At 44.0% G+C, this 230,686-nt stretch carries 170 protein-coding genes, 2 tRNA genes and 2 pseudogenes (1 of these 174 cut by a window edge); 110 read left to right on the top strand and 64 right to left on the bottom strand.

The features are described 5' to 3' along the window. Both FTD44_RS05620 and FTD44_RS05615 read right to left on the bottom strand, forming a co-directional pair. On the bottom strand, nucleotides 1-548 hold the 5' portion of the coding sequence (locus tag FTD44_RS05620; protein WP_222165556.1) for a hypothetical protein. It extends 94 nt beyond the left edge of the window; the window shows 548 of its 642 coding nt (coding positions 1-548); it begins with the start codon at nucleotides 546-548; its stop codon lies off the left edge, out of view. A 6-nt stretch (nucleotides 549-554) separates the two neighbouring features. Beyond that, nucleotides 555-977 carry a hypothetical protein gene (locus FTD44_RS05615; RefSeq protein WP_222165555.1) on the bottom strand — a complete coding sequence of 141 codons (423 nt, stop codon included), beginning with the start codon at nucleotides 975-977 and terminating at the stop codon, nucleotides 555-557. A 436-nt stretch (nucleotides 978-1,413) separates the two neighbouring features. Here FTD44_RS05615 and FTD44_RS05610 point away from each other — a divergent pair, with 436 nt between their 5' ends. Continuing rightward, nucleotides 1,414-1,920, top strand: a complete 507-nt coding sequence (locus FTD44_RS05610) for a hypothetical protein (protein WP_222165554.1) — start codon at nucleotides 1,414-1,416, stop codon at nucleotides 1,918-1,920. A gap of 19 nt (nucleotides 1,921-1,939) precedes the next feature. Beyond that, the gene (locus FTD44_RS05605) at nucleotides 1,940-3,013 is read left to right on the top strand and encodes a DUF2891 domain-containing protein (RefSeq protein WP_222165553.1); all 1,074 of its coding nucleotides are present in this window, start codon (nucleotides 1,940-1,942) and stop codon (nucleotides 3,011-3,013) included. Between the two features lie 17 nt (nucleotides 3,014-3,030). Here FTD44_RS05605 and FTD44_RS05600 read toward each other — a convergent pair whose 3' ends face one another. Then, a complete protein-coding gene (locus tag FTD44_RS05600) occupies nucleotides 3,031-3,876 on the bottom strand; it encodes a hypothetical protein (protein WP_222165552.1) in 846 nt (281 codons plus the stop codon). A 39-nt stretch (nucleotides 3,877-3,915) separates the two neighbouring features. Here FTD44_RS05600 and FTD44_RS05595 point away from each other — a divergent pair, with 39 nt between their 5' ends. Continuing rightward, nucleotides 3,916-4,638, top strand: a complete 723-nt coding sequence (locus FTD44_RS05595) for a hypothetical protein (RefSeq protein ID WP_222165551.1) — start codon at nucleotides 3,916-3,918, stop codon at nucleotides 4,636-4,638. A 555-nt stretch (nucleotides 4,639-5,193) separates the two neighbouring features. On the opposite strand, the gene FTD44_RS05590 is transcribed toward FTD44_RS05595, so the two are convergent. Further along, on the bottom strand, nucleotides 5,194-6,732 hold the full coding sequence (locus FTD44_RS05590) for an acyl-CoA carboxylase subunit beta (RefSeq protein WP_222165550.1): 1,539 nt from the start codon (nucleotides 6,730-6,732) through the stop codon (nucleotides 5,194-5,196). Nucleotides 6,733-6,898: 166 nt separating this feature from the next. Here FTD44_RS05590 and FTD44_RS05585 point away from each other — a divergent pair, with 166 nt between their 5' ends. From FTD44_RS05585 to FTD44_RS05570, 4 genes are all read left to right on the top strand, one after another. Next, a complete protein-coding gene (locus tag FTD44_RS05585) occupies nucleotides 6,899-7,747 on the top strand; it encodes a cell division protein FtsX (protein WP_129020069.1) in 849 nt (282 codons plus the stop codon). 39 nt (nucleotides 7,748-7,786) lie between these two features. After that, nucleotides 7,787-8,050, top strand: coding sequence for a DUF3098 domain-containing protein (locus FTD44_RS05580; RefSeq protein ID WP_129020068.1), 264 nt, complete (start codon nucleotides 7,787-7,789; stop codon nucleotides 8,048-8,050). A gap of 103 nt (nucleotides 8,051-8,153) precedes the next feature. Then, nucleotides 8,154-9,683, top strand: coding sequence for a SulP family inorganic anion transporter (locus FTD44_RS05575; RefSeq protein WP_222165549.1), 1,530 nt, complete (start codon nucleotides 8,154-8,156; stop codon nucleotides 9,681-9,683). Between the two features lie 39 nt (nucleotides 9,684-9,722). Continuing rightward, a complete protein-coding gene (locus tag FTD44_RS05570) occupies nucleotides 9,723-9,917 on the top strand; it encodes a GldL-related protein (protein ID WP_222165548.1) in 195 nt (64 codons plus the stop codon). Between the two features lie 32 nt (nucleotides 9,918-9,949). Here the strand turns inward: FTD44_RS05570 and nadB are convergent, their stop codons facing one another. Continuing rightward, nucleotides 9,950-11,545 (bottom strand): L-aspartate oxidase, encoded by a 1,596-nt coding sequence (nadB, locus tag FTD44_RS05565; protein WP_222165547.1) that lies wholly within the window; start codon nucleotides 11,543-11,545, stop codon nucleotides 9,950-9,952. A gap of 307 nt (nucleotides 11,546-11,852) precedes the next feature. Here nadB and FTD44_RS05560 point away from each other — a divergent pair, with 307 nt between their 5' ends. The 4 genes from FTD44_RS05560 (at nucleotide 11,853) to FTD44_RS05545 (ending at nucleotide 15,830) form a co-directional block, all read left to right on the top strand. Further along, a complete protein-coding gene (locus tag FTD44_RS05560) occupies nucleotides 11,853-12,350 on the top strand; it encodes a hypothetical protein (RefSeq protein WP_222165546.1) in 498 nt (165 codons plus the stop codon). A gap of 53 nt (nucleotides 12,351-12,403) precedes the next feature. Further along, entirely contained in the window at nucleotides 12,404-12,901 is a 498-nt protein-coding gene (locus FTD44_RS05555) for a hypothetical protein (protein ID WP_222165545.1), read from the top strand. Between the two features lie 54 nt (nucleotides 12,902-12,955). After that, on the top strand, nucleotides 12,956-13,447 hold the full coding sequence (locus tag FTD44_RS05550; protein WP_222165544.1) for a hypothetical protein: 492 nt from the start codon (nucleotides 12,956-12,958) through the stop codon (nucleotides 13,445-13,447). A 145-nt stretch (nucleotides 13,448-13,592) separates the two neighbouring features. Further along, complete coding sequence (locus FTD44_RS05545; RefSeq protein ID WP_222165543.1) at nucleotides 13,593-15,830, top strand: T9SS type A sorting domain-containing protein; 2,238 nt, start codon at nucleotides 13,593-13,595, stop codon at nucleotides 15,828-15,830. A 65-nt stretch (nucleotides 15,831-15,895) separates the two neighbouring features. Here FTD44_RS05545 and FTD44_RS05540 read toward each other — a convergent pair whose 3' ends face one another. Then, nucleotides 15,896-18,025: a prolyl oligopeptidase family serine peptidase gene (locus FTD44_RS05540; RefSeq protein WP_246625354.1), complete on the bottom strand. Its 2,130-nt coding sequence runs from the start codon at nucleotides 18,023-18,025 to the stop codon at nucleotides 15,896-15,898. Between the two features lie 122 nt (nucleotides 18,026-18,147). Between FTD44_RS05540 and FTD44_RS05535 the strand changes: the two genes are divergently transcribed. Beyond that, entirely contained in the window at nucleotides 18,148-19,548 is a 1,401-nt protein-coding gene (locus FTD44_RS05535) for an MBL fold metallo-hydrolase RNA specificity domain-containing protein (protein ID WP_222165542.1), read from the top strand. 50 nt (nucleotides 19,549-19,598) lie between these two features. Here FTD44_RS05535 and FTD44_RS05530 read toward each other — a convergent pair whose 3' ends face one another. From FTD44_RS05530 to hemH, 5 genes are all read right to left on the bottom strand, one after another. Beyond that, the gene (locus FTD44_RS05530) at nucleotides 19,599-20,363 is read right to left on the bottom strand and encodes a TIGR02757 family protein (protein ID WP_222165541.1); all 765 of its coding nucleotides are present in this window, start codon (nucleotides 20,361-20,363) and stop codon (nucleotides 19,599-19,601) included. A gap of 15 nt (nucleotides 20,364-20,378) precedes the next feature. Further along, nucleotides 20,379-21,044, bottom strand: coding sequence for a peptidylprolyl isomerase (locus tag FTD44_RS05525; protein WP_129020058.1), 666 nt, complete (start codon nucleotides 21,042-21,044; stop codon nucleotides 20,379-20,381). Nucleotides 21,045-21,111: 67 nt separating this feature from the next. Then, a complete protein-coding gene (gene recG / locus FTD44_RS05520) occupies nucleotides 21,112-23,205 on the bottom strand; it encodes an ATP-dependent DNA helicase RecG (protein WP_222165540.1) in 2,094 nt (697 codons plus the stop codon). Nucleotides 23,206-23,350: 145 nt separating this feature from the next. Then, nucleotides 23,351-26,125 (bottom strand): TonB-dependent receptor, encoded by a 2,775-nt coding sequence (locus tag FTD44_RS05515; protein ID WP_222165539.1) that lies wholly within the window; start codon nucleotides 26,123-26,125, stop codon nucleotides 23,351-23,353. Between the two features lie 156 nt (nucleotides 26,126-26,281). Next, nucleotides 26,282-27,307 carry a ferrochelatase gene (hemH, locus tag FTD44_RS05510; RefSeq protein ID WP_222165538.1) on the bottom strand — a complete coding sequence of 342 codons (1,026 nt, stop codon included), beginning with the start codon at nucleotides 27,305-27,307 and terminating at the stop codon, nucleotides 26,282-26,284. Between the two features lie 167 nt (nucleotides 27,308-27,474). Between hemH and hemA the strand changes: the two genes are divergently transcribed. Continuing rightward, nucleotides 27,475-28,704 (top strand): glutamyl-tRNA reductase, encoded by a 1,230-nt coding sequence (gene hemA, locus FTD44_RS05505; protein ID WP_262901660.1) that lies wholly within the window; start codon nucleotides 27,475-27,477, stop codon nucleotides 28,702-28,704. 565 nt (nucleotides 28,705-29,269) lie between these two features. Here hemA and FTD44_RS05500 read toward each other — a convergent pair. From FTD44_RS05500 to FTD44_RS05490, 3 genes are all read right to left on the bottom strand, one after another. After that, complete coding sequence (locus FTD44_RS05500; RefSeq protein WP_222165536.1) at nucleotides 29,270-32,845, bottom strand: gliding motility-associated C-terminal domain-containing protein; 3,576 nt, start codon at nucleotides 32,843-32,845, stop codon at nucleotides 29,270-29,272. 213 nt (nucleotides 32,846-33,058) lie between these two features. Then, nucleotides 33,059-33,898, bottom strand: coding sequence for an MBL fold metallo-hydrolase (locus tag FTD44_RS05495; RefSeq protein ID WP_222165535.1), 840 nt, complete (start codon nucleotides 33,896-33,898; stop codon nucleotides 33,059-33,061). A 28-nt stretch (nucleotides 33,899-33,926) separates the two neighbouring features. Next, nucleotides 33,927-35,930 carry a S9 family peptidase gene (locus FTD44_RS05490; RefSeq protein WP_222165534.1) on the bottom strand — a complete coding sequence of 668 codons (2,004 nt, stop codon included), beginning with the start codon at nucleotides 35,928-35,930 and terminating at the stop codon, nucleotides 33,927-33,929. A 214-nt stretch (nucleotides 35,931-36,144) separates the two neighbouring features. Between FTD44_RS05490 and nadA the strand changes: the two genes are divergently transcribed. The 5 genes from nadA to prmA all read left to right on the top strand — a co-directional run bounded on the left by nadA (nucleotide 36,145) and on the right by prmA (nucleotide 44,253). Further along, complete coding sequence (gene nadA, locus FTD44_RS05485) at nucleotides 36,145-37,170, top strand: quinolinate synthase NadA (protein ID WP_222165533.1); 1,026 nt, start codon at nucleotides 36,145-36,147, stop codon at nucleotides 37,168-37,170. 158 nt (nucleotides 37,171-37,328) lie between these two features. Then, nucleotides 37,329-39,815 (top strand): choice-of-anchor L domain-containing protein, encoded by a 2,487-nt coding sequence (locus FTD44_RS05480; protein ID WP_222165532.1) that lies wholly within the window; start codon nucleotides 37,329-37,331, stop codon nucleotides 39,813-39,815. Nucleotides 39,816-40,008: 193 nt separating this feature from the next. Further along, complete coding sequence (locus FTD44_RS05475) at nucleotides 40,009-41,064, top strand: PorP/SprF family type IX secretion system membrane protein (protein ID WP_222165531.1); 1,056 nt, start codon at nucleotides 40,009-40,011, stop codon at nucleotides 41,062-41,064. Between the two features lie 74 nt (nucleotides 41,065-41,138). Beyond that, nucleotides 41,139-43,349, top strand: coding sequence for an OmpA family protein (locus FTD44_RS05470; protein WP_222165530.1), 2,211 nt, complete (start codon nucleotides 41,139-41,141; stop codon nucleotides 43,347-43,349). Nucleotides 43,350-43,425: 76 nt separating this feature from the next. Further along, nucleotides 43,426-44,253, top strand: a complete 828-nt coding sequence (gene prmA, locus FTD44_RS05465; RefSeq protein ID WP_222165529.1) for a 50S ribosomal protein L11 methyltransferase — start codon at nucleotides 43,426-43,428, stop codon at nucleotides 44,251-44,253. A gap of 87 nt (nucleotides 44,254-44,340) precedes the next feature. On the opposite strand, the gene FTD44_RS05460 is transcribed toward prmA, so the two are convergent. From FTD44_RS05460 to ppk1, 3 genes are read right to left on the bottom strand one after another with little or no spacing between them, the layout of a single operon-like run. Beyond that, complete coding sequence (locus FTD44_RS05460; protein WP_222165528.1) at nucleotides 44,341-45,039, bottom strand: cell division ATP-binding protein FtsE; 699 nt, start codon at nucleotides 45,037-45,039, stop codon at nucleotides 44,341-44,343. 60 nt (nucleotides 45,040-45,099) lie between these two features. Next, nucleotides 45,100-45,990: a Ppx/GppA phosphatase family protein gene (locus FTD44_RS05455; RefSeq protein ID WP_222165527.1), complete on the bottom strand. Its 891-nt coding sequence runs from the start codon at nucleotides 45,988-45,990 to the stop codon at nucleotides 45,100-45,102. A 38-nt stretch (nucleotides 45,991-46,028) separates the two neighbouring features. Beyond that, the gene (gene ppk1 / locus FTD44_RS05450; protein WP_222165526.1) at nucleotides 46,029-48,116 is read right to left on the bottom strand and encodes a polyphosphate kinase 1; all 2,088 of its coding nucleotides are present in this window, start codon (nucleotides 48,114-48,116) and stop codon (nucleotides 46,029-46,031) included. Between the two features lie 185 nt (nucleotides 48,117-48,301). Here ppk1 and FTD44_RS05445 point away from each other — a divergent pair, with 185 nt between their 5' ends. Beyond that, nucleotides 48,302-50,104 carry an OmpA family protein gene (locus tag FTD44_RS05445; protein WP_222165525.1) on the top strand — a complete coding sequence of 601 codons (1,803 nt, stop codon included), beginning with the start codon at nucleotides 48,302-48,304 and terminating at the stop codon, nucleotides 50,102-50,104. 89 nt (nucleotides 50,105-50,193) lie between these two features. Then, on the top strand, nucleotides 50,194-51,039 hold the full coding sequence (locus FTD44_RS05440; RefSeq protein WP_222165524.1) for an outer membrane beta-barrel protein: 846 nt from the start codon (nucleotides 50,194-50,196) through the stop codon (nucleotides 51,037-51,039). A gap of 75 nt (nucleotides 51,040-51,114) precedes the next feature. Here FTD44_RS05440 and gltX read toward each other — a convergent pair whose 3' ends face one another. After that, complete coding sequence (gene gltX, locus FTD44_RS05435) at nucleotides 51,115-52,638, bottom strand: glutamate--tRNA ligase (protein ID WP_222165523.1); 1,524 nt, start codon at nucleotides 52,636-52,638, stop codon at nucleotides 51,115-51,117. Nucleotides 52,639-52,705: 67 nt separating this feature from the next. Between gltX and FTD44_RS05430 the strand changes: the two genes are divergently transcribed. Beyond that, nucleotides 52,706-53,266: a 3'-5' exoribonuclease gene (locus tag FTD44_RS05430; protein ID WP_317196830.1), complete on the top strand. Its 561-nt coding sequence runs from the start codon at nucleotides 52,706-52,708 to the stop codon at nucleotides 53,264-53,266. A 131-nt stretch (nucleotides 53,267-53,397) separates the two neighbouring features. Here the strand turns inward: FTD44_RS05430 and FTD44_RS05425 are convergent, their stop codons facing one another. Further along, nucleotides 53,398-54,636 carry a PQQ-dependent sugar dehydrogenase gene (locus FTD44_RS05425; protein WP_222165522.1) on the bottom strand — a complete coding sequence of 413 codons (1,239 nt, stop codon included), beginning with the start codon at nucleotides 54,634-54,636 and terminating at the stop codon, nucleotides 53,398-53,400. 178 nt (nucleotides 54,637-54,814) lie between these two features. Between FTD44_RS05425 and FTD44_RS05420 the strand changes: the two genes are divergently transcribed. The 4 genes from FTD44_RS05420 to FTD44_RS05405 all read left to right on the top strand — a co-directional run bounded on the left by FTD44_RS05420 (nucleotide 54,815) and on the right by FTD44_RS05405 (nucleotide 61,795). After that, nucleotides 54,815-56,482: a DNA polymerase/3'-5' exonuclease PolX gene (locus FTD44_RS05420; protein WP_222165521.1), complete on the top strand. Its 1,668-nt coding sequence runs from the start codon at nucleotides 54,815-54,817 to the stop codon at nucleotides 56,480-56,482. Between the two features lie 330 nt (nucleotides 56,483-56,812). Further along, nucleotides 56,813-59,014: an alkaline phosphatase PhoX gene (locus FTD44_RS05415; RefSeq protein ID WP_222165520.1), complete on the top strand. Its 2,202-nt coding sequence runs from the start codon at nucleotides 56,813-56,815 to the stop codon at nucleotides 59,012-59,014. 20 nt (nucleotides 59,015-59,034) lie between these two features. Continuing rightward, nucleotides 59,035-59,955, top strand: coding sequence for a leucine-rich repeat domain-containing protein (locus FTD44_RS05410; RefSeq protein ID WP_222165519.1), 921 nt, complete (start codon nucleotides 59,035-59,037; stop codon nucleotides 59,953-59,955). A 13-nt stretch (nucleotides 59,956-59,968) separates the two neighbouring features. Continuing rightward, on the top strand, nucleotides 59,969-61,795 hold the full coding sequence (locus FTD44_RS05405; protein WP_222165518.1) for a cytochrome-c peroxidase: 1,827 nt from the start codon (nucleotides 59,969-59,971) through the stop codon (nucleotides 61,793-61,795). Nucleotides 61,796-61,851: 56 nt separating this feature from the next. Here the strand turns inward: FTD44_RS05405 and FTD44_RS05400 are convergent, their stop codons facing one another. The 6 genes from FTD44_RS05400 to FTD44_RS05375 all read right to left on the bottom strand — a co-directional run bounded on the left by FTD44_RS05400 (nucleotide 61,852) and on the right by FTD44_RS05375 (nucleotide 69,389). Further along, entirely contained in the window at nucleotides 61,852-62,820 is a 969-nt protein-coding gene (locus FTD44_RS05400; RefSeq protein ID WP_222165517.1) for an AAA family ATPase, read from the bottom strand. 55 nt (nucleotides 62,821-62,875) lie between these two features. Continuing rightward, the gene (locus FTD44_RS05395; protein ID WP_222165516.1) at nucleotides 62,876-64,222 is read right to left on the bottom strand and encodes an MFS transporter; all 1,347 of its coding nucleotides are present in this window, start codon (nucleotides 64,220-64,222) and stop codon (nucleotides 62,876-62,878) included. 66 nt (nucleotides 64,223-64,288) lie between these two features. Then, nucleotides 64,289-66,928, bottom strand: coding sequence for a TonB-dependent receptor plug domain-containing protein (locus FTD44_RS05390; RefSeq protein ID WP_222165515.1), 2,640 nt, complete (start codon nucleotides 66,926-66,928; stop codon nucleotides 64,289-64,291). 87 nt (nucleotides 66,929-67,015) lie between these two features. After that, on the bottom strand, nucleotides 67,016-67,222 hold the full coding sequence (locus FTD44_RS05385) for a hypothetical protein (protein WP_129020032.1): 207 nt from the start codon (nucleotides 67,220-67,222) through the stop codon (nucleotides 67,016-67,018). 111 nt (nucleotides 67,223-67,333) lie between these two features. Next, entirely contained in the window at nucleotides 67,334-68,593 is a 1,260-nt protein-coding gene (chrA, locus tag FTD44_RS05380; protein ID WP_246625352.1) for a chromate efflux transporter, read from the bottom strand. A gap of 79 nt (nucleotides 68,594-68,672) precedes the next feature. Further along, nucleotides 68,673-69,389, bottom strand: coding sequence for an outer membrane beta-barrel protein (locus tag FTD44_RS05375; RefSeq protein WP_222165514.1), 717 nt, complete (start codon nucleotides 69,387-69,389; stop codon nucleotides 68,673-68,675). A 97-nt stretch (nucleotides 69,390-69,486) separates the two neighbouring features. Between FTD44_RS05375 and FTD44_RS05370 the strand changes: the two genes are divergently transcribed. After that, the gene (locus tag FTD44_RS05370) at nucleotides 69,487-70,506 is read left to right on the top strand and encodes a dipeptide epimerase (RefSeq protein ID WP_222165513.1); all 1,020 of its coding nucleotides are present in this window, start codon (nucleotides 69,487-69,489) and stop codon (nucleotides 70,504-70,506) included. Nucleotides 70,507-70,517: 11 nt separating this feature from the next. After that, nucleotides 70,518-71,228, top strand: coding sequence for a class I SAM-dependent methyltransferase (locus FTD44_RS05365; protein ID WP_222165512.1), 711 nt, complete (start codon nucleotides 70,518-70,520; stop codon nucleotides 71,226-71,228). Nucleotides 71,229-71,232: 4 nt separating this feature from the next. Here the strand turns inward: FTD44_RS05365 and FTD44_RS05360 are convergent, their stop codons facing one another. Both FTD44_RS05360 and FTD44_RS05355 read right to left on the bottom strand, forming a co-directional pair. Beyond that, nucleotides 71,233-72,855, bottom strand: coding sequence for an ABC transporter substrate-binding protein (locus tag FTD44_RS05360; protein ID WP_317196829.1), 1,623 nt, complete (start codon nucleotides 72,853-72,855; stop codon nucleotides 71,233-71,235). Nucleotides 72,856-72,885: 30 nt separating this feature from the next. Next, on the bottom strand, nucleotides 72,886-73,815 hold the full coding sequence (locus FTD44_RS05355) for a hypothetical protein (protein WP_222165511.1): 930 nt from the start codon (nucleotides 73,813-73,815) through the stop codon (nucleotides 72,886-72,888). Nucleotides 73,816-73,986: 171 nt separating this feature from the next. Between FTD44_RS05355 and FTD44_RS05350 the strand changes: the two genes are divergently transcribed. The 6 genes from FTD44_RS05350 to FTD44_RS05325 all read left to right on the top strand — a co-directional run bounded on the left by FTD44_RS05350 (nucleotide 73,987) and on the right by FTD44_RS05325 (nucleotide 82,538). Next, nucleotides 73,987-74,679, top strand: a complete 693-nt coding sequence (locus FTD44_RS05350) for a zinc metallopeptidase (protein ID WP_222165510.1) — start codon at nucleotides 73,987-73,989, stop codon at nucleotides 74,677-74,679. A gap of 167 nt (nucleotides 74,680-74,846) precedes the next feature. Beyond that, nucleotides 74,847-77,936 (top strand): tetratricopeptide repeat protein, encoded by a 3,090-nt coding sequence (locus FTD44_RS05345; RefSeq protein WP_222165509.1) that lies wholly within the window; start codon nucleotides 74,847-74,849, stop codon nucleotides 77,934-77,936. A gap of 29 nt (nucleotides 77,937-77,965) precedes the next feature. Next, the gene (locus FTD44_RS05340; protein WP_222165508.1) at nucleotides 77,966-79,618 is read left to right on the top strand and encodes a TonB-dependent receptor; all 1,653 of its coding nucleotides are present in this window, start codon (nucleotides 77,966-77,968) and stop codon (nucleotides 79,616-79,618) included. A gap of 61 nt (nucleotides 79,619-79,679) precedes the next feature. Further along, nucleotides 79,680-80,621, top strand: coding sequence for an HU family DNA-binding protein (locus FTD44_RS05335; RefSeq protein WP_222165507.1), 942 nt, complete (start codon nucleotides 79,680-79,682; stop codon nucleotides 80,619-80,621). 117 nt (nucleotides 80,622-80,738) lie between these two features. After that, nucleotides 80,739-81,749 carry a PorP/SprF family type IX secretion system membrane protein gene (locus FTD44_RS05330; RefSeq protein WP_129020023.1) on the top strand — a complete coding sequence of 337 codons (1,011 nt, stop codon included), beginning with the start codon at nucleotides 80,739-80,741 and terminating at the stop codon, nucleotides 81,747-81,749. An 87-nt stretch (nucleotides 81,750-81,836) separates the two neighbouring features. After that, entirely contained in the window at nucleotides 81,837-82,538 is a 702-nt protein-coding gene (locus FTD44_RS05325) for a response regulator transcription factor (RefSeq protein WP_129020022.1), read from the top strand. A 66-nt stretch (nucleotides 82,539-82,604) separates the two neighbouring features. Here FTD44_RS05325 and FTD44_RS05320 read toward each other — a convergent pair whose 3' ends face one another. The 4 genes from FTD44_RS05320 to FTD44_RS05305 form a co-directional block, all read right to left on the bottom strand. Next, on the bottom strand, nucleotides 82,605-83,858 hold the full coding sequence (locus tag FTD44_RS05320; protein ID WP_222165506.1) for a pyridoxal phosphate-dependent aminotransferase: 1,254 nt from the start codon (nucleotides 83,856-83,858) through the stop codon (nucleotides 82,605-82,607). A 282-nt stretch (nucleotides 83,859-84,140) separates the two neighbouring features. Then, on the bottom strand, nucleotides 84,141-84,917 hold the full coding sequence (locus tag FTD44_RS05315) for an alpha/beta fold hydrolase (protein WP_222165505.1): 777 nt from the start codon (nucleotides 84,915-84,917) through the stop codon (nucleotides 84,141-84,143). Between the two features lie 3 nt (nucleotides 84,918-84,920). Further along, the gene (locus tag FTD44_RS05310) at nucleotides 84,921-85,445 is read right to left on the bottom strand and encodes a DinB family protein (protein WP_222165504.1); all 525 of its coding nucleotides are present in this window, start codon (nucleotides 85,443-85,445) and stop codon (nucleotides 84,921-84,923) included. An 81-nt stretch (nucleotides 85,446-85,526) separates the two neighbouring features. Continuing rightward, entirely contained in the window at nucleotides 85,527-86,666 is a 1,140-nt protein-coding gene (locus FTD44_RS05305) for an NAD(P)/FAD-dependent oxidoreductase (RefSeq protein WP_222165503.1), read from the bottom strand. Nucleotides 86,667-87,023: 357 nt separating this feature from the next. Here FTD44_RS05305 and FTD44_RS05300 point away from each other — a divergent pair, with 357 nt between their 5' ends. The 24 genes and pseudogenes from FTD44_RS05300 (at nucleotide 87,024) to FTD44_RS05190 (ending at nucleotide 122,583) form a co-directional block, all read left to right on the top strand. After that, nucleotides 87,024-89,963 carry an ATP synthase subunit B family protein gene (locus FTD44_RS05300; RefSeq protein WP_222165502.1) on the top strand — a complete coding sequence of 980 codons (2,940 nt, stop codon included), beginning with the start codon at nucleotides 87,024-87,026 and terminating at the stop codon, nucleotides 89,961-89,963. Nucleotides 89,964-89,982: 19 nt separating this feature from the next. Then, complete coding sequence (locus FTD44_RS05295; RefSeq protein WP_222165501.1) at nucleotides 89,983-91,116, top strand: hypothetical protein; 1,134 nt, start codon at nucleotides 89,983-89,985, stop codon at nucleotides 91,114-91,116. A 15-nt stretch (nucleotides 91,117-91,131) separates the two neighbouring features. Beyond that, nucleotides 91,132-91,644 carry an OmpH family outer membrane protein gene (locus tag FTD44_RS05290; RefSeq protein WP_222165500.1) on the top strand — a complete coding sequence of 171 codons (513 nt, stop codon included), beginning with the start codon at nucleotides 91,132-91,134 and terminating at the stop codon, nucleotides 91,642-91,644. Then, nucleotides 91,628-92,227: a hypothetical protein gene (locus tag FTD44_RS05285; RefSeq protein ID WP_222165499.1), complete on the top strand. Its 600-nt coding sequence runs from the start codon at nucleotides 91,628-91,630 to the stop codon at nucleotides 92,225-92,227. Before FTD44_RS05290 ends, FTD44_RS05285 begins: the two co-directional genes overlap by 17 nt. Nucleotides 92,228-92,241: 14 nt before the next feature. Then, entirely contained in the window at nucleotides 92,242-98,295 is a 6,054-nt protein-coding gene (locus FTD44_RS05280) for a hypothetical protein (protein WP_222165498.1), read from the top strand. Between the two features lie 20 nt (nucleotides 98,296-98,315). Further along, complete coding sequence (locus FTD44_RS05275; protein WP_222165497.1) at nucleotides 98,316-99,044, top strand: hypothetical protein; 729 nt, start codon at nucleotides 98,316-98,318, stop codon at nucleotides 99,042-99,044. A 32-nt stretch (nucleotides 99,045-99,076) separates the two neighbouring features. After that, on the top strand, nucleotides 99,077-109,417 hold the full coding sequence (locus tag FTD44_RS05270; RefSeq protein ID WP_222165496.1) for an RHS repeat domain-containing protein: 10,341 nt from the start codon (nucleotides 99,077-99,079) through the stop codon (nucleotides 109,415-109,417). Continuing rightward, nucleotides 109,398-109,712 (top strand): hypothetical protein, encoded by a 315-nt coding sequence (locus FTD44_RS05265; RefSeq protein ID WP_222165495.1) that lies wholly within the window; start codon nucleotides 109,398-109,400, stop codon nucleotides 109,710-109,712. Before FTD44_RS05270 ends, FTD44_RS05265 begins: the two co-directional genes overlap by 20 nt. 150 nt (nucleotides 109,713-109,862) lie before the next feature. After that, complete coding sequence (locus tag FTD44_RS16225; RefSeq protein ID WP_222165494.1) at nucleotides 109,863-110,573, top strand: IS1 family transposase; 711 nt, start codon at nucleotides 109,863-109,865, stop codon at nucleotides 110,571-110,573. An 11-nt stretch (nucleotides 110,574-110,584) separates the two neighbouring features. Continuing rightward, the gene (locus tag FTD44_RS05255) at nucleotides 110,585-110,773 is read left to right on the top strand and encodes a hypothetical protein (protein WP_222165493.1); all 189 of its coding nucleotides are present in this window, start codon (nucleotides 110,585-110,587) and stop codon (nucleotides 110,771-110,773) included. A gap of 44 nt (nucleotides 110,774-110,817) precedes the next feature. Then, nucleotides 110,818-111,756: an RHS repeat-associated core domain-containing protein gene (locus FTD44_RS05250; RefSeq protein ID WP_222165492.1), complete on the top strand. Its 939-nt coding sequence runs from the start codon at nucleotides 110,818-110,820 to the stop codon at nucleotides 111,754-111,756. Between the two features lie 16 nt (nucleotides 111,757-111,772). After that, nucleotides 111,773-112,327, top strand: a complete 555-nt coding sequence (locus FTD44_RS05245; protein ID WP_222165491.1) for a hypothetical protein — start codon at nucleotides 111,773-111,775, stop codon at nucleotides 112,325-112,327. Nucleotides 112,328-112,551: 224 nt separating this feature from the next. After that, complete coding sequence (locus tag FTD44_RS05240) at nucleotides 112,552-112,791, top strand: hypothetical protein (RefSeq protein WP_222165490.1); 240 nt, start codon at nucleotides 112,552-112,554, stop codon at nucleotides 112,789-112,791. Further along, on the top strand, nucleotides 112,749-113,792 hold the full coding sequence (locus FTD44_RS05235) for an RHS repeat-associated core domain-containing protein (RefSeq protein ID WP_222166061.1): 1,044 nt from the start codon (nucleotides 112,749-112,751) through the stop codon (nucleotides 113,790-113,792). The genes FTD44_RS05240 and FTD44_RS05235 overlap by 43 nt, the downstream gene beginning before the upstream one ends. 6 nt (nucleotides 113,793-113,798) lie before the next feature. Continuing rightward, nucleotides 113,799-114,206 (top strand): hypothetical protein, encoded by a 408-nt coding sequence (locus tag FTD44_RS05230; RefSeq protein ID WP_222165489.1) that lies wholly within the window; start codon nucleotides 113,799-113,801, stop codon nucleotides 114,204-114,206. Between the two features lie 164 nt (nucleotides 114,207-114,370). After that, nucleotides 114,371-114,661, top strand: a complete 291-nt coding sequence (locus tag FTD44_RS16265) for an IS1/IS1595 family N-terminal zinc-binding domain-containing protein (protein ID WP_449505911.1) — start codon at nucleotides 114,371-114,373, stop codon at nucleotides 114,659-114,661. A 235-nt stretch (nucleotides 114,662-114,896) separates the two neighbouring features. After that, a pseudogene (locus tag FTD44_RS05225) lies at nucleotides 114,897-115,049 on the top strand (IS1 family transposase); the annotation flags it as partial. A gap of 86 nt (nucleotides 115,050-115,135) precedes the next feature. After that, nucleotides 115,136-115,708 carry a hypothetical protein gene (locus FTD44_RS05220; protein ID WP_222165488.1) on the top strand — a complete coding sequence of 191 codons (573 nt, stop codon included), beginning with the start codon at nucleotides 115,136-115,138 and terminating at the stop codon, nucleotides 115,706-115,708. A 1,085-nt stretch (nucleotides 115,709-116,793) separates the two neighbouring features. After that, a complete protein-coding gene (locus FTD44_RS05215; protein ID WP_222165487.1) occupies nucleotides 116,794-117,414 on the top strand; it encodes a hypothetical protein in 621 nt (206 codons plus the stop codon). A gap of 137 nt (nucleotides 117,415-117,551) precedes the next feature. After that, complete coding sequence (locus tag FTD44_RS05210) at nucleotides 117,552-118,073, top strand: GldM family protein (RefSeq protein WP_222165486.1); 522 nt, start codon at nucleotides 117,552-117,554, stop codon at nucleotides 118,071-118,073. A 161-nt stretch (nucleotides 118,074-118,234) separates the two neighbouring features. Then, entirely contained in the window at nucleotides 118,235-119,500 is a 1,266-nt protein-coding gene (locus FTD44_RS05205; protein ID WP_222165485.1) for a hypothetical protein, read from the top strand. Nucleotides 119,501-119,512: 12 nt separating this feature from the next. Continuing rightward, complete coding sequence (locus tag FTD44_RS05200) at nucleotides 119,513-119,965, top strand: Rieske (2Fe-2S) protein (RefSeq protein WP_222166059.1); 453 nt, start codon at nucleotides 119,513-119,515, stop codon at nucleotides 119,963-119,965. Between the two features lie 45 nt (nucleotides 119,966-120,010). After that, nucleotides 120,011-121,123, top strand: a complete 1,113-nt coding sequence (locus tag FTD44_RS05195; RefSeq protein ID WP_222165484.1) for an imelysin family protein — start codon at nucleotides 120,011-120,013, stop codon at nucleotides 121,121-121,123. An 83-nt stretch (nucleotides 121,124-121,206) separates the two neighbouring features. Continuing rightward, entirely contained in the window at nucleotides 121,207-122,583 is a 1,377-nt protein-coding gene (locus tag FTD44_RS05190; RefSeq protein WP_222165483.1) for a di-heme oxidoreductase family protein, read from the top strand. A gap of 70 nt (nucleotides 122,584-122,653) precedes the next feature. On the opposite strand, the gene ligD is transcribed toward FTD44_RS05190, so the two are convergent. From ligD to FTD44_RS05165, 5 genes are all read right to left on the bottom strand, one after another. Then, nucleotides 122,654-124,495, bottom strand: coding sequence for a DNA ligase D (ligD, locus tag FTD44_RS05185; RefSeq protein WP_222165482.1), 1,842 nt, complete (start codon nucleotides 124,493-124,495; stop codon nucleotides 122,654-122,656). A 65-nt stretch (nucleotides 124,496-124,560) separates the two neighbouring features. Then, entirely contained in the window at nucleotides 124,561-125,163 is a 603-nt protein-coding gene (locus FTD44_RS05180; RefSeq protein WP_222165481.1) for a DNA polymerase ligase N-terminal domain-containing protein, read from the bottom strand. Next, entirely contained in the window at nucleotides 125,160-125,948 is a 789-nt protein-coding gene (gene ku / locus FTD44_RS05175) for a non-homologous end joining protein Ku (protein ID WP_222165480.1), read from the bottom strand. The genes FTD44_RS05180 and ku overlap by 4 nt, the downstream gene beginning before the upstream one ends. A gap of 78 nt (nucleotides 125,949-126,026) precedes the next feature. Beyond that, nucleotides 126,027-126,290: a SemiSWEET transporter gene (locus tag FTD44_RS05170; RefSeq protein ID WP_222165479.1), complete on the bottom strand. Its 264-nt coding sequence runs from the start codon at nucleotides 126,288-126,290 to the stop codon at nucleotides 126,027-126,029. An 87-nt stretch (nucleotides 126,291-126,377) separates the two neighbouring features. Then, on the bottom strand, nucleotides 126,378-127,511 hold the full coding sequence (locus FTD44_RS05165; RefSeq protein WP_222165478.1) for a lipase family protein: 1,134 nt from the start codon (nucleotides 127,509-127,511) through the stop codon (nucleotides 126,378-126,380). Nucleotides 127,512-128,107: 596 nt separating this feature from the next. On the opposite strand from FTD44_RS05165, the gene FTD44_RS05160 reads away from it, so the two are divergent. From FTD44_RS05160 to FTD44_RS05095, 14 genes are all read left to right on the top strand, one after another. Further along, a complete protein-coding gene (locus FTD44_RS05160) occupies nucleotides 128,108-129,988 on the top strand; it encodes a tetratricopeptide repeat-containing sensor histidine kinase (RefSeq protein ID WP_222165477.1) in 1,881 nt (626 codons plus the stop codon). Nucleotides 129,989-129,995: 7 nt separating this feature from the next. Continuing rightward, on the top strand, nucleotides 129,996-130,742 hold the full coding sequence (locus FTD44_RS05155) for a LytR/AlgR family response regulator transcription factor (protein ID WP_222165476.1): 747 nt from the start codon (nucleotides 129,996-129,998) through the stop codon (nucleotides 130,740-130,742). Nucleotides 130,743-130,871: 129 nt separating this feature from the next. Next, the gene (locus FTD44_RS05150) at nucleotides 130,872-131,267 is read left to right on the top strand and encodes a hypothetical protein (protein WP_222165475.1); all 396 of its coding nucleotides are present in this window, start codon (nucleotides 130,872-130,874) and stop codon (nucleotides 131,265-131,267) included. Nucleotides 131,268-131,382: 115 nt separating this feature from the next. Beyond that, nucleotides 131,383-131,880: a hypothetical protein gene (locus FTD44_RS05145; RefSeq protein ID WP_222165474.1), complete on the top strand. Its 498-nt coding sequence runs from the start codon at nucleotides 131,383-131,385 to the stop codon at nucleotides 131,878-131,880. Nucleotides 131,881-131,986: 106 nt separating this feature from the next. Then, complete coding sequence (locus FTD44_RS05140; RefSeq protein ID WP_222165473.1) at nucleotides 131,987-133,123, top strand: hypothetical protein; 1,137 nt, start codon at nucleotides 131,987-131,989, stop codon at nucleotides 133,121-133,123. A 36-nt stretch (nucleotides 133,124-133,159) separates the two neighbouring features. Then, the gene (locus tag FTD44_RS05135; RefSeq protein WP_222165472.1) at nucleotides 133,160-134,296 is read left to right on the top strand and encodes a hypothetical protein; all 1,137 of its coding nucleotides are present in this window, start codon (nucleotides 133,160-133,162) and stop codon (nucleotides 134,294-134,296) included. Nucleotides 134,297-134,298: 2 nt separating this feature from the next. Next, complete coding sequence (locus FTD44_RS05130) at nucleotides 134,299-134,706, top strand: 5-fold beta-flower protein (RefSeq protein ID WP_222165471.1); 408 nt, start codon at nucleotides 134,299-134,301, stop codon at nucleotides 134,704-134,706. Nucleotides 134,707-134,762: 56 nt separating this feature from the next. Next, a complete protein-coding gene (locus FTD44_RS05125; RefSeq protein ID WP_222165470.1) occupies nucleotides 134,763-135,161 on the top strand; it encodes a hypothetical protein in 399 nt (132 codons plus the stop codon). A gap of 97 nt (nucleotides 135,162-135,258) precedes the next feature. Beyond that, a complete protein-coding gene (locus FTD44_RS05120) occupies nucleotides 135,259-135,807 on the top strand; it encodes a hypothetical protein (RefSeq protein ID WP_222165469.1) in 549 nt (182 codons plus the stop codon). Nucleotides 135,808-136,375: 568 nt separating this feature from the next. Next, on the top strand, nucleotides 136,376-137,881 hold the full coding sequence (locus FTD44_RS05115; RefSeq protein ID WP_222165468.1) for a hypothetical protein: 1,506 nt from the start codon (nucleotides 136,376-136,378) through the stop codon (nucleotides 137,879-137,881). 37 nt (nucleotides 137,882-137,918) lie between these two features. Next, a complete protein-coding gene (locus FTD44_RS05110; RefSeq protein WP_222165467.1) occupies nucleotides 137,919-141,353 on the top strand; it encodes a hypothetical protein in 3,435 nt (1,144 codons plus the stop codon). A 33-nt stretch (nucleotides 141,354-141,386) separates the two neighbouring features. Next, complete coding sequence (locus tag FTD44_RS05105; RefSeq protein ID WP_222165466.1) at nucleotides 141,387-145,907, top strand: RHS repeat protein; 4,521 nt, start codon at nucleotides 141,387-141,389, stop codon at nucleotides 145,905-145,907. Next, nucleotides 145,879-146,571, top strand: coding sequence for a hypothetical protein (locus tag FTD44_RS05100; RefSeq protein WP_222165465.1), 693 nt, complete (start codon nucleotides 145,879-145,881; stop codon nucleotides 146,569-146,571). The genes FTD44_RS05105 and FTD44_RS05100 overlap by 29 nt, the downstream gene beginning before the upstream one ends. A gap of 104 nt (nucleotides 146,572-146,675) precedes the next feature. After that, complete coding sequence (locus FTD44_RS05095; RefSeq protein WP_222165464.1) at nucleotides 146,676-147,368, top strand: hypothetical protein; 693 nt, start codon at nucleotides 146,676-146,678, stop codon at nucleotides 147,366-147,368. A gap of 527 nt (nucleotides 147,369-147,895) precedes the next feature. Here the strand turns inward: FTD44_RS05095 and FTD44_RS05090 are convergent. Next, nucleotides 147,896-147,982 (bottom strand) — tRNA-Ser (locus tag FTD44_RS05090). 100 nt (nucleotides 147,983-148,082) lie between these two features. Here FTD44_RS05090 and FTD44_RS05085 point away from each other — a divergent pair. The 5 genes from FTD44_RS05085 (at nucleotide 148,083) to FTD44_RS05065 (ending at nucleotide 153,060) form a co-directional block, all read left to right on the top strand. Then, the gene (locus tag FTD44_RS05085; RefSeq protein ID WP_222165463.1) at nucleotides 148,083-148,844 is read left to right on the top strand and encodes a UDP-2,3-diacylglucosamine diphosphatase; all 762 of its coding nucleotides are present in this window, start codon (nucleotides 148,083-148,085) and stop codon (nucleotides 148,842-148,844) included. Beyond that, complete coding sequence (locus tag FTD44_RS05080; RefSeq protein ID WP_222165462.1) at nucleotides 148,837-149,343, top strand: SixA phosphatase family protein; 507 nt, start codon at nucleotides 148,837-148,839, stop codon at nucleotides 149,341-149,343. Before FTD44_RS05085 ends, FTD44_RS05080 begins: the two co-directional genes overlap by 8 nt. Beyond that, nucleotides 149,336-150,796 carry a RapZ C-terminal domain-containing protein gene (locus tag FTD44_RS05075; RefSeq protein WP_222165461.1) on the top strand — a complete coding sequence of 487 codons (1,461 nt, stop codon included), beginning with the start codon at nucleotides 149,336-149,338 and terminating at the stop codon, nucleotides 150,794-150,796. Before FTD44_RS05080 ends, FTD44_RS05075 begins: the two co-directional genes overlap by 8 nt. A 58-nt stretch (nucleotides 150,797-150,854) precedes the next feature. Next, the gene (locus FTD44_RS05070; protein ID WP_222165460.1) at nucleotides 150,855-152,414 is read left to right on the top strand and encodes an HAL/PAL/TAL family ammonia-lyase; all 1,560 of its coding nucleotides are present in this window, start codon (nucleotides 150,855-150,857) and stop codon (nucleotides 152,412-152,414) included. A gap of 373 nt (nucleotides 152,415-152,787) precedes the next feature. Further along, entirely contained in the window at nucleotides 152,788-153,060 is a 273-nt protein-coding gene (locus FTD44_RS05065; RefSeq protein WP_222165459.1) for a hypothetical protein, read from the top strand. A 60-nt stretch (nucleotides 153,061-153,120) separates the two neighbouring features. Here the strand turns inward: FTD44_RS05065 and FTD44_RS05060 are convergent, their stop codons facing one another. The 4 genes from FTD44_RS05060 to FTD44_RS05045 form a co-directional block, all read right to left on the bottom strand. After that, nucleotides 153,121-153,522 (bottom strand): energy transducer TonB, encoded by a 402-nt coding sequence (locus FTD44_RS05060; protein WP_222165458.1) that lies wholly within the window; start codon nucleotides 153,520-153,522, stop codon nucleotides 153,121-153,123. Nucleotides 153,523-153,527: 5 nt separating this feature from the next. Next, complete coding sequence (locus FTD44_RS05055; RefSeq protein ID WP_222165457.1) at nucleotides 153,528-154,295, bottom strand: hypothetical protein; 768 nt, start codon at nucleotides 154,293-154,295, stop codon at nucleotides 153,528-153,530. Nucleotides 154,296-154,381: 86 nt separating this feature from the next. Beyond that, the gene (locus FTD44_RS05050) at nucleotides 154,382-154,867 is read right to left on the bottom strand and encodes a hypothetical protein (protein ID WP_129019984.1); all 486 of its coding nucleotides are present in this window, start codon (nucleotides 154,865-154,867) and stop codon (nucleotides 154,382-154,384) included. A gap of 67 nt (nucleotides 154,868-154,934) precedes the next feature. Further along, nucleotides 154,935-157,100, bottom strand: a complete 2,166-nt coding sequence (locus FTD44_RS05045) for a S46 family peptidase (RefSeq protein WP_222165456.1) — start codon at nucleotides 157,098-157,100, stop codon at nucleotides 154,935-154,937. 137 nt (nucleotides 157,101-157,237) lie between these two features. Here FTD44_RS05045 and FTD44_RS05040 point away from each other — a divergent pair, with 137 nt between their 5' ends. The 5 genes from FTD44_RS05040 (at nucleotide 157,238) to FTD44_RS05020 (ending at nucleotide 163,885) form a co-directional block, all read left to right on the top strand. After that, the gene (locus FTD44_RS05040) at nucleotides 157,238-159,256 is read left to right on the top strand and encodes a T9SS type B sorting domain-containing protein (RefSeq protein WP_222165455.1); all 2,019 of its coding nucleotides are present in this window, start codon (nucleotides 157,238-157,240) and stop codon (nucleotides 159,254-159,256) included. A 144-nt stretch (nucleotides 159,257-159,400) separates the two neighbouring features. Further along, nucleotides 159,401-161,419, top strand: a complete 2,019-nt coding sequence (mrdA, locus tag FTD44_RS05035; protein ID WP_222165454.1) for a penicillin-binding protein 2 — start codon at nucleotides 159,401-159,403, stop codon at nucleotides 161,417-161,419. Nucleotides 161,420-161,462: 43 nt separating this feature from the next. Next, a complete protein-coding gene (gene rodA / locus FTD44_RS05030) occupies nucleotides 161,463-162,773 on the top strand; it encodes a rod shape-determining protein RodA (RefSeq protein WP_222165453.1) in 1,311 nt (436 codons plus the stop codon). Between the two features lie 8 nt (nucleotides 162,774-162,781). Continuing rightward, complete coding sequence (locus FTD44_RS05025) at nucleotides 162,782-163,519, top strand: MBL fold metallo-hydrolase (protein WP_222165452.1); 738 nt, start codon at nucleotides 162,782-162,784, stop codon at nucleotides 163,517-163,519. 30 nt (nucleotides 163,520-163,549) lie between these two features. Then, on the top strand, nucleotides 163,550-163,885 hold the full coding sequence (locus FTD44_RS05020) for a 2Fe-2S iron-sulfur cluster-binding protein (protein ID WP_202615979.1): 336 nt from the start codon (nucleotides 163,550-163,552) through the stop codon (nucleotides 163,883-163,885). A gap of 37 nt (nucleotides 163,886-163,922) precedes the next feature. Here FTD44_RS05020 and FTD44_RS05015 read toward each other — a convergent pair whose 3' ends face one another. The 5 genes from FTD44_RS05015 to FTD44_RS04995 all read right to left on the bottom strand — a co-directional run bounded on the left by FTD44_RS05015 (nucleotide 163,923) and on the right by FTD44_RS04995 (nucleotide 168,653). Further along, on the bottom strand, nucleotides 163,923-164,288 hold the full coding sequence (locus FTD44_RS05015; RefSeq protein WP_222165451.1) for a ribosomal maturation YjgA family protein: 366 nt from the start codon (nucleotides 164,286-164,288) through the stop codon (nucleotides 163,923-163,925). Between the two features lie 67 nt (nucleotides 164,289-164,355). After that, nucleotides 164,356-165,720, bottom strand: coding sequence for a Fe-S cluster assembly protein SufD (sufD, locus tag FTD44_RS05010; RefSeq protein WP_222165450.1), 1,365 nt, complete (start codon nucleotides 165,718-165,720; stop codon nucleotides 164,356-164,358). A gap of 14 nt (nucleotides 165,721-165,734) precedes the next feature. Further along, a complete protein-coding gene (gene sufC / locus FTD44_RS05005; RefSeq protein WP_129019976.1) occupies nucleotides 165,735-166,472 on the bottom strand; it encodes a Fe-S cluster assembly ATPase SufC in 738 nt (245 codons plus the stop codon). 45 nt (nucleotides 166,473-166,517) lie between these two features. Further along, complete coding sequence (sufB, locus tag FTD44_RS05000; RefSeq protein ID WP_222165449.1) at nucleotides 166,518-168,032, bottom strand: Fe-S cluster assembly protein SufB; 1,515 nt, start codon at nucleotides 168,030-168,032, stop codon at nucleotides 166,518-166,520. A gap of 183 nt (nucleotides 168,033-168,215) precedes the next feature. Then, on the bottom strand, nucleotides 168,216-168,653 hold the full coding sequence (locus FTD44_RS04995) for a septal ring lytic transglycosylase RlpA family protein (protein ID WP_246625350.1): 438 nt from the start codon (nucleotides 168,651-168,653) through the stop codon (nucleotides 168,216-168,218). 375 nt (nucleotides 168,654-169,028) lie between these two features. Between FTD44_RS04995 and porG the strand changes: the two genes are divergently transcribed. The 8 genes and pseudogenes from porG to FTD44_RS04955 all read left to right on the top strand — a co-directional run bounded on the left by porG (nucleotide 169,029) and on the right by FTD44_RS04955 (nucleotide 184,451). Further along, nucleotides 169,029-169,901 carry a type IX secretion system protein PorG gene (gene porG / locus FTD44_RS04990; protein ID WP_222165447.1) on the top strand — a complete coding sequence of 291 codons (873 nt, stop codon included), beginning with the start codon at nucleotides 169,029-169,031 and terminating at the stop codon, nucleotides 169,899-169,901. Between the two features lie 75 nt (nucleotides 169,902-169,976). Then, a complete protein-coding gene (locus FTD44_RS04985) occupies nucleotides 169,977-172,100 on the top strand; it encodes a DUF6311 domain-containing protein (protein ID WP_222165446.1) in 2,124 nt (707 codons plus the stop codon). Nucleotides 172,101-172,166: 66 nt separating this feature from the next. Further along, nucleotides 172,167-173,114, top strand: coding sequence for a 1,2-phenylacetyl-CoA epoxidase subunit PaaA (paaA, locus tag FTD44_RS04980; protein ID WP_222165445.1), 948 nt, complete (start codon nucleotides 172,167-172,169; stop codon nucleotides 173,112-173,114). 146 nt (nucleotides 173,115-173,260) lie between these two features. After that, nucleotides 173,261-174,766, top strand: a pseudogene (locus tag FTD44_RS04975) (malate:quinone oxidoreductase); the annotation flags it as partial. Nucleotides 174,767-175,050: 284 nt separating this feature from the next. Next, complete coding sequence (locus FTD44_RS04970) at nucleotides 175,051-175,902, top strand: hypothetical protein (RefSeq protein WP_222165443.1); 852 nt, start codon at nucleotides 175,051-175,053, stop codon at nucleotides 175,900-175,902. A gap of 104 nt (nucleotides 175,903-176,006) precedes the next feature. Further along, a complete protein-coding gene (gene ruvA / locus FTD44_RS04965) occupies nucleotides 176,007-176,594 on the top strand; it encodes a Holliday junction branch migration protein RuvA (protein WP_129019969.1) in 588 nt (195 codons plus the stop codon). A gap of 36 nt (nucleotides 176,595-176,630) precedes the next feature. Beyond that, the gene (sov, locus tag FTD44_RS04960) at nucleotides 176,631-184,109 is read left to right on the top strand and encodes a T9SS outer membrane translocon Sov/SprA (RefSeq protein ID WP_222165442.1); all 7,479 of its coding nucleotides are present in this window, start codon (nucleotides 176,631-176,633) and stop codon (nucleotides 184,107-184,109) included. 9 nt (nucleotides 184,110-184,118) lie between these two features. Beyond that, on the top strand, nucleotides 184,119-184,451 hold the full coding sequence (locus FTD44_RS04955) for a hypothetical protein (RefSeq protein WP_222165441.1): 333 nt from the start codon (nucleotides 184,119-184,121) through the stop codon (nucleotides 184,449-184,451). Nucleotides 184,452-184,454: 3 nt separating this feature from the next. Here FTD44_RS04955 and FTD44_RS04950 read toward each other — a convergent pair whose 3' ends face one another. Together FTD44_RS04950 and FTD44_RS04945 are read right to left on the bottom strand one after the other, a co-directional pair. Continuing rightward, nucleotides 184,455-185,552: a S1C family serine protease gene (locus tag FTD44_RS04950; protein WP_129019966.1), complete on the bottom strand. Its 1,098-nt coding sequence runs from the start codon at nucleotides 185,550-185,552 to the stop codon at nucleotides 184,455-184,457. Nucleotides 185,553-185,563: 11 nt separating this feature from the next. Next, the gene (locus tag FTD44_RS04945) at nucleotides 185,564-186,148 is read right to left on the bottom strand and encodes an RNA polymerase sigma factor (RefSeq protein ID WP_222165440.1); all 585 of its coding nucleotides are present in this window, start codon (nucleotides 186,146-186,148) and stop codon (nucleotides 185,564-185,566) included. Between the two features lie 139 nt (nucleotides 186,149-186,287). On the opposite strand from FTD44_RS04945, the gene FTD44_RS04940 reads away from it, so the two are divergent. Together FTD44_RS04940 and FTD44_RS04935 are read left to right on the top strand one after the other, a co-directional pair. Further along, complete coding sequence (locus FTD44_RS04940; RefSeq protein WP_222165439.1) at nucleotides 186,288-186,767, top strand: hypothetical protein; 480 nt, start codon at nucleotides 186,288-186,290, stop codon at nucleotides 186,765-186,767. Nucleotides 186,768-186,866: 99 nt separating this feature from the next. Beyond that, nucleotides 186,867-187,895: a GHMP family kinase ATP-binding protein gene (locus tag FTD44_RS04935; RefSeq protein WP_222165438.1), complete on the top strand. Its 1,029-nt coding sequence runs from the start codon at nucleotides 186,867-186,869 to the stop codon at nucleotides 187,893-187,895. Here FTD44_RS04935 and FTD44_RS04930 read toward each other — a convergent pair. Further along, nucleotides 187,882-188,574: an ABC transporter ATP-binding protein gene (locus tag FTD44_RS04930; protein ID WP_222165437.1), complete on the bottom strand. Its 693-nt coding sequence runs from the start codon at nucleotides 188,572-188,574 to the stop codon at nucleotides 187,882-187,884. The two genes, FTD44_RS04935 and FTD44_RS04930, sit on opposite strands and share 14 nt — an antisense overlap. Before the next feature lie 147 nt (nucleotides 188,575-188,721). On the opposite strand from FTD44_RS04930, the gene FTD44_RS04925 reads away from it, so the two are divergent. Then, nucleotides 188,722-188,979 (top strand): DUF2795 domain-containing protein, encoded by a 258-nt coding sequence (locus tag FTD44_RS04925; protein ID WP_394369725.1) that lies wholly within the window; start codon nucleotides 188,722-188,724, stop codon nucleotides 188,977-188,979. A gap of 109 nt (nucleotides 188,980-189,088) precedes the next feature. Here the strand turns inward: FTD44_RS04925 and FTD44_RS04920 are convergent, their stop codons facing one another. From FTD44_RS04920 to FTD44_RS04890, 7 genes are all read right to left on the bottom strand, one after another. Continuing rightward, a complete protein-coding gene (locus FTD44_RS04920; RefSeq protein ID WP_222165436.1) occupies nucleotides 189,089-190,243 on the bottom strand; it encodes a 3-hydroxyacyl-CoA dehydrogenase NAD-binding domain-containing protein in 1,155 nt (384 codons plus the stop codon). 18 nt (nucleotides 190,244-190,261) lie between these two features. Then, nucleotides 190,262-190,798: a dCTP deaminase gene (gene dcd, locus FTD44_RS04915; protein WP_129019963.1), complete on the bottom strand. Its 537-nt coding sequence runs from the start codon at nucleotides 190,796-190,798 to the stop codon at nucleotides 190,262-190,264. 2 nt (nucleotides 190,799-190,800) lie between these two features. Beyond that, nucleotides 190,801-191,325 (bottom strand): hypothetical protein, encoded by a 525-nt coding sequence (locus FTD44_RS04910; protein ID WP_222165435.1) that lies wholly within the window; start codon nucleotides 191,323-191,325, stop codon nucleotides 190,801-190,803. Nucleotides 191,326-191,352: 27 nt separating this feature from the next. After that, nucleotides 191,353-191,913: an aminoacyl-tRNA hydrolase gene (pth, locus tag FTD44_RS04905; protein ID WP_222165434.1), complete on the bottom strand. Its 561-nt coding sequence runs from the start codon at nucleotides 191,911-191,913 to the stop codon at nucleotides 191,353-191,355. A 146-nt stretch (nucleotides 191,914-192,059) separates the two neighbouring features. Further along, nucleotides 192,060-192,821 carry a DUF4197 domain-containing protein gene (locus tag FTD44_RS04900; protein WP_246625349.1) on the bottom strand — a complete coding sequence of 254 codons (762 nt, stop codon included), beginning with the start codon at nucleotides 192,819-192,821 and terminating at the stop codon, nucleotides 192,060-192,062. 72 nt (nucleotides 192,822-192,893) lie between these two features. Beyond that, a complete protein-coding gene (gene bcp, locus FTD44_RS04895; protein ID WP_246625348.1) occupies nucleotides 192,894-193,355 on the bottom strand; it encodes a thioredoxin-dependent thiol peroxidase in 462 nt (153 codons plus the stop codon). Between the two features lie 94 nt (nucleotides 193,356-193,449). Next, nucleotides 193,450-193,848, bottom strand: a complete 399-nt coding sequence (locus FTD44_RS04890) for a single-stranded DNA-binding protein (protein WP_222165432.1) — start codon at nucleotides 193,846-193,848, stop codon at nucleotides 193,450-193,452. A 163-nt stretch (nucleotides 193,849-194,011) separates the two neighbouring features. Between FTD44_RS04890 and FTD44_RS04885 the strand changes: the two genes are divergently transcribed. The 5 genes from FTD44_RS04885 to clpB all read left to right on the top strand — a co-directional run bounded on the left by FTD44_RS04885 (nucleotide 194,012) and on the right by clpB (nucleotide 200,606). Beyond that, nucleotides 194,012-194,380 carry a hypothetical protein gene (locus tag FTD44_RS04885; RefSeq protein ID WP_222165431.1) on the top strand — a complete coding sequence of 123 codons (369 nt, stop codon included), beginning with the start codon at nucleotides 194,012-194,014 and terminating at the stop codon, nucleotides 194,378-194,380. Between the two features lie 20 nt (nucleotides 194,381-194,400). Then, on the top strand, nucleotides 194,401-195,480 hold the full coding sequence (locus tag FTD44_RS04880) for a chorismate mutase (RefSeq protein WP_222165430.1): 1,080 nt from the start codon (nucleotides 194,401-194,403) through the stop codon (nucleotides 195,478-195,480). Between the two features lie 2 nt (nucleotides 195,481-195,482). After that, complete coding sequence (gene aroB / locus FTD44_RS04875) at nucleotides 195,483-196,493, top strand: 3-dehydroquinate synthase (RefSeq protein WP_222165429.1); 1,011 nt, start codon at nucleotides 195,483-195,485, stop codon at nucleotides 196,491-196,493. A gap of 29 nt (nucleotides 196,494-196,522) precedes the next feature. Continuing rightward, the gene (gene aroA, locus FTD44_RS04870; protein ID WP_222165428.1) at nucleotides 196,523-197,812 is read left to right on the top strand and encodes a 3-phosphoshikimate 1-carboxyvinyltransferase; all 1,290 of its coding nucleotides are present in this window, start codon (nucleotides 196,523-196,525) and stop codon (nucleotides 197,810-197,812) included. Nucleotides 197,813-197,990: 178 nt separating this feature from the next. Next, nucleotides 197,991-200,606: an ATP-dependent chaperone ClpB gene (clpB, locus tag FTD44_RS04865; protein ID WP_222165427.1), complete on the top strand. Its 2,616-nt coding sequence runs from the start codon at nucleotides 197,991-197,993 to the stop codon at nucleotides 200,604-200,606. 78 nt (nucleotides 200,607-200,684) lie between these two features. Here clpB and FTD44_RS04860 read toward each other — a convergent pair whose 3' ends face one another. After that, nucleotides 200,685-204,017, bottom strand: a complete 3,333-nt coding sequence (locus FTD44_RS04860) for a zinc-dependent metalloprotease (RefSeq protein ID WP_222165426.1) — start codon at nucleotides 204,015-204,017, stop codon at nucleotides 200,685-200,687. Nucleotides 204,018-204,143: 126 nt separating this feature from the next. Between FTD44_RS04860 and FTD44_RS04855 the strand changes: the two genes are divergently transcribed. The 6 genes from FTD44_RS04855 to FTD44_RS04830 all read left to right on the top strand — a co-directional run bounded on the left by FTD44_RS04855 (nucleotide 204,144) and on the right by FTD44_RS04830 (nucleotide 211,722). Then, complete coding sequence (locus tag FTD44_RS04855; protein ID WP_222165425.1) at nucleotides 204,144-205,841, top strand: RluA family pseudouridine synthase; 1,698 nt, start codon at nucleotides 204,144-204,146, stop codon at nucleotides 205,839-205,841. Between the two features lie 6 nt (nucleotides 205,842-205,847). After that, nucleotides 205,848-206,771 carry an alpha/beta hydrolase gene (locus FTD44_RS04850; protein ID WP_222165424.1) on the top strand — a complete coding sequence of 308 codons (924 nt, stop codon included), beginning with the start codon at nucleotides 205,848-205,850 and terminating at the stop codon, nucleotides 206,769-206,771. Between the two features lie 27 nt (nucleotides 206,772-206,798). Further along, nucleotides 206,799-207,917 (top strand): glycosyltransferase family 4 protein, encoded by a 1,119-nt coding sequence (locus FTD44_RS04845; protein ID WP_222165423.1) that lies wholly within the window; start codon nucleotides 206,799-206,801, stop codon nucleotides 207,915-207,917. A 92-nt stretch (nucleotides 207,918-208,009) separates the two neighbouring features. Beyond that, on the top strand, nucleotides 208,010-209,776 hold the full coding sequence (locus FTD44_RS04840; protein ID WP_246625347.1) for a DEAD/DEAH box helicase: 1,767 nt from the start codon (nucleotides 208,010-208,012) through the stop codon (nucleotides 209,774-209,776). Between the two features lie 120 nt (nucleotides 209,777-209,896). Continuing rightward, nucleotides 209,897-210,928, top strand: a complete 1,032-nt coding sequence (locus FTD44_RS04835) for a polysaccharide deacetylase family protein (RefSeq protein WP_222165422.1) — start codon at nucleotides 209,897-209,899, stop codon at nucleotides 210,926-210,928. Further along, nucleotides 210,916-211,722, top strand: coding sequence for a formyl transferase (locus FTD44_RS04830; protein WP_222165421.1), 807 nt, complete (start codon nucleotides 210,916-210,918; stop codon nucleotides 211,720-211,722). The genes FTD44_RS04835 and FTD44_RS04830 overlap by 13 nt, the downstream gene beginning before the upstream one ends. 49 nt (nucleotides 211,723-211,771) lie before the next feature. Here FTD44_RS04830 and FTD44_RS04825 read toward each other — a convergent pair whose 3' ends face one another. Both FTD44_RS04825 and guaB read right to left on the bottom strand, forming a co-directional pair. Next, on the bottom strand, nucleotides 211,772-213,028 hold the full coding sequence (locus FTD44_RS04825) for an energy transducer TonB (protein ID WP_222165420.1): 1,257 nt from the start codon (nucleotides 213,026-213,028) through the stop codon (nucleotides 211,772-211,774). Between the two features lie 95 nt (nucleotides 213,029-213,123). Beyond that, nucleotides 213,124-214,596, bottom strand: a complete 1,473-nt coding sequence (gene guaB / locus FTD44_RS04820) for an IMP dehydrogenase (RefSeq protein ID WP_129019945.1) — start codon at nucleotides 214,594-214,596, stop codon at nucleotides 213,124-213,126. Between the two features lie 240 nt (nucleotides 214,597-214,836). On the opposite strand from guaB, the gene FTD44_RS04815 reads away from it, so the two are divergent. Then, on the top strand, nucleotides 214,837-215,322 hold the full coding sequence (locus FTD44_RS04815) for a hypothetical protein (RefSeq protein WP_222165419.1): 486 nt from the start codon (nucleotides 214,837-214,839) through the stop codon (nucleotides 215,320-215,322). 104 nt (nucleotides 215,323-215,426) lie between these two features. Here FTD44_RS04815 and FTD44_RS04810 read toward each other — a convergent pair whose 3' ends face one another. The 3 genes from FTD44_RS04810 to FTD44_RS04800 all read right to left on the bottom strand — a co-directional run bounded on the left by FTD44_RS04810 (nucleotide 215,427) and on the right by FTD44_RS04800 (nucleotide 216,670). Continuing rightward, on the bottom strand, nucleotides 215,427-215,897 hold the full coding sequence (locus tag FTD44_RS04810) for a hypothetical protein (protein WP_129019944.1): 471 nt from the start codon (nucleotides 215,895-215,897) through the stop codon (nucleotides 215,427-215,429). A 154-nt stretch (nucleotides 215,898-216,051) separates the two neighbouring features. Beyond that, nucleotides 216,052-216,510, bottom strand: a complete 459-nt coding sequence (gene smpB / locus FTD44_RS04805; protein ID WP_222165418.1) for an SsrA-binding protein SmpB — start codon at nucleotides 216,508-216,510, stop codon at nucleotides 216,052-216,054. Between the two features lie 89 nt (nucleotides 216,511-216,599). After that, nucleotides 216,600-216,670: transfer RNA gene (locus FTD44_RS04800), tRNA-Cys, on the bottom strand. Nucleotides 216,671-216,752: 82 nt separating this feature from the next. On the opposite strand from FTD44_RS04800, the gene FTD44_RS04795 reads away from it, so the two are divergent. From FTD44_RS04795 to FTD44_RS04775, 5 genes are all read left to right on the top strand, one after another. Beyond that, complete coding sequence (locus tag FTD44_RS04795) at nucleotides 216,753-217,637, top strand: nucleoside phosphorylase (RefSeq protein WP_222165417.1); 885 nt, start codon at nucleotides 216,753-216,755, stop codon at nucleotides 217,635-217,637. Nucleotides 217,638-218,070: 433 nt separating this feature from the next. Then, entirely contained in the window at nucleotides 218,071-220,299 is a 2,229-nt protein-coding gene (locus tag FTD44_RS04790; protein WP_222165416.1) for a choice-of-anchor L domain-containing protein, read from the top strand. Nucleotides 220,300-220,555: 256 nt separating this feature from the next. Further along, entirely contained in the window at nucleotides 220,556-224,149 is a 3,594-nt protein-coding gene (locus FTD44_RS04785; protein ID WP_222165415.1) for a DUF7948 domain-containing protein, read from the top strand. A gap of 258 nt (nucleotides 224,150-224,407) precedes the next feature. Beyond that, entirely contained in the window at nucleotides 224,408-227,254 is a 2,847-nt protein-coding gene (gene carB / locus FTD44_RS04780) for a carbamoyl-phosphate synthase large subunit (RefSeq protein WP_222165414.1), read from the top strand. Between the two features lie 663 nt (nucleotides 227,255-227,917). After that, a complete protein-coding gene (locus tag FTD44_RS04775) occupies nucleotides 227,918-228,844 on the top strand; it encodes an STM4504/CBY_0614 family protein (protein ID WP_222165413.1) in 927 nt (308 codons plus the stop codon). A gap of 83 nt (nucleotides 228,845-228,927) precedes the next feature. Here the strand turns inward: FTD44_RS04775 and FTD44_RS04770 are convergent, their stop codons facing one another. Then, complete coding sequence (locus FTD44_RS04770) at nucleotides 228,928-229,323, bottom strand: helix-turn-helix domain-containing protein (protein ID WP_222165412.1); 396 nt, start codon at nucleotides 229,321-229,323, stop codon at nucleotides 228,928-228,930. 144 nt (nucleotides 229,324-229,467) lie between these two features. On the opposite strand from FTD44_RS04770, the gene FTD44_RS04765 reads away from it, so the two are divergent. Beyond that, on the top strand, nucleotides 229,468-229,917 hold the full coding sequence (locus FTD44_RS04765) for a SymE family type I addiction module toxin (RefSeq protein ID WP_222165411.1): 450 nt from the start codon (nucleotides 229,468-229,470) through the stop codon (nucleotides 229,915-229,917). A 145-nt stretch (nucleotides 229,918-230,062) separates the two neighbouring features. On the opposite strand, the gene FTD44_RS04760 is transcribed toward FTD44_RS04765, so the two are convergent. After that, nucleotides 230,063-230,581 (bottom strand): hypothetical protein, encoded by a 519-nt coding sequence (locus FTD44_RS04760; RefSeq protein ID WP_222165410.1) that lies wholly within the window; start codon nucleotides 230,579-230,581, stop codon nucleotides 230,063-230,065. Between the last annotated feature and the right edge of the window lie 105 nt (nucleotides 230,582-230,686).

The raw sequence follows: 230,686 nt of genomic DNA, 5'->3' as shown, positions 1-230,686 counted from the left end.
ACAGGAATCTTTAGTTCTTTATTAATAGCAACAAGGTACTCATAAAACAGGAAGGAAGCAGTACTGCCGAATGCATGTATCAGCAGGCCGGCTACCAGCCAGAAAGGAGCATGACTTTTCAGTTGTACAAAATCATCCTGCGTCATCAGGCTGTAAAAATAGTACAGACTTTGTATAGTAATGAGAATATTGGAAAGAATCATGCTGGTCAGCGTAAATTGTTCCGGACCATTATACATTAATTCCCCTCCGTAAAATAAAAGAAACAGTACGGAAAAGATCCATGCAGGTATCTTTCCCGTACTGTTTAGGTTACAGATCTTATATAATATCGCCTGAACAAAATAGAAATTGATAAGGACATAAATGTTATAAACCATTTTACTGCTGATGTGGTTTTCTGCGGCGTATAGGCCATAGCTTTCAATGCCCACCACAAATAACAGGTACAGTATAAATAATGTCCATGGTGCTTTTACTTTTGGAAGGGTAAAAACAGCAAAACAAAGACAGATCAGTTCGAAGATGATATTAAGATAGAGGATCATAGTGTTTTATGGCCACAGATTGCCGATGTCAAATACGTTGTTTTGAATTTCTCCTAATTGAGCAGGTGTTACCCCACCGTTTACTGCCTGTAAGTAGTCCGTTAATTTCGAAGTGCTGATTCTTGTGCCCGGAGGGTTAGTCAGTCCTTTTTCTCCGATAGTAGGAACAAAATAGAAAGAGAGTCTTTGGATACCGTCTTTATCTGTTTTAATGCAAGGATAAACACCTACATACCAGTCCTGGTCGGGATTTAATGCAGGCAGCTTACAGAAATCATCAAATAAAGTCTGAAAAGATTCAATAGAATGCAGTTCTCCCTGTGGGCGTTCGATAGGTCTGCCACCCAGGTCGGTGAAAATTACGTTATCTCTGTACGCTTCAATGTTGATCTGTACTTCAGGAACTTCCGAAATCGGCATTTTTGTCATAACTCTATGTGTTTATATGGGTGAATAATTGCAGCGCTAAGGTACACCCTATAGTTAATAGTATCAGCAGCTGCAAAGAACGTAAAAAAAGGATTATATGACGTGCGCAGGCGTTAAGCCTTTACATATAATTGTTTGAGCGGAGATATGATAATATTAAAAATGATTGCTTAAAAAAATACCGTGAAAAATACCCACGAGGCCAGGGTGTTTCTCCCCTTTGCTTTAGGTGTTATTTCCCCCTTTTTTAAGCGATGACTTTTTTATATGAAACCGGACAGACACTTATCCCCGCCTGTTTTTGCGTATATTTGAATTCATGTGATTCAATATGCATTACTTCTTAAAATCCATTTTATTTCTTCTGTTGGTTTTGCTGTTTTGCAGTGCAGTATCCTGTAGGTCAGATACAAAGCAATCATCCGGAAAGACAATTATGATTCAACCTCTGGGCGATTTTTCTCCTGAGCTTTCCCGTGCAATGCTGCAACAGATAAGGCAGATCAATACCGCAACTTATTTATGTAAGCCTTTACCAATGCCTGCCGGAGCATATTATCAACCGCGCAATCGCTATCGGGCCGATTCCATTATTCATATGCTCAGACATAAAAGCGGTGCCGATACCGTTTGGATTGCCCTTACACATAAAGACATCAGTGCAACGAAAGGAGATGTCGCAGACTGGGGTGTAATGGGGCTGGGCTTCCGGCCGGGCAATGCTTGCGTCGCATCTACATTCCGGGTAAATAAGGATAAAGTGAAAGACCAGTTCTTCAAAATTGCGATACATGAATTAGGGCATACACAAGGCTTGCCACATTGCCCTGTTCCCACATGTTATATGCGCGATGCAGAAGGCGGTAATCCGACAGATGAAGAAACCGGTTTCTGTTCTTCCTGTAAAGACTTCCTGATCCGGAAAGGATGGCAATTGAAGTAGAATAACTATATTAGTGTTTATGAAAAAAGTTATCGTATTGCTTGGCCTGCTTTGTGCTGCATGCAACCTGTCTGCACAGACAAAGCTGAACCAGGAGATCGCACTGAAGCTCAGCAGACTGCCCCTGCACTGTATCCCATCCGAATTTCCCAATAAGACAAGCCACCTGTCCGATAGCGTTGCAGATGCGCGACTGCTGCCGAGCGAACTGCATCCCGTATTTTACGGTTGCCTGGACTGGCACAGTAGTGTACATGGGCACTGGATGCTGGTACGATTATTACAGGAATATCCTCAACTGCCCAATCGTGACAGCATCATTTCCGTACTTGATAACAGTTTTCAAAGGGATAAAATGGAGCGGGAAGCCAGTTATTTCGGTAAGTATACCGCCTCCAATACCTATGAGCGTACTTATGGCTGGGCCTGGTTGCTGAAGCTGGATGAAGCATTGGCGAGAGGTAAGGATCCGGTGTTTCAGAAATGGCATCAGTCTATGCAGCCCCTTACCCAAAAGATTATCAGTCTCTGGAAAGCATACCTGCCTAAGCAGACTTATCCGAACAGGACCGGTGTGCATCCCAATACAGCCTTTGGTTTAGCCTTTGCCTATGACTGGGCTAAACAGCAGGGGGATACAGCATTCCTGCGCCAGATCAGCACTAAAGCGAAAGAATTTTATTTTGGTAACAGTGATATGCCTGCATACCTGGAGCCTGATGGCAGCGACTTTTTTTCACCCAGCCTGATGGCCGCTGATCTGATGAAGAGAGTGCTGGATAAAAAAGCATTCAATACCTGGTTTGAACAATACTATAAGACACGCAGTATAGATCGTTTATGTGCCATGCCGGTAGTGAGCGATCGCAGTGATTACCAGACCGTACATCTTGATGGACTCTCGTTCAGCAGGGCATGGTGTATGCGCTCGATCAGCAGTCAGTTGAGTGATCGTAATCCTTACAAAGCTCGTTTTAAAACCGCATCAGATGCCTTTCTAAATGCCACGCTGCCGCAGATATTCAATGGCGGTTACGGAGGAGAACATTGGCTGGCTTCCTTTGCCATATATGCCTTACTGGAAACATCTTAAATAATAAATGGGTTTGCTTAAAGCAAACCCATTCTGATTAAGTTCTGTGCCAGTGCCGCCGCATATCCCTGCTGGCCACCAGGGCTGCTGATCGGGTTATTGTTCACCAGGTCAAGTCCCTGCCAGCTTTCGCGGGTACGCATTCCGTTTTTAAATGCGTAAGTATGCGAGCCTGACAGCCTGATCCAGGATACACATACGATACCACCATTCAGGTTACGGATAATAAATTTGTAGTTTTTGCTGTGGTTGAAATCATCATTCACACTCTCTACCAGCTCCCAGAAACCGATAACTACATTATCCTGTCCTATCTTACCATATTCATTAGCGATAGGCGGTTTACGCATATCCCGTTCTGCAGGGGTAGACGGTATATTCACCAGCTTCATCAGAGAATCATTAATGAATGCATGACGGGAAGGGTAGTCTATATTCTTTGAACTGTTTTCTTCAAAATAAGCCTTTACCTTTTCACTGTTCAAGGTACCGTCGGCCTGCAACAGATTTTCAGCCACGACCAGTTCACCCACTTCCTTGAACGTATTCAGACTGCTGAAGTTCGGTCGGTAAGCCTTATAACCCGGTTCAGGAGCCTCGATGCTGTAATAGTAAACGGTGGCACTGCCGAAGGTGTCTTCAAAGCTGTGCAGCTCATAAGAAAGCAGCGTCTTTGTACCGGCTGCATCTTTTACATAATAGCTTTTGCCGATGCTTTTTACTTTCTCAGAAGAGAGGTTGGCAATCACTTTCCCATCAGCCTGGAAGTTGCCGGATTTTTTATCAAAAGTGATTTGCTGGGCTTTGGATAAGCCAGGCAGCAATAACAGGATAAAAACAAGGATAGGGTACTTATTGAACATTTTTTATATATTTTTGCCGCTAAAGATAAACAAATAATCATGAAAAAAATTTTACTGGGCGCAATGCTCTTTTCTTGCATTCTGGGTTCTGCACGCACTGTACAGGCACAGGGAAAATTTATGGATAAGCTGAACAAATTTGCCGGAAAGGAAGATGATCTGGGCAGATATGAAGGGGCTAATTACATCATCGATGGTAATGGCAGCGTAACGTTTGAGGATGGTGCCACACAGGAAGGTACCGTGAAGTTTATTGTGAGTACAAACATGACAGATCTGAAATTTGTATGGTTTACGCCTGCAAATGAAATGGAACCGAAACAACTGGGCAGCAAGGATGTAAAATTCTTTACGGTAAAGAATAAAACCTTCTATCCTATACGCATGAAAGAAGATGATATCTCTATCGGTAATACCCGCATCTTCATGGAGCGTCTGAACAACAGTGATGATGATAAATTCAAAATGTTCTTCCTGCGCAAACTGGAAGTAACTCCTAAAGATTTTGCGGCGAGCAAACCTTATACCTTAAGCACAGGCTATTATGTAATGTTGCCGGAGTTTAAAAATGCACATGAGATCATTGACATTACTTTCACTCCGTTTGCAAAGAAAATGAGCGAATACCTGAAAGACTGTCCGGAAGTATCTGAGAAAATCAAAGACAAAAAAGACGGTTATAAATACAATGTATTCAAAGGAGCGGAAAACAATGAAGTATTCCTGCGCATTATGGATGAATACAATAAATGTGGTAAATAAGATAAACTGGGTATCCGCTTAAAGGAAACAAAGTCTGGCATTATGATTTAAGTAGCTTATATCTCTATTGCCACCTTTTGCCTTGATGCAAAAGGTACCGCCAAAAAATCAAGGCTATATAAATCCCTGGCTAAAAATCAATGTGTCAGTCGGCCGCAAACCAGACTCGCTGCGCTCAGACAGTGGTTTACGACTTGATCGACCGAGCTAATGATTTTATTAACGCCGGATTTATAAGGCCTTTCGAGCGATCTGTTCTGTACGGATCGCTTATTGTTTTCATCACAGCGATAGCCATTTTGGAGTGGAGCTGCGATCGTTGAGCAGCGAACGCGTTACACGTTAAGCTCAAACGATCAATGCACGCAACGGTACAAAATGGCGGTGCTATGCAATCGCCTTGATGAAAACAAAGGCATTTTTGGTCCTTTTGTTGCCGGACAAAAGGACGAATAAAATAGTTTACTATATGCGGATAGTCAGTTAAGATAATTATAAATTAGAATTATAAAAAGGGTTCGCAATGCGAACCCTTTTTATATTGATGTATACCTTTTACAGCGGAATATTATCGTGTTTTTTCTTCGGCATTTTAACCACTTTATTTTCCAGCATTTTAAATGCACGGATCAGTTTCTCACGCGTGTTTTCCGGTAAGATAACTTCGTCGATAAAGCCACGTGCCGCAGCACCGTAAGGATTTGCAAATTTCTCCATGTACTCCATCTCTTTCTCTTTCCATTTTGCATCTTTATCTTCAGCAGCAGCGATGTCTTTTTTGAAGATGATCTCTGCGGCACCCTTAGCACCCATTACCGCGATCTCTGCAGTAGGCCATGCATAGTTCATATCCGCACCGATGTGTTTAGAGTTCATTACATCATAAGCACCACCGTAAGCTTTACGGGTAATCACGGTTAGTTTAGGTACAGTAGCCTCACTCAGCGCAAATAATAATTTAGCACCGTTAGAGATGATACCGTTCCACTCCTGGTCTGTACCTGGCAGGAAGCCCGGAACATCTACCAGTACTAATAAAGGGATATTGAAGGCATCACAGAAACGTACGAAACGTGCTCCTTTTTTAGAAGCATTAATGTCCAGTACACCCGCCATGCTTGCTGGCTGATTGGCTACGATACCAATGCTGCGACCGGCAATGCGTGCAAAGCCTACCACAATATTCTCCGCATAATGTTTATGTACTTCCACAAAAGAATCTGCATCGGCCAGCTCCTCAATCACCTCTTTCATATCATAAGGCTGGTTTGCATTTTCCGGGATAATGTTTTTCAGTTTCTCCCTGATTTCATTACCCGCTTCGTAAGGATAGATTGGTGCATCCTCTTCGCAGTTCTGCGGCATATAGCTCAGCAGTTTTTTCAGGTAATCGATACACTCGATCTCATTGGCACAGGCAAAGTGTGTCACACCCGATTTCTCAGCATGCGTCATCGCGCCACCCAGCTCTTCACTGGTTACGTTTTCATGTGTCACTGTTTTTACCACATTCGGTCCGGTTACGAACATATAAGAAGTATGCTCTACCATCAGGATGAAATCGGTAATTGCAGGAGAGTATACCGCACCACCGGCACAAGGTCCCATAATGGCTGACAGTTGCGGGATTACACCAGAAGCCTGTACATTGCGATAGAAGATATCGGCATAACCACCCAGGGACACTACTCCTTCCTGGATACGCGCACCACCACTGTCATTCAGACCGATCACCGGAGCACCGTTCTGCATGGCAAGGTCCATGATCTTACAGATCTTTTCTGCCTGCGTTTCGGAAAGGCTGCCCCCGAATACAGTAAAGTCCTGAGAGAATACATATACCAGTCTTCCGTTTACTGTACCGTAACCCGTTACCACACCATCACCCAGGTATTGTTCATTTTCCATGCCGAAGTCTGTGCAACGGTGCTTCACAAACATACCGATCTCCTCAAACGAACCTTCATCCATTAATAACTGCACTCTTTCTCTCGCCGTAAGTTTTCCTTTTTTGTGCTGACTTTCGATTCTTGCCTGTCCGCCACCCGATAATGCTTTTTCGGTATGCTGCTGCAGGGTTGCTAATTTATCCATCGGGAATAATTGAAAATGTTGAATTTTTTGAAATTTCGTGAAGCAAATTTAGAGAAATGTGGGTATTTATCCAATGTTAATGGCTTATGTTTAGCCAGTTTTTTACTATTTTTGGGCAAATCGCCGGTATATCTGCTATTATACCGGATAAGCTTAAACAGATCAGATGAAGAAAATAACACCTTCTTATATATACTCCATCATCGGCGTAGCGCTGGTATTATTCCTGCTGGGCTCACTGGGCTGGCTGATGCTGAATGGCCGCGGCATGAACAAATTCCTGAAAGGAAATGTACAGATGCAGGTCATCATGCACGATAATACCCGCCAGGAAAAAGCGGATGAGTTGCAGAAAATACTGGAAAAACAGGGTTTTGTATCCCAGGTCAAAATGATCACAAAGGAAGAAGCCGCTGCACAGTTTTCTAAAGAGTACGATGAAGACTTTACCGAACTGCTGGACTTCAACCCGCTGTATACCTCTCTTAATGTAAATCTGTATCCGGGCTATGTGAATACAGACAGCATGGAGAAGATCAAGAAATTCATGTTGCAGAGTAATATTGTGCGTGAAGTAGTATATCCCAAACCGATCGTCAACACGCTGGACAGCACACTTAACCGTGTCAGCATTATCCTGGCGGTAGTTTCTCTGATCTTACTGTTCAGTGTTATCTTCCTCATCGACAATACTGTTCGTTTATCCATGTTCAGCAGCCGTCATACCATTAAGACCATGCAGATGGTGGGCGCAACCCATCGCTTTATTGCCCGTCCTTTTGACCGCTCTGCGATCTTCAGCGGACTGATCAGTGCAGCGGTGGCTATTGTAGCAATCCTGGGTTTAAAATCCTTTGTACTGAGCCGCTTTCCGGAACTGAACGCATTCAGTGACAATACCCTGTTTATCGCTTTACTGGTACTGGTACTGATACTGGGTGTGTTGATATCCCTGATCAGTACACACCGTTCTGTATTAAAGTATCTTAAACTTAAAGTTGAGGATTTGTATTAAAAAATAATTTACTATTTTTGGCATTCTAATATTCAATCAATGGCATTACCCAATAATAAAAGCAATTCACCAAAGACATTTCAGTTTAGCAAAGAGAACTATTACCTGATGTTTGCCGGACTGGCATTGATCGTTATCGGCTTCATGCTGATGGCAGGTGGTAAAAGTGACGATCCTAATGTGTATTCAAAAGATATCTTCAGTTTCAGAAGAATCACGCTGGCACCGATTGTGGTGATCCTGGGATTCATTGTTGAGATCGTAGCTATCATGCGTAAGCCTAAAACGAACGTAAAAGGATAATCCGTTTCTCCTCACCGACCTTATATATTGCGCTTCAGGCTTCTGCCCGGAGCGCTTCTTTTTGTAATCCCCCGCACCGCTGCTGTTTTCAGTTTTATTCATTATGCCTTTTTTTACCAGTCCATTTGATTTTAGCCGGAAGGTTAATTATAAAAATGAAATACTAGCCGGGCTTACCGTAGCGATGACCATGATCCCGGAGTCGCTGTCTTTTGCGATCCTGGCTGGCCTTAGTCCGCTTACCGGTCTGTATGCCGCCTTCCTGATGGGATTGGTCACAGCCATCTTCGGAGGCCGTCCGGGAATGGTTTCCGGCGGTGCCGGAGCCACGGTGGTCGTACTAATTGCCCTGGCCAAAGATCATGGCGTGGAGTACCTGTTTGCAGCTGTGTTGCTGGCCGGAGTATTGCAGTTCCTGGTCGGTGCACTGAAGCTGGCAAAGTTTGTACGCCTCATTCCACAGCCGGTAATGTATGGTTTCCTGAATGGCCTGGCTATCATCATCTTTATGGCGCAGGTAGTACAGTTCAAAACTGCCGGTGGCACCCAGTGGTTGCAGGGTAATGCCCTGTACGTGATGCTGGGATTAACTTTACTGACCATTGCCATTGTATATTTTTTTCCGAAAATGACCAAAGCCGTCCCGGCATCGCTTGTGGCTATATTGGTCGTATTTGCCATCGTTGCGGGTTTCGGTATACAGACCAGAACGGTAGCGGATATTGCCCATATCAGCGGTAACCTGCCGGCATTTCATATTCCCTTGGTATCCTTTTCACTGGATACCCTAAAGATCATTTTTCCTTTCTCTCTTGTTATGGCAGGTGTGGGCCTGATCGAGTCATTGCTTACCTTGTCTATGGTTGATGAGATTACCGGTACAAAGGGAAATGCCAACAGGGAAGCTATGGCACAGGGTGCGGCCAATGTGACCAATGGCCTTTTCGGAGGCATGGGAGGTTGTGCCATGGTAGCGCAAACGCTGGTCAATATTAATGCCGGTTCCCGTGCCAGACTGGCCGGTATTATCGCTTCCGTTACTATACTCATCATCATCCTGGTGGGCGCACCTTTTATAGAAAAGATACCTATGGCTGCATTGGTAGGTGTGATGATGATGGTGGCAATTGGGACTTTCCAGTGGGTGTCGTTTCGCATCATCAACAAAATGCCTAAATCAGATATATTTGTAGGCATTACCGTTGCAGTGATTACTGTGCTATTGCATAACCTCGCGCTGGCTGTATTGGCCGGTGTAGTCATTGCCGCGCTGGTATTTGCCTGGGATAATGCCAAACGCATTCGTGCCCGTAAGTATGTCGATGAAAACGGAGTGAAACATTATGAGATTTACGGACCCATATTCTTCGGTTCTGTTTCCGCTTTTGCAGAAAAATTTGATCCGGTAAATGATCCTGCCGAAGTGATCATCGACTTTAAAGAAAGCCGTGTGGCAGATATGAGCGCTATCGAAATGCTGCATAAACTGACAGAGCGCTACCAGCAGCAGGCTAAGATATTGCGCCTGCGCCACCTGAGTGAAGACTGCCGGAAAATATTGCAAAACGCCGCTACTGTGATAGAGGTAAATATTATGAAAGACCCGACTTATAAAGTAATGAGCCAGGAGTAAGCATTATAATTTGTACACCCGAAAAACAGATATAAAAACATGAAATCATTAGTCATTACCGCAATCATTCTGACCGCTGCAGGAATTATCATCACACTCGTCGGTTCTTTATTCAAGCTGGAACACCTGCCTGGTGCAGCGATGATGCTCGCCCTGGGCATGCTGGGCGAGGTAGTTGGTGTAATATTACTGGCTATATACTTTATCCGCAGGGCTAAAAAGTATCATCAGTAAAAAAGGAAGCACACATGTGCTTCCTTTTTCTATTACAAAACAATATTCTGTAGTATCTCATTCTTTCCGGGATAATCTGTAGTGTAATGCAGGCCCCGGCTCTCTTTACGGAACTGAGCCCCTTTTACAATCAGGTAGCCGATCGTGATCAGGTTGCGCAGCTCGACCAGTTGCGGAGAGAGCGTACTGGTTTCATACAGGGCTTCCGTTTCATCATGCAGGAGATCCAGGCGGCGCATAGCCCTTTGCAGCCGCACATCATTACGTACGATACCCACATAATCACTCATAATTGATTCCAGCTCTTTACGGGTCTGCGTGATCAGGATCATCTCTTTCGGTTCTCCTGTACCATCCGCATTCCAGTCCGGAATATCGTCGCGGAAGGTGCTGTTCAGGTATAGTTCTGCAGCCCGGTCTGCACAGCGGTTGCCATATACCAGTGCCTCTAACAGGGAGTTGCTCGCCAGGCGATTCGCACCATGTAAGCCCGTACTGCTGCATTCGCCGCAGGCTAGTAAATGCATGATTGAGGTCTGTCCGCGTGTATCCGTTTTAATACCTCCGCAGCAGTAATGTGCTGCCGGAGCTACCGGTATCATTTGTGTAAATACATCTATACCGATGCTTTTACACTTCTCATAGATGTTGGGGAAGTGATGCAGGAATTTTTCCTGATCCATATGACGGCAATCAAGGTATACGTGCGATGCACCCGTTACCTTCATTTCATTATCTATAGCGCGGGCTACAATATCGCGTGGAGCCAGGTCTTTACGTTCATCATAGCGAGGCATAAAAGCCTCTCCATGCACATTGCGTAAGATACCTCCATCGCCACGCACTGCTTCCGTAATCAGGAAAGAAGGACTGACGCCCACTTCGTACAGGGCAGTAGGGTGGAACTGTATAAACTCCATATTTTCGATACGTCCTTTGGCACGGTATACCATAGCAATACCATCTCCCGTCGCAATCTTTGGATTGGTCGTACTGCGGTACACCTGTCCGGCACCGCCGGTCGCCATAAGCGTTACCTTACCCAGTATCTTCTCTATATGATTGGTCTCTTTATTGAGCACATATACACCATAGCAGGTAATATCCGGTGTCGATTTGGTCACCAGGTGTCCCAGGTGGTGTTGTGTAATAATATCCACCACAAAATAGTTTTTGAAGATATGGATATTGTCAAAACGCTTGACTTCTTCCAGCAATGCACGTTCGATTTCCCAGCCGGTAATATCTTTGTAATGCAGGATGCGGAAGTCGGAATGTCCGCCTTCTTTACCCCTCAGGTATTCCCCCTGCGCATCTTTATCAAAGCGGGTACCCCAGTCGATCATCTCCTGTACCATCTGCGGGCCTTCAGTAACCACAATTTTCACCACCTCCTCATTACACAATCCGTCACCGGCAATGAGGGTATCCTTTATATGTTTGTCAAAGCTATCACCATCGGTATCTACTACCGCGATCCCGCCCTGTGCATATTTGGTATTGGTTTCATTATCCTCCTGAGCCTTGGTCAGCAAAGTGATCTTGGCTTCAGGGAATCGTTGTGCCGTTTTGATGGCAAAGGTGAGTCCGGCAATCCCGGAACCGATAATTAGAAAGTCTGTCTGCAAAACATTATAAGTTTTATAGTATAAGTTTTATAGAGATCACATCAAATATGGCGATCTTGTTTACTGATGCACACTGTTCAAAATACATCAATATATGCAATGTACTATACAAATGTAGGAAACAAATTGATATAGAAAAGTTAGTATTGATTGTTCAGAATGTAAAGAATACTGGTGCTCAGAAGTTTACGTAAAATCCTTTACAGAACATTGTTTTAAGCTAAATTATTAACAATTTAACAGTAAAATAATAGAAATGTATATATGATTTTGCTTGTAGTTTTAGGTAAACTTTAATTCCTGCACCATGAAAATCTATCGGTATAAAATGGCCTTATTGGCCTTGATCGCCTTGGGTTTCATTGCCTGTAGTAAATCCCGAAATAGGAAATCTACTTTTTATATTAATGGCATAGAATATGAAACCCGGAAGTTTGAGTATAGTGAAACAGATAGAGTGGGAACGGGGCATGAATTAGCTGACATGGTTTATTCCGGGAAACAGCATGAAAGCGATATTTATGTTGGCTTTGGATTTTACTTGCCATATTTTCCCAAAGCCGGACAATTTCCGCTTAGAAGGTACAAGCAATCTGGTAATGCAGTCCTTGGTATTATTCTTGATAAAGAAATGTATTTAGTTCCTTCTCATAATACATCTATTGTTTGGGCAACCGAAGAAGATGGTTTAGGTAAATACGTTATTGAGCCGACCTGGTTGCGGATACAGTTACCAGATCCCAATGATAGTAGTAAAGCTATAGAAGGTAATGATAGTATCCATTTCTCTGCTATTATTTACTAGGCTAAATACTAAATGGGTTATTTTATTAATTTCATATTACCAAACGCACCATTATGAACTACACTAAATTGCTATTATCCGTTTTATTCCTTTGGGGATTTGCTGCCTGCAATAAGAACCGGAACGAAAAATCTACTTTCTATATTGATGGTAAACAATATGAAACCCGAAAGTTTGAAGCTTACATAAAGAGCGGAGTTGCTGAGCTAGTTTACAACGATAAGCTTGATGGCGTTGATATGCAGGTGGCCTTTGGGTTTTATTTGTCTTATTTTCCAAATACAGGGCAGTTCCTGATTAAAAGGGACAAGCTGACTGGGTTTGCAGCGACAGGACTTATTCTTGATCATAAAATTTATCTAGCTTCCTCCCATAGTACATCTACTGTTTTGGCAACAGAGGAAGATGGATTGGGTAAATACGTTATTGAGCCAACTTGGTTACGTATACAGGTACCTGATCCGGCTGATAGCAGCAAATTAATTGAAGGTAATGACAGTATCCGTTTTTGGGGTACAATATACGAAGCCAAAGATAAAAGCATGCGCTAATCTTATCAAGGTAATCTAAACTTATTAAAATTGCATACCACCAAAAACACTTTTATGAAATATACAATACTATTATTATCTGCTTTGATCTTCTTTATTGCTTGTAACAAAGATCGAAATGAAAGATCTGAACTATATATTGATGGAAAGAGCATAAGCACCCGAAATGTTGAAGGCTACTATATTATGGGAGAGCCTGAACTTTATTTCAAAGATAAAGTTGATGAGAAAACTATTCATTTTGGACTTAGTTTTAATATTCATAAATTTCCAACATCTGGCTCTTACATTTTGAGCTACGGAGGAACAGGGGACTCTTTAGTACCTATTGGTTTTGTTTTGGATCAAATTCAGTATTATACAGACAAGCAGAATCAAACTAAGTTAGACGTTTATGAATATAATGGTAGAGGTAAATATATTATCAATCCTACCTGGTTCTACTCTTATTTTCCTGATCCTACAAATAGCTACTATATCAAAGGGAATGACAGCATATTAGTCAGGGGTACCATATATGAACCCAAGAATATTACAGTACGCTAGTTTCTTCCCTAATCTCCTCTGATTTTACGGCTAACCTTTTTGCAAACGGTACAATAAACTTGTACTGTCGGGCTTTGCTATGCCCATCAATCTTGACTGGATTATAATATTTTATTTCTTAACTATTAAAAGCATAAACCGTTTTATGAAAAAACACCTAACTGCCCTGCTCCTCACATCTGGCTTGTGTGGTCTTTCCCATGCGCAGGATTCATGGCTGCCCGATCGTACCTTCACTTCCGGTGCTAATCCGCAGATCTGCGATAACAGCCCCTGGAAGCTGGTACTATTTGATGATTTTAATGGCAATAGCCTGGATAGCGCCAAATGGATCACCTATGGCTCCTGGCTGGGTATGCAGCAGCCGCTGCCCAATGGAGGCTGGTATTATAATGATTACTGCCAGAATGCCAATTCCCGTAAATCCGGCTGGTGGAAGGTGAATAATGTTGATGTATGGAATGCCGGGGACCTGGATGAAAATGTGGTGGTAAGTAATGGTACTGTAAAGCTGAAGGTAAAGAATCAGGTTTTTACCGCTGCAGATGGTCAGACCGAATATTATACCACAGGAAAAATATCGACCCGTTATTACTACCAGAATCAGAAAAGAGCTTTTAATGCCGGTAAGTTTGAGGTGCGCATGAAAATGCCCGTCTTTCCCAAAGCCCATACTACGATATGGACCTGGAAGGGAAGCTACGTAGGTGTAAATGAAATCGATATGGCCGAAAGTTACGGGCCGGACTGGAGTGGGCAGTATGGAGGTAATCCTTTTACCTTTAACCGTTACAGAACTAAAATGTCTTATCCCACCCATGCATGGGGTCGAGAACAAAAAGATACTGCTCCGCCACCATTACCCTACCATTTAGATAGAAATGCCTCACAAAATGCAAAAGATATCCAGTATCCCCGGCAAAAGTATATCAACTGGATGGCAGGCAATTACCTGTATCTGAATGACTGGCATACGTATACCTGTGAGTGGGATACTACCGTCATCCGCTTCTACCTGGACAATGAGCTGGTGCAAACCATGTGGAAATATTACAAAGAGGCTTCTTTTAGCGCAGGCAGCGGCTTTACCTATACCGTTAAAGTAGGTTCGGGTTGTAACCCAAATGGAACCTATAAAGTTACCTACGGTTTCCCTTACAGAAGGGATAACTCTAATTGTAATTTTAATATTACCACTGGTGTGGATGCTGTTCACGGCCCGGCTACATCAGGTATTACGGAGATGGGTGAGGCGGAAGTTGATTATGTAAAAATATATCAGCGCCACCCTGAGCTTGATGGGTATAGCGAAATATGTAACAGTTCGTCGCAGATCACTGGACCTGCTTATGTATGTGGTACAGCAGCATTTTCGGTAAGTCCACCGGTAACAGGAGGAACCTGGTCTGTCGATAATAACTCTTTAAACATTACCGGTTATGCAAACCAGGGCAGTACAGTATATGTACAAAACAATACAGCCAGTCCCACACCGGCCAATACAGCGCTGCTACAGTATCAGTATACACCCGATGGATGTCCTTCAAATAAAATAAATAAACTGGTGCAGAATGGTACAGTAAGTAACCAACTGGTATCTTGTTTTCAGAACATATTCCCTTTTAAAATGGGCCTGAGCCTGCAAGTGCTCAACCCGCAGTCAGGTACCACTTATGAGTGGGTTGTTAACTATTCCCATCCATTAGCGGGCAGCCATACGTATCATGCTTATGGTTCTTCCATACAGACGCCACGATTTATGCATTGGGGTATTTTTTATTACAGTGTAAACTGGTCACTTAAAGTAACCAATGCCTGTGGTCAGCGGATGTTTTATGGCGCTAAAAATGCACTGAATATGGTCGCACCTACATATGGTAAGCCGGAGACCTATAAGGAGAAAGATGGCTCTGCTATTTATCTGCAGACGAGACTCAGTGAAGAAGATAGTATAACATTAGAACGAAATGTATATGAGGCAGTGGCCAATAAAATGGTAGAAGATATTAGTGATACTATTGCTATACACAGTATGATTGATGATGTGTATATGACAAATCTGGAGCCATACATTTACTTCGATGATTTTGATCAAACAGAAATTCAGTATAATGCTGCATTGCCATTTCCGGTAATTAAAGCAAATCAAACAATTGTATTTCCTAATCCGGCTAATAATCGTATAACGATTATACTGGGCAAATCATTTAAGGAGAATGAAGTGGTTGATTACCAGATCATCAATATGAAAGGAGTAGTTGTAGCGCAGAATAAGCTGGCACAAGACAGAATGTTGAACATAACGCAACTCCCGGAAGGAGCTTATGTTATGGAAGTTCGGCAAGAAGGTAAAAAAGAGCAGTTGAAATTTCAGAAATATTAATTGACAACAAAGAAGGCTATCCCGTCGGGATAGCCTTCTTATTAAATTGAAATCTTGAATTGTATTTATTTAGGAAACTTCAGGTTTTTAATGCCCATATTCCATAAAGTGAATGCCCAGATGTCAGCGGCTTCATCAATTACTTTTGTTGTTGGCTTACCGGCGCCGTGCCCGGCTTTGGAGTCGATACGGATCAGATTCGGTTTTTCGCAGCCTTGATTTTCCTGCAGGGTCGCTGCAAATTTGAAAGAGTGCGCCGGTACTACACGGTCATCATGATCGGCAGTGGTGATCATCGTTGCAGGGTAGCAGGTGCCTTTCTTGACATTGTGCAAAGGGGAGTATTTGATCAGGTAGCTGAACTGATCCTGGTTATCGCTGCTGCCGTACTCTACAGCCCAACCCCAGCCTACAGTGAATTTATGATAGCGCAGCATATCCAGTACGCCTACCTGCGGGATAGCTACTGCATACAGATCGGGGCGCTGTGTGAGGCAGGCGCCTACCAGCAGACCTCCGTTAGAACCACCGCGGATAGCGAGCTTGCTACTGGAAGTATATTTTTCTTTGATCAGGAATTCAGCACCAGAGATAAAGTCGTCAAATACATTTTGCTTATTAGACAGCATACCTCCTTTGTGCCATTCTTCGCCAAACTCGCCACCACCACGCAGATTGGCCAGGCAGTATACACCACCACTTTCCAGGAACGGAATCAGTGCCATAGAGAATGATGGGGTCAGACTGATGTTGAACCCGCCATATGCATACAGCATGGTAGGATTATTACCATCCAGCTTCATACCTTTTTTGTAGGTAATGAACATAGGTACTTTAGTACCGTCTTTAGAAGGATAGAAGACCTGTTTTGTCTCATACTCTTCCGGGTTGAATTTGGCACTGGACTTGCGGAACAGGGTAGACTTTCCTGTGGCAATATCATAATGATAAATCGTAGGAGGGTTAATGAATGAAGTATAGGTATAATAGAAATCCTTATCGTCTTTATGTGCACCAAAGCCGCTTGCAGTACCTAATCCGGGTAGGTCAACAATACGTTCTTTCTTGCCTTTATAGTCATATTGTTCTACAACGCTTACCGCATTTTTCAGGTAATTGGCAAACAGTTTGCCACCTGCAGTACCCACGCCTTCCAGTTTTTCTTTCTGTTCCGGAATGATGGTTTGCCAGTTGGCTGCCGCTGGATTTTTTGGATCCAGTAAAACTACTTTATAATTCGGAGCACCGTTATTGGTGTTCAGTACGATTTTATCGCCAATGTTATCTACTACAGAAGCATTGGTTTCGAAGCCTGGTACGATAGTGGTAAAACCTGTAGCAGTTGCATCTTTCAGGTCTTTGATCTTGATCTCGCTACCATCTGTACCTTCTGAAATACCCAGCACAAGGAAGCGCTCATCTTCGGTAAGGTCTGCGCCTACATAGCGTAATGGATGTTCCTTGTCTTCATACACCAGTATATCTTCACTTTGTGCAGTGCCTATTTTATGGAAGAATACTTTCTGGTATTCTGTTTTTGCAGAATATTTGGTGGCCTCATCTTTAGGCTTGGAATAACCGCTGTAGTAAAAGCCTTCTTCACCTTTCCAGGAGATACCGGTGAATTTTACATACTCAATTTTTTCAGAGAGCAGCTTCTTTGTTTTTACATCCAGCACATATATTTCCTGCCAGTCACTACCGGAGGCTGATACTGCATATGCAAAGTATTTTTCTTTTTTGGAGAAAGCTGTCGCCTGTAAGGCTACCGTTCCATCGCTGGATAATTTGTTCGGGTCCAGTAATACTTCTGGCTTGCCATTAATGCCAGTCTGGATATAAAGCACAGACTGGTTCTGTAAACCGTCATTTTTGTAGAAAGTATAGTATTGCCCGTTTTTGAAAGGAGCAGAATATTTTTCATAATTCCATAACTGCGTCAGTCTTTCTCTGATGGCATCGCGGTAAGGAATCTGTTGCAGGTATGCATTGGTAAACTGGTTTTGGGACTGTACCCAGGCTTCCGTTTCTTTGGCCGTATCTTGTTCCAGCCAGCGGTAAGGATCGGTCACCTTCTGACCGAAATAATTGTCGGCCTGGTCTTCTTTACGGGTCTGAGGATAATTCATATGTTGTGCGTTTGACATCTGGGCCATGAGTAACAGCGAGGCCAGAGGCAGAAGAGATTTTTTCATATAAATGATTTATGCTGACCAAAAATAAACAATTTAGAAGATTGTAACACTTTAATCTGTAACTTGGAATCTATTCTCAACAGGCCGTCAGGCTATATTACTGATCATTTTTAATTATAATTATGAAAATAGGATTTCACGGGGCGGCCCGTACGGTAACCGGCTCCAAACACCTCATTACACTGGATAGTGGCAAACAGGTACTGCTGGATTGTGGTATGTTCCAGGGTATGGGTAGTGAAACCATGGAGCTGAATGCTCATTTTGGTTTTAATCCTGCTACGATAGATTATGTGGTGCTGTCGCATGCACATATCGACCATGTAGGTTTACTGCCCAAGCTGGTACTGGAAGGGTTTAAGGGTAAAATATTCTGTACCGAAGCCACAGCGGCATTGGCGGGGCTATTGCTGGCCGATTCTGCCCGGATTCAGGAAAGTGAGGCCACTTATATCAATAAAAGAAGAAAGCGTCAGGGCAGGCCTTTAATCGAGCCCCTGTATACAGAAGAAGATGTAGACAAGGCAACTGCCTTAATGCAGGCTGCACCCCTGGGCGAATGGTACCAGATCGATCCGCAGATCAGCGTGCTGCATACTGAAGCAGGACATATTATCGGCAGCACCTGCGTGCACCTGAAAATAGAAGAAGAGGGTGCGACCAAACATATAACATTCAGCGGAGATGTGGGGCGTTATGACGACGCCATCCTGGATGCTCCGGCTCCTTTCCCGCAGGCAGATATTGTGCTGATGGAAAGTACTTACGGAGACCGGGAGCATAATCGCTTACAACCTTCACTGGAGCGATTCCTGGAGATTATTGTAGAAACCTGCCTGGTTAAAAAAGGTAAACTGATCATACCTTCTTTCAGTGTGGGCCGTACACAGGAACTGCTGTATGCCCTCAATGCACTGTCCTTACAAAAGCGCTTACCACCGGTACCTTATTATGTAGACAGTCCTCTGTCTGTAGAAGCTACGGAACTGACTAAACGCTTTCCGGAATTGTTTAATGATGAGGTGCAGGAAGTGATGAAACGTGATGATGATCCTTTTGCATTTCCTGGATTGACCATGATCAAAAACGTAGATGCTTCCAAAGCATTGAATCTGCGCAACGATCCTTGTGTCATCATCTCTTCTTCCGGTATGGCAGAAGCAGGAAGGGTGAAACATCATATTGCCAATAATATTGAGAATACTCGCAATACAATATTGATCGTAGGATATTGTGAACCTAATTCATTGGGCGGAAAACTGAAGTCCGGTCAGAAAGATGTCACCATTTTCGGTAAGGGTTATGAGGTGAATGCGAGGGTAAAAGTGATTGAGAGCATGAGTGCTCATGGAGACTATAACGACCTCCTGCATTGGATTTCCTGCCAGGATGCGTCAAAAGTGCAGCAGGTATTCCTGGTGCATGGAGAATATGAACCGCAGCGTGCTTTCCGCGAACGGTTGCTGGCTAAGGGTTTCGGCGTAGTACACATCCCAAGGCTGCATCAGCAGGTAACGATATAAAATACGTTTTTAAAATACTGAGGCGCGGGCAAAGCCCGCGCCTCAGTATTTTAAAAACGTTCTTCCACGCCCAATGCAAATAAAGCATAATCATATTTCACCGGGTCTTCCGGATCGAATGCACGCAGGTGTTCGGTAAGTTGTATAGCCGTTTTCCAGTCATTTTGCTTGCGCTCGATTAGTCCCAGTCTGCGGGATACATCTGCCACATGCGTATCTAATGGACAAATAAGTTGTGCCGGAGTCAGGTAATTCCATATACCCAGGTCTACCGGGCTGTCTTTCCGGATCATCCAGCGCAGGAACATATTTAACCGCTTACAGGCGGAGCCCCGTTCCGGGCTGGCAATATGCTTACGGGTGCGCTCTGCAGCATCCGGTATACTGAAGAAATAGTGATGGAAATGATTCAGTGATCGTTCTACATTTACCGCCTCACTTCCCGGGGGGATAAAGGCACTTTCCAGCAGTTCGTATTTGCTGTAATGCGCTTTGAAGAAAGCAATAAAATGTAACAGATCTGTACCGTTAAATGTACGGTGTACAAAATGGAACAGGGGTTTGAGGTCCTGCTCTTCATGTTGTAATACAAACTGGTAAGGAGCATTGTCCATCATCTCCAGCAACCTGCGGCAGTTATTCAGGATCATGGTACGATTGCCCCATGCTAAAATTGCTGCAAAAAATGCAGCAATTTCAATATCCTGTACTTGGGAAAATAAATGTGGTATAGAAACCGGATCTTTCTTTATGAAGGCTTCATTATGATAGGTCTCATATTTCAGATCCAGTAGTTTTTTTACGTTAGTATACATGTACGCTTTGTTAGTTTACCACCAGATGCCCAGCCATTTTTTCTTGATTTTTACAGACTGAATGTGCTGATCCTTATTCGGACGATCGGCCTGATTGCGGGGCTGGTTCACTATTTTCTCCACAACATCCATACCTTTAGTTACCTCACCGAAAACAGTGTAATTGCCATCCAGGAACGGAGTACCACCTATAGTTTTATAGATTTTTCTCTGTGCATCCGGTATTTTTTTATTGTTGCGCTTTTCAATCTGATCCAGCTCCGCATCGGTATATTTTTTACCATCTACGATATAGAACTGGCATCCGGAAGAAGCTTTTTCAGGATTGTTGTCCCGTGCTGCAGCTAAAGCACCTCTTTTGTGAAAATACTCATAGCGGAACTCAGCAGGTACTTTATATCCCACATCGCCATCACCCAGCATTTCGCCGGCTTTCGTCTTTTTGGAATTAGGATCGCCGGACTGGATCATGAAATCAGGAATAACACGGTGGAACAGTACGCCTTCGTAAAAGTGCGATTTAGCCAGCTTTACAAAGTTCTTGGTATGTTGCGGAGTATTGTTATACAGGAAAGCCTCGATTGTGCCGGCATCGGTTTTAATAATGGCTTTATATTTCTGTGCAATAGCTGCAAATGTAGCCGAACTCATTAAAGCCGCTAATAATAAAATCCGTTTCATAATGGGTAATACTTTTTTTAGATTCAGACAAAAATAAGGATAATTGCTGAGCCATGTATCCCTGTTTTTAACTGATCTTATTCCATTGCAAAGTATTGCTCTGGTTATTATGGTGCAATGCCAGGTACAGCATTCTGTGGTTGGGATGGGTAAGGCCGGGGTCTTCAGATAAGATCAGCTCAGCTGCCTTTTTTGTTTCTTCGACCAGCGCTACATCCTGTATGATGTCGGCAATTTTGAAATCGAGTGCCCCACTTTGGCGGGTACCGTATATATCTCCCGGGCCACGCATCTTCAGGTCTTCTTCTGCAATCAGGAAGCCATCGTTGGTCTGCGTCATGATACTCATGCGCTGACGACTCTCTTTAGAGATCTCCTGCCCGGTAAGCAATATGCAGTAAGATTTTTCGCTGCCACGCCCCACACGCCCACGCAGCTGGTGTAGCTGGGACAGCCCGAAGCGTTCAGCACTTTCGATCAGCATTACTGATGCATTGGGTACATTTACCCCCACTTCGATTACGGTTGTGGATACCAGTATATGGGCCTCGCCGGAAACGAAGCGCTGCATGTTCCGGTCCTTTTCATCGGCAGGCTGACGGCCATGAACCATAGCCACGTTATATTTCGGATCGGGGAAGTATGTTTTGACCTGCTCGTAATTGGCGATCAGGCTCTCATAGTCCAGCTTATCACTCTCATCAATCAAAGGGTATACGATATAGATCTGTCGCCCCTTTTCAATTTCATATTTGATGAATTCCATGATTTTGAACCGGTACACATCGAATCGGTGGGTGGTGTGAATAGGCTTGCGTCCCGGAGGTAACTCGTCAATAACAGATACGTCCAGGTCTCCGTACAGGGTCATGGCCAGTGTGCGGGGAATAGGGGTTGCCGTCATGACCAATACATGCGGTGGTAATGTATTTTTCTGCCATAGCTTAGCTCTTTGCGATACCCCGAAACGGTGCTGCTCATCGATCACCGCCAGGCCCAGGTTCCGGAATGCAACCTTATCTTCTACCAGGGCATGGGTACCCACAACAATATGTATAGTGCCCTCTTTCAGACCCTCCAGTATACGGCGGCGCTCCCTGGTCTTTACTGACCCGGTGAGGATGGCTATTGAGACCGGCATATCTTTCAATAAATCTCTGATGCCCTGAAAGTGTTGCTGGGCTAATATCTCAGTAGGTGCCATCATACAGCTCTGGTAGCCGTTATCTGCGGCTATAAGCATGCTCAGCAAGGCCACCATTGTCTTGCCACTGCCCACATCTCCCTGTACCAGCCGGTTCATCTGTCTTCCCTGCAGGGTATCGGTTCGGATTTCTTTAATAACCCTTTTCTGAGCCCCGGTAAGGTCGAAAGGCAGGTAATCGTTGTAGAAGGTATTGAACAGATCGCCCACAGAACCGAACACATAGCCCGGTTGCTGGTGATTGCGAATATTGGCACGTGTGATTTTCAATTGTGCGATCAATAGCTCCTCCCATTTAAGGCGGTGGCTGGCGCGTTGCTGTGCCATAGCATTCTGAGGGAAGTGTATCTGGCTTAAGGCTTCGTACCGGCCGCAAAGATTGTACTGCTGCAGGATGTTTGGAGGAAGCGTTTCATAAATATCTCCCGGTCTGATCTTTTCGAGCAGTGCCTGGGTCACCTTTGCAAATGAACGGTTGTTTAGTCCCTTGGATCTCAGTTTTTCTGTTACACTGTATGCGGGTTGCATCGTGGGCACTGCATTATGCTGCCCCGGTTTGATGGCTTCAATCTCTGGATGGGTAATGGTAGGGAAACCATTAAAAAAGGTCAGCTTACCAAATATGCTGTACGCCGTATTGGGTTGTATATTTTTCTGTACATAGCTGATGCCCTGAAACCATACCAGTTCCAGCTGACCCGTCTGGTCATATAGTGTGGCCGTCAGCCTTTTCTTAAAACCACTGCCATGCTCATTAAAGTTCATAATGATCCCCTTCAGCTGTACCCATTCCTGGTCTGGCTGTAACGATTGTATATTCTGCACCTGGGTGCCGTCGATATAGCGGTAGGGAAAGTAATGGAGCAGATCTCCATAGGTACTGATATGCAGTTCCTTGCGGAGCAGTTCCGCCTTAAAGGAGCCGATTCCTTTCAGGAATTCGACTGAGGTTTGCAATATGGGTTCTCCGCTGTAGCTGATGGTTTTGGGCTTGTTGAAATTACGGGTACAAAACTAAAGAATATTTTGCCGATTACATGCGAAAGGGCTGCCGTATGGCAGCCCTTTCGCATGTGTGTATTATGAGGGACAATTTTTGATCTTAGAACTTATAAGAATAAGTCAGTGATAAAGTGGTACCTGGTCTGTATTGTTGCAGGATCCAGTCTTTATTTGCCTGCATGCTGCCGTCTTTGAATGCAGAACCGGTAAATTTACTGTCGCTGTCCTGGTCGAAGTAGAAACGGTAAGGACTGCTCAGGATGTCTTTAACATTCAGTTTTAGTTCGCTTCTTTCAGACAGGTTGTATGCTACCTGGAAGTCTAACAGGTTACGTGGCATTTCATATACATCTCCGAAACGTCCGTCACCCACCAGGTAAATGCGCTGACCGATTACGTTGTACATCGCTGTCAGGTTCAGTTTGCTGTTAGGAGAGCGGTAGCTCAGGCTGGTATTGATCATGTACGGAGACTGTCCGGCCAGTGGGCGGGAGTCAGAAGCGATACCGTTGATATAACGTGTCTTGTCCAGTGTAACTTTAGAATTGATCAGGGCTACGTTTGCATAGAACGTAAAGTTGTTCAGGAAATCGCTACCCAGGAAACCTAATTTCTTACGAATTTCCAATTCCACACCGATGTTACGGGCATTAGGGAAGTTCATAGGAGTGATGTCATATGCACTGTTAGAACCGTACAGGTAATTCTCAATAGGGTTAGAGAAGTCCTTGTAGAATACTGATGCAGAAAGGATCTCACCACCGGTAGGGAAGTATTCATACTTCAGATCGAAGTTGTTGATCGTCGTTCTTTTCAGATTTGGGTTACCGTTGATGTTCGCATTCAGCTCATAGTCATAATAGCTCAGTAAAGCCATCTCTCTCAGCTCCGGACGGGCCAGGCTCTTGAAGTAAGAAGCACGCAGGTTGGTTTTCTCTGTCAGGGCATAGGTCAGGTTAGCAGATGGTAATACATCCCACCAGAACTGATCTACATACTTTTTCTCTACAGTGCTCAGGTCAATTTTATATGCTTCGAGACGTGCACCCCAAACCAGTCTTAATTTATCAGTGAATTTGTTGTCCAGCATAGCGTAAGCTCCGGAAGTGCTGGATTGTGCAGTGTATGCATCTCCAGGACCGGTCTGGTCTCTGAAATCATAGATCTGATTGTTAATATTAGTCGGGCTGAACAGGTCTTGAATACCATTTTTCAGTACACTCTGATCAGATGTAGTCGCACCCACATATCTGTTGCTGAAATCGCGGGTACGGTATTGTCCGAACAGACCGGTTTTTAAAGTTGATTTTTCAAACAGGTTAACCGGCTTGCTGTAGTTGATGTTCGCATTGATGATAGATTCACCCAGTTTGCTGAACATACGGTTATTGGCTTTACCCAGGGTACCCAGATCCGCTACATAAGCTTGCTCAGCGTTGTTATAACCGTAGGATAATTTCTTCTGATCCGGTTGGTTATTGCTGATATAGTTGTACGATAATAACCAGTTGATTTTGCTCTGACCAGCTAATTGGTGCTCACCATTCAAAGTAGTTTTGAACAGGGCTTTCTGTACCAGGTCAAAGGCATAGTAACGGATGTCTGTACCTCTTCCGATGTTCAATCCTTCACGATACATGAAGTTGTCATCGAAGTTGCGGTTATATAATGTTTTCAGACCGATCTTGCTTTTACCGTAGTAGTAGCCCATATTCACCACACCACCTAAAGTAGTAGAGTAGTTATATACATTATCAGTATAGTTATAGTCATCGTACTGGCGCAGTACATTTGGTCTGATGTTCTCGCTGTGGTTGTAGTTAAGGGCACCGAAGAAACCGAATTTACGGCCGTTGCCCAGTCTGTATATACGACCCAGGCCCGCTTGCAGGTTCATCATCGGTAAGGCGCTGCGTGTCTGTACACTGAAGTCATTGTTCAGCATATTCAGGTATGATGCGCTTTGAGCCGGAGACAGGAATCCACCTGCTTCTTTAACATTAGGGAAGTTTTTAGGCAATTTTCTGCCATTGTCAAATCCCAGGAAATCGGTGCTGCTTTTATAACCCGTTTTGAAATCTTTAAAGGTAGATACGGTATTGTAACCTGTACCGATGCTGATATTGTTGAAGTTCTCTTCAGGTACTTCTTTAGTCAGTACGTTGATCACTCCACCTGCGAAATCGGCAGGCAGATCCGGTGTACCGGCTTTAGTGATGATGATATTGTCAATTACCGCAGAAGGGATAATGTCGAAAGAGAATGCCTTACGGTTAGGTTCAGTACTAGGCAGTACCGCATCATCTACCAGGGCAGTATTATAACGGTCGCTCAGACCGCGGATGATTACAAATTTGTTATCCTGGATAGTTGTACCGCTTACCCTTTTCAGAACATCGGCAGTGTTTCTGTCCGGAGAACGTTTGATCGCTTCTGCAGAGATACCGTCAGAAACGGATGCTGCATTTTTCTGCATGGTGAACAGCGCATTTACCGTTTCCTTCTTCATGGAGCTGCTTACAACAACCTCATTCAGCTCGGTAGATTTGGATTCATTCATTACTACATTTACAGCAGGCATACTCGCACCTTCCGCAATTGTGATATCCGTAACCTCTTTGCTTTGATAGCCCATGCTCTCGATCACAATTTTATAATTACCTGGCTTCAGGGTAAACTCAAAATTACCGTCAATGTCGGTAAGGGAATTCAGTGTACTGGTTGTTTTACCGGTTTCAAATACACTTACGGCCACCCCTGGTAATCCTTCGCTGTTGCTGCCGTCTTTAATATTACCTTTAAGATTAGGCGCATTTTGTGCGAATGCAGTTGTAGCGATAGACGCAATGGCAACTGTAGTAATAATTTTGTGCATACTTATTTCGTGTTGTGGAATTTCGCGCAAAGGTTTAAACTTAATGTTACTACAGTTTGAAATTATTGTTACTTAATTATTAACTATTAACCGGAAAGGGGTACTGAGCTGTCTCAGTACCCCTTTCCGGTTATGTTTACTATACTATATATATAGTTATACTGCTGTATTGCAGAGTTCAATTACGGCATCTACCCAGTCATCGGCCGTATTCATACAAGGAATGTACTCATATGCCGTACCGCCATTAGAGATAAAATCTTCTTTGCCGCGCATTTCGATTTCTTCCAATGTTTCCAGGCAGTCGCTGACAAATGATGGGCATACTACTTTCAGGCGCTTAACCCCGTTTGCCGGCATTTCCGGTATTACGGTCTGTGTACTTGGCAGTAACCAAGGGTCACGGCCCAGGCGGCTCTGGTAGCTTTGCTGCCATTTGGTTTTAGGCAGGCCCAGTTTTTTAGTCACCAGCTCGCTGGTCATCGTTACCTGGTGACGGTAGCAGGTTTTATGGCTCGGGTTAGACTTGTAACAGCAGTTCTCCACCTTCATACAATGTTGTCCGGTAGGGTCTGTTTTGGTTACATGGCGCTCCGGGATACCATGATAGCTGAATAAAAGCTGATCAAAGCTGTCGGTATCAGCCACATGTGGTTTAATGCTGTTAGACAGGGCCGCAATATAAGCCGGGTGGTTGTAGAACGGAGGCACAACACTCAGTTTAAAACTGTATTGATGCTTTTGTTTGGCCTGAACCATATGCTCCACAGCTGTTTCATAGCTGCTCATAGCATAGTGTGGGTATAAAGGGAATAAGATTACCTCTTCCAGGTCCGGATTTTCTTTTAATAAAGCCTCATAAGCTGCTTCAGGAGTCGGATTGCCATAACGCATAGATATGGTTACCGGCATATTGGTCTTCTCAGCTACCTTATCCTTCAATTGTTGGGTCAGGACTACCAGCGGAGAACCCTCAGGCCACCATATCTGCTCATATGCTTCTGCAGATTTAGGGGCACGGAAAGGAACAATAATACCTTTAACCAACAGATAACGAAGCAGGAATGGTTTGTCAATTACCCGTTCATCCATCAGGAACTCATTCAGGTATTTGCGCAGATCTTTTACAGAAGTGCTGTCCGGAGAACCCAAATTCATTAAAATCAAGCCCTTTTTAGCCATTTGTACTGAAAATTTTCGCAAAAGTACTTCTTAATAATGACTTTTCCCCAATAGTGCTATAAGTATAAATAATCGCTTTTATGACAATTGAATGACAGATGCAGTACCGGGTGTGAAAAGGATAATGTACCTTTGTCCCCGGAATTTAATTCTTGTGTAGATCACATATGATTTTAGACGAGCGGAACAATTTACAGGAATTTTGGTGTGTAGGTATTAACCACTTGAACACGAGTACGGAGATCCGTAGTCGTTTTGCTGTTGGTGCAGATGCCTATGACCGTTTACTGGCCGATGCCCCTGATTTTGGGGTTGGGGCCCTTTTCGTGATATCTACCTGTAACCGTACAGAAGTATATGGCGTTGCCAAAGATGTAGAGTTGCTGATGGCCCTGATGTGTAAATACACAGATGGTGATCTGCACTTGCTCAGAGAGCATGCTTATACCATGGAGAGTACTAAAGCGGTACAGCATTTATTTAATGTTGCAGCTGGCATTGACTCGCAGATACTGGGCGATTACGAGATTGTAGGACAATTAAAAACGGCTTTTAACTACGCCAAAGAGAAAGGCAAGACCAATGCATTTCTTGACCGGTTGTTTAATACAGTACTGCAGTCTTCCCGTGCGATTCGCAGCCAGACCAATCTGAGCAGCGGCACCGTATCGGTAGCTTATGCGGCCGTACAGTTTCTGAAATGGCATGTGCCGACCTTAAGCGCCAGCAAAATACTGGTTATAGGGGTGGGGGATATAGGTAAGAATACCTGTAAAAACCTGATTCAGGAATTGGGTCTGAAAGACAACCTGGCTGTGGTAAACCGTACCGAAGATAAAGCAGCAACTTTTGCCGCAGAATTGGGCATTCAGCATATTCCATTTGCAGAAATGAGTGAGGCGATTCATAACTATGATGTAGTTATAGTAGCTACGAATGCAACTGCACCGATTATTACCGAAGCACATTTTACCCAGGAGGATCACAAGATCATTATTGACCTTTCTATTCCTAATAATGTAAGCCCATCTCTGGGCAGCTATAAGCATATTATCCTGGCCAATGTCGACAATCTGTCCAAGATCAATGATGCTACCCTGCAGCGCCGCCAGGAAGAAGTGCCGAAGGCTAAAGCATTAATATCATTCTATATTCACGAATTTGCAGAATGGTATATCATGCGCCAGAGTGTACCGGTACTGAAGGTGGCCAAAGAAAAGATTAAAGAACTGAACGGAGAGCTGGCAGATGCTATAGAGGATAAAGACTTTGACCATACGGTACAGAAAGTGCTGAACAATATGGCCGTGAAACTGAAGAGCGATCAGAACAGACCAGGATGTAACTATATAGAAGCCATGAATGATTATATTATGTCCTCTATCCTTAACAAATAAGCAATACATCATTTACTATATAAAAGGAGCCGCAAGATCATCTTGCGGCTCCTTTTATATATATTAACTGACTATCCGCATTTAGGTAACTATTTTATTCGTCCTTTTGTCCGGCAACAAAAGGACCAAAAATGCCTTTGTTTTCATCAAGGCGATTGCAGGGCACCGCCATTTTGTACCGTTGCGTGCACTGATCGTTTGAGCTTAACGTGTAACACGTTCGCTGCTCAACGATCGCAGCTCCAACCAAAATGGCCTTATAAATCCGGCGTTCATAAAATCATTGGCTCGGTCGATAGAGTTGCAAACCACTGTCTGAACGAAGTGAGTCTGGTTTGCGACCGGCCGACACATTGATTTTTAGCCAGGGATGTATATAGCCTTGATTTTTTGGCGGTACCTTTTGCATCAAGACAAAAGGTAGCAATAGATATATAAGCTACTTAAATCATAATACTAGACTTTGTTTCCTTTAAGCGGACACCCAATATATATTAATACCTGCTGATAAAAAAAGACCGGGAACGTATATCGTTCCCGGTCTTTTTATCAGAACCAATCTATCTTATCGGAATAAGGTGACTGTTCCTTTATATGTTTTGAGTTCCTTGTTAGGCAGTTCCACTGTAATGATATAACTATATACAGCTTGTGCACATGGATTTCCTTCAAAGTTACCATCCCATCCTTTCATCGGATCGATAGTGTTGAAGACTTGCTGACCCCATCTGTTATAGATTTCGAATCGCAGCAGTTTCTGGAATTTGGCATTGGTCAGACCGAATACATCGTTTTTGCCGTCACCGTTTGGTGTAAATGCATTTGGCATAATCGGATCCAGCGGATATTTAACTTCCAGGTCAATTGATGCAGTGTCTTTACAACCATACTCATCTACACCGATTACCTTGAAGGTGCCTGGCTCAGTGATCGGGAAGGTTCTTGCATATTGATTATCCGGATCGTAGAACATACTTACTGGTAACCAGGAATATAAGATACCACCCATTGCAGACATATTTACTTCTTCACCATAGTTTACGGTAGTACCGCTGACTGGAAGAACATTTGTTAACTGGAACGGAGGTCTTACATTGATGATCATTTGATGATCTGTAGCACAGTTCGCTAATGGAGTCGTTACATGCAGGTTATATGTATAAGTTCCGGTTGGTCTTAACAGGTAGTTTGTACCGATATTAGCCGCTCTCAGACCAGTGCTTGGAGTCCAGGTATACAGGTAATTAACCGTGTCAGGATAGACTGATACCGCGATTACCGCAGAGTCCTGACCGCAGACGATCGTATCGGAAGGCATGGAGATTATAGGATACTGTTCTACCAGAGCATGGAATGTTTTGCTGTGCGGAGGACAGGTAGCCGGAGCGCCAGGTTGTCTTACTGTAATAGTATAGTCGCGGGTTGTTAACAGGATCGGGTTGATCGTCAGGCTGCCCAGGTTATATTGTACAGGTGTCCAGTCAAAGTCCAGGGTAGGGTCTGTATCGGCAGTAATAGATATCTGCGTACCAGGGCAATAAGCCGGTAAGGGGTTAGAGATATTCACATACAGAGAGTCTAAGATGTAAACGGTATCTTTCTTAATTACATTTTGTACACCATTATCACATCCACAAGGGTTCAGTGCCTCAATGATTACCATTTTAGGACCGGTAGGCATGTTAGGTACCAGTAATGGTTTGATTTCTATAGTTCTGCTGGTTTGTAGAGCACTGAAGTAAACTGTATCTGGCAGGTATTGGTAGTCGGTTCCGTTTACAGCATCACCTAATTTGTTGATGTGCAGGATCATTGGTACTGTAGTGTCACCACCTCTTGTAAAGGTGATTTTAGCAGAATTACAACCTCTTACGGTGTGTTTTCTGTCCAGTTCATTACCACCCTGGCCTGATTCTGTTTCCATTTCAATACTTACGATATCATAAGCGAATTTGAATGTAATGTTATCATTGGTACCACCGTTTAATTTAACCGGTGCGTAAGACCATGGAGTAGTAGGGAAGCCTGTGCTTGTACCACATACAGACTGGTATACGATACCATTAGGGTCCATACGACAGATACCGGTGTGGAAGTGGTCACCACTGGCACTTCCGAAGAAGCTACCAAAGATCAGTTCCGTAAAGTTTGCTTTAAAGGCTGCGAAGTAAGAAGGTTTAGGAGACGCATCGAATGCATCCGGAGTCAGTGGCATACCAGTCTGGTTACTTGAGCTGGTTACTGTAGAGATCATAATGTTACCACAGATATCCACCATCATCGCCGTAGGCGTAATGCTGCTATTGTTTGCACCTGTTCTGGTAGAAGCAATAGTAGAAGAAAGACTTGGATTCAGTTTGTCGATAAATACATATCCGTTTGATACCAGACCTTGTGCAGGAGTATTGGTAACAGGGTATGAACCATCTGTTCTACCAGCGATAAAGATATTATTACCACAGTCAAATGCTACACGGTAAGCGATATCTGTACCGGAAGTACCTAACAAAGTACTTGCCTGAACGATAGGGTTATTGTTGCGGAATTTAACAGCAAAACCGTCGATACCACCACCTGAAGTGGTATGGTAAGCACCTGCAGTAGTAGGGAAGTTGGAAGAGCCGGCATAACCTGCAACAACCATCTCGTCTGTATTCTTATTGTATTCAATACCGATAGCACCATCCCAGGCATTACCACCCATATAAGTAGCGTACATTAAGGAACTTAAGTTGCCATTCAGTTTAGCGATTACCGCATCGTGGCTACCACCATTGGCAGACTGGTATGCTGTAGCAGTAGTAGGGAAGTCGGTAGAAGCAGTGTTGGATACTACCCAGATATTACCGGAAGCATCGAATGCAACGTCGGCAGGGTTACCGTTAGAACCACCCAGACCTGTATAGGCAAAGGTAGAACCGTTTTGTAAGGCTTCCATACCGGTACCACCCAGGTAAGTACTGGCCAGGATGCCAGAACCGTCAGCAGTAAATTTAACTACATAGATATCTGATCCACCATTCAGTGTACTTTGATAAGCGCCTGTTGTAACCGGCATAGTAGCTGTAGACACGTTACCGGCCATTACCAGCTGGTTACTGTCGTTTACTCTTAAAGTATTAGGCTGAACGTTGTTGTTGGTACCACCGAAGTAAGTAGAGTATACCAGTGTAGAGCCGTTAGAAGTATATTTATTAATACCTGCACAACCTGTACCACCAGGGAAAGTAGTCTGGTAAGCACCCGTTGTTGTAGGCCAGCCTATACCGTAAGCCAATGACGCAGTATAGGTATTACCTGCTTTGTCATAAGTGGTAGAGTGAGCATAGTATGGCGTAGTACCTACACCACCGCTATATGTTGCAAAAACCAGGGCCGGGTCAATCACCAGGTCGTAGTTTTTGTTATATCCTTTAGGGAAATCAAAGGTAAGTTCTCCTTTCTCGTATTTATAACGGGAAGGAACCGTCACTTTCTGGCCGTCGATCAGCTGGTAAGTAACCGGGGCATGTTCAATTACCTTATTTACGCTTGTAGTAATCAGCAGGGAACCGTCAGCCTGAATTTTAGGGCTCACACCATCGAAAGACAGGTGAATTTGCTGAGGGTTAGCACCTTGCTTCACGACAAAGTCATACTTTACATTGTTGTTTTCTGAATAAACCTTCAGATCAACACCGTTATATATATCATGTTGGGTTACACCTTCGTATAATCCTACATGTCCAGCCCATTTGCTGGCATCGTTACCGATAAAGTAGTTATGATACGTACTTTTCTTACCGGAATTGCTGTAAGATACATTAGTATTAGCACCTACAAAGTTTACTTTATAAGCGTGGCCGTGTATCGGCAGGTCGGCAGAATTGTTGCCCTTGTCTGCTGCTTCGTGGAATGCTTCCAGATCATCTGAACTGACAAAGTTGTACACGAAGCCCTTGTCGGTAAGGAACATAACACCACCGGCAACATGTGCCTGATACTTGGCTTCCGAAACCCATTGTCCTTTATTCTCAATAAAAGAAAGTGCAGCCTGCTCTCCGGCCTCGTGCTGATGCTTTGCATCCGGTATTTTAGGACCACCCCAGCTGGTAGATGCAGCCAGGCCTAAAATGCCGGTTAGTAATAAAAATTTACCCATAGTACACTAGTTATTTTACAATGATGGTTATTAATTGTCACACCCTAATAAAGACTACCATTCCGGTAGATTGGTTGGTGAAAAATGCCAATAAATAGCCCGAAAGTCGACAATATACAAAAAAGGTTTAAAAAAAGAAAGCTGCTTTTTACAAGAAAAAAGCAGCTTTCCAGAGTTGAAATATAAAATACTGATAAAAAACAGAATTGTATATTACATATTTTCTAATGTCATTACAGTGCCGGAACGTATCCCGCGATCGGTCTGTTGTAAAGAGCACAGCTCATTGGCTGCATCATGCTCAAAGTACAGCAACCAGTCGTTAGCAGCAGCTTCTTCGAGCAGTATTTTTTTCTCTTTCAGCGTTTCCAGGGGGCGGGTATCATAAGCCATAACCCATGGCAACGGCATGTGGTGCATGCTCGGTAACAGATCGGCACAATAAAGGATTGTTTTTCCTTTGTATTCAATCTGTGGCAGCATCATCGATTCCGTATGGCCGTTTACCAGTCTTACTTTAAAACCGGGAACGAACTCATCGCCATCGGCACCTTCAAAAAAGCGAAGTTGCCCGCTTTCCTGCAGTGGCAGGATATTATCTTTCAGGAAAGAAGCCTTTTCACGGTCATTAGGGTTTACCGCCCAGTCCCAGTGATTGGCATTGCTCCAGTACGTAGCATTTTTAAACGTAGGCACCAGTTGATCACCTGCTCTTTTTACAGCACCTCCTACATGATCGAAGTGCATGTGTGTCAGGAATACATCTGTAATATCTTCCGGGCTATATCCTTTGGCTTTGATAGAGCCCAGGAGGTTTGCATTTCCATGCAGGTAATAGTGTCCGAAAAATTTCTCGTCCTGTTTGTCTCCTATACCGGTATCGATCAGGATCAGTCTGCCGTCTGTCTCAACCAGCATACAACGCATCGCCCAGCTACACAGATTATGCTCATCTGCCGGGTTCAGTTTGTTCCACAAACTTTTAGGGACTACACCGTGCATAGCACCGCCGTCCAGTTTGAATAAGCCAGTATCGATAGTATGTAATTGCATAATTCTTTATTTAATGGTTCTTGTATTATTATTTCAGGGTTTCCTTCAACCAGGAGAAGAATTCACGTTGCCAAACCAGGCCATTATGCGGGTGCAATACCCAGTGGTTCTCATCCGGTAAATACAGCAGCTTGCTTTTAATACCTTTCAACTGTGCCGCCTGGAATGCCTGCAGCCCTTGTTCGATCGGCACACGGAAGTCAATACCACCCTGGATGACCATGATCGGAGTATTCCATTTGTCTATATAGTTGCTTGGATTATATTGAGTGTATGCTTTCGGCATATCTTTCTGCCAGTAATTACCACCCAGGTCCCAGTTCGCAAACCATAACTCCTCAGTAGTGCCATACCAGCTCTTCATATCGAACAGACCATCATGTGCGATAAATGTTTTAAAGCGGTTTTCATGAATACCAGCCAGCATAAATACACTGTAACCACCATAGCTTGCGCCTACGCAACCCAGTCGGTTCTTATCTACATAAGATTCTTTGGCCACAGCATCAATTGCCGCAAGGTAATCACGCATTGGTTGTCCGCCCCAGTCTTTGCTGATCGCTTCGTTCCATTCAGTGCCCCAGCCCGGCATACCTCTGCGGTTTGGTGCGACAACGATATAACCATTAGCGGCCATCAGCGCGAAGTTCCAGCGTACACTGTAGAACTGCGTTAACGCAGATTGTGGTCCGCCCTGGCAGTACAGCAGGGTAGGATATTTCTTGGTACGGTCAAAGTTAGGTGGATATACAACCCATACACCCATTTGTTTACCATCAGTTGTAGTTACCATTTTCAACTCAGAAGTACACATTGCAGTACCGGCATATACCTCATCATTGGCATGAGATACCTGGCTCATTTTACCATTAGCCGTATTCACCATATACAGTTCTGCACTATGGTTCATATCCGTTCTGCTCACCAGTATATCTTTTTTATGTTGTGCGACAACACCCGCTACATCAAACGCACCATCCGTGATCATCTTTACTTTACCAGGAGTGGTAATATTAACAGAGAACAGTTGCTGGGTACCACGGTAAGCCGCATTGAAATAAAGGGTACGGCTATCATTGCCCCAGATATAATCACCATCTACTGTTTCGTTCCAGCTAGCAGTCAGGTTTGTTTTCTTTTTAGTCGCCAGATCCATCAGGTACAGGTCCACTTTATCGGCCTCGAAACCATCGCGCGCCATACTGGTCCAGGCAACATACTTGCCATCCGGGCTGAACAAAGGTTTCATATCATAACCCATCATACCTTTGGTCCAGTTATCGGTACGGCCATCCTGCATGTTATAGGCATACAGATCCGTGTTGGTGCTTTGCGCATAAGCCTTACCTTTTGCCTTTTTGCATACATAGATCAGCGTCTTGCTGTCTGTGCTGAACACAAAATCTTCAGCTCCGCCGAAAGGTACCTGTGGTGCATAGTAGGGCTCATCCTGCATAATATCTTTCGACTCACTGCTGTTGATGCCGGTGATGAAGATATGGGAGTAATTGCCATCATTCCAGTAATCCCAGTGTCTGATGTCCAGGTCTGTAAATACATATGCAGAACTGTTTGGCACATCATTATAACGAGCATTGCCTTTGACTTTATCAATAGCAACCATTTTACTGTAGGCAATTGTTTTACCATCGGGAGAGATGCGCACATTGGTCGCATCCTTCAGGCCGGAGTGAATCCTGGTCCAGGTTACACCATTATCCTTACTCAGGAATAAAGAGCCGTCATTTAAAGCATACAGACCAATTTTGTCCCATTGTACAAACTGTTTGCCCTGTAGTACTGTAGTTGGCTTGCTCTCGCCTGTGGCCATATTCAGCAGGTACTGCGTCTTGTTACTTTTTTCAGTAGTCAGGTCAGTATGTGCTACCGTGTACAGGACCGTACTGCCATCGGGAGTGGTAGATTGTGTACTGACGCGGCCCAGTTTCCACAGGGTTTCGGGAGTCAGTAATTGTTGTGCTTGTGCCATTGTTGAAGCAAGAGAGAAAAGAAGTATAGACAATTTTTTCATGTCGGAAAATGTATTGTAAAAAATCGGATACAGAACTATATATTCGGGCAAATCTACAAAAAACAATAAAGAAACAAGGCATCTGAATATCGTACCTTTGTATTCTGCAAAGAACAGGTTTAAATTAACAAAGCCATAAAGAAAAATTGGCCGTTCTTTGTCATTAAATTGTCTAAATTAGATATCTGAATAATAAAGGATATATATAATTAAAATGGAAACTGCAGATAAATACAACGAATTGGTGGCTCAGGTACCTGCAAAAGGCTACCTGGATATGCCTATTGATCCCCGCCTGGACCTGTTTGAAGAAATCAAGAGACTAAAGAAAGAGAAGAATGCGGTGCTGCTGGCACACTATTACCAGGAGTCGGAAATACAGGATATTGCAGACTTTATCGGCGACAGCCTGGCACTTGCAGAGGCTGCTGCGAAAACGGATGCGGATATGATCGTATTTGCCGGAGTACACTTTATGGCAGAAACGGCCAAAATCCTGAACCCGGGTAAGAAAGTGGTGCTGCCGGATCTTAATGCAGGCTGTTCGCTCAGCGATAGCTGCCCTCCGGAATTGTTTGCCGAGTTCAAAGCAAAGCACCCGGATCATATTGTGATTACCTATATTAACTGTAGTGCCGGTATGAAAGCACTCAGCGATATCATCTGTACCTCTTCCAATGCCAAAATGATTGTAGACAGTCTGCCTGCAGATCAGAAAATCATTTTTGCTCCGGACAAGAATCTGGGAGGATATATTAATAAAGTTACCGGCCGCAATATGCTGCTGTGGGACGGGGCCTGTATGGTACATGAAATCTTCTCCCTGGAGAAAATAACCCGCCTGAAAGAACAGCATCCTGAGGCTAAGCTGATCGCCCACCCGGAATGTGAGGAGCCGCTGCTGAAAATTGCAGATTTTATCGGTTCCACATCACAGTTGTTGTCTTACGTGGAAAAAGACGAGGCAGATACCTTTATCGTCGCCACCGAATCAGGAATCCTGCACCAGATGCAGAAGAATGCCCCGCATAAAACCCTGATTGCGGCACCGCCGGAAAATAATTGTGCCTGCAACGATTGCCCTTATATGAAGCTCAATACGCTTGAAAAACTCTACCTCTGCCTGAAGTACGAGATGCCGGAAATATTGATGGAAGAGTCTTTACGCCTGGCGGCCAAAAAGCCTATGGATAAGATGATGGAGCTGAGTGCTCAGTTCGGATTAATACAGGGAAAATAAATATTATTAAAAAAATAAATATCAAAACGGTCATGGTTTTCATGACCGTTTTTTTGTCCGGGTACTTGAATTTTAGCCCGTTTTAACTATCTTTAAACAATTTTTCATATTTTAGTACTCGAAAAACCCCTTATTCATCATATAAAAAAAGTCAATTTATGAAATTGAGTTATACTAAAATCCGACATGTTCTTTTGCTGGGCTTGTGTATTCTTTTTGCGATGCCCCGCTCCCATGCGCAATTGACTATTGTAGACAATGTAACCGCTGCTCAACTGGTCGATAAACTGGTTGGGGTAGGGGTAATCACCCTGAATCCTACCATGACCTGCCGTACCGGTGGTGCCGGTACCTTTGCCGGTACCAGTAACCTGGGTATCGATAGCGGTATCGTACTGACCACGGGTGCTGCCAAAACCAATGCCGCAACATTTACTACCGGTGTTGACGCTATTGCGACCAATGGTATGCTGTCTTCTTCCCCTAACAATGGTGGTGATGCGGACCTTTCTGCACTTATGAATGGTGCTACAACCAACAACGCCTGCGTACTGCAGTTTGACTTTATCCCGGCTGGTGATACGGTTAAGTTTCAGTATGTATTTGGTTCGGAAGAGTATCCGGAATATGCCTGTTCTCAGTTCAACGATGCCTTTGCATTCCTGATCTCCGGACCTGGTATTGTTTCTAACATCCCTGCTATTCCTACCAAACGTAACATCGCACTGGTACCAGGTACAACCAATGTACCTATAGCGATCAATACTGTAAACGGCGGTGCGGGTGCTTTCGGTAATATTACCACCTGTAATGCCATTGCCACCGGTTCTCCATTTACCGCATATTATGTAGATAACCTTACTCCTACAGCTAATCCTAATATCGTTTTTGACGGTATGACTACGGTGTTAACTGCAATTCAGGCAGTAGTTCCTTGTGATACCTACAGACTGAAACTGGCGGTAGCCGATGTATCTGATGGTTCGTTGAACTCTGGTGTATTCCTGAAAGCAGGAAGCCTTAACTCTATTGCCTTATCTGCAGGTGCTTCCGGTATGAATATCACTACCAGCGATACCGCATTTATCGTAAGAGGTTGTCCTCAGGCAGATGTAACCATCTCCAGACCAAATGCTGCTCCTCTGCCACTGACAATACCGTACCAATTATCCGGTACAGCTGTTAACGGTGTGGACTATCAGTTATTGACAGGAACAGTAACTATTCCTGCAAATGCAACTACCGGACACGTATATGTAAAAGCATTACCATTGCCAGTTGCCGGAGCCGATAAAACAGTATGGATCAAATTCCTGTCTCCATATAGTTGTAGCTCTAACCCTGTAGTACTGGATTCTGCAATCGTAGTGATCCAGGATTCTATCCACGTGACTATCGATGTAGGTGATACTGCAATGTGTTTTGGACAAATATTAGATGTAAATGTAGAAACAGATACCATCTTCGGACCATTAAGCTATGTATGGAATCCTACATTAGGTGTAACTGCTCCGACTATTAATTTTGCCAGCATCAGCTTCCCTGCTCCTGGTATATATAATTACAACTTGTATGTAAACATCCCTTCACTGGATACGAACTGTCGTGTTTCTAATGCCAGCTTTACCGTAGATGTACAGACCATAGGTGTGAATATCGGTAGCGATACCTCAATGTGTACTTATGACAGCCTGTTTATGTTTGTAGAGACCAATCCTCAGGATACAGGTGCCTTTACATACAAATGGATGCCGGAATCAAACTTTAATGATCCGTACCGTATTGCGCCGATCTTCAAGGCTAATGCCACCACAGATATTATTGTTATGGCCACCACCCCGGCCGGTTGTGTGGGTAGTGATACGATGACGGTCACCGTGTATCCGGGAGAATTCCTGAATGTGCTGCCGGGAGATACCAGTATCTGTCCTAACCAGTCCGTTCCGGTAAGTGCGTACAGTACGATTGATAATCAGCCACTGGACCCGGATAATACATACAGCTGGACGCCGACCAACTGGGTCAGCGATCCGAATAGCCTGACACCGACCTTTAGCCCGATAACCACAACACAGTTCCGCCTGCTGGCGACTAGTGAGCATGGCTGTATCGATACACAATTTGTAAACATTACGGTGCATCCTGCTGCAGCGGTAAGCCTGCCTGATTCTGTAGTGATCTGGGCCGGAGAAAGCTATCAGCTGGAGCCATCAACAAATGCCGTTCATTTCAACTGGTTCCCGGTATCTGGTATCAATAATTCAAGCCTGTCCAATCCATTGTTCAGTCCATTGGTGAATACCCGTTACTTCTATACTGCAACTACTGATGAGGGTTGTTCTGTATCGGATTCCATTGACTTTATTGTGAAACAAGAAGGTGTAGCAGATATGCCTAATGCCTTTAACCCGAACAATACCACCTTCAAGCCAAGCTTCAGAGGCAATTTCGCAATGGAGATCTTTGAAATTTATGACAGATGGGGTCAGAAGATCTTCTCCTCTTCTAACATCAATTCAGGATGGGATGGTAAGGTGAATGGTATGCCACAGCCTAATGGAGTATATGTTTACATTATACGCCTCAGAGATGCACAAACCGGCAAAATGGTCAATAAAACAGGCAATGTTACATTACTGCGATAAGCAGTGATAATCATGCCTTAATAATTGCCCGGCGCTGATTTAAGTGTTTTTTTTGAAAAAAATAAATAATTAAAAAAAAATTAAGAAAAAGTAAGGAAAATCAAATTTTTTTTTGGACTTTTAATGCCTTAAGCCTTTTTTGGTTTCTCCTCAAACTAAAATATTTGTTAACCCGACTAACAATTTATAAAATATGAAGTGTAGAAATACTATCACCGGTGCGTTACTGTTTGCTGCTTCTATAATGTCTATAGGAAATGCAACGGCGCAGGATGTGCACTTTACGCAATTCAACGCATCTCCGCTTACAATTAACCCGGCGTTTACAGGTGCTTTCCAGGGAGAGTATAGAGTGTCTGCGGTTTATCGCGACCAGTGGCGTAGTGCATTAGGTAATGCTGCATTCAAAACATATGCCGTTTCTGTTGATATGCCTTTAATCAGAGATATCTCTATTGACGATTACCTGGCTGGCGGTATACAATTATATAATGACAGAGCCGGCGACGGTAACCTGAATAACTTTTCCGGTTTAGCATCCCTGGCCTATCACAAGTTCCTGGGTAGAGACGGTAAAATGGCTTTAACAGTAGGCTTGCAAGGTGGTTACTCCAGCAAAAACCTGGACATCAGTAAGCTGTATTTTGCAGGAGACTTTAATGAAGGTAACTGGAACCCAGGCGTAAGTGCAGAATGGGCTAACCTGAATAACCGTGTAGGCAGCTGGATCGTTAATGCCGGTTTAGCCTGGTCACACGCCGCTTCAGACAAGTTCTCTTATGTACTCGGTGTTGGTGCCAATAACCTGACACAACCACTGGAATCTTTCCAGAAACAACAATCAACTAAAGATGTCGGTTTAGGCATCCGTTATACTGCTCAGGCAGGTGCTATCATCGGCGTAAGCGATCGTTTCAGCATCAGACCAGCTGTATTATTCCAGTCTCAGAATTCTGCCAGCGAGATCGTAGCAGGTTCTGAATTCCATTACAAATTAGGCGATGATTATACTTACCCTACCGCTCCGGCAATCTATGCTGGTGGCTGGTACCGTCATCAGGATGCTGCGATGGTTACTGTAGGTGTTGAATTCAAAGGTTTCCGTATCGGTGCCGGTTATGACTTCAATACTTCTGACCTGAAAAATGCAACCAACGGCAATGGCGGTTTTGAAGTAATGGTACGCTATATCGCGCCAAGCCCGATCGAATTTGCCCACAAACTGTTATACCCTTGTGGTCGATTCTAAGAACCAGGAATAGAAAAATTTATTACGTCATTTTTGAATTTTCAAAAATTTTCACATTCAACGTTGCATAAAATATGAAACGCAAACCAATACTATTATTAGCGACTGCGGCAATAGCATTCGCTAGTGTACAACCAACTGATGTTTTAGCACAACAAAGAGATAGAGATAAATACGGCAAAAGAGCGGATGATCCTGTTGCAAAGCTAGGCTACGAAAAGAAACTACGTTGGGCGGATGGCTTATTCAAAGACGGTAGCTTTTACAATGCAGAAGAGTATTACAAACAACTGCAGATGGAACAGCCCCGTAATCCGTACCTGGCCTACCAGATTGCCGAGAGTCAGTGGAGAATGAGAGATTATGCCAATGCAGCAGCAAGTTATGGTTATGCATACAGTTTAGCAAAAGCAATCTATCCTGAAGCGATCTTCAAGCAAGCGTTGATGTTAAAAATGAACGGTAGCTATAACGAAGCTATCGGAGCGTTTCAACAATTCAAGAAAGACAACCCAAAACCAAACAAAGATATTAAGATCCTGTTGAAACAAACAGAGACTGAAATCAAAGGTTGTTACCTGGGTATTAAATCGATTGCCAATCCAGAGGCCGCAACTGTTGCGCAACTCGGACCAAATATCAACTCTGCAAACACAGAACTGTCTCCGTTCCCTCTGGGCGATACAGCACTGTTGTTCGGTACGATGAATACCAACATCGTTGTAGACAAGATCAAAGAGAAACGTTCGGATTATGTATCCCGTTTCATGGTGTCGCAAAAAAATAAGTATACTGATGTAAAAGATACATTCACCTGGGCTGTTCCGTTTATGGATGGTCAGTTCAATGATCCGAAATACCATGTAGGTAATGGTGTTCTGGCTGAAGGTGGTGATCGTTTTTACTTCACTAAGTGTCTGGATCAGAAAGGTGATACCGGTATGATGTGCCGCATCTTCGTAGCTGAGTTCAAAAACGACCGTTGGGGCGCTCCGCAGGAGTTAGGCAATGGTATCAATGAATCAGGTTCTTCCAGTACACATCCTTGTATCGTAAAAATCGGTAAGAAAGAGATCCTGTTCTTTACTTCTGACCGTAAACTGCAAAGCCGCGGTGGTTATGATATCTGGTATTCAGTATATGATTCCCGTCTGAAAACATACCGTCGTCCGCAAAACGTAGGTAAGCAAATCAATACCAAAGGAGATGAAATGACTCCTTACTTCGATAACCGTACAAACAAACTGTACTTCTCTTCTAACGGATGGGAAACTATGGGTGGTCTGGATGTATTCGAAGCGACTATGGCCGGCAACAGCCCGTCACGTTACTCTGGTATGAAAAACATGGGTTACCCGATCAATACTCCTGCAGATGATATGTACTTCATCCTGGATGGATACGGTAAACCGGACGGATATGTGGTATCTAACCGCGTAGGTTCTATTGCCCTGAAAAATCCAACTTGTTGTGATGATATCTTCAGAGTACAGTTCGAGCCGAAATTAAAAGCTTTAGGTAAAGTAATCGATGCCAAAACACAGAAGCCTGTTGGTGAAGTAGTGGTGAAAATGGTAGATGAGAATGGTAACTTAAATACATTCAACTCTGTTGACGGTAATTTTGAGTTCAATACGCCAAGAGGACACTCTTATACCTTCACTGCAGATAAGCCTAAGTACACTTCTTCTCATGCTAACGTGAATACAGAAGCAGTACAACGCACTGATAAAGATAACACTGTAGAAGTTGAGATCTATGTAAACCAGATCGATCTGAGCTGGTTCCGTATGGACAACGTATTCTATGATGATAACAAATATGATCTGCGCCCTGAATCTGTAAGCGATCTGGAAAAACTGATCAGCCTGATGAACGACAATCCGTCTCTGAGCGTGAAAGTTGCTTCTCATACAGATAGCAGAGGTTCTGATGAATACAACAAAACATTATCTCAAAAACGTGCCGAATCTGTTGTAAACTACCTGGTAAATAAAGGTGGCATCGACAGAAGCCGTTTAGAAGCAGAAGGTTTTGGTGAGACTATGCCGGTAGCGCCTAACGAAACTAACGGTAAGCCTAACCTGGCCGGTCAGCAACTGAATCGCCGTACTGAGTTTAAAATCATGGACGAAGATCCTACTAAACGCATCATTTTTGATAGCTCTAAACCAGGTACGATCGGAAGCCAGGAGAAAAACCTGAATGTTGACAATACCAATGTACCGGAAGAAGTTGATGAAAAATCTTCTTTAGGTCAGCCTGGTAGCCGCGTAAACAAATAATATTAACCAGACTATTTATAAAAATAGGTTTGTCTGCAAGGACAAACCTATTTTTTAGTTATTATTGATTCCAGATATGAATTATATTAAGATAAGATACAGTACTGCTACTGAAGAACAGAGAGCTATATTGATTGCTCAGATGAGTACAAAGGATGCCTTTACCGGCTTTGAGGAAGCGGAAGATGAGCAATTGATTGCTTATGCTGCGGAAAATAGCGTGGATGAAACAGTGTTACAGGAGATTGCTTCGCTGGCTAATGTACAGTATGTGGTGGAAGAAGAGCCAGAACAAAACTGGAATGCCACCTGGGAGTCCAATTTTGAGCCTGTTTTACTGCCTGGCTTCTGTAGTGTAAGGGCCGCATTCCATCCTAAGGTAGAGGGTATTCCTTATGAGATACTGATCACGCCTAAAATGTCATTCGGTACGGGGCATCATGCCACGACTAAGCTGATGATGTTGCATATGCAGGCGCTGGATCTGAAAGGCAAGCAAATACTGGACTATGGCACCGGCACCGGTATCCTGGCTATCCTGGCCGAAATGCTGGGAGCAGCCTCAGGGTATGCGATCGATATCGACGAATGGTCTTTCGAAAATGCAGTAGAGAATGTGAAGAATAATGATTGTACCAAAGTAGCCGTAGATCTGGGCGATATCGGCCTGATCACGGGTAAGCAATATGATATTATCCTGGCCAATATAAACCGCCATATACTGCTGGATTCTATGCAGATATTAAGTGAATCGCTGAATGCAGACGGTACACTGGTCCTGAGCGGGATACTGAAAGAGCAGGATACTGATATTATCCTGGAATCAGCAAGTGTCAATGGACTGAAAGCAGTTAGCTTTATGGATGAAAGAGGCTGGGCTGCCATCTCATTTGTAAAAGCATAAATACACAATAAATACATAAAAGAAGGGCCGGTAAATATTTACTGGCCCTTCTTTTATGTATTTATTTGATCGGAATTGGAATCCCGCTTATGATCTGAGTTCAGGAATATCCGCATTATCACTTACCGAATTGTCCTCTACACGTACAATACGCGATGGATATTTCTGCAGTAGACGATAGTCATGTGTCGCCATGAGGATAGCCGTATTCATATCTTGAGCAATGCTCACCAGCAGTTGCATGATCTTATCTGTAGTATCCGGGTCCAGGTTACCTGTAGGTTCATCGGCCAGGATCAGTTGAGGGTTATTCAGCAGGGCACGGGCTATATCCACCCTTTGCTGCTCGCCACCACTCATTTCATATGTCTTTTTGTAGCTTTTTGCCGGCAGGTGCACCAGGTCCAGTACCTCTTCGATACGGGCCTTCATCTGCTTAGGATCTGTCCAGCCGGTAGCCTTCAGCACAAACTCCAGGTTCTCGTATACATTACGATCTGTAAGCAGTTTGAAATCCTGGAATACTATACCCATTTTACGGCGCAGGAACGGAATTTTTTTCCAGTCCATATTGCGCAGATCAGAACCCACAACAACACCATCACCCTCTACCAGCGGCAATTCACCATATAAGGTCTTCAGCAGGCTGGATTTACCCGAGCCGGTCTTTCCGATAAGGTATACAAATTCGCCCCTGTTGATATGAAGATTAACATCATGCAGAATCTGGGTTTTACCCTGGTAAATATTGGCATTAGTGAGCTGTAATATAGTATTGTCCTGCATGGAAAAGCAATTCTTGGTTGTTACAAAAATAAGGGATTAAATGTAATAATTCAGGCTTAATTAACCCTGGTCCGTTTTGTACTTATTGTACAGCATACGGATCAGGCCATCTGCCAGACCGATTTTCGGTACATAAATCTCCTGTGCCCCGGCCCACCTCATTACCGAAGTATAGATCTGCAAGGCTGGTACAATCACATCCGCACGGTCGCGGCGTATATTGTACAGGTGCATCCGTTCCTCTATGGTTGCAGCAGATAATTCCTTGTAATAATCCCTCAGCAATTCCAGTTTAAGCGGCCGCTCTTCCTTAGTTTTGGATAAGGAAAATACTTTGTTGATGTTACCACCACTACCAATAGCTTTTATATTGCTGATCTCTTTGGTATGTGTTTTGACGAACCATTTGAAATGATCCAGCTGCGCATCTGTTACCAGACCGTTCAGCAGGCGTATGGTTCCGATATTAAACGATTCTTTAAATATTATATTACCGCGGTGAAACATGGTTAGCTCAGTGCTGCCGCCGCCTACATCAATGTAGAGAAACGCATCCTGGCTATCTATGTTTTCTGCAATATGGGTTTCATAGATCACATTCGCCTCTTCAGAGCCGGAGATGATCTCGATTCCTATACCCGTTTCTGCCTTTACCTGCTGTATAATGTCAGTCCCGTTACGGGCATCGCGCATAGCAGAAGTAGCACAGGCACGATAATGCTCAACCTTATACAGGTCCATCAGTTGCTGGTAGATCTTCATGGTATCGATCACCATTTTGGCCTTCTCTTCCGGTATTACACCGGTTTCAAAAACATCAAAACCAAGGCGTAGCGGTATACGGAGTAAGTTTAGTTTAGTATAGTCTACAGTGCCGTCTTTGTAAGGCAGTACGTCGCTGATCAGTAGTCGTGCAGCATTAGATCCAATATCGATAGCAGCTAAAATCAATAGAATGGTGTTTTAGAAATACCTGACGAAAGTACATATTATTTTTCTTTTTGCTGACCTGCCGCTATGGCTTTCTGCTTCCAGTAATTATAAATTTCGTACTGAGATCGGATTACTTTTTCACTCTCTTTACGGGGTACGTATTCGTTTCGCTGGTGATTGTCCAGTATCCGCGCTTTATCATTCTCCGCAAGCTGTAAATGCAATACATTGATCAGGTCCTGTTTGATCTGCTTATCCAGGATAGGGCAGGCCACCTCTACACGGTGGTCCAGGTTGCGAACCATCCAGTCTGCTGAAGAGATGTATACCTTAGGATCACCTGCATTCTCAAAAACGAATACACGCGCATGTTCCAGGTACTCATCTACAATACTGATCGCATTAATAGGCGCTTTATACGATTTATCTTCAGTATGCAGACAGCAGATGCCGCGAATGATCAGATCGATTTTTACACCCGCCTGTGCTGCTTCCTCAATTTTCTCAATCAGCGGTTTATCCACCAGGCTGTTGAGCTTAATCATAATGCCCGATTTCTTTTTCGCTTTATGATTTTTGATCTCTTTATCGATCATATCTATAAAAGTGCTACGCATGGTCAGCGGCGATACCGGTAAGGTTTTGCAGGCTTTTAAGGTACTGAGTTTTTGCGGCTGCTCCAGGTAGGTAAATACACGATTTACATCCGCGAGAATTGTACGGTTAGAGGTCATGAGACAGTGGTCACCGTAAAAGTTTGCAGTGATCTCGTTGAAGTTACCGGTACTGATAAAGCCATATTGTTTCGTTTTGCTGAATTCCTTTTTACGGATCAAACATAATTTGGCGTGGACCTTCATATTAGGGATACCCAATATTACATTCACCCCTTCTTCCTCCAGTTTCTCTCTCCATTTCAGGTTAGCCTCTTCATCAAAGCGGGCACGTAATTCCAGTACTGCAGTTACCTTTTTGCCATTACGGGCGGCATTCAGCAGTGCATTGGCGATCTGCGATTTTTTAGCCAGCCGGTAGCAGGTTATTTTGATACTCTCCACATTAGGATCAATCGCCGCTTCACGCAGCAGGTCGATCAGCGGATCAAAGGAATGGTAGGGGAAATGCAGCATCACATCCTTCTTATTCAGGACCTCCATGATGCGTATCGGTTGCACCATTTCGGGATGCAGCAAAGGTTCTCTTTTCGGAGCCAGGTTGCTGAATACAGAAGAGGGGAAGTTCATAAAGTCTTTGAAGTTATGAATACGTCCGCCCGGTACCAGGTTTTCCTTTTTAAGGTTCAGTCGTTTAACCAGGTATTCCAGTAATATTTTATCAATAGACTTGTCATAAACAAATCGGGTCGCCTTACCTTTCTTGCGGCCTTTAAGTCCCTTTTCCAGGTTAGTGATCAGGTCCGTATTTTCATCTATATCAAAGTCAAATTCAGCATCGCGTGTTACCTTAATGATATACCCTACAAACTGGTCAAAACCAAATGCAGAGAATAGCTGATGCAGATTAGCACGCACGATATCTTCAAGCAGGATAATATCCTTCTCTTCTTTTTTTGAAGGCAATACCACAAAGCGCGGCAGTTCCGATGGCATCTCGATCAGGGAGTAGCGGTGCATCATCGGATTTTGAGTACTACCCAGCATACAGGCCAGGTATATACTTTTATCTTTCAGCAGGGGCATCTGCGGAATACTCTCAATCATCAGCGGGATGATCTGCGTACGCACATGATCGTTATAATAATCCCTTACAAACTGTTGCTGCTCTTTGTTGAGCTGCTTTTCCGTTTTCAGGTGAATGTTGTTTTTTTCCAGTTCAGAAATGATTACAGCAAAAGCTTTATCAAAGTCCTTGTTCTGCTCCAGCACCACTGCCATGATCTTATCCATGATCTTGTCCGGATTCTCTTCCAAAGCGGCTTTCGCAGCTTTCCCCAACAAAGACATTCTTCTCAGCGATGCGACCCTGACACGAAAAAATTCATCGAGATTATTTGAAAATATTCCAAGGAATTTGAGGCGGTCAAAAAGAGGTACACTAGGATCTTTAGCTTCCTGCATTACGCGGGCATTAAAGGACATCCAGCTGATATCCCTGATAATGGTACCGGGTTTCTTACGAGTCATATACTGTTTTTGTTTCGGTGTTGTCTAGCAAATTTAACGCCAAATGGTTTAGAGCAATATTATATTTTGATGAATTATTGTTTTGCCCGTTAACAACATAAGATGTTAAAACGCAATATTCCTGATTGATCGTAAACAGCGTTTTACTAAATTGTGAACTATTTTTTAAATACTAAAAGGGATTTATGAAACAAGCGATACTCACTACTATGATTGCCCTTGCCGTAACGGGCTCGGTGGCAGCTCAGGAGACCGTTCCGGTTCCTGCAACAGGAATGGAACAAAAGCCATTTCAGGTTACCTTATTCGGAGGCTTAAGTATGCCGACCGGCACCTATAGTGGTGCACCGGGAAAGGCTAAGAACGGAATCAACGGCGGTCTGGCACTGGATTACTTCTTTAATAATAGTAACTGGGGTATCGGTATCGATGCACGCTATCAGCAGCATAAACTGAAAGCATTTAACACCGATTCAAATGCTGCAGGCAGTTATGTCTACACCTTCCAGGATGGATATACCACCTTCACACAAAAGGGCAATGCCTTCCAGCATATAGCGCTGAGTCTCGGCCCCGTGTACAGAACACGTTTCGGAGCATTTGACCTGAATGTCTTTGCAAGGGTAGGTGCGCTGATTCAGCAATACCCTCAATACCAGCAGGACCTGTATGCAATGAACCCCTTCACCACACAGTATGAGCACCTGATCACACCGGTGTATACCGACAACAGTTCCAATAAACCGGTAGCCCTGATGGGACTGGCCGGAGCGAGACTGGTCTATAATGTAAACAGCAACCTGGGTATTGTATTACAGGCCGATTACCTGAGCAGCTTTGGCAAGGCAGGTAAGTTCACCGTCACCCAACATGAGCAGACTGCACAGGTATTGGATGGCAGCATTAAATTCTGGGAAGAACCGGAAGGCTCGCGTAATTATGTAAATAATATAGATCAGTATTTCCGTAAAGAAACCACCAGTAGTACTACACCGATCACCAATATGAATATAAGCCTGGGGCTGCAATTGCGCTTTGGCAACAGTAGTAAGCGCAGTCATGATAACAGCGGCGGCAGCCAGAGCAAAGGTGCTGTAGAAACCATTGTGATGGTAAAAGATAAGAAAACAGGCCTGGCATTAGGTGGCGTAAAAGTACAGATCAAAGACGCCGGAGGTACTGTGTATACAGGTATTACCGATGCCAATGGTATGATCAATACCAAACTGGCTGCTAAAGATTATACCGTTGGAGGTGATAAGAACGGAGTGGCTACAACCAGCGCCCAGATTGCCCAGACAGAGTTTAAAGGCAATAATGTATACAAAGAATTATTCCATGATGATGAACGTTTCACCCTGGTGGGCGAAACCATTGACTGTAAAACCGGCCATAAAATTTCCGGTATAGAAGTCAACCTGACGCAGGGCGATAATGGTGCTATGCTCACGCAGATATCTGATAAAGAAGGTCGCTTTAATTTCCAGCTGGACCCTAAGAAAGATTATAATATTGTAGCCAGCGAGCGCGGTAAATTCTCTCAGACAGAACTGGTGACCACTAAAGGATTGGATCGTAGTAAGACATTGTATGTAACCCTTAAACTGGGTGTATGTGATCTGAAAGAAGGCGAAGCATTTGTGGTGAAAAATATTTTCTACGATTTTGATGCTTCTGCCATCCGTCCGGATGCCGCTATAGTATTGGATAATATTGTACGTGTTATGAAAACCAATCCACGCATGACGATAGAGTTATCCTCTCATACTGACAGCCGTGGTGACCGTCAGTATAACCAAACCCTGTCTCAACAGCGTGCGGAGGCTGCAGTAAACTACCTGGTGTCTAAAGGCATAGCCCGTAAACGCCTGGTGGCAAAAGGTTACGGAGAAAACCGTCTGGTGAATAACTGTGCCGATGGTGTGAACTGTACCGAAGAAGAGCATGAACAAAACAGGAGAACAGAAATTAAAGTATTGAAGTACTAAAATATACGATCACAGCAAAGCGGTCCGTTTAATCAGCGGACCGCTTTTTGTTTTACGAAAGCTGTAACTTTGGCCCACAAAATAAAAATATGAGCAGATTATTGTTGTTCGCATTGACCGGATTACTAACCGGAACTATGGCTTCGGCACAGCAAGTGGAAGCGCAGGAGAGCCGTAAGCGTGCTCCGGGTTCTTTTGAATTGAACCTTGGTGCTGGTGCGAGTTTGCCTATGGGAGATTACGCTGGTATTACCGGTAAAGCGAATACCGGTTTCAATATCGGGCTGGACGGTAATTATTATTTCATGGCCAATAATCGCCTGGGATTGAGTTTGGGCCTGGGCTACCAGCAGCATAGTAAAGATACCATCGTAGATAACGGAGCCTATTCTTTCAATATTAAAAACGGATACACTGAATTATATCAGAAACCGAATCCTGTATTTCGTCAGTTTGGCTTATTCATCGGACCGGTATATAAAGTGTTGGAAAATGAACACTGGAGTGCGGATGTACGACTGAGGTTGGGTTTTGTGAATGTTAGCAACCCGGATTACTACCAGGCAGTATGGGCCAAGAATCCTTTTAATGCTGATAAATACGAAGGGGTAATTGTATCTGCGACTGCTTATAATTACGAAGGGTCTACCCGTTTTGCACTGATGCCGGGCATCGGTGCAGGAATCACTTATCGCTTTACCCCTAAGCTGGGTATTAATCTGAGAGCAGATTATTACCAGGCATTGGGCAGAAATGGTAAAGTAGGTGCAGTAGAAAGAGAGATGAAATGGCAGAATCTGATCAACAACGGAATCACATTTTTCGACAAGACACGTAATAACTCCTCAGATTTTGCATCTGATTATTTTGTCGAAAAAGCTACAACAGCCATACAAGTGCTGAATGTAAACATCGGTTTGCAATACCGCTTCTAACATTTATGGAGTATATAAAAAAGGATCGCCGGGAATACTATTCCCGGCGATCCTTTTTTATATTTCTTGATTGCTTTATGCAAGTGCTGCCAGCACATGCTGTACACGGGTCTTGGTCTCTTCCAGGCCAATGAAGTGTATGATATCAAATACACCCGGTCCGAATTTACCACCCACCAGCATAATGCGTAATGGCATCATCAGTTCACCTTTTTTCAGCCCTTCCTCAGCAGCCAGCGCGCCGAATGCAGCCTCCATAGCAGCTGGCTCATCCAGTTGCGCCAGGCCATCCATCCATTTGGTGAAGAAAGCAGATTTTTCAGCAGTCCATTTAGGTTTAACCGCATCCAGGTCATGAGTAACCGGTGCCGCGAATAAGAAAGAAGCCTGCTCTGCAAAATCGCTCAGCAGATGACAACGTTCTTTAACCATAGCCACAGCCTGCTCCAGTTTCTGATCGTCTGCAACAGTAACGCCTTTTGCCTCAAAGTAAGGCTTGCTCAGTTGTGCCAGACGTGCATTGTCTGCACGCTGAATATGTTGCTGGTTGTACCATTTGGCTTTTTCATAGTCAAATTTAGCACCACCTTTATGTACCCTTTCCAGAGAGAATAAATCGCATAATTCTTCCAGGCTGAAGATTTCCTGTTCTGTACCGGCATTCCAGCCCAGCATCGCCAGGATGTTGATAAATGCTTCCGGTAAGAAACCTTTTTCTTTAAAGCCCTCAACGATATCACCTGTCTTAGGGTCTTTCCATTCCATGGCAAATACCGGGAAGCCCAGGCGCTCGCCGTCACGCTTGCTCAGTTTACCATTGCCATCCGGTTTCAGGATCAGTGGTAAGTGAGCCCAGTGCGGCATCTCATTTTCCCAGCCCAGGTATTTCCACAGCAGGATATGAATAGGAGCACTTGGCAGCCATTCTTCTCCGCGGAAGGCATGTGTAATTTTCATCAGGTAATCATCCACTACCACAGCCAGGTGATAAGTAGGCATACCATCGCTTTTCAGCAATACCTTATCATCTACCAGTTGCGTTTCATTGCTGATGCTGCCACGGATCAGATCGGTAAATTGTACCGTTTCGTTTTCCGGCATTTTAATGCGGATTACATATGGTGTACCTGCATCAATCAGCTCCTGTACTTCCGCAGGAGACAGGTTCAGCGAATTGCGCATCTGTCCGCGGGTACGGTGATCATATTGAGGAGAAGGGTTCTCAGGAGTTTTATATTGTTCGCGCATCTGCTCCAGTTCTTCCGGAGTATCAAATGCATAGTATGCATTACACTGTGCAATCAGTTGCTCGGCATACTGACGGTACATTGGTTTGCGCTCGCTCTGGCGGTAAGGCGCATAAGCACCCGGATTCAGCGGGCTCTCATCAGGATTCAAACCAGCCCAGTTCAGGCAATCGAAGATGTATTGTTCCGCACCCTCAACAAAACGGGTCTGGTCGGTATCTTCGACACGCAGCACAAAAGTGCCTTTATGTTTTTTAGCAAAAAGATAGTTGAATAAAACAGTGCGTACGCCACCTAAATGCAAGCCACCGGTCGGACTTGGGGCGAAACGAACCCTAACATGATTTTCCATGCCGCGAAGTTATTACAAATTGTTTGAGTTTAGAGAAGACAAATTTTAAATATGGAATAATCCAAATGTGTTTGATCGTATATTTGGTGCTCCGCAAAATGATGAGATTATGCCCTATGTAATGGTCGATATAGAAAGTGATGGCCCTATTCCCGGAGATTACTCCATGATCTGTTTTGGAGCCGTATTGGTAGAAGAACCTTTAGACAAGACCTTTTACGGGCAGTTAAAGCCCATATCAGCACAGTTTATTCCAGAAGCGCTGGCAGTGTCCGGGTTCAGCAGAGCCGAGACGGAAACCTTTGCCGATCCGGCGGAGGTGATGAATGCATTTGCACAGTGGCTCAGCAAAAATGTAAAGGGGCAACCGATTTTTATCAGTGACAATAACGGTTTTGACTGGATGTTTATCTGCTGGTATTTCCACCATTTTACCGGTAAAAATCCCTTTGGCTTCAGTTCTCAAAACCTGGGCAGCCTTTATAAAGGGATGCAGAAAGATATGTTTCAGAATTTTAAACACCTTCGGCGCACCAGGCATACCCATAATCCGGTAGATGATGCCCGGGGCAATGCAGAAGCCCTGCTCACGATGAAACAGGAAATGGATTTAAAGATTCGTTTATAAAAATATACAGGCCGGTGTCATCACCGGCCTGTATATTCAGTTGTTTTTTATGTCTTTGTTATCTGTACTGATACTTTCGTCATGCCAACCACAGGGAGGTATCTCCTATTGTTTGGTACTGAATATAGCTTTTATAATTTAGAGATCTTATACAGCCTGCCCTGATCAGTTACCGCATATACATTACCCATATTATCCTGGGCCAGGTCGCGGAAACGCTGACCTTCACTTTGCAGCAGGCGCTCTTCACCTGCAATCTTATTATTCAGGATTCTCAGGCGCACAATATGTGTACCGCTTAGAGCCCCGATCAGCAGGTTATTCTGCCATTCCGGGATCTGGCTAGATGTGTAGAAGATCATACCACTGGGCGATACCACAGGATCCCAGTAATAGCGTGGTTGCTCCATGCCATTCTGCTGTGTGATGCCGCTACCGATAGTGGCACCGCTATACTCTTTTCCATAAGTGATAACCGGCCATCCGTAGTTTTTACCGGCCTCCACAATATTCACTTCATCACCACCCAAAGGGCCAAATTCTGCGGCCCATAAAACATTATTAACCCTGTCCATGGCCAGTCCCTGCACATTGCGGTGACCGTAGGAATAAATTGCTTTCATAGCACCACTGGTATTCAGGAAAGGATTACCTGTAGCCGGAGTACCGTCTGTTTTGATCCGGAGGATCTTACCCAGGTGGCTATTCAGCTCCTGAGCTTGCGGACGGGTTACCAGGTCAGAACGCTCACCGGTACCCAGCAACAGATTGCCCTGGTTGTCGAAAAGCATACGGCCTCCAAAGTGTAAGCTACCATTATAAGATGGAGTAGCCTGGAAGATGACAGATGCATTCTCAATACTGTTCCAGTCCGTAGCCAGCTTACCTTTAGCAATGGCCGTCAGGTTACCACCACTTACCGGTTGGGAAAATGACCAGTATATCATCCTGTTCTGGCTGAAGTTCGGATCTAATGCCACATCCAGCAGACCGCCCTGTCCGGCATTGGCTACAGCAGGACTCACCGGTATCGTGTTTTCAATAGTACCGGTAGCACTGACAATAGCTAGTGTGCCCGCTTTCTGCGTAATGAGGAAACGACCGTCCGGCAATACTTCTATGCCCCAGGGATTGCTGAGTGAGGATGTGAGCACCTCAACCTTAAGTGGTGTGAATGTTTTGATCCCGTAAATGCGGGTCTGGCCCTCAAATGCCGAAGGGTAATTCGTATTCGGAGGAGCGGTTTCAACAGGCGCAAAACGGCTTACCGTGTCATTACCCGGTTGCTCAGTACCGCCTCCATTTCCTTTTTTGCATTGTGTACTCCCTATAGCAATGGCAGAAAGGAGTACAATAGATCTTAAGTTCATAGCATATTTTTTAGAGGTAAATGGGTAAGTTGTTTCAAATATAGTATATAATGATAATTTGTAAATGATTGGTTAAGCTAATGTTTTCCTAAACCAGGCAAAGCTTAACAGGTATTGCCGGAGCCAGACAGATATTAATGCTTATGTCTGATTGGCATTTTCACAATATATTTGTGCTATGACAAATCATGAAATTGCCGACCATTTTGAGCTGCTGGCCAAGCTCATGGATATCCATAACGAAGATAGCTTCAAAGCAAAATCATATGCCTCAGCGGCATTTCGCGTAGAGAAATTACCGGAGCAGCTTTCCGGTTTGTCTACCGATGCCCTTAAGGCCTTACCGGCTATAGGAGCATCACTGGCGGCCAAGATTCATGAACTGGATACTACAGGTAAGCTGGGTATCCTGGAAGATTATGTACAGAAGACTCCTCCCGGAGTAATAGATATGTTATCTATAAAAGGAATCGGACCTAAAAAGATCAGCCTTTTATGGAAAGAGCTGGGCCTTGAAAGCATTGGCGAGCTGGAGTATGCCTGCCAGGAAAACAGGCTCACGACTATTAAAGGGTTTGGTGCCAAAACGCAGCAGGCCATACTGGACAGCATTGCGTTTATGCGTTCCAATTCCGGTTTCTGTCTGTATGCCGCAGCGGATGCTGTACTGGCTCAGATCACAGACCGTTTACAGCAATCATATCCCGATGCACTGATCAGTCCGGCAGGCGCATTTCGCCGCCAGATGCCGACACTGTCGCAACTGGATATGGTGACTACGCTCAACCGTGAACAGATCCTGACGGCATTTGTAGGAATGGAGTACGAGCTTGCTGAAGCACAGGATACAGAAAGCCTGGTAATCGTACTTGCCGGATTGCCACCTATTACTTTTGTACTGGTACCGGATGCAACTGCATTTTATAAACAATTGTTTGCCGGAAGTGGGGAGCCGGAATTCCTGGAGGCTTTTGCCGCACAGTATCAGCTGCGGGAAAACATCAATAGCGAGCAGGATATTTTTACCGCTAATAAACTGGCCTATGTACATCCTGCCATGAGAAATAACGCAGCTGTTCTAACACAGGCTGCAGCAAATAATCTGCCGGAGTTGATCATGCCTTCCGATATTACAGGGATCATACACAGTCACTCTACCTATAGCGATGGGCAGCATTCTCTGAAGCAGATGGCCGAGGCCGCAAAAGCAAAAGGTTATGAATACCTGGTGATCAGTGATCACTCTCAGGCTGCATTTTATGCGAATGGGCTGACACCTGAGCGCATCCGCTTACAGCATGAAGAGATCGATAAACTGAACGTACAGCTGGCACCATTTAAAATTTTCAAAAGTATAGAAGCCGACATCCTCAATGACGGACAACTGGATTATACAGATGAGGTACTGAGCACCTTTGACCTGGTCATCGGATCGGTACACAGCAATCTGAAGATGACGGAAGAGAAGGCCATGCATCGTCTGCTGACAGCTATTCAAAACCCTGCAACGCGTATTCTGGGTCACCCGACAGGCCGCCTGTTGCTGTCTCGCAACGGATATCCTGTCGATCATAAAACCCTGATCGATGCCTGTGCGGAGCATAAGGTAGTGCTGGAGATCAACGCACATCCGCGTCGCCTGGATCTTGACTGGACCTGGATCGAATATGCACTTTCAAAAGGAGTACTATTATCCATCAACCCTGATGCACATAGCATTGACGGTATGGACCTGGTAAAGTATGGGGTAATGGCCGCGCAGAAAGGAGGCCTGACTGCAGCGCAGAACCTCAGCTCTTTTTCTCTGGCAGAAATGGAACAGTTTATTGCAACGTACAAACAATAAGCGCTCCGCACCATAAAGATCGCTCAAGATGGCCTTATATAATCCGGCGGTAATAAAATCACCGACACATTGATTTTTAGCGCTACCTTTTGCATCAAAACAAAAGGTATAAAGTAGGCTACATCAATCATAATGCTAGTCTTTGTTTCCTTTAAGCGGACATTCAGTTACATTTATATAAAAAAATATCCGGCTGGGCACAGTCGGATATTTTTTTATGTCAACCGTGTTTACATAATCTTTACCCTGGCATAATCTTTCGGTAACCTTTCAGTAATCTTTCTGTAACACTGTCAGTGGAACTTTGTCAGCAAAATTTGACAATTGATTATGAAACGGAAATTTACACTTTTAGGTTGCGCGGCGCTGTTAGGATTGGGGATGATGGAGGCTAATGCACAACAGTTAACAACGGTATTATTCCCTGCACAGAGCAGCTGGAAATACCTGGACAATGGTACCGATCAGGGTACAGCATGGACGGCAGCGAGCTTTGCCGATGCTGCCTGGGCTTCTGGTAACGCAGAACTGGGTTATGGTGATGGTGATGAAGCTACAATAGTAAGCTTTGGTCCGAATTCCGCAACCAAATACACAACTACCTATTTCAGAGCACAATTCAACCTGGCTGCTTTACCTACAGCTAACCAGGATGTAGTGATCAAATTAAGAAGAGATGATGGTGCCGTAGTATTCCTGAATGGTCAGGAGATCATCCGTGATAATATGCCGGCTACTTCTACTTATACAACATTTGCAAGCAGCAACACCGCTACAGAAAACGATTTCCGTATTCACGTAATTCCGGCCTCAGCATTACAGGTGGGTACCAATACATTCGCTGTAGAAGTACACCAGTGTGATCTGAGCAGTTCTGATCTTTCTTTCGCCCTGCAACTGGAACTGGTAGAACCAGTACCACCGGTTGTTTGCGATCAGAATCTGGACTCTTTGCACATCTCTCGTTTCGTGTCTGTAATGCCAAGCACACAGCCTGATTCTCTGAGAATTCCTGCTACACATACCTTCCAGATGTTATTACAGGAAGGCGATGCATACACCAATGCTGCTGATGGTGTAACCAAAGGTCTGTTTGACTTTACCGGTTATGTGCCGATCAATAACAGCAGCAGAAAAGGTTACCTGTCTATCAACCACGAGTTGGGTTCATGGCCTACTGCAGGTGTATCTATGCTGAACATTAACTTCAACGATACTACAGATACCTGGGTTATTACCAATAATGCTCCGGTAGACTTCGGTGGTATCGGCGGTACAGGCCGTAACTGTTCCGGTACGGTAACACCTTGGAACACCATCATTACTTCAGAAGAAACATTACCGACTGCTGATGTGAATAACGATGGTTACCAGGATATCGGCTGGATGGTTGAGATCGACCCGGCTACACACACAATCAAAGATTATGATAACGACGGTACACCGGATAAGATCTGGGGTATGGGTCGCATGAGCCACGAAAACTGTGTGGTAGCACCTGATAAGAAAACAGTGTACGAAGGTGCTGATGAAAGCTCTTACGGTTATATCTGGAAATATGTAGCACACACTGCAGGCGATATGAGCTCAGGTGATCTGTTCGTATTAAAACTGGACGGACCTATCGGTTCTGCTACAACTGGTGACTGGATTGGTATCCCTAACTACACTCCGGAAGATTGTAATAATGTAAGAACCTATGCATCTGCTGTAGGCGCTACAAACTTCAACAGTGTTGAGGATGTAGAGATCAGTCCGCTGGATCATAAAATCTATTTCACTTCAAAAGCAACCAGCCGTGTATACCGCTTTGCAGATAACGGCAGCACCGTAAGTCATACGGAAGTATTTGTAGGTAACAGTGCAACGATCTATAACATCGAAACTGCTGATGGCATTGTACAAGAGCAATGGGATGGTGGTGTAGATAACCTGACATTCGATAACGAAGGTAACCTGTATGTAATCCAGGATGGTGGCCGTAACCACATCTGGATGGTACCACCATGTCACACACAAACTAATCCTGCGGTAAAACTGTTTGCGGTAACACCAGCAGGTTGTGAGCCTACCGGTATGACTTTATCTCCGGATAACCGTTATATGTTCGTATCAATGCAGCACCCTGATGCTACCAATGCAACAGAGATGCGTGATGCAACCGGTGCCCTGGTTAAATTCAATAAAGAATCTGCAATCGTTATTGCCCGTAAAGAATTCCTGGGACCAGATGCGATCCAGGAAGAAGATACGACTACATCTGTAAAAGTTATAGATCATGCAAGCCTGACCTCACTGTATCCTAATCCGACTACACAGAAAGTAACGGTGGTAATGAACAGCAAGATCACTGCAGCAGCAACCATCGAACTGTACAATGTAACCGGTGCGGTAGTACTGAAGCAGGATCGTAAGATCACTTCCGGTAAAAATGAATTTGAAATTGATATGCAGCAATTACCTGCAGGTGTATACACCACAGCAATCCATATCAATGGTCAGACCTTACATACCAAAATTATCAAGCAATAATAACCTCAACGAATACCATAATGAAGCTCAAATATTATTTGAGTGCAACAATAGCCTTTCTTCTGGGAGGCTATTGTTTGCATGCACAGCAACCTGCATTTGACTGCACAAAATCTACTTTCCGTTCGGTAAACGAAGCACTGAAATATAAAGATTGTGCGACCATACTCTCTCTGCGTATTGTGAAGGATGAAGTCCTGAACCCGGAGATCGGGCAACTGGTACACCTGGAAACGGTGGACCTGCAAAAGAACAGCTATCGCTTTCTGCCGGAGTCTGTTGGCGCACTGCTGCGGTTGAAAAGTATGATCATCAGTAATAATCATCTGAAGAAATTACCGGAAGCCGTAGGCAACTGGAAGCAGATCGAATTTCTGCAACTCGATAATAACGGCCTTTCAGATCTGCCTTTAAGTATTACAGCCTGGAAGCAATTAAAAACACTGGACCTGTCCTGGAATAATTTCAGCAGCCTGCAGAAAGAGATCACTAGCCTGAAAAGTATACGCCTGCTGGAAGTCAGCCATAACGGATTACTGAACCTTCCGGAGCAGATCGGTAAGCTCAGTACATTAGAAGAGCTGGACCTGACCTTTAATAAACTGAAGGCCCTGCCTAAATCGTTTACCCGGCTCGATAAATTAAAGAGCCTGGATCTGGGCGATAACCAGCTGGAAGTATTGCCGGAAAACATTCATCAGATGAAGGCATTAAAGTCTATCAATGTCAACAACAATCAACTGCGTACACTGCCTGCTTCCGTGGCCAAACTGAAATCACTGGAGTCGCTGTACCTGAGTAACAATCAGCTGCAATCCTTACCGGAAAGCCTTTTTGGGATGCAACACCTGCGCAATATTATCCTGGTCGGTAACCCGATCAGTAAAGAAACCATCGATCGATTAAAGAAAGCACTGCCCCATACGAATATCGTTTTTTAAGTACAGAATGAACATGAATAAACACTGGATAAAACTAAAAACCCTTTTTGCCATTGCTGCGGTGATCATCACAGCGGCACTACTGAGTGCAGAAAAACAAAATGATCCGGTTGCACAGGTGAGTGCCTATTTCCGTACACAGGTAGACAGCCTGCAAGGGCAGGTAAGGCTGCTGAGAGAAATGCTTATGACCAGGGCACCGCAGGCGCAGGTACAGGAAGCCTTTCTGCAGTCTCGCCTGACCTATAAAAGAATAGAATCACTGGTGGAATACCACTTCCCCGAAACCGCTTTAAAGATCAATGGGCCGAACCTGTTAGAGGCAGAAGTCTCCGAACCGGAACAACCTATTTATCCAACCGGATTCCAGGTGCTGGAAGAGGTTGTATTCGCCTCAGATAATTGGGAGCCCAAAGCTGCAATTAAAGAAGTCGATGGCCTGATCTTCGCCGTTAACCGTTTGAAGGCTCAGCAGGCCAATATGTCGCTTACACGCTCATCGGTACTGGATGCCATCAAGCTGAACCTGTACCGGCTCATCACCCGGGGTATCAGTGGTTTTGATGTGCCGGTCGCATTGAATAGTATTCCTGAAGCCAGGTCTACCATGCGTGCTACGGTGCAATTGCTGAATATGTTCCCCGAGGCTGATCAGATGCATCAGTCCGCACAGAAAACACTGCAATACCTGGAGCAGTATACAGGAGATTTTAATGAATTTGACCGCGCTGTTTTTGTATCCAAGTATGTAAATCCGCTTTGTGCCAGCATGTACCAGTACCAGGTCGATCATGCGATCCCCTTTGTGCAGACACATAACAGGGCTATTGCCGCCAATGCACCGCATTTGTTCAGCGAAGCAGCTTATGATCTGAGTTTTTATACCCCGACAGGTGCACCGAGACCGACCGCTGCAATCATTGATCTGGGCAGACAATTGTTTAATGACAACAGGCTTTCTGCAACCGGCAAGCGCAGCTGTGCCACCTGTCATATGGCAGACAAGGCCTTCACTGATGGCCTGGCATTGAATGAAACCATTGCCGGAGACCGTAAGTTATTGCGCAATACACCTACCTTGCTGAATGCGGCTTATCAGCCCGTACAATTCCTGGACAGCCGTGTTACTTTTCTCGAAGACCAGGTGCATGATGTGATTGCCAATCCTGCAGAGATGGGAGGAGCCTTTGAGCATATTGTTGCGGCGTATACAAAAGATAAGGTCTTCCGTAAATCCTATCAGCAGGCATATGGAAGCAATACCGTAACCGCTGCCAATATCAAATATGCACTGGCCGCTTATGTGCGCTCGCTGACGGCGATGAATAGTCCTTTCGATCGTTACATGAGAGGCGATGACCAGGCGATGACGGCGCAGGAGATCAGTGGTTTCAATATATTTATGGGCAAGGCCAAATGTGGTACCTGCCATTTTATGCCGGCCTTCAACGGATCGGTACCTCCTTATTTTGAAAAGATGGAGAGTGAAATATTAGGCGTGCCGCAAACATCCGATACCCTGAATGCTAAGCTGGACCTGGATTCGGGCAAATATCATTTATATAAAATCCCGCATCAGTTGCATTCGTTCAAAACCACCAGTGTACGCAATGCCGCAGTTACGGCACCATACATGCATAATGGAGTGTTTGCCACTTTAAGAGAAGTGATCGATTTTTATAATCGTGGGGGAGGTGCCGGTTTAGGATTTGAGCTGGATAATCAGACCCTGCCTCCTGACCCGCTGGGATTAAGTGAGCGAGAGAAGAAAGACCTGGAAGCCTTTATCGGTGCATTGACCGACACGACTTCTTACAAGCAGAAAACTATCCGTTTATAAAAGATGTTGCGCCGCCCGTAGGGCGGCGCAACATCTTTTATAAACCAGCACTAATGCTAAGCGCTGATCTGTTCTATGAATTTTTCAATAGTAATATTATCCGTAGCTGCTTTATAATTCAGTACGATACGATGTCTCAGTACCGCAGCAGCAACTACTTTCACATCTTCGATATCAGGAGAGAATTTGCCATGTAATACTGCATGGCATTTAGCCGCCAGCACCAGGTTCTGCGAAGCGCGCGGACCGGCACCCCAGGCCAGGTATTTGGTAGCTGCCTCATTGCCATTCATGCCCGGGCGTGTACTCTGTGCCAGCTTTACGGCATAAGATAATACATTGTCGGGTACGGGTACCTTGCGGATCAGGCTCTGGAAGTAGATAATCTCTTCGCCCGACAGCACCTTCTCTATGGCGGCAACGGCATTTCCGGTAGTCTGCTTCACGATCTGCAACTCCTCTTCAAAGCTCGGATAGTCCACTTTGATCAGGAACATAAAACGGTCGAGCTGTGCCTCCGGAAGCGGATAAGTACCTTCCTGCTCGATGGGGTTTTGGGTAGCCAGTACAAAGAATGGCTGGGGTAATGGATACTCCACACCCGCAACAGTAACCGTGCGCTCCTGCATGGCTTCCAGTAAGGCAGCCTGCGTCTTGGGTGGTGTACGGTTGATCTCATCTGCCAGGATGATATTGGCAAAAACAGGTCCTTTGATAAATTTAAAATGGCGGTTTTCATCCAGGATCTCGGAACCGGTAATATCGCCGGGCATCAGATCAGGAGTGAATTGTATGCGTTTAAAGCTCAGGTCCATGGCATCTGCAAGTGTCTTTACCAGCAAGGTCTTTGCCAGTCCCGGAACACCCACTAACAGACTATGTCCGTTACACAGTATAGCCATAACCAATTGCTCTACTACATCCGATTGTCCCACGACAATTTTGCCGATAGCCGATTTCAGGGTTGCATATTTTTCCTGCAAATACTGAACCGCTGCTACATCTGAAGAAAATGCCTGTGTCATATATCCAAAATAAAAGGAATAAAAGCGAAAAACAAAAATTATTTATTACCGTAAATCAGGATTTGCGGCGCTGCAAAGGAGCCTTATTGGTAAACAGCAGCAGTACAAATCCGATAACAAAGAAGCTGATCAGGGCCAGGATGGCATTGCGCATATTGCCGGTGATCTGTTCTATAAACGCAAAACTAAACATGCCTAGTACAATCGACAGTTTCTCCATCACATCATAGAAACTGAAATAAGAAGTATTATCCATCGTGTCTTTCGGGATCAGTTTGGCGTAGGTTGAACGGCTGAGCGATTGTATGCCGCCCATTACGATACCCACCAGAGTAGCAATGCCGTAAAACTCGTAATTAGTGCGGGTATAGTAGGCCAGACAGCAGATCACTACCCAGATAAATACATTCAGCATCAGCACCTTAAAGTTGCCGATCTTAGCCGATAATCTGGCCATCAGCATAGCACCGAGAATCGCTACCAGTTGTATCAGCAGAATCGCCGGAATCAGGTCCTGTGCCCCCATATTCACCCATTCACCATCCACCAGTTTTTTAACTTCTTTACTGCCAAATACCGCAGCTGCCAGCATTACCGTCTGTACGCCCATGCTGTAAAAAAAGAAGGCCGCAAGATATACTTTTAGTTTAGGCATGGTCTGCACCTGTTTCGAAACTTTTCTCAAAGCGCTGAAACTGCCGCGTACCACGCTTTTAGCTTTGGTACTATTGATTACCGGAACGGCAGGTTTGGGCAATACGGTGAATGGTATGATAGACCAGCCGATCCACCAAAGACCTACCAGGAAGAAAGAGATACGTGGACCCCAATCCTCGGTCTGGCCAAACCAGTCTTTGTATTTGAAAACAAATACCAGGCAGATCAGTTGCAGTAATACACAGCCAATATAACCATAGGCAAAGCCCTTGGCACTCAGCTGATCCTGCTCCTCTTTGATCGCAATTTCGGGGAGATAGGCATTGTAAAATACCAGGCTGCCGCAATAGCCGATCGCGGCTACCACAGAGAGGAGTATACCTAGCTCTATCCTTTGTCCGGTAAAAAAATATAGTGCCATGCAGGCAATTGATCCGGTGAGGGTGAAGAACTGCATGTAGCGCTTCTTATTGCCCCTGGAGTCGGCCATGGAAGAAAGAATAGGAGAGAGTATGGCAATCACCAGGTAGGCAAATGCCAGTGCATAGTTCAGCAGCGAACTGTTCACCACTTCCAGTCCGAAGAAGGAAACCTTATCTGCTGTAGCCTCATTGCGGGTAATGCTGATATAATAAATAGGAAAAATAGTGGAGGTGATCACCAGGTTGTATGCCGAGTTGGCCCAGTCATACATGGCCCAGGCACGATGCACTTTTTTCTTATTGGGTAAAGACTGTTCAATCATCGGACTAAAATACAAAGTCCCTATGGACAAACCATAGGGACTGATTAAAAATATTTGAAATTTAAATTACAGGTCGATGTTTACACCAAGGCGTACCGTACGGATGGGCAGGTAACTATACATTGGTGTACCTATAGCTTCATTAGGGTTAAAGCCTTTACGGGCGCTGATGAAGAATAGGTTCTCCCCGCTGGCATATACACTCATATTGTCAAAGCCCGATTTCTTATACAGTTTGAATGGCAGCCGATAGTTCAGGGTTACATATTTCAGGCTTGCCCAGGAAGCATTGGTAGTAAAGCGGGAGCTATACTTGTCATAGTTATAGTTTATGTCTATGGCAGGTATGGTGGATGTCCTGTTGTCAGGATTCCATGCATTTAAGGCATCCTTATGATAGTTGCCATATCCTCCCATTAATGAAGAATAGTATGCATCATATGCTTTACCGCCAAGTGAGTAAGAAATGGCAAACTGCAGACTGAGATGTCTGTATGTAATGTAATTGTACACCGATCCGAATACAACAGGTAATGCACTTCCCTGTGATTGAAAATCTTTTCTCTCAAGGCTATAAAAATCGTTAGTGGCTACTTTCCCTCCATTCATATATTTATAATACAATGCTGCTCCTGTTTGAGGATTAATACCTGCATATTCCGGTGCATACCATTCATTAACATTCGCTCGCTTAGTGATTAAACCCCTGTAGGTATATATTGTATCATTTCCGGGAACAGCAGTTACTTTAGTGTTCCAGTGCGTAGCATGGAGACCTAAGTTCCAGCTTATAGCAGATCCGGGATTCGTAAGTCTTGTATTGATATTAACTTCTAATCCCCTGGTTCTGGTATCTAATCCCTGAATAAGATAGCTACCTCCTACTGTTGGAGGAAAATACTGCATCAGATATATGTTGCGGCCACTTTTCTGAAACCAGTTAAGATTTGCCTCAACACGATTTCCGGATATTTTAACTCCAAGGTCGATTTGTTTTTGTATAGGATTCATACCGTTTGATTGAACACTGTAGTAGGGCTCCGTTGTTATGGGGTTGAATAGATTGTATTGAATTACAGAACTACTGTAACCCGCAGAGAATTCCGTGTTCAACGTAGACACTTTTTGTTTCCAGTTGGCTAAAGTTGCCCAGCTCCAGGCATTGTCTTGAATATACGGATTGGCAGTTACTTTCAGTTGCTTTTGAAGCTTTGCCTGCACTTTCAATTTATTATTGAAGTCATAAGCAACGTCTCCCAGGACCGATTGATAGCTATCCTGCAATAGTTCCGATATTATATAACGGCCTACAATTTCATTTCGCCTGTCCAGTGATGCCTTCATACTGAAATATTGAGCCTTTACAGATAGCTGATGTTTATGCCATTGAGTATGGTAGCTGATTTTGGGTTGAAAAATGAAATTATCAGTTAATACACAGGTATCATCGGGAATACTGGTATATTGTTTAGCACGCTTCATATAACTTGCCTGTACCGAGGCGGTCAAGCCTGGTACTACTTCATACTTAATGTTAGGTATAACGTATAGGTTTTTATACCTCTGGTAAGTAGTTCTGTTTTTTAATGCAGGTATGACATATATATTTTGAGGATAGGCAGAATATTGGTTCTGACCTGTTGTTGGATCTGTTAAGATATTACCATCTGCATCCCTTTCATATACAGGGTGGACCGGAGCCGTATTGAATAGTGCAAGTAATGGATTATAGTATGATGTCGTACCTGCAAGATATAATGTCTGATCTTTACTATAGCTGTACAATCCTGACAGGCAGATTTCTAAACCTTTTACTGGTCTGTAATGTGCCTGCAGATTGGCTCCCATACGTTCGAATGAAGATTTGATCATGTATCCATCATCTTTGGCATAATTGCCGGAAATAAATACATCTGCTTTTTTCCATGTCTTTCTTGCGCCGACATTGTATTGTCGTAATAAACCTGGTCTGGTGAGTGCATCTTTCCAACTGTCCTTATACTTTAATTGTGCATTAGGGTTCAGTTTTCCAGTTGTGGGATCAATCAATTCGGCATCCGGGACATTATACAAGTTGTGTCCATAAAGTGCTGGGATCAGATTTTCAGAAGCTGCTTGTTCTGGAGTTGGACCTCCAACGATAGTTCTTCTTAACATTTGCCAATAAGTTTCATAATACTGGCCCGGATCGGTAATGATATCATATTGAGGTATAGCACGACTGCTGAACCCCATATTGGCATTCAGGTTCACATACCATTTTGAGGGTCGAGTAGCAGACTTTGCAGTGCGGATATGAATGATGCCATTTGTAGCCAGGCTTAATGGTGCACTAAAATTAGCCGGTATTTTTTCAACACTGATGCTTTCAATATTATAGGTATTGATCGCGGAATAGTCGCCGTAGAAAGGCATTCCGTCTATCATAATCAGGGGTTTGCTGTTGCCATAAGGATTGGCGCTTCCCCGTATAATCATTTCAATATCACTTCCGGGAGCGCCGGAACTGAATGTCTGCACTCCTGTCTGTGCTATACTCAATGCATTGGAGAAGTTGGTAGATTGTGCCCAAATGTTTGGCTGTTTGTATACAACAATTTTCTTTGTGGCTTCTACAGTGGTGTTCGATTGATGCAGCGTTACACTGTCCTGCTGGGCTGTAGCAGTTGCGGGTAATAAGAATAATCCGAGTAAAAATTTATTCATGTAGGATAAACTATATTTTCGGACGCAAGATAATAAAAAAGCGCAGGGTGATATACCCTGCGCTTTTTTATATCAATGAAGTATTGATTAGAAATCTTGTTTCGCAACTTTATCTTTGATCGCTTGTAATGCTTTCGCCTCACCCAGGATCGCGCTCATTTTATTGCCTTTTCCATCATCACCTTTAGCGATATAACCGCCTCTAGCTGTTTTAGAAACTACGGCATTGTGCATTGGTACGTTTTTCTCTTTTGTTTTCAAGCAATAAGCTGTAATGAATTTTGAAGTATCCATGTCGGTTTATTTTTTGGTATAATTAATTGTTATTCGAAGCAAATGTAACCTATTTTCATATAAAACAATACAAATCGGTATAAATCCGGTAGCCTTAACAAAAGTTTTCTGTTATCCCCAGAAATACCCCAGAATTAATGCGGTGCCAACCAGCAGCGGAGGGGGTACTTTGGTATACCGTAGGGTAAGATAAGTGCCGATCAGCACCAGTATACTCAGGAGGTCTACATTCTGTACCCAGTCAAAAGATAATAAATTATGCTTTGTGATATGTAATATGTCCATCGAGAACAGGATGCCCGATGCCCATACAATACCGACAATCATCGCATTAATCCCTTCCAGCGCACGATAGATGATCACATGCTGTTTCAGGTTATGATAAATAGGGTAGAAAAACAGGAGTAATAAAGTACTGGGCAGAAATACGGCTGTGATGGCTACCAGGCCACCTAGTATCTGCCAGCCGCTGCCAAACTGGTTCATGGACATGCCGCCTACATAGGCGCAAACGGCAAATACTGGTCCGGGTATAGCCTGTACCATACCGAAGCCGGTAATCAGTTCAGAGGAGCTCAGGAAAGGTTCTCTGCCAATAGCCAGGGGTCTGGTTACAAATTGGAAAAACATCATGGGCAATAATGCCTGTCCGCCGCCATACACCAGAGTTCCGAAGCGGTAAAAATTTTCAGAGAGGTTAAAGATGCGCTTATAAGGCCAGTCTCCCCAGCGTGCCAGCTCACTGAGCAGACCTACCAGGATAAATACGGCTATATACAGGCGTATATTGATCCATTTCAGTTTCTTTCTTGGTTCTTTCTTTTCCGGAATACGCTTATTGCTGAGGTTGGTAATAAAACCCGATAGGACGAACATAACCGGGATGATCCAGGGATTATGAAACATCAGGGTTAGGGCTCCGCATGTAATCATGATGATCCAGGTGGCCGGGTTGCTGACCGATTTTTCCATCATTTTCAGTGCAGCATACACTACAAAGCCGATCGTCATGGGATGTATATAATGAAATATCGTGGTTTTGATCGCCTGGATATTCATATAGGTAATCAGGAAAGAAAAGGCACCCATCAGGATGGCTGCCGGCAATACCCATATCAGTAAGGTCAGAATGGCCAGTGTAGGGCCACCGCGCTTATACCCGATCAGCATAATGGTTTGCGTAGATGAAGGGCCGGGCAGCATCTGACTAAAGGCATTCAGCTCCAGTAACTCCTCTTCAGTAATATCTTTACGGCGTTCTACAAAGATGCGAAGCATCATGCCCAGGTGACCCTGAGGGCCGCCAAATGCTGTAAGCGTATACAGCAGTACAGCTTTCAGAAACTCGATATGTCGATACAACCGGGTCAATAGAGGAGATTGGAAAGCAAAATATAAAAAAAGCGAAACTTTGGGTAAAGTTTCGCGGAGTATTTTGGATTAATTGCGGTTAAAGACCACTGATACAGATTCCGAAGGACATCGGACGGATATCTTCCGGTCCTGCACCGGTATTAAACAGCGGTGTTACCGTGTATTGTGCAAATACGCTGAAGTTACCATAACCAATACGTACAGTAGGGGTCAGTCTCCAGGTTTGCATATAACGTTTGGTATTTGTTTTATAGGTTACAAATTTACCTTCAATAGATTCTTTTTCTTTAAAATGGGCACCGCCGATACCGTTAAAGCCAACTTTTGCACCAATGGCAAATTTAAAACCAGTATTACGGTTGTTTTTATTGGCAAAATAGCGCAGTTCCAGAGGAGCTTCCAGATAAGTGGTATTCAGCTTCTGGCCTTTGAAGATAGTTTTATCAGTCTCTGTAAATACGGGACTGCCGGTACGTCCGTTCAGTACCATACGCTGGTTTTTGAAATAAATATTGTTAGAGGTAATGCCGACACCCGCACCGAAGCTGAAATTAGATTTCTTGATCGGGAAATCATAACACAGGTACACACTCACGCCTCTGCCCAGTCCGCCTGTTTTTACAGAATCCGGAGCACCGGCCCAGCGATCGTGAGATAACTGGATCATGATATGGTCCTGAGATGGTTTACGTATATTTTTCTTTTCTGTTGGAGTTTCAGTTGTATTGTCCTGGGCGAAAACAGACATGCTGCCCATTAAACCCAATAAGATAGTGCCGAAGATTTTCTTCATCGCTTTTTTTATATGTTTATTTTTATAAAAGGGTACAAAGATAGGAGATTTAAATCGCTATTTTTGTCGTTCTGTGGTTTAATTTTTATCCTGCTTTATGTTACAATTACAATATCAACGTCATAATTTCCCTTTTCAGTATCCCTTCCGCATTTCAAAAGGAATAAAAACCCAGCAGGAGAGCCTCAGCATCAGCCTGGGTATCGCAGCTCTTCGGGGTTATGGAGAGGCTACCGCTATCAGCTATCATAATGTAACAGTAGAGGACATGATTGCCCTGCTGGAGGCAAAGCGGAGAATGATTGAGCAATACAACCTGAATAGCCCCGACCGTTTCTGGCATTTCCTGCATCACCTCATTCCCGGTGAGCACTTCCTGACCTCAGCCCTGGATATCGCCGGCTGGGACCTGTTCGGGCATATGAAGCGCCAGCCTGTATACCAGCTGATGGGCCTGGAGTGGAAAGACATTCCCCTGACCGATTATACCATTGCAATAGCCAGTCCCGAAGAAGCGATAAGTCGTGTGCAGGCGCATCCCTGGCCTATATATAAAGTAAAGCTGGGTAGCCGTGAGGATATGGACGTAATCAAAGCAATCCGTAGCGTGACGGATGCAAAGATCAGGGTAGATGCCAATGAGGGCTGGACCCTGGAAGAAGCCAGAATCCTGTTGCCGGAGCTGGAGCAGGCCGGTATAGAACTGATTGAGCAGCCTCTGGAGAAAGGCAATGTAGAAGATATGCGTATCCTGAAAACGCTGACAAGCATTCCAATTATTGCAGACGAAGCCTGTCAGGGCATTAAAGACCTGGAGCAGATTGCCGGATTGTATGATGGGATCAATGTAAAACTATCGAAGTGCTCAGGCCTTACACCAGGTGCAGACATCATTCGCGCTGCAAAAGCCAAAGGACTGAAAGTAATGTTGGGCAGTATGAATGAAGGAGTGATCGGTGCTACCGCCTTAAGCCATTTATTGCCCCTTGCTGATTATGCCGATATCGACGGGCCACTATTATCTGAGGATACAACGGGTATGCAGGGCATCCGCTACGAGAATGGCCACATCCTGCAGCCTCAGGGCACAGGACTGGGACTGAAGAAGGTCAATTAAGCAATACAGCTATGGAAAATATATATGATCCGGCTTATGTAAAGACCTTATTCAATAAGATGTCAGGTTCTTATGAGCGGATGAATTACATTACCTCGTTCGGGTTTTCCATACGATGGAGAAGGCAGCATTTGCGACAATTAGGCACCTCTTCGAAAGAACTGAAAGTGCTGGATCTTTTGTCCGGATTAGGAGAAAACTGGTCTATATTGAAACAGCAATTTCCGAATGCACAGTTTTATTCCCTTGATTTCTCTGATGAAATGGTACGGAATGCTATGCCGAAAGCCCAAAGGATATTTAAGGACAAATTGAACATTGTCTGTGAAGATGTGCTGGAGAATAGCTATGCTGAAAATACATTTGATATTATTTCCTGTGCATATGGCCTGAAAACATTTACAGATGAGCAGTTAGATCAGTTGGCAAAGCAATTGAAACGTATATTGAAGGTAAATGGAAAATTTAGCTTTATAGAAGTATCAAAGCCTGCCCATAAGCCCCTGCTGTTTTTCTACAGGCTATATCTGGCCCGGATTATACCAGTATTAGGAAAATTATTTCTTGGAAATCCCAGCGATTATAAAATGCTATGGGTCTATACTGCAAAGTTTGAAAACAGCGAAAAAGTAAAACAGATTTTTGAACGAAATGGGTTGTCTGTGCAGTTTCAGCAATACTTTTTCGGTTGTGCTACTGGGGTCAATGGTACAAAATTGTAAGGTACTACTTATTAACTTTCACCCTTTTCAGGTCTATTATATTCAGCGGGTTCTCTTCGAATCCGCTGATGTTATTTTGGGTAAAATGCAACATCTCGTCGTAGAACAGCGGTACCACAGGTGCTTTACTGCTGATCAGGCTATCCATCTGTGCATACATATGAAAGCGGGTAGCATCATCCTCGGCCTGCAGGCTGCGTTCATATAAGTGATCAAATACAGGATCATTAAAACGCGTATAGTTCGGCGGTGCGGGGAATTTACTATAGAAAAATGCCAGGTATGTTTCCGCATCGGGATAATCGGCAATCCACTGTGCTTTGAAGAATGGTGCCTGTGAGCGGCTCATCTCCTGACGCAGCAATCCGGGTTGCATCACCTGCACCCTTGCCGGTATACCAATATCGTTTAATTGTGTAGCCACAAAGTTGCAGACATCCACATTCGCTTCGGGACATTGTAATATAATAGGGGCAAGACCTTTACCATTCGGGTAGCCCGCCTCTGCCAGTAATTGCAGGGCTTTGGCCGGATTATATTCATAAGGGGTAGCCAGGCGCTTTTCCGTACCCGGCATGCCTTTAGGGATAAAACCGGTAGTGGCCGGTATGCCTACACCGTTACGGAAGTAGGTCACGATTTTATTACGGTCTATGGCATAATTAATCGCCAGGCGCACCTTAGGATGCAGCAGGGGAGTACCTTTCAGTTTTGCATTTTCCTTATCGACCAGTATACCCAGGTATTCGGTATTCAGATATACCAGTTTCTTCAATCGTATCTTATCCTGGAAGTCCGGTTTCAGGGTACCTTTCTTCGTCAGTACAAGGTCTTTGAAAGAACCGTCTAATCCATTTACAAAATCCAGTTTCTTCTGCAGAAATAACAGGAACTCTGTTGCCTTGGTATCATTAAAACTTACCTGTACCGCATCCAGGTAGGGAAGTTTTTGGCCGCTGCTGTCCTGTTCCCAGTAGCCGGGATGCTTATGCAGTACTAGTGTATTACCCTCATCCCAGTATTGAAAACGGAAGGGTCCTGTGCCACAGGGATGATTACGGAAATCCTTGCCCCATTTACGCACTACTTCATGCGGTACCACAGAGCAGTAAGGCATACTGAGTATCTCCGGAAGCGGGCGGAAGGGTTGGTTAAGGTGAATGAGGAAAGTACTGTCATTGATCGCCTCGAATGGCTGCTTGCTGCGTACGCGGTCATTAAAGATCCAGGCACCGGAAGAGGCCGTCAGCGGATCGATGAGCCGGTCGAAGCTATATTGTATGTCATAAGCCGTCATGCGGCGGCCTTTGCCACCGGGAAAGGCTTCGTTGTCATGGAAATACACATCTCTGCGGATATGAAAAGTATACTGCAGCCCATCTTCGGATAGCTCCCAGGATTGCGCCAGGGAAGGAGTAACCTTAAGCTCCTTGTCCACTTCGGTGAGGGTATTGAATATAAAGTGCACGCCCCACATAATGCTTAGGTTTTTAGCAAATGCAGGGTCCAGCGTTTCCAGTCCGCCGGCCTGGTTATACCGGAAGACCATCTTACGCTCCTTAGCCTTCTGTGTGCAGGAGCTCAGAAAGACAAGGCATAATAGACAAACGATTGAGTTGCGCAGCACGGATGATTTATTTGAAGGGCAAAATACGGTTTATTTTTCCAGATTTACGGTTTGCGGTCTGCCGCCGGTTGGTCTGAAGTTGCCCTGCACCATGCCATTGCTGATCACCACACTGAATTTACCCCAGCTGCCTTCTGCATCGAAATGGTTACTGCGGAAGCTGCCCTGTACCGGTATGGCTTTACCGGTATGTACATTATATAACACTCCACTCAGGGTTTTATCCATCACCGGGTCTAACTGTAATAGAACGGCATCACTTCCGATCTTGCCGGAATACAGGTTCGGCAGGCTATTGGTCACCATCTTTTTCATTTTTACATCAGGGTTTAGCCCGAATACGCCGAAGCCATAATTGCTCAGCAGATTTTGTACCGGTTGCACCGGTATGTCCAGGACCGCACGGTATGGCGTATTTGCCGGGAAGCATGATGCGGACTGGATAGAAATAATACCTTGTTTTAATGTAAATATACCCAGGTTATTTTTCAGGCATTTATTCACCTCCTCCTTACTTTCTGCAGGGACATATTGTGCAACAGCATCGGCATGCTGGCGTAAAATCATTCTTTTCAGTTCTCCTAATCCGGTGGAAGAGAAGAGATCGGTGATGCCGATGACCTGCCCGGTAGCCGCATTAAAAGCAATACTTTTGGTTGTCACAGGCAGCGTACTGTCGATCGGCGTGCAGCGCACAGACAGACAGCGATTATTATTCTGCAGAATAACATAATCATAAGCACAGGTTATACTGTCCTTGTGTGGTTCTGCCAGGCTGCCCACTGTGGCCAGTTGCAGGTATTCATTAATGCGTTTGCTTACCTTCTTCGCTTTCTTATTAGAAAATACCGGTACGCTGCCATCTTTCAGATTAAGGGTACTTACTTTGAAATAATTATCTTGTGCTGTAAGCAGGAAGGTCGATAAGCAGGCTAGTATACTCAGGAATAATGTTCTCATGCTTGTTGAATATATGTTAAAAAACAAATGATAAATGGGCTTGATTTATGCCAGAAATTGCACCAAATGCGGATTTCGGCCCTTAAAAGTATAAAAATGTCATAACATCTGTCAAAATTAATTTGGTCCCAAATTTGTACCTTTAAGTAATAATCAAACCAGTATTAAATTATGATGGGTTATTATCTGATTGCCGGTATTATGTTCCTGGTCGGGATGTATGTCAGTAATCGACTGAAAAGTAAATTTGAAACGTACAGCCATGATCCGCTGATGAGCGGCATGTCCGGTAAAGAAGTGGCAGAGCAAATGCTGCGTGATAATGGTATTATGGATGTAAAGGTTATTTCCACACCGGGAAGACTGACCGACCACTATAACCCGGCAGATAAAACCGTAAACCTGAGTGAATCGGTATATGCCAGCAATAGTATTGCAGCGGCAGCAGTAGCCGCCCACGAATGCGGTCATGCGGTACAGCATGCCACCGGTTACAGTATGCTGCAATTGCGCAGTAAGCTGGTGCCCGTGGTGAATATCAGTACCCGTTTATCTCAATGGGTGATTATGATAGGCCTGGCGCTGTTGGTGGCCAAGGCCAGCCCTATAGTGATGCTGGTAGGTATAGTATTATTTGCCATGTCTACAATATTCAGCCTGGTTACCCTGCCGGTTGAGTATGATGCCAGTAACAGGGCGCTGAAGTGGCTGGAATCTGCCGGGGTTACGGTAGGTGCCGATCATGATAAAGCACAGGATGCATTGAAATGGGCGGCCAGAACCTATGTGGTGGCGGCAATCAGTTCTATTGCAACCCTGATCTATTATATCATGCTGTTTACCAACAGCAGATCACGGGATTAAAACAAATGACGAAACGTATAAAAAAAGCGGCTCATGTGAGCCGCTTTTTTTATACAACATTTTAACTATTATTTATTGGGTACCAGTCCCGAATACTTATCTTTGTTGGTTTGGTATCATAGCCAATGGCTATCCCAAATAATACACCGGGATTACAAATACATAAAATGTATCATTTGAAAATGGGGCGAAACTTTAAATCAATCATACATAGATCACTGGTACTGGGTACAGCATTATCTATAGGAACGGCTGCCATGGCGCAAACGACTATCAGTAATCTGAAACCCAAAGCCTTATTACAGCACGGTATCGAGCAGTACCAGCAGGGTCACTATAACCTTGCGGCGCATACACTTTCCGAATTCCTGGCTTATCCGCAACAACCGGGCCAGTCCAGTGTGGCTGTAGTCACTTCCCTGGACAGAGAGCAGGCAGAATACTATCGTATGCTGTCGGGGGTTAAACTCCGTAACCTGGAGTCTATAGGTGAAGCTAAGGCGTATGTAAGTAAACAAACGAATGTAGCATACCGCCAGAGGGTAGCCTTTGAACTGGGTAAATACTACTTTGAAAATAACCGCGACCTGGCCGCAGCCATTACTTATTACGAAATGGCCGGTGTGGATAACCTGAGTAATGCAGAAATTGCAGATACCAAGTTTGAGCTGGGCTATGCCTATTTCATCAATCAGCAATTCAGCCAGGCACGCAACCTCTTTGTGGGTATTAAAGAGATCCCGGAGAATAAATACTACTTGCCGGCAAACTACTATTATGGCTTGCTGACCTATAATGAGGGTAATTTTGATGATGCCCTGAAGAGCTTTGAAAGAGTGCATAACTCTGAAGAGTATAAGGATATCGTTCCCTATTACGAGACAGAGATCCATTACTTTAAAGGAGATTATGATAAAGTATTATCTAACTCCCGCCGCTACCTCGGCAAAAAAGATAAGCTCTATTATGATAAGGAACTGAGGTTACTGACTGCGCAGACATTGTTTGAGATGAAGCGCTATGATGAGGCCCTGCCTTACTTCGAGGATTATTATGCCAACAGTGAACGTGTGAAGAAAGAGGAGCTGTATGAGATGGCATATACCTATTACCAGCTAAATAAATACAGAGAAGCGATTGATAAATTCCAGCAGCTGAGCAGTACCCAGGATTCTCTGGGGCAAACCTCCATGTACCTGCTGGGAGATTGCTACCTCAAAGTAAATGATAAGAAAGGCGCGCGTAATGCCTTTGGCCTGTGCAGTGAAATGGATTATAACATTGCGCAGAAAGAAGCATCGCTCTTCTTATACAATAAGCTGTCTTATGAGCTGGGCTTCGATCCTATGGCTACTACCGGCTTTAAACGTTTCCTGACCGAGTTTCCGAACAGCAGTAATGCTGCAGAAGCCAGGACATTATTGTCTTCTATGCTGCTGAAGAATAATAACTATGCTGAAGCATACGATTTATTAGCCGATAGCAAAGAAAACAGCAATGAAGCCTTATCCCTGTTTCAGAAAGCAGCGGTAGGTCGTGGTCTGCAACTATTACAGGACAAGCGTTACGGAGAAGCAGAGCAATATCTTGATGAGTCGCTGCGCAGACCGGTAAATCCGGCACTGGAAGCCGTAGCTTACTTCTGGAAAGGAGAGATCGATTACAAGCAAAACCAGTTCAACGAGTCTGTAACTGCAACCAAAAGTTTCCTGAGTAAAGTAAAAGGAAATGAGTCTGCTGCAGCTAAGGTAAGCAGTAAGGCTACGGTGCAGAATGCCAATATCAACCTGGGTTATGCCAGTATGAAGGCCAGTAATTATGCCGATGCACAAACCGCTTTTGCTGATGCACAAAGGGGCGGATCTGAAGGATCTGCTGATGCAATTGTACGCCAGGCCGATGCTGCATTTATGCAGAAAGATTTCGATAATGCAGCCCGTCTGTATGATAAAGCGATTGCCGCAAACTCAGGCGATCCGGATTATGCACGTTATCAGAAAGCATTAATCCTTGGACTGCAGAACAAGCAGGCCGAGAAAGTGGAACTGCTGAAATATGTAGTGCAGAAAGGTAAGACTTCCATTAGGGAAGATGCCACACTGGAGCTCGCTTCGGAGTATATCGCTATGGATAAAAATGCAGAAGCGATTGCATTGCTTGAAAAACTGAATACAACCAATGTGAACCTGCAGGCCAAAGCTGCCTACCAGCTGGCATTTGCCTACCAGGACAATAACCAGGGTGCTAAAGCGATAGATGCCTATACAACATACATCACTAAATATCCTGCAGCAGAAGACCGCACAGCGGCACTGAGTGCGTTGAAGACTTTATATGTTGCACAGGGCAAACCGGAGCAGTATGCAGACTTCCTGCAAAAACAAGGTATCACCGTAGATGATAAAGACGATGTTGAAAATGCATACTTTGATGCGGCAGATAATGACTTCTCTAACGGGAATTATGATAAAGCCATTGCACAGTATGATAAATACCTGACGCAATACCCGAAAGGAATGTACCAGGTAAAAGCACTTTACTACAGAGGAGAGAGCTATTATCAGCAAAAGAAATATGATAAAGCACTGGCAGACTATAGCAGCCTGCTGTCCGGCTCCTGGAGCGAGTTTTCGGAAGATGCTGCATTGAGAGCCGCGACCATCAATGCCAATCAGAAAAATACGGCAGCAGCCAAGCAATACTACAATATGCTGGTGGAGCACCAGGCTACAGAATCATTACCTGCAGCACAGGAAGGCCTCATGAAGATTGCTTTTGATGAAAAAGATTATACCGGTACTGAAAGCTATGCCAGCAGCATTCTTGCGACAAGTGGTGTAGAAGAGCGCACCCGCATGACAGCTCAGCTGTATAAAGCTAAGGTGCAGCAAATGAGCAACCAGTTGAACGAAGCGAAGACGACTTATCAGCAACTGGACAAAGCCAATATCGGAAACATCAGTGCAGAAGCGCGCTACCACATTGCAGAAATCTTATTTGCACAGAAGCAGAATGCGGAAGCCGAAAAGGCTGCGAGCTATGCCGCACAGGCCTCTAATGGCGATGCTTACTGGACGGTTAAGAATTACATCCTGCTGGCAGATATCCTGGCCGATAATAAAGATTACTTTAATGCTAAAGCTACCCTGCAGAGTATCGTAAAAAATGCCGGTGATAAAACACTGGTACAGGAAGCAAAAGATAAGCTGGAGAAAGTAAAACAGCTGGAGAAAAATAAAAGTAAGCTGGCCGATTAATGGATCAATGTTCAACAAAACGAAACAGAATGAAGCGCATCAATCATAAATCTTTACTGGCCCTTACCCTTGCAGCTGCTCCCTGGAGCCTGCAGGCACAACAGGCCAGCCGCAATAATACAGACACTACTTTTAAGACACAGTCTTTAAGTATTTATTCTACTTACAAGCCGGAAGTGGCCCCTGCGCCAAAGCCGGAGTTTGTACCTTCATTACCGGTAATTGATACGGTAAAGCCTAAATTTGCCTATACCGTACCACAACAGACGCTCAGTTATTCTTATAAAGCGGAGCCGATCAAACCGCTGGCGATGAAACAACAGAAGGAAACACTTCCTTTTGAAAATTACATTAAGCTGGGTATCGGTAACCTTAATACCTACCTCATCGATGCTGGTGTAGGAGGTATATACGGTGATGAGTATGATCTGAATTTCCATTTCAATCATTTATCCCAAAAAGGTAAACCACTGTACCAGCAATGGTCTCAGAATACTCTTACTGCAGGCGGAAGCTACTATTTTCCTAAACATACCCTTGACCTGCAGCTGAATGCCGATCGCAGGGCGTACCGACAGTATGGCTATGATACCGCCGTGTATCACTATGAGGAAGACCGGGTTAAACAAGTATATACCGGTGTTGATCTTCAGGCTGCGCTGACTCCTGTATCTCCCGGTTTCTGGAACATCAAGTACCAGCCTACCGTTTCTTTATATCTGCTGAACAACAGTATGGGGGCTAAGGAGCGTTCTCTGGGACTGGCTTTACCTTTTTCTAAAGCGATAGATTCAACCGTGAGTATCGGTTTAGGGGTAAATGCGAACCTGACTCAGTACGATGCCGGAAATGGCGTTAAGGGTAATAGCTACCTGCAATTGACACCTGCAATAGATCTGGGCTTCTCCAGAACTAAAATCCATATTGGCGTGAAGCCGACATGGGCGAAGGACAATGAGGTGTACCTGTTGCCAGACCTGACAGCAGAAACGGTTCTGGCCAAAAACAAAGGCCTGAAATTAATGGCAGGCTGGACCAGCAACCTGGAGCAGAATACTTATAAAAGCCTGAGTACCTATAATCCGTATATGCTGTATCAGTATACGCCGGTGCAGGGAACCAGCAATAAAGTATCTGCCGGTTTTGATGCGGCCCTGAACAGCCATGTGCAGATCGGAGGTACCGTAGGGTATAAATGGTGGAAGAACCTGGCGATGTTTGCCAATAACTATACCGACAGTACCGATGGCCGTCAGTTTGATGTACGTTATTTTGATGCCAGTGCCGTTAATATAGAAGCACGTCTGCGTTACCAGATCCATAGCAAGTTTAGTGTATGGGGTAGCAGTGTGTGGAATATATATAATGTAAAAGGTCAGGATAAAGCCTGGCATATGCCGCAGGTAAGTATCAGCGGGGGATTGAACTGGAATGCTTTCCCTAAATTCAACCTCGGTGCCGGGGCTACCCTTTATGACCGCATGTTTGCCAACAACCCGGATGGTACGTATAAGAAACTGCCGATGATTGTAGACATTAATGCCATGGCCAGCTATGATGTTATTCCAAGACTGACCCTATTTATACAGGCCGATAATATCCTGAACCAGAAATACCAGTTATGGAACCAATATCCGGTATATGGAATTAATATACTGGGTGGAATCCGATTTAAATTCTAATCCTTACTTTTGCGTAAGGTAATTTGTACCCCAGAAACTAAATAAACATAGATATAAAAGAATGGATGTTGCTAAATATATAGGTCTTTTCCTGCACAAATACCAATATTGCTATTTGCCGAATTTAGGTAACTTCCTGGTAACCAGGAAGCCAGCCCTTCAAAAGGGTGACCAGATGGAAGGTCCCCAATACCAGGTATCTTTTACTTTTGCCAATGGCTCAATTGATGATGCCCTGGCCAATTTTATTGCTACTAATGAACGCATCAGCATTGCAAATGCTGCAAATGCGATTAAAGATTTCTGTACCCAGACCAGGGAAGCACTGACCGAAGGTAAGGAGGTGACCATCCCGGGATTTGGAAAATTTGTGCGTACTGAAGGTAAAAATACCTTCGTTTCTGATCAGAATATTGAAGTACAAACCCGTACGATCCCTTATTTCAAGACACATGCTCCTGCGGCGACAACTACCGGTGAGACGATCTCCCAGATGTACGAGAAGATGCAATTGAAAGAACCGACTATTGATGAGGAAATTGTGATCAAACCACCAATGGTGAACTGGTCTAAAATTATCATTCTGGCCCTGATCGTGCTGGCCATTTTAGGTGCGGGAATCGGTATCTACTGGTACATGAGTAAAGACAATAATGATGCTGCTCCGAAAGTAGAAAACGCAGCACCGGAAGCTGCGGCTGTACGTAATGATACAGCTGCAACCGCTACAGCTCCTCCTCCTGCACAGGCGGCAGCTACCCCTTCAAACGGGTATAACTATGCCATCCTGCAGTTCACTGATAAGGCAGCTGCAGATAAAAAACTGGATAAGTTGAAGGCATTTGGCCAGGATTCTTATGGTAAAGACCTGTCATTGAAAGAGAATGGTGCCGGAGTTTATTACATTACCATGAGCGTTGCAGGCAATTCTGATACTGCAGTGGTAAAAGATTCTTTACGTAAGTTCTTTAACCCTAATGGCAATGTATTTATCGTAAAATAAATTATTTGATCAGTTATTATAAAAAAGCGTTGCCCCTGCGGCAGCGCTTTTTTATTGGCCTTAAGGGAACATGTTATAAATAAAATGTTATCTTTATAGGCATAAACTCTAAACTCCATGCGTCATTTTTTAATACTGATCGGAATGTGTCTGCTCGGGTTGCCATCATTTGGCCAGGGTATACACTTCTCACAATATTACAATGCACCACAATTACTCAATCCTGCCAATACAGCCCTCATCCCTACAGAAGACTATCAGGTAGGGGTTAATTACCGGGAACAATGGTCCAATGTTCCGGCAGCATTTAAGACGATTGCCGCTCATGGAGATTTCCAGCTGTTGCGTAATAAAAACCTTACAAACTGGATGGGTATCGGTGTCGCCTTCTTTTCTGATAAGGCAGGAGCCGGCATCTTATCACTCGACAAAGTACAGGCCTCCCTTGCATACCATGTGCAGCTGAATGATTATAATATGATCTCTGCTGGTATCAGTGGCGCATTTGTACAACGCAGTATAGACTTCTCCCGTCTTACCTTCGATGCACAATGGGATGGGATGTCTTTTAATAAAAACCTGGCACAGCAGGAGCCCTATGCCACAAACCGCGTACGCTATGCTGATGTTATGCTGGGGGTAAACTATGCTTACTTTCCCAACCCTGATTTCTACCTGAAGATCGGAGTAGGTGCACAACACCTTAATCGCCCTAATGAGAGCTTTTACCGGCAGGAGAATCGCCTGGGCATCAGACCAATGGCGAATGTGGATGCCCTGATTAAGGCCGGAGATAAATTCATTATCAATCCTTCTTTATATTACGCTTACCAGAAGAAAGCCTCGGAACTGGTTGCAGGTGCTTTGTTTAACCTGAATGTATCCAGTATGGACCGGGCTAATAATCAAATGATACTGGGTGTATTTTACCGCTGGAATGAAAGCTTTATTCCTGTTGTGGGGATAGAGTGGACTAAGATGCGATTAATGTGCTCTTTTGATGCAACAACATCCGGCTTCTCCAAAGCCAACAGAAGCTTTGGTGCTATAGAGCTGTCCCTGTCATTTAAAGGATTATACAGTAGTATTTCCGGTGGCAGAGATACTTATAACTGTCCGAGATTTTAACAAAAAATAGTGCAGCCGGCTTACGTCTTATAATCAATATATTATACCTTTGAAACACAAGATTCACCTAATCTCATCAATTAAATTATGGAAATAGAAAAATCAAAAATATTACTGGTTGAAGACGATACCAATTTAGGTCAGGTATTAAAGAATTATCTGGAACTGCATGACTATGTTGTAGAACTGTGCAGAGACGGTATTCTGGGTCTGGCCGCATTCAGAAGAGAAAAGTTTGATATCTGCCTTTTAGATGTAATGATGCCGAATATGGATGGCTTTACACTGGCAGAAGAGATTCGTAACATAGATCCGGATATTCCATTGTTCTTCCTGTCTGCACGCAGCATGAAAGATGATGTGATCACCGGCTATCGTTTAGGGGCTGATGATTATATTGCTAAACCATTTGACAGCGAAGTGCTGTTGCATAAGATCAAGGCTATCCTGAAACGTAATCAGGAGATCCAGGAAAAAAATCCTTCTGCTACAGACTTTGATGTGGCCAGCTTCCACTTCAACAGCAAGCTGCGCATCCTGTCCCGCGAAGGAAAGGATGTAACATTGTCTCCAAAAGAAAATGCACTGTTACAAATGCTTTGCGAATACAAAAACGATCTGTTACCACGTGAGCAGGCGCTGAAACGCATCTGGGGTAGTGATACCTACTTCAACGGAAGAAGTATGGATGTATATATTGCCAAGCTGCGTAAGTATTTAAGCGAAGATCCGAAAGTAAGTATTGTGAATATTCACGGTAACGGCTTCCGCCTGGTAGTGGAAGAGTAAGGTTACTTATATAAAAAAGGATGGGCGCGATCACAGATCGCGCCCATCCTTTTTTATATATACAGTTTATTGTAACTGAGCTAAAGCCTGCTCCAGGTTATTAAAGATAATATCCAGGTCTTCCAGTTTACAGGTACCAACACTGATGCGGTACCATGGGCTTTGTGCATCTGCACCAAAGCAGTTAAACGGAACCAGTGCCAGGCCTACATTGCCTAAAAGGAACTGGGTTACATCTGCCTGGTTTTCCAGTAATTGGCCCTGGAAAGATTTGCCTTTCAGGTCGAATTTAAGGGTCAGGTAGATGGCGGCCTGCGGCGCGATGGCCTCAACAGCATAACCTTTTGCACGGAGTGCCTCAATGCCATCATAGATACGCCATAAGCGCTGCTCCAGCTTGCCTTTCAGATCAGTCAGGTAATCAGCTACGGCTGTTTCATCATCCAGGAATGCAGCAGTAGCGATCTGTTCAGCCATTGGTGCCCAGGCGCCCATATGACTCATTAGTGCTTTCATTTTAGCAATTACTTTAGCCGGACCGAAACCCCAGCCTACACGCACGCCGGTTGCTGCAAATGATTTGGAAATACCATCTACAGAAACAGTATATTCTTTCATTTCCGGGCGTAGCGCTACCGGGTGGAAGTGCTGTGTGTCCCCGTAAGTCAGGGTGAAATACATCTGGTCGAACAGTACATATAATTTACGGCCTTCGCCACGACGTTTATTTTCCTCCAGTACCAGGTCACAGATCTGCTCCAGTGTCTCTTTGGACAAAGTCGTTCCGGTAGGGTTTTGCGGTGTACACAGGCATAATAAAACGGCATCCTGCAGATGTGGTTTTATTTCTTCTACCGTAGGCATGAAATTATTTTCTGCAGTAGTCTGTATCTCGCAGGCGATACCACCATTAAGGGTCGTATAGTGATTATTGTTCCAGGAAGGAACAGCATAGATCACTTTGTCGCCAGGATTGACCAATGTTTTAAATAAAGAATAGATCAACGGACGACCACCACTGGAAATCTGAATTTCATCATTTGCATAGCTCACCCCTTCATATTTCTGTACAAATCGGCCTACTGCTTCTCTTAAAGGCAGTACACCATCAGCCGGAGGATAGTTGGTATATCCTTCATGATAAGCTTTTATAATTTGGGCCTGCAGCGCTTCCGGAATGGGAAATATCGCAGGATTAAAGTCCCCGATCGTATAGTTGTAAATACGTTCTCCATTGCGGATACGATTATTGATCTCATTGCCTAATTTCACAATTTCCGATCCGACCAGCGATTCTGCAAGATTACTTAGTTTACTCATGATTTATTATTTGTTGATATTTTACGGTATGTACAAAATACAAAGAGGCTTACCTTTTAGCGGTAAGCCTCTTCATATTGTTGGAACATAAACCCATATAAAGATGATTACCCCAGGAGGTAGCTACGTTTATTGCGTTTATATTCTGTATTAATTTTCATCATTTAACAGGGCAAAAGTACCCCTAGTATTTTATTTTACAAAAAAATAACCCTGTAAAAATCATAAAATAATAAATAACCATAATGAGACAATGAAGATTTGTGCCGATGACAGGTGCAATCATGTTTGCAGAAAACGGGTAATAAACTGTACACAACTATCGATCAAAGTATGGTCGACCTTGCCCAGCTCATCAGGCATCATATAAGCGCCATGTCCCGCCGGGAGAATGAGTAAACGGCCGTGTGGTACTAATCTGCTCATCTCCATGGTGTGTGCTGGTTTGATCACATCCCTGTCTCCGCTGATAAACAATGCCGGGATATTTATGGATTGCAAAACTTCGTCCGGCCAGTCACTGAAGTGTATCATGCGCTGACTGTCCCGGAAAAACATATTCTGAAGCCTCACCGGATCAGGTGTACATTTCAGGAAATTTTCCTGCAGGTAGGCCGGCATATGATCCAAGGTTGCCTGTTGCATTCCTTCAAAGAAACCATCAATCATGCCCTCTCTTTTCGAAAGGCCGGAGGCGGCAATAATCTTTTCGCAGCGTTGCGGGAATAGATGAGCAAGCTGCATTACCGTTGAAGCGCCATTGCTGAAACCAAAGAAAGACGCTTTGCCAATCTCCAGCCGATCCATTACAGCAATAATGTCGCGGGCATCCTGAACAAAGGTTTCTGCCTCATACCGTTGATCCGAGCGGCCATGATTCTGAAGGTCGATCGTAATCAGCGTATATTGTCTTGCCAGGCGTGGTATGACCTCACTGAAATCGAATGAACCGGAAGAACCTCCGCCATGTATAAGGAGCAGGGGAGCGCCGCTACCATAAATTTCATAATAGAGTTTAATCCCATTCGCTTCGGCAAAGCCGGTTGATTGAGCATGCATAGCTTAATAAGGAATATTAGTGTTTACATCATATTTCATGCCCTCATAGCCGAGGATCTTGCGCATGAGTCCTATCTGACCACATAGATAATCTTCACGGCCTATGCACATACCCATAAAACTCAAGACTGTTGCCGGTACAAAAGGAACATTCATGCCGAACTGGAAGGCACTGTCCAGGAGCTCGTCTGGTGCCTGGAGTAACTGCTCATACAGCAATGCAGAGATTTTGTGAAAACTTTCTTTCAGTGCCTGCAGGCTGGGGTAGTTGTACTCCGGACTCAAGGCCTTGCCCTGGAAGAACAGGTCGCTGTACGGATCTTCCTCTCTCAACCCCAGAACCCATGCCATACCGTAACGGCAATTGACCAGGTTACCCGCCATCCAGATGATGTGATTTGTTTTGCCATCAATTCTTTTCAGCGCATCTTCTTCCGTAATGCCATCCAGCACATTAAGGAAGCTCTGGGTATGCATTCTGAATGCAGGAATGACGATGTCTAATTTTTTAGAAGCAGGAGTGTTCATAGTTGGTGTTTTTTTGTTATACGAATATACGGTATACTATAACATGGTTTGGCGGAGGGCCGGATATTAACATTAAGGTCATTATGATTTGTAATCGGGTAGGGCGGCCAGTTGCTGTGCCACCAGGCTGCCTAAGGCAACACCCATGCCGCCCATACGAAATGCCCCGTGTATACGGTCACTGAAAGATTGTACAATCGGTTTCTTGTCTTTTCCAAAAGCCATAATACCTGACCATTTCATGTCTATTTCAAACTGAGTATCCGGTATGATGGCCTCCCGTAACCAGCTACATAGTTTGTCGATGATCTGTTCGTTAAGTGTGATCTGGTCCGTTGCTTCCGTCTCAAAATCAAGGTTTCTGCCACCGCCGAATAAAATGCGCCCTTCGAGTTCACGAAAATAGTAATAACCCTGGTCGAAGTGGAATATGCCTTTCAAACGTAAACCCGGGATCGGTTTAGTAAGGATCACCTGCCCGCGACCGGGCTTGATATCCAGGTCGGGAAAGAACCTTGGGGTGAATGCATTGGTGCAGACCAGTACATGTTGTGCGCTAAAGTGCATGCCTTCTGCACGATAAGGATCATGTACATGAACAGTTACATACTGTGTGCTTTCCTCAATCTCTAATACCTCCACACCTGTTTTAATTTCGACTCCTTTACCGATAGCAAAATCAATAAGGCTGCGCATCATCTTACCGGTATGCAATTCCCCTTCGCAGGTGGTCTCCACACAGTAAGGAAAGTGGTGACGTGATAAACCAAAACGATCAATAGCGTCATTACAGATCCGGAATACAGGTGCCGCAGATACCTCGCGCAACAGCGTATTGAAATAATCCAGCTTGTCCAGTACAGGCGACTCATGAGCTGCCAATAGCTCATGACTGCCATTTTTGCGATAGCCTATAGCCTCATCTCCTAATCTCTGGCGCAGCAATTCTATGCCCTGTTTACGTTGTGTAAACAGACTGAGCAGCTCCTCCTCCGAAAGCGTTTGCAGATCATCGGTCAGTTCGGAAAGACTACCCATACAGGCAAAGCCTGCATTGCGGGTACTGGCGCCGGTCGGCAGGATGCCCCGCTCCAGTACTAATACAGAAGACATCGGGTACTGTATCTTCAGGTTGATTGCTGTATTCAACCCAACAATGCCCGATCCGATGATAATAAAATCATATGTAAGCAAGGAAGCTTTCTCCCAGAAACTGATCATAATTGCAATAAAGATTTATGAAAATAGAATGTTAATATAATGATTTTGGATAATTATTTAACAGTCAATTTATTGTGAATTATAGATTTCTCACAATTCTGTTGTGTATATACTCGTACGCAAGCAGGCGTTAATTAGTAGTATTCGCATGCCTATATACTTTAATTTATTGGTTTTTAAGTAGTTATAGTTCTCTGTTTGATTAATTCACATAAAAGTGATTTTAGTTAATTTGATTGACAAAACCAAACATTTTTTTCACAAAGTTTGGTTAAAAAAAATGTTTTTTTAACTTTGTCACGCTTTGGTGTTTTTGAGGATCGTGAGAAATGAACCCTATGATCTAATCCTCGGAAAATGTCATTAAAGATTTTGTTTACCGCTGCACTTTGTTGTACGGCACATTTTGGCTACACACAATACCGTGACTCATTACAATTGAGCACGGATTTGTTGTATGCGGATAAGGATAACAACCCTTCCCAGGATTTTTTCTATACTACAGCAAAGGATATCAAGACCACACTAGCTGTAAAGGCATACTACATCAACCCAAAGGGTGATAGCACCTTAATCCTTCGTTCCGTATCTGATGAACTGCTGTTGCCGGCCGACAAACATATTCTTCAATATCATTATAGCAAGCAGTCTAAAGAACTGTATACAGAGCCTGGTTTTGCAGATTGTTTGCGCCATGCAGATCAGCTGCCAGCCGGTAGATATGTATATACTGTAAGCCTGTACCAGGATAAAGATACCCTTAGCCATACTTATTTTCTGAAGCAGGTCGATAGCGTATTATCGGCCGAGTCTGCATTGCGCCGTGATATTATGGAGATTGTGCAGGCTTCTGTAAAAGCGAATGGTGGTAATGGTGATTTAAAAACCTTGCAGCAAAAAGCCTCTAACAAAGTCAGTAATGCACTGAATCTGTCTCATAGCAAAATAGACCGTTACCTGCTCAAAAAGCACTTGACTGCACAATATTCCCGCACAGACAATGACGAACTGCTGCACCTGTACAGCGGCACTCTGCTCGTGGGTACGGTAAGTCTGCCTGCCACGCAATCTTTTTCCAATCTGTATGTGCAGGAGAAGGAGCAACTGAACAATCGTATCGCAGATTTTTCTAAAGATCAGCTGGAGAATATGCGTTCACTGCAAAACCAGTTCCGCGAAATCTTAGAAGGCGAAAAGAAAGATCGCAGTATTACCGGTGACATCAGTGTATCGGGCAACTGGGCCAACCAACAGGAGCCAAACTCCATGCAGGATAACCAGTACTACGAAGTGGGAGGGCAGCTGTCCTTTCCCGTAGCCGATATTCCTATTACCCTTACCGGGTACTATACTACCCAGGATCAGCACCGCGAAGCCAAGTCCAGCTACTTCCGTTTTAGCTATGATGCGCAGAAAGCCAAGGAGCAGCTGATGAAACTGGTGGGCAGCTATAATAAGAAATATGAGCAGACCATTAATAAAGGGTTCTCCTATGATATGGTATACAGCCAGTTTGTAAACGGATTGCAGTCCGAGAAAAACAACCTGCTGAACCGCTTAAAGAAAGAAGCGGGGGTAGAGCATTTCGACCCGTCGGTATATAACGAAGCTTACTTTAAAGCAAGAGCAGAAGAACAGATCGTCCAGCTGAAAACAAAAGCCATCGACAGTGCACAAGAACTGGCCGCCGGTAATGATACCCTTGCCGCTGCCAAAGCGAAGGCACAGGCCTTGCAGGCTAAAGCCACAGCGCAGTATGCAAAGGCCATGGAATACTATAACAAGATCCAGGCACTGGAAGAAAAAATAAGAAGATATGAAAAACTGGTGCAGCAATACAAGCAAAACCTGCACTATGATTCTTTGCTGGCTTATGACCAACTCAAAGACCTGAAAGATATTGATAAGATGTCGTACAAAGACATCTCGCGCAAAGCCGCGGGCCTGCTACCGGAAGGGAAAGCCAAAACCTTCATAGCCGGGCTCACCAGTTTTGATGCCGGTATCTTTCCTAAATACATATCCCGTTATACCCAATCCGGCCAGATGATGAAAGGGCTGGATGCCGGTTATGATATCGGATTTGCGGAGATCGGCGGTGGCTATGGCAATACCGAATTTGTAGACCGTACGGGAACCGTAGAAACCTACAAAGCTTATAACCTGCGCATGACCAGCAAACCGGTGAAGCAGCAGCAATTGGGATTTGTGTATTACGGTTACTCCCCATCCAAACGCTGGCTTAAAAATGATGACTTTTTTAAAGGAGCTGATCTTTCTTTGCCTAGCTTCCGTAATCCGATCAGCATCGTATCTGCTACCTATACCGGTACTTTCGGAAAAGATATTCATGTAGAAGGAGAGTATGCCTTCTCTAATCAACAAAGAAGTACCAGCAGCCAGTATACCGATCAGAGTAATGCTACCATTGTTTGGAAAGAACGCTCTGCCTATGCTCTTAAAGCAGACGGATCATTATTAAATAATAATATACTGCTGCGCGGTGAATACGAATATGCCGGCAAACATTTTGAGAACAATACCCTGCCCATGATACTGTCCGGTACAGAACGCCTGCAACTGGGTGCAGAAGGCAACCTGTTCCGCTCCTTTTTACGTATGAATGTAGAATACAACTACATGATACAGCAAAACTTTACCAATACCGGAAAGAACGCCAAATGGGGATTTGCCTTGTCTACCCACAGCAAGCGCTATCCATCTGTAAGCGTATCCTACAAACCTTTTACTACTTTCCGGACCTTCACCGATACGCTGAATGTACCGCAGAAACCGGTGCTGGGAGCAGTCTGGACGGCCAAGGCCAACTACCAGATCAAAAAGAAAGCCTATGCCCTGCGCTTCAGCCTGGTATATAATAAAAACACAAGCATCATGGATACCCTTAATTATAGCAGTTCCATGCTGCAGCTGAATACCCTGTATAGCACCGCATCACAAAGCCTGATGCTGACATTGGGTCGTTCCGGTATACAATCAACCAGTATTACAGTGCCATATCCGGCCTTTAATAATAGCAGCTATCTGATGTTGAGCGGTACACAGCAGTTCAGTAAAGGTACGGGAGCAGGTCTGAGTACCGATATCGCGGCAAATGAAGCCGGGCTGGCAAAGTACGGCTGGGGTTGTAATGGATTTTATCGCCTGCCCAAACAGCCGTTAACCATAAGATTGAATTTCAGAAACAGTAATTATAAAATGTCTGAAACCGGGGCCTGGGAACACCTTTACGGAGGGGGCCTGGAGCTGCAGTGGCAGATCAATACCAAACTTTAAAACATATTAATACAGCTATATGAACCACAATTTTTTCAAACGCTTTGTCTTAAGCCTGCTCCTGCTTTGCGGGGTATTGCCTACCCATGCCCAGCAGCGTATGGTACTGAATCTGGGAATGGTAGACGGCGTAGCATTGAGTAAAACCAACCTGTTCGATTACCAGGTTATCTCTTCATTGGGCAGCAGCCGTACGGCCACACTAAACGGACAAATCCGTTACCGGAATATGCCCTATACCATAGGTTATAGCATAGACTTCAGCATTCAGCCGGGTGTCAATAATATCCGTGAAGCCGCAGAGCGGGCACGTATGACTTACTCATCCGGTTCTATGAAAGAACTGTTCGAGCAATACGGCAAGCTGCCGGAAGGTATTTATGAATACTGTGTAACCCTCACCCTGAATAACAACGGATCGGGAGAAACTGCAAAGGAAACCTACCAGGAATGTGTGTATGGCAGAGGAACTGATGTGTTCCTGATCAACCTTGTAGATCCCGAAGACAAAGCCAGGTTATATGAATATAATCCCATGCTGAGCTGGACCGTAAACTACCCCTTTGCATCAGCCTTAAGTTACAAGCTGAAAGTCGTAGAACTAAAGCAGGGACAGAATGCGATCAATGCGGTGAAGCGCAATAATGCCGTATATGAAGAAAAAGGTCTAATGCAATTGAGTCAGACTTATCCTGTATATGCCAAGCCGCTGCAACTGAATCATACCTATGCCTGGACAGTAGATGCTTATTACAAAGACATCCTGCTGGGTGGTGCAGAGGCCTGGACTTTTACGATCATAGAAGATACCTTGTTGAAAGCAGTGCCGAAGGATCCTTCGTTTATTGATATTGTCCGTGAAACAGGTGCGTATAATTTGTATGCTCCGGGTATGCTGAAACTGAAGTATGTGCTGGATAATTATAAGACAGACACATTATCGCTGAAACTCCTGGATAAAAATGATAAAGAGATTAATATGAAGGAGTATAAGCAGCTTGCGGCAGTATATGGAGATAACCGATATGTACTGGACCTGAAAGAAAATTTCACGCTTAAACATATGCAGCGATATACTCTTTTGTTGTCGACCCAGTCCGGTGCCACGTTTAAAATTGTGTTCCAGTATGCTAACCCCGATTTATTAAAATAGTTCCAGAATTTATACATGAAGTCCTTAATCGAAAAAATATTGATTCCTGCAGTTTGCGCAATTGCCGCCAGTACTGCTTTGTTCTTTATCATGCAACACCAGGAGAAAAAGATAGCAGTGGTAGATGCGGTAAAGTTGTTTAATGAATATAAAATGAAAACAGAGCTGGAGGCCAAAGTGTCTCAGCGCCTGCAATACATAGGTCATGTGACCGATAGTTTAAAAAATCTGTTACAGGCACAGAGTAAGGATGCCAGTGTTTCTAAAGAAGAGCTGCAAAAAGTATATGCACAATATATGCAGGTGCAAAACCAGTTCGATGCAGAATACCAGGAGACCAATAGCCAGATCAATGAGCAGGTGTGGAAACGCCTGAATCCCCTGATCGATGAATATAGTAAGAAGCAGGGTCTACGTATGGTAATCGGTGCCAATGGTATGGGTACGGTACTGTATAATGATGATTATTATGATCATACTGCATCATTAATCAAATATGTAAATGAGAAGTATGAGAAAGGTAATTAATCTGGCTGTAGTTGCAGGAATGTTACTGAGCTCTTGTAATACAGATTTCCGCAATACTGCAGACGCAAAGAAATTTATGGAAGATAAGGACAATGGCCTGCGTAAAGAGATTCGCGTAGAGCGCTTTGTCTACAGTTATCAGTATAAACCTGCTGCATATATACTGGCAACAGAAGCTACGGGAGATGAAGATCCTGCTGTTTCGCAACAGCGGGAAAAGGATCTGGAGCAGATGTGGTGGTTCAATGTAGAACTCAGTGTTGCCGACTTTAATCAGTCTCCATTAAGGTACCAGCTGACGAGTATGGAGGAATACCAGCAGCGCCAGGATTATATGCTGAATTATGCACCACGGGATTTTGTGCTGCTTGCCGGTGCTGATACCCTGCGTCCCGCCAGCTACTGGTTTGAAAATAATCAGAACCTGATACCTAGTGAAACTGTAGTGCTGGCTTTTGAAAAACCAAAGCAAATACCGGAAGAAGTGCAACTGGTTTTTAATGATCAGCTGTTCCGGAACGGGATCATTAAAGCGACGTTCGAAACAAAAAAATTCAATAAAAAAATTAGTATTACTCGTTAGCCTATTTCTTTCTTATGTTATACAATAAGCATCTCTTAAAGTTTACAGCCAAGGTCATGTTGCTCAGCATGACGTACCAGATGGTATATCCTTCGCTGACTTTTGCCCTGACCTCCGGGCCAACTCAACCCGAGGTGAAAAGCTTTGAACCTGTAGGAACTACCGATATGGTGGACCTGTTTACAGGCGATTTTGTGTACAATATTCCACTACTTGATGTAGAAGGGTATCCTGTAAATATCTCTTACCATAGTGGCGGTGATATGGAACAGGAATCCAGCTGGGTGGGCTATGGCTGGAACATAAACCCGGGTGTGATTAACAGAAGCGTACGGGGCTTGCCGGATGACTTTAAAGGGGAAGTTGTAGGAAAGACAATAAACATCAAACCGGAGAAGAATACCCGTATCGGTATGGTGAACGGTTTTGAACCAGGAGGAGCCGGAAGACCACCGTTGAACCTGGATATATCTATGGGTAGTAGCCTTAACTTCAGTAACTACCGTGGGGTCAGTTCAGATATGAATATTTCCCTGCAGGCCAGTGTAAATATTGTACCTCGCGCATCTGCTGGTATAAATATTGGTGTAGGCTCCCAGAGCGGTGCGGATATTGATTATAACCTGGGGCTTACCTTCAATACTTCTTCTATCATTGGCGGAGATATGGCCGGTGGTGTAGGTTTTACTTATGGTCATGGCTACAACACCCGCAGCGGAGTTAAGGATAAAGTATTTGGAATCTCTACCAGTGCCAGCATTGGTGGTAAGAATTTCAACGGGCCAAGCTTTAGTAAAGTAGTACCGATCGGTGTTAAAAATATGGTGCCGGTGATTACCAATCGCGCGAACATGGTGTCTTACAGAGGCCAGATCAAAGTTGGTGGGGAAGTTGCCTGGTCCTTGATCCACGGTGCTATTTACGGTCAGATGAGCAGACTGGAATATGATAAAGATGGCAGCAGACCTGGTTATGGATATTTCTATGCTCAGGATGCTACAGTAGATGCAATACAGGATTTTACCCGTGATAAGGATGGTCTGTTTAATGAAACGATGCATTTCCTGCCACTGGGTAATATGACTTACGACGTGTATGCTGTTTCTGGACAGGGAACCGGAGGTTCGTTCCGTCCATTTCGTAACGATTTCGGAACGGTATATGACCCTGCTATAGCGCAAGAGTCAGAAGCAACCAGTATTAATATTGAGGCCGGTTTGGGTTGGTTGTTTGAAGTAGGCGGAGACGGTCACTTCAGTCACACCGATATTACATCCGGTCCATGGGGTGAGTACCAGCGCCCGTTTACCCGTAACAAGAAGAAAAGTCTTTATGAAAATGTATACTTCAAGCAGGCTGGTGAACTGACCATGACGGATACTAATTTCTATGCCTCAATAGGAAAGTTTACCCCAATCAAGGGAACACAGACCAAAAATATTCCGTTGAAGAGAGTCGGAACAGAAAATAAACGTGATCCGCGGGCAAACCTGATTACTTATTTTACCGGAGCAGAAGCTTCTGATTATGGTGTAGCCAGCTCACGTAAGATTGCCAGTTATCCGGTTAACGGTTTCCCTAATGGGGCCAGTACTGCTGTAGATTCCATTACCAGAATAGACGGTAATCGCAAGAGCCATTATATGTCGGAGATTGTACAGACACAAACCGATGGCCGCAGATATGTATACGGTATTGCTGCCATGAACAATGTGCAGAAAGAAAAATCTTTTGCAGTAAGCTCGAAAGGCAACCAGGATGGACTGGTAACCTATTCAGGTACCGAAGACAGTGAAGGCAACAAAAGTGGTATTGATAATTTCTATACAGAAACAACAACGCCTGCGTATGCACATAGTTATCTGCTTACCTCTGTATTGTCTACAGATTATGTAGATGTAACAGGCAATGGCGTTACGGATGATGACTTTGGGTCTTATACCAAATTCAATTACTCCCGTAAGGATGCCAACTATCAGTGGCGCGCACCATATGGCAATAACCTGGCCCAGTACAATGAGGGGTTCCGTTCTGACAAGCAGGATAATAAAGCGAGTTACCTGTCTGGTAGCCGTGAGCAGTGGATGCTGCACAGTATCGAAACCAAAAACAATGTGGCTGAATTCTATACCTCTTTAAGAGCGGATGGTAAAGGCTTTGGTGCCGGTAGTTCTTACAAACTGGACTCTATCAAATTGTATAATAAACATGAGCGTTTTGCCAATCCATCCGGAGCGGTGCCGATCAAGACGATCATTTTCAGCTATGATTATTCTCTGTGTAAAAAAGCAGCAAATAATACAAACTTCATCAATGGGGCTACCGATAATACTTCCGGTAAACTGACCCTGAAAAAAATCTATATCAAATATGGTAACTCTGAAAAGAGTATGATCAGTCCTTACCAGTTTGAGTATGATGAGCAGTATAACTATGATTACAGTTATGCCAATAAAGATCGCTGGGGTATTTATAAGCCTAACAGAACAGACCGGACCAATACAGATTATCCATTTGTGGACCAGGAAGATCCGGATAATCATAAGTATGCCAGCGCCTGGTCGCTGACCAGGATCAAACTGCCATCCGGAGGGGCTATACAGATCAGTTATGAGTCGGATGATTATGCCTATGTACAGGACAAAGAGGTCATGGATATGTTTATGCTGAAAGGCATTGGTAATACCAAAAACTTTGTTTCAGGAGCACAGTTGTATTCCGGTAAGCAATCGCCCAATACATATTTCTATTTTAAACGGAGAATCAGCAAAGAAAATACAAACCGTAACCTGCGGGATAACTACCTGAAAGGGCAGAATGTCCTGTACTACAATTTCGAAACACAGCTGACCGATAAGAAAGAGAGTTATGAGCCGATCAAGGGATATGCAGAAGTAGAAGAGGTGGGCAAATGTGAAAACGATACCACCTATGCTTATATCAAAACCAAACCGGTAGAGGTTAAAGGTGGGGGCTCTCTGGCCAATCATGTAACCTATACAGGGATCAATTTTGGGCGCTACTATTTACCACACGTAATCTTCCCAGGCAGTGATCCCGATAATCCGGACATGCTGAATATCCTGGCTGGTATGGCATACGGGCTTAAGGAATTATTATTCATTCTGCAGAACCCTGTTACCCGCATGATCGGAGAGGGGAAAGCCAAGTACGTAAAACTGGAAACTTCTTTTATGCGCCTGAATACACCTGGCCAGAAAAAGCAAGGTGGCGGGCAGCGTGTAGCTACCCTGAAGTTCTATGATAACTGGAGCCAGCTGGCAGGTGGTAATACACAGGATGCAACTTATGGTAAGAAATATAATTATACCGTAGATGATGGTAAGGGTTTCGAAATCAGTAGTGGTGTGGCCAGCTATGAACCATTAGTTGGTGGTGATGAGAATCCATTGAGAACACCTGTAGATTATACGGCGCAAAGTGGCAGTAAATTCCCACCTAATGATCCGGTAGGTCTGTACCAGGAAATGCCGGTGGGTGAAAGCCTGTATCCAGGACCAGTGGTAGGCTACAGCCGTGTGTCTGTAGAAAGCATTAATCGTGCTTCCGGCCGCTCTGCTCAGGGACTGGACATCAGCGAATTCTATACCGCAAAAGACTTCCCGATTATTGTAGAAAGTACGCCTAAGGAAGTAATAGAGCGAAAGAAAGAGTATGGCTTCATGAAGCAGGAAGTGACTTATAAAGCTACCCAGGGATATGTGTTGCGCTTTAATGATATGCACGGCAAACCTAAGCGTACAGAGCATCGGGTGATGAAGCCGGGTACCAACCAGTCTGAGCTGATCAGCTACCAGCATTATAAATACCAGTCCAATGGTAAGCAACTGGACAATACTGTACCAGTGCTGGAATATGACGGAGCATCCGGCAAAATGAAACGGATGATGCGCCAGCTGGGTGTGGAAGTAGACCTGACCATCGATACTCGTGAAAAGAAAGAAAGTACAAAGGATGAAACCATACAGGCCAATGTGAATGTGACCAATGTCGGTCCGGTACCGGTACCGATTATATTTCCATTCTGGTGGGATGGTAATTATGATAATAGTTTTAATGCTGTTGTAGCTACTAAAGTTATACAGCAGTATGGTATACTGATGGAGGTGGAAAGCCTTCAGGAAGGTGCTGTTACGACTATGCGTAACGAGGCTTTTGACCCGGTAACCGGGCAAGCCCTGATCACCTCTATCAATAATGAATACAGAGATAAAGAATACTCTGTGAACTATCCTGCATACTGGGGCTATAAGTCTATGGGGCCATCTTATGCGAATATAAATTACGAGGATGAATACAGTAGTCTTCCGATTGAGAACTATGCAATCAAACTAACTAATGTGGAGAATGCACATTATAAAATGGGTGATGAGATACTCATCACTTATAATATTAATGGAGTTCCACAGCAGAATAATGTGTGGGTAATGGATGCGGGCGAAGCCGCAGCTGCTGTTACCGAAAGATATATTCAGTGTGCCGGTCAATGCCTGGTACAACCTACCGATGTATATGATACCGTGGTAGTGCCTAATCCGGAATCGACGCTGTTTAATTACATCTGTTCTGACGAGCACCCTTATGTGCACCACTTTCCGAAAGGTTGCCGTTTCGATATTGTACTGAAACCAAGATTCAAATATTCATGGCCTCAAAATGGTACGATCACCAATGTGAAGATGAAGATCGTGCGCTCCGGTGCGAAGAATCAGCTTACTGAATCTATGCAGAATTATACCGGCATGAGTACGCCTTTCGAAAATGATAACAGCCTGAAAAATGATCTTACCGATCTGATCAATATTTCGGCGAAAGTGTATGCCGATAACAATACGGCTATCCTGCCACAGTTCGATCCCTCCCTTAATCCAGGTACATGGGATTCCTTGAATAATTATGTAAATGGTACCAAACAGGTAAAACGTCTGTACCAGGAGTATGCTTATCTGAAGAACCGTAACTATGGTGGAAATACAAATCGCAAAGCCGGTTTGTTTGATGCACATACTTTATGGTCGTTTGACAATGTGAACCCGGATAGCTGTATAGGCAGAACCTGGTACTGTGTTTCTAATACAACGGATAGTGGTAAAGGTTATTTCTCACTGGAAAATCTGCGTAACCGTGTATACCTGTACCATGATTTTATTGCACCGAATTATAACTCCGACTATGGCTTGCTGAATCCGAATACCGGTGGTGATCCGAACTGGATTATCGCCCGCACCATTACCAAATGGTCACCATGGGGTTTTGAGCTGGAAAATAAAGATGCCACCGGTAACTATACTGCGGCACAATATGGCTACAACCAGCAATTGCCGGTTGCCCTGGCACAGAATGCCCGCCAGCACCAGATCTTCTCTGAAGGATTTGAAGATTATAAAATGCTGCTGGTGAAGAATAATAAAGTTGGTATCACCATTTCGCCATTCCAGTACCTGCTGCAAATGCAGTCTCTATCAGCAGTATATAATGTCTTTAGTATGAATACAGCTTATGGCTTCAACCTGAGTACTGCTGCTGCACACACGGGCAACTACTCTATACAGACCAGTACATTTAGCGGGCTGTCTATTGCAGCGACCAATGCCAATATTGCAAATGGTGGAGCGCGTTACCTGCCGTTCAACTTTACACAGGGGCAGCAATACATTATCTCGTTCTGGTATAAACCACAAAGCAGCACAGCTAATGGTACATCTTATGCCGTACCGGCCGGTTATACTGCCAAGTCAAATATCATTGAAGGCTGGCAGCAGTTTGAAGCGAAAGTGACCATTGGCGCCGGAGCGACTACCTATTTCCTCAGTCTGCCGACGAATGCTTATATCGATGATATCCGCATCATGCCGGCACAAGCCAATATGAAATCATTTGTATATAACCCGGTAAATCAGCGTCTGATGGCCACCCTGGATGAAAACAACTTTGCTTCTTTCTATGAGTATGACCAGGAAGGTAACCTGATCCGTACCAAGAAAGAAACCGAAAAAGGGATCATGACTGTTTCCGAATCCAGAAGTGCGAATCCTAAAAGCAATTAATTTCTAATCCAGTGAATCAAATGAAGAAAAATATAATTGTATTGTTAGCCTGCCTGTCCTTGGTGTTGCCGTCATGGGCACAGAACCTGACAATGGCCGATTTCAAGCAGGTAGTGGAGCAGATCAAGAAGATGAGTCGCTATAGTTATGTGACCGACATAGACGCTGTATTCCCGGATGGCAAGAAAGATTCCCGAAAGAATATTTTATACATGGATGCCGCTAAGAAGCTGTTGTTTTTTAAAAATAAAGATGAGCAGATGGTCATGAACAGCCAGTGGTTTTACAAAGCCAGCCACTATCAGAAATATGTAAGCATATTTGATATTGCCCGTTACCAGGAGCGGTACAAAGGAGCTATGGGAGACCTGTCTTCTATATTCAAAAATAGTTCTACCGCCACCTTCCTGGACTCTGTACTGGTACAGCAGGGCAAGATCAAAGCGGGTAAGCGCATCGGCGATTTGTCCAGCTATGATTTTTCCTTTCCGAAAGAATCATCCCTGCAGTCGGTACAGATCATATTCAACCATGCGACAGGTCTGCCCATGACGATTACCATGCGTACTTTTTTTGCAGAACCCTATGGGGATAATGCACAGGCAGGTACCATGTACAGTATGCGTTGCCATAGTTATACCACAAACTTCAGCGATGATGTGTTCAGTATAGCATCGCTATTCACCGTGACTGGTGGCAAGGCTCATCTGCTACAGTTTAAAAACTATAAGTTATCGTCGATTTTATAATAATTTCTTCATTACGAAATACAAAGAGTTTTATGTCAAATCATATTGCATCATTTAAATGTATTCAGCGCATTGCTGCATGGCTTATGCTATTCCTTTTCGGAGGCTTGTTTACGGCACAGGCGCAGACCTACCGTTTCAAGGAGCGTGAGGCCAGTATGGTCCGTACCGCCCTGGAGATCAAGCAGCATAACGGTTTTCCTGACACCATCACAGTAAAGCAGGATAAGTGGGATGAGATCGTGGCTACCGGCAGCAGCTGGACCAGCCGTTTAAAGTTCAAAAGCCTGCAGTCTTATGTGCGCTTTTATGTAAATCATGCCTCGCCCTACCAGGTAACACAGCCTTATACGTTCAAATTGACGTATAAGTTACTGGGGTATACCAATCCGCTGGATACAACAGTATACAGTACGCATTACGATACCCTGGTGATCAGTTATAAGCCCGATTCTCTGGCCGCCTTCCAGGATCAGAATGTAAAACGCTATACCGGCTACCACAGAATTAAAGTGATCATGACCGGCCTGTATGAATTATCATCCGCTGGTGGCACACCAGTGCCGGTAGATATGAGTACCAACGGTAACTTCTATCGCTTCAACTTCAATGTGGAAGGAGCTGTTACTGTACAGCCTTACCATAAACAGGTGCGTGCGGCTAATAACAGCCTGGTGAATGTATATGGCAATGGTGCACCAAACCTAAACTCCGGTAATGATGCCCCGGTTAATGATTACCTTCCGGTACGCTGGAACCTGCAGGGCAACAGCCTTACAAATAACCTGGAACTGACCCCGGTCAATTATGAACTGGAATGGACCTATGTAGATAACTATACGGTAAACCCCGAGACCGGTGTGGTGGGTGAGAAAAGCGCCGCAGCACTGGACTATAACTTCAAGTATAACGGCACCCGCGTAACAGTTGATAGTAACTATTACAAAATACCATTAGTATACCAGAAAGGTTACCTGGTATATCGTGTACGTATGGTGCGTCCCGATTCTGTGTACTATCGTTATCCTGTATACGGTAACTGGAATCTGGCAGAAGCCGGTACGGTTTCTTCACTTGCTACAACCAACTATTATAAGATTACTGCTCCGCATAATGGCGATAGCCTCAACTGGCAGTATACCATTTCCTTTGCCGAGCAGGGCAAGTACAAGCATGTCATGAGCTACTATGATGGTATGCTCAAGAACAGGCAGAGCATAACCCGCTTCAACAGCCAGCCCAATAAACTGATTGCCACAGAACAGGTATACGATTATGAAGGAAGGCCTTCGATCAGTATCCTGCCGACACCAGTTACCACCGATGCCTTCAGGTACCAGTATAACCTGTCGCTGAACCAGAATACCAATGCGCCCTATAAAGCCGCAGACTTTGATAATAATAGTATGTACAGTTGTCCGGACGATCCGGTTATTCCACGCCTGTCTGATAATGCCTTGGCCAATATTTATTACTCTGCTCTGAATCCCAATAAACAAGGGTTTCAAAAATTTGTACCTGATGCCGGAGGCTATCCGCTGGTACAGACGGTGTATTCTCCCGGTTTTGAAGACCGTGTAGATAAGCAAGGTGGAGCTGGAGACAGCCTGCAGATAGGCTACAAACACTATACTAAAAACAATTATGTAAGTGGTGATCAGATGGATTTGAACCGTTTGTTCGGTTTGAATGTGGGTTTATCAGGCTTTTACCGTAAAACCGTTGCACAAGACCCCAATGGACAATACTCCCTGAACTATACCGATTATAAAGGACATACTGTAGCCAGCTCCCTGGTGGGTATTCCTGATACTACTCAGCTGGCCCTGATGCGCAATGCCAATGTGCCGGATACCTCTTCATTCACAGAAGACCATATGGCCGGTATGCCGCAGCAGCAGGTGGGCATGAGCCGCATTTTCGAGAAATCCTATTTCAACGATGTAGCCGGAAATAATATGGTACAATACCTGGCCACCTTTACGCCATATGCGACCTTTTGTACCGGAAAGTATCTTTCACTAGAGGCGAAATTTAAATATTCCATCATAGATGAGTGCGGAGATTCTGTAGCATTCCTGCCGCGTTACGGCATTCTGGGTGAAAGCCGTGTAGTGACGAGCCCTGCCCCGGTATCCTATGCAGATGCGCCGGTATATCCCTTCCTGAAGCCCGGAGCTTACCAGATCCAGAAAACGATGACATTCCATGCCGAGGATATAGAAAAAGTCGTGGATGAGTTTATCGCGATGAATGATAACTGTATGCGCACCGAACAGGATTTCGTTAAGGAAGAAGTACTGTCTAAAGATTATCCTTGTCCTCCGGAGAAAAGTGATTGTGATTTCCGCAGACAGAGTATGAAAGATGAGCTCTGGCCTAACTTTAATCACAGCAATACTATACGTAAGTACGGTTATTATAATGATAGCTCAGGAGCATTCGTGAGCAATAACAATTCAATCTTCACCTTCCTGCCTTATAAAGTAGTACAGCACTCTTATCTTGACGATGGTGGTAATCCTGTGTATTATGACAGTACTTATTATCATCACCGCTACCAGGATACCTGTCTGGTACACCTGCCGGATACGGTAATCCGTTTTGGTCATGTGTATACCAATCTGCAGGACCTGCCGGTAGATACCTTTATTGCAATCTTTAATGATGATATTGCCGAGGCTTTACTGCCATTGCACCCTGAGTATTGTAACCTGCAGAACTGTGCCAACGATCCTTTTGCCAGCACCCTGAATAATATGCCTGATGCGGTTACCGCAGAGCAGATGGGCTTACTGCACCTGCAAGATGTAATACAGGCCGATCCTTTATTCAGCCAATTGCCCCCGTCATTTGCCTCACCTTATGACAGCCTGGCGCGCTTTGCGTTTTCAGGTATGCTCATCGATTCCCTTGCGATGATTAAAGCTTACTGCGGCTGCGATGACCCTGTCATTTTTGAGAAATGCCGTATCGATTTCCAGAACGAAATTGTCGGTAATGTGATTAATGGTGAGCATGTGAAGGAAGAGTATTTTATTATGATGCGCAACTTGTACCTGGCCAGTCGCCAGCGATTCAAACAATATCTTGATCCACAGTTCGGTGGCATCAACTGTGCGCAATGTCAGCCGGTACGCATGACCCTTATCCCGCCGGCAATTTATCCGCCAACTAATATCGTAACCAATCCAACCAGTAACCCATGGGGTGGGGGTGGAACCGGTGGCAGCACCGGCGGCAATATTTTCGGAATCAATACCGCTGCGCTGAGTAACCTTTCACTTAACTACCCGGATAGCTTCGGAAATCAGTTGCTGCAACTGTTTCATTCCTTTGGTAGTACCGCAGACAGCCTGGCCATGGCTGCACAGGGCATCTACAACCAGGGCAATACCCTGCTGAACAACGGAGCGATCAATCACATTATTGAAGACTTGCAAAACTGTGCCGATTCGGCAAGCCTGCAACCGGTACGTACTTATCTGCTGGATCTGTGTGCCAATGGATTGGCGCAAATGGGGCATTTTACCCCGGATCAGATCCGCAATGCCCTGGCTTTTGCCAACATTCCGCTGACAGATCTTTGCCATCCGTACCTGATCAATTATGACTATTTAAACCAGACCAATACTTTTAATTTCAGTTGCCGTACAGAGACCTTCTATGATGATGCGACGCAGGCTCTTAACAGCACACCGTATAAATCTGCCCTGAACAGTCCGTTTATAGAATACAGCACCACGCTGAACAGCAGCAATACTTTTGAGCAGCCGATTATCGGCAAGCTGGGTAACACCAGTGTGAAAATACAGAGTACCTATGATGTGAGCAATCAGGCATACATTCTGCATCTGTATAACAGTGCCATGAGTGATGCCAATGCCGTTCGTTTTTATTTTAAAGACAATGGTGGTAGCTGTCAGTACCCCTTCCAGTTGTCCGCAGGGCAGAGTCTGAGTCTGGAAGTGCTGTGTATTAACGAGCATGAACCCATCGACAGTTTTTACAAACTCAATGTAAAAGGCGCAGTAGGCTTGTATGCCTTCTCTGTCAATGCAGTAAAGACTTCTGCATCCGGCAGTGTAAGCTGTCCGGTTATCGCCTGGAACAACACCGTACCGATGAATGATGAAGGGATCAGTAATATCTCGGATTGTATTCCTTGTACCGAAATGTATAAACTGCACCAGGCCTTTATGGATACCATGAACCTGTTTAATATCCATGAAGTAGATCATCCTTACTACGAAAAGTCGCTGCGTAATTTTATGAATTATACGCTCAAGCGTTCTTATGGTGGTTATGATTATTTGCGCTTTATGGAAAGCTGTGCGCTGGCCGATCATCAGCCGTTGCCGTTACAGAATGCTTACGCAAGTTTATTGTTCACCTCTCCTACTGCAGCACAGTTATTTCTTCAAGGTATTGGACAGATCGATACAACAGTAGCCTTTTGGCCAACACTTAGATATATAACTAATGTCAACAATCAGGAATGGATACATATTGATTTAAATACCGTCCCTCAATCTTTATGGAAAACGTATAAAGACTACATTACAGCTTACTCCACCGATGTACTTGTCAAACAGGTTAATGTCCCATTTCTTGATGTTGCACAGCAAGCAAGTTTGATTAGTTATATACTCACAGCTTCCGGACCTTTGTCGTCAGGGGATGTTACGGCTATTCAATCCAATACAGGTCTAGAGTTTAACTATTGGCCGCATGGCATCTTAAGCATATATAATGGGATCAACTACCAAGCCAATAATGTAGCCTATTTAGTATTACCATCTGGTATGTCCATCACAGATGCAGGACGTAAACTGGATTGGGTACAAAATTATTTAAGGCAGCATAATATTGTCTACACGCTGCTTAACCGTTATGCAAGCACCGTCGACAACCAGTACTATACCTCTGAAAAAACGGCCTACCTGGGTCGTGTGAATGGTATCCTCAACCTGAGCCGTCGTCGTGCATTAGACAGCCTGGAGACTGCACCACTGATTGCTGGCCTGCCGGTATTCAATGGCAAAGTCCTGAGTTACGGAACCTATACCCGCCCCAATGATGTAGAAAACCTTTACATCGTAGATCCGGCAACCGTTACCAACGGTACGCAGTTCGGTGTATTACAAACCATACTGGATGGCGTAAAAACTTACCTGGGTGGCAATAAACTATTCTTCTCGATCGGTAATACCCGTCAGGTATTACCGGCACAGAAACTGACGGCATACCGCTGTGGTGATGAAAGTTTCTGGTTCCGCTATTTCGGCGTAAATGATACTTTATATAACGTATACCTGAAGCCGCCAAGCTTTATCAAAACCACCGAACTGGCCAACTATACCGTAGCCGGTATAGAAGTGATGCCGGGCGATGAGCACAGCAATGCTTTCAAACTGGTGATGTATAATCCTTCGGCACCGGTACAGTATGTTACCGTAAAAGCCTATACCGACTTCGTCATCGGTAATAATAAAAAGCTCAACAATGTACTGTTGGCTAATCCGCTGACACCGAATGAAGAAGACTCTATCATGAACTGTGAGCGCATGAAACTGGAAGCCGCAGTATATGAAGGAAAAGTACGTTACCACCACTATCGCGATTCCGTACGCAGCCAGCTGATCGGAGACTTTACCGATTATGTAATGCACAATGGCGTGACCGAGAAGCTAACCACCAGCTACAAAACACAGCGTTTCAACTATACCCTGTATGAGTATGACCGTGCACAGAACCTGATCCGTACCATTCCGCCGGCCGGGGTAAAATACCTGGATGTAAACCTGCTGAGCCAGGTGAATACCGAGCGGGAAAATGGTAGTAATGCGCCACAGTACCTGCCCGAACATAAAAAGGCCAGCCAGTACCATTACAACTCCCTGAACCAGGTGGTGGATCAAAGCACACCGGACGGAGGCAAAACAGAATTCTTCTACGATGCTGCAGGGCGCATGATCTTCTCTCAGAACGAGAAGCAGCGCGAGAGCGGACGTATGACCTATACCCTGTACGATGAGCAGAGCCGTATTATAGAAACCGGTCAGGCCAAGGTCGCCTGTGCACCTTACTTTGTACCACTGCCATCGACTACCATACCAGCCACTTATACCTGTGCCTACCTGGTGAATGGTTTACTGACACCATTCCCACCGCAGGTGGCCAACCTGAAAGCCTATACAAACAGTACCATCGTCAGCTATGTGCGTGCACTGGCAAGAGAAGAGGTGGTCATGACGCAGTATGATGATCCTGCATTGAACCTGGCCGCACAAGCCGGTATGAGCGCACAGGACAACCTGCGTAAGCGCGTAGCCGCGATTAAATACTTCGATGCATTGGCTGCGAATAACCAGGGTACCAGTAATTACGATTATGCGATGCACTTCAGTTACGATATCGCCGGTAATGTCAAAACCCTTACACGGGATTATCCGTCATGGGCTGCCGCCAACCAGCGCTTCAAACGTGTAGATTATGACTATGACCTGATCAGTGGTAAAGTAAACCTGCTGAGCTATAACCGTGGCTTTGCCGACCAGTACTACCAGCGTTATGGATACGATGATGATAACCGCATTACCAATGTAGAGACCAGTGCCGATGGTATTGTCTGGAACCGCGATGCCGGCTACCAGTACTACGATCATGGTCCGCTGGCCCGTATGAGCCTGGGGCAACAACGGGTACAAGGCGTCGATTATGCCTATACCATCCAGGGCTGGCTCAAAGCTATCAATGGCGATGTACTTAACCCGGATAAGGATATGGGAGAAGATGCTATAGGTAATAGTGTACACGGACGCGATGCCGTAGCCATGAGTATCGACTACTTCAAAGGTGATTATAAGCCTATCGGTGATACCATTGTGACCTTTGCCGCTACTATGGGCAAGAACCTGTACAATGGTAATATACCGCGTACCAGCACGGCCATCAAACCATTCGAAAACCTGAGTGCGACCTATACCTACGATCAGCTGAACCGGCTGATGCGTGCCCAGTATGCAGAATTGGCGGGCGATGGTACCCTGACCCCGACCAACCGCTATAAGAACAGCTATAGCTATGATGCCGATGGTAACCTGCAGCAACTGACCCGCAATGGTAATAACAACAGCCTGCTGCAGATGGACAGCCTCATCTACCGTTACACCGTAGGTAATACGGACAACCGCTTGCAGAATGTAAATGATTACGTAGCCAATAACTATACGAATGACATTAAACAAAATACGGTAAACAATGTATCGCGCTACCTGTACGACCGCACCGGTAATCTCGTGAAAGACCTGGTAGGTGGACAAGATACCATACAGTGGAACCATTATAATAAAGTAAACTACGTGGTACAGGACGATGATGACAGCACCGCGCTGCGCTTCGCCTACGACGGATCGGGACAGCGTTACCTCAAGACCAATACGATCAGCGACCATGATACCACCATCGAAAAAGGCGAGTACTATGTACGCGATGCGCAGGGTAATATACTGGCCGTATATAATGCCGAGACCCGCTATGAAGTAAGTGCGGTAACGGTAATGACCAATATCCTGAACTATACCATAGGTCAGGCCGGTATTGCCAATACCCTGGGCAATTTTATTGTACCGACTTATGGTAACAATGGCGGCTTCCAGCAGTATATGACCAATATGGGCGCTACCCTGAACTGGGGTAACAACCAGATTGGAGCACATTCGCCGTCATACTTTATGCAATATAGTCCGGCGGTGTATGCGCAGTTCCTGGCCCATCCGGATGGACAACAGGATATATACGCGTCTATGGCTGATTATAGTAAGGCCAATAACGACCCAATACTGGGGCCGGCACTGGAGCACTATCTGTTGTATCGTCCAAATGAAGAATATGATTACGCGCGCACCTCAGAATTTATAAAACAGCTGTACAGCCCGGAGATGGATACAGACGCGCGGTACAATGCGGTAAGCTATCTGACCAATATGGGTAACCAGGCAGCCGTTGCCGCACTGTACCAGTCTATCGAGATAGATTATGATGGCAGTAATATGCTGGAGACTATAGATCGCTTAGACCATGCCGTAAGGGATGGGAAGGTAAACCTGGACAAGCTGAGTGAAAACTTCTTTACACTGTTTGTTACAGATCCGGATGCTGTGGGTGACCTACGTCATTACCTTAATGATATCAGTACGGATGCGAGCATCAATGCTCCGACTAACGGCACTGTCTTTGCGAATGTGATCAATAGTACTTATCAGACTGCTATGGTGGAGAGTGGCTACCAGCCATCATTCGGTAGCTTTATCGATAACTGGCCGCCTGCCCAGGACATGATGATGCAGCAGAGTAATACGCAAACGCTTTTGTCCGCGGTATATGCGGAATCTCCGGGCACATTTGTGAGTGGTTTGTATGCCGAAACGGGAAATAGTACTGGCCTGCTGGTCAATGGTATCCTGAATACAACAGGCTATACTGTAAACTGGCAGTCCATGCTGGCTACCCTGCAACAGAGCATGACCATGCAGGTACCGACTACCGTGTATCAGGATGCGCTGAAAGCACAAGACCTGTACCTGTCTTCACATCACCTGTACGGTAGCAGCCGACTGGGAACCAAAGATTACCTGTCTAAGCAGGTGTACTCCAGTATAGACCTGACCGGCACGCAGGCGGTATATGATACCACCTTACTCAGCAGCCGCAGACCATGGTACAGTGCAGAGTACCAGGACATCATTGGCGGTAATTCCACCACCCCATGGGGTATGGCCGACCAGGGACACTTTGCCGTGAACCATAACATTGGCCAGAAACAATACGAACTAAGCAACTACCTGGGCAATGTACAGGCAACGGTAAGTGATATGCCGTTCATCAAACGTGAACTGATACCAGGCACCGATATCCTGGCCCCGGTTAAGGAACCGGCGCTGGTGAGTGCCTACGATTATTATCCCTTTGGTATGCTGCAGCCGGGACGTTATGTGAGTGATACCACCAGCCAATGCCTTACCGTAAGCCGCAACCGCTGGGTCACCACCTGGATCAGTTATTGCGTACCGGCCTGGTCGCCGAGTTATTATACCGAGCTGGGTACTGCAACCGCGACCCTGCTGAGTAATAATACCCTGCTGAATGTAAATTCCATCAGCCTGAATGACGGGGTGAGTCTCATGCAACAGGTGACTCCCGGAATGGTAAATACCGTATCTTTGGATATTGCCAGTCTGGATAAGACTGATGCCAATGGTGCCATTGTACAGGTAGTGGAGCAAATAGGTAGCGAGAATGTTGTATTGGGTAGTATGTCTGTGAAGACTTTAGGTACCCACCGTATCAACTTTACCCCAACCGGCTCAGCCGTGCAGTTATGGATTTTAGGCCCATATGATATGATCCTGAAGCCAACCTGTTATACCTACCCGGTGACCACACAGGAAACCTATTTAGTAGATATCTGCGATGAGAACAAGGATCGATATAGATTTGGGTTTAACGGGCAGGAGAAGGTGAATGAACTGGCGGGCATTGGTAACCATAATACAGCGTTGTTCTGGGAGTATGATACGAGATTGGGGAGAAGGTGGAATTTGGATCCAGTTCCACAAATATTTTCAAGTGATTATTCTGTACTTACTAATAATCCTATATTGTATAATGATGTTCTTGGTAATACCGCTCAAAAAGTTGTTGATAATACAAATAAACAGGTTACTTATACCGCAAATATATACCTTTATGCAGGGGAAAGTGTAAGCAATGGCGAAATGAACTCTGTATATCAAGAAACGACAAAAAGTTTTAAAGAATTATTGACGTCGCAAACATTTAAACAAACAATCAATGGGGAATCATATGATGTCAAATTTGATGTTAGAGTCTTTACTGTATCAAAAGAAATGGCTAATACATTGGCCAAAGACAATAAATCTCTTGCTAACAATTTTGTACGTGTTGATAAATCTGATAGAACTTCTTTTTTTAATCTAGGCCGTAATTCAGGAATTTTTACTACAGGCGACATTATAGGTAAGAATAGAAATAACTCAACAGTTGTGCATGAGTTTTTTCATGGAATGGGCTTAGATCACCCTTTAACAAAATCAGATATTGTTGGCAGAACAAGCTATAATTTGCCAAAGTTAGGAAAAAGTTACTGCCCTGACCCTAGCATAATTGCACCACGTGGTGTGAATTATAAAATAATTAACTATGTATATAAGGATCTAAATGCGAATGCTACCTTTATACAGATGGATCCAAATAAAAGAAGAGTAACACAGAGTGACGTAAATCAGGTGTTCAATACATATAAAAATTTAAAAACAAATAATAGAATTTATGATTTCTACCAAAGGTAAATTGCTGGTATTGGGTCTTTTCTTTTTTAGTTCATGTATTTCAGATAAGAAAATCGATAATATTGAGACGGCAATAAAATATTTAAAGAGCAAAGAGAATAGGGGTGTTAAAATTGATGAATTAATAAAGCCTTTAAAATATATAGAAATCGATACATTTAATAATAGTGATGGCAGTACTACTTATAATTTATTATTCCAAAGCCAGTATATATATGAGGATACATGTTTTTTAATAATTGAATATAATAGAATCAATGAAAGTGTTATCGATTTCTATAAAAGATGCCAATAGCGGGGGTAATGTGGTGAGGGAGGGTAATGTATCAAAAGTGTTGATATTTGTCGAAATCCTTACCCGTATTATATTTCATATTTTGAATATTGTTTTTTATTTAAAAGCGAGGCAATCATTTAGGTTGCCTCGTTTAATTTTAAACTAAAAATGAATATTCAGAATGTCCTGATCACAGGCATGTGTATTAAAAGTGTTGATGAAAAGAAGATGTGTATTTATTGCGAGGGTCAATGTGTTAAGAATGGTAAGACCAGGTCTAATAAACAGAGGTTATTATGTCGGATTTGTAATCGGACGTTTTTGACTTCTTATCGAAACATAGCTTGCTATCCTGCTTTAAATACCTATATCATTAAATTGCTAAAGGAGGGTTGTGGTGTCCAAAGTATTGTAAGATTATTACGTATTTCATCTGCTACTCTTATAAAGAGAATAAAAAGCCTTGCTGATAACTTAAATAAGCGTGTATTACATTTCCATCATCAATATGAAGTAGATGAACTCTGCACTTATGTGGGTTGCAAAACTAACCGTATTTGGATTGCGTATGCCTATTGCCGGGAAACGAGATCGGTAGTTGATTTTGTGATCGGGACCAGAAGCAAATTAACCCTGGAACCTTTGATTAACAAGCTCTTGAGCACTGTGCCAAAGCAGATCTATACAGACAAGCACCAGACTTATGCAAGCCTCATTCCCGATAGCATTCATAGTACGAAATACAGAGGAACGAACCATATAGAAAGAAAGAACCTAACGCTAAGAACTCATCTCAAAAGACTAAGCAGAAGAACGATCTGCTTTAGCAAAAGCCTGGCTATGCTGCAAGCCACTTTAATGATCTATTTCTTTGGGTAGAATCAATATCTTTGGATACCTCCAGCATGGTACAGAACGGCGATGATGCAACGATTATACAAGCTGTAGAGATGATTGGATCAGATACTGTGGTGTTGGGCAGTATACCGGTTACCGGTAAGGGTACTTATCGTATCAGCTTCAAACCAACTGGCTCCAGCGTACAACTGTGGGTACTGGGGCATATGATATACTGCTGAACCCTACCTGCTATACCTACCCGGTTACGACGCAGGAAACCTACTTGGTAGATATCTGTGATGAAAACAAAGACCGATATAGATTTGGGTTTAATGGTCAGGAGAAGGATAATGAGTTGAAGGGAGTGGGGAATTCTATTAATTACAAAGCGAGAATGCAAGACACTAGAGTTGCAAAGTTTTTAAGTCTTGATCCACTATCACAAAAGTTTCCTATGTTAACACCTTATCAATTTGCAAGTAATAATCCCATTCTGAATGTTGATTTGGATGGTCTAGAAGGTGTATCTTATAGGGTGGTAAAGCTCATGCCTAATGGATTTAAACTTCCAACACAAAGAGTAATAGAAACAGATGTTTATGTAGCTGTAAATAATAATGGTGCGAATGGGGCTTACACTCCAGCTGATTATGATAAACTTCAATTTGCAATGACTCGAAAGTATAATGAAAATATTACCTTTGATGAAGCAGGTCTTCCGATAAAATTTGTTTTTAACTTCAAGACATATGATCCTGAGATATTAAAACAGCAAAATCCATCGTCTAAAGATGTAAACAAGGACTTTGCAGATAAAATTGCTACTGAGACTAGTACGCTTTCAAATTTTAGTTTTAAAGGATCTAAGTCACCTATGAGAACATATAAAGGAGTCGTTCTATGGAATGACAATTCTCTTCCCCTTGATCAAAGAGGGAATAGTATTGGAAATCAAAATACTGTAAATCCATTGAGGGGACAATATCAATTCGGTCGAGCGGAAAATCATGAGATGACTCACTTTTTTCTTCAGATGGCAGGTGCTTCTAATGAGTCTCCTGATACAACTACAAATAAGGATCATGATTTTGGGGGTTGGATGACTCCTAATGATGATAATCCTGCAACAAATAGATTAGCGCCTGGGGCTGTAAATAAGATAGTAGAATCAGTACCAAGGATAGATGATCAAATAATTCCACCAGTGCAAACAGGAGGTTAGTTATAATTTTATACATATGAGAATTGTTTTTATTTTTTTTATTTTAATGGGGTTTGATGCAACATGCATGAATGCCCAGCTATTAGCTAAAGTGTCTGTTGAAGATGGCAATACATTCGAAAATAGTGGAACCTTATATTACTGGGTTACAGAAGAATTTTCGTTAGATTCATTGTGCAAAATTAAAAGGTTCTCTCAGAAGAGATTATTTGAAGTTTGGGGAATACCAATATCGGATGGTGGTACATGTTGCGATTGTTTTGAAGTATTAAAAGGAAAGTCCAAGTTCATAATATCTGCATTATTTACTAACAATAAAAGTAATTTACTTCAGCAGTTTTATGTTAAAAAATATTCTTCAAAATATAGTATACAAGTTACATTTCTAAGAGTTTCAAAATTCGACTATTGTAAAACAGTTTTAAATCAAGGCTATTTTAATTCTATAAATGCGGAGTTTCAGGAGATGTGTACTATTACAAGCAAAGATTTGACAATTACGAATCTTACGTTGGTAGATATGTTATATATAAAAGAAGTTAAAAGATTGCTGAATAAAATTAAAAGGTAGTTGGAATGGGTAGCGTTCTATACGTCATGTTACTTATTTATATGTTTACTTAGTTGAGCGTTATATTACGAACTGATTTTCTTAGATAGAAATGGAGGCCTATATAGGCCTCCATTTTGTTGCTTGAAAGGGATAGCAGTCTATTTTATTGCATCGCTTTACCTTTAGTGTTCACTTCATAACTTATAGGAATAGTATTCCAATAGTCACTTTAATAAATATCTTTGGATATTGCGAATATGGTGCAGACGGGCGATTGTGCGACCATTATACAGGCTGTAGAGATGATTGGTTCAGATGCAGGAGTGCTGCGGAGTATGTTGGTTATGGGCAGGGGTACCTATCGTATCAGTTTTAAACCGACAGGCTCAAGCGTACAGCTGTGGGTACTGGGCCCATATGATATGATCCTGAAACCAACCTGCTATACCTACCCGGTGACACACAGGAAACCTATCTGGTAGATATCTGTGACGAAAACAAGGATCGATATAAATTTGGATTTAATGGACAGGAGAAGGATAATGAGTTGAAGGGTAAGGGAAATAGTTACGATTTTAAATTTAGGATGTATGATAGTAGATTAGGGAGATTTTTGTCTCAAGATCCCCTAATGAAAGTTTATCCCTGGAATAGTGTATATGCCTTTGCAGAAAATACACCAATTCAGTCTTTAGATTTAGAAGGTGCAGAAAAATATCATTACACGCTAGGTTTTAATAAATCGGGTCAATCACATATAAAGACCGAATGGAAAACGGATTTGATTGAAAGAGTATGGAGTTGGAGTGATTTCGGATATAAAACTGTAAGAAATCAGAGACAAGAGCACGTTATTCACACAGGTCGTTTCCACACTGGAGCGGTGAACGGTTATCTTTATAATGAAGAAATTACTTTTAATTTTACTGGTACTGTAGCAGGTGCGAGAAAATATGCGGAGAGTATTACTCAAAAGGATGTTAATGATAGAGTTAGATTATATGAATTTGGAGATAAGGTAGCTGCGGGAATGCAGAATGTTGCTGAAGAGAGTTTACATGGTAGTGGTTTTGGAGCATTACGAGAAAACACCTTCAGAAAAAGTGCAAAGGCAAGACTACGAGCTGAAATGCCGCATTCGAACGAATTCAAAGCTCCGTTAATATCAAAGGATCGGCAGGGCTTTAAAACAAATGGACGATATCGTTTGGATGCAGAGGGGCAGATTAAACATACAAATGGAGACTATACTTCCGGGAAAAGTCAATTTAGGTCTGGAGTGGATGCCGATAAAGCTGTTCTGGATGCGGCTGCTTATGCAGATGCAAATGATTTGTGGATTGGAAATAAAGCAAAAGTTTATGTTAATGATGGGGTAGTTGGATATTCAAATGGTCAACCAACACAATGGCTAAATATTTATAGAACAGATAAAGGAATGGTTCATGGTGCCCCGACTGCAACACCTGGAACTGTAAAATAAAATACTATGGAAAATATTATTAATTTGTCAAAACTGATAATTTTGTCCCAAGCAAGCAAGGATTTAATTTATGATTTGCATTTTTGTTTAAGAGAGTACGCAGATTATAATAATTTCGATTTGGATTGGGATGTTGATGATGGAGAGCAATGGGGGAGAGTTCTTTCCGCAAAGGAACAAATTGTGCTATTTCATTCCAAGCTGCCGATTGTTTTTGTACAAAGTTCTTTTAATAATCAGCTTACAACATGGTTTGACTTTAAGGAAATAAAATTAAAAGCAATTTCTATTGCTGATTGGAAATCTAATATATACATATTTACATCCCAAGATATTTTAGATAAAATATCTTGGGATTCTTATAAATTAGGGGAGAGATTCTCTATTAATGATTTGTGGTATAATACAGTATAGGGTAATGGTAGTGGGTAATACATCAGGTAGTGCATCAAAAGTGGCGTTTTGGTATTTTGCTACTATAAACATTTGATAATCAAAGCATATTTCGTATTTGTAAAAATAAGTAGGATAAGGTTGTACCTTATCCTACTTATTTTTATGCGCATAAACTGCTTTGTATGATAAAGATTGTGCCCTTGTGTATCATAAATGGTGCTACCCAAAACTGTAAATATTGCCATGCACAGCATGTTATAAAGAACGGATTTACTAAGAGTGGATCACAACGTTATAGATGTAAGGAATGTCAAAAACGATTTATTGGAAACTATAAGAATCGTGCTTGTTATTCGGGAACGAAAGAAAGTATAATTGCCTTAATTAAAGAAGGCTGTAGTATCCGTAGTATTTCGCGGCTGCTAAGCATATCCTGTAATACGGTACTAAAAAAGATTCTTTTCTTATCATAAACTGTTTGCAAGCCAATGCTCTACTTTGGTAAGACGTATGAAGTGGACGAACTCTGCACTTATGTGGGGTGCAAAACTAACCGTATCTGGATTGCTTATGCTTATTGTAGAGTAAATCCGTTGTTGACTTTGTGGTTGGTGCCAGAAGTAAGATAACGTTGCAACCATTTATAGACAGGCTTTTGCACTCTGCTCCAAAGACGATTTATACCGATAACATCAGACTTATACAACACTTATTCCTAAGAGCATTCACAGTACAGAACGCAGGAGCACAAACCATATCAAACGCATGAGCCTTACATTGGGAACACACTTAAAGAGATTGAACAGCAGGACGATCTGCTTTAGTAAAAGTGCTGCTATGCTGCAAGCTCTTGCCAGATGATTTATTTCTTTGGAAATAATAGCGGGGTGTTTGAGAGTGTAAAATAGATATCTTTGGCTAGTATAAATTGACAATGTACCATTAGTATGAAGGGCTTTATAATCAGGAAAGAATTCGATAACAAATACCTGGGAGTAGATAGTTACAACAATCAGGAATGGATAAAGTATATTCCTGATTGGAACACACAGCAGCCAGATGAGGCTATTTTAATCAATGACGCATTTGAGTGCTATATAAGTAGCCAGATAGGCTTAGGTATTGTTCAACGTTTTCATGAATGGATGAAACAAAAAGAGGAGTATAAACAATCAAAACTATTGTTTTTTCAGAGCAATGAGGAGGCGGTCTCGATGCCTGATGGATATGTTTTATTGGGCTATGATGTAGCTTTTATAGAAGATCCTGAGTATTGGTCCACTGACTATTTTTATTCAAGTGTGTACCATGAATTATGCAATAGTCGCATCATTGCTGTCCATGATTCTATGCACACATTCAGGAATAAGCTGAATGAAAGTGGATTATTTAATAATTCCGAATCCGCAGCTTCATATCTGAAATGCAGAAACGAACTGTTTATAATGGATCTGGATAATCTATTCGAAACAGCATATGATAAAGCTTATAATGTTGTTAGGATTATGGTGGCAATGTAATTTTCAACTTTTGATATTAAGATATGGTGCAAATAGAAAGATTGAGTCTGCAAAAATGTATAATGATATTAATCAGGAATAATTGCTGTATATTCTTTCTGATAGCAATTGTACAATTTTCTTCCTGTATATCGGCTGGGACACATGGTTCTATTAAAGCATATCAATACAACGTATCAAAGAAAGAATTAGAAAAAGCTGTACAGTATGTTATGGATGGTAATCCTTTAATTATAAACGATACTGTAAAGGATTATTACAATGATGATACCAATTATCTGACACTTGATATTGTTTCAAAAGACAGCGCTATATATCGCTATACCATTCGTTATTATGGTGGGTAGGAATATTGGGATACTTCAAAATTAGCAGGAATTTTTATTTCTTATGCACATGATGCAAATGGGAATGGCGGCAGTGAGGGGAATGGAGGTGTAAAATGGTATCAGTTTAGAAAAAGAAAAAAACTGACGGATCCATTTGGAAAAGAGATGGTCTACAAGATTGACAGCTTACTTCACATGAAGCATACCGAAGAGTAGAAAATGTCTCAAATCATTTTGGAAGGCAAAAAGGCTTTTGCATACCACTTGAAAAATGTAAACAAATAATTGTTACTCAAAATTATTTCTATAAAGAGAAGACGCTGTTTTTATCTGGTCATATTCTTTCAACTACTTTATTTAGGTATAGCAATAATAGGCTCCATCAAATATTGTAGACTACAGGATATAATTGATACACGCGAGCCCATTAATTATCAGGTAATAGGAAAAAGGGAAGTTTATGGAAGGGGTATGCGTTATGAAATGAAAGTTGATTTTGCCTCTAAAGTATACAATGTGAATATCACTTCTTCGACATACCATGATATGGATAATGGGGGTGCTACCAAAGCTATACTACAATCCGCTTGAAGATAAAGTATTTTCACAATGGACGGTCCGTTTTTTCTTCAGGGTTAGTATAGTGTTTTTAGTGCTGTTTATGGGTGCTTCCATTTTCGTTTTAAGGCAGATAATCTGAATTTCGTAAAGATCCAGTAAGGATTATATTTGTGATTTATTTAAAATATTTATCTAATGATATCCAGGCTAATGCTTATTGTGTGTTTATTGAGTGGCTTCTTTTCTGAAATATCCGCTCAGGAAATTAGTTTACTGGACCGCGGGCAGATATTAAAGAAAATTGGCCAGGAGTTATTTAGAAATAATTTTGATCTGCTTATTAAAAATTCAATACCTGGGAAGGCTTATATTGTTGTCGATCCTGTCTCAAGTGAAGAATCTATTAGAATTGAAGATTCGACAAGTGCAGCTATGAAGCTTTTTATGCACTTCAGTGTTGACCGGCAGATGGATATTCTCAGTTCTTATGATTGGCCTATCTTTCCATTGCCAGATTCGTTATATATATGGGATAAGTCTTGTTTGATAGCGCAAGATAAGGATATCTGGCAATTAAGCAGCGATAACCAAAATGCAATTTGCATAACAAGCAAAAATATAGATGGACAACAAAATATGCTTATTTTGGATACGATGTCGCAAAATCAAAGAGGTATTTTTGTCCGCTTTTATGCTACTTCCCTGAAAGATGGAGAGTATATAATCTTCCGTTTAGATAAAGGCAACTTAGGCTTTGATCGTGTGAAGATTTGGGGAATGCTATGTAATACCGTAGATGATAAAAACATCTATTAATGAATTTTATGTGTAAACTTCTGATTGTTTTGTTAGCATTAACCTATAGTGCACAGTGTCTGGCTTCCAAATCAATACTACTTTCTATTAATGATAGTCGGACACTCGAATTAGCTAGCGCTTATTACAACAAAATAATGCTTCGCAACTTTGCACATCAAGGCTATACCATACATTTCCATAGCCTGGATTATCGGCAGGTCAATGACTCCGTCTATTATGTAAAGCCCAAAGGTAGTGGCGGAACGATTGAAATCCTCAACGAATCGGATAGCACTGAGGTGGTATCTTTTAATCTGAGCGTGGTTACGAAGTTTGTGATCCCTGACATTAAATTTAAACTCGGGTACAGGGTACTTGAACTGGGGACAATGGTCTCTCCAAAAACCGATTCCTTTTATTGCGAGTCCTCTATATTAAAAGGGCATGATTTCGAAGAATTATATTACCGTATCACTTCGTATCATTTTTCTATTTACAGAGAGGGTACATGCATTTATACCACATTCAATGAAGGTAACCGATTGTCTGAGCCTGTTAAACAGGCCATAGGCCAGGCAAGATATAAGGATAGGTTTATCTTAACCGACATTAAGGTCACAGATAATTACGGCAACCTCTTCACCATTCCTGAATACCGTGCTATGTGCTGCTACTAGGCCTTTCTCCCTTAACCTACATTCATAAAACTCCCCTTCCTCTTCCTCCAAATGTAATTTTTTGGTCATATCTCTGTCACGACGTACCATTACTTTGCGAATTGTGCAACCTTTGCAGCCAAAATTGCCTTGTGCGCATACGCATGTCCAAAAAGTACTTATTGTTTTTATTATCCCTGATGCCCCTGGCGCAGGTAAATGCCCAGGATAACCAGGATGATAAAAGAGAAAAATGGCAGTCGGGATTAACCCCTGCCCAGAAACTGATCGCTAATTCAGGAGAAGATCTGCTGACCGGCGGTAATGCCGGAGAAGCATCTACCGTTATCTCCGGTTATGGCGAAATGTCCTTCCGCAGAGATGTGGCCAACCAAAGCTCAAGAGCCAGCCTGGATCGTGTGGTCCTCTTTGTAGGACACCAGTTCAGCAGCCGTGTGTCTTTCTTCTCCGAACTTGAAGTAGCTGATGCCCGTGTAGAGGGAGGCTCCGTACTGGGAGAGATTGGTATGGAACAGGCGTTCTTACGGTATAACCTCAATCCCCGTCAGTACCTGATTGCGGGTCTGATTACCCCCCGCATCGGGATCACCAACGAAAATCACCTTCCGATCAACTTTAATGGTACCGAGCGTCCGATGGTGGAGCAGCTCGTGATCCCAACGACCTGGAGAGAGCTGGGTATCGGGTATTACGGACAGATGAGCCGTTTCCCTATTGCATACTCTCTGGCAATAATGAATGGCTTCGATGCCTCTAAATTCCAGCATGGATTTGGTATCGGTAAAGGCAGCGGTGGCGGACAGTCGATTGCTGCGAACAGTGTTGCCGTAACGGGTTCCCTGCGTGCTTACCTCGGCGATTTCCAGGTACAGGTATCAGGCTACTACGGCGGCTCCATCGGAGAGAGCCCTTATATGGCCGATAGCCTGGGTATAGAACATGGTATGTTTGCCGCACCGGTTGCCCTTGGTGAGGCCAATGTACAATACTCCCGCGATGGCTTTAACTTTAAGCTGATGGGGTCTTATATTCATTACCCCAAAGCAGCAGATGTCAACCGTACATTTGCCAACAATACACCTGAAAGCTTATATGGTATCTATGCCGAGATGAGCTATGATGTGTTGCACAATGCACAGCAGCGTGAGGCTACAGACAAAGCACTGGTGGGATTTGTACGCTATGAGCGCCTGGACCTGAATGCCCGCATCCCATCTAATGGTATTATCGATGGCACCCTCAACCAGCATCATGCGATTGCTGGTATTGGCTTCTTTCCTGTACCGAATGTGGTGGTTAAGGCTGATGTACGCTATACCCATACAGGAGAGTTTAATAAGAACTTAATGATTAATCCTGCTGCACTGGTTCGCCCTTATGCACAGGACAATTATACCATTTCAGTAGGACTGGGTTACGCATTCTAAATACAAAGGATTATGAAGGAAATGAACAGAAGAGACTTTCTCAAATGCAGCGGAAAAGCCTGCGGAGCCCTGGGTCTGGGCCTGCTGCTGGGCAGCAACCTGCTGCAGTCCTGCGCATCCGGCTTGTCTGTGATGAGGGTCAGTGCAGAAGAGGGCTTTGTAAGTCTTCCCCTGGCGCAACTTGATCAGTCGGCCTATACCATGATCCGGGTAAAGAATTTCCCTTTTGATATAGGTGTACAGAAAACCACAGATGGAACCTATCAGGCCTTGGTACTGATGTGTCCGCATGCCAATCAACCCCTGACCAAAACCGGTTCCGGCTATATGTGTACCATGCACGGTAGCAAGTTTGCCAAAGATGGCGCCTTACTGAAGGGCCCTTCCGCGAAGCCTATGACCAGTCTTCCGGTAGAAACAAAAGGAGATCAGCTACTGATCAGAACTGCAGCCTTCCACTCCTGATACACCAAAACACAGAATATTCACTTTTTAAATATCCCATATTATATGAGCACAAAATACTTGACCAGATCGCTGGGTATCGCTTTACTCTCCGGAGCAGTACTGATGACCGGTTGTAAAACCAAAGAGACCAAACCGACAACGCAGACCTTCGCCGAAATGGAGCAGTCTGTACTGAACGATTTCGTATCAGTAGTTGGTAATCCTTTGTACGCAAAATTTGAGACCCTTGCCGCTACCTTAAAAACAGCGGTACAGAACCTGGCCAATAATCCTACAGACGCTAACCTGGCGGCTGCGCGTACCGCATGGAAAGACGTACGCGTGATCTGGGAGCAATCTGAAGGGTTCCTGATCGGGCCAGTAGATGACCTGAACTACGATCCTTATATGGATACCTGGCCAACGGACCATAACGCAATGGACAACCTGCTGACCAGCACTACACCAATCACCGTATCTTATCTGGCTGGGCTGGACGATCCGGAAAATGCATCTGAGCTTACCCTTCGTGGCTTCCACCCGCTGGAATACCTGCTGTGGGGACTGAGCGGAAACCGTACTGCAGCTTCTATTACAGCGAGAGAAAAAGAATATATGGTTGCCCTGGCAGAAGATATTCATAACAACGTAAGCGCGTTAAAATCCAGCTGGTTACCAGGCTCTATATATTTCGGAAATAAACTCATCACTCCGGGAAGTGGTAATGATGTGTTTGCCAACAAACGCGAAGCGCTGGAGGCACTGGCCAATGCACTGATCGATATCTGTGGTGAAGTAGCAGACGGTAAAATGCTGGAGCCATTCGAGCCGAATGCAGATAGTACTATCACCGAGTCACCATATGCACATAACTCTGTTGCCGACTTTAAGAACAACATTATCGGAGCACGGAATGTATATACCTGTACGTTCGATGGCAAAACCGGTAAGAGCCTTAGCGACCTGGTGCGTGCGAACAACAGCGCTCTGGATCTGGAGATCAAATCGAAATTCGAAATAGCTATTCAGTCATTCGATGGCTTTACCACTACATTTGAGCAGGCGATCTACCACCAGAGACCACAGGTGCAGAACACACTGGATGCCCTGAATTCCCTGAAAGGATCAATCGGAGACAAACTGGTTCCGTACCTGACACAATATGTGAAGGACTAAGCCTTTAAAGGCACATTATACGAATCTTAAAGGCAGGTCAATCCCGCCTTTAAGATTTTATCATTATAGTAAATATTAAGACAATGAAGAAAGTGCTTGTCGTAGCCATGATCCTATCCCTCGTATTTACAGGAGTGGTCTGCAAAAAAGCGAGTACATTCACAGACGAACTGTATGATGCCCGGCTCTCGGGTGGCGCAGCGACTGTATTCCTGACCAATGCCAAAGCATTCGGATCTGCAGTACCCGGTCTTTCCGGCTGGGATAGCTATATACACGATGTGGGCGATAAACTGTTTGCACAGACATTCGTTTCCGCACCGGCACCACACTTTCAGGGCCTTGGAGGTGTGTATAACAATGTGTCTTGTGTAAGCTGTCACCACAATGACAGTAAAGGTATTCCTACAACCGGTCTGGTCAATTCCGGTCTGCTGACCAAGATCAGTATTCCCGGAGAAGGAGCCAACCGCGCACCACTGGAAATACCAGGCTTCGGTACGCAGCTGCAGGATAAAGTAACGGCGGGTAAAACTGCAGAAGGCAAGATCAGTATCACTTATACGGATAAAGTATTTACCTATCCTGATGGTACTACGATTACCCTGCGTAATCCCAGCTACAGTATCGTCACCCCGTATGCCACCTTACCGGCCAATTACCTCATGTCTGTGCGCCTGGGCCCGCCGGTATTCGGTTTAGGCCTGCTGGAGATGATTCCGGAGTCTACGATCCTGGCCTTGGCTGATGAAAATGATGTAGATGGTGATGGCATCAGCGGTAAACCCAATTATGTCTGGAATCCGTCTACCAATAAAGTAGAGCTGGGGCGTTTTGGACTGAAAGCCAATAACCCGACCCTGCTGGTACAGGTTGCCGGGGCATACCACCAGGACATGGGCATTACCAATCCGGTATTCCCTAAAGAAGCCTGTTATGGCCAGCCACAATATGATGAAAGAGAAGATGAGCCGGAGATCAGCGACAGTATGCTGCGGGCTACGGTCTTCTACATACAGTCACTGGCAGTACCAGCACGCAGAGATGTAACAGATGCAACGGTACTGCGCGGACAGCAATTGTTTACCCAGCTCAAATGTGCAGGTTGTCATACACCCCTGGTACGTACCGGTGTAGATGTTCGCTTTGCTACATTATCCAATCAACGGATACAACCCTTTACCGATCTCTTGCTGCATGATATGGGATCCGATCTGGCCGATGGCCGTCCGGATTATCATGCCAGCGGTACAGAGTGGAGAACGCCACCTTTGTGGGGTATCGGTTTATTGCCGCGGGTAAACGGTAATGCCGCCTTCTATCTGCACGATGGCCGCGCCAGAACCCTGGAAGAAGCCATTATCTGGCATGGAGGAGAAGCCGAAAAATCAAGACAGCAATTTGCTCAATTAAGCAAGACTGACCGCGATGCGCTGATTCGCTTCCTGCAATCTTTATAAAAAGCACAGATCATATCCTGTACGCATGATTATAGACAATACTTTAAGTCCTTCTCCGGAAGGGCTTTTTTTATAATCCGGCCAGTCGTTCCAGTGCCTTTTCCATATTGATGCCGCGACCCAGTACGGGTTTGAAAAGATCTCCTTTTTCCCCGATCCGTTCCAGTGCATTATATATATTAAAGTCCGTTGGCTTCAGTCCTGCTTTCAGTTCCTCCCATTCCAATGGCATGGATACCGGAGCGCCAGGCCTGGGCCGCAGGCTGTACACGCTCGCCAGCGTCTGTCCCTGTCGGTTCTGGAGGTAGTCGAGATAGATCTTTCGATCACTTCTTTTTTTCAGGCTGCGTTCCAGTGTGGTCAGTTCCGGTAATCGTTTATTGACCTCCTGCATGAGCAGGTGTGCGAAATCTTTTACCTGTTCAAATGTATACTGCGCACCCATCGGAAGGTATATGTGTATGCCCGTGCTACCGGAGGTTTTACAGTATCCTTTTATCTTAACCTGGTCCAGTATCTCCTTTACCTGTACTGCGGTTTCGATCACCTCATTAAAGGTATTCTTCGCAGAAGGATCCAGGTCCAGTACCAGGAAGTGTGGGTACTGCAGATCAGGCAGGGCACTGTTCCAGGGATTAAGGTCAATGCAGCCAAGGTTGTTGAGGTAGGCTAGGGAAGCTTTATTATTGCAGATCAGGTAATGAATGTTTTTATCAGTCGATGCTGAAAACACATCTGTCGTTTTGATCCAGTCCGGTGCATGCTCATCCGCATCTTTCTGGTAAAAACTATCGCCCTCAATGCCGTTTGGAAAGCGGTTGAGCGACAAAGGACGATTCTTCAGATGCGGCAAAATATACGCCGCTACTGACTGATAATAATCAATAACCATACCCTTGCTGATCTTTTCTTTAGGGAAGTAAATCTTATCCTGGTTAGTTAGTATAATTTTGTGGCGGTTTAAAGTGATTACTTCTTCACCCGCTTTCTGCGTGGTCGCTTTCTTTTTCATTGTTTTGGTTTTTTCGGTGATATCACCGGCCTCTTTATCCTCCCTCAGCCCGACAAACACCGGGTGCCTGTAGATACCGTCTTTGGTAATTTCGGAGAATTTAATTTCACATACCAGTACCGGTGCTACCCAGGTAACCGGAGCATTGGTTTTCGGTATTGTATTAAATGGACTTTTATTTGTAATCAGTGGCTTTAACCTGGTATAGATATCATCAAGTGATTGGTGATTGAATCCTGTACCGGTATGCCCACAATAGGTAAGCACATCATCTATATATTTACCCAATATGAGCGCTCCGAATTTGTGCCGGGAGCCACGGGGTTCCGTAAAGCCGCAGATAATGGTCTCTTGTGTATTCGTAAATTTTACTTTGAGCCAATCCTGGCTTCTGTAGTTTTTCCGGTACACACTGTCGGCTCTCTTGGCTATCATTCCTTCCAGTTGCATCGCCTTTAGCCGTTCAAAGAATGCAATACCTTCCTCGGGAATATGGTCGCAGTACTGCACCAGCTGTGTTGCGGTCAGTGCTTCTTTCAGCAATTCTTTGCGTTGCAACAGGGGCAACATTTCGGTGCTGTGCCCGTTCAGCCACAGCAGGTCGAATACATGATACACCAGGGTCAGATCTGGATAGTCATCAATCTGCTGCAGCAATTGGAAGGACGGTTTACCCTCTGCATCATAAGCAACGATCTCCCCGTCCAGTACCATATCATAAGACTGTGCAGAAAGGTCTTCCGCAATGCTATGGAATTTTTGGGCAAATGAAATGCCGTTTCGGGAGTACAGTTGTACTTCCTTATGTCGCAGATCGGCTATTGCCCTGTAACCATCCCACTTAATCTCGAAAATCCAGTCCGGGTCATCGAATGGCTGCGCATGCAGACTGGCCAGCATTGGATGTATGTAGTGTTGTAGTTTGCGTTCCTTGCCCAAGGTATTAAAGTGCCGTACCTCAGGCTTCAGGGCTTCTTTGTTTTCGCGACCGGGCTTTTTTTTTGTTTCAGAAATTTCGTAACCTCAGATCTTTTAGCAGTATGCGCTTCCGCATCATAAGGACTTTCCGCATAGCGGTCATGATGCTTGATCAGCAGCCAGGCATTTTCTTCTGCCTGTTTCATTTTAACCAGGGCAAATTCACCCTTCAGTTTTCTGCCTTTCAGTATAAACTTCAGTGATCCGGAATGCAGCTCCTTCAGCAGCTGTTTTTCATCATCCAGCTTACTTTCTTCCAGCGGCTCGTATGTACCATGATCCCAGACTTCTACCTGTCCTGCTCCATAATTGCCTTCCGGTATATTGCCTTCAAAATCTTTGTAGTCATAAGGATGATCCTCCACCATCATAGCCAGGCGTTTATCAGCCGGATCAAGAGAGGGTCCTTTGGGTATAGCCCAGCTTTTCAATACACCATCCATCTCCAGCCGGAAATCATAGTGCAGTCGGCTGGCGGCATGCCTTTGAATAACGAAGATGAGCTTTCCTTTGCTGCTTTTGCTGCGGCCTTCCGGCTCAGTGGTCTCGTCAAATTTTCTTTTTTCATTGTAGTCTTTCAGTGTTTTCATGAGGCCGTGGTTTTGCGTTTACGGGATTGCAGGCTGGCCTTCAATTGTGCCATCAGATCTACCACTTTACCTTTATCCGGTGCAGCCGTTTTTTTCGCTTTCACCGTTTTGCCTTTCGCTTTCTGCTTAATGATTTTCAGCAAAGCTTTAGCATAATTATCCTCATACACAGTAGGGTCAAAGGTCGATGATAATTGCTCAATGAGGCTTTTCGCCATTTTTAGCTCGGCAGGCTTAGGTGCTTTTGCAGCCGGTAATTTCAGGTCTTTATAATCCCTTACCTCTTCAGCAAAGCGCAGGCGTTGCAGCATCAGTACCTCATCATTATAAGGTCGTATCATACCTATGGCCTCACTCTCGCGCAATACAAAAGTGCCTATACCCGCCATACCTGTATGGAGCAGGGCATGCAGGAGCAGTCGATAGGCTGTTTCTCCACTTTTCTGAGGTTCAAGAAAGTAAGGGTTTTCAAAATATACACTGTCCACATCAGCCTCTTTGACAAACTGATCTATAGACAGGATTTTTGTTTTTTCGGGCATGGCCGCTGCAAAGTCCTGTTCCTCCAATACCACATAGTGGTCTTCGATCAGGTATCCCTTTACAATATTTTCCCATTTTACCTCTTTACCGGTATGGGCATTTACACGCTTAAATTGAATGTTAGAGAGGTCTTTACTATCCAGCATATCCAGGTCCAGTTTACTGGTTTCGGTAGCAGAGTAAATTTTGATGGGGATGTTGACCAGGCCAAATCCTATGGCACCATTCCAGATTGCTTTCATATCCTGTTTTTTAAAAATCAACAATTGAAGCACCTAGCGGTGGTAGGGGGCTAATAGAAATGCTATGGTACTTCCTGTTTAATGCTTACGCTTGCGGTAATAAAAATTCAGTACTAAAAGGCAACAGTTTACCAGGAGCGAAAATGAATTGGTCACGATAATAGGCCAGTCTTGTTTTTGAATACCATATACCACCCAAAGGCTTAGTCCGATAAGTAATGCCGTAAGCATCAACACTGAGATGTCCTGCGGCTTTTGTTCCCTGATCAGTTTTATCAGCTGGGGTAGTAAGGATATACCGGTAAAAATGCCGGCTACAATGCCTGTCATTTCCGTACTCATAGGTGAGCATAAAATTAGCGCATATCAGATTAGCAGCAGGTGATATGTTATATAAACTTATGTTATAATGTATGGGACATGGCCCCTTTACTCCTTTGTAATCGGTACAAATGCGGGCAGACCTTTATAATATTGCCGCAGCAGGAAACGGTATGGATCTATTCCATGATGAAAATATTTAGGCGCATTTTTACAATACGCTCTATATTCATCCGTAGCCGCAAGTGTGATGGGCACACCGGGACGTACAAAATAGGTTGTCGGTACAGATGCCGGTAAGACCATTTCCGGTAATGTCTTTTGTATAATGCTGCCCAGAGAACGGCCCAGGTATTTCTGATAGGCTTCAGATGATTTCCTGGCCTGCTTTTTCATCTTTTTAAAATTCACTTTCCTGTTGATGTAAAACCTCTTCAGCAAAGACATCTCATCAATACGCTGCATCAGGTTAAGCAATGGATTCGGTTCATTGATATCAATGTCTACCTGCTGGGTCGTCAGCGGCATTTCCGGTACGGGATCTTCCGTATTGACAATGCTGAAGCTCCATTGAGAAAGATTGGCATTATCATAATCGTAAGCAAAATACATATTGCCCATTTTTGGGGGCGCACTGGCGTAGGTCTTCACGATAATATCCCGGAGTATGCCTTTATTTCTTTCCTGCATCAGCCATGCGCTTACATAGTAACATAAAGCACCTCCCTGCGAATGCCCTCCCACAATAAATTTGCGGTAACCTTTAGTGTAAAGATCATGGATCTTAGGTTGTATCTGATCGGCCAGGTAGACAAACCCTATGAGAAAACCGGCGTGCACCGCTGCCCTGGGGTCGCTCGCCAGTTGGTAGGCAAACGATTTATGTTTGCTGAGGCTTACAGATCCTTGTGCCGGGACCATGGCACAGTAAAAATCTTCCAGTATAGATTCCATCTTAGCGGTGGTGCCGCGGAGCATAATGACTACGGTGGAATCATCGCGCAGCCACATATCAGCAGCATTGTCCAGACCCACAGATGGAGAACGGTAATAGATATGATAACCCTCTAAAAAGCCTTCAAATTTATGGCTCAATACCGTATCCAGAAACGCAAAGTTTAAGTGCAATATATCTTCACACTCCAGAGGATCGAAGCCGGGGCGAAGATTAAATTCAGGTGCAGTAAGCTGTGTATTGGGATTTCCGGGCACTGCATATACAGGTCCAAACAGCAGTGTCATGAGTAGCACTATGGCTGAAAGTATATTTTTGCACATACGTTTAGTTTTATTCCCTTTATAAATGTAATGAATAAAGAGGGAAGTGTCAAGGAATGACGCAGACAGCAATCTGGCTAGGGGCTATGCAGTAACGATTGCCAGTCCGCGAGGAGGTTATGCAATCCGTTATCCGCAATCATTTCATCGACTGTTTAAAAGCAGGGCAAATGTCTCTCCATTAGAATTCAGGAATTCATTTAAATCCGCAGGCTAAAGATTTTTATTGATCGTTTTTGAATTTGTTTTAAAATGTACGCTCGGCGAATCGCTTTAAACGGGTATAGGATTGAAATGCTGCATTCTTTGAGATGTCGTAAGGGTGCGCAAATTCATCGCTCTTAAAACGAATGTTCATTACTCATGAACGTTTTTTGAATCTATTGACCAAATGTTCAGTTCAGGGGCAATATTATATCGTGGTTTATTATTTTTTGATTAAGGAACACAAGAAATATCCATAAATGGTGATTAATATTTTAAAATAGGCTGTTTAGTTATATATATTTGCAGTTTAACCAACTGTTTACACTGTTACTTCTATTATGTTACCATGTCATTTGAGAAAAGCTATTGTTTTATTACTCCTGTTAAGTTTCTGTTCTGCCAAAGCATCTGCCCTTCCAACGCTTGATACAAATGCCGTCAAAGCAAATATTAAAACCATTACAGATAGCATCACGGCCAACCCTGCTTTTGCCAAAGACCTGGCAAGCCGTACTTTACAAGCATCGCAGCAGATCAATTATCCATGGGGTATTTTTATGAATACACTGGCATTGGGTTCTATAGCCTACAACAATGGAGAACGGGAACAGGCCATCAAGCTGCATCAAACGGCCTTGGCCTATGGGCGTTCGCATGGATTCAAACAAAAAGAAGCCATCGTGCTGAGCAATCTTGCAAAGGATTATGGCGGTTCTGGTAATACCAAAAAAGCAATCGCTTTGTATCATGAAGCGATGAAGGTGGCACAGGAAATCAATGACAGCGCTCAGATCGGTATATCATTGCAGGGCTTGGGCCAGACATACAGTAATATTGGCTATTCAGAAGAAGCCATTAAATACTGCAGCCAGGCTGCTGAAATATTTATAAAAAAGGAAAAATATTCCTCACTAAGATTCTCCTATAATCATATCGCCTCTGCTTATATAGACCTTTCCCAATTTGATAGCGCTTATAGGTATGTCTGGTTGTCGAAGCGTGCTTATGATGCCACCGGAGCCACAGTGCCGCAGCTGGACTTTTATATGAACATGGCTATTTGTTGTGACTCTTTAAAAATGAAAGATTCCGCAGCTTACTATTTTGAAAAAGTAATTATCGCTGCCCGTGAAGTGAATGATGAAATAGCACTACAGCCTGCCTTAGCCTACCTGGCGATTAAAGAGGCCGCAGCGGGCAATACCACTAAAGCCATTAAATATTATAAGGAAGCATTGCTGCTAACAGAGAAGTTCAATAATCTCGAAGGCAGCATTACTATAACAGGTAGCCTTGCAAAATTATATGCCAAAAACGGCGACTATGCAAATGCATATGAATATGCTTTAAAAGAGGCCGCATTCAGAGAGGATTACATCAACCAGGAGAAAATAAACGCTGTTACGGCACTCAATGCAAAATTTGAAAAGCAGCAATTACAATATGAGTTTGACAAGAAAACAGCTGCTACAGCACTGGCTAATCAACAGAAAATAGCCAAACGAAATATGCTGTTATACGGCTTTATTACACTGGCTTTGCTGTTAGGCGTGGTCATTATTTTCGTAGTTAAATCGTTCAGACAAAAAGCGATCATCACTGCGAACAAGAATGAACAGCTGAAACAACGATTATTACTTACGCAGATGAACCCGCATTTCATTTTTAATTCAGTAGACAATATTCAAAGCCTTATCCACAGCAACAAAGATGAAGAGGCGATCAATTACCTGACAAAGTTTTCCAAGCTTACCAGACAGATCCTGGAGAACTCGAGGGAGAACTATATCGGACTGGATGAAGAGCTTAATATGCTGGATAACTACATGAATATTCAAAAGCTGTTGTATAATAATAATTTTACGCATAAGGTAACGGTAGACGAGGGTATAGATCCCGAAGCTGTTTTACTGCCGCCCATGCTTACTCAGCCTTTTATTGAAAATGCCATCAGGCACGGGCTGAAGCATAAAAAAGAAGGTGGAATTATTCATGTCCGTTTTTACATGAAAGCGCAACAGTTGTTTTTTGAAGTAACCGATAACGGAACAGGGCTTGCCGAAAAAGAAACAGCAGAAGGGCAGCGCTCTTTATCCACACAAATTACCCGGGAAAGACTGGAGAGTATCGCATCCGATAAGAAGATCACTATTCATACACTGAATATCACCGGCGAGAATAATACGATACAAGGCGTTAAGACCTTTTTTGAAATTCCATACAGTTATAATTAATCAGGACATGCTCAGAGCGATTATCATAGACGACATTCATAATATCCGCCAGAAAAACGTGGCGCTCATAAAACAATATTGCCCAAATGTTGCCATTATTGCGGAAGCGGACAGTGTTGCGTCCGGAGTTACTGCGATCAAGAAATATTTGCCTGATCTTGTTTTCCTGGATGTTGAAATGGGCGATGGCACAGGGTTTGATCTGTTGCAAAACCTAAAGCCCATTGATTTTAAAGTGATATTTATAACAGCCTTCCAGGAGTTTGCCGTTAAAGCTTTTCGGTTCAGTGCCATTGATTTCTTATTGAAACCTATTGACCCCTCAGACCTTATTGAAGCGGTTACAAAAGCCCAGGAAACCTTAAGCAAAGAAATGCTGGAGCTGCAATTCAGTACCCTGTTTTCCAATATTGAACGCCCCAGAAACCTGCAGAAGATTGTGCTGAAAACAGCGGAGAAGGTTTACTCCATTAATGTGCAGGATATCATCCGTTGCGAGTCTGAAAAGAACTATACCACTTTCTATATGCTTAATGGCCAGAAGCTGCTTGTATCTACTACCCTGAAGGAGTATGAAACCATGTTACTGCCTATGGGATTTTTCCGTACGCACCAGTCACACCTCATCAATATGCTTTACTTCGATCATTATGTAAAGACAGATTCCGGAAGCATCATTATGAAAGACAAAACTGTGATTCCGCTTTCTGTCAGGAAGAAGGAAGAGTTTTTTACTGCCCTCAATTCCATATAAATATTACGCACATCGTCTCGGTGGCAACGAATTTTCAAAAAGTACCGGCGAATTTTCATTTGCTTAAAATGGTATTGCTATGCGTATTATTTTGCGCATGCAAATTTTTTAAAACAAAACTTATTTAACATGATTTCAAGATTGACATTGATTATTGCCGGCGTACTTTCCATCATTTCTGCATGGTTGCCATGGGTTGAGTTATTAGGAGAATCTCATAATGGTTTTATGGGAGACTATGGAGGTAATCCGGGACTGTTCTTTATTGTACTGGGTGCTATTATTTTAGGTATGGGTGCCCTGAACAAGAAATGGAGCGCCGTTGTAGCCATTCTGTTTTCCATACTCGTTTGTATGCTCGGACTGAAATATTATAACGATTCTACTACAGGAGATGCATTAATCGTAGGCGCTAAAGTTGGTTCTGGTGTGTACTGCATGATTTTTGCCGGATTCATTGGCATTGTAGGAGGTATTATGCGCTTTTTCGTTAAAAAGAAAGTTGCTGTTGCTGCCGCTGCCTAGACCCGATTTTAGCCCTGTAAACTATCTATACCAGCAAAAGCCTTTAACTAAGATCTCCCTATCCGTAAAAATGTAGCATTGAACCTGAATAAATTTAATCCCCAAAAAATAAAAAATGAAAAAGTACCTCTTGCATGTAACCGTTATCGCGGCTTTAGCATTCCAGTCCTGCAGTCAGAGTCAGCCACTGGTAGAGACCAAACTGGAAAAATATGATCTGACGATCACGATGCCTAAAAGCACTAAGGTTCCGGAATTTCAGGATTTTAGCGCCAGCGAAACGGATACGGAATTATCCGATTATGATTTTAATATCAGTGAGGCGAGAGTTGGTCTTACCGAAATCAGAGAGTCTGCCTATCCTAATGATACCACAATGCTGAAGCAGGCGGTAACCGGAAGCGAAGACTTTATAGAAATGATCGAAACCAAACAGCTGACCAACGGCGCTTTCGGGGTTATTTTTAAAATGAAAGGCTCTAACGGGTCTCCGATTAAAAATTACCTGTTCTACTTTAAGAAAGGCAATCGATACTTTAAAATGGAGCCTATATTTAATACTGATTTAGAAGAGCTGGATAAACAACTTGCCGCTTTCCAAAGCCTGAAATAATTACTGAATACTATTACCCTGCCGGTGCTTAATACACCGGCAGGGTTTTGACAATCGTCACCGATTCTGATACAGAGTAACATTTAAACAACTGATATATTAATTTATGAAACATCTTCGCTTTGCCCTGTTGGGAGCATTCGCACTTTTGACGAGCACGGTACACGCCCAGCTTACAGCCTTTATTAATGGTAAGCCTGTGAAATCAGGTGCTACAGTTAGCCCGAAAGATCTGACTTCATTGGAAGTCAGTTTTAAAAATCCGAAACTTCCTTCCTTCATTTATGGAAGAACAGTATTGGTGGTAGATATCCTGACGGCAAAAAATGAAGAAGAAGGCTATTGGTATCTGAGAAAAGATGGTACCGCTGCTGTAGAGGATTTTTTGAAAAGCACTCCTGCTTCAAAGAAGTTTAAGGTTTTTGAAAAAGGCGCTATGGATATGGGCGGTAATAACCTGGACTGGATATTTGGTGCTGCTCCCGGAAGAGAAGCCAGCAAAGTGCTGCAGGTTAAAATCTCCTTTAACTACAGAGAAAAGACAGGATATGAAGAGTATGGCCAGTCCATTGCTTTACTGGATCCTATCGTGCTGAATGTGCCGGTATGGGAAGCCAAAAATTTGTACCTGCCTTTTTTGGACCTGAAAGTAGATAAGACCAATATCGCGAGTGATTTTAACTTACAACAAAGTGGTCGTCTGGGTGCCACAGGAACCATATTTGGGTATGAGTTGGGGGATAAGAATAATTATCGATATACAGTATATGCAGTATCCAGCGATGATTTTCCGGGTATGAATGCAGAGGAGCTGGCCAATGATTTTATCCATGCTGCAGCCGGTAACGCATCGCAGGGCTGGGTAACCAAATTTGCAAACTACGATATCGAAAAATATACTATCGACTGGAATCATATTAATGGACTGCTGTCTGACCGCAGAAGAATTCCGAGTCTGAGCTGGAAGAACAACAGAGAAATCAAGAAAATGGATCTGATGACCCTGTATCAGCCGGTAAATATGAATGGTCTGAAAGGGTACACCTTTAGCGCCGATCAGGAATTCAGGGTAAGCAAAACGGACAAATGGGAACCCAACGGTCAGTTTGTGGTCTATATCCTCGCGCATCCTACTAATCCTAAATTAACCCTGGTAGCCTCCACATCTGTACACAATGATGCTAAGAGCACAGCAGAAATGGATGCTTTCTTAAAAAGTATCGTTAACGCGATTAAAAAGTAAAACAGCATTGCAGCATAAGCTGCGAAAATCAATTGTATGAAATACCTACGCATATTTCTTTTAGCGGTACTCCTATTTTCTGTAGGCATTTCACATGCACAGATATCAGCTTACATTAATGGTAAGCCGGTAAAAACAGGCGCGACAATCAGTCCGAAAGATCTGGCTTCACTCGAAGTCAGTTTTAAAAATCCTAAAAAGCTATCTGCTGTTTATGGAAAGTCTGTATTGTCCATAGATATACTGGATGCCCAAAATAAGAATCAGGGATTCTGGTTCCTGCAGAAAGACGGTACTGTTGCGGTAGAGGATTTTCTCGAAAATACTCCGGCAACAAAGAAGTTCCGGGTTTTTGAAGATAAAGATATGCTGCACGGTACCAGTGACCTTAAATTGACATTTCTTAATGCAGCAGGACAAGAAAGCTGTAAAACGGTTCAGGTTAAGATTGCACTGATCTATCGCGAGAAGACAGGATACAATCAGTATGCGCAGGCCATTTCTTTACTGGAACCGGTTATTCTTAATGTTCCGGTTTGGGACACCAAGAATTTATATTTACCAATTGCAGACCTGCGTGTAGACAAAAGTAATATTGCAGGTGATTTTTCATTGAGAGAAAGCAGCCAACAGAATGCACAACGCATACAGTGGTATGAGCTGGCAGACAAGCATAACTACCGGTATACTGTTTGTGCCATTTCAAGTGATGATCATCCGGGCATGAATGCAAAAGAGCTGGCTGCTGACTTTATTCATGAAGCAGCCTTGTATGCCGCGCAGGATTATGGCGCCAGATTCAGTAACTATGATATCGGAAAATATACCATCCCATGGGATGATATAAACCGGTTGAAGAGTGAGTACAAAAGAATCCCAAGCCTGGACTGGAAGAAAAATAAGGAGATCAAGAAAATGGATCTGATGGATATGTATCAACCGGTAGTGATTAATGGCTTAAAAGGATACACCTTTAAATCAGATGCAGAAGTAAGGTCAAGTAAAGGAGACAAATGGCAGGACAACGGTAAGTTTGTGATCTATGTTCTTAATCATCCCACCAATCCTAAACTGACCTTAGTGCTGACCACTTCTTTATATAACGAGGCTATAAATGTAGAGGAAACGGATGCGTTCTTAAAGAATATTATTAACGGTATTAAACATTCATAAACATGCAAAAAGTATTCTTAACCATTCTGGCACTTGTAAGCATAACAGTTTGTAATGCCCAGAGCATTGAGTCGGGTAACCATAGTACAAAGGGCTATATTAAAAGCAATGGCACTATTGAAAACAGCAGCCACTCGACGGTCGGCTATATTAAAAGTGATGGTACTATTGAAAACGGTAGCCACAGCACTATTGGTTATATCAAAAGCAACGGCACGATCGAGAACAGCAGCCACTCTACAGTGGGTTATGTCAAAAGCGATGGTACTGTTGAGAACAGTAGCCATAGTACGATCGGCTATATCAAAAGCAATGGCACGGTGGAGAACAGTAGCCACAGCACCATTGGCTATGCCAGCGGTGTAAAGAAAGAATGGGCAGCAGTAGTCTATTTCTTTTTTAAGTTTTAGTAATGAAGGCTCCTTTATTTGTTCAACTAATTTTCAATCTTAATTATTAAAAAAAAATGAAGAACGTATTTACCATAGCAGCATTATCAGTAGCCGTTATTATGGCATCATGCAGCGGCGCTGAAGCGAATCCGGCCGGAGCGGCCCCGAAAGAAACCAAAACAGCGGCGCCTTCCACTCCAGGCAAAATGAAAGAGTTCATGGCCATGCTGGATGGTACCGAAGGTAGTGCCCAAAAGGCTGCTGATGCTTATTTTAGTGATGAATTGAAAAAGAGTCTGGAAGAAGGAAATAGCCTCACCTTCACTGATTATATTATGAGTAGTGCAAAGGTTGTTGCTTCCAACGGGCCTTGCTGTACCATGGACGCAAAAGCAGGCGTTACTACCCGCAGCTTCAAGGTATGCTGGCAGGACGATAAAATTGTCAGTATTGAAGATCTGGGCATAAAGTAATCCCTTTTTTGCTTGCCGGATTATAGATATTTCTGACAGGCAGCACTGCAGTGTTGCCTGTTCTATCCTTAACAACACGAACATATAAAATAATACAATGAAACATTTACTGAAAGCCGCATTTACCCTCATGGCGGTGGTTTTATGTACAGCAGCATTTGCACAAAGTACCGGTGCATATTTAAAGTATGACCTGAATGGGAAAACCATATCCCATAAGAACGCAGAGCTAAACGCGTACAATAAGTTTGAGCCGGAAACCGAAGATGAAAAAGCAGGCAATGATCACGTACTGTATGTATCTTATGAAGTAAAAGTGCCTTATAAGCTGGATATCATCATCCATACACCACCTCATGCTGCTCCTGTAGTGGGTAAGTTACCTTATGTACAAACTGTAGTTCCAAAGAATGGTCCTTGTCCGAGCGTGCATTTTTCGATGACGAAGACAGTAGGCGAAGAGTTTGAGTTCTATGGATCAGAGGACGCTACTGCAGGAAATTTTGAAATTACAAAAGTGGCTGCCGGCTGGGTAGAGGGTAAATTTGATATAGAATTACCAAGACAATACAGTACTAACGGTGAAGTGCTGCACATTACCAATGGCACTTTCCGCTTCAAGATAGATAAAGAGATGAAAGATTAAGTATCTACTGCAATAAAAAAGTCCGGCCTTAAGGCCGGACTTTTTTATTGCAGGGAGGTAGAGATTCGAACCTTATGGGTAACTTTGGAGCTAATGATCTATTTGAGATCTTAAATTTTCAATCTTCCTTTTGTATTAAAGTATAAAATGCCAAATGTAAAAATGAACCACAATTATTGCAACAGAAGAGTACCTTCTGCCTGGCTTCCTTATATCGGTCAATGTAGAGCATTCCCCTTTCATGTTTGCGATTAAATTACTTTGATTTTCCCTTACCTATTGTGAAATAATGTTTATCGTATAATGATCAGATATTTAACTGGTCCATGAAATAGCGTCTTATACTATCACTTTATAGTGATTATATAGTATGCTGAAACACAATACAGTAAAAGATTCCATCGCTAACTCATTGTTTTTTACAAAAATGTGAAATATTTAATTAAAAAATATTTTATTGATTACTAATAACATTTTTTCACATTCGGGGCTGAATCGTTAAAATTTATAAAAAATAATAATACTTTTGCGTATCCTCTAAAGCCCCTTTGCTATACTTAAATTCGCTATGTTCAAGTCGTTTTTATTATTGCTATTGTGTATACTCCCGGCATGGATCAGTGCCCGGGCACAGGAGGCATCTGCCATTGAAGACAGTACAGAGATCGTGCATGCAGCAGAGGTGTATATCCAGAAGCAATACCGCCAGCACCTGCAATACCAGCAGAAAGCTTCCCGCGCACAACAACGCATGCTGCGCAAACTGCAGCGACAGGAGACCCGTCTGGCTGCCAAACTGCAACGCAGCGACAGTACTTTATATGCACAGTATCAGAAATTGCGTGCAGCCAACTACGACAGTATCCGTAAAACGGCAATGGATACGGCATTACTGAACAAGCTGGCCGGCCAGCAACCGGTTAAAGCACTGGATAGCCTGAAGAAAATACAATCCTTTATACAGCAAAAAATACCTGGTGGCACAGGCTTATCCGTACCCGGTATAGATAAACTCAACAGCCAACTGAATGCACAGGACTACCTGAAGAGCCAGGTTAAAAAACGCAGCGATGCGCTGAACCGCCTACTGGGCCAGTCTGCTTTCGCATCCCAACTGGGTAGACTCAATAAAGCGTATGGCTACGGCACCCAGCAGGCTGGGTACTGGAAGAAAATTGTACAGGACCCTGATGCAACAGAAGAGAAAGCCCTTGATCTGCTGCAGGGTATAGAAGGATTTAATGAGATGCTGTCCCGTTCTTCACTTCCGGGCATGTCTTCCGGAAACCCGGGTGAACAGGACCTGAAACAAATGGGCTACCAGACCAAATCTTCGGTCAATGCCGCCCTGGAACAGCAATTCGGCAACCAGTTACAACAGGTACAGCAACAGGCGGCACAGCAGGTACAGGACTATAGTAAACAATTAGGACTGGAGAAGCAAGCAGCTAAAGTAAAGCAGGCTGCTCAAAGTATGCAAGAGGCAAAAAATACCATAAAAGACACTAAAGATAAAGTCAAACAAGCCAGGCAGAGCCTCCGTAATCCTATGGATGATCTGAAAAATCCGATGCGGGGTATACCATTCTGGCAGCGTTGGGAATACCAGCACAACCTGCAAACACAAAGAGCATCCCCTAAAAAGCCTGTTATGTTACAGGCCGGTTTGAATGCTGCTTATCGCCATAGTCCGCGCATCAGTATAGGTATAGGACTGGATGCCAGCCTGGGACTGGGCCGCGACTGGCAGCACCTTAGATTAAGTTACGAAGGCCTGACCGGAAGAGTATTCCTGGACGGACAACTGATCTGGGGCATCAGTCTGCAGGGTGGTTATGAGAAGAGCCTCAAACCCCTGAACCGGTCTTATGTACAGTTGCAGGAGCGTTATGGCAATGCCTCCAATGTACGTACCGCTATGGGATTATTACAGGATGCCGCCTATATAGGATTGATGAAAACCTATCGCATCAACCGCAATCAGCAGGGCACCTTCCTGGTCGGCTATAATTTCCTCAACGATAAAACAGGCATAAACAGCCCATGGATCATCCGGTTGGGCTATAAATTATAAAGATCACAAATAATATTTCACCTAATTTTTTTGTAGTATGAAGCACACAAAACCATTAATGCTGGCAGGCCTCTTTATGATGTCTGCCGGGATGAGTACCGCCCAGGATGTGGGCAAGCTCTATAGCCCCAATCTCTTTGACGGAACCGTCAATGTCAACATCCCTATTTATGAACAGTATGGTATGGGCATCTCCCTATCCTACAACACCAAAGGTGTTCCTGTGCGCGAGCTGGCCGGCCCGGCTGGTCTGCACTGGAACCTGAATGTGGGGGGTGGCATTAACCGGGTAATCAAGGGCTTACCAGATGAGCTTCGTCTCCCTGTGGATACCAATCAACAGTACATGCTGGGGGCTGGTGCAATAACTCCCCTGGCGACATATCATATGTACAAAGGGCGTTTGCAGTCTGCAATGGAAACCGGTGCCCTGCGGGCAGATACCAAAGTATTTCGTGATACGGAAAGTGATGAGTATTATGTTTCTGCGGGTAATGTGCGCTTTACTTTTTATGTAGGAGAAAACGGCAACATATTCACCAATAGCTTTTCCGATTATGAAATCCGCTTTTTCCGCGATGGGGTGTACCGATTGGCTTCAGAGCAGAACAGCCAGGCACCCAGAACCTTGAATGCTGCTGGAATGCCGATTTCCATACGGGATAAAAAGACAAATGTCACCTATTATTTTGGTCCGGGAGTGAAGCGGGAGTCGGTATTCGCAGCTTACTTCCGGAGCGAAGCCTCGTTTATGGCCAAGCCCTACCAGACCGAATATTACAGCGGTGGCACCTTACCGATGACCAACAACTGGAACCTGGATTCTGTACGCTATGATGCTACTAAAATGGTGCGCTATACCTATTCCCGTTACCAGATTCCGGGCGATATTGCCCAGGATTCTTCCTGGGTGAAAAGGGTAACCACCAACCAGCCTACTCCTGCAATAAATATTGCACCGGCCTTTAATCAGACGGACATTGATTTAGTCAGCGCAATCACCTATCCTAATGGCATCCGTGTGGATCTGCAATATGAGAATTACCGTCTTGAATTTACACCCAACCCATACAACACTTATGATGCAAATACCTACCCTAAGCTCAAAGAAGTTGTAGTAAAAGAGGGGTTAAACAGCATGCGGTATATATTCGGATATACCTATTTCCATAATCCTACCGCAACTAATCCGATGGAGATCACTAATTCATACCTTGGAGATGAAAGGGATCGTTACAGTTTAAGGCTGAACAATATCAGACAAGTATCGGCCGATAGTAGCTTATCTCAGCTATTGTATGCTTTTGACTATAATAATTTCATTCAGCGCCGTTTTGGTGGTGGCCTTGACTTCTATGGCTATTTCAATGGTCAGAATATGGGTGTAGCGGCACATTCGGTATACCCTGAAGCTACGAAAACAGACAATGCCACTTATGGCCAGTATGGCTTACTCAAAACTATATACAGTGGTACCGGTGGATGGGCGGATTTTACTTATGGGGCGCACCAGCTCACAGATGTATCTTCCGCCCTGATGAGCAGTGATCCTGATCTCGCCGGTACAGGTGCCAATGACGGGGTAAGAATTGAAAAAGTAACTATCAGGGATATCAGTGATACAACAGTTCACCTGATCACAACTTTTAATTATTCAGGAGGCCAGCGCTTTCTGCCAAAAGGTTTTACCCGTGATGAAGGGGTATATCGCGATGGTGATTGGGTTAAAAGTAATCCCGATGCGCCAGCCACTTTATATACGGTACGCAACTGGTATGAAACCTTTGTAAGTCCGATGGGACTGTATTATGGTTCAAATCATGGTTATAGCTCGGTACAGGTAAACCAAACAAACCAGTATGGACAACTATTGTCCCGTACAGAATATGATTTTTCCAATTTTAAAGACGGTACTGGTAGTCCCAAGATCCTGGTAACTGGAGGCGGAGCGGTAGCCATAGAAAAGCCATTTACCCAAAAGCAACGCATCCGTGACTGGGAGATAGGCTTATCACTCAGAGTACGTACCTATGATAACAAGGGACTGTTATTGATGGAGTCGGCAACAGAGTATCAGTCCATAATTGATACCACCAGTTCCGTAACGGCCGGTTTAAACGAGAGCAGACGCATGGTAGAACCCAAGCCAACCGGCTGGTTGTTTGCCGATGCCAATGAGTACACCAAGGACTGGATTGCAGACTTTAATGTAGTTGTAGACCCATATAAACCTTATCGTGGCCAGAGCCTGGCTAAAAAAGTGGTGACTAAAAAGTATGCGTCGGACAGCCGCTTTATGGCCGATTCCGTTCAGTATAGCTATGACAGTCGTTATAACCTCAAATCAAGCCTGGTGCAAAACAGTTTTGGCGAAACAATCAGACAGGTGAATATTTATAACTATGATCTGCCTGCCGCAACCGTAAATCAAAATACAGACCTTACCGGGTTGAAGGACAATGGAATGGAAGTGCTGATTGGTAATGAGGAGTGGAAAATGGGCACCGGCACTGCGGAGCAGCAATGGCTGAACGCACAACTCTTATCTGCATCTATATTTACGATGGGGCTTAACGGTGATGTTCCGGTAACGAAAGGTGTCTTCAACCTGGAGACTACCGATCCGGTAGCCTACACTGCTTATACCGGACAATCTTCCGTACCTGCTGCAGAGCCGTACAATAATGTTGGATTGTCTTTTATTAATATCAGCGGCCTTCCGGCCAATGTAGTGCCCGTAACACAGGTAAAGGAATTTGACGGTCGCGGTAATGTTTCAGAAACTTACATACCAGGAGCCGATCAGTATAAAACGATTATGTTTGATCAAAGCAATGATAAAAAAGTTGTGGAAGTCATGAACGCTCGTAAAACAGATGTGGCTTATGCGGATTTTGACCAGAATATACAGGGCAATATCAGTTTTACCTCAACCAATATTATCTATCCTGGCTCCGGAATCAGTAATCCTAATGCGCCGGCACTGAGCGTTCCGGGAGTGAAGCCTATGTCTGGAAATGGTTTATACGTACTGACCGCTACCAGTGGCAAAGACCTGTACACGATAACCCTCACGGCTGGTAAACAGTATCGTGCTACCTTCTGGGCTACAGATAATGTGATTCCTTCTTTCGGTATTGAAAACGGCACGCAATTTACCTTAAAGGAGATTGCCGTAGCAGGCCGATTTAAGCAGTATGAAGCATTTTTCAGTCCTTCTGCCGCCGGCCAGAAAATCGGTTTTCATACCACGGCTAATGTAGGCATAGAAGACATCCGTATACACCCGGTAGAGGCCGCCATGCAGAGTTGGTATTATGAGCCGTTGTTCGGTGCCCGTTCGGCAACCGACGTCCTGGGCCGTATTACCTATTTTGAATATGATAAGCTAGGTCGTCAGACGCTGACACGCAACCAGCAGGGACAGATCCTCAGCAAAAATATCTATACCATCACAACCGCCAATCCTTAATCTACCGGGTGCAGGCCCGTCAAAATATTTTATATGCAAAAAAGAGTTAACCATATTTTTCGGTATGTGCTGCCGGTCCTGACATTGCTCAGCAGCGGTCTGGTCTACGGACAAAATAATACACCTAACACAGCTAGCCAAACAGTGTCCGGCAGTGTGACTAATACCGTACCTATTCCGCGCGGAGCCTATTACAATGCTCTATTCACCAATATGGTGCATGTTTCAACCCAATTGACACCAAAGTACCGTGATACCGCTTCGGCCCAGTTTACCGGAGCGACCACGGCAGACAAAGCGGCAATGAAAACAACACTACTTAGTGGTCAGGGCAGCCCGACACAAGTAAGTGTGCGTAGAACGAACAGCAGTTATGTGATACAGCCTACGGATATCCGCAATATGCAGGAGGCCTATACCTTTCAACCCTATGTAGCGGCAAACAGCTATGAGTTTAATCCAGTATATAAATCTACTCAATACCACAGCAGCGCATTATACCCTTCCGAGGGCGGAGCAGAAGTCAGTACAGCAGGTCTTTCTGCCTCCATGTTGCGTAATACCTCCAGCAGTGCAGAACGCAGCAGTACCGCTTACGCTGCCGGTCGTAGCCGAATTGGACAAGGCAGAGGTACCAAAACGGCTGTAGTTTTTAACGATGCCAATACCGGTTCCGGTTTACCACAGGCTGGTATTCGCACCTGGACGATTGGTAGTAATGGTTTACCTCAGACCAATGGTTATTACAATGCCAATGCGCTGAAGGGTAACCTGATTACTACCGCACAGGGAGGCGAGAAGCTGGTGTTGGAAAACAGTGCTGGTAAGCCTGTTTATGAGGCCGGCCTGATCAAAAGCAGCCCTAAGACCTATGCGCGTACTTATTATGTATATGATGCAATGGGTCGCCTGCGTTATGTACTGCCACCAAAGGCAGTAGAAGCCCTGGAGGCCGCATCGGGTACCGTAACACAAGCTGTTATAGATGAGCTGTGTTTTTCCTATAAATACGATGCAAAAGGACGACAATATGAAACACATAAGCCTGGTGAGGGAAGAACAGAACTGGTGTATAATAAAAAGGGGCAGGTCATCATGCGTCGCAGTACTACGGAGGCCGCGAATGATCTATGGGAAGTGATTTTCTATGACCGTGCAGGTCGTGTATTGGCGACAGGCTTATTTTCTGATGACCAGGGATTAGGATACTGGCAGGGTCTGGCCAATACAGAAGTCAATCCGGCTACCAACACTCTTAACTATTATCTTTGGGGAGGTGGGCAATATATCTATCCTCCGTCTAGTTTTTCCGGAACCGAAATACAGAGCTTTAATTATTATGACAGCTATGAAAGTGGTCAACCACTGGCTAGCGAAAATTTCAGTAACAGCCTGATACAAACCTTCCTGAGCAGTGCAACGGATGCAGAACCATATGCCGTGGGAGGGAGTACTTATGGCCTGCAGACATCATCTGCTGTAAAAACCGTTAAACCTTCCGGCTTTACTACTAATCTGCAAGACTGGACCTATAGTAAGACTTTCTTTGATAAAGAGCGTCGTCCGGTGTATTCAGTGACTCAGCATGCCAAAGGCGGTAAGGATACTATGGCCATGCAGTATAGTTATACCGGACAGGTATTGATAACTGCCCATGGGCACCAGTATCTGAATGGTTCTGGCCCTGCTTTTCGGGAGTGGTATCGCAATACCTACGACGTCCAGACCGGGCAGCTAAGCCTTAGTGAACATAAAGTGAATACCCAGCCATGGAGGGTGATGAGTGGTACAACATATGATGCCATGGGGCGCGCCAGTTCTGTTACTTACGGCACTAATGCAGAGACCCAGAACTTTACATACAACATCCGTGGAGAACTGCAGGGTATTAATGAAACCTATGCGCTGACGGGCAATAATAATGGCCAGTCCATGACCTTTGGTGAAGTACTGCGTTATGATTATGGTTATGATAGTCTGCGCTATGATGGGCTGGCAGCCGGAATGATCTGGCGAGGCTCCGGTGCGGGTAATGCGAGGGCACATAGTTATGGTTATATCTATGATGTCGCAGGCAGAATGCTTAAAGGAGCATATTTGCGTAGTAATACAACCCCAAGCTACACCCTCGCAACAGGCTGGAGCAATAGTACGAATGACTACTCTGAAACAGTAACATATGACCAGTCTGGAAATATCCTTACCCTCCAGCGCCGTGCGGTAGTGGCGGCCAATCAGATGGTATTCCCTACTAACGTTGATAACCTGACTTATACTTATTTTACCAATAGTAACAAATTGCAGAAAGTAGTAGATGCCACCACAACCAACTATGGCCGCGGCGACTACCTCTATACTGCAACTCAAGGATATAGTTATGATTATTCTGGTAACCTTACTGCAGATGTCTCCAAGAATATCAGTAATATCTCCTATACATGGTTTGACAAGCCGACTATAATTACATATGGCGGTGCGAATAAGATTGGCTATACCTACGATGCAGCAGGAAATAAATTGCAGGAATATGTAATCAACCCCAGCCCCGGTTCCGCAACAATAAACAACTATATCGGTACCGCAATTTACAAAAATGACACCTTGCAATCAATCAGTACACCGGTTGGTCGTACAGACCTGAGTAAAGGTGGCACACAGGAACAGTATTTTGTAAAAGACCATTTAGGTAATATACGCTCCGTAGTGGTTGATGCGGCCGGTACAGGTGGTATTGGCGGATTTGCTGCGCAAACCCAAACCTATAATGCCACTTATGAAACCAGTAACCTGAGCCAGGAGGAACAAACTTTTGATCAGGTAGCTAATTTGAGCGAAGAAAAACCAGAGAGTGCCAGCAGCAGCGACAGCAAAGCCGCGCTGATGACTATAGGCAATACCAATACTCCAAATGTAGGCACTACTTTGTTATTAAAAGTAATGGCGGGTGATAAACTGAGCCTAAATGCGGACAACTATTACGAGAGCGGTACCGCACCAAGCAGTGGTACAGTAAGCAGCAACACTTTTGAACAGGTGGTGAGCAGCTTGGCGCAAGCGGCAGGCCAGTTAAGCGGTACAGAAGGCAGCATTGCCAGCGACTGGGCAACACAGATGCTGAACAGCAGCAGCCTGCAACAAGCATATAATGCCCTGCAAAACAGTTACACCGATCCTGATAAACCCAAGGCATACCTTAACTTCCTGTTCTTCGATGAGCAGATGCAACTGGTGCCGGAATTCTGTCGCATCTGGCAGGCCGATGGGGCGGATAACTGGACTCGTATCGGAACTGATGCTAATGAAACCATGGAGGTACCACAGAATGGTTATGTGGCTACTTATATCAGTACCCAGAGTGCCGAACCCACTTATTTTGATAATCTTGCTGTAACTTTGGAACCGGGTGTATTGCTGGAAGAAAAGCACTATTACCCTTATGGTTTACCTATCGTGGGTATGGGCAGCACCTCTTCTGGAATGTTACCTAATAAAAATCGCTACCAGGGTAATGAGTACAGGGAAGATTTAGGCCTGAACTGGATGGATTTCCACAACAGACAGTATGATCCGCAATTGGGTCGATTTTTAAGCTTAGACCCAATGGCAGATGCTGCCGGGCAGCAAGGATTGAGTCCGTATCATGCTATGGCCTGTAACCCATCAACAATGGTAGATCCTTTGGGGCTGGCGGCACAATATTCAGCGAGTTTACTCATGACCAATCCGCTGCCCGGCCCACAAGGTGCTATGGTTGAAGGTAATTTTGTACTTTTTGGCGGTAGTATGCTGGGAAGTGGCGTACCAGATTATATGAAGGATTTTAGTGTCAGTATAGATGAGGCGCATCATGAACACATGGTTTTGCAGACTTACTATGCTCTGGTTGCTGCGTTGGGTGATGGAAATGCTCAAGAGAGTTTAATGAACACTCAGGTGAATTCTGCCGGTAATGAAGCGATGAATCTCGATCAAGACTATAGTATGGTTAAGGAAGAAGTAAATAGAGCAATTCCTTTTCCCAAAAGTGGAGTATATTCAATTGGGAACTACCATTATGATCTAAATTCATATTTAAAGTTCTATAAGGAGAACAAGAAATACAAAGCCAAGCAATTTTATGGTGATAACATAGAAAACGCAGCATATACAGAAATTAATGATAAGAGAACAACACTCTGGGCTGAAGTAGGCACCTATCTGGAGAAAAAGCAGAACAGCGACCTTACGTTTGGCTATAACATATCTGTAGGCATTAATATTGATAAAACGAAGACAGGTACTTTATATGACCACGGCAGTACTAATATAAGCGTATACATGTATTCAAGTAATAAATCGATCCTAAGATTACATATTCATTATTTAAGTCCTGGAGACGTTATAGGTGTTTCTGGCTATGAAGATAGATATTATAATGGCGGTCCTTCAACACCAGATTACAACAATGCAAGAAGACAAACAGATTACTATAATAGATTTGTTGTTGTTGATGCTTCATACATTTATTTATATAATTCAAATCCAAATGAAACAATTACTATTAAAAGGCCGTAATATTTTACTGTTAAATTTAATTCCAGTATTCTACTCCTGTACAAATACAGCAAAAGAAGTTGAAAATTCATCTACTCAAGTAGTAGTTAATGAACGGTCGAAAGACACCGGTTATCCTAAAATAATACGAGATAAAGGACTTGAAATGCTTTATGATGACGCAAAATGGACTTTATATCTTTATACTTTCATGGATACGGCAAGTGTTGTTGAAAATGAGCGTTTTAGAAAAATGGATCAACCGCTAGGTACTTATGAATTGAGATTTGATAGTTTAATATCTAATAATGGAAAATACATATGCACTTTTGAATTTTATCTTAATGAGGTCAAGCTGAGGGATAGTATATCAAAAGATGTTTTTTCAACGTTTATACCAAACGTAATAATTGGTGATGAAAACGAAAAATGCGCTGCGTATTTAAATAATAATAGTTATGAGCGTAATTCGAAGACTTGTGTTGAATATATTTCCAATAAGGATGTTAATTATCAAGAATATTTTAAGAAAAAGTATGGTGTTTCAGCCGATCGTCACATTAAACTTTATGAAAAACTATTTGCACCACTAAGCTCAAGTAGGTTAAAATACCTTAAGGATAATCAGTCAGTGCTAAACAATTGGTTTGTCAGCCAGGCAAAAAAAAGAGGGGTATTAAACTGATTGGCTTATAAAAGCAGTATATGATAATTGTTATAGGTGGGAATTTTTTCCACCTATATTTTATTGTTTATTTTAGAATTGTTATTTATACAATTCTAATCCAAATGAAACAGTTAAAATTAAAAGGTAAATTAATCCTACTAACTTCGCTGATACCAAGTTCTATGTCTTGCCAAAATAAAACGTCTAATACAGCAGGAATCAGCAATAATATACAATCTGCCGATTATCAAACTGATGGTTATCCGCAAGAAATAAAAAACCTAAAATTGGAAAAGCAATTTGATGATACAAAATGGAGCTTGTATTTGTACAATTGTTTAGACACTCCATTCATTGTTAGAGACGAAACAACAATTAAGCTTGATCAGCCCATGTCGGCTTATGAATTGAGATATGATACAGTGATTAATAAAAATGGCAATTATATTATCACTTTTGAATATTATCTCAAAAACGGCGAATCTTTAAGGGATAGTATTAGTGATTCATGGAGCATGTTTTTACCTAACACTATTACATCGTCAATAAAAAATGTTGAAAGATGTGCGGTTCTAATACATCCAAATGACGACTCTGAATCTAAAGAGTGTCTAAATGATATGCCACCAAATGCTAAAAACATTACGGAATACTACAAAAGCAAGTATAAAAAAGATTATATGGATTATGTAAGGCTATATAGGAAACTATATGACCCCTTAGATAATCATACTGTGGATTTTATAAATAAAAATAGATCTACCCTTAATAAATGGTTCATTCAGGAAGCTGAAAAAAGAGGAGTCTTAGATTAATTTAAAAAATAGTTCAGAAACTGTTTAGAATTATTTCGTAAATAGAGAGAACAGACAATAGTCTGTTCTCTCTATTGTTTTTCTATATTAATGTAACAATAGTAGAAAAGACACTCTTATTAACATGGAAGAATCTATTACATTTTGAGGGAAGGTTACATTTACTTAGTAAATACATATAATGATTTTTTATAAGTATTTGGCTAAATTCCAGCTAACTGAAAGTGCATAGTTTGACAATGTGCAGGTATAGCATTACGGCGGTACAGTGCTGGAAGAGAATCATTACTATCCGTTTGGGTTGACGCTTAGTGAGAGTAACAATAATCCTGCATTGCCCAAGCAACCGTATAATTATCAAGGAATAAAGGCTAATTAATTAACGCCATTTAATTTTAATAGTTTATAAAATTTTCATTGATTAGCTAAAAATGCCCGTAAATACAGTATTTACGGGCATCTTAAGCTTTTATCCTTATCGATTTAAAATAAAAAAAGCGATATTTTGTATAACAATATCGCTTTTGCAGAGAGGAAGAGATTCGAACTCTCGATACAGTTTCCCGTATACACACTTTCCAGGCGTGCTCCTTCAACCACTCGGACACCTCTCTCTGTCAGGGCTGCAAATATAGGCATTTTTTATAAATACCAACAATATTTATTGCAAAATAATCCCGGCAATTTAGCTATTTTTGCCCCTGATATTGCCATATGCAGCTTCCCCAAGGAAAGAAAATATTTTTCGCCTCTGATTTCCATCTGGGCATACCTGATAAGACCTCCAGTCTGCTCAGGGAAAGACGTATTTGTCAGTGGCTGGACAGCATCCGCGACGAAGCTGAAAAGATATACCTTGTAGGAGACTTGTTTGATGTATGGTTTGAATATAAGAATGTAGTACCCAAAGGTTACACCCGCTTCCTGGGTAAGCTGGCCGAAATGGCCGATGCCGGTATTGCTATAGAGATCTTTACCGGTAACCATGACCTCTGGATGCGGAACTACTTTCCCGAGGAACTCAATATTCCCGTACATTATGGACCCATCACTTTTGAAGCCGGAGGCAAGAAATTCTTCGTGGCTCATGGAGATGGCCTGGGGCCCGGCGATCATAAATACAAATTCCTGAAAAGAGTAATGAGCAGTCCGTTTGCACAATGGCTATACCGCAGGGTGCACCCGGATACCGGTGTGGGTATTGCCAATTACTTCAGCCGCAGGGGCGCTAAGCACCAGGGGGCACATGACGGCGATTTCAAAGGAGAGGACCGGGAGTGGCTGGTGATCTTTGCGAAAGAATATTTGCAGAGGGAGCATATCGACTACTTCATTTTCGGACATCGTCACCTGGCTATGACGCTACCGTTGGGCAACAGCTGGTATATCAACCTGGGTGACTGGATTAGCCTGAACACTTATGGAGAGTTTGATGGAACAGCATTTCATTTAAAAACATTTGACAGCCATGAGTAAGCGCATCGTCATCATTCGTCATGCCAAATCCAGCTGGGCAGAACTGGGACAACCCGATTTTGACCGCCCGCTGACCGCCCGGGGCAAGGAAAATGCACCGGTGATGGGCAAGCGACTGCTGCAATACGGTCTGGAACCGGATGCGATCTATGCCAGCACTGCAAAGAGGGCCAAACAAACCGCCGAGCTGATTGCAAAGGCAACGGGCTTTGCCAATGACATACACTGGGACCGGTTCCTGTATCATGCAAGCCCTGAAAGGCTGGAAGATCAGATCTGTGCAACAGATGACGCATACAATACCATATACATCGTGGCGCACAACCCGGGTATAACCGATATGGTGAATGACGCCATACCGGGCTTTACTACGGACAATGTGCCTACCTGTGGGATCATAGCCTTTAGTATTGATGCGGATACATGGGCCGATTACCATAAGGCAAAGAGACAATTAATACTATACGATTACCCCAAAAATAACAGTTCAGATGTCTGATACAACCGCATACCTTGACCGGTTAAGCGAATTATACACCAAGCATTTTAATGAACCGGTGGACAAGATTGAGGCTATTCCTCCTTCTGGTTCTGACCGTATGTATGTACGGCTGATTGGTGCGAAACACCGTGCCATCGGGGCATACAGCAAAAACAAGAGAGAGAATAATACTTATTTCTATTTCACTAAAATATTCCTGAAGCATGGCTTACCGGTTCCGGAGATCTATGATCAGACCAGCGATAATATCTGTTACCTTATGGAAGATAAGGGCGGACGCTCACTGCTGGAAATGGTATTGAAAGAAGGAAAGACCGATGAGGTTAAGGTCCTGTATGAACAAGCGGTGGCGGACCTGGTACGCTTCCAGTGGGTAGCGGGTCGTGAGATCGATTATACCATGTGTTATAATACAGCGGCATTTGACCAGAAAGCTATCCTGGCGGATCTCAACTATTTCAAATACTACTTTGCAGATGTATTGAAACTGAATTATGATAAAACCATTTTGCAGGAAGAGCTGGAGAGCTGGAGCCGTGACCTGGATTCAGAATCGGTGAAAACCTTTATGTACCGTGACTTCCAGAGCCGCAATATTATGTTGCAGGACGGGAAGCCGGGCTATATCGACTTCCAGGGTGGGATGAAAGGATTGCCGCATTATGACCTGGTGTCCCTGTTATGGCAGGCCAAAGCGCAATTGCCTAAAGCCTGGAAAACACACCTGGAGCGTCATTACATCCGTACCATACAAGCTACCAAAGAGATCTCTGATTTCGATGAGCTGCATTTCATGAAAGTATACCTGGAGTGTGTACTGTTGCGCATATTGCAAACCCTTGGTGCCTATGGTCTGAGAGGACTGATAGAACGTAAGCCACACTTCATTTCCAGTATATACCCTGCCTTATTACAATTGCAGGAATACGTAAAGGACTATGCTTACCTGATCAAATATCCTGAGCTGAGTAAAGTGCTGCAGGAGCTGGTAAAGCCGGAGGTGATAGAGCAGTTTCATATTCCGACACAAAATCCGGAGCATCCCTTAACGGTAAAGATTTACTCCTTTTCTTATAAGAAAGGATTGCCTAAAGATACCAGCGGACATGGTGGCGGATTTGTATTCGACTGTCGTGGTGTATTGAACCCGGGTCGTATGGAGATCTATAAAACCCAGACCGGTCGTGACTATCCGGTGCAGGAATACCTGCTGAACAAAACCCGTATGCCACAGTTCCTGGAGAATGTATTTGGTACCGTAGATATTACGATCAACGATTACCTGCAACGCGGTTTCGATCAGCTGACCATCAGCTTTGGTTGTACCGGTGGTCAGCACCGTTCGGTATTTGCTGCAGAGCAAATGAAAGTGCACCTCAAAGAAATCTATAATATAGATGCAGCAATATTGCACCTGGAGCAGGATGAAAACCAGCACGAAAGGAGATAAAAAACCTATATTTACCTGCCGGATTTTAAACCGGACCTTAACAGCATAAAGAAAAACCATGGAAATAATTGGCCATAAATTATTGCAGCTGGAAGCACTGGAGCAGATCGTTTTGCAGAAAGATGAAATTGCACTGGATGCCGCTGCAGTAGCAGAAGTGGAAGCATCGCATCATTTTCTCCTGTCTTTCTCAAAAGATAAACTGATATACGGAATCAATACCGGCTTTGGCCCTATGGCGCAATACCGTATTGAGGATGAAGATTGCCGTCAGTTACAGCTCAACCTCATCAGGAGCCATAGCTCCGGTATGGGTGTTTTGCTGACTCCGGATCAGAGCCGCGCCTTAATGCTGGCACGACTGAATACAGTAATGAGAGCTTACTCTGGGGTACATCCTGAGTTAGTGATCCTGATGAAAGACCTGATCAATAAAGAAGCCTATCCTTGCGTATACCAGCATGGTGGAGTAGGGGCCAGCGGTGATCTGGTACAATTGGCGCACCTGGCGCTGGGCCTGATCGGTGAAGGTTATTTCCAATACCAGGGTCAGGTATTACCGGCAAAAGAAGTATTTGCTGCAATAGGGCTTAAGCCTTTGCAGATCCATATGAGAGAGGGCTTGTCCCTGTTGAATGGTACTTCTGCCATGACCGGAATCGGTGCGATCAATGTATTGCATGCCCGTAAATTACTGGCGGGCGAGATGCTATTCTCCCTGATGGTGAATGAGATTATGGAAGCCTATGATGATCACTTCTCTGAAGAGCTGAATGGTGTGAAGTTACATAAAGGGCAGAATATCGTAGCCGCGGCTATGCGTGCGATTACTAAAAACAGCGGGCTGATGCGTAAAAGACATGAGCACCTGTATGAAAAGAAAGTAACAGAGAGTGTACTGGAAGATAAAGTACAGGAGTATTATTCCTTACGCTGTGTGCCACAGATCCTGGGTCCTATCTATGATACAATCGAGTATACTGCGCAGATTATAGAGCAGGAACTGAACTCTGTAAATGATAACCCTGTAGTGGACTACCGTACAGAGAATATTTATCATGGGGGTAACTTTCACGGCGATTATGTAGCCCTGGAAATGGATAAGCTTAAAATAGCCGTTACAAAATTATCTATGCTGGCAGAGCGCCAGCTGAACTTCCTGCTGAATCCTGCATTGAACAAACGCCTGACACCTTTTATCAATAAAGGAGTGCTGGGGCTGAATTTCGGTATACAGGGTATGCAGTATCCTGCAGTGAGTAATGTGGCCGAAAACCAGATGCTGAGTAACCCTATGTATGTGCACAGTATCCCGAACAATAATGATAACCAGGATATCGTGAGCATGGGTACCAACGCTGCCCTCATCTGTGCTAAAGTGATCGAAAACTCTTTTGAGGCCCTTTCTGTACACGCCTGGGCTATTATACAGGCGATTGATGCGAAAGACTTTAAGGAGCGCTTATCACCGGCTACACGCTGGATCTATGATGAGATCAGTGCGCTGGCTCCGCCGTTTGCAGAAGATGCTCCTGCTTTTGAAGGCCTGGCTAAAATCAAGTCCTGGCTGATGCAGACAGAAGTTGGTGCTAAAATGAAAAAACTATTGGGCTGGTAAACCGCAAATGATATAATTGTTGCCGGGATTTTCGAAAGAAAATCCCGGTTTTTTATTGGGATTTATTTGTGAAAAACGATGCATTTGTACCATAAATGCAAAAGGCATGTTGTAAAACCTGAAAAAGGGTGTTAAAAGGAAGTTTGTGCAACAATTCATTAACAATCCTGTTCGCTGTTTTGTGTAAAAAGGCCTTTTCTTTGAAATAACAAATCGATAACCAAAGTACATCACTGCTTATGTAATGAACCTTTACTTTAAAAACTCAGCCGGCTACAATTGATCATAAACAAAACGATTGTATCACAACAAAAACAAGTCTGTTCTGTTTTTTATGGCTGTATTTTTAGTGGAACAGACAAATTTAAGGATTATGAAAAAAGTAATTTTGTCAGCAGCCGTATTTTGTATCGCGGGCTTAGGTACCGCAATGGCTCAGGAAAACAACCAAAACGAAAACCAGTCTCAGGAACCGCCAAGAGTCGATACGGTGACCGCACCAACACCGCCACCTGCGGGAGCGGCTACAATTGATGTACAGGCGCCACCTGCACCACCTGCACCTGCTACATCTGCGGATACACCCAAAGACAAGGCAGATCGTAAATCACGCGACAAAAACGGATCAGCGCCAAAGGGGCGATAGTTGATCTTCAACATTATGAAAAACAGGTATCAATGACACACTCATCTGATACCTGTTTTTTTATTGTAAACGGAATGTAACTTCCTGGAAATACAGAAATGGTGCCGGTTTGTTCTTGGTATTCAATGCGGGTCGCCATACCGGCATTTTTTTGATTACCCGAAGGGCTTCTTCCGGCAGGCCATGTCCTAACTCTTTTCCTTTTATGATCCTGGCATTGGTTACTGTACCTTGTCTGGTAACTACAAAGGCAATAATGAGCTTGCCCTCTATTTCTGCTTCCCGTGCGTAAGCAGGGTAGCGAATCTCATTTCCCAGATATTTCTGCAATGCAGCTGTTCCTCCTGGAAATTCAGGCATAACTTTAATACCCTTATGCAATGCTATCGCTGATGAGCTCTGGGCAGAGCCGACCATACTGAATCCAAACAACAGGACGAGGCAGCTTAAAATAGTTCTCATGAAAATTATTGATGTCGTTTGAAATGCTTGCTGATGCTATAGCGTATACGTTGCCAGATAGTTGTTTTTCTTTGTACAACTACCCCTATCCCTCCTGCGATGTAAGTCTTTACATCAAGCTTTATGCCATATATTGTTACGGGGTCTAATTGATCGGAGGGGTATCGTTCCAGTGTTATTGCGGTATCTGTACCATTGACGCTAAGCTTTACGGGTAGAATGGTAGTCTGTTCAGCATCAGGAGTGGAGTTTTGGGTATATACTGCCGTAAAGAGAATCTCCTGATGCCATAAATGCTCTGGTACAACAAAATGAAAAGCACCCTGTGCATCGCTGTATTTAACGCCTAGTTTGTCTGTGCTGATGAGCATACCCACCATGGGTGTATTACTCAGGCTGTCCCATATCGTTCCGGATATACGTACTTTTTTAATGCCGCTTGTCTCTGATGTGTGCTGCACGGTAGTGGGCAGTTGCTGTGCTATGGCAGAAACCGGCAGGAATGGGGCGAGCAGGATCGAAAAGACTTTTGGTAACCACTTGAGCCGGGCCGTTTGGTGCGTGCTTAATAAAGGTCTGTCCAGCTGGTCTGTCATAAACCGACCGCAGATATTTTGCTGCTGCGATACCACACGTGCAATAGCCGCATCACTCATATCACTGAAGTCAATCACCGTCTTCTGGCACTGACCGCAATAGCGTCCCTGCTGGCAGGGCGTCATGCTGTCCCAGGGTGCAGTACAGGGTTCAGATATACTTAAGTGATATTTCATACTTCAATATACTACATAATATGCATTTAAAAAGAATAGGGCAGCATATTAATATGCTGCCCTATTATACAAAGCAGAATAAGATATTAATGCATCGTTACATCATTATATCCGCCTTTTTGTTTGATTATTTCCATGGCTTTTTCACCAGCCTCCTGCGAGTCACGGAAGATCAGTAAGGTCTTACCTTCCTGCAGTTCTTTTTCATACATATCAGCAATTTCACTTTTCTCCCCGTCCAGCAGCAGGTTAGCGATGATACCGCCACCAATAATACCAAAATCAAATCCCATAATAGCACCGGCCAGTGCACCTGCACCGTAGATGAATCCGAGACCTGGAATAGCAATAATACCAATGCCTGCTAAAGCACCTACCACCGGGCCAATAATGGCACCTGCACCAACAGATGCTGCGGCTGTAGTGCTCATTTTTGATTGCAATGCATCATCTGCATCAACCTTACCCAACAGGGTCATGTGTTTTTTTCCGAAACCGCTTTCTTTAAGTGTTTCTACCGTAGCAACCGCCTTGTCTTGCTGGTCATATACGGCAATGATTGTAGCATGCATAGTTCAGATTTTTGGGTTAAAAAAAAGAACAGTATATATCTCATACTGTTCTATAAAGTTACAAAACTTACTTCACTAAATTCATTTCTTTAAAGAGCCAGGAAGCATTTCCGTATTTTTCAATAATGAATAATACATAACGGATATCTACTGCGATATTGCGGCACAGATTAGGATCGTAATACAGATCGCTCATCGTACCATCCCATACACGGTCAAAGTTGATACCGATCAGCTGTCCTTTGGCATTCAGTACCGGGCTGCCGGAGTTACCGCCACTGGTGTGATTGCTGGCAATAAAGGTAACCGGAACAGTACCGTCTACATTCCAGCGACCATAATCCTTACTCATATACAGGTCGCGCAGTTTTACCGGAACGTTGAATTCCTCGATATCCGGATTGTGCTTCGCGATAACATCTTCCAGAGTACTTTTGTATGAATACAGGGAAGATCCTTGCGGTGTAATGCCCTGCACATGACCGTAGGTAAGTCTTAATGTTTGGTTTGCATCAGGATAGAAATTACGATCCTTGCCCATGTATTGCAATTGCTGTTGCATATACACACGGTTCAGGTAATCCATACGCTTGCTGAAAGCTGTCATTTCAGGTTTCACTTGCTTGTCCTGCCATTCTGTTACCGCCGCATAGATTTTATAGACAGGGTCGTTTTTGATATCGATAGTATCGCTTGCCTTAGGGCTGTCGAAATAGTGCATAGCCAGTTGTGGTAAGGCTAAAGCACTCTGTCCGAATACATTACCGCTCCATTTGCCAAAATCGCTTCCGTTTTCAGCATACAGGGCTTTGATTTTAGGTGCTACCGCAACACCTGGTTGCATGTAGTAAAATGGCATCAGGTTTTCGAATAATGTTTTGTCCAGTACCGGGTCGTAGTTCTTATAAAAACTACTCAGACCACGCTTAACTTTAGACAGCGTATCGGTTAGTGCCTGGCCGGTAATATGCTGACGGTGAATATTCAGCACACGCTGCAGGTACACTGCCTGGCTCACAATCTCAATGCCCATTACGGTTTCATTGGTGCTTTCATACGCCCTCAGATATGGGTTGTTATGTTCCACTGCAGCAGTGATCTGGCTAAGGGTGTTTTTCGGACTATTAATACCGGTATCCTCACCGCTACGCTCCATCAGGCGGGTTTCATAAGCCAGTTTTTTGCTCTTCACGTCATTCAGTTCCAGGCCACGGATCTCGCCCTGCCATTTCTTATAACCATTGCTGATAGAAGACTGTTTGGACGCATATTTCAGGAATGTTTTGGGATCCTGTCTCATCGCCTCATCCCATACACCCAGTTTTATTTTGCGTGCTGCAATACGAATAGGGTCAATAACATCCTGAGTCTGCGCTAATTGTGCGCTGCTCAGGTATTCACGGGTTACATAAGGGAAACCATACACCATAGTATAGTCACCTTCTTTCACTCCGGAAGTGTTTACGGCGAAGTATTGGCTGGCCTTGTAGGGCTTATTGTTCGGACTATAGGCAGCCGGTTTATTATCTGCACCTGCATACACACGGAAGATGCCGAAATCGCCGGTCTGGCGTGGCCACATCCAGTTGTCGGTATCGCCACCGAACTTACCGATGCCGTTTGGCGGGAAGCCCACCAGGCGCACATCATCATATTTTTCCAGTACGGTAACCCAGTATTCATTGCCGTTGTAAAAAGGTTTTACCTCGGCTGTAAAGCCCAGCGCTCTTTTATAGCCGGCTTCCAGAAATTTGATGTTACTCGCAATGATTTTATTGCGTTCATCTTCAGAAGTTTCTTCCGTAATACCGCTCAGTACACTTTTGGTTACTTCTTCTATTTTTTTGATAAATGTTACGGATAAGCCGGGGCAGGGAATCTCTTCAGCATTGCTTTTGGCCCAGAAACCATTGATCAGGTAGTTCTTCTCATTAGAGCTTACGCCCTGTACTGCGCCATAACCACAGTGGTGGTTGGTAAAGATGAGCCCCTGTGAGGATACGACCTCGCCGGTACAGCCCCCGCCGAAAATAACCACAGCATCGTTAAGGGCAGGTTTGCCATCATTGTATAGCTGGGTCACCGGAATCTGTAATCCGGCTTTTTTCATTTCAGCCTCCTGCTTTTTCAGGTCGGCTGGTCGCCACATGCCTTCTTTGGCAAAGCTGGTATGGGTATTGGAGGAAAATAATAAAGTAGAAAGGAGGGTAAGCGGTAAAAGTCTGTTACGCATAAATTGTCAGAATAATGAAAAATAAAATTAGCAATATTTTATGAAAATGTGCGATATTATTATTACATTAGCCAAAATTTTGAATTTTTCCGGCGCCTCCGTGTGCCGTTCACCATGGCTTTTTCTTAAGAATTGATATGAATAGAAAACTACAGTTATTGTTAACTATCCTGGGTTTGGGTTGCTGTCTGCCTAAGGCAGAGGCACAATTGGAAACACCATTGTTTTCTTTTACGCATGATACTATTTGTTTAGGGTCTGAGTTTACCCCGAATATATTGGTAAATAATGCGCAGACATATAACTGGTCTTTCTGTCCGCCTTTGCTGGGGGGTACGGTAAATGCCACCAATGTGGGTACAGGCAACTATCAGCTTAATACAAACACTTGTCTGACAACACTTAAAGTAGATACTTTTTACTATAGCTTCACCGGCAGTCAGGACGGTAAGGTTTTCCGTTATCAGTATGAGGATGGTATAGAACTGCCACCGATCGTTACCGATTTCGGACATTACCAGGACCGCGTTCCGGATAATCCTACCGGGATTTCTGTGGTTAAAGACGCAGGTGGCTGGCACGTATTTGTAATCGGCTCATCAGCAATAGGTAATGCCCGTTTTGTTCGCCTGGACTTTAACGATGGCCTGAACTATGCACCGACCGGTTTCTTCGCATACAATGTAACCGCGACTTTAAATCAACCAAGAGAACTGTTTACCGTGGTAGAAAATGATTCTATCCGCGTATTTACATTTAATAATAATAACCAGCTGACGCGCCTGGATCTGAGCAGCAATATTGATGTAATCCAGAACACGACAAGCTTTGGTAATATCAGCAATGCCTTTGACGGTCCTAGCGGAATTGCAGCGGTTACTGAATTGGGTAACCACCACTTCATCGTAACCAACGAAAACTCCAGCAGACTGGCACATGTAACATTCGGTAACTCTTACCTGAACGTACCATTTGCAGTAGATATGGGCTCCCTGAGCGGAGACCTGGATGTACCAAGTGGTATCGCAGTAGTAAAAAACTGTAACGACTACTATGGTTATGTGACCAATAAAAATAACGGTGAGTGGGTAACCTTATACTGGCCTGCATCTATTGCCGCAGTTCCGGGATCCAGTGTGATGACTATGCCGGAGATTCTGTTACCTACAGCATTATCTAATGCAGTAAGAGATGAGAACGGTGTATATATGCACGTAGTAAGTTCTGATAATACCCTGACCCGCGTAAAATATGATAACTGCTCTAATGCTTCTATCTCAGGATCAAACAAGCGTATTCCGGATCCGGTAAAATACAATGCTACCGGTACATACTCTGTATTCCTGACCGTTGACCAGGGCCTGGCTACAGAACGCCATTTCTGTAAACCGATTACGGTAATCGATCACCCGTCTTATAACCTGACTGTTCAGGATACTCTTATCTGTAGTGGTGATACCATCAATATGCACGTACTGACTTTCGGTACCGATTCATTTGCCTGGAGCCCTAATTACAATATTGATACCCTGGCCGGCCGTTTCGTAAAAGTATGGCCTGATTATTCAACTGTATATACTGTAGCGATCAACTATGCTCCTAATTGTATCGTAAAAGAAACGTTCAATGTTAAAGTGGATAATATCCGTTCTGATGCCGGTGAAGACCGCGTAATCACTGATGGTTCTATTACACAGCTGGGTGGCCCGCAAACAACAGTAAGACCTACTTACACATACAAATGGACTCCGGATGTATTCTTTGAATCTGTAACCAACCAACCAGTATCAAGAGTAAGACCTGCGCAGAATATGACCTATTACTTAACCGTAACTGCACCAAGCGGTTGTACTGCCATTGATTCGGTTAAAGTAGGAGTACCTTGTGAAGATATCCGCCTGCCAAATGCATTCGTTCCTAAAAATGAAAACTTCGGATTACTGAACCTGCAGCTGACGCAGATCAACTATTTCAAAATATATGATCGTTGGGGCAGAGAAGTATTCAGCACAACTAACCCTAATGTAAAATGGACCGGTCGCGATCTGCAAGGCATCGAATGTACCATGGGTGTTTATGTTTGGGAAATTGATGCATATTGTAAAGATACCAACCAGCGTTTCCGCAAATCAGGCAATGTTACCCTGATCCGCTAAGAAACCTGAAATACAAATAAAAACAAGCGATCCGGCTCCTTTTTGGTGCCGGATCGCTTGTTTTTGATAAATATTGTGCAAAAAATGCTTTGGCATTACTGTCTTTTTTATATTTGTGCTAATTCCGATTTATTCCGTTTATACATGTTCAATTTCAGTAATAATCCCAGAGCCTGGATTGTACGCCTTTTATTTGCCGCAATGGCTGTGGTGTTGATTTTCCGCTTGTTCAATCTGCAGGTATGGGACGATAAATATAAGATACTGGCCGATGATCAGGCCATTTTCCGTAAAGTGATCTATCCTGCCCGTGGCAGTATTGTGGATCGCAACGGGAAACCCATGCTGTATAATAATGTGACGTTCGACCTCGTCGTGACACCCAGCCGTATCACAAAAGATATGGATACAGTAACGTTTTGCGGTATTATGGGCATCACCCCGGCAGACTTTATAAAAGAGCTGAACAAAGTGCTGGTCAAAAACGGCAAGCAAAAACCGGGTGTTTATAAAGGAGAGCTTTCAAAAGAACTGAATGCCAGACTGCAGGAGAATATGTACCTGTTCCCCGGATTTGAGCTTGTAGAGCGCAGTATGCGTTCCTATCCTGAATCTGCAGGAGCACTGATGCTGGGCTACCTGAGTGAGGTAACACCTGCGATGCTGGAAAACTCGCGCTTCTCCAGTTACCGCCAGGGCGATTATGTAGGGATGAGCGGACTGGAAAATGTATATGAAGAGGAACTGAGAGGTACCCGTGGGGTGCAATATCTCGTACGTGATGTAATGAACCGTCCCAGAGATGCCTATAAAAATGGGGATATGGATACGGCTGCTATTGGCGGTAAAGAGCTTGAATTATATGTAGATGCAGAGTTGCAGGCATATGGTGAAAAACTGATGTCCGGTAAGATCGGAAGTGCAATCGCTATTGATCCCCGAACCGGGGGTATACTGGCCATGGTCTCAGCCCCGAGCTTTGACCCTAACCTGCTTACTGGTGCAGAAAAAGGAAAGCACTTTGGTGAACTGAATAAAATGGCGACCAAACCTTTACTGAACTATGCTACCCAGGCTTTTTATCCTCCTGGATCGACCTTTAAACCGATTACCGGGCTTGTGGGACTGGATGTAGGCGCCATTACACCCGCATTTGGTTACCCTTGTTTTGGGGGCTATTATGCCTGTGGTAAGAGAGTAGGGTGTACGCACAGTGGACATGGACATGCGGCCAATCTGAAAGTAGCCTTGGCCAACTCCTGTAATGCCTACTTCTGTGATGTATTTCGTAAAATTGTAGACCTGCCCAAATTCGGTGGAGTACATAAAGGATTATCTGCCTGGTACGAGTATATGGAGCATTTTGGCTTCGGTAAACCGCTGGGCGTAGATATCAGTTCAGAAGGTGGTGGCAATATCCCGGATACCAACTATTTCAACAGAACCTATAATGGTAACTGGAATTCCTGTAATATGTCTATTATCGGTATGGGGCAGGGAGAGGTTACGGTAACACCTTTACAGCTGGCCAATGCAATGTGTATGATTGCCAATAAAGGTTACTTTTATACACCGCACCTGGTAAGAAGCATTGGTGGCGATCCCAAACATCCCAAACTAAAAAAATACCTGGAGAAACACCAGACCACACATATCCCTACAGAATATTACCAGGCGGTGATCGATGGTATGGAAATGGTGGTAACCAATGGTACGGGTAAGGTGGCCCAGCTGCCGGGTATTGCTGTATCGGCCAAAACCGGTACGGTAGAGAACTATGCCTTGCTTTTCGGTAAGAAGACCAAGCTGGATAACCACTCGGTATTCGTATGCTTTGCTCCGAAAGACAATCCTAAAATTGCGATTGCGGTAGTGGTGCAGAATGCGGGTTATGGTGCCACATGGGCCGGTCCTGTAGCCAGCCTGATGATGGAAAAATACCTGACAGATTCTGTAAAGCGCAAGCCACTTGAAGAAAAAATGTTCAATGCCAACCTGGTCAAAAAATATACCTATACCATCGACTCTCTGCAGCGCATTAAAGATAGGCTGAGATGGGAAATGAAGATGGCTGATAAAGAAAGCCAGGCTGCTATGATGAAGCGCGGAGATACCCTGCTGGTAAATACTATGCTGGAGCGATTCTACCGCCTGAAAAAATAACTATATATACCGTACTTAATTCTGCTAAACACACCTGCTGTTCATGCCTACACATCGTAAACCTGTTCTTGCCCGTATAGACTGGCCTACATTATTACTGGTTTTATCCCTCATCACTGTAGGGATAATGGCTGTTTACACCTCAGAGTACACAAGTTTCTCTGAGCCGTTTTTCAATATGGAGAAAAGTCATATGAAGCAGCTGATGTGGCTGTGTATTTCCTGTTTTATCGGATTCATTATCTTATTTACAGACAGCAAGGTCTTTTATTCATTATCCAATTTATCCTATGTTTTCGGAATCTTCCTCCTATTGATCACCTTTGTGATCGGGGGAGAGGTAAAGGGATCGCATAGTTTTATCAAATTCGGCTCTTTTACCTTCCAGCCGGGAGAGGCCTGTAAGATATTTACAGCCCTGGCCCTGGCAAGGTTCCTGTCTGCTCAGGATACTAAATTCAACACCCTTAAAGACCGCCTGATTGCAACTGCGATTGTCATGATACCCTGTGTGCTGATCATCCTGCAGAACGAAACGGGTCTGGCACTGGTGTATTTCGCCTTCTTTCTGCCTATGTACCGTGAAGGATTGCCTAACAGTATACTGATCGTGGGGATTAGCGGTGTAGGTTTATTCCTCTCTTCTCTGCTGATAGAGCGCCTGCCTTTGTTCATTGGCATTACCGTAATAGCTTTGCTTTGTGTATGGTTGCTGTGGAGACAAATCAAGAAACAAAGGATTGTAATAATATTTATAGTAGGCGGCTGGCTGATCGCGGTTACGTTCTCACAACTGATCGTTCCCTATATCTTCAAAAACGTATTTAAAGGCTACCAGGTAGAGCGTATTTACTCTATGCTGGGGCAGGATGTACCGCTGGAGTTTCAAAAGCCCGGAGAAGCCGCTAAGAAGGATGCGGATTATAATGTACGCCAATCCAAAATTGCCATCGGTTCCGGTGGCTTGGCGGGTAAGGGTATTATGAATGGTACGCAGACAAAATACTCCTTCGTGCCGGAGCAGCATACCGACTTCGTATTCTGCGGTATCGGAGAGCAGTTCGGCTTTATAGGCAGTATGATGCTGGTATTGCTGTACCTGACCTTATTGTTACGGATTGTAGTGCTCGCCGAGCGGCAACGGTCGGTATTCAGCAGGGTATACTGTTACTGTGTGGCCTCTATCCTGTTCTTCCACTTTGCGATCAACCTTTCTATGACTATGGGTCTTGCACCCGTAATCGGGATTACCTTACCTATGTTAAGCTATGGAGGTACCTCCCTCCTGTCGTTCTCTGTCCTTATCTTCATTATGCTGAGACTGGATGCGGACAGACATATTCTGATCAGATAAACCATTTTATGCAAACACAAATATTTCCTTTGTCAGAAGGCACTTTTACGGTTGGGAGAGATAAGACATTCCTGCCTTTTGATGAAACCAAAGATGAACTGAATGACCGTTCTATAGGGTCTATACTGGTAGAAGTGCAGCCATTCCTGATCGTTAATGACCGTGATGTAATTATCTGCGATGCCGGACTGGGTTTTCATAATGCAGATGGGGTAGCGCAATTGATCGCTAACCTGGCGCAACATAATATTCACCCGGAAGATGTAACCAAAGTACTGATGAGCCATCTGCATAAAGATCATGCAGGCGGCCTGCCGGTAATCCTGGAAGAGCCGGCTTTTGCACAGGCGAAGATTTATGTATACTTTCCAGAGATGACATTTGCCTACGAAAAGGGCGCGCCATCTTACTTTACAGAAGACCTGGATGCACTCAAGAGCAGTGATCGTGTGGTATGGCTGGAAGAAAGTAAAGGCACAATCGATGGCTATATTCATTACGAACACAGTGGCGGACATAGTCCGGAACATATTGTCTATTGGGTCGATACCGCAGAAGGCAAGATATTTTTCGGAGGCGATGAGGCACCTCAGGCCCGCCAGATGAAAATCAAATATGTAGCTAAGTATGACTATAATGGCAAGCTGGCCATGGAGCTGAGAGAACGCTGGGCAGAGCAGGGAAAGACAGAAGGCTGGCAATTTTTATTTTATCACGATGTAAAATTACCGACGGTAAAGCTGTAATTTTGCCTTCAGAAAATCAGTATATTTTTTATGGAAGATAATATGATTCAGGTATATGTCGAGAACCATGATGGTTCTGTAGATACCCTGGAATGCCCTACGGATATGGGATTGAGCCTGATGGAAATGCTGAAGGCCAGTGAATACCCGGTTCTGGCAACTTGTGGCGGTATGGCTTTATGTGCGACCTGCTGTGTAGAAGTGTCTGAAGGATTGGATACTTTGCCGGAGATGAGCGATGATGAATACGCCATGCTGGATACCTTGCCGGATCTGGAAGATAACTTCCGCCTGGCTTGCCAGCTGAGGCTGAGCCCGGACATGCAGGGATTGAAGTTTAAAATTCATGACCCGCAGGAAGGTTAATAGAACGAAATTTATGCAGAAGGGATGATTATTACAATCATCCCTTTCTTTTTAATATAAACTGATCAATCAGGTAAACTAACACAATGCCTGCAGCATAAGCTACGAGATCACTCCAGAGAAATCCCTGACCCAGTATCAGTCTGCCGGGCAGCGTCTGCCTGATATGGTGTAACCAGGGTTGTTGCACCAGTTGCAGGAACTCCACAGCATAACACCAACATAGTGCTATAATGGCGGCTGCAGATGCCGGTCTGTGATAAAATATAGCCCTGGCTCCGAAATAGATCATAACCGCATATAGGCTGTCTCCGATCCATAAGGGTGCGAGTGATACCTTTCTGAGGCCCAGGCCCAGGATAATGGTAAATAGTGCAGCCAGCAGGTAGTGTTTAGGTTTCATATTGCGTATTAAAACGCAGAAAGGACAACGGTTAAGCTGTCCTTTCTGTATTTATGTTGATAAAGAACTAGTGTCCTTTCATTTCTTCTGTAATCATCTCCTCCACATAGCTTCTCAGCGCCGGGATTTTGATCTTTTCAGCCACGTCAAAGGCAAAGGCTTTCACCATCAGTTGTTTGGCCTGCTCTTCACCGATACCACGGCTTTTCAGGTAGAAGATCGCTTCCTTGTTCAGCTGACCAATAGTTGTACCGTGGCTACACTTCACATCATCAGCAAAGATCTCCAGCTGAGGTTTGGCATGTACCATAGCCTGTTCGCCGAACAGTACATTATTACTTTGCTGGAAAGCATTTGTTTTCTGTGCATCTTCATACACATAGATCTTCCCGTTGAATACTGCTTTACTCTTATCCATAATAATACCTTTGTACAGCTGATTGCTCTCGCCGTTTGGTTTCTTATGGTGTACTTCAGTATGGTTGTCTACCAGTTGCTCACCGGCAGTCAGGTACAGACCGTATAAGTGACTTTCTATAGCCTCATCATTCAGATGAATGGTCAGGTTGTTACGGGTAAAACTGCTGCCCGGGAAAGTAAATGTATAGTTGCTGTAATTGCTGTGCTTTTGCTGCACCGCTTCATTACGCTGTATTTTACGAATGTTTTTGCAACCCTTCTGGATATCATAATGGAAGAAGTGTGCATTCTCTTCCAGTGCGATTTCACTCACGCCGTTGATCAGGATAGCAGCTTCGTTATCCGCATCAGAGATATAGGTCTCGATTACATCCATCTGCGCGTTTTTGCGCACGATAAACAGGTTGCGTGGCTGGAACAAAGCGTTACCGGAAGCCAGTTTCACCTTAATGATGTGAATAGGCATATCCAGTACTGTATTTGCTTTCAGTTCGATAAACAAACCGTCCGTAAACATTGCAGAGTTCAGACTTGCAAATGCATTGTTTTCCAGGGTAACGATCTTACCAAAATACTCCTGGTAGCCCGGATGATCTACCGCCTCACCAATCGTACTGATTGTGATACCAGCATTATCCGGCAGGAAAGACAGTTCTTTAGAGAACACGCCATTGATGGTTACCAGACGGTAAGCACCTTTTTCCTCGCCCTTCAGCTTAGGTAAAATATCTTCTTTATGCGCAGCAATCAATGCTTTGGCCTGAGCTAAAGCATCCTCAGAGATCTGTGCGTTTTTATCAGCACTTACTTCATAAGTTGTTTTTACCAGCGGCAATACATTGGCAAAGCGCCATTCTTCATTTTTTATAGAAGGGAATCCTAATGCACGGAATGTTTCCATGGCCTGAGCACGGTATGCTTTGGTCGCTTCATGCTGATCCTGCAGGGACACGATCTCGAACTGAGCCTGTAAACTTTCGTATAAAGGAGATTCCAGTTGTTTTGTAGTCATTTTTGTTTGTGTTATTACTTCAACCAATCGTAGCCTTTCTCTTCCAGTTCCAGGGCTAACTCTTTACCACCAGTTTTTACGATCTTACCATCGCTCAATACATGCACATAATCCGGAACGATATAGTCCAGTAAGCGCTGATAGTGCGTGATGAGGATAAACGCATTGTTCTCGCTGCGCAGTTTATTTACGCCACGGCTTACAATACGCAGCGCATCGATATCCAGGCCAGAATCCGTTTCATCCAGGATAGCCAGTTTTGGTTCCAGCATAGCCAGTTGGAAGATCTCGTTACGTTTTTTCTCACCACCAGAGAAACCTTCATTCAGGGAACGGTTTACCAGTTTAGCGTCAAACTCAACCAGGGCTTGCTTTTCCTTGCTTTTTTGCAGAAATTCCTTTGCAGTCATCGGGTCAAGGCCACGATGTGTGCGGATTTCGTTCAAAGCTGTTTTCAGGAAGTTGATATTAGATACACCAGGGATCTCGATAGGGTATTGGAACGCCAGGAAGACACCTTCTCTTGCGCGCTCTTCAGGAGCCATTTCCAGGATGTCTTTACCATCCAGGGTTACAGAACCTTCGGTTACTTCGTAGTTTTCTCTACCAGCCAGTACCGAAGCCAGGCTGCTCTTTCCGGCACCATTTGGTCCCATGATCGCATGCACCTCGCCTGCTTTTACTTCTAAATTAAGTCCTTTTAAGATCTCTTTATCTTCTACACGAGCGTGTAAATTTTTTATAGATAACACTTTATATGTATTTTTTATATGTTGAATTGAATGATAAAACCAGGATTAACCCACACTACCTTCCAGCGATACCGCCAGCAGTTTCTGTGCTTCTACGGCAAACTCCATCGGTAATTTGTTCAGTACTTCTTTTGCAAAACCGTTTACAATCATCTCTACCGCTTTTTCGGTATCGATACCTCTTGCATTCAGATAGAAGATCTGATCTTCACCGATTTTAGAAGTCGTTGCTTCATGCTCCAGGGTTGCAGTAGGGTTTTTGGCATCGATATACGGGAAAGTATGTGCACCGCAACGGTCACCGATCAGCATGGAATCACACTGGGTAAAGTTACGTGCATTATCAGCCTTAGCACCGATGCTTACCAGTCCACGGTATGAGTTCTGACCGTTACCGGCAGAGATACCTTTGGAGATAATGCGGCTGCGGGTATTCTTACCGATATGGATCATTTTGGTACCGGTATCGGCAATCTGCTTGCCTTTAGCCACCGCTACACTATAGAATTCACCATAACTGTTATCACCTTGCAGGATTACGCTAGGGTATTTCCAGGTAATAGCACTACCCGTTTCTACCTGTGTCCAGGAGATGATAGAATTGGCTCCTTTACAGATTCCTCTTTTGGTTACGAAGTTGTATACACCACCCAGGCCATCTTTATCGCCAGGGTACCAGTTTTGCACTGTACTGTATTTTACTTCAGCATCTTTATGCGCAACGATCTCTACGATAGCGGCATGCAACTGATGCTCATCACGCTGAGGAGCAGTACAGCCTTCCAGGTAGCTCACATAAGCGCCCTCGTCGGCAATAATCAGGGTACGCTCAAACTGACCGGTATTTTCAGCATTGATACGGAAATAAGTAGACAGTTCCATCGGGCAACGAACACCTTTAGGAATGTATACAAATGATCCGTCTGAGAATACGGCAGAGTTCAGCGCCGCAAAAATATTATCTGTCTGCGGTACAACCGATCCGATATATTCCTTAACCAGCTCAGGATGATCCTGAATAGCTTCAGAAATAGAGCAGAAGATGATACCGTGTTTTTTCAGTTCTTCTTTATAAGTAGTTGCAACCGATACAGAATCAAAAACCGCATCTATAGCCACTAATGGTCTTTCAGAAACGTTTCCGTCCTCGTCAGTAATTACATCAGCGACATCGTCTTTTACGCCTAAGAGTTTTTTACGCTCGTTCAGCGGGATGCCCAGCTTCTCGAAAGTAGCCAGCAGTTCCGGATCTACCTCGTCCAGGCTGTTATATTTGGGTGTATTCTTGGGAGCAGCGTAGTAAGAAATACCCTGAAAATTCATTTCCGGCATTTTAAAGTTCTGCCAGGTTGGTAACTCCATTTTCAGGAAAGCGTTATAAGCCTTCAGGCGCCATTCCAGCATCCATTGCGGCTCGTTTTTCTTTGCAGAAATAAAGCGGATGGTATCTTCGTTAAGGCCCGGAGGCAAAATGTCCATCTCAATGTTCGTCACAAATCCATGCTCATATTCCTTATCCGCCAGCGATTCCAGAAATTCCGTATCTGTATTATTTTCCATCACAAATCTGATTTTCACAAATCCCCTTCCAGAGGGTGTTTTTTGTTTTAAAAGTTGAACTGCAAAGATACATTGAAGAATGCTTATAATCTAAGAAATAGTTATAAAAGTATCCTTTTCATATATAAATAAAAAAACTGCTTTATTACAAAAGCAGTTTTTAGATAATTTTTTACAGTGTGATTACAATGTGTTGTCGTCAACCATATCACCTGTAGTTTGTGCGAAAATTCTTCTTTTTCCTTCGTCGGGGCTTACCGCCTCGATGGTTACATTGGCCAGTCCGCTATTTACATAGTTCAGGTCAGCCGCTGCTCTGTGTGTTAAGTCGATTATACGTTGCGGATGTCCGATTCGGTCATTAACTTTTACGTACACTATTCGTCCGTTCTTTGTATTGGTTACTTTCAGGTATGTACCTAAAGGATATTGATTGCAGGCAGCAGTATATTTATTATTACTGAATATTTCTCCGGTTGCAGTCTTACGACCTGTAAACTTCGGATGATAATAGCTTGCTTTTCCTGTTTTCTCCTTTGCTCCGTTACCTTGCGCTTTCAGGTCAGAAGTAATGACACTGATCGATATAATGGCGAGTAGCGAACAAATTAATTTCCTCAAAATCATGTACACATAAACATTTGGTTCGGGGCAAAGGTAAGACGCTATTCCTTAAAAAATGCCTTGTTTTAGTTAAAAAAAATTAAAAATATATTCAAATTATTGATTGTTAATTAATTATGATTATTTGATTTGTTTATATTTAATGCTGAATAACAGGCTGTTAAGATTATTCAGGCGAAAAATCGTGTGAATTGAGGGTGGTTTGTCTCTTGCCGGGTTATCCAGTGCACTATTATATATAAGCTAAAGGCAGGCCGGATTTATTTTGCCGAATAGTTTTGTTTTTCAATTCTAAAAATTATATTTGTAACTTGGATTGTTAAAGCTGTGGTAACACCACACTTGCATTGAATAATCGAGAAAATAATTCTGATGAAAAAAATTATACTTTCCGCACTCGTCGCCTTACCGGTTCTGGCATTTGCACAAAAGCACCATGAGATCGGTTTGACCGCTGGCGTTAGCTCGTTTTACGGAGATTTACAGCCCAATGTCATTCCGGATAATAATAAAATGATGCAACCTTCAGTTGGTCTCCTGTACAAATACTTTGTTTCTCCCAGGGTAGGTTTTCGTTTCGGTGCCAATTACATCAGACTTACGGCCGCAGACAGTTTATCGCTGAACAAAACATACGAAAGAAGAAACCTGAGCTTCAGTAATAATGTAGGCGAGGTCTACGGTGCTATTGAAGTAAACTTCCTGGCGGTAGACGTTGATCGTCTGAAGATCAGCCCTTACGTATTTGCCGGTGTTGGTGCATTTTACAGCAATCCTTTTGCTTATGACAGCAAAGGCGAAAAACATAATTTAAGAGACCTAAGCACAGAAGGCCAGGGATTGGCGCAATATCCCGATCGTAAGGCTTATCCATTGATCAATGCGGCATTCCCGATTGGTGGTGGTGTTAAGTTCTTTATCGGTAAGACCATCATGCTGGGTGCAGAGGTTGGTCTGAGATATACTTCTACAGATTATATTGATGATGTAAGCCGTAGTTATATCAACCTGGATACTTTAAATAAATACAAAGGATCTAAAGCAGTTGAAATGAGCTACAGAGGTAATACAGCTGCCGGTTGGGATGGTAACTATCCTAACTACAGATTCCAGCGCGGAGACTTTAAAGGCAATGACTGGTACTGGACTGCAGGAATTACTGCCGCCGTATACTTCGATGCCTTCGGTAATGCAAAAAGATATTTACAATCCAGATGTCCGAGAGTATTTGGCCGTGGCAGATAAATTTTAAAAAATATTGTGTAAAAAAAGAGAAACAGTCGTTTCTCTTTTTTTCATTTATCCTGGGAAAGAAATGATATGAAGCAACCTGCAAGCTATAGATGGTTATACTACATTCTTATTGGTCTGATCGTTATTCTCGTATTTCACCTGAAGTTTGGGTTAGCGATATTATTGCCGTCGCATGATGCCTGGCTTTATGGTAGGGGTTCAGATATGTTGCCGGATATCTGTACCTGGCAATACTATCGCTATAGCCCCTTGGGGCAGGGTGCTTTAGGTGTATTTAATGGGTATGGTTATCCGCAGGTGACTGGCGTAGGGAATACTAATATCGTTCCGCTTATCGGAATGCCCCTTAAACTGTTCAATCGATGGCTCCCGGAACACTTTCAATATCTGGGTCTGTTCCTTTTTACCTGTTATCTTTTGCAGGCCTGGTTTGCAGACCGCTTGCTGGCAGCACTTCAATTGCCGGTTGGGTACTGGCGCTTCACAGCAGTAGTTGTGATTTTGCTCGCGGCTCCGTTTCTGGACCGGTTTGCTCACCTGGCTTTATGCGCCCACTGGCTCATTCTGGCCGCATTAGCTACCTATTTTTCTGTGGGGTTAAGTCAGGCCAGAGCTTTGAGGAACTATAGCATACTTAGTTTCGCTGCCATACTGACGCATCCTTACCTAATCCTTTTCCCCTTACTTGTAGCATTTGCAGATGGCTTGCAGCGTATCAGAAAGAACGAAAAATGGATTACCCTGTTTGTTTTTCCATTGGTAAGTATAGTGAGCATATGGCTGGGAGCCTTCCTGTCAGGAGTATTCAGCCTGGCCATGGGAAGCAGCAGTGCCGGCGGACTGGGTGTGTATAATAGTAATTTGAATACATTTTGGAATAATATCGGGAAAAGCAATTTTGCGCCACTGGACTTACCTGCTTTTGAAGGGCAATATGAAGGCTATGCTTACCTGGGTTTAGGCGTACTGATATTGTGGGTTACCCTGCTTTTTCAAAAGACGTTCCGCAAAGCACTATTGCGCACCATGCAACAGCATTGGCCTTTGTTCATTGTATTATTTGCGGCATTAATATATGCCTATGCATTCAATATTACATTTAATAAGCTGGAATTGCTCAATTTTCATCTTGAGCGGTATCCCCGGTTAAACAATATGCTATCGATATTCAGGTCTTCCGGCAGGTATATATGGTTGCCCTATTATATTTTACTCATTATTCCTTTTGTATACTATGGTCATAAACTGAAGCTGCAGCGAAAGTGGTCTGCGGGTTTGCTTTTATGTATCCTGCTGATCCAGATTGCAGATATGGCAAAAGCGATACAGCGTGGCATTATTCAGGATAACTATACCGTAAGTAAGGAATGGACGCTGCTGGCAACGCTTGCCAAAGAAGCTAAAGTGGTATATACGTATCCTGTATTTCAAAGAGATCTGGTTACCCCTGATGATGCACAGTATCTGACCAGCATACTGGCACCGTTGCAGATCCCAATCACAGCGGGCCATCTTCCCCGGCCGGATGCGCCTGCGCGGCAGAACATGGTAGATACACTATCACAGATACATGAGTCCGGTCAATGGAGCCTTGCAAAGGGAAGTATTTTGATTACTACAAAAGAGAAAGTGCCATACTTTATTGATTTACAGGCCCGGCATGCGATAAAGATGCGGAGATTGGGTGATTATAGAATTCTTTATTCTGTTGATAATCAGCATATCGATAACGTTTCAGACCGGTTGGGAATACCTCGGGATAGTATACAGGCTATAAGCCTTGCAGCATTCCTCGAAGAGCATAAGGCCCATACAATAGTAATCCTCTCTGCAGATGAGGCCTCGCGGTCGCTGAAGCCCTATATGAGAGCAGAGTTAAGCAGGTTTAGTCCGCTACTAGGTAATATACAAGACTGGGAGGCCTATGCCGCAGTATGGTCACATGGCAAAATGCTTCAAGAGCAAAAGTTGGCCAAAGGCAGTACTTTGGACATGAAATATACCGTAGCCAATGTGCCCATTAAACTGAGGGCGACCTCTGGCATAGAACAAGCGCCATATCTTATTGTAAACGGATCAGAGATGCAGCACCTAAGCCGTGGGGTAAATGTATTTGTATTTAATGACAGTTTGCAACTGGCCAGACAGATGACCTTTGATCTCTATGAGACCTATTATGCTAATCGTTAAGTAATATTAGGTAAAAATAAGTATCTTTGTAGTCTGTGTTATAACAGATCATCTAACTAAGGTTTTATGACAAACGAACAACAAGAATCGCTGTTTCAGCAAAAAATAGACAACGAATTAAGAATCGAGCCGAAAGACTGGATGCCGGAGCAATATCGTAAAACGCTGGTGCGTCAGATATCTCAGCATGCACACAGTGAAATCGTAGGTATGCTGCCGGAAGGCAACTGGATCACTCGTGCCCCTTCATTAAGAAGAAAAGCCGTATTACTGGCCAAGGTGCAGGATGAGGCAGGTCATGGTTTGTATTTATATAGTGCAGCAGAGACGCTGGGTATATCCCGTGATCAGATGCTGGACCAATTGCATGATGGTACCGCTAAATACTCCTCCATTTTCAACTATCCGACCCTTACCTGGGCCGATATGGGAGCGATTGGCTGGCTGGTAGATGGTGCCGCTATTATGAATCAGGTGCCTTTGTGCCGTTGTTCATACGGTCCTTACAGCCGTGCAATGATTCGTGTATGTAAAGAAGAAAGTTTCCACCAGCGTCAGGGCTATGAGATTATGCTCACCCTTGCCAATGGTACAGCTATACAGAAAAAAATGGCACAAGATGCGTTGAACCGCTTCTGGTGGCCGGCTATTATGATGTTCGGACCTAACGATGATGCAAGTCCAAACTCGATCCAGAGTATGAAATGGAAGATCAAGCGCTTCAGCAATGATGATCTGCGTCAGAAATTTATCGATGTAACGGTAGAGCAGGCTAATATTCTGGGCCTGACCATTCCGGATAAAGACCTGAAATGGAACGAAGAGCGTGGTCACTATGATTTCGGTACCATCAACTGGGATGAGTTCTGGAATGTAGTAAAAGGTAATGGCCCTTGTAATAAAGAGCGCCTGGCTGCACGTAAAAATGCCTGGGACAATGGTGCCTGGGTGCGCGATGCGGCAACAGCCCATTCTGAAAAGCGCGATGCTAAAAAAGCTGCAATAAGCGCATAAGAAGAATATATTTTATAGTTATAAATGATTAAATAGTAAGGGTGCCTCTACAGGGGCACCCTTACTATTTAACGACGAATGTAAATTTATGAAATTTCATATTGATTTTTTAGCATTCAAGGTTTAACTTTGCGAAACTTAAAAGTTTAGATATGTCTCATTCCGGAAGCGATGCTTCGTATGATATTGTGCTAATTGGAGCAGGAATCATGAGTGCCACTTTAGGCGCAATGCTAAAGATATTACAACCAAATGCCTCTATAGCTATTTATGAACGACTGGGAGAAATTGCTGCCGAAAGTTCTGATGCGTGGAATAATGCGGGTACCGGTCATGCGGCCCTGTGTGAATTGAACTATACCCCGGAGAAAGCAAACGGGGATGTGGATGCCAGCAAAGCCTTTGCGATAAATGAACAGTTTGAGTTATCAAAACAGTTCTGGGCATACTTACTGGAAAAAGGTAAGATCAGCGATCCGGAGTCTTTCCTGGCCCAAACGCCACATATGAGCTTCGTTATCGGGGATAAGAATGTGTCCTACCTGAAAAAGAGATTTGATTTACTGAAAGGACATCACGCCTTTGCTTCTATGGAATACAGTGAAGACAAGGCACAGATCGAGCAATGGGCACCATTGATCATGGAAGGCCGTGATGCGGGTGAATCTGTAGCTGCGACAAGAGTAGCGACCGGCACCGATGTGAATTTTGGTAAATTATCTACCTTATTATTCGATTCTATTGCTAACGACCCTGCGGTAAATCTGCATTACCATCATGAGGTGAAAAACCTCTCCCGTAATGCTGATCAGAGCTGGAACGTTAAAGTTGCAGATATCAATACCGGCAATACATTCCGCGTAAATGCAAAATTTGTATTTGTAGGCGCGGGTGGCCGTGCACTGACCCTGATTCAGAAATCAGGTATACCGGAAGGAAAAGGCTTCGGCGGTTTTCCGGTAAGCGGACAGTGGCTTCGTTGTACCAATCCCGAGATTATAGCCCGTCATAAGGCAAAAGTATATGGTAAGGCTGCAGTTGGAGCACCTCCAATGTCCGTTCCGCACCTTGATACCCGTATTATTAATGGTAAACAAGAGTTATTGTTTGGACCGTACGCCGGTTTCTCGACCAAATTCCTGAAACAAGGTTCGTTCTGGGATCTGCCCTGCTCTATAAAAGGGAATAACATCTATCCGATGGTAAGAGCCGGTCTGGCAAACGTACCATTGACAAAATACCTCATTCAGCAGGTAATGCAGAAACCTGCAGACAGGCTGGAAGCATTAAGAGAATATTTCCCGAATGCCAAATCTGAAGATTGGGCACTGGAGATCGCGGGTCAGCGTGTACAGGTGATTAAAAAAGATAAAGACAAGGGTGGTGTTTTACAGTTTGGTACAGAAGTAATTACTGCTGCCGATGGCAGTATTTCCGGATTGCTTGGCGCATCTCCGGGTGCTTCGACTGCAGTACCGATTATGATTCAGCTGATTGAGCGCTGTTTCCCTGCCGAAATGAAAAAAGGCTGGGCAGAACGCATGAAAGAAATGATCCCTTCTTATGGTCATTCACTGACAAAAGATGCGGCCTTATATGAAGCTATAGTGAAGCACAGCAATGATTTACTGCATATTAAAGCTGAAATATAATCAGCCAAAGTTTGCATTTTAAATATATAATTTAGATATTTAGGCTTTTTTAGAAGAATTTTAGGATTTTCTTTCAATTCTGACAAAATTATTATACTTTCATAGCTCAAAATAAATAGCCAACTATGCGGAATTTATTACGTAGGACAATTAATATTGGTGTTTTGGCCACGGGTTTGTTGTGGGTGAATTCAACTAGCGCACAGAAAACAAAACGTGATTGGTTACAACCCGATATTAAGTATATTGATCAGCGTGGATTTTCTTTAGGAGTAAATTTAGGGATGTCTGATATGTGGGCGGATGTAGGTACTAAATCGCCGATTGATCACTATGGTAATTCAGATTACTGGAAAAATGTGAAAATGATGGGTGGTATTTACGGCCGTTATACACATCTTCCGGGTTTGTCCTTCCGCTTAAGTATTGCTAACGGTACTTTATACGCCAATGATGTCTGGAATAAGTCCGGTGCTCAGGGTGCTGCCTCTTTTTCGGATGATTATGTACAACGTTATTACCGTAACCTGGATGTAAAGACCACTGTTTGGGAATCTTCTTTAATGGTTGAGATCAGCCCGATGGAATTGTTTACAAACTGGGAATACAGCCGTATGGCACATTCAAGATTCCAGCCTTACCTGATGGTGGGTGTGGGTGGTATGTACTTCAATCCAAGAGGTTCTTATACAAAGAATTACGAAACTGACTATAAAGAGTGGGTAGATTTACGCCCGCTGCATACCGAAGGTCAGAATTTTGATAAGGCAGGCTATCCTGTTGCTTATAACCAATACTCCATTATCATTCCTGCAGGTATCGGATTCCGTGTAGATATGGGCCGCGGACTGGGTCTGGGTCTGGAATATGTAACCCGTTATACCTTTACAGATTACCTGGACGATGTTAGCGGACAGTACATTGATCCACTTCGTTTTGACATTGCCTATCTGGGCGATAATGTGAAAGCTGACATGGCTAAGAAAATGGCTGATAAGTCATTTGAATTAGCTCCTGGTACAAAGCATGACGCTGGTCAGTACAGAGGAGATCCTAAGAACAAGGACATGTACTCAACCATTTCCCTGAACTTCTTCTGGAAGATCAATAAAAGGAACTCACCTTGGTGGAGATAAGATACTGAATATATAGTATTGAATTGAGAAATAATTAAGAAACGCTGTACTTTTTAACAGCGTTTTTTCGTTTGGATATAGTGATATAAGCTTATATAAGATACATGATCGGATATTTGGAAGGAAAACTGGTAGAAGTAAGCCCCTCGCAGACTTATGTTGACATTAACGGACTGGGCTATGAGGTGCACATTACTTTAAATACCTATGAAGAAATAAAGGGCCGGGAGCGTGCAAAACTCTTTACCCATCTGCAGGTAAGAGAAGACGCCTGGGTACTGTATGGCTTTGCCAGCATGAGAGAGAAAGAAGCATTTCAAAAGCTCTTAGGCGTATCTGGTGTCGGGGCCGCAACCTCGAGAATTCTCCTTTCTTCACTTACAGCTAATGATTTGTCCAGGATCATCATGAATGGTGATAGCAAAGCCCTGGAAAAGGTAAAAGGCATAGGAGCCAAAACAGCACAGCGGATTATCCTCGAATTAAGAGGTAAGCTGGCTGCTGACCTGCCGGAGGCCGGAGAACCATCTGCCAGCAGCCATGATGTGGTAGAACTGGAAGCATTGAATGCCCTTTTAGGCCTGGGCATCCCGAAAGCCGGGGCAGAGGCCGCCATTAAAAAATCGAAACCTATGCTGGATGCAGGGCACTCAGTAGAAGCATTGATTAAAACGGCACTTAAAAATTTATAATATTATTGACACTTGTATAATAATTGAGCATCGAATTTGGAGCGGAATAAGAAAATAGCATTTGGTGGGAAAATACTGGCATTTGTTGCCGTCAGTCTGCTGGCGGTACAAGTGGCAACCGGTGGCCTTGACCCTATGAGTACAGCCGATGAGCTGACTGATACGGACGAGCAGGAAGAAGCTATGCCGGGAGATACCCTGAAGTTCCCGATACCGGAAAAAAAACATGCCGGTCCGGATACTTCGGGCAGACATTATTTTGAGCTGCAGGATCCGAAGAACATGACAAAGGAAGTGACTTTCGATCCGGATTCCAACAAATATATCTTTACAGAAAAAATAGGCGGGGAAGAAGTGAAGAATCCATATGTAATGGATTTTAATGAGTATTATAAATACCAGACCCGCAAAGATGAAAATGACTATTTCAGTGAGCGTTTGGCTGCATTGAATATGTTTGATAAAAAGCCCGATCTTCCTGTATTATACAAAGATGGGGTGTTTGACCGCCTGTTCGGTAATACCAAATTAGATATTAAACCACAGGGTAACCTGACTGTGCTGGCAGGATTTTATTCCCAGAATCTGCGGAACCCGAATATTCCTAAACGTTCTCAGAAATACACCGTTCCCGATTTTGACATGCAGATGAATGTGCAGCTGGTGGCCAAGATCGGAGATAAAATGAAGCTGAATATCAGCAACAATACCTTATCAAACTTTGGCGATATGCAGGAAATGCGTAAGCTGGAGTATACCGGTAAGGATGATGAGATCATAAAAAAAATAGAGCTAGGTAATGTGAGCTTCCCGCTCCGCAGCAGCCTTATATCCGGGGTATCTTCCCTTTTTGGAGCCAAAGCACAACTCCAGTTCGGTAAACTATGGGTAACCGGGGTAGTATCGCAGCAAAAATCTCAGCGCCGCAGCATGACCGTAAAGGGTGGGGCGCAAACAACCAACTTTGAAGTAAAAGCATATGACTATGAGGAAAATAAACACTTCCTCCTGGCACAGCATTTCTATAATAATTATGACCGGGCACTGGCCAATTTCCCGATTATTAATTCCCAAGCTGTAATTTCTAAAGTAGAGGTGTGGATTACCAATCGTACCGGAAGTACGCAAGGTATCCGGGATGCCCTGACCTTTATGGATCTTGGCGAGGCTAATCCCTACAATACCAGCCTGATCAACGGAGCTACAAATGCACTTCCGGATAATAATGCCAATGCGTTATACCTCAACCTGCAACAGAACCCACTTGTAAGAACACAGAGTTCGGCTACGCAAGGAGCGATCAGTATGGGCTTAAAAGAAGGAGAAGAGTTTCAGCGTGTTACCTTACGTAAACTGAATACCAACGAATTCACTTTTCAACCTCAGTTAGGATATATCTCTATCAATACCACACCCAATCCCGATGATGTGGTAGGGGTAGCATACCGCTATACTTATAATGGTGTAACACACCAGGTAGGGGAGTTCTCTGAAGACCTTCCTCCTGACTCAGCATCGCAGAAAGTAATATTCCTTAAATTACTGAAAGGGACCTCGGCTCGTGTAAAGCTGCCGATCTGGAACCTGATGATGAAGAATGTGTATGCCTTACAGGGAATCAATATCAGTAAAGATAAATTCCGCCTGAATGTAGTGTACGAAGATCCGGGTGGTGGTAATAAACGCTTCCTGCCCGAAGGGCCTCAGGCAGGTGTACCATTGATCAGCCTGCTGAACCTGGATCGCCTCAATGCACAGAACGATCCCGGACCAGATGGGGTGTTTGATTATGTAGATGGGATTACCATTAATGCACAACAGGGTAAAGTAATATTCCCTGTACTGCAACCATTTGGTAATGATCTGAAACCCGCTTTGGGCAATGATCCTAACCTGGAACAAAAGTACCTGTATCAGATTCTGTACGATTCTACCAAGACAGTTGCCTTACAACAGCAGCAAAATAACCGTTTCCTGATTACGGGTGAATACCAGAGTACAGGTGGCGGAGCCGAAATACGCCTTAATGGATTCAATATTCCGCAAGGCTCTGTTACCGTAACTGCCGGCGGACAAAAATTACAGGAAGGCACCGATTTTCAGGTAGACTATAATATGGGTGTGGTGAAAATCCTGAATACCGGTATCCTGAATTCAGGTGTGCCGATCAACATTGCCTATGAAGACAATGCAGCTTTCGGACAGACCATGCAGAACTTTATGGGTACCCGGCTGGATTATTATGCCAATGATAAACTTACCCTGGGGGCAACGTACATGCGCCTCACAGAGCGCCCGTATACCCAAAAGGTAATCAGTGGGTACGACCCTATTAAGAATACTGTACTGGGTGCGGATATGAACTACCAGTCCGAAATGCCGGGTTTAACCAGGGCATTGGACAAAATATTACCATTCTACAGTACTTCAGCACCATCCTTAATCTCAGCCAGTGCTGAGGTTGCAGGTATCCTGCCCGGCCACTCCAAGTTTATCAACGGTATTGCCGGAGATGAAGGTGGTACGGTTTTCGTGGATGACTTTGAAGGGGCTGCAACTTCTTATGACCTGCGCTACCCGATCAATAACTGGACACTTTCCAGCATTCCATTTGAAGCAACAGGACCGGCAAATAATATATTATTTCCTGAAGCCAGCATGTCTAACGATCTGCGTATAGGCTATAACAGGGCTAACCTGGCCTGGTATAATATCGAACCGACACTTAATGGTGGCGGAGCCTCCGTGCCGCAAAGTGTGCGTAATGATACCACCCTGCAGGATTACTGGAGACAAATTCCTCAGGCAGAGGTATTTCCTAAAAAATCAGTGATCACTACACAAAGTGTACAATCAACTTTCGACCTGAACTTTAACCCTAAAGTGCGTGGTCCGTACAACTTTGATCCTGCTAATGTTGACCCTGCTACAGGTAATCTGCTGAATCCGACAGCCCGCTGGGGAGGTATTCAGAGAGCAATTGAGCAAAGTGATTTCGAACAAAGCAATGTAGAGTACATTACCTTCTGGGTACTGGATCCGTATATGTACAAACAGAACAGCAGAGGTGGTTACCTTTACTTCAACCTGGGTAATGTATCGGAAGATGTACTGAAAGATTCCCGTCTTTCTTTTGAAAACGGTGTGCCATATCCTGTTGATCCTACTAAAATGGATCAGACGGTATGGGGTAAAGTGCCTAAATTCCAGCAGCAGCTGGTGCGTGCATTTGATCAGCAGGAAGGTGCGAGAGCAGTGCAGGATGTGGGATATGATGAAATGGATAATGCAGATGAGCAGACATTCTTCAATACTTTCCTGGGCCAGATGAAAACGCTGTTGGGAGAAACGTCACCTGCGTATCAGAAATTAGCACTGGACCCTGCATCAGATGACTTCAAGCATTTTTATGATGGAAGTTATGATGCCTCAAATGGAACAATTCTGCAGCGTTATCGTTATTTCAATAACCCTCACGGTAATGCGCCTATTCTTTCCGGAACCAATGCAACAGAAACTGCGGGTAGTTCTATTCCTGAGTCAGAAGACATCAACAGAGATAACTCTCTGAACGAAACAGAGGCTTACTACCAGTATCGTGTAAAGATAGAACCGAACATGCAGGTTGGGGTTACCGAATTCCTGGTAGATAAAACAGTGGCAACCGGTATTAAACTGCCAGATGGCAGAATTACAGATAATACCTGGTATCAGTTTAAAATTCCAATCAGGAGATTCTCTGCTAAAGTGGGTGGTATCAGCGATTTCCGTTCTATCCGTTTCATCAGAATGTTCCTGAATGGCTTCGAAGATAGCGTGGTGATGCGTTTTGCACAATTACAGTTAGACAGAAGTATCTGGAGAAAATACAATTTCTCTCTGGTTAATCCAGGAGAACCTTTGACAGAAGACGATATCCTGGGTACACCTTTCGGTCTCACGACTGTAAGTGTAGATCAGAACAGCTCCAGAAAACCGGTTAGATATGTGATGCCTCCTGGCATCCTGAAACAGCAACAGGTAGCGACTACCGGTCAGCAGTTCAATGCCGATGAGCAATCACTTTCCGTTCAGATCTGTAATCTTAAAGATGGTGATTCCCGTGCCGTATTTAAAGAAGTAGGAACAGACATGCGTCAATATAAAGAACTGAAAATGTTCATTCACGCAGAATCAGTTCCCGATCAGTCTCCGGTAAATGATGGTGACCTGGTAGCCTATATCCGTATCGGCTCTGACTTTGTACGTAACTATTACGAATACCAGGTGCCGCTGAAGATTACCAGTCCTGATGGTACCCAAACTGCGGAAACCGTTTGGCCGGAGCAGAATAACCTTCATATTGTATTGCAGGATCTTGTAGACCTGAAATCAAAAAGAAATAAAGATAACTTCCCGGTTGCCAATCTGTATGACGGAACAGACCGTAATGGCCGTATGATCCGCATCATCGGTAACCCGAACATCGGGGAGGTGAAAAATATTATGCTGGGTGTGCTGAATCCGAAAAAGACTCCGCAAACACCAGCCGATGACGGGCTGCCTAAATGTACCGAAGTATGGTTCGATGAATTGAGGAATGTAGGCCTGGATGAAAAAGCTGCTTATGCGGCATCAGGGCAGGTCAATGTACAACTGGCCGACTTTGGTACAGTCAATGTAGCCGGTACCATGCATACACAGGGTTATGGTAGTATCGACCAGAGGGTAAATGACCGTTCAAGAGATAACTATTACCAGTATCAGGGTAATGCCAACCTGAACCTGGGTAAGATCATGCCTAAAAACTGGGGTGTGCAATTACCGGTGTTTGTTGGTTATAATCAGTCTGTGAGCAATCCGGAGTATGACCCTTATGATGTGGACATAACACTGACCGACAAGATGCGTGGACTGACCGGCGCGGAGCGTAAAGCGGTATTACAGGCAGCGCAGGATTTTAATGCGATTACCAGCTTTAACATCAACAACATGCGTATTTTGGGTAATCCTTCTAAACAGAAAAAGATTATGCCATGGAGTGCGCAGAATTTTGATCTGAGCTACTCATACCTGCGACAGTTTAGCCGTAATTCTCTGATTCAGGGCAATGACTATACCGATCAGAAACTGGCATTAGGCTATACCTATAGTGTAACCACTAAACCGTTTGAACCATTTAAGAAAAGGATCAAATCCAAATCTCCCTGGCTGACCTTTATCAAGGACTTTAATATTAATTACCTGCCAAAGACATTCTCTTTCCGCAACAACCTGGAACGTACCTTCACCGAGACGATCCTGAGAGACGTAGATGCGGCTGGTTATGAAATGCCGGCATATTATTATAAAAACTTTGTCTGGAATCGTAATTACAATATGCAATGGGATCTAACCCGTTCGCTGTCTGTAAATTACCAGGCAACTAATATCTCGCGTATTGATGAGCCATATGGCAGAATCAATACAGCATCCAAAAGAGATAGTCTTTATGACAGGCTGCTGGACTTTGGTCGTAACACTTATTTCAGCCAGAAGTTCGATGTAACCTATACCATTCCGACCAAGAAGTTCCCGTTCCTGGACTGGACTACTGCGAATGTTGTGTATAATGCTACCTATGACTGGACAGCAGCATCACTGCTCGCACGCAGTCAGGGTAATGTGATCACCAATACCCAGCTGAAACAAATAACCGGAGAACTGAACTTCAGTCAGCTGTATAATAAAAACCGATACCTGAAAGCCATTAACCGTCCGACTAACGGTGTGCTGAAAAATGCAAAGACCAATGCCTTTAAGGATAAAGATAAAAACAGCGTTAGTTCTGCAGGCTCCATGGAGCGTTTCTCTCCTACCGGAGGACCAGGAGGTAAATTACCTAAAGATGGACAGCAGGAGAAAGATGAGAAAGAGAAGAAAACAAGCCGCATCCCACCTAAACCGGAAAGGAAAACCTTTACCGCAAAAGATGTAAAAGGAAGTGATAGCATGAGCCTGGCCCAAGTTGGACAAGAGCTGAAGAAAATGCGTAAAGCAGAACGTCAGCGATACAGACAGGCGATGGTTACATGGCGTAAAGCGAAACAAAACATCCTGCCGGAAGTAAGCAATGGCGAGAAATTCTTTGTGCGACTGGCCACTATGCTGAAACGCGTCAATTTTGACTATACCGAGAACATGGGTACCATACTGCCAGGTTATATGGACAGTACAAACTATCTGGGTGCCAATATGCGCAATAATGCCAACGGACTGGATTTTGCATTCGGATATCAGCCTTCAAGATACTGGCTGGATGAGCAAATGCGTAAAGGAAACCTGTCATCAGATAGTTTGTTCAATGGTATGTATCAGCAGATGTATACTCAATCGTATAGCCTGCGTGCAGCACTGGAGCCTGTACCGGATCTGCGTATCGATCTGAACTGGTCCAGCAACTTTACCCGCAATCAGTCTGAGATTAATAAATTTAATGATGCGAGCGGAGAATATGAGCGCCTTAATCCTTATTATACCGGTTCGTTCAACGTTTCCTATATCGGGGTGAAAACCTTATTCCAGAATGGAAAAGCAGGTGAACTCTCCAGTACCTATCGTGATTTTATGGCCAACCGCGAGATCATTTCTCAGCGACTGGGCAATGTGAATCCATACACAAACGGTACAGCAGATCCTAATAATCCTAACTATACCAAAGGGTATACCGGCTTTGCCCAGGATGTACTTATACCGGCATTTATTGCGGCCTATTCAGGAAGAGATCCGAGAGCAGTACCATTGCTGGTATATGATTATAATAATGTGAAGAGCAATCCGTTCCGTTTCTATTTCCCTATGCCGAACTGGAAACTGACTTATACCGGGCTGTCTAATGTTGCGCCTCTGAGCGATATATTAAACACCTTCACGCTGAACCATTCCTATACCGGTAAAATGATGATGAACTCTTTTGCAAATTCCCTGTACTACAGAGATTTGCTGGGCGTAGGTTTCCCATCATTTATTGATTCCAATTCCAATAACTACGTACCATTCTTCCAGGTGCCGAATATGACCATTACCGAAACATTCGGACCACTCATGGGCTTTAATGCTGCGTTTAAAAATGACCTTACTTTAAGAGTAGATTATAACCGTTCCCGAATTGTGAGCCTGAGCCTGATCGATTACCAGGTAAGCGAAACCCGCTCTACCGAATGGATTGTCGGATTAGGATATCGTATTCGCGGCCTGGTATTGCCATTCAGCTTTTTCGGAACCAAACGCCTGAAGAATGATCTGAATATTAAGTTTGACTTCTCGTACCGTGATGACCTTACCTCCAATACCTATATGGCACAAAATGAAAACCGTGCAACAATGGGACAGAACGTAATCGGTATCACACCTACGATAGATTATATCATTAATGATAACCTGCAACTGCAGTTTTATTTCGACAGGAGACAAAGCAAACCTTATGTGAATACCTCCTTCCCGCTTAGCAGTACAAAAGGCGGCCTGAAACTGACCTTTACTTTTGCAGGCCAATAGGGGCACAATATGAATCAGGAACAACAAAATAATGAACAATGGTATGCGTCCAATAAACTGATATTGGACGCATTCGATTTAGAGCGCATCCCGGAAATTACTTTGGAGGACTTCATCAATATGTTGTCAGGTAAAGTGCAGTATATGCTGGATCATAATACAGAGGAGCTTTTTTCAAAACTGTACCGGCTTGATGTCGCGGAAGAAAGGATTAAAGAAGCCTTTGGCCATGAAAATATAGCACAAAAAATTGCCGCCCTTATTGTAGAGCGGCAACTGGAAAAAATGGATTCCCGTAAAAATTTCAAGACACCTAAGCCGGACGATGATCTGGCCTGGTAATCATTATTTGTAGACCCTCACGGCGCAGACATAATCTCTCAGTACCTTGATCTGGTCTGGTCTGCTGCTGCTTAAGCGATTTTTGGTATTCAGGTTGATCTTCTGATCCTTGGTCAGGTTGTTCAGGTTATTGATCATCGCCAGCAATTCATTGGCATGCACCGCATAGGTTGTACCATTGGTATTGGTTTTCTTACCGGTGATGATACCTACTATATTCCCGTTGTTATCCAGGATAGGGGCACCACTCTGGCCCGGATTAGCCGTAATCTCCAGCTGATAAGATGCTGTATCTCCGTTATAGCCGTGCTCACTGCTGATATAACCTTCGTTATACACTACATTGTCCTGAGGATAGCCGATACTGAAGATCTTTTGACCTAAAGCAGAAGGATTTTTAGAGATCATATAAGGTAATGCTTTACCGAACACAAAATCTTTATCCGTAATTTTCAGGATAGCCAGATCAGATTGCGGATTGGCAGTCAGGATATTGGCTCTGTAATAACTCCCATCATTCAACTGTACAAAAACAGAGTCCGCACCTTCCACAACGTGATAATTGGTCGCAACCAGTCCGTCATTGGTAATGGCAAAGCCGGAACCGCTGTAATCTCCCGGGTAGTCGATATGGGTACCGCTACCTTTTTTGTTCATATTGCTGATAATCTGGTTCTGAGAATGTTTCAGAGAAGCGATATCTTTCTGTAATTGAGTATATTGGTTTTGATCCTGGCGGTTATCTCTCGTAAAGGTATATGTCAGCAGAGAGGAGAACAGCGCAATGACTGCAGCGGCAGACAAAGGCTTCCAGTAGCGGCGTAAGCGTGCAGAAAACGATGTTTTTATCTGCATAGCCGGAGCCGGAGTACCGGCAGCCAGTTTTTTATGTTCCGCAGCTGCACGTTTCAGGCTTTCACGGATGGCAGCAGCCGATTTCTTTTCTGACAGCAGTACCTGCAATTGCAGCGCCTGCTGAAAAGATGCATTTAACACCTTATCCTCATCCAGAGCAGTATGCAGTGCTTTGATCTCTGCTGTACTGAGATCTCCGTCCTTATATCGCTCAGCCCACTCTTCTATGTTTAATAAATGAATCATCTTCTTAAATATTATGTTGTCTTTCTAGACGAAAAAAATAGTTTTTTCAGCCGGTTCAGGCATTTGTACTTCTGTGTTTTGGCATTTTCTGCATTAGTATAGCCAAATTGCTTTGCTATATCCTGCATGTTCTTTTCCTCCAGGTAGAAGGCCTTCAGCAGTCCGTTACAAGGCTCACCTAACTGGCTCATTGCATTTTCCAGTAGCTGGAAGTTGACCTCTTTCTCCAGGTGGTGGGACACATCGTCGTGGTACTGCGCCTCCATATCATTATCATCCTCATCTTCTATCTCCTGCAGAAAAGACACCTGGCTGGAAGCTTCCAGTTTTTTAAACCAGAGCCGCTTACATACTGCAAATAAATAAGTACTTAATTTACAGGTAAGGGCAAATTCCGGTTTTTGCGCCTTTTCATATAATACCATCAATCCTTCCTGGAAGATATCATATGCATCATTTTCAGCACCGCCCCTGGTCACGATCCATTTGGTCAGCATAGACTGATACAAACGGTATATTTCCCGGATAGCCTGGCTGTTGTTGCGGGATAATCCTTCTATCAGTTCGCTATCACTATAAATACTTGTTTTACTCACCAGCAATTGTTCTTTTATTCTGTAAATGATGCCTTCCCGCCTATGTTAGAATATATACTAATTACCTTTTGGCTATTCAGGAACATGTACAGGCCTGTTTAAACGTATGCTAAGTTAACTAATACTATTCATTTACTTAATGCTGAAATTGCCAAAAAGTAACCCAAAAAGCCGTTCAAAAAATATTTTTAAAAATTTTTCGAAAGTTGGGTTACCTTTTTTACTTTTGCGCATTAATATTCAAAATCACAATTTTAAAATTTTAAAAAACAAACAAATGAAATCATTAAAATTAGGCGTTTTCGCTATCGCTATGGGTTTATTCGCTGCATCTTGCGGTAACAACGAAGCTAACACTGACGCTACTGCAACTGCTGATTCAGCTGCTGCTGCTACTGAGCAAGCTGCTGCTGCTACTGAAGCTGCTGCAACTACTGTAGATTCTGCTGCTGCTGCAACTGCTAACGCTGCTGCTGCTACAACTGAAGCTGCTGGTACTAACGCTGCTAACGCTGCTGCTGCAACTACTGAAGCTGCTGCTAACGCAACTAAAGAAGCTGCTCACGAAGTTAAAGCTGGTGCTGAAAAAGCTGCTGAAGCTGCTAAAGCTGCAAAATAATTTAGTTAAAAAGCTAAAAACAAACAAAAGGTCGCTTCCTCCTGGAAGCGACTTGTTTTTTATATATATATTTGTGGCTCAAAATTTGTAAGCGTTCACATGTTATATAGAAGCAAAGCTCCCTTGCGTATAGGCCTGGCCGGTGGTGGAACCGATGTAAGTCCGTATAGTGATCTCTATGGAGGTGCTATATTAAATACAACCATCTCCCTTTATGCCTATGCTTCTATAGAACCCATCGACGAGCCTACTATTGTTATTGAAGCAGTAGACCGGGATGAATACAAAGAGTATTCCCTGGCCGATGCCTTACCCATTGATGGTTATTTAGATCTGGCTAAAGGTATTTATAACCGCATTGTAGCGACTTACGGACCGGTAAGCAGCGGGTTTCGCCTCACCACCTCTGTCGATGTACCGGCAGGTTCTGGTTTAGGCACCTCTTCTACACTCGTGGTTGCGATATTAGGAGCATTTATTGAATGGCTGAAATTGCCGCTGGGTGAATACGAAATTGCCCGCCTGGCCTATAGTATCGAAAGAGAAGACCTTAAAATGTCCGGTGGTAAGCAAGATCAGTATGCCGCTACATTCGGAGGCTTCAATTATATGGAATTCTTTTCTGACGATAAAGTAATAGTCAATCCTCTTCGGGTGCGTTCCAGTCATATACACGAACTCGAAAATAATCTCTTACTGTTTTATACCTCAACCAGCCGCGTGTCCGCGAAAATTATTGACGCACAAAGCAAAAATATTGCAGAGCGCAGAGCAGACTCCATCGAAGCCATGTCTCATCTGAAAGAGCAATCTATAATGATGAAAGAAGCCCTGCTTATCGGGAATATTGATGCGATAGGGGAGATACTGCATTTCGGGTTTGAGCATAAGAAACAAACCGCTAAAGACATTTCTAACCCGCTCATAGATGAGATCTATGCAACGGCACTGGATGCCGGGGCTACCGGAGGTAAAATCAGCGGAGCCGGAGGTGGTGGCTTTATGGTGTTCTATTGTCCGGGCAATAGCAAGTATGCGGTGCAAAAAGCACTGGAGCGGTTCAAAGGACAATTTTATCCCTATCAGTTTGTAAAGAACGGACTCTTTACCTGGACTAATTCAAAGTAGTTTTCAGTGCAGTATCCAGACTATCCGCGATAATGCGTCCATCTTTCATCGTCAGTATACGATCTGCCAGTGCAGCCAGTTGCTCATTGTGTGTAACCACGACAAAGGTAAGCTGGTAGCGTGCCTTAAGGTCCAGGAATAACTGGTTAATCGCTGCCGCAGTAGCCGTATCCAGGTTGCCCGTAGGCTCATCTGCAAAGATCACTGCAGGTTTCTGTACAATGGCTCGTGCGATAGCCACTCTTTGTTGTTCCCCGCCGGAAAGCGCACTGGGCTTATGATCTACCCTTTCCGAAAGGCCCACTTGCTGCAATGCAATACGGGCTTCTTCCATTGCTTTTTCCTTTGCCATGCCATTTATCCATAAAGGCATACTTACATTTTCCAGGGCTGTAAATTCCGGAAGTAAATGATGAGACTGAAATACAAAACCAATATTCTTATTACGAAAAGCCGCTTGCTTACGGGAAGGCATGCGCTCTAAAGGCGTATTCAGTATAGATACAGAGCCTGTACCCGGATTGTCCAGCAGGCCCAGGATATGCAGCAGTGTACTTTTGCCCGCACCGGATGGACCAACTATAGCCACAAATGTTCCCTTCTCAATAGAGAGCGAAACATCCTTCAATACTTCCAGCGTTCCATAGCTTTTAGATAAATGCTGAGCCTGTAATAACATAATTCAGAATAAAAAGGTGATTATTAAGGAGTGTAAATGTAATACTATTATCCCGATTTGCCCTCCTGGCAAGGGTTTTGCTTTATAACTAAAATTTAATATTTCCCGATAAAAAACTTGCATTTTTTTATCAACTATATCTTACATTTGCCGAAATTAAAACTACAAGAAAATAATTATAATATGTTTTGGACTTTAGAATTAGCATCACATTTAGAAGATGCACCATGGCCTGCTACAAAAGACGAATTAATTGACTACGCAATCCGTTCTGGAGCCCCTCTGGAAGTAGTAGAGAACCTTCAGGAGTTAGAAGATGAAGGTGAACTTTACGAAGGAGTAGAAGATATCTGGCCTGATTACCCAACCCAGGATGACTTCTTTTTTAATGAAGAAGAATATTAAGGAAGACTTTTTTCAGGAAGGCTCTTGATGAGCCTTCTTTTTTTATGTCATCATCTGACATGAAAAAGCGCCGCTACAATATTGTAGCGGCGCTTTTTATTCAATGTATTTAATTGAAGAATTTTCTTTTCTCCGAGCCATATTTTCTTAATAAAGCACTTGCACGATAACGGTCATCATGGTAGGTATGATACAAGGCATCTAATCCCGCCAGAACGTAATCTGCACCCAGCTCATCGCACCATTGCAGCAAACCTTTAGGGTAGTTTACCCCTTTGGTCATCGCCAGATCCAGGTCTGCAGCTGTAGCAATGTTCAGGTATAGAGCTTCCACCGCTTCATTGATCAGCATAAATACAACGCGCTCTACAATAGCTTTTTGTTCTTTTTCAGACAAAGCAGTAGTCAAAGCAGGTTCTCCCTGTTCGTAATTATAAAAACCTTTACCCGATTTACGACCCAGCCAGCCCGCTTCCAGCAGGCGTTTTTGTGCAAATGCCGGACGGTATTTAGGATCGTAATAGAATGACTGAAATACCGTTTCTGTAACAATGTAGTTTACATCATGACCAATATAATCAGTCAGCATGAATGGTCCCATTTTAAAACCACCTGCCTGCGTCATCGCCAGATCAATATCTTCTTTGGTCGCCAGTCCTTCTTCCATGATGCGGATCGCCTCTCCATAAAAAGGACGCGCTACGCGATTCACAATAAAGCCCGGAGTATCTTTGGTCAGCACCGGTACTTTCTTCCATTGCAGCATCAGCTCTTTGATCTCATCAGCCAGGCCTTCGCGGGTCTGTATAGCAGGAATGATTTCTACCAGGGCCATTACCGGCGCAGGATTAAAGAAGTGGATACCAATCACCCTTTCCGATTTTGTACAAGCCGCTGCAATAGAGGCAATAGAAAGGGAAGAAGTGTTGGATGCCAGGATACAGCTATCCTGTACCAGTGCTTCCAGCTGAGCAAATACAGCCTTCTTTATATCCAGGTTTTCAATGATTGCTTCAATGATCAGGCCACTGTCTTTGAGTGCAGCCAGATCGCTGGAATAAGTATACTGAGCCAGCAAAGCCTGTGCATCAGTTATCTTACCTTTCTCTGCAAGCTTTTGCAGTGTTTTTTCTGTCGATTGTCTGGCTTTGTCCAATGCCGCAGCATTGTTATCATAAACCACAACTGTATGTCCGGCCATTGCAGCTACCTGGGCAATACCATTACCCATGGCTCCGCAACCGACGATTCCAATATTCATCATTATATAACTATATAAAAATTAAAAGCTGTTTTTCCACATCATACTTTCTACCGGGCGTATCGTACGTTCGGTATACTTGGCATTTTGTTTTTTATTGTACAGGTGCTCCACCTCGCCGTCTACCGGGAAGTAGATCAGCTGACCGATCGGCATGCCGGCATAGATCCGAACGGGATGCACACAGGAAATTTCCAGGGTCCAGGTATTACAAAAACCAACATCACCTTTACCCGCGGTAGCATGAATGTCAATACCCAGGCGGCCTGTAGAGGATTTTCCTTCCAGGAAAGGCACATGCTCATGCGTCTCGGTATACTCCTGTGTTACACCCAGGTATAATACACCCGGTTGCAATACATAACCATCTTCCGGTATTTCGAAATGGGTGATCTCATTATGAGCCTTCGCATCCAGGATCGCATCTTTGTATACGGCTAAATATTTACCCAGATGTACATCATAAGAATTACTGCCAAGGTAGCTTCTGTCATAAGGATCGATAACAATCGTTCCTTTTTCAATCTCAGCTAAGATTTTTTTATCTGATAAGATCATGTTTATGAGTTGGTAGGAGTAGAAAATTGTAAACGTGGGGCCAGCCAGCTATCCTGCAGCGGTTGCAGCCATTGCTCCAGCATCTCCTTCTTGCTGGATACCAGGTTGTTGAACAGTAAAGTATCCTGTTGTATATAACCCTTATCCAGTGCATATTGTACCTGGTTCATCGGCAGCACCTCGGCTTTGCCTTTTACCAGGAAGGTAATCGAAAGGCGATCAAACAGGCTGCATTCGTACTGGCGCTCGATGCTCTTGATCACTCTTACAGAACTATCAGTACTGCAGCCGCTTACTTTCTCCTGCGTTTCATCAGCCATCAGTACTACAAAACGACCGAACAATAATTTACCCCAGCCTTTAACCGGTGCTCCATGAGCATTCCACTGGCTGATAAAATGCAGTAATTGTTCATTGATCTCCAATTCCTGCTGTTCATTAAATGGTCGGGTACTCTGATAGATCCATACACGCGAACTGTCATCAAAATCCTGAGGAATAATTGATGCGATAGTATTCTGATTCATCTTACAAAGGTACTATTTTGAATGAGATTATTTATTATAAGTATTCATGGTACGAGCCATACCCATAGCGGCAAAGCTCTCAATAATATCGATTGAGGTAAGCACTTTTTCATGGATTACAGGCATTTCATCGGGCTTCCATTTACCCAGTACAAAATCGACCTGCTTGCCTTTAGGGAAATTATTGCCGATACCGAAACGCAAACGAGGGTAATTGGTTGTACCTAGTGTAGCCTGTATATCGCGCAGCCCGTTATGGCCGGCATCACTGCCGCTGGGGCGCAGGCGCAAAGCCTCCAGAGGAAGCGCCAGGTCATCAACGATAACAAGTACGTTGTCGAGTACAATCTTCTCCTTATCCATCCAGTACTTAAGGGCCTTTCCGCTCAGGTTCATGTATGTTGTCGGTTTGATCACGACAAATTGCTTCCCTTTCCATTTCACATTAGCCACAAAGGCCAGCCGATCCTGTTCAAATTTACCCCCGTGTTTGATCACGAAAGCATCCGCCACATCAAAACCGATATTGTGCCTGGTCGCATCATATTCATAACCGATATTGCCCAGGCCAACGATTAAGTATTTCATGGCTGCAAAATTAATATAAATAGGCATTGAATAAACAATTTCATAAATGCGTAATGTTTATCTGCATATTAGCTCCATTTATGCCATTATAATCAAAAAAGCGACATGCCCTGCATGTCGCTTTTTTGATTATAAAATGAGTTTTCTTATTTCTTTCCGAACACCTGTTTCAGCAGGCTGGTTACCTGTGCAGCAGGGTCTGTACGGATCTTAGCTTCTTCCTGTGCAATGCTGTAGAACATACCGTCCATTGCTTTTTGTACCACATAGCTACTCAGGTCTGGATTAACCTTGCGGCTCACCAGCGGTAACTGGTTATAGGTAGTAAATACCGTTTTCCAGAGATTGGTCGCACCCACTTTTTGCAGGGAACTCTGAATAATTGGTCTGAATGCTTGGGTAAGTGCATCAGAAGTTCTCAGTTTCAGGTAATTGGTAGCTGCATTGTTGCCACCAGTCAGGATACCGACACCATCCTGCAAAGACATGGTCGTAATGGCATTGACGAAAATAGGAGCAGCCTGTTTGGATGCATCCTCCGCAGCGCGGTTCATCGACAGGATCGCTTTATCTACTAATGCGCCCATACCTACAGAACGCAGGGTCTTCTCTACCTGCTGTACCTCTGGCGGCATGAGAATTTTTACAGCAGCATTTTTAAAGAAGCCGTCTGTAACCGATAATTTACCGGCAGCATTATTGGCTCCTATCCGCAGGGCTTCTTTGAGGCCGCTTACAACCTGTGCATTGCTCAGGTTGCCGGCGCTGTTCGTGCCGGAAGTATTTTGCTGGTTTTTATTGCCAAACAGGGAGTTGAGCAGTTCATTGGCATTCTGTGCCTTTGCCTGCAAGCCTGTTGCAAATAAAGAAGCGATCAAAAGTCCTCCTTTCAGGATATTTTTCATCATAATTTATATTTTTCGGATGTTAAGGCAGCGATGCCAAACAATAATACTAAGATAATAAAATTCGGCAGAAGTTTAATTCAGGGCCCAGGTATCCAGGATCTGCTGTGCATGATCCTTACTTTTTACCTTATCGATAATGTGTTCAATAATACCTTTCTCATTAATTAAGAAGGTTGTACGCACAGTACCCATATATTCCCTGCCCATAAACTTTTTCAGCTGCCAGACCTGATAAGCATCTACCATATGGTGATCTTCATCAGCCAGGATAGGGAAGTTTAACTGGAACTTATCCGAAAATTTCTGATGACTTTTGGTCGCGTCAATGCTTACGCCAAGAATGGTAATCCCCTTATCTTTTAAGGTATTGAAATTGTCTCTCAGGTTACAGGCCTGTGTAGTACAGGTTGGTGTATTATCCTTAGGATAAAAATAAATAGCCAGTTTCTTTCCTTTATAATCCTTTAACTGGTGCTCCTGGCCATATTGGTCAATTGCTTTGAAATCGGGAGCTTTATCTCCTGCTTGTAGCATAAATAAGACAATGTTTGTCTTGCAAAAATATGCGATTAAAGACAAACCGTTTGTCTTTAATCGCATATTAAGGTGTTAAGGTGCAGGTTTTAGTTTAGAAAGGCAGATGCTCTTCTGCTACAAAGCTTTCCTCAGCCTGCTCAGGCCACTGCTGATCGTTCTTTTTATCCAGAAGCATATAATTACCGGCCCTTATTTCGGTAATATATTGTGCCTGTCCTGCGGCATTCACATAACTGCGGCTGGTAATCTTACCCTCAATCAGTATCATAGTCCCTTTAAATATTTGCTGCTCTGCTTTGGCCGCCAGTTTGTCCCAGAGTACGATCTGGTGCCAGGTGGTTTCATGCTGCCATTCTCCTTTCCTGTTTTTGTACCGGTCATTCGTGGCCAGGCGTACACGGGCTACAGTAATACCATTGTCCAGGGTTTTAGTCTCCGGGTCTGCTCCTGCATAACCGATTAATCTTACGCTGTTGTTTAAGCTGCTCATCTGAATAAAATTTAAAATGAATAATGAAATTTGTTTGCTATTTTGTGTTACTTGCTGATGCAAAGATGCAGACGGGTAGCGGCCTGACCCGGTATTTAAGTACTTATGTACTGGTATAATTGTTTGTAACCGTTTGTTGTCGTCTAAAACCGAATTGAAACCTATGGAAACCAAAGAAAAGCGTTGCCTGGACTGCTCCAGGCAACTAAAAGGCCGTACAGATAAAAAATTCTGTGATGATGCTTGCCGTAATCATTTTAATAACCGGCAAAACAGTGATCAGAACAATTTTGTCCGAAATATTAACAATATACTGCGCAAGAATAGGCGAATTTTGCAGCAGTTTATGGAAATGGGAGAACCGACGGTTAAAGTACGCCGGGAAACCTTGCTACAGCAGGGTTTTCAAACCCGTTATCATACCCATCAGCACCTGACACAGAAAGGTCATGTATACCAGTTCTGTTACGAATACGGATATCTGTCCCTGGAGTCAGACTGGGTGCTGATCGTAAAAAGGGATAAGCCCTGAACTATATTAAGAGAAATCACATGAGTGCAGAAACAATAAAGCAGATTTTAGAGAAACGACCCCTGATCATTTCCGGCCCTTGCAGTGCCGAAACGCGTGAGCAGGTACTGGATACAGCAGAGGCATTAAAACAGACCGGCAGAGTAGATATATTACGCGCCGGTATCTGGAAGCCCCGGACAAGACCGGGTAGTTTTGAAGGAGTAGGATCGGTTGGACTGAGCTGGCTGCAAGAGGCCAAAGCACTAACCGGATTACCGCTGGCCGTGGAAGTGGCCAATGCCCGCCAGACAGAAGAAGCCCTCAAAGCCGGAATTGATGTACTCTGGATCGGTGCCCGTACGACTGTAAATCCATTCAGTGTACAGGAAGTCGCAGATGTATTGTATGGTGTAGATGTACCAGTATACATCAAGAACCCGGTGAATGCGGATGTGGAACTCTGGCTTGGAGCCTATGAGCGCATGCAGAAAACGGGAGATAAAGCGATTGGCCTGATACATCGTGGGTTTTCACACTATGGCAATACCGTATACCGCAATGCACCCATGTGGCACCTGGCACTGGAAATGAAACGCAGATGCAGTGATGTCCCTTTTATTATTGACCCCTCACATATCTGCGGTAATCGCCACCTGTTGCAGGAAACCATTCAAAAAGCAATGGACCTGCGCTATGACGGGGTGATGATCGAATCCCATATCAACCCCGATGCTGCCTGGAGCGATGCCCGTCAGCAAGTAACCCCGGATAACCTGGTGCATATACTGGATCAGATTATCTGGAGGCAGGAAGAAATGCCCACGGAAGAGTTGCACACCTTGATGCAGAAATACCGCACGCAGATAAACCAGTTGGATAATGAAATCATCGAACTCCTGGCCAGCCGTATGCAGCTGGTACAGGAAATCGGTAAATATAAAAAAGAGAATGATGTCACGATTCTCCAGGTGAGCCGCTGGAAGGAAATACTGGACCGTTTATGTGCCAAAGGTGCCGCCCTGGGATTAAGCGAAGAATTCATCATTCAGTATTTCGATGCCATACACCTGGAGAGCATTAAGCAACAGGATATGGTCATGAATCAGAAAAAAGATTAATCATGCAGGCGATTTCGATACAATTCACAAAGGCTGCAACACAATTTTGTTTCGATGCGTCAATAGAGGCATTGCCGGAACTGCTGTCCGGACGCACAATCTATGTAACCGATACCAATGTTTATGCAGCACATACAGCCCTCTTTGCCAACAAAGATGTGATCATACTTCCTGCAGGAGAAGCGGCCAAAAGCCTTACGGTACTGGAGCGTGCAGTAAATGAATTGCTTGCATTCAATGCAGATCGTAACTGTTTTCTGGTTGGTGTTGGCGGTGGAGTAGTCACCGATTTTACCGGATTCCTTGCAGGCATATATAAGCGGGGCATTCGTTTCGGATTTGTACCGACAACGATACTGGCTATGGTAGATGCCGCCATCGGAGGGAAGAATGGGCTGGATATCGGTATGGCCAAAAACATGATTGGACTTACCCTGCAGCCGGAGTTCCTGTTGTATGATTATCAATTGCTGCGTACGCTTCCTCAGGAAGAATGGATCAATGGTTTCGCAGAAATCATTAAACACGCAGCGATCTATGATGCAGATTTATTTGCCGCGCTGGAAGCACATGCACTGGCAGACTATCAGCAGCAACATACATTATTAGCCGAACTGGTACAACGCAATGCTTTACTGAAAGCAAGAGTGGTACAGCAGGATGAATTTGAACGGGGAGAACGCAAGAAGCTCAACTTCGGTCATACACTGGCCCATGCAATAGAAAATCCGTATCAGCTGGCCCATGGTGCAGCAGTAAGCATAGGCATGTGTTTTGCCGCGCAATTATCTGCACAATTAACCGGCTTTACAGAAGCAGAACGGTTACAAAAACTGATCGTGCAATATCACTTACCGGACCGTCTGGCTTTTGACAAAGAAGCCACACTTGCACTGATGCAGGCCGATAAGAAAACAGCCGGATCCGGGATTGACTATATTTTACTACAAACCATAGGAGCAGCAGAGATCAGCACCATCTCATTTGATATCATAGCTGCAGCAATGCACTAATCAGCACATTTACAAAACAGTGATCATTAATGAATATATCTATACAACCACAGGCCGTTAAAGGAAATATACGTATCCCATCTTCTAAAAGTGTAAGTCAGCGCCTGTTGGCCGCAGCATTATTACGCAAGGGAAAGACCGTACTGGAGCACTTCGGCGGTTCTGCAGATGAGAAAGCAGCACTTTCCCTGATCAGGCAGTTGGGAGCTGCAGCACAATATATACCGGATGAGCAAAAGGTTGAAGTAGATTCGGAGGGTTTTCCGAATGATGCGATAGAGCCGATGATTCATTGTGGAGAAAGCGGTCTGGCATTGCGTATGTTCAGTATGATTGCGGCACTGGCCGACAAAGAAGTCGCTATTGAAGCAGAAGGTTCTTTACGGAACCGGCCACTGAAACTTATAGAAGAGGCATGTACTGCGCTTGGTGTACACTATACCAGCGATCCAGCACAAGGCTTCCCGATTACAATAAAAGGCCCATTACAGCCTAAAGATATTACCCTGGACGGAAGCATTACCTCTCAGGTACTTAGCGGTGTGCTGATGGCTTATGCGCAGGCGGAGATCATCGAACCCGTAACCATTACTGTCGGGCAGCTGAATAGCAAACCTTATATTGATCTTACCTTACAGGTACTGGAGACTTTTGGTATGAATGTACCGCAGAACGATAATTACGAACGATTTATCTTTAATCCGAAAAAGGCTGTTGCCGCTCAGGGACTGAAAAAGGTGTCTGTAGAGGGCGATTGGAGCAATGCAGCTTTCTTTCTTGTTGCCGGTGCTATCGCCGGATCGGTAAGCGTCAGCGGACTGGACGTATTCTCCGCTCAGGCCGATAAAAAAATTATAGAAGCCCTGCATGATTGTGGTTGCCGTATGTCAATCACTACAGAAGAAGTAGTGGTGCAACATCAGGCCCTGAAAGCATTCCAGTTCAATGCCACAGACTGCCCGGACCTGTTCCCTCCATTAGTGGTGCTGGCTGCCTGTGCAGAAGGAACTTCTGTTATAGAAGGCGTAAGCAGATTACAACATAAGGAGAGTAACCGTGCCCTGACCTTGCAGGAGCAGATGGGCAAAATGGGTGTTTCTATTACCCTGCAGGATGATTATATGATCGTCAAAGGAAAGGCTGATATAAAAGGAGCAACTGTAGATTCCTGTAATGATCACCGCATTGCTATGGCAGCAGCCATACTGGCTTTAAGAGCTGATGGTACGGTACATATTACACAGGCAGATGCCGTGAATAAATCATACCCGGCATTTTTTGATCACCTGAATGCGATCGTGCAGGAGCCTGGAAGGTAGTTTTAATGCCAATTTTACACAATAAAATATAAAAATCGGTAATATTTTCCGGTCATAAAAACAGGACACGACGACCCGTCAGGGCGCTACTGTTAAATAATGACGAAATATCATGTATTTGTTTCTGGTGCTTAGTTTGTAGGATTAATTTTATAAAAGAAAACAAAGCGTCAGAGCTATGAACTTAAATAATTTCACAATCAAAGCACAGGAGACCCTGCAACAGGCACAGCAGGTCGCCTTTAACCATAACAATCCATATATTGAAACCCAGCACTTACTCAAAGCTATGCTGGAAGATAAAGAAGGGCCTATTGAATTTCTCTTAAAGAAAAGTAATGGTAACCTTAACCTGATCAATACAAAACTGGATGAAAGTATTGCCCGTATTGCCAAACAGACCGGCGGAGATGCCGCACAGTCGGTAAGCAGGGAGGTAAACAATGCGATCCTGAGAACCTCAAATATCCTCAAAACATTCGGGGATGAATTTGTAAGTCCGGAGCACCTTTTACTGTCTATTATACAAGGCAGCGACGATACCGCAAAACTGCTTAAAGATGCCGGGGTAACCGAAAAGGCACTGGTCGCAGCTGTTAAAGACCTGAGAAAGGGCAGTACAGTCAATTCTCAAACTTCAGATAATAGCTACAATTCCCTTTCCAAGTACGCGAAAAATTTGAATGAACTGGCACAAGCCGGTAAGCTCGATCCGGTAATCGGCCGTGATGAGGAGATCCGCAGAACACTGCATATCCTTTCCCGCCGATCCAAAAATAACCCGATACTGATCGGGGAACCGGGTGTGGGTAAAACCGCTATTGTAGAAGGTTTGGCACATCGTATCATTAACGGTGATGTGCCGGATAGCCTGCGCAGCAAAATCATCTATGCACTGGATATGGGACTACTGATCGCAGGAGCAAAGTATAAAGGTGAATTTGAAGAGCGCTTGAAATCTGTGGTAAAAGAAGTTTCTGAAAGTGATGGAGAGATCATTCTGTTCATTGACGAGATACATACACTTGTTGGTGCAGGTGGGGGAGAAGGGGCTATGGATGCCGCAAATATCCTGAAGCCGGCCCTGGCCCGTGGCGAACTGAGAGCAATCGGGGCCACTACCTTAAATGAATACCAGAAGTATTTTGAAAAAGATAAAGCCCTGGAGCGCCGCTTCCAAAAAGTTCTTGTAGACGAGCCGAGCACTGATGATGCAATCTCTATCCTGCGCGGATTGAAAGATCGCTATGAAACACACCATCATGTGCGCATCAAAGATGAAGCCATTATTGCAGCGGTAGAGCTGTCTCAAAGATATATTACCGATCGTTTTCTGCCCGATAAAGCGATTGATCTGATCGATGAAAGTGCAGCGAAACTGAAGCTGGAAATGAATTCTATGCCCGAGCCGCTGGATGAACTGGAAAGAAGAATCCGCCAGCTGGAGATTGAACGCGAAGCGATCAAACGGGAGAATGACGAAAGCAAATTACAGACGCTGAATACCAATATTGCGAACCTGCTGGTAGAGCGTGATACGCTTAAAGCTAAATGGACTACCGAAAAGGAAATGGTTGAAAAAATACAGCAGTCAAAAAGCCGTATTGAAACCCTGAAACAGGAAGCCGAAAAAGCAGAGCGTGACGGCGATTACGGTAAGGTTGCCGAGATCCGTTATGGTAAACTGAAAGAAGAAGAAGCGCAACTGGTATCCAATACCAACGCCCTGAATGAACTGGCCCTGGATCGTCGCTTACTGAAAGAAGAAGTAGATGCCGAAGATATAGCAGAGAATGTAGCGAAGGCTACCGGCATACCGGTACAGAAAATGATGCAGAGCGAGCGGGAGAAATTACTGCACCTAGAAGAACAATTGCATAAACGTGTAATAGGCCAGGATGAGGCGATTACTGCAGTAGCAGATGCCATTCGCAGAAGTCGCGCAGGCCTGCAGGATGAGCGCAAGCCAATCGGTTCTTTCATCTTCCTGGGTACAACCGGTGTGGGTAAAACAGAACTGGCCAAAGCCCTTGCAGAAGCCCTGTTCGATGATGATTCTATGATGACCCGTATCGACATGAGCGAGTACCAGGAGAAGCATAGCGTAAGCCGTCTGGTGGGTGCGCCTCCGGGATATGTGGGTTATGATGAGGGTGGTCAGCTGACCGAAGCCGTACGCCGTAAACCATATTCTGTAATCCTGCTGGATGAGATAGAGAAAGCACACCCGGATGTATTTAATGTGATGCTGCAGGTACTGGATGATGGCCGCCTGACCGATAATAAAGGTCGCGTGGTGAATTTTAAAAATACCATCATTATCATGACCAGTAACCTGGGCTCTGATATTATACAGGAAAATTTTGAAGGATTGAGTGGTAGTAACGATGCAAAATTCCACGATGTGTTTGAACGTACAAAAGACGATGTGATCCTGATGCTGCGTCAAACCCTGAGACCGGAATTTATTAATCGTATAGATGAGGTAATCATGTTCCATCCGCTGCTGAAAAATGAGATTCGCGGCATCATCAAAATACAGTTTGATGAAGTTAAAGAACGGGTAGCCCAACAGGGCATTACGCTGAACTTTACGGACTATGCTGTAGATTATTTTGCAGAACAGGGATTTGATCCGCAGTTCGGTGCCCGTCCGTTGAAAAGACTGATCCAGAAAGAGATCATCAACTTATTGAGCCGCCATATCATTGCCGGAGATATAGATAAGTCCAAGCCGGTACTGATCGATGTCTTTGACGGAACAGTGGTATTGCGCAATGAAGAAAAACAGTAAAATTCGATTTATTTGTTGTTAACGTAAAAAGGGATGCTTGTCTAAGCATCCCTTTTTTATTGTTGAAAAGTAAGTAGTCTATTTTTTAATGAACTTGTGCGTACTGATCTCTGTACCGTCCGTAATACTGATATAATACATACCGGATGCATAAGATGATACTGGTATGCTCAAGCGGCTTGCACCACTCAGTTTCTGGTAGTCCTGCTGCCATACCGTTTTGCCTAAAACATCTGTAATACTGATGCGGTAAGTAGCAGCTGGATCGTTGTTGAAATGCACAAACAGATCATGATTAACCGGGTTAGGGAACACGCTGATATTGTTGCTCGCCTCACCATTCAGCAGCATTGCGATGTCAGAATATTGCAGACTCTGATCTTTATGTTCTACACGTAAACGGTAGTATACTTTCCCGTTCAAAGAAGCAAATTGCTTGTCAGTATATTGATACACCTGTTCTGTAATTTGCTGATCTCCTTTAGCGCTGACAGAGCCGATCTGTGTAAAGTAGTGTCCGTCCAGGCTGCGTTCAATAGTATAACCGGCAGTCATGGCGTCTTCTTTTACTTTCCAGTCCAGTAAAGCATCACCTGCTGTTGTTTTGCTGGCTTTGAAACTCAATAATGTTACCGGCAATGGAGCTGTTACGGTTATGGTTCTCGCATTTGCAGATACCTGCCCGCAAATACCGGTCTGATTCAGTAAAGCAGTATTAAAGCTGTTAAATGAAGTGCCAGCATAGGTTGTATTTAATGCTGCAGCAGTGCTGGTCGAGGATAAGCCATATACAGTATAGTTACCGATCGGGAAATTACCCGTATTGGTCATATTTGCAGTAGTAGCGATCTGTACAATATTACCGGTAGTATTGTTGACCATAACATACATATAATTGGTACCCGCAGGGTTAGCGATACCGGTGCTGAGACCACCGCCACCAGGCGTAACCACATTAATGCTGAAGTTGTTTGGTAAAGAAACCGAATTGCTGAACGTCGATACCTGTAGTACATATTTTTGATTCGCACACAGGCTGGCACTGGTAGATGTACCAATGATTACCCCATCGTTTGTAGCATTCATATTGGCCGATGAAGCCAGGAAGTTGTCACAGACGCTGGAACTGTTATAAGCACCTTCATATAAGTTTACTACAATATTTCCGGAGGTGGTTCGGTTAAATGTATATGTTCCGGATACCGATGGATAGAACTCAATGAGATTATAACGGTTGCTGTTACTAGGCCCTTGACAGGCAGGGGTATTAGGATTGTAGAAGGATAAATTACCAGCTGTAGAAGAACTGGTTATTGCTCCGGTAATCGGGGAGCTAATCGTTGTACCATAAGCAGGTGTCAGACTCATATTTAATGAGGCATCACCCACAGGAGCACTTAGCGTAGTAGCCGGTGTAAATTGTGTGCCGTTGGCTAAACAACCAGAACTGATGCTGATGTCTGCTGCATTGATATTGAAATAAATGTTCCCGATTGATTCAATCATAAAGCGGCCGGAACAGGTAGGCAGGTTGGGTACCGTAATGGTTTCGGTACCGTCATTAGGTGTGCTGGCCAGGATCGTGTATGGGAAAGTCTGTCCCCCGTCTGTAGAAAAAGAGATTTTGATATTAGGCATTGCGGCACAGGCCGTAGCCGTATTCCAGTTAAGGGTAACGGTATTCGAACCATTAGCCACCAGTGAAGTTGTGGTGTTCAGGTTGGTAAAGGAAAACGGACCACAAGCCAGTGTAGTAACCGCCACATCTGCATAAGCGGCAGCACCACCACCGGAATGGTTATCTCTTGCCGTACCACGGAAGTTCATTGTTCTGGCTACGGTAGGCAGCACCTCGTATGTGCCCGACGCATTACCTAACAATACCGAAAGGCTCGGTAGGTATCTTGTCGCGCTGGTACCTGGAGGGAACGATCTGAACTGCGGGCCGGAAGTCGCCGTTGCACTTGGAGCGCTGGAGGTACCAACACCTCCGATCGCATCTATCTGCTCCCAGGTATAGGACAATACATCTGCAGCATTGGCATCAGTCGTATTCAGGGTAAGTTTAAACGGCGTGCCGTTGGGAATGGAGTAGCTGGCCGATGTCACGTTACTGATAGGTGTCGTGTTGCCGCTACTGCTAAGGGTCGCACATCCTGCACCAGCACCAGAAGTGATAAAGGTAGCAATCTGTCCCAGGCTGCCCCCGTGAAAGTAATCATCAGAGTTGTTCTGGTACGAATTGCCGGTACAGGTACCTGCATAAGCCATGATCGTAGATCCACCACCGGGCTCCCAGCCTGTTGCCGGATTGGTATTACCGCTACAGCCACCATTGTTGGAGGCCATAGTATGCTGGGCCGAAAACTGGTGTCCGATCTCATGTGCAATCATATTGTCGAACACCGGACCGGAAGAGCCGGTACTGAAGCCGCTGTTCAGACCTCCTGCACCACGTCCTTTGCTGGAGCCACAGGTGGAACTTAACTGCGCCAGTCCGCCGGACCATCCGTAACCAAATAAAATGCCGACATCATAGTTTGCACTGGTTATATTGGTATTCAGTGCTGTATTGTTTTCCGTCAGGGTTGTGCCGGAAGGAAAGCTAACAGTAGTATAAGGATCTATAGTCGCATCAGGGTAGATAACAGAGTTGTTGGTCACCAGGGTGAAATGTATACTGGCGTCTCTCTCATAAATTGCGCTGATATTATTTACAGAAGTCGTAATCAGGGCCAGTGCTGCTGCCTGACCTGTGGCCCAGGTTGTATATTCTCCCGATGCCGCGACTGCAAGACGATAATTGCGCATCTGTGAAGAGCCCAGGTATGCCGTCATTAAATGCAGGTCCGGTTCTGAACTATACAGACTGCCATCTGTGCCGCATTTGGCTGCCGCTACGTGTTGCTGCATATCCTTTGCGGAATAAATAATCAGGTTGTCGGGCTGTTGCAGGTCGACCGGTGCGAGGTAGATGGCGCCTTCCATCCTCGCTATACGGATCGTCCCCATCATACCCAATGGGCTAAGGGTAAGGCGCAGTGATTTTTGGCCATCAGCAGAGATACCTTTAAATGCAAGGATGTCAGGATTGGCTACCAGGAAAGATTCCGGGAGTATATTACTGCTGCTGATGACAAAATCTTCCTCCTTGCCATCCAGCATGGGGATAGTGATTGTTGTACTGAAAGAAGGGTCATTGTACCGACCGCGGATATTATGTATAAAAGATAGAATCGCCGATCGATCCTGACTAAAGATGCGGTAGGAACTCAATTCCTTGGTTATAGGAGCGCTGATCTGGTCAGATATCGGATCAGCGTGAAATTTCTGTATTCTCGCATATGCAGGAGCAGAAAGAAGGCCGAGACATAAAAGCCCGGCACAAACGGATGAGTAATAGTGGTGCATAATTAGAGGTTATTTATTGCTACTAATGTACTCATGTTTAAAGTAATATGCAATAAGTTTTAATGTTATTTTATCGTAACTCTATTTTTGTTTTAATTTTGCAGATTCAAATCCAGAGAATAGTATATGTCGATTAGTGTGCCGGAAGTACCAACTTGTTTTATTCCTTTCCAACGGGAGATTGCTCCATCAGAATTGCCGGAGCGGTTTACCTTCCCGTTTTATTACGAGCCGCATCCTTTATGTCTGGAAGCGGTAGCTGCATTGCAGCAATACCTCCAATCGCAACAGGAGTGGGAACATAACTTCGGATTACAGGAAGGACGGGCCGGTTTGGTTATCGGTAAGATGTTCGGCGTATTGCTGGTGCAGACCCAAGACGGCCAGGTAGGGTATCTGACCGCTTTTTCCGGTAAGCTGGCCAACTCTAATACGATTGGCCGCTTTGTGCCGCCGGTATTTGATATGCTCAGAGAAGGCGGCGTTTTCAGAACAGGAGAACAGGAGATACACCAGGTAACCCTGCAAATAGCAGCACTGGAAGCGGAACCGGAATATACAACTGCACTTGCAGCTACAGCGCTTGAAGAATCTGCAGTGGCTGCAGATATCGCTCAGCTAAAAGAACAGCTTCGCGAAAAGAAAGCTTTGCGTAAAAGCAGGAGAAATGAACAAAAGACCCTATTGGATGCAGCGGAGTATGAACTGTATTGTGATGCCCTGGCTAAGGAAAGTGTGACAGATAGTGCATACCTGCGCTACTACACACAGCAGCGTCGTCAGGATGCCGATTCGTTACTCCAGACTATTGCCGGATTCCAACAGGAGATAGACCGGCTGAAAGAATTGCGCAAACAACAGTCTGCCCATCTCCAGGAATGGCTTTTTCAGCAATATAACTTTATCAACCAGTATGGAACATATAAAAATGTAAGGGCCATTTTTGATCCGCAGATTTTTGAAAATCCACCCGCAGGCGCTGGCGAATGTGCCACACCCAAAATGCTGCAATATGCTTTTCAGTATGGATTAAAACCCTTGGCTATGGCCGAGTTCTGGTGGGGGCAATCACCTGTTTCAGAAATCAGGAAGCACGGCTATTTCTATCCGGCCTGTAAAGGCAAGTGCGAGCCGATACTGGCACATATGATGGAAGGAATGGAGACCGATGATAATCCCATGCTGGTACAGGAAGACCTGGGCGACCAGATTAAAACGGTATACGAAGATGAATACATCATCGTGGTTAATAAACCGGCAGATTTCCTGTCCGTGCCCGGCATCAATATACAGGATTGTGTATTGAGCATTTTGCAGAAGCGGTATCCCGATGCTACAGGTCCATTACTGGTGCATCGCCTTGATATGGCTACATCCGGCCTGCTGATTGCAGCAAAGACCAAAGAGGCACATCATTATATTCAGAGCCAGTTTATCAAAAAAACAATACAGAAGCGCTACATTGCCCTGCTGGATGGTGTACTGGAGCAGAGAGAGGGTTTTGTTGATCTGCCACTGCGGGTAGATCTCGATAACCGTCCGCATCAGCTGGTATGCTATGAGTATGGCAAACCCTCTAAAACCAAATGGCAGGTGATTGGTATAGAAGGAAATAAGACACGTGTTTATTTCTATCCCATAACCGGGCGCACCCATCAGCTGAGAATGCATTCGGCCCACTCATTGGGTTTGAATATGCCTATCGTGGGCGATGACCTATACGGTACCAAAGCAAACAGGCTGCATTTACACGCAGAGTACCTGTCGGTGAAGCACCCGGCGACCAAACAAATGATCTCATTCCAGGTAGACCCTGAATTTTAAAATTATATGTATATCCGTAAAGGAAAGAAACGGCGTATCCTGCTCTGGAGCATTGGCTTGATCGTGCTGCTGATGAATATTGTTGCGGCCTTGCACGCATACCGCTTTACCCATTTTGAACCGACAACGGAGAAGAGAGTAAAGCCTGATGCACTGTCCTTCTCGCAAAAATTATCGGCCGTTCTGACCGGTGCAGATAACCCGCGTCCACAACTGTTTACAACTCCTCAGCAATCATATGTTACCCTTAAAATAGGAGGAAGCCACCCTACGGAAGGCTGGTATATCAAAGCTCCGGACAGTAAAGGAATTGTACTGATCTGTCATGGCTATGGCTCCAGTAAAGCCGGTATGCTCGACCGGGCAGAAGCATTTCTGAACGAGGGCTACAGCACTTTACTGATCGATCTTATGGGGGCTGGTGCAGCAAAAGGTAATGAGACCACTATCGGATACAAAGAGGCGGAGCAGGTAGCCGAAAGTGTAAAACTACTGGAGCAAATGGGTGCGGTATCCATTATGCGCTATTTGTCCCAGACACCAGGCGTACCGGTACAGGCTACGATATTAGAATGTCCTTTCGGAAGTTTATTACAAACCGTATCAGCACGCTTTTCAGTTATGGGTGTGCCGGCATTTCCTATGGCACATTTGCTGGTGTTATGGGGTGGGGTAGAGAATCAGTTCAATGCGTTTGAGCATTGCCCGATAGATTATGCTGCGGGGATTAAGTGCCCGGTATTATTACTTTCAGGAGGCAGCGACAAGTATGTGAGCCGGTCCGAAATTGAGGCTATTTACCATAATCTGCGGGGAAGAAAAGTGCTGAAGATATACCCGCTTGCGGGTCATGAAAACTATCTGAACCGATATAAAGCTGAGTGGATCGGCGACGTACATGATTTCTTAACTGCTGAAGCAGGAAAGTAAATCACAAATGAACTAATTTTGCAGGATATGAACATCGCTTTTGATGCAAAACGAGCCTTTAAGAATCGTACCGGCCTGGGAAATTATAGTCGTTCCCTCGTGGAGGCTTTGCATCAATACTATCCGCAGCATCAATACCTGTTATACACACCACTGTTGCAGGGTCCAAGCCTGTTTGATCAGGCTTTTGACATGCCTAGGGTAAAGGTGATACAATCTCCCGGCAAGCTTTTGTCTTCTTTCTGGAGAAGTTTCCGGATTCCTTATACCTTACCTAAAAAAGATATTCAGGTGTATCATGGCCTCAGTGCAGAGCTGCCGGCAGGCAATACACCTAAGGGGGTAAAATATGTAGTGACCATACATGATCTTATCTTCCTGCGCTTCCCCGAATTGTATCCGGCCCTGGACCGGAAAATATACTGGTTTAAAACAAAGTCGGCCTGTGATAAAGCCGATCTGATCATTGCCATCAGTGAACAAACCAAAAGAGACCTGGTGCAGTATATGAAAATACCTGCACAAAAAATACGGGTTATATACCAGACCTGCAATGAGATTTTTGAACAATCAGTACCTCCGGAACAGCTAAGAGCTGTGGCTGCAAAATATAAGCTGCCCCAGCGTTTCCTGCTCAGCGTAGGCACGATTGAAACGCGCAAAAATGTACTGTTGATTGTAAAAGCATTAAAGCAACTACCCGCAGATGTTGCGCTGGTGCTGGTCGGTAAAAAGACGGATTACAGTACGGAAGTTGAAGCATACATCCGGGAGCATGATTTGCAGCACAGGGTAAAAGTCCTTTCTGATGTAGGATTTGCCGATCTTCCTGCCATATACCAGCTGGCAACTATATTTGTGTATCCCAGTATTTTTGAAGGCTTTGGTATTCCTATTGTGGAAGCCATAAAGTGTCGCGTTCCGGTTATTGCGGCTACCGGCAGCTGTCTGGAAGAGGCTGGTGGTCCGGACAGCCTGTATGTACATCCTTCTGACGATGCTGCGCTTGCTGCGCACATTGCCCATTTATGGACACGGGAAGACAAGCGGCAGGAGCAGATCGTAAAAGCACTGAAGTATGCAGAACGATTCACAGCAGCCCATTTTGCCGGACATACGATGCAGGTTTACCAGGAACTTGTATGAGGTTTACATAAAAGATAAATAGCTGTCATATAATAAAAGTATTGAGTATGACAGAATTGTCGTACCTTTGCAGCTTATTTCAAAAAATAGTAATGATTACATTCGAACAATTCGGATTAAAAGAGGAAATCGTACAGGCTGTAAAGGCAATTGGATTTGAAACACCATCCCCAATTCAGGAACAGACCATCCCGCTTTTGGTTCGTGAGAACATTGACATTACCGCCCTGGCACAGACAGGTACCGGTAAAACCGCGGCATTTGGGCTTCCTTTGCTGAACCGTATAGAAGAGGGACTTGGCGAAATTCAAGCTTTGGTATTGAGTCCTACAAGGGAATTGTGTATGCAAATTCAGGAAGAATTTGTGAAATATAGTAAATTTCTGTCTGGAGTAGGAGTTGTTGCCGTTTACGGTGGTACTCCGATCGGCGCACAGATCAGAGAAATTAAACGCCGTCCGCATATCATCGTTGCAACACCGGGTCGTCTGATGGACTTGATGGAGCGCGGTGTGATCAATTTAGACCACGTGAAAACAGTGGTACTGGATGAGGCAGACGAGATGCTGAACATGGGTTTCCGCGATGATATCGACTTCATCCTGAAAAATGCAGAAAAGAAAGAAGCCTCCTGGTTATTCTCTGCAACCATGAATAATGACGTAAGACGCATTGCAAAGCGTTTTATGAATAATCCTAAAGAGATTGCAGTAGCAAGAGAAAACGTAACGAATGAGAACATTGATCACCAGTACTTTGTGACCAGCGCTCATCACCGTTATGATACCCTGAAACGTTTATTGGATTTCGCACCGGATATTTACGGTATTATCTTTACCCGCACCAAACAGGATGCTCAGGATATTTCTGAAAAACTGATGCGTGAAGGATATCATGTAAGCCCACTGCACGGTGACATGGATCAGAAAATGCGTACCAAAGTAATGGATCGCTTCAAACGTAAAATGCTGCAGGCGATCGTTGCAACTGACGTAGCTGCCCGTGGTATTGACGTTAACGATATCACCCACGTAATCAACTACGAATTACCGGAAGATGTAGAGAGCTATACGCACCGTAGTGGTCGTACTGCCCGTGCCGGTAAATCTGGTATCTGTATGTCTATCGTTACTCCAAGAGAAATCGGAAAGATCCGTCAGATCGAACGCATTTCAAAAACGAAATTCAACAAATCTGATATTCCTGATGGAAATGAAGTAGTGCGTAAACGCCTGTTCTACTTCATGGAGAAAATTGAAGAGACAGAAGGTCAGACTCACTTCAGCGAAAAAATGAGCAAAGCAATCAACGAGCGCTTTGAAGGCATTGACAAAGAAGACCTGATCCAACGTTTACTGTGGCTGCAACTGAAAGATACCGTTGCTTCTTATGAAGATGCTCCGGACTTAAACTCTGGATACGAGCAGAAATCAACTGAAAGAAGTGCTAACAGAGATGGTTCAGTAAGACTGTTCATCAACTTAGGTACCAAAGATGGTCTGAATACACAGAAACTGATTCAGTTCATTACCGATCAAACAGACTTTGATGGTAATATGATCACTAAGATCACTGTAAGAGAACTGAGCAGCTTCTTTAACATTCCTGCAGATGCACTGGATTATATTTCTGCAAACATCAGCTCCCGTAAATACAATAACCGTAAGGTGCGTGTAGAAGAAGCTGATAACAAACCTTCTTTCGGAGGTGGCGGTAACAGATCCGGTGGCGGTGGCTATGGCGGCGCACGTCGTGAAGGTGGCTACAGCAAAGGTAATTCTTATGGTGGTGGCAATAAGCCAAAAGGAGACTACGGTGATAAACGTGGCCCTAAAGCCAGAAAGCCTTTCAATAACTAAGCATGAAAGCATAGGGTTCAAAACCCTTTAATATAAGCGGAGTGATTTTAACAGGGTAAAGCCCGGTGAAAAATCACTCCGCTTTTTTAGTTTCAAGTCTTATTTAATCTTATTTTCGGCATGGGAAGAAATGTGCCTGCCGGTATCATTGCCGGAAATAAAGATGTACGCACTGACCCAAATGATATGTTTGTAAAATCGCTGCTCAATATTGCTGATAACTTGTCCTCGAATATCTATGTAAAGATGTTCGGAGAAAAACCGGCTTTAAATACTTTTTTATTTCATGCCTGCCTGGAAAAGTCATCGGACTACAAGCATAACCTGCTTTATCCGCAGGAACGGCTTACGGTGCAGGATTTCCGGAATTTCATTCATTTTTTTCTGGATCAGGGATATGTATTTACCGGACCCTTTTCTGCCGGAGCGGATCAGTTCGACCCTGCAAAGAAATATGGCCTGATTACTTTTGATGATGGCTATTATAATAACATCAACCTATTGCCGGTATTAGAAGAGTTCAATATACCCGCACTCTTTTTTGTGCCTACAGATTACCTGTATAACGGGAAAATATTCTGGTCAGATGCCTTGTATTTTTACCGGAAGCAATCCGGTCAGACAGATGAGGCTATTCTTAAAGAAGTCATACATTTAAAAGGCATGCGGTTAAGCGAGATTGAAGCGTATATCAGAACCAACTTTGGTAAACACGCGCTGGATGTACAATATGATGCCAACCGCTTTATGACTGAACAGGAATTTATACAGTTTGCCCGGCATCCGCTGGTTCACATTGGCAATCATACCCATACCCATGAAGTGCTGACCAACCTGTCGGAAGAAGAGGTAAACAAGGAGTTCCGGACTGCACAGGACATATTACAAAAGTTGCTGGGAAGACAGCCCGATTGGGTGTCGTACCCCAACGGTAGTTTTAATGAACGCATTATTGCAATAGCTGCGGAAGCAGGTATGCATACCGGTATCAGTACGATCATGGAAAAGAACTATTTCCCCCTGGATCATTATATTCATGGACAACTGTTACTGCATCGTTTCAACCCGCTGGTACAGGATGGGAAAATGGCGCTCAATAAATTCAGATCTTCCTTCCAACTGAAAACGAAACTTAAGCAATGGATCAATTAAAAATCGTCGCACTGATTGGCACACCTGTACACCTGAATTATTTCGTAAACAGGATTGCGCAAGACCATCAGCTGGCGCTGGTCATCAGGGAAAACTCAAGATCGAACCTCCTGAAGAAGATAATGGAGAAGGGTATCCTGAAATCGGTTTCGATCATAGCCCGTCATTTTATGCAACGCCATAAGATCAGAGCAGGGTATGAACGTGTACTGGGAGACCAGTGGCAGGAAATGAATAGCCATATACCACTGCAGACGGTAGAAGATATCAACAGCCCTGAAGTAGTGGCTTTGCTGAATGAGCTACAGCCTGATCTGGTGATCGTGCAAGGAACTACACTTATCCGGAACAAAACCCTGCAGGGCATTCCATTGGTGCTCAACCTGCACTGGGGGCTTTCTCCATATTATAAAGGATCAAACTGTACAGAGTGGGCGATGATTAATAAGGATATAAATAATATCGGCTTCACGATTCACAAAATATCCTCGAAAATAGATGGGGGAGATATCGTAACACAAGGGCGGCCGGAGATAGAAGTAAGCGATACGGCGAACAGCATCAATATGAAGCTGACAAGAGGTGGAGCTGCAGCGATGTCGCAGGTTATAACCCATATCAAAAAAGAGTTACCCCTGGTATTTGCTACGCAGGATACAAGTCAGGGCCAGTTATACCTTACGAAGCACTGGAGCAGTCAACAGGTAAAAGCACTCAAGAAAGCCGAAGAAGCTATGCAAAAGCTAATTGAAGCTTCAGGAGCGAAGAAGCCAATTATTACAATGAAAGATTAAGCATAAATAAAAGAAAACGGGAGGCCTATTGCCTCCCATTTTCTTTTATTTATTGCAGTACAAATCGTACCGGCAGATTGTATTGTGTTTTTACGGCCTTCCCATTTTGCTTTCCGGGTTTCCATTTCGGCATGCTTTTCACTACACGTATGGCCTCTTTGTCCAGCAGAGGATTGACCTTACGTACTACCTGCACATCTTCAATGTCTCCCTTTTCGGTTACGACGAATTTTAAAATCACATTACCACTGATTCCCTTCTTCGCTGCTTCAGCGGGGTATATAATATTCTTACTCAGGTAAGTCATCAGAGCTGCCTGACCACCGGGAAATTCGGGCATTTGTTCTACAGAGGTAAATACCCTTTCCGATTGTGGAACACCTTCTACCGGTGCAGCCACCGTAATACCCGGATCGATTGCATTCGGATCTCCTGACCCTCCCATTTCTGAAAGGCTTATAGTCTGAAGCTCTCTCTGAGCCGGACGTGGCGGACGAGGTATATCCAGGTTCATATTGCAAACCAGTTGCCCGTCTTCCCATACTTTCCAGGTTCCGGCAGGTTTATTCTGTTTGAAATAGAATTCCATGTATGGTTGTCCCTCTTTCCAGACCTTAAATGATCCGTCTTTTATACTGCGTTTAAACAGGTTCTGTTCTACATATTTTTTTATAGTACGGATGCTTTCCCTTTCTGCTGCAGTACCTGGCTCCAGCTCATCTTTCCAGTCCTGCTGGTAAATGCTGGAGAACACCGAATCCATATATTTCCTGTTGCTGCCATGGTCTCTGTCGGCAACTTCTTCAAATACATAGTTACTGATCTCTTTCATTACCTGGGTAGAAAAAGCAGTATAATGGAATTGCGTGGCAATTCTGCCCTGTTCATCCCAGGACTCCCAGGTGCCGGAAGCCATACCATGATCATAATTACGTTTAGCCGCAACCTTTCCGTTCATATGATAAAAGGTAAATGTACCCTGTTTTACACCATGCTCATAAGTGCCCGTATAGTATACATTTCCGTTGATATAATAAAAAGTACATTTCCCGTCATACTGCTTGCGGGGTATGAGGTTGCTGTACTGGTCCAGTTCCGCAAAGCGGTTACTCCATCTTGCAGAGCGTGTCTGCATCACTTCAGGGTATTCATAACTTTCCATTTCTCCCCATACATAAGCATAATTGCCTTTGAAGGACAGTTTGCCATCGGGGTAGTATTCTTTTATTTTTTGTGCCTGCAGGGTGGTGCCGCCAAGGAGAAGCAATGCTGCAGTGTATTTTATGGTTTGGGTAATCTTTTGCATGTCAGGGATTTGAAGGGATAAATATAGGATTATTCTTATAATAAAACAGGCAACCATATATGGTTGCCTGTTTTATTATAAGAATGTAAAATGAATTAGCGGCTATAGTTTGGCGCCTCTTTAGTAATCACCACACCATGTGGGTGGCTTTCTGCCATACTTGCACTGGTGATGCGGATAAACTGTGCATCATCCTGTAATTTTTTGATAGTAGAAGTACCACAGTATCCCATACCGGCTCTCAGACCACCAACGAATTGTTGTACCACTTCGCTTACAGTACCTTTATAAGGAACGCGACCTACAATACCTTCCGGTACCAGTTTCTTCACATCATCTTCAGCATCCTGGAAGTAGCGGTCTTTTGAACCATCCTGCATTGCATCCAGAGAACCCATACCACGGTAAGATTTGAATTTTCTGCCTTCATAAATGATGGTATCGCCAGGGCTTTCTTCGGTACCTGCAAATACAGAACCGGCCATAATACAGGCTGCACCTGCAGCGATAGCTTTCACCATATCACCGGTGTAGCGGATACCGCCATCAGCGATTACAGGAATACCTTTTTTCTTCAGTGCCTCAGCGGCTTCCATCACAGCAGTCAGCTGCGGAGCACCTATACCGGTAACAATACGGGTGGTACAGATAGAACCAGGCCCGATACCTACTTTTACGGCATCAGCACCAGCTTCTGCCAGGGCCAGGGCACCTGCAGCAGTAGCGATATTACCACCGATAACCGGTAGATTTTTGAAGTTTTTCTTAACCAGCTTCACTGCATCCAGGATACCTTTAGAGTGTCCGTGTGCGCTGTCCAGTGTTACCACATCCACACCTGATTGTACCAGGGCTTCAACACGCTCCAGCAGATCTGCAGTAACGCCTACGGCAGCACCTGCCAGCAGGCGACCGAACTGATCCTTGCAGGAGTTAGGGTGGCTCTTATATTGTAAAATATCACGGAAAGTAATGAGGCCGATCAATTGTCCGGCTTTATCTACGATCGGTAATTTTTCAATCTTATGTTGTTGTAAAATTTTCTCCGCTTTCTGAAGGGTAGTGCCATTTGGTGCGGTCACCAGGTTGGCTGCGGTCATGATTTCAGAAACTTTCTTTTTCACGTTTTTCTCAAAACGTAAGTCTCTGTTGGTAAGGATACCTACCAGCTTGTGTGCGCTGTCCACGATCGGAATACCACCGATCTTGTTTTCTCTCATCACTTTCAGAGCATCACCAATAGTCTGGTCGGGGTGCAGCGTAATTGGGTCGAGGATAAGACCGCTTTCTGAGCGCTTTACCTTTCGTACCTGCTCAGCTTGCTTATCAATACTCATATTCTTGTGTAGAATACCTAATCCGCCTTCTCTCGCCAATGCAATAGCCAGATTCGCCTCCGTAACGGTATCCATTGCGGCCGAAATGATGGGCGTGTTAAGGGTAATGTCTTTGGTAAGTTTGGTGGAAATGTTTACTTCTCTTGGAAGTACTTCTGAATAAGCCGGCACTAAGAGGACGTCATCAAAGGTAAGTCCCTCGCCGTAAAACTTGCTAGATTTTGCTGCCATATGCAAAGATAGTATTAAGAATTCTGTTTTACAAAAATTATCTTTTTATGCACTTATTTATTTTTTTGCATCATATAGGTGTAAAGGGTTACTTTTTACCGGAAATCGTATCAAATAGTATAATTATAATTGCATAAATCCCGCTCTTAACATACTATATACTATTTTTAGGGTGAATTTTAATTTTTGCATAATATCTTTGTAGACAACTAAAGTTTCAAAACAAATAAATCATAAACAATGAAAAAACGCATTTTAGTATTAGCCGCATTTGCCGGTGCCGTGACTTTTGCTTCTTGTGGCGGAGATAATGCCAATGAAGGTACATACACTCAGGCACAGGTTGACTCTATGACAAAAGCTTCAGCAGATTCTATCGCTGCTGCCGCTGCTGCTGAAAAAGATTCTATGCTGAGAAAAGCAGCTGAAGATTCTCTGGCTGCTGCACAAGCTGCTGCTGCCGCTGCTGCAAGTGGTGGTACTGTTGCTAAACCAAGCAAACCATCAACAACCAAGCCGGTAACAACCAAGCCAACGCCTAAGCCAGTTCCGGAAAAACCGAGAACACAGGAAGACATTATCAAAGATAAAAAGGCTTCCCGTTTTGATGACGAAAAAGCAAAACAAAATGCAGCTAAAGACGCTGCTGATAAAAAAGCTTCCCGTTTTGATGAAAACAAACAAAACACTCAGTCTACTTCTGATAAAAAGGCTAGTCGTTTCTAAGAACCTAATATGTTCGCAGATGAAGATCCCGCGAACATGTATACATAAAGAAGCCTCAGGAAATTTCCTGAGGCTTCTTTATGTAACTTAATTGGTATTACGGATTATTGTTTAGTCCAGGTACCAGTGTAGTTTTTAATAGAAACACCGTTATCTAAAGAGTAAGTAATTGTTACTTTTTTAGTGCTCACGTCATATTGGCCAGAACCAGTTACAGTATAAATGTTATCTGGTTTTTGAGCTGGGATACTGAATGAAATAGTGTTACCTGATTTGGTTACATTAGAAGTAACTAATTCAGTGTTAGTGAAGAAGTCACCGAAGTTTGCGATGTTTACTACAGTAACGCTGTTGTTTTTTGATACTACCGGAGTATAAGTATATGGAGTTCCTGTTGAGTTGTCAACGTCTGTTGCATTGAATGTACCAATCATTTGTTCTCTGATCTCAGTAGTACAGTCAGAACCTTCGTATCCAATAGCACAATCTTCTTTAGTACAAGAAGACAAAGTAACAGCGCCTAAAGCCGTTACCGATAATAAAGCTGCGGAAGCAATAATGCGGATTTTTTTCATAATTCTATTTTTTTATTTGTTTTTAATAGTTGTTCATACTTAGAGTGTTGATATGCAAAAGGTTTAATTCTGTATAATCAAAATCTATGGTTTCAGCACAAAAATAAATAAATAGGTGAATAATGTTTATGCCTTAACAATTAATTCAGGAAATTTACCAATCCTTATTCTTAAGACTACGTTCTGCATCTCTGGCTTTTATGCTGTCTCTCTTGTCATGCAGCTTCTTTCCTTTACCCAAACCGATCTCCAGTTTGGCATAGCCGTTGTCGCTGATAAACATAGATAATGGCACAATGGTGAATCCCTTTTCCTTTATTTTCTGGGCCCACTTTTTAAGTTCCTTTTTATTCAACAGTAATTTGCGCTCGCGGGTAGGGTCATGGCCTACATACCCGGCATTTACATATTGTGCAATATGCAGACTGCGAATCCACAATTCGCCTTTATGAAAAAAACAATAGCTGTCGTTAAAACTTACTTTATTCAAACGTACCGATTTGATTTCCGATCCGGTAAGCATGATACCTGCTACCAGTCTGTCTTCAATGGCATATTCAAAAGTTGCAGGCTTATTCTTTATGTATACTTTAGGTTGTTTTTGTTTACTCATCTGATCACCAGGTTCACAATCCTATCAAAATTAAGAAATAAAAAAAGAAAGCACCACTTATTTTATGTGATGCTTTCTGTATTTTTGTGAGGTACCGAACGGATTCGAACCGCTGTACAAGCTTTTGCAGAGCTCTGCCTAACCTCTCGGCCACGGTACCAAAACGTATCGCATACGCGATTTAGAGGACAGCAAAGGTAAGTTTGATTGTTTAAAATTCCAAATAAAAATAGAGATTATTTATGCAGGGAAACCCTATCGGTGCATCGGAACTGATCATAACAGAAAAAGGATGTATTTACCATCTCGATGTTCATCCCGAGGAAATTGCCAACACCATTATTACTGTAGGAGACCCTGGAAGGGTAGCTATGATCTCTAAGTATTTTGACCGTATTGAGCACAAAAAAGAACACCGGGAGTTCATAACCCATACCGGGTATATAGGGCATAAACGCCTGAGTGTAGTCTCGACCGGTATAGGACCGGATAATATAGACATTACCCTTAACGAACTGGATGCCCTGGTGAATGTAGACTTCGGTACACGCCTTCCTAAAGAAGACCATACAACACTTGAAATCGTCAGAATGGGAACCTCCGGGGCTTTGCAAGCCGATATACCGGTAGATAGTCTTGTGGTCAGCACCTTCGGCATCGGTCTGGATAATCTGCTGCACTACTATTATTATAGTGAGAATGCAGAAGTGGCCTTTATCAAAGATGCTTTTGTGAAACACAGTCGTTTGGAAACATCAGCGATCAAGCCCTATATGGCCGAAGGCTCTATTCAACTGCTGAACAAATTTCCAGCCAGAGAAGGATATATACATGGTATAACCGTTACCTGTCCGGGGTTTTATGCACCTCAGGGTCGTCAGATCCGTATGGCACCGGCTTTGCCGCACCTTATCGATTCCCTTGCGGGGTTCCGTTGCGGAGATCACCGCATTACCAATTTTGAGATGGAGACCTCTGCCATTTACGGACTGGGGCGCATCATGGGGCACCATTGCCTCTCCATCAATACAATTATCGCAAATCGTCAGACAAAAGAATTTACCAAAGACGGATCGCGTTCCGTTACGCAAATGATCGAAAAATCGCTTGCACTGCTGATTGAATAGCACCTTGTTTTACCCCATTTATAATTCAATAGGGCGTATTCTACAGAATACGCCCTATTGAATTATAAATGAATGACTTACGAAAAGACAGGTTATGGTTATTTATATATAGGGCCTGATTTTTTTCTATAGTGTTAATTATTTTTTAAATAATCATTGTAATCATGACAATTATTGCTTATATTTATAGAGATTTTTTTCAATAAATACCTATTTGAACCCTATAGATAAGCTTTAACCATCATGACCTTTACTTGTTTGTCTTATATTTTTTTTACACCATTGTAAGGTATAACTCATTATACTTCTGCTTACTTGTGTACACCGGCCGCCGGCAACTTCTATACTTTTTACCTGGTTTATATGTATGTTGAACAGTAGCATGTGAAACATCTTTTAAATAATTAACCTAATCACTAATCATCTATAATTTATGATTCGATATCTACACAAAATCATAAGTGTACTTTTAGTTTTGTGCTGCAGCTTCACCCTGAGTCAGGCGCAGCTAACTGTTATTGATAATGTTACCGCAACCCAGCTCGTCAATAAGCTTGTCGGACAGGGTGTAGTAACAATGAATCCAACATTGGTTTGCCGCTCTACAGGTAGTGGTACCTTTTCCGGAACCAGTAATCTGGGTATAGATAGCGGTATCATACTCACAACCGGTTCTGCAAAGACCAATACGGCAACGTTTACCGTAGGTGTAGATGCTATTGCGACACAGGGCATGAGTTATACGGGTGGTAACACTCCGGGCGATGGCGACCTGACCTCTATTATCAATGGCTCGGCTACCAACAATGCCTGCGTGCTGGAGTTTGACTTTATTCCTTCGGGCGATACGGTGCGCTTTCAGTATGTATTTGGTTCGGAAGAGTATCCGGAATATGCCTGTTCATCCTTTAATGATGTATTTGCATTCCTGATTTCCGGCCCGGGTATTGTATCCAATATTCCAGCTATTCCGACCAAAAGAAATATAGCCCTGGTGCCGGGTACCAATGTGCCGATCGCGATCAATACCGTAAATCCGGGTGCAGGTATCAATGGTAATATAGCCACATGTAATGCTATTGCACCAGGCTCTCCTTTTACCGCCTATTATGTAGATAACCTTATTCCAACTGCAAACCCGAATATTGTTTTTGACGGTATGACTACCGTGTTGACTGCAATACAGGACGTAATTCCTTGTCAGACCTACCACCTGAAATTAGCGATTGCTGATGCAGTAGATGGTGCGCTGAACTCAGGGGTATTCCTGAAAGCAGGAAGCCTGATGAGTACACCGGTACAAACCGAAAATATAACCGGTGGTGGTGGCGGTTCTAATAAGCTGCATACCGTAAGAGGTTGTAACCCGGCTGTAATCCGTTATAAAAGATTAGGTTGTGATACCTTACAACCATTTACCTTCCACCTGCAGGTGAGCGGTACAGCAGTTAATGGTACCGACTATGCTTTTATTGCACCTACACTGGTAGTGCCAGGAGGTTCCAGCACAGTTGATCTGCATATTCAGGGTCTGTTACCACCACTGGGTAGCAATAAATATGTAATCATTGGTGTATTACATCCCGATTCAGTAGCAGCAGGCGCTTCTATTATTCCTATTCTGAAAAGAGATACGGTATATATTCTGGACTCTTTGTATGTAAATATTCTTACACCAGAGCAGGCTGTATGTCCCAACACGACGATTTCTATCACAGCAGAAACAGATCCTAGTCTGAGCTTCAGCTGGATGCCGGTGCAGTACAATACCGGTAGCCTTACCATAACCCCTACGTTACTGACAACAAGAGATTTTACGATAACCGTTACACAACCGGGAGCACCGGCAACCTGTCCTCCGAGACGTAAGACATACCATGCATTGGTAGAGCAGTATCCTATTATATCAGCACCAAGCGATACCATCGTCTGTGGCCAGGATTCGGCAGTCATACCGGTGTCTGTATACCCCGATTCTGTCAATTATCTGTATAACTGGTCGCCGGGTACAGGCTTAAGGGCAACCAATATCGGAACCAACTTCCTGTTCCGTCCGCCAGGCACCTATCCTTATACAATTACAGTGACCACACCGCAGGCGCATTGCGTTTCCACTCATAATATTAATATCAATGTGCGTCCGCCATTTGACCTGAGTTATGTAAGACCACAAAGCGGCACCGTAGTACCTTATGGTACGGAAGTAGATATGTCCGCACAGGGAGCAGTACTGTACTCCTGGTTCCCTCCGGGTCAGTTCTATAATCCAGACATGCCGGTAGCCAGAACATTGCCGGTGCTGGAGCCAGCAACCTATAGTGTCCTGGGTATTGATGAGTATGGTTGTAAGGATACAGCTACGATCTTCCTTGATGTAAAATATCCTTTAGATCCGATCATGCCTAATGCCTTTACGCCGAACGGCGATGGTAAGAACGATGTATTCGGACTGACGAATGCGAAATTCCAGAAACTGCTTCGTTTTGAAATCTACAACCGCTGGGGCCAGCAAGTGTTCAGCACCATAGATCCGCTGAAAGGATGGGATGGTACATTTGAAGGTAAGGGTTGTGACCAGGCAGTATACAACTACATCATTGTAGTAGAGTTGCCCAACAAAACGATTAAGACATATAATGGAACGGTAACCTTATTCCGATAAGATATATATCAACTTTGTCCATCAAATCCCGGAACGCTATGCGTTCCGGGATTTTTGTTTTAGGGCAGTGACCCCATACTTTTGTACTGTTTTTGTAGCACAAGATAATAATGCTTGTGATTCTCCGTAAATTTGAGTACTGACAAATCCCAATAAGACAGTAGTTTCAGCATTTCCCATTGTTGATAATCCATTTCAGGACATTTACCCTAATGTCCTGAGTAACCCTATTTATCAATTGTAAAAAATTATCACTATGGGCAAATTATGGCTATTGGCCGGACTGACCGGGTTCGGTGCGGTCACCGGCTGGGCAACGCCTCCTCCCGGATCACCCACCGGAAGCGCACCGCACGAACACCAGGTGCAGCAAATGACCTTTGCAGAAAACAAAGGACAATGGACTGCCGAAGCAAAGTACAAAGCCAGCTTGAGCGACAATGGCGTACTGTTTCTTACCGATCATGGACTGGTATACAACTTCGTCAGCAAAGAAGATATCCGGAAAATACATGATGCAAAAACATCTGAAGACGCTGAAGAGCCTGTGCTTCATGGACATGCCTATAACGTAAACTTTGTAGGCAGCAATCCTGGTGTTACCTACACAACGGCAGACAAGAAGCAGGCGTATCATAACTACTTCATCGGTAATGATCCGAAGAAATGGGCAGGAAATGTAGGGCTGTATGGCGCTGTATGGCAGCATGATATTTATAATGGTGTTGATTTTAAAATATATGGTGCTTCGGGCGATAACCTGAAGTACGATTTTATTGTGCATCCCGGTGCAGACCCGCAGCAGATTGCCTTGTCATTCGATGGGGTACAGCCGGCTTTATTGCGGGATGGGTCTTTAGCAATTACCACGACTGTAAACAAAGTAGTGGAGCAGGCTCCCGTTTGTTACCAGGTGATTGATGGGAAGAAGATAATGGTCCCTTCTGCTTACCGCTTCAAAGAAGGAGTACTCTCTTACTATTTCCCTAAGGGATATAATAAAGCCTATGAACTGATCATAGACCCTTCTGTTGTATTTGCCACCTACAGCGGACATAATAACGGAAACCCGTTTGAAGGAGGCGTAAATGCTTACGGGGCTACTTATGACACAGCGGGTAATGCCTACACTTCAGCGACCGTATTTGCCTGGGGCTGGCCTACCACAACCGGTGCCTACCAGACCACAGTGCCCAGTACATTTAGTATCGGCATCAATAAATATAATGCCAACGGTACGGCCCTTGTGTACTCCACTTATTTCGGAGGCAGTTTCGGCAGAATACTCCCAAGTAGTTTGCGGGTTACGAATAATCAGGAGCTTGTCATGACCGGCTATACCGAGACGACGACACTGCCGGTTACGGCCGGAGCGTACCAGCCCAGCCTTAAGGGGACTTCTGATATGTATGTAGTGAAGTTCAACGCTGCCGGATCGGCACTTGTGGGTTGTACCTACCTGGGCGGTACGGGGCCGGAAGCTTATTACATGAACACGATCTATTTTGCACCATATGCTCCCGGCAACTATGGACAGAGTACGGTTGATCTGGCTTTTGATAACCAGGACAATATCTGGATTACCAGTAATTCAGGGTCCACAGATTTTCCGACCACACCCGGTGCCATTCAGAATACTTTAGGCGGAGGGCATGATGCAATCATCTCCCGCCTCAATCCTTCATTGACAACCCTGCAATATAGTTCCTACATTGGCGGTAGTGCCTGGGACGGAGCCTGTGCTGTAGAGTACGACCCTAATGCAGACCGTATAGCGATTGTTGGCAGCACCATATCCGGCAACTACCCGGTATCGTTTGGGGCATACAAGCCCACAAGACCCGGTGGCCGTTTAGATGGATTTGTGACCGTTATTAATAATAATAATCCAGGTATACTGGCTTCCAGTTATATAGGAACCGATACGACCGATTATGCACTTAGGGTAGCCTTTGACTGTAGTCATAACGTATATGTGGCGGGCAATAGCCAGGGCAATTACCCGGTAACCAATACCGCAGCACAGGGGCTGGTCGCTAACGGACTGGTGTTTATTGATAAATTGACCCCTGCACTTACGGCCTCCATAGCATCGACCCGTACCGGACTCAGAACAGGATTTATGGGCGACATCTATCCTTCTTCCCTGATTGTAGATAAGTGCGGCAACATTGCAGTGTCTACATTTACCTGGTCTTTGAAACAAACCGGTATGCCGGTTACGACCAATGCTATAGATACCAGTCCCAAGCCATTTTACATGGCCGTGTTCCGGGATAATTTTGCCGGGCTTAAATTTGCCAGCTATTTCGGAGATCCGAACAGTGAGCACTTTCACTCTGGTGTCTGCCGCATTGACCCGAAAGGGATTTTCTACCAGGCTGTATGTACCGGTGCTCCCAATTTTCCAACCACTGCGAGTGCTTACTCCCCCACCAAGCTTAACGGGTATGTCAATGATAATGTAACCTTTAAGATACAGTATGAAACCGGTATACCGGTCGATATGACGGTGACTACGGGTGGCGGGGCCAATAGTCCAAATAAGCATACAGTAAGAGGATGTAATCCTGCCAAGATCACCTTTACCCGCACAGGCGATACGACTGCTCCTTTAGTGCTGCATATTAATAAATCGGGATCGGCCGTGAACGGAACAGACTATACCTTCCTGCCCGACACCATACAGCTGGCCGCGATGCAGACCAGCCGTACGATTGATGTAGCAGGATTGCTGCCAGCCAATGGAACCAAGATGCTGATCATCGATCTGCTGGAGCCATGCAGCTGTCTGAACCCAACCGATATCGTAAAGAGAGATACCATATATATATATGATGCGCTGTATGCCAATCTGACGACCCCGCTGCCGGCCTATTGTCCGGGTACGCAGATCTCTATAACCGGGGCTACAGACCCGGGCTTACAGTTCAGCTGGGCACCGGCACAGTATAACCTGGGCAACCTGACCATAAACCCGGTCATTACCCAGAACCAGGACTTTGTATTTACCGTTACACAACCCGGCGCACCGGCTACCTGCCCGCCAAGAAGCATTACCTTTCATGCAGTTACAGAGCCATATCCGCAGATTATAATGACAGACGATACTGCCGCCTGCGGTCAGGACAGTCTTATGATACCGGTACAGGTACTGCCAGATACCATTAATTATATCTATAACTGGACACCTGTTACAGGTCTTAGGGCGGCCAATATTGCCACCAACTATGTCTGGATGCCTGTGGGGGTATACCATTATACTTTCTCGGCAAGCAGTCCTAAAGCACATTGTACCACTACAAAACAGCTTACGGTAGAGTTCAGGGCACCAACACCGCTATTTGGCATCACCCCGCCTAGCGGCACACTGGTCGATTATGGTAAGGAGATCACCATGTCGGCACAAGGGGCTGTGTTCTATACCTGGTATCCGCTGGGGGCATTTCACGATTTCAGAGAGCAGAGCCCGACTACCTACCCGGTTATCGAGCCCAAGACGTATACGGTGGTGGGTGTAGATGCTTATGGCTGTAAGGATACCGCAGATATCTTTATAGATGTACGCTACCCTCAGGACCCTATTATGCCTAATGCCTTTACTCCTAATGGCGATGGCCGCAACGATGTCTTTGGGCTGACCAATGCACAGTTTCAGAAGCTGCTGCGGTTCGAGATCTATAACCGCTACGGTCAGCAGGTGTTTACAACCATTGACCCGATGAGCGGCTGGGATGGTAATTATAACGGGAAAGCCTGTGACCAGGGTGTGTATCAGTATATAATTATAGTAGAACTGCCTAATAAAGAGAAGAAAACATACAAAGGAGATATTACCTTATTACGATAAGGTATGTGGTTAAAGTTCAGCCCGGGAGTGTCCACCTCCCGGGCTTTTTTATAAATGTAATAGCTATACTCTATATATAAATAGGCAGGTATCGGCACAAGCTTCTGAATAATTACTTGTGCAGAAAGCATAATTGTGTTAGTTTTGCACTTCGGGCGCCAGCCCGATTTTTTGTATCTATAGGTGAGGGTACTCACGATACAATGATTGGGGCCGAGTGCAGCATAAATCCGTAAAATAAAAATAAACATATATAAAATGCCTTTAGACACTTCCATCAAATCTGTTTTAATTATTGGCTCCGGTCCTATCGTGATAGGCCAGGCATGTGAGTTTGACTACTCCGGTTCTCAGGCAGCCAGAAGTTTAAGAGAAGAAGGAATCAAAGTAACACTGATCAACAGTAACCCTGCTACGATCATGACCGATCCCATAGTTGCGGATAAGGTGTACCTGTTACCTTTGACTCCGGAAAGTATAGAACAGATACTGAAGGAAAATGATATCGATGCCGTACTGCCTACCATGGGTGGACAGACTGCGCTGAACCTGTGTAAAGAAGTAGACGAGCTGGGTATCTGGCAGCAGTATAATGTACGTCTGATCGGGGTAGACATTAAAGCAATCGATAAGGCAGAAGACCGCGACCTGTTCCGCGAGTGGATGCTGGAGATGGGTATTCCCGTAGCACCTGCACGCGTAGCCAACTCAATGCTGGAAGGTAAAGAGTTTGCACAGGAGATCGGTATTCCACTGGTTATCCGTCCGTCCTTCACACTGGGTGGTACCGGAGGTGGTTTTGTAAAAAGTAAAGATGAGCTGGAAGCGGCACTGGATGCCGGTCTTAAAGCCTCTCCTATACATGAGGTACTGGTAGAAAAAGCAGTACTGGGCTGGAAAGAATTTGAATTAGAACTGCTGAGAGATGCTGCTGACAATGTAGTTATCATCTGTACTGTAGAGAACTTTGACCCGATGGGTATCCATACCGGCGACAGTATTACTGTAGCACCGGCTATGACCCTGAGCGATACAGCATTCCAGCTGATGCGTAATACCGCAGTAGATATGATGCGTAATCTCGGAAACTTTGCCGGAGGCTGTAACGTACAGTTCGCCCTCAACCCGGAGACCGAAGAGATCATCGCCATCGAGATCAACCCGCGCGTAAGCCGCTCTTCTGCACTGGCCTCTAAAGCAACCGGTTACCCGATTGCCAAAATCGCTGCGAAACTGGCGGTAGGCTACAACCTGGATGAGCTGAAAAACCAGATCACCCAAACAACATCTGCATACTTTGAGCCGGCGCTGGACTACGTAATCGTAAAAATGCCACGCTGGAACTTTGATAAATTTAAAGGTGCTGACGATACACTGGGCCTGCAGATGAAGTCTGTAGGTGAGGTAATGTCTATCGGACGTACCTTTCCTGAAGCCCTGCAAAAGGCATGTCAGAGCCTGGAGAACAATGCTATCGGCCTTACCTCTATCAGCCGCAGCCGCATGCGCCCTGAAGAGCTGAAAGAATACCTGAAGCGCCCTACATGGGACCGTATCTTCCGCCTCAAAGAAGCGCTGGAAGTAGGTATCTCTATCAAAACACTGAGAGAACTGACACAAATCGATCGCTGGTTCCTGTACCAGATCCAGGAGATCGTACAACTGGAAGCAAAGATCAAGGAATACAAACAATCGCACAGCCTGCCTAAAGAAGTACTGTTTGAAGCCAAGAAAATGGGCTTCAGTGATGAGCAGATTGCTGAGCTGATGGGCGATTGCACTCCGGAAGAGATTTATACAAGACGTAAAGAACTGGGTGTAACCCGTGTCTACAAAATGGTAGATACCTGTAGTGCCGAGTTCGAAGCCAAAACTCCATACTTCTACAGCACCTTCGAAGAGTTGCAAACCGGCTCTGAAGATATCCTGCAGAACGAGTCTAAGGTAACCGATAAGAAAAAGATCATTGTACTGGGTTCAGGCCCTAACCGCATTGGTCAGGGTATCGAGTTTGACTACTGTTGTACACATGGTCTGCTGGCTATCAAAGAGTGTGGTTATGAGGCGATCATGATCAACTGTAACCCTGAGACCGTATCTACCGACTTCGACATTGCAGACAAACTGTACTTCGAACCGGTATACTGGGAGCATGTGTGGGAGATCATCGAGCATGAAAAACCAGAAGGCGTTATCGTACAGCTGGGTGGACAAACGGCCCTGAAAATGGCTAAACGCCTGCATGCCAAAGGCATTAAGATCATCGGTACCTCATTCGACAATATGGATATTGCAGAAGACCGTGGCCGATTCTCTGACCTGCTTAAAGAATTGAAAATACCTTATCCAAAATATGGTACCGCTTACACTACCGACGATGCTATGGAAGTAGCCAACCAGGTAGGCTACCCGGTACTGGTGCGCCCGTCTTATGTACTGGGCGGACAGGCCATGCGTATCGTTATCAACGACGAGGAGCTGGAAGAGAGCGTAGTAAGCCTGCTGAAAATACTGCCGGGCAATACGATCCTGATCGACCACTTCCTGGATCGCTGCCAGGAGGCCGAGATCGATGCCATCTGTGACGGAGAGGAAGTATACATCATGGGCATTATGGAGCACATAGAGCCGGCGGGTATCCACAGCGGAGACAGCCACTCTGTACTGCCTGTCTTCAACCTGGGTAAACTGGAAGTTGAGGAGATGAAAGACATTACGAAGAAAATAGCCCTGAAACTGAACGTTAAAGGTCTGATCAACATACAGTTTGCCATCAAAGACGGTCGCGTGTTTGTAATCGAGGCCAACCCTCGTGCCAGCCGTACCACACCATTCATCGCCAAGGCATATGGTGTACCGTTCCTGAACATTGCTACCAAAGTAATGCTGGGCGATAAGAAGCTGAAAGACTTCACCATCGAGAAGCACCTGGAAGGGTATGCGATCAAGGAGCCGGTATTCAGCTTCAGCAAGTTCCCTAATGTAAACAAAGAGTTAGGGCCAGAGATGAAGAGCACGGGAGAGGCTATCCGCTTCATCAAAGATCTGAGAGACCCATACTTTAGAACCCTGTACAAAGAAAGAAGCATGCACTTAAGCAAGTAATTGCTGCATAACATAATACAATAGCAAAGGCTATCCATCGGGTAGCCTTTTGTCGTATACTCACTTTGTACGCTAGCGCAGGCACCTCGTGTGCCGGTTTGTCTTACTGTTATTAGATTTGAGACACGCGCTGGGGAGCGCGCGCCAGCTTAGGAACACTCACTCGTCATATCGACTGAAGCGTAGCGAAATGGAGATATCTCCTCTTATATCTTGTCTGGTCTTAGTGTTCCGCAGGCCACTAAGACCCCAATCATCTATCCCGATTGTATCGGGAGCTTGTAAAAAGGCCCCGATGCAATCGGGGCAGGAATTATATAGACGTGAGTGGCCCTTCGGAACACTCACGCCAGTGCAATGGAGTGGAGACATCTCCTTTGGTACTTGCTTCAGGAGATTTCTCGACGCCGCTACGCTGTGCTCGAAATGACGGGAACACTCACTTCGTCATATCGACCGTAGTGGAGATATCTCCTTTGGTAACACCTTGAGATTACCCGGTTTGTATAAGCTATGGTCTTACTGTTTGTTTAGTGGTTGTAGGATTGAGGCACGCGCTGGGAGCGCGCCAGTGGGTATTTTTCTCATATTTTTTAGGGGAAATACACCTTTGAGAAATAGATATTAATACTATATGTTTGATTTTAATTTATGCAATTGTTTATGGGAATTTTTAATCTTTTTTCGAAAAGGCAAAAGGAACTCCGTGGGGAAGTTCCTGAAATATATACTTATAACAGTATTTCACAGAAACTCCGAGTACAAATCGTTCATATAATAGATGACTGTTTTGGTAAGAACAAGCAATATGGAGATGATATTGTAGGAGAGGCATATAAAAATGTATATGATATAATTTGTAGAGAATATGGGAGATTTCAACTTATTGAAAATAATATTGGAAGAAGTCAGCAATGGGAGGTTCTAAATTTCATTCTTGAAGCAAACACAGAAGAGGTGCTGGATGTAGTTGAAGTTGCTTTTAAATGTATAAAAACTGTTGAAAATAAAATGTATGATAGATATCTATATAATACTACTGTAAAAATGAATCCAGATGAAGCAATATCTGAATTAAATGAGCGATTTAAAGAAAACGGAATTGGTTACGCTTTTGAAGGAGAAATTATAAGAATTGATTCATCTTATATACATACTGAAATAGTAAAGCCAACTATTAATCTACTTTGGAATAGTAAATTTAAAGGAGCCAATGAAGAATATCTCAAAGCACACGAACATTATAGACATGGTAGAAATAAGGAATGCTTAACAGAGGCATTAAAAGCTTTTGAAAGCACAATGAAGATAATTTGCAAGGAAAGAAATTGGACCTTTAAGGACACTGATACCGCAAAAGCATTGATTCAAACTTGTTTTCTAAATGAATTGGTTCCAACTTTTACTCAAAACCAATTTACGTCATTAAAGAATTTATTAGAAAGTGGAATTCCTACAATAAGAAATAAATTAGGAGGCCATGGACAAGGATATATTCCTCAAAAAGTAGATGACGAGATGACGAGGTATGCTTTAAATTTGACAGGAGCAAACATTATTTTTTTAATTGAGCAAAGTGGCATTGTCTAAATAACTGCTCTCACTATCATCTACCCTCGCTCGTCCTCACATAAATGAATAAGGAGCCCACCGGGCTCCTTATTCATTTATAATCACTTCTTTATCAATTGCTCCAGTCGATCTATCATCTCCTTCTGCTGTAGGAGCATACGCTCGTAGAGCTCCACCATCTTATCTAAAGGATTGAAATGGAAATTAGGATAATAGTTATATCCGTTTGATTGATCGTTAAATGTATTCGATATTATATTCACCGCCTGTTCTTCGTCAAAGTTCTGAATAGCCTCAACCGGCAGGTGTAGCACCGCTGCAATCTGTTGCAGCACATCCAGTTCTATAGTCTCGCGCTGCTCCAGCAGCGATACCCGCTGTTGGTTCCAGTCATGGCCCAGGTCTGCGGCCAGGGCATCTTGTTTAATGCCCAGCATCTCGCGAAAGCGTTTTATGTTGCGGCCTTCGTGCGCTTTACGGTTGGTTGTTTTGGTCATAGGTCAATTGTTTTTTCAGACTGGAAAATTACACATTTCTATACTAATTACCGGTATTGCCACCGCAGTATTTTACCTGTAAGTAACACCCGCACGGGTAGGCCACATGCCTTTGCTTTGTGCTATAACTAAAACACTCGCTTTATGGCTAAGAAAACTAATGGCCCGGTGGTGCGTAAGCCTCGCATCGTAAAGGTATATGACCATCATGTAACCTATAATGCCCACCTGCTGTACAAAACCCATGTTATATACCCCAAGATAAGGCTTGCGGGCAAGTGGCTGGCCGATTGTGGATTTGCTCCCGGCCAGCACATACAGATTACTACCGGTAAGCAGCGGCTAGTCATACAGCTGGTCGATGCGCCCGGTACAGACCAGCATGCAGCCGCAGCTAAGCAGCATGCGGTGGCTAAAGAGCTATCTGCTGCCGGTAGAAAGCCTCGCCGCCGCACCAACGTGCCGTATGTGGCCGACAAAAAGCAAAATGAAGCCGTTGCAAAACTAAATGCACCTGCCCAAAAGCTTAATAGCATTAACTCCAAACCTCAATCCCATTCAGGTTTGGGGTGGCTGGATATACCTTTTTTCTGAGACCGGGCAGCTTTTAGGTAAATGCAATTGTGCAAAAAGCCCCGCGGTCGCAGCATTTTTCCGCATTCATTTAGCTGTTGTCTACCCTCTATTTAGCTTTTAGGTAGCTTTATTCAGCTCCGAGCTGCGTTCATTTAGCTTTTGATCAGATTCCATTTAGGTCTGGGGTATCTGCCCCCTCCTCAGGGGTGGGTGGGGTGGCACTGCCAGGGCGGTAGTTAAAGCGCTCCTTGAGCTGCTGGTGCACGGCTTTACTGCCGGGCATACCGGCTATGCTTGCCGCCTCAGCTATGCGGTATATGCTCAATGCCGTAGTATAGGCTTCACTACCGGCCAGTATGCGGGTATCTTCTATACGCTCCGACAACTGTCTGCATATGGCACTGATCTCGTCTAGCTGATGAAAGAGGTTAAGATCGTTTTGCAGCATGTCTGCAGAGAGAAAAGAGGGGAAGAGCTGCGGACTGTTGCGCAGGGCATTGGCAGCATCTTCGCTAAAGGCTTTGTTCCCGACATTGATCTTGGGCAGGCTCATGCGCTCGGCCGGGCTTAGCCCTACGAGAAAGGGCAGCTGTGCCTGTATGGCAGCAAAGAGGGTTTTGACATTGGCCAGCTGATCGCTGTTCATTACAGCGTTTACTCTGTTATTATTGATTCCTGACATAAGTTTTGGGTTTAGAAAGTGAAAAAATATTACCTCTAAAATAATATCCCGCTCTTGCAACCGCAGCAGCCCGGGCACTAACTTATGTACTGTTTTTGGGGTTTC

The organism is Edaphocola aurantiacus (assembly GCF_019797745.1).
Classification (GTDB): Bacteria; Bacteroidota; Bacteroidia; order Chitinophagales; family Chitinophagaceae; genus Edaphocola; species Edaphocola aurantiacus.
This window is presented reverse-complemented; position numbering and strand designations above follow the sequence as displayed.

Excerpts from the sequence above, each read along its gene's own strand:
- FTD44_RS04930 (WP_222165437.1), bottom strand. The coding sequence starts at position 188,574 with ATGTTATTACAGGCTCAGCATTTATCTAAAAGCTATGGAACGCTGGAA.
- FTD44_RS05550 (WP_222165544.1), top strand. The coding sequence starts at position 12,956 with ATGAAATATACAATACTATTATTATCTGCTTTGATCTTCTTTATTGCT.
- FTD44_RS05075 (WP_222165461.1), top strand. The coding sequence starts at position 149,336 with ATGTCTGATACAACCGCATACCTTGACCGGTTAAGCGAATTATACACC.
- clpB (WP_222165427.1), top strand. The coding sequence starts at position 197,991 with ATGAACTTAAATAATTTCACAATCAAAGCACAGGAGACCCTGCAACAG.
- FTD44_RS05200 (WP_222166059.1), top strand. The coding sequence starts at position 119,513 with ATGAAGGAAATGAACAGAAGAGACTTTCTCAAATGCAGCGGAAAAGCC.
- FTD44_RS05365 (WP_222165512.1), top strand. The coding sequence starts at position 70,518 with ATGGAAAATATATATGATCCGGCTTATGTAAAGACCTTATTCAATAAG.
- ppk1 (WP_222165526.1), bottom strand. The coding sequence starts at position 48,116 with ATGACTCGTAAGAAACCCGGTACCATTATCAGGGATATCAGCTGGATG.
- FTD44_RS05130 (WP_222165471.1), top strand. The coding sequence starts at position 134,299 with ATGCAAAAAGTATTCTTAACCATTCTGGCACTTGTAAGCATAACAGTT.
- FTD44_RS04785 (WP_222165415.1), top strand. The coding sequence starts at position 220,556 with ATGGGCAAATTATGGCTATTGGCCGGACTGACCGGGTTCGGTGCGGTC.
- FTD44_RS04970 (WP_222165443.1), top strand. The coding sequence starts at position 175,051 with ATGTCTGATATGTGGGCGGATGTAGGTACTAAATCGCCGATTGATCAC.
- FTD44_RS05345 (WP_222165509.1), top strand. The coding sequence starts at position 74,847 with ATGTATCATTTGAAAATGGGGCGAAACTTTAAATCAATCATACATAGA.
- FTD44_RS04810 (WP_129019944.1), bottom strand. The coding sequence starts at position 215,897 with ATGAAAAAAATCCGCATTATTGCTTCCGCAGCTTTATTATCGGTAACG.
- FTD44_RS05085 (WP_222165463.1), top strand. The coding sequence starts at position 148,083 with ATGCAGCTTCCCCAAGGAAAGAAAATATTTTTCGCCTCTGATTTCCAT.
- FTD44_RS05285 (WP_222165499.1), top strand. The coding sequence starts at position 91,628 with ATGAGAAAGGTAATTAATCTGGCTGTAGTTGCAGGAATGTTACTGAGC.
- FTD44_RS05545 (WP_222165543.1), top strand. The coding sequence starts at position 13,593 with ATGAAAAAACACCTAACTGCCCTGCTCCTCACATCTGGCTTGTGTGGT.
- FTD44_RS04770 (WP_222165412.1), bottom strand. The coding sequence starts at position 229,323 with ATGACCAAAACAACCAACCGTAAAGCGCACGAAGGCCGCAACATAAAA.
- FTD44_RS05015 (WP_222165451.1), bottom strand. The coding sequence starts at position 164,288 with ATGAAACCTAAACACTACCTGCTGGCTGCACTATTTACCATTATCCTG.
- FTD44_RS05150 (WP_222165475.1), top strand. The coding sequence starts at position 130,872 with ATGATTTCAAGATTGACATTGATTATTGCCGGCGTACTTTCCATCATT.
- FTD44_RS05600 (WP_222165552.1), bottom strand. The coding sequence starts at position 3,876 with ATGTTCAATAAGTACCCTATCCTTGTTTTTATCCTGTTATTGCTGCCT.
- FTD44_RS05280 (WP_222165498.1), top strand. The coding sequence starts at position 92,242 with ATGTTATACAATAAGCATCTCTTAAAGTTTACAGCCAAGGTCATGTTG.
- FTD44_RS05290 (WP_222165500.1), top strand. The coding sequence starts at position 91,132 with ATGAAGTCCTTAATCGAAAAAATATTGATTCCTGCAGTTTGCGCAATT.
- FTD44_RS05305 (WP_222165503.1), bottom strand. The coding sequence starts at position 86,666 with ATGATCAGTTTCTGGGAGAAAGCTTCCTTGCTTACATATGATTTTATT.
- FTD44_RS05385 (WP_129020032.1), bottom strand. The coding sequence starts at position 67,222 with ATGGATACTTCAAAATTCATTACAGCTTATTGCTTGAAAACAAAAGAG.
- FTD44_RS05340 (WP_222165508.1), top strand. The coding sequence starts at position 77,966 with ATGAAGCGCATCAATCATAAATCTTTACTGGCCCTTACCCTTGCAGCT.
- FTD44_RS05595 (WP_222165551.1), top strand. The coding sequence starts at position 3,916 with ATGAAAAAAATTTTACTGGGCGCAATGCTCTTTTCTTGCATTCTGGGT.
- FTD44_RS05375 (WP_222165514.1), bottom strand. The coding sequence starts at position 69,389 with ATGAAGAAAATCTTCGGCACTATCTTATTGGGTTTAATGGGCAGCATG.
- FTD44_RS05245 (WP_222165491.1), top strand. The coding sequence starts at position 111,773 with ATGAGAATTGTTTTTATTTTTTTTATTTTAATGGGGTTTGATGCAACA.
- FTD44_RS05125 (WP_222165470.1), top strand. The coding sequence starts at position 134,763 with ATGAAGAACGTATTTACCATAGCAGCATTATCAGTAGCCGTTATTATG.
- ku (WP_222165480.1), bottom strand. The coding sequence starts at position 125,948 with ATGAAAGCAATCTGGAATGGTGCCATAGGATTTGGCCTGGTCAACATC.
- FTD44_RS05060 (WP_222165458.1), bottom strand. The coding sequence starts at position 153,522 with ATGAGAACTATTTTAAGCTGCCTCGTCCTGTTGTTTGGATTCAGTATG.
- FTD44_RS04860 (WP_222165426.1), bottom strand. The coding sequence starts at position 204,017 with ATGCACCACTATTACTCATCCGTTTGTGCCGGGCTTTTATGTCTCGGC.
- FTD44_RS05530 (WP_222165541.1), bottom strand. The coding sequence starts at position 20,363 with ATGTATACTAACGTAAAAAAACTACTGGATCTGAAATATGAGACCTAT.
- hemA (WP_262901660.1), top strand. The coding sequence starts at position 27,475 with ATGATTTTAGACGAGCGGAACAATTTACAGGAATTTTGGTGTGTAGGT.
- FTD44_RS04790 (WP_222165416.1), top strand. The coding sequence starts at position 218,071 with ATGATTCGATATCTACACAAAATCATAAGTGTACTTTTAGTTTTGTGC.
- FTD44_RS05115 (WP_222165468.1), top strand. The coding sequence starts at position 136,376 with ATGTTCAAGTCGTTTTTATTATTGCTATTGTGTATACTCCCGGCATGG.
- FTD44_RS04910 (WP_222165435.1), bottom strand. The coding sequence starts at position 191,325 with ATGAATCAGAATACTATCGCATCAATTATTCCTCAGGATTTTGATGAC.
- aroA (WP_222165428.1), top strand. The coding sequence starts at position 196,523 with ATGAATATATCTATACAACCACAGGCCGTTAAAGGAAATATACGTATC.
- FTD44_RS05110 (WP_222165467.1), top strand. The coding sequence starts at position 137,919 with ATGAAGCACACAAAACCATTAATGCTGGCAGGCCTCTTTATGATGTCT.
- FTD44_RS05355 (WP_222165511.1), bottom strand. The coding sequence starts at position 73,815 with ATGAGAACATTATTCCTGAGTATACTAGCCTGCTTATCGACCTTCCTG.
- FTD44_RS05610 (WP_222165554.1), top strand. The coding sequence starts at position 1,414 with ATGATTCAACCTCTGGGCGATTTTTCTCCTGAGCTTTCCCGTGCAATG.
- FTD44_RS05080 (WP_222165462.1), top strand. The coding sequence starts at position 148,837 with ATGAGTAAGCGCATCGTCATCATTCGTCATGCCAAATCCAGCTGGGCA.
- FTD44_RS04920 (WP_222165436.1), bottom strand. The coding sequence starts at position 190,243 with ATGATGAATATTGGAATCGTCGGTTGCGGAGCCATGGGTAATGGTATT.
- FTD44_RS05210 (WP_222165486.1), top strand. The coding sequence starts at position 117,552 with ATGCTTCGCAACTTTGCACATCAAGGCTATACCATACATTTCCATAGC.
- FTD44_RS04765 (WP_222165411.1), top strand. The coding sequence starts at position 229,468 with ATGGCTAAGAAAACTAATGGCCCGGTGGTGCGTAAGCCTCGCATCGTA.
- FTD44_RS04760 (WP_222165410.1), bottom strand. The coding sequence starts at position 230,581 with ATGTCAGGAATCAATAATAACAGAGTAAACGCTGTAATGAACAGCGAT.
- nadA (WP_222165533.1), top strand. The coding sequence starts at position 36,145 with ATGGAAACTGCAGATAAATACAACGAATTGGTGGCTCAGGTACCTGCA.
- FTD44_RS04840 (WP_246625347.1), top strand. The coding sequence starts at position 208,010 with ATGATTACATTCGAACAATTCGGATTAAAAGAGGAAATCGTACAGGCT.
- FTD44_RS05300 (WP_222165502.1), top strand. The coding sequence starts at position 87,024 with ATGTCATTAAAGATTTTGTTTACCGCTGCACTTTGTTGTACGGCACAT.
- FTD44_RS05045 (WP_222165456.1), bottom strand. The coding sequence starts at position 157,100 with ATGCGTAACAGACTTTTACCGCTTACCCTCCTTTCTACTTTATTATTT.
- FTD44_RS04885 (WP_222165431.1), top strand. The coding sequence starts at position 194,012 with ATGGAAACCAAAGAAAAGCGTTGCCTGGACTGCTCCAGGCAACTAAAA.
- FTD44_RS05270 (WP_222165496.1), top strand. The coding sequence starts at position 99,077 with ATGTCAAATCATATTGCATCATTTAAATGTATTCAGCGCATTGCTGCA.
- FTD44_RS05445 (WP_222165525.1), top strand. The coding sequence starts at position 48,302 with ATGAAACAAGCGATACTCACTACTATGATTGCCCTTGCCGTAACGGGC.
- FTD44_RS05070 (WP_222165460.1), top strand. The coding sequence starts at position 150,855 with ATGGAAATAATTGGCCATAAATTATTGCAGCTGGAAGCACTGGAGCAG.
- FTD44_RS05025 (WP_222165452.1), top strand. The coding sequence starts at position 162,782 with ATGCAAACACAAATATTTCCTTTGTCAGAAGGCACTTTTACGGTTGGG.
- FTD44_RS05135 (WP_222165472.1), top strand. The coding sequence starts at position 133,160 with ATGAAATACCTACGCATATTTCTTTTAGCGGTACTCCTATTTTCTGTA.
- FTD44_RS05140 (WP_222165473.1), top strand. The coding sequence starts at position 131,987 with ATGAAACATCTTCGCTTTGCCCTGTTGGGAGCATTCGCACTTTTGACG.
- FTD44_RS05320 (WP_222165506.1), bottom strand. The coding sequence starts at position 83,858 with ATGAGTAAACTAAGTAATCTTGCAGAATCGCTGGTCGGATCGGAAATT.
- FTD44_RS05170 (WP_222165479.1), bottom strand. The coding sequence starts at position 126,290 with ATGAGTACGGAAATGACAGGCATTGTAGCCGGCATTTTTACCGGTATA.
- sufD (WP_222165450.1), bottom strand. The coding sequence starts at position 165,720 with ATGACTACAAAACAACTGGAATCTCCTTTATACGAAAGTTTACAGGCT.
- FTD44_RS04900 (WP_246625349.1), bottom strand. The coding sequence starts at position 192,821 with ATGATGAAAAATATCCTGAAAGGAGGACTTTTGATCGCTTCTTTATTT.
- FTD44_RS05040 (WP_222165455.1), top strand. The coding sequence starts at position 157,238 with ATGAATAGAAAACTACAGTTATTGTTAACTATCCTGGGTTTGGGTTGC.
- carB (WP_222165414.1), top strand. The coding sequence starts at position 224,408 with ATGCCTTTAGACACTTCCATCAAATCTGTTTTAATTATTGGCTCCGGT.
- FTD44_RS16265 (WP_449505911.1), top strand. The coding sequence starts at position 114,371 with ATGATAAAGATTGTGCCCTTGTGTATCATAAATGGTGCTACCCAAAAC.
- FTD44_RS05295 (WP_222165501.1), top strand. The coding sequence starts at position 89,983 with ATGAACCACAATTTTTTCAAACGCTTTGTCTTAAGCCTGCTCCTGCTT.
- FTD44_RS04775 (WP_222165413.1), top strand. The coding sequence starts at position 227,918 with ATGGGAATTTTTAATCTTTTTTCGAAAAGGCAAAAGGAACTCCGTGGG.
- FTD44_RS05410 (WP_222165519.1), top strand. The coding sequence starts at position 59,035 with ATGAAGCTCAAATATTATTTGAGTGCAACAATAGCCTTTCTTCTGGGA.
- FTD44_RS04940 (WP_222165439.1), top strand. The coding sequence starts at position 186,288 with ATGCTGAAATTGCCAAAAAGTAACCCAAAAAGCCGTTCAAAAAATATT.
- FTD44_RS05560 (WP_222165546.1), top strand. The coding sequence starts at position 11,853 with ATGAAAATCTATCGGTATAAAATGGCCTTATTGGCCTTGATCGCCTTG.
- FTD44_RS05155 (WP_222165476.1), top strand. The coding sequence starts at position 129,996 with ATGCTCAGAGCGATTATCATAGACGACATTCATAATATCCGCCAGAAA.
- FTD44_RS04825 (WP_222165420.1), bottom strand. The coding sequence starts at position 213,028 with ATGCAAAAGATTACCCAAACCATAAAATACACTGCAGCATTGCTTCTC.
- rodA (WP_222165453.1), top strand. The coding sequence starts at position 161,463 with ATGCCTACACATCGTAAACCTGTTCTTGCCCGTATAGACTGGCCTACA.
- FTD44_RS05415 (WP_222165520.1), top strand. The coding sequence starts at position 56,813 with ATGAAACGGAAATTTACACTTTTAGGTTGCGCGGCGCTGTTAGGATTG.
- FTD44_RS05490 (WP_222165534.1), bottom strand. The coding sequence starts at position 35,930 with ATGAAAAAATTGTCTATACTTCTTTTCTCTCTTGCTTCAACAATGGCA.
- FTD44_RS04890 (WP_222165432.1), bottom strand. The coding sequence starts at position 193,848 with ATGAGCAGCTTAAACAACAGCGTAAGATTAATCGGTTATGCAGGAGCA.
- aroB (WP_222165429.1), top strand. The coding sequence starts at position 195,483 with ATGCAGGCGATTTCGATACAATTCACAAAGGCTGCAACACAATTTTGT.
- ligD (WP_222165482.1), bottom strand. The coding sequence starts at position 124,495 with ATGCTGGCCAGTCTGCATGCGCAGCCATTCGATGACCCGGACTGGATT.
- FTD44_RS05215 (WP_222165487.1), top strand. The coding sequence starts at position 116,794 with ATGATATCCAGGCTAATGCTTATTGTGTGTTTATTGAGTGGCTTCTTT.
- FTD44_RS05145 (WP_222165474.1), top strand. The coding sequence starts at position 131,383 with ATGAAAAAGTACCTCTTGCATGTAACCGTTATCGCGGCTTTAGCATTC.
- FTD44_RS05515 (WP_222165539.1), bottom strand. The coding sequence starts at position 26,125 with ATGCACAAAATTATTACTACAGTTGCCATTGCGTCTATCGCTACAACT.
- FTD44_RS05400 (WP_222165517.1), bottom strand. The coding sequence starts at position 62,820 with ATGACACAGGCATTTTCTTCAGATGTAGCAGCGGTTCAGTATTTGCAG.
- FTD44_RS04815 (WP_222165419.1), top strand. The coding sequence starts at position 214,837 with ATGAAAAAACGCATTTTAGTATTAGCCGCATTTGCCGGTGCCGTGACT.
- FTD44_RS04835 (WP_222165422.1), top strand. The coding sequence starts at position 209,897 with ATGGGAAGAAATGTGCCTGCCGGTATCATTGCCGGAAATAAAGATGTA.
- FTD44_RS05525 (WP_129020058.1), bottom strand. The coding sequence starts at position 21,044 with ATGAAACGGATTTTATTATTAGCGGCTTTAATGAGTTCGGCTACATTT.
- FTD44_RS05605 (WP_222165553.1), top strand. The coding sequence starts at position 1,940 with ATGAAAAAAGTTATCGTATTGCTTGGCCTGCTTTGTGCTGCATGCAAC.
- FTD44_RS05425 (WP_222165522.1), bottom strand. The coding sequence starts at position 54,636 with ATGAACTTAAGATCTATTGTACTCCTTTCTGCCATTGCTATAGGGAGT.
- FTD44_RS05535 (WP_222165542.1), top strand. The coding sequence starts at position 18,148 with ATGAAAATAGGATTTCACGGGGCGGCCCGTACGGTAACCGGCTCCAAA.
- pth (WP_222165434.1), bottom strand. The coding sequence starts at position 191,913 with ATGAAATACTTAATCGTTGGCCTGGGCAATATCGGTTATGAATATGAT.
- FTD44_RS05180 (WP_222165481.1), bottom strand. The coding sequence starts at position 125,163 with ATGAAAACACTGAAAGACTACAATGAAAAAAGAAAATTTGACGAGACC.
- FTD44_RS05265 (WP_222165495.1), top strand. The coding sequence starts at position 109,398 with ATGATTTCTACCAAAGGTAAATTGCTGGTATTGGGTCTTTTCTTTTTT.
- FTD44_RS05420 (WP_222165521.1), top strand. The coding sequence starts at position 54,815 with ATGACAAATCATGAAATTGCCGACCATTTTGAGCTGCTGGCCAAGCTC.
- FTD44_RS05335 (WP_222165507.1), top strand. The coding sequence starts at position 79,680 with ATGGATGTTGCTAAATATATAGGTCTTTTCCTGCACAAATACCAATAT.
- FTD44_RS04855 (WP_222165425.1), top strand. The coding sequence starts at position 204,144 with ATGTCGATTAGTGTGCCGGAAGTACCAACTTGTTTTATTCCTTTCCAA.
- FTD44_RS05275 (WP_222165497.1), top strand. The coding sequence starts at position 98,316 with ATGAAGAAAAATATAATTGTATTGTTAGCCTGCCTGTCCTTGGTGTTG.
- bcp (WP_246625348.1), bottom strand. The coding sequence starts at position 193,355 with ATGCTACAAGCAGGAGATAAAGCTCCCGATTTCAAAGCAATTGACCAA.
- FTD44_RS05615 (WP_222165555.1), bottom strand. The coding sequence starts at position 977 with ATGACAAAAATGCCGATTTCGGAAGTTCCTGAAGTACAGATCAACATT.
- FTD44_RS05195 (WP_222165484.1), top strand. The coding sequence starts at position 120,011 with ATGAGCACAAAATACTTGACCAGATCGCTGGGTATCGCTTTACTCTCC.
- FTD44_RS05495 (WP_222165535.1), bottom strand. The coding sequence starts at position 33,898 with ATGCAATTACATACTATCGATACTGGCTTATTCAAACTGGACGGCGGT.
- FTD44_RS04935 (WP_222165438.1), top strand. The coding sequence starts at position 186,867 with ATGTTATATAGAAGCAAAGCTCCCTTGCGTATAGGCCTGGCCGGTGGT.
- paaA (WP_222165445.1), top strand. The coding sequence starts at position 172,167 with ATGACAAACGAACAACAAGAATCGCTGTTTCAGCAAAAAATAGACAAC.
- FTD44_RS05540 (WP_246625354.1), bottom strand. The coding sequence starts at position 18,025 with ATGAAAAAATCTCTTCTGCCTCTGGCCTCGCTGTTACTCATGGCCCAG.
- FTD44_RS05405 (WP_222165518.1), top strand. The coding sequence starts at position 59,969 with ATGAATAAACACTGGATAAAACTAAAAACCCTTTTTGCCATTGCTGCG.
- FTD44_RS05350 (WP_222165510.1), top strand. The coding sequence starts at position 73,987 with ATGATGGGTTATTATCTGATTGCCGGTATTATGTTCCTGGTCGGGATG.
- FTD44_RS04955 (WP_222165441.1), top strand. The coding sequence starts at position 184,119 with ATGAATCAGGAACAACAAAATAATGAACAATGGTATGCGTCCAATAAA.
- FTD44_RS05120 (WP_222165469.1), top strand. The coding sequence starts at position 135,259 with ATGAAACATTTACTGAAAGCCGCATTTACCCTCATGGCGGTGGTTTTA.
- FTD44_RS05460 (WP_222165528.1), bottom strand. The coding sequence starts at position 45,039 with ATGCAGGACAATACTATATTACAGCTCACTAATGCCAATATTTACCAG.
- hemH (WP_222165538.1), bottom strand. The coding sequence starts at position 27,307 with ATGGCTAAAAAGGGCTTGATTTTAATGAATTTGGGTTCTCCGGACAGC.
- FTD44_RS05370 (WP_222165513.1), top strand. The coding sequence starts at position 69,487 with ATGTTACAATTACAATATCAACGTCATAATTTCCCTTTTCAGTATCCC.
- FTD44_RS05395 (WP_222165516.1), bottom strand. The coding sequence starts at position 64,222 with ATGATTGAACAGTCTTTACCCAATAAGAAAAAAGTGCATCGTGCCTGG.
- FTD44_RS04985 (WP_222165446.1), top strand. The coding sequence starts at position 169,977 with ATGAAGCAACCTGCAAGCTATAGATGGTTATACTACATTCTTATTGGT.
- FTD44_RS16225 (WP_222165494.1), top strand. The coding sequence starts at position 109,863 with ATGAATATTCAGAATGTCCTGATCACAGGCATGTGTATTAAAAGTGTT.
- FTD44_RS05575 (WP_222165549.1), top strand. The coding sequence starts at position 8,154 with ATGCCTTTTTTTACCAGTCCATTTGATTTTAGCCGGAAGGTTAATTAT.
- FTD44_RS04850 (WP_222165424.1), top strand. The coding sequence starts at position 205,848 with ATGTATATCCGTAAAGGAAAGAAACGGCGTATCCTGCTCTGGAGCATT.
- dcd (WP_129019963.1), bottom strand. The coding sequence starts at position 190,798 with ATGATCTTATCAGATAAAAAAATCTTAGCTGAGATTGAAAAAGGAACG.
- prmA (WP_222165529.1), top strand. The coding sequence starts at position 43,426 with ATGAATTATATTAAGATAAGATACAGTACTGCTACTGAAGAACAGAGA.
- FTD44_RS05475 (WP_222165531.1), top strand. The coding sequence starts at position 40,009 with ATGAAGTGTAGAAATACTATCACCGGTGCGTTACTGTTTGCTGCTTCT.
- FTD44_RS05230 (WP_222165489.1), top strand. The coding sequence starts at position 113,799 with ATGGAAAATATTATTAATTTGTCAAAACTGATAATTTTGTCCCAAGCA.
- FTD44_RS05580 (WP_129020068.1), top strand. The coding sequence starts at position 7,787 with ATGGCATTACCCAATAATAAAAGCAATTCACCAAAGACATTTCAGTTT.
- FTD44_RS05220 (WP_222165488.1), top strand. The coding sequence starts at position 115,136 with ATGAAGGGCTTTATAATCAGGAAAGAATTCGATAACAAATACCTGGGA.
- FTD44_RS04795 (WP_222165417.1), top strand. The coding sequence starts at position 216,753 with ATGCAGGGAAACCCTATCGGTGCATCGGAACTGATCATAACAGAAAAA.
- FTD44_RS04845 (WP_222165423.1), top strand. The coding sequence starts at position 206,799 with ATGAACATCGCTTTTGATGCAAAACGAGCCTTTAAGAATCGTACCGGC.
- FTD44_RS05440 (WP_222165524.1), top strand. The coding sequence starts at position 50,194 with ATGAGCAGATTATTGTTGTTCGCATTGACCGGATTACTAACCGGAACT.
- ruvA (WP_129019969.1), top strand. The coding sequence starts at position 176,007 with ATGATCGGATATTTGGAAGGAAAACTGGTAGAAGTAAGCCCCTCGCAG.
- FTD44_RS05480 (WP_222165532.1), top strand. The coding sequence starts at position 37,329 with ATGAAATTGAGTTATACTAAAATCCGACATGTTCTTTTGCTGGGCTTG.
- guaB (WP_129019945.1), bottom strand. The coding sequence starts at position 214,596 with ATGGCAGCAAAATCTAGCAAGTTTTACGGCGAGGGACTTACCTTTGAT.
- FTD44_RS05470 (WP_222165530.1), top strand. The coding sequence starts at position 41,139 with ATGAAACGCAAACCAATACTATTATTAGCGACTGCGGCAATAGCATTC.
- FTD44_RS05065 (WP_222165459.1), top strand. The coding sequence starts at position 152,788 with ATGAAAAAAGTAATTTTGTCAGCAGCCGTATTTTGTATCGCGGGCTTA.
- FTD44_RS05165 (WP_222165478.1), bottom strand. The coding sequence starts at position 127,511 with ATGACACTGCTGTTTGGACCTGTATATGCAGTGCCCGGAAATCCCAAT.
- porG (WP_222165447.1), top strand. The coding sequence starts at position 169,029 with ATGAAAAAAATTATACTTTCCGCACTCGTCGCCTTACCGGTTCTGGCA.
- FTD44_RS05325 (WP_129020022.1), top strand. The coding sequence starts at position 81,837 with ATGGAAATAGAAAAATCAAAAATATTACTGGTTGAAGACGATACCAAT.
- FTD44_RS05330 (WP_129020023.1), top strand. The coding sequence starts at position 80,739 with ATGCGTCATTTTTTAATACTGATCGGAATGTGTCTGCTCGGGTTGCCA.
- FTD44_RS05020 (WP_202615979.1), top strand. The coding sequence starts at position 163,550 with ATGGAAGATAATATGATTCAGGTATATGTCGAGAACCATGATGGTTCT.
- FTD44_RS05055 (WP_222165457.1), bottom strand. The coding sequence starts at position 154,295 with ATGAAATATCACTTAAGTATATCTGAACCCTGTACTGCACCCTGGGAC.
- FTD44_RS05310 (WP_222165504.1), bottom strand. The coding sequence starts at position 85,445 with ATGAACACTCCTGCTTCTAAAAAATTAGACATCGTCATTCCTGCATTC.
- gltX (WP_222165523.1), bottom strand. The coding sequence starts at position 52,638 with ATGGAAAATCATGTTAGGGTTCGTTTCGCCCCAAGTCCGACCGGTGGC.
- FTD44_RS05105 (WP_222165466.1), top strand. The coding sequence starts at position 141,387 with ATGCAAAAAAGAGTTAACCATATTTTTCGGTATGTGCTGCCGGTCCTG.
- FTD44_RS05315 (WP_222165505.1), bottom strand. The coding sequence starts at position 84,917 with ATGCATGCTCAATCAACCGGCTTTGCCGAAGCGAATGGGATTAAACTC.
- FTD44_RS05390 (WP_222165515.1), bottom strand. The coding sequence starts at position 66,928 with ATGAATAAATTTTTACTCGGATTATTCTTATTACCCGCAACTGCTACA.
- FTD44_RS05190 (WP_222165483.1), top strand. The coding sequence starts at position 121,207 with ATGAAGAAAGTGCTTGTCGTAGCCATGATCCTATCCCTCGTATTTACA.
- FTD44_RS05590 (WP_222165550.1), bottom strand. The coding sequence starts at position 6,732 with ATGGATAAATTAGCAACCCTGCAGCAGCATACCGAAAAAGCATTATCG.
- sufB (WP_222165449.1), bottom strand. The coding sequence starts at position 168,032 with ATGGAAAATAATACAGATACGGAATTTCTGGAATCGCTGGCGGATAAG.
- smpB (WP_222165418.1), bottom strand. The coding sequence starts at position 216,510 with ATGAGTAAACAAAAACAACCTAAAGTATACATAAAGAATAAGCCTGCA.
- FTD44_RS05100 (WP_222165465.1), top strand. The coding sequence starts at position 145,879 with ATGAAACAATTACTATTAAAAGGCCGTAATATTTTACTGTTAAATTTA.
- FTD44_RS05585 (WP_129020069.1), top strand. The coding sequence starts at position 6,899 with ATGAAGAAAATAACACCTTCTTATATATACTCCATCATCGGCGTAGCG.
- FTD44_RS05095 (WP_222165464.1), top strand. The coding sequence starts at position 146,676 with ATGAAACAGTTAAAATTAAAAGGTAAATTAATCCTACTAACTTCGCTG.
- FTD44_RS05555 (WP_222165545.1), top strand. The coding sequence starts at position 12,404 with ATGAACTACACTAAATTGCTATTATCCGTTTTATTCCTTTGGGGATTT.
- FTD44_RS04830 (WP_222165421.1), top strand. The coding sequence starts at position 210,916 with ATGGATCAATTAAAAATCGTCGCACTGATTGGCACACCTGTACACCTG.
- FTD44_RS04880 (WP_222165430.1), top strand. The coding sequence starts at position 194,401 with ATGAGTGCAGAAACAATAAAGCAGATTTTAGAGAAACGACCCCTGATC.
- FTD44_RS04950 (WP_129019966.1), bottom strand. The coding sequence starts at position 185,552 with ATGATTCATTTATTAAACATAGAAGAGTGGGCTGAGCGATATAAGGAC.
- FTD44_RS05050 (WP_129019984.1), bottom strand. The coding sequence starts at position 154,867 with ATGCATGCTACAATCATTGCCGTATATGACCAGCAAGACAAGGCGGTT.
- FTD44_RS05500 (WP_222165536.1), bottom strand. The coding sequence starts at position 32,845 with ATGGGTAAATTTTTATTACTAACCGGCATTTTAGGCCTGGCTGCATCT.
- FTD44_RS05570 (WP_222165548.1), top strand. The coding sequence starts at position 9,723 with ATGAAATCATTAGTCATTACCGCAATCATTCTGACCGCTGCAGGAATT.
- mrdA (WP_222165454.1), top strand. The coding sequence starts at position 159,401 with ATGTTCAATTTCAGTAATAATCCCAGAGCCTGGATTGTACGCCTTTTA.